Genomic DNA, 230,686 nt, shown 5'->3' on the forward strand with positions numbered 1-230,686 from the left:
CACCGAACTTTCTGTTCATATCCTGAATCGTATTCGTTACAGCCCCATGAGTAATGGCAACGCCCTTCGGTCTACCCGTACTTCCCGAGGTATAGATTACATATGCAATGTCATCGGGCTCCCCATATGGCTCACCCTCGAATAGAGGATAACTTGATGCCGAGACCTGATCATAAGCATCCACATCCAGTACAATTCGGCAATCACTATTCGTGAGCATGTAAGCTTGCCGATCTTCAGGATAATCCGGATCAAGTGGCACATATGCCGCACCCGTGCGAAGGATAGCCATTACATTTACAATGGTCTCCATTCGGCGCCTTGCTACGACGGCAACTCGATCCCCTCGCCCGATCTCCTGCTCAAGCAAATATCCTGCCAGTTGGCCGGATTTCCGGTCCAGTTCCGAATACGTCATCCGCTCATCCTCAAACAACAAGGCATCCTGATCTGGATAATGTTTGGCCATACGGTCAAACAAATGCTGTAATGTTGTTGGCATGATATTTTCATGCGAGTGGTTATATACTTCCAAAATACTGCGATCAACTGCAGGAATGTCAGGACCGGTAACCGCTTCTCCCAAAATCAAGCCATCCAGCAACGCAATATATTGTGCAAACATCGTTTCGATCACCTGTTCGTCAAACAAGTCCTCCACGTAATCCCAGGTTAGCGTTAGCTGCCCTCCCGCATCCGAAGCCTGATGATCCAGATATACCTGCGATGTTTGGCTAACCCCAGTTCGAACTTTTCCAATCAGTCCCTGAGTTGCTTCAGATGTCTCACGTTCATTAAAGATCATACTTGTGAAGACAATTGGCATTACGGTCTTGTTCCCCATTTGATGATGCTTGGAGAGATCACGTATGAATTCGATGCCTTCATAATGCCTGTGCTCCAGCGCCTCCAGTATACTGTCCTGAACATGGCGCACCTGACCCATAAAATCATTCCCCGAAGCCATATCCACATCAATTAAAATCATGGAAGTAAAGTCCCCAATGATATCCTGTATGCTTGGGTGGAATGGATAACGATTGAAAACTGTCAGGTTCAGTGCAATCTTCTGTTGATTGCTCCAGTACGATAAGATCTGGGCATAGGCTGCACAGAGAAGCGCTGAAGGTGTTAGCCCGTGTCCATTAGCAATTTTTTTCAATATCTCCCAACGCTGTGGTTCAAACACTTCATTAAGTCGCTTGAATTTTGGCTCGCTGATCTGTGCAGGATCTGTCTTCAATGGGAGTGCAGGTGCTGCTGGGAACTCCTCGACTCGGGCAAGCCAGTATTGTTTGTCAGCCAGGTACGTATTCGATTTACGGAATTCATTGTAAGCAAGAATATAATCGCGGAATGTAAATGGATTAGGCTCTGGATCAATCTCGGGATGATGATAGAATTTCAGTAGATCATTATTGAAGATCTGTATGCTTGCCCCATCAGCAATGAGCAGATCATATCCAAACAATAGCAGATGTGTATCCTTAGATATTTTTTTCGCACGTATCTCAAATAATGGCCATTGCTCCAATTCAAAAATATGATGAGACATGCGTTCTCTTTCGGCTATGATCACCCGTTCCATCTCGTCAGGACTCAAACCACTGATATCTTCAATATCCATCCGGTATACCGGTACATGTGGAAGGATTCGTTGCTCTCCGGTAGGCAGGATAATTGCCCGCAACATAGGATGATGATCAATTAGCTTGATTAGTGCTTCATTAAAGCGCGTCATCTCCAGTTGAGTTTCGAATTCGAGGTACCCGTGTGTCGAAGTGCCCCCCATTTCAAAAGCCTGACTTCTTCCTGCGACATAAGCCATCTGTACCTCGGTCAGCGGGAATGGTCGGCCTTCAGGATCAGGGCATGGATCATGCTGCGGATAATGAATTGTTCCCACTGACTCTTCATTTTCCACAGAGCTCTCAAGCAGAGCAGCCAGTTCATAAATATCTCTCAGGGCCATAAATTCCTTGAAGCTGAGACGCTGATTGAATTCCTGCCCAATCCGATTCACCAGCTGCACCATTAGAATTGAATTGATCCCCATCTGGAAAAAGCTGTCGTGAGTTCCTATTCCATTCATACCGAATACCGATTCACAGAGTTCAATCAACTTCTGCTCCGTTGGGCTTTCCGTTCCTGCACGTGCACTGGACTGTTGTCCAAAGGTTGGTTCCGGTAACGCTTTCCGATCGATCTTTCCATTGGGTGTCAGCGGAAATTGAGGCAACTGGATTAAATGCTGAGGAACCATGTAATCCGGGAGAGCTTTTGCCAAAAGACACTTCATCTCCAATTCGTCATAGCTGCGCTCCGCTGAGTAATAGGCTACCAGTACCTTTGTTCCTTGCATGTCCACTTTGTCTATAACGACAGCCTGCTTCACGCTAGGAATTGTAGATAGTCGGCTTTCAATTTCTCCAAGTTCAACCCGATAACCCCTGATTTTCACTTGGGAATCCCGTCTGCCAAGGAATTCAATGTAACCTTCTCTTCGCAAGACTCCAAAATCACCTGTGCGGTATAAGCGTCCCAATTCCGGATGAATAAAAAATGCATTGTCGGTCCTCACCGGATCATTAAAGTATCCTTGAGCCAATCCTACTCCACCGATACAGAGCTCACCAATGACATCGACTGGACTCAGGCAACCCGTATAGTCAAGCGTATAAAATGTTTGATTCGCAAGTGGTCTTCCATAAGGAATGCTCTTCCAATCAGACTTGACCGTATCAATGGGATAATAGATAGACCAAATGGATGCCTCTGTCGCACCTCCCAAGCTGATAACCTGTGCCGAAGGAAAACGCCCAAATACTTGCTCTGGCAATTTCTTCGGTATCCAGTCCCCACTGAGCAGGATGAGTCTTAATTGTTCATTGGTTTGATCGGTTACGTAATCTGCCATCAGCTGCATAATGGCTGGAACTGAATTCCAGATGGTTACTTCATGCTGTTGTATCGCATCGTACATGTCATGAATATCACGCTGATCAGCAATGATCACAAGTGTTGCACCCGTCGCAAGTGCACCGAAAATATCATAGACTGACAGATCAAAGCACATGGAAGAGATACCAAGAATCCGATCCCGATCCGTCACTTCAAACTTCATATTAATATCCCGAATGGTATTCATTGCCGGGCCATGGGCAGTAGCTACCCCTTTTGGAGTTCCCGTGCTGCCAGACGTATATATAATGTAGGCGAGATCGTCAGGTGCTGCACTATTTTCCAGTGGCTCCACCGACAATTCAGCCAGCCCCTCGAACGTATAAAGTTCGGGTAATAGCAGCATTTTGCAGTTACTGTTTTGTAAAATGTATTGCTGACGATCTTCAGGATAATCGGGATCAACAGGTACGTATACCGCTCCTGCTTTTAGAATGCCGATGGTATTCACAATCGTCTCCATACCACGTTTGGCTAGCAGCCCCACCCGGTCTCCCCCTGTTATCCCTTGTTGCATCAAGTAATGAGCCAGCTGATTGGAACGTTCATCCAGCTGTTGATAAGTCAACTGCTGATTTTGGTAGATCAATGCCGTCTGATGAGGTGTCTTTGTTGCCTGCTCCATAAAAGACCCATGCAGTGTAGATATAGGAAATGATTGTGCTGTTGCATTAAATGCATTCCAGATCGCCTTATCCTGTTCAGGCAAACCTGGTAAAAACTCGATATCCTCTTGCTCACACAGATGAGTAATTATCGCTGTATAATCATCGAACATGGCGGAAAGTGTATCGTAATGAAAAAGATCCTGAATATAGTCCCAGTTAATGGTCAGTCTCCCGTCAGTCTCCATTACCTGATTATCAAGGTAGACTTGAGAAGTCTGACTGATGCCCATTTTCAGATCCCCGATATGCTGCCAGCTTCCAATGGCATCCACAAATAATGTGCTGGTATATACAATCGGCATAATGGCGGAAGTACCCGCTTCTCGATGACGGGCCAGTTCTCGAATGAATTCCACGCCGTCATAATGTCGATGTTCCAGCATATTGAGCATTCCACTCTGTACATCTCTTGCCTGTTCCCAGAACGTTTTTTGTTTCTGCTCGTTGATTTCAAGCAACATGATGGATGTAAAATCACCGATAATTCGATCCGTTTCTTCATGAAACGGAAAGCGGTTGAAGGCTGCAAGATTGATGGCAAGCCGATCCTGATTGCTCCAACGGGCCAACACTCGGGCAAAGGCAGTACATAGAAGTGCGGAAGGTGTTACACTTTTTTGCTGCGCCTTATGCTTTAATTGCTCCCACGGACCTTGTTCCAATATCCAGCTTAGCCGTGAAAATTGCGGTTTCTTGATCTGTCTGGGCTCCTGCTTCAACGGAAGTGCTGGGGCGGAAGGAAATGTGTCCAACTGATCCATCCAGTACTTCTTGTCACGTGTGTACATCTCACCCTTTTTCAGTTGTCCGTATGCCATCATATAATCCTTGAACGAGAACTTGAGTGCAGGAAGTTCCATTTCAGGCTCACGGCAATAATGCACCAAGTCCTCTCCAAGGATCTGGATACTCGCACTATCGCAGATCAGCAGATCATAACCGAATAACAGGTAATGCCGTGTAGCATCTATTTTAAAAGCTTTGAATTCAAACAGCGGCCATTGACTCGGCTCAAACACATGATGGGACATTCGATCCCGTTCCACCTCAATGTGTTTCCACTTTTCCTGCTCATTCAGATGGCATACATCAACGATTTCCAGCTGATAGTCTGGTACCTGTGGCAAAATTCGTTGTATGCCCTCCGGCAGTATGACTGCTCGCAGCATTGGATGGCGCTGAATCACTTTTTGCAATGCAGTCTGGAAATGTGTCATGTTCAGTTTGGTTTCCAATTCCAGATAATAGTGAGTGGATGTCCCCCCCATCTCAAACCGTTCATCTCGACCTAACAGATAAGCCATCTGTACTTCTGTCAAAGGAAAGTCCTCATACAGGGTCGCCGGGTCCGGCTCTTGCTGGGGATAATCGGATATGGCACCAGCTTCCTTGAGTGCACCAATCAGATGAATTGCAAGCTTCGCCAGGTTCATACCTTCAAAGAAAGTATGATAGTTCAGGTGAACATGGTAGCGTACCCGTATTTCGGTAATGATCCGCATCATGGATATGGAATCAACGCCGAGCTCAAACAAGTTATCGTATACATCTATCCCGGTGAATCCAAGAACATATCCCACCAATTGGGCAAGTTCCTTCTCCGTAGTTGTATATAAACCGTTATCTCGCCCGTGCAGCTCAACCTTTTGCTCGTAAGAAGTTATCGTTTTCTCGTTGTTATCATAACTCAATTGATTGCGTTCCTGCTGAATTCGAGCTGTCATGGCTTCTGAAAATTGGATTACCCGTGAAGACTCTAGCAACGGAAGAAGTTCACTCGCATAATTGGGCTCACCGATCAACACACGGCGTATACGACGGCTCAATACCATGTCAAAACCACTCATCGCTTGATGAGTCGCTAATGTCTTGAATGCTGTATCCACATTCAAACCGAATCTGGCAGCCATCCCGGTTTCCTTCCAGGCAGGCCAGTTAATGGTTAGCGTCCGGCCTGATGCATTTGCGCGGTAAGACGCAAAGCTATCCAGAAAACAGTTTGCAGCAACATAATCGCTCTGTCCCGGTTCTCCCAACATGGATATGCCAGAAGAAAACATAACGAAGAAATCCAGTGGTTCCTGAGCTGTTACTTGATTCAAAACCCAGGTTCCCTGAACCTTCGGTCGCAGAACCTCTTGGAATGCAGTCTCTTCCTTACGGATAATTAAGCCATCATTGGCAACTCCAGCGCTATTGATTACTCCATGGATCTGTCCGTATTTTGTTCTTAAACTCTGCACAACCTGAGTCATCTGCTCCAGATCGGAGATGTCTGCACTGATTAATTCAACACTTGATCCTCCGGCTTCAAGCTCCATAATGGTTTTCATTCGTTCGATCATTTCCATGGATACCAGCTTTGGATCTTCTTCTTGAATGAGTTTGTCCCACAAGGTGCGATCCGGCATCGTGGTACGACTGATTAGTGCCAGACGAATACGGCGTTCATTAGCCAGATGCTTTGCAAATTGCAGTCCAATTCCGCCTGTTCCACCAGCGATAAGATACAGGCCGTTCTCACGAATAGCCACGTCCTCATGACTGGCTTCCAAAATGTTAGCAATATCCAATTCTTCTACGTATGACTGATTATGCCGATACGCCACTTGGAAACGGTCATGGGAGCCTGTTAATTCTTCATAGATCGTATCCACATCGGTTACGGCATCCACATCAATGAATCGACAGGATATCTCCGGATATTCCTGTTCAATCACCTTCGCGAATCCGTTGAGCGTAGCATTCTCCGGCTTCACCTGACTTTCATAACCCGTAACTGCATTCGCTAGAGAGGATACGAATTGAAGCTGAAGCCCCTGTGTCAGATGATGATGCAGAAGCGCACGGGTCAAGTAGAATGCACTCTGAATCCCACGGTACTGGCTTACATTTAATTGTTCCTCGCTTTGTAAATCATCATCTGAATAGTCCTCTGCCAGAGTAAACCCATGAATAATGTGGGTTAGCCCCTGAACCTTAATATCATCCAATAACTGAATGTAGTCACTTTCATCGCCACGAATTACATAGTGCAAATCATCATACTTCTCATAACGGTCCCCCAAGGCTACCTGAATGACTCGTGCTTCGGACTCACGTTCCAATCGGCCCGTCAAGGCAGCACTGACTTGATCATTTCCATGGAAGAAAAGCACGCTGCCTTTCATTTTTGAGACGCCGGAATCCCGAGATACGGGCGTATATCGTTGCCATACGGCTTGATAAAACATGCCCTCGGCTTGTACCTTCTCCACTTTTCTGTTCCGTCTTGGAATGTCGATCCAACACCTGTGCGTCTGAAATGCGTAGGATGGCAAACTGACCTTGAATACCCTCTGATCCGCATAAAGCACTTCCCAGTCAGCTTCGCCCCCAGAGACATAGAATGAGGCAGCCTGTTGTAACGCATTGACGTCCTGCTGCCCACTGTTCATGAATTCGCCAAGAGCCTGTCCCAGTGACACGCTCATCTCATGCCTGGATGAGAGCGACATTCTGAATTCCTGATCCGCTGCCTCTTCATCCTGAACCAGCTTGTGATAACCGGCATAGATTTGCGAGCCATGCGAAGTGCCAAACAACCGCTTTGACTGATCCAGTTGGGTTAGTTTCTGATGCAAATCGATGTTGCTGTTACATACAATTGCTACCCGATATGGAAATTTCCCTCTTCCCGTGTTGGCGGTATAACAAATATCTTGTAATGTTGGCAGTTCATTTTTCTCGAGAAAACAGATATACTTACCGATGGTCTGACGCAATGATTCCTCCGACTTGGCGGACAACGTCAGAATGGCTGGATCTGTTACAGAAGTGTTCGTTTGATGCGCTAAAGTTGCCCGATCAGGTGCTTCCTCAAGCACAAGATGACAGTTGGTTCCCCCAATTCCAAAAGAGCTAATTCCACATCGTCTTGGGGATGTTCCATCCGTGGTCCACTCTCGCAGTGTAGTATTCACGTAAACGGGTGATCCACTGAAGTCAATGGCTCTGTTTGGCTTTTCAAAGTTCAAGGTTGGAGGGAGCTTTTTATTTTTCAAAGCCAGAATTGCTTTAATCAAGCCAGCAGTTCCAGCTGCTTCATACAGGTGTCCGATGTTCGTTTTAACCGAACCGATTGCACAAAATTGTTTCTTGGAAGTATATTTTTTGAATGCATTCTGAATTCCCTTAATCTCAATGGGGTCACCCAGTTCTGTACCCGTCCCATGCGGTTCGAAATACGAGATCGTTTCGGGATCAATGTTTCCATCCTCCCACGCCTTTATGATCAACTCAGCCTGCGTGGACGGGTTCGGCACAGTTAATCCTCCAGAACTTCCGTCCTGGTTGACGGCCAGGCCTTTTATTACCGCATAGATCTGGTCGCCATCACGCACTGCAGAATCTAATGGTTTCAGCAATAATGCAGTAACTCCTTCTCCCATTCCGGCACCATTCGCAGAATCATCAAAGGTTTTGGTCCGGTAGTCCGGAGATTCCATCCCGATTTTCTCATTCTGATTCTCGCGTGTCATGAGATGAAGTTTCACACCGCCAGCTATAGCCATATCACATTCCTTGTTCCGTATGGCCTGACATGCCATGGCCACAGCTACGAGGGAGGAAGAACATGCTGTATCAACAACAATGCTAGGTCCCTTCAGGTTCAGAAGGTACGAGATTCGATTGGATAATATGGAAGCCAAATTCCCCACGATAGACAGTGCACTTGTCTGCATCGTTTCGGTAATATATCGCATGTACATATCTTTGATATTGTTGGAAAATCCTACATAGACACCGGTGTTGGTCCCCGATAATTTATCGTTACCATAACCTGCATCCTCCATGGCATCCCATGCTGTCTCCATAAACAAACGCTGATTAACATCCGTTAAGCTTGCTTCTTTGGGAGGCAAACGAAAAAATTCATGGTCGAACTGATCGATATTATCCAGATATGCCGCTTCGTAATATTGAATATCCCTCTCAGGTATATCCATATAAGAGAGAATGGCATCCATATCCGCTTTCCGTGTCTTGGGAATAGGGCGTATGCAATCCACACCATTTTGAATATTGTCCCAATAGTCATCCAGGGTCTCCATATTGGGCAACTTGGCTGATACACCGATGATGGCAATATCCTTGACGGGTTTCTTTTCCCCTTCTTTTAACATCTTCACGATCTGAGCCGCTGTTGTTTTGTTCATCTTCTGGTCCTTGACACTCTCTACCAGGAGCTTCAGAATTTTCTCCACGCTTCACGTCCCCCTACATCTTTTGAAGGTTGATGATTGCTTCATCCAGATCCATTGCTCCACGTTCGATCTCATCGAACAGATTCTCAAGATCTGTGTCCCGTTCCTCTTCGAAAGTTTCCTTTTGAGGAGACTGGTGAGGCTTCTGCTTATCTGTGGTGCTCATATAAGTAGTCAGTCTGGAGATACTTGGATATTCAAACAGATCAGTGAGTATGAGTTTTCCAGGGTAGGTTTTGTCCAATTTCAAGAAAATCTGCTTAATCATAATGGAGTCTGCACCGAGTTCGAAAAAGCTGTCATGCACATTCATCTCTTTAATCCCTAAATATTGTCCCACTATATTGGCAATAGTCCGGTCCATCTCCATGGAAGATTCCATATCAAGTTCATAATCTGCTGTTTCATTCTGAGCAGTCGAAGCGAATTCATTCTGAGCCAGTCTTTGTTTGGTTCTACTGGCCGTACCCGCCAATGTTTCCAGCCTTTGTTCGATGTTCGCATCAAGATGAAAGTGATATTTATTCAGAATGTTCAAGTAGGGTGAGTTCCAGTTCAGCTCCCCCACCAGCAAACGTTCGGTCTGTTTCCCCATAACGTCGAACAAGCGATCCAATGCCCACTCTTTGGGCATCGCTTTGAATAAAGTGTCAAAATCAAACCCGGCTCTGGACGCCATGCCTACCTCTTTCCAGGTGGTCCAGTTAATCGTTATCGTGCGCATTCCCTTGCGGTTCCGCAGCGGGGCATAGGCATCCTGATATGCATTCGCAGCTGCATACGCAGCCTGTCCAGAAGAACCAAATAACGTAGCGACGGACGAGAACATGACTAGAAAATCCGGGTGATCCTCTGTTGTCAGCTGATCCATCAATTGAGTGCCCTTCACTTTTGGGGCTAGCATTGCAGTAAAATCTTCTTCGGTCATCTGGTGAGCATGTTGCGTACTCCCGACTCCTGCTGCGTGAATGATGCCACGTATACAACCAAACCGACTTCTTAATTGTTCGATGGCTTGACTTAACTTATCCGCATTGGCAACATCAGCTCCAATATACATCATCTGTCCGGCCCGTTTCTCCAGATCAAGCAACCGAAGCAGCTTGCTTTTCAGTACGGGCGAGGTATTTTTCGCTTTCAGAATGATGTCCCAATTGTGACGTTTGGGCAGCGGTGTTCTTGCAATCAAAGCCAGATTCATACGTCCAAACGACAGCAAGCGTTCAGCAATCTCCATCCCCAGACCGCCAAGTCCACCTGTAATAATGTATACGCCGTCTTCTTTCCAGTTCATCTCAGCGTCAGGCATAGAACACATCTCAGCAGGTCCGAATTCAGCTTGATATACCTGTCCCTTTCTAATCGCCAATGACTTCGTCTCCAACGGCCCCAACATGTAACGCATATACTGAGAGGCGTCCCAATCTTGGTCGACATCTATACAGAAGCATTCAAGATTCTGAATCTCACGCTGTACCGTCTGTCCGAAAGCCAACATCGCCGAATTCTCCGGATACAGAATCTTCTCGTCACCCGTCACTTCATTGGCAAAGCTTGTCATCAAAATAATCTCAACGGGCTCTGCTATGACATGTGAGCACGCCTTGGTAAGTCTCCATACAGACATAAGACCTTTGTCGATCCTGTCCTCCTTTGTTTCTGCATGGTAAAGTGATGTTATATGCACGATCCGATAGGGCCCTCCGAAGGACACTTCCTGCAACAGTCTGATGTAATCCCTCTCGTTATTTCGAATTACATATGTCTGAGCATCCTGTCGAAGGTATGCTGTTCCCAACGTAACTTCAATAACTGCTACGCCAGTTTCACGAATATGGCTTACTAACTGGCTTGCATGTGGCTGTGTATCATCTCTTATTAATAAAATACGTTCAACATTATGGATGCTGGATGAGTTAGTCTTGCCGATCTCGCTCCAAGGCTTCCATGACAATGAATAATACATCGCTTCTTCCTTAGTCTGTACCGAATTATCGGGATTCGTATCGATCCAGCACTTACCCTCCTCAAATGAATATGCGGGCAAGCTCAACTTGTTATAGGTCACATCCGGATAGATTCTTGACCAATTGATCTGAGCCCCGCCTTGATAATGTGTACACAAACCCTCTAGCACAGTTGCTCTATCGCATCCTTCGATATGCCACTTCGAGATAAGTTCTTCCGTAGTGAATATCTGATTACTGTTCCTGAATGTATCTTGTTTATATTTACCGGTCTTGGGTTCTGCAAGAAAGTCGTTTAAATGCTGCAGCAATTGATCCAACGAATTGACCACCCACACTGCTCGTTGTGCATGATGCTGTCTTCCAGTAGCTGCTGTGCAGCATACATCCCTCACATCGGCCTTCGGGTTCTCATTGATCCACTTCACATATGATTGCACCTGACTGGAGAGATTTCCGGATGATACACTTGAGATCAAAAAGGGATAATAGTCATCGCGTCCCAATTCCACTGAAATGTTCGGAGCTTCTTCCAGTACGACATGACAATTGGTACCGCTTAACCCAAATGAACTAACTCCACATCTTCGAGGAGTAGCCGCTCCTTCCCACTCTCTTGAAATGACATTGACATAGACTGGTGATTTATCAAATTCAAATTTTGGGTTTGGCTTATTAAAATGAAGTGTAGAGGGGATACGTTTGGATCTAAGTGCCAGGATCGCCTTCAGCAGGCCCGTTAACCCTGCACTGTCATACAAATGGCCCACATTGGACTTGACTGATCCTATAGCACAAAATTGTTTTTTGTCCGTAAATCTGCGAAAAGCCGCTTGGATTCCTTCCAGTTCAATCGGGTCCCCTATGAGCGTACCTGTTCCATGAGCTTCCAGATAGGAAAGACTCTCTGGATGAATTCCGGCATCACGCCAGGCATGAGTTAAAACTTTTTCATGCGCTACCGCATTAGGAGTTGTTATCCCTGCCGAATATCCATTTTGATTCACAGCCGTGCCTTTTATGACTGCATACACATGATCATGATCTCTCAATGCCTGTTCCACAGGTTTAAGCACAACACTTACAACACCCTCACCCATTCCTGATCCATCCGCATCTTCATCGAAGGTTCTTGTAGTGCCATCACTGGATTCAATACCGATTTTGTAATACTCTTTATCCAGTGGAATCATATTTAGCCTGATCCCTCCAGCGATGGCCATATCACAGCTTCCTTCACGCAACGCACGTACTGCCATGTCCAGAGCAACCAAAGAAGAGGAACATGCTGTGTCTACGACCATAGCCGGCCCCGTCAGATTGAGTAAATACGCAATTCTTGCAGGAATGATGGACGAAAGGTTGCCAACGGTGGCGATTGGTAGCATATCCGGACTTAATTCCTCAACCATCTGTTTGTACTTGTAACCTTCTTGATCTCCGATTACACCCACATACACCCCTGTTGAACTTCCGGCCAGACGGTCACCACCGTAGCCCGCATCCTCAACCGCACGCCATACGGTTTGCAAAAACAATCGCTGTACCGGACTCATCAATTTGGCTTCCTGTGCACTCATATGAAAGAAGGAATAATCAAATTCATCGATTTCGTCCAGATAAGCCCCGTTCAGATAACGTACGTGCTCCAATGAATCTTGCTTGTGGAGCAAGTATTGATCCAACTGGACCTTTCGACGCTTGGGCAATTCACGTATACAATCAATTCCATAATCAAGCATTTTCCAAAATTCATCCAGCGACTCTCCGGTCGGCAACTTCGCCCCAATACCTATAACAGCAATATCATGTCTATTATCCGTTGTTATATCCAGTTCAATTGCAGTGTATTGGTCATCTTCTTCTTTCCATTGCTCTTTGTCGAACAATTGATCAAGCATGGCTGTCCCCCTATGAAATTTCATTTCAATTCCGGTTGTACCAGCAGTTGAAACCCTCTCACATAATTGGCGATCAGACGCTTCACACGGCTCTGTTTTAATTTACGTCCATTAAAACGACAATTGCACTGCAGAATATCACCTTCATCCGACACCAGAATAATCAGATCGTAATAGTTCAGTACATCGTCCGCTGCCTTGAACAGTTGCTGTTCACCATATAAAGGAATGATTGCCCACTCCGTGCTGCTTGTCCTGATCTGACTCATTTGCTCCACGGGAAACGCTCGATTCGAAGTTTTTGTTATGATCTGTTGATGAACATTTTGAAAAAGCTCTTTCATTGTGTTGTATTGATGGAATTTCAATTGTACAGGTGTGATCATTCTTGTTGTACCAAAGGAAATGTGAATATCAATAGAAGGTTGTTCTGACAAAGTGTGAAGCAAGTAAGCATACATGGCAGATGCCAACACATGAATACTGATCGCTTCAGATTGTGCAATCCGTCGCATATCCTGTACCAATGAAGCTGGGAGAGTGAATTGATACGACAAGGCTTCGTAACCGCGATCCGTATGGAAAAAGCTCCGATCCATCCGTACAGGCTCCAGTTCCACTCTGTCTTGTCTGATCAGATTCGCCCATGAGACAATAGTGGTATGTGAATACAGGCTGGAAATCGCCATTTTTTCCGGAAACACCTCATCAATTGCCTGATGAATCTGCGTTACTTTTAGCGAATCGAATCCAGCTTCAGCCAGGTTGTCCGTTACTCCGACATTCCTAAGTCCCGCTACGGACTCAACAATCTCAATCAGCTTTTGTTCGATATGATCACTGGCTGGTTGTACTTCTTTGATCTCCTGCATATGGCTTAACATGCTCTGAATGGATTGTTCCATTTCACTAAATTCTCCTGTTTCGTACCGTTCCCGAAGCCTGTAACGTTGAAATTTTCCACTCGTCGTTTTAGGAATTTGCTTAATGGGTAGCACGGACTTGATTTCAATCCCCATCCGCTGTTGAATATGTGCTTTGGCTTCTACAACCCTTGGAATAAAAGATGGCACGTCCTTTTTATAAAGTACGAACATTACAACGCTTTCCGATCCAGTAAGTGGATTGGACACACCGCACACAGCGACTTTCCCCAGATCAAATTGCTCCAGTTCCTCCGTTACACGTTCGATATCATGTGGATATATGTTTTGGCCATTGATGAAGATAATGTCCTTGGTTCTGCCCGTAATGACTAGTGCGCCATCATTCATGAATCCAATATCTCCGGTACGAATCCACCCATCGGCTGTCTTTGCTTTTTCTGTAGCTGCTAGATTGTTATAATAGCCGTTCGTTACGCTTAATCCTTTAATTTGAATGCTGCCCAGTACCAAGTCCTCGACCGGCATATCGTAATCATCACATATTCGTACATCACAGTCTTGAACCGGCTTGCCTACTTCCACAAAAGTAACAGCATGTTCCGAGCCCGGTTCCGCTTCTATGAATTGTTTCCCGGTCTCCAAATATCGTCTGTCCAGTACATAACAAGTCAAATCACCAACGTTGCCGAAGGAAACACCAACGGTTGCTTCGGCCAAGCCATACGCTGTCAGCATTGTATTGGAGCCTAATCCATAGGGACTCATCTCCTCCAAAAATTTGAAACAAAGTGCCGGAGATATCGGCTCAGCACCGTTCATAATAAAACGTACTGTAGACAAATCGGTTGATGAAAAGGTTAGTGGATTATATGAATCCAGAAAATATTTATAAGCAAAATTTGGAGCATACAGTTGGGTGGCACGGTATTCTGAAGTTTTGGTTAACCACAATGTAGGGTGACGGATAAACAAGGAAGTCGGCATAATAAACTGTTGCAGACCTTGGAAGGTACTTGTAAGGTGAAACGCAATCAGACCCATGTCATGGGTCAGGGGTAACCAACTTAAAGAACGGTCTTTAGAGGAAATTTGGGTTGCTATATTCATAGCTTCTATATTTGTCATGACATTTCGGTGTGTAATTACAACACCCTTGGTATGTCCCGTAGAACCTGAGGAGAATTGGATAAAGGCTATATCATCCGGGTCGATGGTAGCTTCAATTCCCTCTGCCGGGAGTTCTTGTCGCAAGTTTGAGAAGTCCTGTATTACAAAGATTCGGGTATGCATTTCACGCGCAACCTCTTCCAATCCGTTCTTCCGGGCGAACTTGTCCAAGCTTTCCGTAAGATCCTGATCAGCAGCAACAAACGGATGGTTCAACGTTTTCCACACATTGTAAAGCTTCATTCGTTGCTCTTGATTTCCGCCTACGGTTATCGGAACAGGTATGATTTTTCCAAGCGTGCAAGCCCAAAAGGTGACAATAAACTCTTCTTCCGAGTTCAGTTGGAAGATCAATTCGTTACCTGGCTGCATACCGAATGCTTGAAGTTCTCCTAATCGGATTTTGGCTGATTGCAGAAGGGATTGGTACGATACAATCTTTTCTTCTTTGCTGCCATTCAGAAAAGTAATACCTCTGTCTGTGACTGAACCAAGGGAGTTAAATAACTGAGCCAAGTTATCAATGGTCATAACTGGAACACCCTCCTTGTCAACTAGATTACATAAGGTTGCAGTTTTTCATTTATAATTCTCGTTGTTTCCTGAATATTTTCCTGAATATAGAAGTGTCCTCCATCCAATTTAACAATCTCGCATTGTGAAGCAGCATACTTTTTCCATCCGATCAGATCGCTGGATTTCACTCGGGTATCGCTTCTGCCAGTTAACACGGTAATATCACTCTGAACCTTGAAAGGCTTAGGCTGAAAACGATAGAGTTCGACAATCCTGAAATCTGCTCTAAGTACAGGTGAAAATAAGGAAAAGAGCTCTTTATTGGTAAAGACCTCATCCGCCGTTCCACCCATGTTCTGAATCGCCTCTCTGAACTCTTCGTCTGGCAATGCGTGAATATTCTCATCCTTGAAAATATGTGGTGCACGATTGCCTGAAAGCATCATATGTTCAGGCAATGGTTTCATCGACTGTGCAAGTCGATAATATAGTTCGAGCGCCATCCAGCTCCCCATGCTATGTCCGAAAATAGCATAGGGCCCATGAATTAGCGAGGAAACCGCAGGGTAAATATCTTCAATCGCTTCTTCAAAGCTTTCATAGAAGGGTTCCCCCACTCGAGCGCCTCTTCCTTTTAATTCGATCGGTATTACGTCAATAAAAGGGCTTAAAGATGATTTCCAGCGGTGAAAAACCATGGCTGATCCACCTGCATGTGGCAAACAAAAAAGTTGAATTTTCTTCATTAGCCCTATCATTCCTTGTATTCTTATTTTCATCGTAATTTATCATTTTACGTAAAAAAATACAATATTTTCTGTGTTATTGAATACATTATGTAGATTGAATAGATAAGGGAAAATCCCCCTTGTTGTTTTTGAATTGATTACGATGTTCGGTCGGACTTTTGCCCACCTTTTTCTTGTACATTGCACTGAATTGTGTACTGGAACTATACCCTAGTTTCGTCGTAATTTCAGAGATTGGAAGATCCGTCTTGGTTACGTATTCCTGAGCCTTATCCACCCGAATCTGCTGCAGGTACTTCAGCGGTGATACATTAAATACCTTGGAAAATAGATTACACAGATACACTGGATTATAGCCAACCATATCAGCCAGGAATTGCAGCGTAATCGGCTTCTCATAATTATGTTGGATATACTTGCATATCATGACCAAGTTCCGTTTTACCGAGTCCTCCCGGTCCGTTTCCGGACGCATCAAATTAGCCAGATTCGTTTGATAGTAACTGGAGTATACTTCAAGAAAATCTTTTTCAGCTGTTTCAATATCTTCTTTACTCTCTACCGTTCTGTTCAATAGGCTTACAGCAAGATCATAATGTTCACTATCGTTTTCATTCAATATATGACAGCTCGGCAATCTTTCAAGCAGATCCGATCCGAAAATAATGCCTCTCATTTTCAGAACAGGCTTGTCGTAGTTTTGCAGTCTTATTTTATTCGCCAGTAACACAGCCCCTGCCATAACCTGAACCGTTTTGCTAAACACACTGATTTCCAATGCATCCATAACCTCAAATATGGCAATCTGTCTTCTAAGAGACAAGTCAAATAAATGCTTTTTTTCACGGACGACCATATCATAAGAAACAACAGAACGTAGTTGGAAATCCATTATTGTTAACCTCCTGATTGTTTTTCGGACGGTTTTGACAAGCACAGTGTTATATGTTCAAAAAATCTTGGTCTAAGTTGTGTTGAATTTTTTAAGCTGATTACGAATGTAATCCAATAAATCCTTTTTCTCTTCAGGCGGTATCCACTCCGTTAGTCGGGCTGCAGCAATGGGAAGAACCCAGCGATGTATCTCGCGAATGTCCATGCCTGAGAGAGACAAGTAATATTCGATATAAGCTTTTCTCATCCTGCTTTTGATTACCTTCAGCAGAACTTTCATCACCACTGGAGTACCCTTCGGCAGATTTCCATATTTCAATAACACCAGCGTTCTTGCCACATCTGCTGCTGGACAGCCCGATGCTCCTGTCATCCAGTCTATGATCCAGGATTCTTTGCCTGTGATCACATTATTGGGATGGAAATCTCCATGACATAGAGATCTGCCTTCTGGCAAACCATTTACATAGTCAATAATTTGTTGCTTCTCAACGTCTGACAGATCGCTCGCGTTTGATATATTCTTCTCTAATACAGCCTTATGCTTTTGTTGAATCTTTTCTCCAGATTGCTGGTGTATTTGATGATGAAGTGCTGCCATTTGCCTTGCTCTGCGCTCGATGGACCATGGTTTGATAGTCATCTCTTCCAGGAGTGTCCTTCCACTGGCCAACTCAAATATGATTCCTGTACGATTATTGATCGTCACCATATCGATTGTTTGTGGACATTTAACTCCAAGTTCCAAAACGATTCGAGTGTTATCAAACTCGTGCTGAATCGCTTCCGCAGAGAAATCTTCTCTGAATAGTTTCAGAATTGAAGTTTCACCATGTCTGAATATTTCTGCTGTCTGTCCCTGCCCAATCCGTTTCAATCCTAATCAACTCCGTATCTTTCCCAAATCAATATAATGGTACAACATCAAAGAACCTAATGATCAAGCCCTTTTTTCATAGCATAATGAATGATCCCGCTCAATGCAAAAAAAGGGCCCTTCCTTAGGTCCTGCAATGTAAAATCTAAACGTTTCGATTCGCGCTATCTTTAATTTTTTCTGCTTTGTTTGAACGTCTCATTTCACGGCGGTGTGTTACAACCTCTTGCGTTGCGATTAAGATCTCATGCATTTGAGTCGTGCCTTCGATAATCTCATTGATTCTGGCATCCCGATAATATCTCTCCACAGGATAGTCTCGGTGGCAACCATTGGCACCATGGATTTGCACCGCATCACTGGCAACTTTATTAACCATGGTTGAGGCAAAGTATTTGGCAGTCCAGGTCTCCATAATACTCTCTGGATCACCTACATCCCGTAAATACCCCGCTCTATAACACAGCATCCGTGCCGCTTTCATATTCACTGACATTTCGGTAATCATTTTTTGTATCATCTGATTCTCACGGATGGCTCTTCCGAATTGGATTCTGGAGTTGGCATAATGCACGGATGCATCCAGGCACGCCTTGGCTAAACCGACACAGCCACAAGCGATCGTGTACCTTCCATAGTCCAGACAAGGTAAAGCAACATGTGATAAACCCGTACCGACTTGGCCCAAGAGATTTTCCTTCGGTATACGGCAAGAATTCATATGAAGTTCAGCAATCATCGATGCTCTTGCGCCAAGCAACCCGCCCATAGGTTCAACACTGAATCCAATGGAATCTCTCTCCACGATAAAAGCGGTCGGTTTGTTCTCACATTGGGCAAGGATCAAAAATACATTTGCAAGCTGTCCCATGGTAATCCATTTTTTATGACCGTTAAGTATGTATTCCTCTCCATCCAGCACGGCCGTCGTTTCAATGCTTTTGGCATCGCTTCCAACACTTGGCTCTGTTAACCCGAATGACCCCAAGGTTGTTCCCGCAGCTAATTTAGGCAACCAGTACTGTCTTTGTTGCTCCGTTCCCCAACGCAAGATGGCTAAACCCACCATTCCCTGAACGGTTAACAAACTTCTCACAGAGGAGCACCCACGTCCAACTTCTTCGTTTAGAATCCCAATAGTGATATTATCCAATTCCATCCCGCCATATTCTTTTGGCAACATGGAGCCCAGATAACCAGCCTCTGTAATTTTCTCAAGGAGTTCCGGATGAATTCGTTCTTCGCTATCGTTAACGCTCGCATATGGAATAATCTCGCTGTCTACAAAATCCTTGAATTGCTCCTGCCACATCAATTGCTCCGCATTCAGTTCAACTTTCATCACATATCACTCCTGATTTTAAGGTTGTAAGTCCAATAAACGGAAATCAATGCTGTGATTGTCTGATATAAGCTTGTGTCGTCATTTTCTCTTTATGACTCATTCGGCACCTCATAATTGATGCACTTACGCAAACTGTCTTTCAGATGTTGCAATGTTGTGAAGTTCTCCAATTCTAGATACTCATCGTCCATCTCAATATTGAATTCGTTCTCCAAGGCAATGATCAGTTTGATAAACGAAATGGAGTTTAATCCAAGAACCCTTAAATCCTCATCTAATGCACTTACATCCAGCTTTTGTTCAGAAAACATTTCCACGACCTGATAGAAGTGAATATCAAACTGATCGTAAGCCACAGGATACTCTTGCAAAAAAGATTCCTCCTCATGTGAGACATGTAATCTTTGAAAATCCGTTTTTTTTGTTTTGTAGCACCAGTTCTGCGATCAGAATCTGTTTTGAACGTTCGTCTTTCTTTTTGAATGGATGATTGGGTTAGTGCGAAGATTAGACAAGAGATATTCAGGAACAAAGATATAGGAATTCGAAAAAAATAGTCCTACATTTTGTAAAAATTCCATATATTCTCTGACTTTGATACTATCATAATCATCCTGAGTCAAGCAATCACTATTGCCATGTATTCACAAATATTTAATAGTTATGTAATTCATCACAATATGGTTATTTTAGTAGATGTTCCGCGGGTTCTGCTGGTTGTCAATACAAAAACACCTCCAAGATGATCTCCCTATCTCACGACAAGATTTCATTCTCTTAGAGGTGATTTGATTATGGATCGTGATTAAAACGGCAATTGAACTGACATAAACACATCGACTTCATCTTCAGTGTCCAGAATAAACCCAAATCGTTCATACAATCGTCGAGCAGGACTTCCCTGCAACACATTTAAAATAACCCGTTTCCCCTGAACTTCATCCTGTTCCAGCAACATGTTCAGCACCTGAGTTCCTATTCTCTGACCTTGATAATCGGGATGTATGTAGAAATGTTCCAATAGATATGCCTCAGACTTGGGCTTCAACGCTACACAACCCACCATTGATCCTTCAAGTTCAATAATCTGTGTCTGGGCAGGGTCGAATGTATCTCGGAAACGTTCACGTACTTTCATATCATCGTACCTTCCCAGTCTGGTTAGATCATCGTATAATACCAACGCTCGCAAATCAGCTAGTTGCTCTTGGTCTGTCTGTACAGCTTGACGCATCGTTATCTGGTTCATTCGTTGGATTCCTTTCCATTCGAGACACGTTAAAATTTGAATGCCTTATAGCACTATAGTGCACTAAAAAGCATGACTTTGACAATTCTTATATGCAACACAAATTTTAAGACAAAAAGCCCACAAAGGACGGTGCAGTCGCTTAACTAAACAAGCGAACCCGCAGCCATCCCTTATGGGATGTAGATTATTTTAGAGAACTACGAAACATGTGAAGCTTGTGCTGCAAGTTGTAATGCTTCCAGACCCAATGCTAGCGCACCACATAAGCCTGCATGCTGGCCCAATCCGGGCTGCACAATATATTGGTCGATATGTTGCGTGATTGGGGCAGCATTTACATAACCATTGAGATTCCGCACTACCTGCTCCCGGATCATAGAAAACAAATGATCTTGCTGCATCACACCACCGCCCAAGATGATCTTCTGCGGCGAATGAAGCAGGATGGCCGTGGTAATCGACTCCGCAATGTAAAAGGATTCGATCTCCCACGCCGGATGATCTGGCGGCAGTTCACTGCCAGGGATCTGCCAGCGAGCTTCAATGGCTGGACCTGCTGCCATCCCCTCCAGGCAATCGCCATGATACGGGCATAATCCGGCAAAGTGATCGTCTGGATGGCGTCTTGTGCGAATATGTCCACCCTCGGGATGTAACAATCCGTGTACTCGTTGGCCTCCTGTTACAAGTCCAACACCAACTCCTGTGCCAATCGTGTAATATACACAGTTATCCAGTCCTTGCGCCGCTCCCCATGTCACTTCACCAAGCGCGGCAGCATTCACATCCGTATCCCATCCAAAAGGAACCGGAAATTCATGCTTCAAGGTTCCAACCACATTACAGTTCTCCCACCCTGGCTTAGGTGTTGTTGTAATATAACCATAGGTGGGACTATCCGGTTGCAGATCAATTGGACCAAAGGAGCCGATCCCCATGGCTTCCACACCTTTATCCTTGAAGTAGTCGATCACCTTGGCAAGAGTTGTCTCCGGATGTTCTGTTGGAAAGCTGATCCGATCTTCAACTTGTCCATGCTCATTCCCTACACCACATACAAACTTTGTTCCGCCCGCTTCTATGGCTCCAATACGCATCGTTCTGGGCTCCTTTCCTTCATTACAATTAACCTTTAGCCTTGGTTGGTGATATCTCATAGATATGAAGTGAAGAGAAGACCAGATCAGTATTTTCGGCATGAGCAGAGATGCCCTTGGAATCCCCATCCGGATAGATCAGATCCGTAATAACCACCTGACCATCATTTGCAAATACCTCCACAGATGAATGATCTACAAAGATACGCAAACGTTGATTCGCACTCGCCGCCTTTAACTCAGCTGTGTGGCGGCTCAGGAAATGTTCATGAAAATCGCCGATCCCCGATCCACTGCGATCGATATACACTTCACCTCGGTTGGCGTCCACGCCAACGACCGTCTCATTGTCAGCTCCACTTCTTAGTGTAAAATGGAACGACTGTTTTGGAGTCCACTCTGCATGGATCTCATAGTTCACTAGTTGCAAAGCATTCAACTGCTCACTCACTTGCTGAATCGAAGCATCCTGTAGGGACAATACCGGCGTACGGGCTTGCTCAAGTTCACGTGCAGGACGTTGAATCAGTATTACTTCTCCAGCTCTTGTCTCCAGTGACAGCTCCCGTGCAATGGTCATTGCTCCACGATAATCATTGGTTGGCGTCTGATTGGCATACATCCAGTTGCTCATCCACCCCATGAACAGGCGTCTGCCATCTTCAGCCGGAATGTCGGACCAACTAACGCCCGCGTAGTTATCCCGGCCATGATCAATCCAGCGAATCGTATGGGATGCCTCATCTGGGACAAATGTACTTCCATCAAAATCTCCGGTAAAATATTGTGTTCTGGATCCTTCTTTAAAAGCAGGATCTGCACCGATGCTAACGAGCATCACCCATTTCACCTGCTCTGAATCTCCATCCACTGCAAGCGGGAACAGGTCCGGGCATTCCCACACGCCATCGTGTGAACCGATCCCTTCGCCAAATTCACTTCCTAGCGTCCAATCCTTCAGATTGGGAGATCGGTACAGACATACCGTTTGACCACAAGCGATAATCATAATCCATTCCTTGGTCTGCTCATGCCAGAACACTTTGGGATCACGGAAATCTACAAAGGACTCATGCGTTAATACCGGATTACCCTCGTATTTAGTCCAGGTTCTGCCGTTGTCTTTGCTATACGCCAGACTCTGACGCTGAACAGGATGCTCATTTGGTACTTCCAGATGATGTGTAAAAATAGCTACCAACCCCGGCTCATCTTCGAAGAATCCGGAAGTATTGTTCCAGTCCACCACCGCACTGCCGGAGAAGATCATGCCATGTTCATCCGGTGCCAGAGCTACAGGAAATTCCTCCCAAGTGACGAGATCTCGGGTTACCGCGTGACCCCAATGCATCGGCCCCCATGTAGTACCAAACGGATGATACTGATAGAACAAGTGATATTCTCCTTTGAAAAACACCATGCCGTTCGGGTCATTCATCCACTTCTCTTTTGGTGAGAAATGGTATTCATTTCTGTAATCTTGTTTAAGAATTGTCGACATTATGGTTTCTCCTCCATACTTTTCTTTATTGGTTATTACGGTCATATCCCGCTTGTTTAATCTGTAGCCATTCTTGCAACCCAAGGCGATCCAGCTCTTTCAAGTAAGCATCCCATTCCTGATCTACTTTCCCGTTTTGATACCATTCTGTACGCAGACGCAGCACGTAGGCGAAGAGATCGGTCTCAATCGTGGACAATCGATCCAGTTCATCAATGGAGAAGAACACACTTGGATATACGTTCTCCGCTTTCATATGCGGAACCATAACCTTGTCGAGAAGTTCCATCCGCCAAGCCGCATCTTCCGGTTTTGTTGTGTATTTGTCATAATAACTGTCGAGAATGGCCAATGGTCCTGCGATACTCGTTTTTTGTCTAAGTTCCACAGGTGCAGAGCCTTCCAGTGGAAGATGCTTCAGCATCCCTTTGGCTTCATCGAATTCAAAAATATTTTGCTGACTCTCATCTCCATAGGTACCCCAGTTGTTCTGTACGGATTGGAGCGGATCGTACAATTGGTCTACCCACTTCGCTGTGGATTCCAGGTTTTTATTGCTACTGGTAATGACCATGCGACCACGATCAAGCCCGATCCCGTTTGTTCGTGTGACATTGACCTCTCCGTTAGGCCCGGCAACCGGAGGCAGAACATCATACGTATCATTCATGCCTGTAATGTTGGCCTTATCCCATGTGAAGTACATGCCGTACTTGTTGTCCTTGCCTTTCGCAAGATACGTGTTCCAATCCTGCTGATACGATTCGACATCGACCAGACCTTCCTTAACCAGCTCATGAATGTATTTAACCGCTTCCTTGTAGCCTTCATCAGCTGCCGTGAAGACCACTTTCCCATCATTGGTTACCACGGTATGATCCCAGTTCTCTCCGAGTCCAAATGCCGCAAAGAGAAATGTCAGATCTTCTCCGCCCGGTTTGTTAATGAAGGATAACGGAATTTCGTCTGCCTTACCGTTGCCGTTTGGATCTTGGGTTTTGAAGGCAATCAGTACTTCTTTCAGCTCTTCGGTTGTCGTTGGCATCTTCAGTCCGAGCTTGTTCAGCCATTCCACATTAATCCAGGGCAAGTTATCCACCGCCTGAATGCGTTGCTTGCCACTTCCGAGTTCTTCAATCCATGGGAATGAATAAATATGTCCGTCTGGAGCCGTGATCATGCTCTTGTATTCGGGAGCTTCCTCCAGCACCTTTTTCAGATTAGGCATGTATTGTTCAATCATGTCCTCAAGTGGAATGATCGCCCCGTCCTTCGCCAGTTTCAGGAGATCATAATCCCCGTAACCTGCATCAAAAATGGCATCCGGCAAATCACCGCTGGCGACCGCCAGATTTCTTTTTTCTGCAAACACATCACTCGTATAGTTCTTCCAGTTGATATGCACATTGGTTTTCTCTTCAAGTCGCTTGTTAATCAGCTTGTCGTTTGGATCAGCGGGAGCCAGCGGAGAGCTCTGTGTTATAAAATTCAATGTCACCTTGCCATCAGGTGATTGCGCCTCACTTGCCGCGCCGCCTCCACCCCCTCCACAAGCGGTTAGAAGGAGCACCGCAGACAGCATGGAAATGGACGCCGTTGTAACGGCTTTTCTGGACTTGTTCACTTTTTTCATAATCATGACCTCCATGAATTGGATTGGATCGAACTTGTTGTATTGCAGGCTGTTCACTATTTGAGGGAACCGACCATGACACCTTTTTCGAAATACTTCTGGAAGAACGGGTACATGATGATGAGCGGCAGACTCGAAATGACAATCGCTGAGTATTTAATCATCTCGGAGAGGCGTTTCAATTCTGCCATTGCAAGCTGATCACTGATCATGCCCGGAGCAGCCTGATTCTGAATCAGAATGGAACGCAGAACGAGCTGTAACGGATGCAGGTTCGGATTATCGAGATAGATCATTGCATCGAAATAGGAATTCCATTGCCCAACGAACGCATAGAGTGCGAGTACAAAAATGATCGGTTTCGACAACGGAATGACGATCTGGAAGAAAATCTTCATCTCGGAGGCGCCATCCACATTCGCAGCTTCTTTCAGTTCCCGAGGGACTCCTTTGAAAAAGGTTCTGGAGAGAATAATGTTCCAGACGTTGACGGCTCCAGGAATGATGATCGCCCACACCGTATCCAGCATGCCGAGATTACGTATGAGTAGATACGTAGGGATTAATCCCCCGCCGAAGAACATCGTAATGATAAAGATAATCATGAAAAATCCGCGTCCCGCTAGCCTTTCATCTGACAATGCATAGCCTGCAAATATGGAAACGGTCACGGTGATCAGTGCAAAGGAAACCGAGTACAATACCGCATTTGCAAAACCTCGGATCATGGCTGGATTGGACAAAATCATCTGATATCCGTCCAGACTCCAGTCCGATACATTAAAGGACAGTCCACGATTCAGTAGCACAGTGGGGTCCATGAATGAGGCGATAACAATATAAATCAGGGGAACAACCACAACCAGTACAGCACAGGTGAGAAAGATGGCATTAAGTGTGAGGATCAATCGATCCATTCCCGTGTGTTTAACAACCATGGATAATACTCCTTTCCTAATAGAGGCCTTCGCCTTCATTCAATTTCTTCACAATCAGATTCACCGTCACCAGCAAAATCACATTGATAACCGAGTTGAACAATCCAACTGCCGCTGAATAAGCGTAATCTCCAGACTGTAGCCCCACCTTGTAGACATACGTGGCAATAATCTCGGAGGAAGGCAGGTTCATGGACGTCTGCATCAGATAGGCCTTCTCAAATCCAATGGACATAATCCCGCCTGCTGCAAGGATAAAAACGATGGCCATAATCGGACGAATCGTTGGAAGGTCAATGTGGCGAATACGCTGAAGGAGATTGGCTCCATCCAGATTAGCCGCATTGTGAAGCTCTGGATCAACATTGGCCAAAGCCGCGACGTATATGATGGAAGCCCAGCCGGCTCCGGTCCAGATATCGGACAAAATGTAGATCCAGCGGAAATATTCCGGTTCAGACATGAACATAATCGGTTGACCTGTAATCCATGTGGCTAATTGATTAATCGGCCCTGTCGGCGAGAGGAAGATGAACAGCATACCCACAACAACGACAACCGAGATGAAATTGGGTGCGTACAGAAACAATTGAATATTTTTCTTGATGCCAGCTTTGCGCACCTGATTCAGCATGAGTGCCAGTAAAATGGGCACCGGGAAACTGAATATCAATCCCAAAAAGCTGAGTTTAAGCGTATTCATTAAAATGATATCGAAATTGGGTGAAGCTATAAATTTCTCAAAATGCTTCAGTCCTACCCAATCACTGCCCATGATGCCTTTGATCGGACTGAAATCCTTAAACGCAATGATGGCTCCGTACATCGGAATGTACTTGAAAATAAGAGTCAAAATTAAGGCTGGCGCAAGCAACATATATAAAAAGTAATTTTTTTTGAGCTGCTGCAACCTATGACCGCTTGTCGTCCTCACTTTCAGTACCCTTCCTCCGCCCTTTTTGCTGTCGGCTATGTTATCCAACACGATACCCCCGTTCCATTCTAGAAGTTGACAATTGTTTTCAGTAAGGGCTTTCAATATTTACAATTGCCTATTTAATAATTTACAATTTATCAGGTATCTAAGGATTTAGTCAATATGTTTTGTAAAAATAATTTGTGCATTTGATATATATTTCTGTGCATTAATGTGACTAAACATTACTTAATTTGCATATAGACAGTATTGATTTTATAAATCGACCCAGAAATTCCCACGTTATCACCTTAATTGGTCTATCATTATTACTAATGAAAAAGAACCTTATGGATAAAACAAAAAAACACACTACTCATTTCAGAATGTAAACAAAATTGTGCATTTGTAAAATCAAGATTGCTATTTGTCCCGTTCTATTATACATTTGACGTAGAGAAGAATTTGGATGACTATTGATTATTAGAGGTGAGGTACTAGATGGCAAAGGAAAAAGTCACGATACAAGACATCGCTGATGCTTTGGGGATCTCCAGGAATACGGCTTCCAAAGCATTAAACGATAGCGGAAACATTCCGGATGAGACTAGAAACCGTGTAATTAAAAAAGCAATTGAACTTAAATATAAACAATTCGCCTATATGGAAAATGAGCATGTTCTAACCAAGGCTCCGAGCAATATCGCCCTGTTAACTGAAAATCTGCCTAATACCTCTCACTTTGGATCATTGTTGATTAGTGGTTTGGAGAAAAGAATCAGTGCGGAGGGATACAATCTCTCGATTCATATCGTGCGGGAAGACGATCAAGATGCACTTACACTACCCAACAATTTTGATATCGCCAAAGTAGACGGCATCATTTGCATTGAATTATTTGATCTGGAATACACTCAGCTGATTACTGATCTCGGCATCCCCACGATCTTTATCGATTGCGCTTCCAACATATGTTATCCCGAATTCCAAGCAGATTTGTTACTTATGGAGAATGAACATAGCCTCTACCAGTTAACCAAAAAGTTAATTGAGAGCGGCTACACAAGTATCGGATTTGCCGGAGATTACAATCACTGCAAGAGCTTTAATGAACGATGGACTGGATATCACCGTGCTATGCTGGAAGCGGGCTTGCAGGTCGATCTGTCCCATTGCATCGTAGATAATGATCGCCTGTGTTTCTCCAAGCCAGGATGGTTGAACCAGCGAGTGGCAGAGATGGCATCCTTACCTTCCGCTTACGTATGTGCCAATGATTTTATTGCGGTCGATCTGATCCGGGCTTTGAAAGCCCGAAATGTCGCTGTTCCACAGGATGTTGCAATATGCGGATTCGATAACGCACCCCAATCGCGAATTATTGAACCTCCGCTAACGACGGTTCATATTTATAGCAATGAAATGGGCATTAAGGCTGCAGAGATGCTGTTATCCCGAATTAAAAACCCGACACAGCCGTATCAGGTCTCGCATATTGTGACCAACCCCATCATCAGGGAGTCCACACCAGCAATCATGCCTGCTAATTCTCAGATGGTTCATAGTTCTGTAAAATAAAAAAACCGTATGTCTCACGAGTAACAGCTCGTGAAGCATACGGTTATTTCAGGTTTCGACTCGCCTGTATGGAAACTCTATCCTATCCATCGCGGCCTAGTATAAAAACAATCTTGGAATTAGATCTCTTTCAAAATGCCTTTTACTACACCGATAAAGGTTGTTTTCACTTGGGCAGCCACTTCAATGACTTCATCATGACTTAACGGCTGATCCAGAATGCCACAGGCCATGTTAGTCAGACAGGAAATACCCAACACCTTCATCCCGCCATGAATGGCGACGATGGCTTCAGGTACCGTGGACATGCCCACTGCATCCGCACCCATCGTACGAATCATGCGAATCTCCGCTGGTGTCTCATATGCCGGGCCACTCCACCATGCATAGACACCTTGCTGCAGGCCAACATTCTGCTCTTCTGCAACCTTAAGGGCAATACTGCGCAGTTCACGATTGTATACCTGTGATACGTCTGGGAAACGCACACCCAGTTCAGCATTATTTGGTCCCATCAACGGGTTATTGCCTACCAGGTTAATATGATCTGTAATGAGCATCAGTTGACCCGGCTCAAAGCTTGTATTGATGGCTCCACAGGCATTGGTGATAAGCAATTGCTCAACACCCAGCGCCTTCATGATGCGAACCGGGAAAGTTACTTCGTCCAATGTAAAACCTTCATAGTAATGAAGGCGGCCTTTCATCGCTACTACCGTTTTGCCCATCAGTTCACCAATGACCAGTTCGTTAGCATGGCCGATGGCCTCGGATTGCGCAAAATACGGAATTTCTGTGTAGGGAATAACGGTCGCATTCTCGATCTCGTCCGCAAGCGCTCCCAGCCCAGAACCCAGAATCATGCCTACGGCAGGTTTGGTATGGATTCGGTTTAATATGTAATCTCTTGCTTCCTGAATATGTGCGGATTGATGCATAATGATATCCTCCTGATGATCTGAATTGAGTTAATGAGGTCTTACTCATCAAGTGTAATGAACAATGGTCATGATGTAAATGGAAGCTGTCTCAATGTTCACCACTTCATATATGATTTTGATCAACTCACGGTTTCAGGATCAGATGATTCATGGACCCACTAGTCTAGGGAATATTTCGTTTTACTTTTCACATAGTCCATTCCCATCATCAGTATTGACATCATGGATGCAAACATCAGGGGCTTGTTTAGGGTTTCCTCACCAAAAATATAATAACTAAATGTAAAGTTCCCGGCAAAAGTAATTAAATAGTTTCGGATGTAATCCATCTTCTCATCTCATTTCAGAATAGAATTTGGTTCACCATTTCTTTCTTTTACCCTATCATATTTTTCCATATAAAATCCATATACTTACACACATACAAGCGTAGTGTTCAATCACGCACGAGATAGCCGCACTGTATAATCTATATTGAGTACAGCAAAAAATCGGCCACATCGTGACCGATTCTCTCCACTTCCCTGATGTTCAGGACATAGGGTTAATGATACGCCAAAATGATTCCTTTGGCTGCAACTGCTGATCAAAAACAAAGGGCCAATTTTTGCGCCCACGAACCGGGAAATGGTCGAGCCAGGTATAATTGTCCGCTACTCCCCAGAACGTCACAGAGGTAAGGGATGATTTATACTCACGGAACAAATTGAAGATTTCTTCATATCGACGCTCCTGTAGCTCAGCCATCTCCGAAGTTGGCGCGGTAAGGTCTGTTCGACGATCCTCATAACGAAACACGGACATATCCAGCTCCGTAACATGCAACTGCACATCCAGCGAAGCATAACGCTCAATAGCCATTCGGATCTCCTCAATCGAAGGACCATGAATATTCCAATGCCCCTGCAACCCAATCCCGTGTACAGGCGCTCCTTTGTCCAGCAAAGAACGAACCAGATTGTAGATCTTCTCCCGTTTGACCGGATCCGTCTCATTGTAGTCATTATAGAAAAGAAGGGCATTGGGATCAGCTTCATGAGCCATACTGAACGCTTGCAGCAGATAATCTTCCCCCACCAGCTCTAACCACTTCGTATCCCGCATGAATAGGTCGGTCTTATCTTCAACAGCTTCATTGACGACATCCCACGCATATATTTGCCCCTTATACCGACCTACTACTGTATCAATATGTTGCTTCAAGCGAGATAATAGCAGCTCTCTGGAAGCAGCAGCACCTGAGGTATCCTCAAAGACCCATTTCGATGTTTGATTATGCCAGACCAAGGTATGTCCGCGAACCGCAATCCCTTGGGCAACAGCAAAATCAACAATTTTATCCGCCGCCTCAAATGTATAACGATCCTCTTCCGGGTGAATTTCTTCGAATTTCATCTGATTTTCAGCCGTGATACTATTGAAGTGTTTGGCGATGAAATCCCCTTCGGACTGCAACATTCTGGTATGTACAGCAGCACCTATTTTGAACGTATTAGCGTACGTAGCATGTAGTGATGGAATTTCGGTTGGCATTTACAATTCCTCCCTGCCATTTTTTATCCATCATATCGTTTGTTGAATGCGCTTACAATGAACAAATTATACTTCTTCCCCCTCATATTTAACTATTTATGATCCTGGGCCCTGTTCGCACAACAAAAACACCTCCACGTTTGTTCCACTTCTCATCGTAACAGAACATTTCTCGGAAGGTGTTTTGTGATTGTGATGTTCAGTTAAATTCAACTCATATACAAAGAGAATATGAAGCGTTACAGCTTGTCTACCTGTAACAAGGTCACCTGTTTCACGGTGCATGCCGGGTTAATTTGCCCCTCGGACAGAATGTTCAGCTTGATGAGGCTTTTCAGCTTATGGCTGTCTACCTTGGACAACAATCGCCAGATGTCCGGGTCTGGAAGAGAAGCATACAGCTTCTGATCATCGTATTCCTTCCGGTTCTGAAGCACTGTTTTCACGGTGTAACCACCAACCTGCGTCTCATACACCCCTTGTTCCGCACAATACGCGACAATCTCATCTCGTAGTACAGACAACTGCTGCTCAATATCTTTTTGCTGCTGCTTTAGGTCAAAGTAGGTTTGCACTTTTTGCTCCATATCGATCACGCTCCTCTACTATCATAGGTATGCGAAGATCGCTAGTTTAGGACTGGCTGTTTATTTTATTTGCATAAATGTGGTCTTTCTATTACTTAATCGTATACTGTCGTTATTGTGTATCCCCGTATTACGATTACAGCAGGTGTTCATTCAAATATGGGTTATGGACAGCCATGCTGTGAACCCTTTCCATTACATCTGGCCCCATGGGTACATCCCCAACGCGCCTTAACAGAATCCAGCGTAGGCAAGCTATTGCTCCAAAAAGCTGCCCCTCTTCAAGCGTGTACGTATAACTTGCAGAACGTGCAAATTGAGCGTGATACATCTCGCCGTAACTTTCCCCATTATAGATGGTGATCAGAAACACAGACCATGCCATATCGTACCTTGGATCACCATACTGCCCATTCGTCCAATCGATGATGGTGTAATGGTCGTCCATCTCAAGAATGTTTCCCAGATTATAATCGCCATGAATCAAACAGTCCTGTCTGATCTGGACCTGCTGGATCAAGTTTGCTAGAAGATCATTTATATCGTCATGTAATTCAATTTGAGGAAAAAAGTATTGAACAAAATCGTACCTGAATATGTATTCTTCACCTTCTCCAGTACCCACTTCATTCACCGGATAACGATGGACCTCCATTAATCGCTCAGCCAAATGTGTCAGTTTGGTTTGTGTTAATTGGGTAACCGGCTTTCCATCATAGCTCGTTAACAGCACTTGATTCTCTTGCTCGTCTAATCCCCAACCGTAGGGTTTGGAAACACGAATTCCACTTTGATAAAGCTTGGACAATAATCGATATTGTTTGGCGATATCCGGTTTAGACTCCTTGTCCCAGACTTTTAATACGTACCGCTGATCTTCCATTTCGATTCTCATCACACTCGCTTCCAGTCCGGGTGGCAAGGGAATGATCTGATACTCCTGTTTAATCACTTGCTGGATACGTTCATCCAGTTCTATCCAATTCATCTGGCTAAGTTGAATCGTCATCGTTCTCCTCCTTCCATGATACACAAGATTAGATTTATAGTCGTTTATCAAATACCTTCTGCCATTTCTTCTCTTCATATCCGATAGCTATATAAAACCGATGTGCAGATTCCCTTTTTCCGTTACAACGTACCCGAATGTTATCAAAGCCGTTAACCCGAGCCCATTCCTCGCATTCGCTCATGATTGTCTTACCGATCCCCATCCCTTGATGAATCCCATCTACAACTAGTCCACCAATCTCGGCAAAAGATGGACTCTCAATGGAATGTCTTCCCTGTACATGGCCCCAGCCTACGACCCACGAATCAATCTCAGCCACACATACGTAATGGTCTGGTAAGGAAGAGAGACGAGTTAATCTCTCCTTGATTTCTTCAGTTGTACTGACATAACCCAGTTGATGGGATAATTGGCTCATCACTTCGCCATCCTGAATCGTAGCTCTCCTGCAATGAATCATCACTTCTCCTCCGTTCATTCATGTCATGCCGCTCTCTCCCTGTTAGTCAGGTATAATCAGGCCTTTGCCAATGACATTGGCGGATACTGGCTGCTTGTCCAATTCTCTGGCCCATACCGACAGCTGTCCCATATGGTGAATCTCATGGGCGATCACATGTCGCATAACTTCTCCCCATGAATCTGTACTGGCCTTGCCAGCTGAGCGATGATCGATATAAGCTCTTTTTTCCATACTCGAATCCCATGCTGTAACAAATGCCTCCACATCAGGACGTAACTTACGATCCAATTGCCTTACCGCCTCAAGATTCTGGTAGTTTGCAAAATTTTCGGCATCATCCGGTTTGCCCTGAAGCAACTGAAGCCAGCTCCACTCTACATCAATGATATGAAATAAAGTTTGTAATATGTTGCCTACTCCGCCCATGCGAGGCCGAAGCAATTCTTCAAGCGGTACATCTTCACACCACACATACCATTGCTCACGCACCATCCAGTTATAACGAAAGAATGTTTCCATTGGTCTATTCCCCTTTATCGGCTATATTTTTCAGAGAGCTTTGATCAATTCTGTATTGGCAAAGGTATCCTCCGAATGTTCAAGATCACCATATATTCGGCTAATCTGATTGAATCCGGATTTGATCCAGAAGCGTAATGCAGGCCAATTTTTGAGCGCTACGTTGATTCGAATGTCCTTGTAACCAAGTTCGGAAAAGTGACGAGTCAACGCCTGAATTAATTCTTGTCCATATCCCTGCTTCTGGATCTCGCTCTGGATATATAGAAATTCGAGATAGATCGAATCCTCGGAGGGATACCCATGGTATACACTTAACAAACCAATATAGCGGTCATCCTCAGCCGTGCGAATGGATTGAATTCGATAATTCTCCAGCCTGCCTCCCGGCGGAAGGTGGCCTTCTTCAAAACATTCTTTCACATAGTTCCGATCATGCTCTTGTCCATCCCATTGATGCAAGTACCGACTGGTATCATAAATGGATTGAAGTTCAGGAATATCGGACTCTTCCACGTCCGAAATAATGAGTCTATCTGACTTCCATTCTACTGGAAGTTGTTTCATCGTCATCACTCCATCTTTACGTTCTAGTTAATCTCTTTTTTATATACAAGATTACATGAATCCCTGCATAAATAAACAGGACATTGAACAAATATAGAAGTACATTTAAATGGATGCCAGATATAAACCAGATTGTTCCGTCCGAGTTGGCATAATGATAATCCGTAAAGAATCGGATCGGGAAACCATACTCTGTTCGGAGCGGTCCATCTTCAGTATGTAAAGTTCCAGGAATACATATGATGGCTAATACAGCAAGCCAGGCTGATAGATTCATTATTCTTTTGTTAATTGTCAATACATCTCCTCCTCATTCATCCCTAACGGGATCTTCTCCAAAAAACGTTCCCTTCAGCTTTTGATCCATAAAGTCTCTTAAGTCCTTTTGATCAAGTATATATTTCGAATCTCTATTAAATCTGCTTTTTCTGGATACAATAATCTGTTTCCGATTGTATTGAATTTTAATTTCAGCGTTATGCTTTAATCTCAAAGCAATTCCTGCACTAATGCTTCCTGTGACATCATCTACTGGTATTTTGGCTGATTCCGGGGCTGCATTCAGCCAGCCGACTATACGGCTAATGTCTTCTTTACTTAACGTAACATTGTCAATCCTAACGTGTGCTCCACCGTCGCCTGTCCTGGTGTACACAACTATGCTCATCTCTGTGCTTATAACTTGATTTCTCGAAATCGGCTTATTTGGATCAGGGTTACTCGTGATTAGAAAATACAGAAACATGATTGCCACACCTATGAAAAACCAGAATCGCCTACGTTTTCCTAGCATTACAACACATTATCCGTATCCACCACGTTGGCAAACAATCTCAGTACCGTATTGTGATGTTCTATTATCTGATCCGCTTTAAGCGTGTTTGAATTCCATGTACTGTGAGCATCTCGAACCAGATTGACCGTGTATCCCAGACTGTACGCTCTGCGGCAAGTCGTGTCTACACATACCTCGGTCTGCATACCCGCGAGAATCAACTCCGTCACGCCATTTTCTTGCAATTTCAGATGCAGATTGGTTTCGTGAAACGAATCCGGTGTCTCCTTTTCGATTACGAGGTCACCAGCTATAGGTGCAATGGACGGATGAATGACCCACCCCGGAGTTCCTCGTTCCAGTGGACTGCCTGCCCCTTCGCCGTGCTGGATATATATGATGGAATGCCCTGCTTCACGGGCCTTGGCCATTAACATCTGGATCTTTTGAAGCAATAGTTCCCCCTGATATACGGGATCTGATTCATCAAACATCGCTACCTGTACGTCAATAATTAGAAGTACACACTGAGTTTTCATCTTGTTTTCCTCCTGACGAAAATTTAATTCAAGTCTTTCTACTTCGGATCTTTAACAAGACTTCCAATCCCATATCGATCAGTACAAATAGGATAGCAGCAAGGACGCCAAATAAGGTCAGAACTAACGTCTCTTTGAAATTCAGAATTTCTTCTCCTGCGCCCATGAGCACATAATATATATACATGCCTAGAACTCCAGCACATGCATAGCCCAATATCCTCGTACTTAGATACAACACACGATTGACGAATTGAATTCGGCTGAGCAGATAGTCCAGCAATATCGATAAAGGTAGCCCGATCAATACGATCAGGGGAGTCGCGTATACCAGATAAATAACAATGTAAAAATCAAAACTGTAGGATTCATTCATCGATATGATACTTGCAGCCAAAGTAAAACAAATGATGGTTAGAACGGTTGTTATCAGCTTTCTTCCCATGTTCATCTCATCACTCCAATACAGTTATCTCTATCATTGGATGTGCTCATGCGTCAGATTTTGCCGGTTGCCATCCGATTTCTTGAGACCAACTATGTGCTCTCTGTAATATGCTCCACACCATTGGCCCTTTTCCTTCAACATATTTGGGATGCTCATCTCTATACAATGACATGAGTCTGTGCTTTTCTTCCGCATATATCAAACAATCTTCTGGATGTTCCCTTAAATAGTCTCTGAACAGCAAGGTCATCTGCCCGGAGAAACTCCCTGCCTGTCTAACGTGTATATGTACCCTTCTGGTTCCGGGCACTTCCCGAAAGTATCGTTTAGTCTTATCCGGATTTTCTGCTCTGAATACAAAACCGACTGTTTCGATCTCATGCTTATAGTCCAACAAATTTTCATAATTGGAAACAGATATTTGTATATCGATAATAGGTTTGGCGTCTATTCCCACAATTGAAGTGGACCCAACATGATCGATCCGCACGGCCTTTTCTCCTAACGCTTCTCTTAATTTCGAACCCGTTTCGAGAAACAAATCACGCCATGCCGGATCATACTTTGCAATTCTCCATTGATCCTCCATGCAACTCCTCCTTGGTTATCTAATCAAGCTATATAACTAATAACAAGCTCTTTTAACCATTTGTTACATTTAAATTATTTAAGGGATGCCATATAGATAACAGGAGCTTTTTCCAAGTTTAAATCTCTATTGGTATTTATTAATATATCTATATTTTTACACAAATTCAAAAAAAGAGAAGGACCCTTAGGCCCTCCCCCTTAACTTCTCAGTGATAATCACACTTGAAATTTGTAAACTCAGCTGAAGCATCTTGCCCACTCGCGTATAAACCAATAAGCACGCCTGTAAAACCTCCTGCTACCTCCGAGGATAGGTATCTCGTCTGTGCTGTGCCCAGCAGAATCTCTTCACCATCTGCTTGAAACAGGAAACTGTAGCGTTCCTGGCTTGAGCGGATCACCAGCGTTGCATCCTGTTTATTTCCCAGATCCACTTCATGTTCTATCGATTTGATATCACCGATATTCAGACGCTCGATCACCTTATAGCCGTTCTGTTCCTGACGAATAGCCACTTCATAATGATGATTCTCATCCATGTAGATTGTGATACCCGCTTCACCTCTCGTCAGACTGACATCGACCGAAATTGTGGCATTAAAGTCTTTTTGACGTAGCCCGATGAACGTCGGGGATGCCGGAACGTCCAGCGTTACATCGGTTCCTGTTAGCGTAAGCTTGTCAGATTCAAGCTGATAATGCTCTGTATTTGGATGACGAAGATAACACCAGTCGAGGTTCCAGTCTGTATTTTCAAACGTATAATTTTTCTTATCCTGCTGGATCACCGTGTCGGGAATGCGATTGGTCTCAAAACTCGTCAGTGTTGTACCTTCATGCCCGGCTGTAAACCATCCGTCTTCACCAAACGTAATTGGAGTCAGGAACACCTCCCGGCCCAGATGATGGTACGTCGCCCATCTGCCGATCTGTCGGAATCCCAGGTGAAAGAGCCACCAGTTTCCCAGATCATCTTCAACCAGATCACCATGCCCCACACCCTGGAGCTCATAACCGCCCAGATTACGATTGGTCAGAACTGGATTGTGCGCATAGGCTTCGAACGGACCCGAAGATGAAGTTCCCCGAGCATACGTAACCATATGACCATATTCGGTGCCGCCTTCAGCTGCAAGCAGGTAATAATAACCGCTCATTTTATAGAGATGCGGACTTTCCAGATATCGTCCACCTGTTCCGTTCCATATCGAACGACTCGGGGTCAGCTTGCGGCCAGTTTCAATCTCAATCTCACACTGGACAATTCCGCCAACGCCTTCATCATCCACCCCATTACTCATAAACAAGGTCTTCCCATCTTCAAAATACAAATCGGGATCAATCCCGCCTTGATCCACATAGATAGGCTCAGACCATTCTCCGTAGATATTATCCGTCCAGACATAGAAATTCTGATGCGTTGTATCGTTGGTTGTGACCATATAAAAACGCCCGTCATTGTGCCTGATGGTTGGGGCAAATACCCCGCCGGAACTGTTCACCGTCTCCAGCTGAATCTGGCTTTTACGAGTCAGGCAGTGACCAATCTGCTTCCAATTTAGCAAATCCTTGCTTTCAAAGAGCGGTACGCTGGGAAAGTATTGAAAAGAACTGCACACCATATAGTACGTATCATTGACTTTGATCACACTAGGATCTGGATAAAAACCTTTAACAACAGGGTTATTGTATTTCACTATACTCCACCTCTTATGCTAAAATTCATAAATATAAGAATCCAACTTCATAGCAACTACAAAAATTAAACACCATTGGCTATAAACTTGCAATGAATCTGGATTGTATCTTGGAGCTAATTTCATTAAATTAATATATATATGATTTTAGAGATTGAGGGTAGGGAGTTGTACAGATGATCAAAGCAAATGGGGAGCCCCAGTTCCTTCCTTTATACGAGGCGCTGGCAAGTGAAGTCAGATGGAGAATCATGGATATGATTGCAGATCGCGAAAAGAATGTGAAGGATATTGCGGCAGCTTTAGAGCTTAGCCCCTCCATTGTCACGATGCATATTCGTAAACTGGAGGATGCAGGTCTAGTTGGGAGCAGACGAGTTCGGATTAACGGAGGAACACACAAATTATGTTACCTCAAGCAAAATCAGATTGAGATCGAGCTGCCATCCGCAAGCCAAACTTCACGAACCAGAGAGCAGACGATATCCGTCGGGCACTATACTGCTTTTGATATTCACCCTACCTGTGGGCTAGGGACACTTGAGAAAGAAATCGGCGTATGGGACGATCCGCGTTACTTCCTTGATCCTGAGCGTGTACACGCCGCTATCTTGTGGTTTGGGAAGGGCTATGTTGAATATAAAACACCGAACTTTGTCCTTCCTGACCAGACAACCGATGCTATTGAAATTTCGATGGAACTGGCGTCTGAAGCTCCGGGATTACGAGATCATTGGCCTTCCGATATTCGTTTCACCTTCAATGGCGTTTCTCTCGGAACGTGGACAAGCCCTGCCGACTTTGGCAGAGCAGCGCGCGGGAAATATACACCAGAATGGTGGCATCGTAATGTAAATCAGTATGGATTATTGAAGACCATTCGTATTGATGCCTCCGGTACCTATATGGATGGTGAGCGGATGTCGGACATCACACTCGCGGATATTAAGCTTAGCGAACCTTTCTGGACGCTACGCTTCACGGTTGACGAGGAAAGCCCTAACGTAGGGGGATTAACGATCTATGGTGCTGGTTTTGGTAATCATGATCAGGATATTGTTATACGTGTACTTCAGATCTGAAGTAACCGCATAGGGTAGGTGTGATATCATCAGATCTGGCATTAGAAGAATGACCTGCCTATGTGTTAGCAATCATTTTGTGTCTGGAACCACTTTCTTAGCTGATTAATATGAGCTTGATGATAACGGTTATGGTCAGCCATATGCCATAATCCCCAACGTATCGTAGCTTGCTTTTCGTTCTGATGTCCAAAAGTAACTACTCGATCCAGGTCAGCATCTGCTATATGTGTGCATGTTTCTTTCAGAAGGGTTAATACACCCGCATATTGAGAGATAAGTGTGTCCCGTGGCAATCCTTGAATCAGCGGAAGTCTATTATTTTCATCGATCATGGGACCATATTGCTCTATTAATGGCTGCGGAAGGACAACTTCCTTTATTCTATAAACCCAATTCATATCAACGAATGTAATATGTCGTATTAATTGAGCTGTACTATTAAACTGGTTCTCTTCCCCTTTGTAATCTACCTCTTCTTGCGACATACCCTCTGTAATCGAATTAAGTCGCTGGCTATTCTCTGTTACTGCGGAAAATAACATCCCCACAACAGGCTCCATATTGGTTTCACCTTGTAAATCGTAAATCATAGACATCCCTCCTCTTTACTTTCGCTCTTTCAACAACTCCTTAATTTCTCTTAACTCTGATAATATCTCTTTTGTGTGCTCATTGCTACGAACGTTTACTCCTCCCCGTACTCTCTCTCCAACTGATTTCCATGGAATGCCTTCAAAAGAAAAGCCCGATCCGGAACGTTCAATCGTTCATACGATTTCAGATACTCCCTGTTGTCATATGGAATGCCAATGAATTTTACATCCAGTTTGGCCTCTTGGATATCCACGATCCCATATCTGGCAATGGCAAGATCGTTACAGCCTAAAGCTCCCGGATTCATATAGATTCGTTGATCTGTCTTATAATAATGAAGAATGTGATGATGACCAAAACAAATCAAATCATGGGCCGTCCCCTGATACCTTGCGTCCAATTTGGTTCCGGATGATTCTCTATCAATGACATCCAGCTTGTCGTTGTTCATATGATAGTGAGTCAGAAGGAACCGATGTCCTTCTACCTCTTTTTCAACGAATTTCGGCAGAGCTTGTATTCTCTTGATCGATTCCGCACTTAGATGTTTACCAATCCATTCATGGTGCTCGGCTATGCCTTTATGCCCTTCTAATGGACCCTTATTTTGGAGCAAACTCAATACGGCCTCTTCGTGATTCCCTGAAATCGCTATCATATTTTTACGACTGTATAACATCTCAATCACTTCATTGGAGTAAGGGCCAATACCGATCATATCCCCTAAACAAAATATATGCTCAACATCCACTCTGGAATCGATATCAGCCAATACCGCTTGAAGCGCAGGAACATTCCCATGAATATCGGTTAAGATGGCAACCTTCATTGTGATTCCTCCTCTGGAATATACATTGTCTGAATCTCCTGTACGCCCGGAATAAATCCCATATTCAGATATACGGACTCGGCATCATTTCCCTGCATTACATACAATCGCAGAACGGGATACTCACCCTTAAGCGCATTCAATGCTCTCTGTAACATCTGTGTAGCAAGCCCTCTTCCTCTATATGCCGGGCGAACCCCTATGCTATATACGGCAGCCTGATTATCTTGCAGACAAAGACGACAGTTGGCAATAAGCTGCCCCGTTTCCTTATCGTATACAAGTGTAGATGCCTGAGTAAGAATCTCATTCGTATAATTGGGATCTTCGTCAGGTATAAAATCCGCAAGGGAGGTCTTATTTCTTCGTGTAGCTTCAAGACTTCCTGCAAAACTATCCAGATCACATTGAGCAATTTCAGCCTCATTCACATACTTTCGGGTACCCGCTTCATCTTCGATAATTTCCAAACTCTTTACAGTTACCCTGCTGTCCCACTCGATCTCAAAATGATCTGTAGGCCGCTGCATCCAGCGACATCTGAACTCCACCGGCCAGAATCCTGCTCTTGCGTATAGATCCACTTGATCTGGAAGAACTTCAAATGTCTGTATACGTTTTGTACGATCTGACCATTGCATTAACATATTCCTTAGAAGCTTGAGTACCTCAAATGAATGTTGAAATGGTGGTATAAAAAACAAATGATAAATCTGGTTAGGCTCCATTCGTACCCCGCCTATTTTGCATTCTTCCTTGTAGATCCAATAAGCGTTACTCTTCGAGGAACTGAATTCTTCTTCCCTAAAAAATCCAACATAACGCATATTATAATAAACGGAACAATATACGCCCCACTCCGCAGGCTCAGCCATTCGAAGCGAATATTCATCCGAAAGATCATATTGAAGAATATCTGTGGACCATTCTGTTAAACTCATACGTCATTCCTCCTCAATTTTAATTAAATGTACAGCAATTAAAGAACCGTTCTATACGCCACCCCATGAACATGAATTAACACATTCTGTGTCTCCAAACGTTCGAAGAAATCCAACATGTCCTTAAACGGATTCTCGAAATACGAAGACGACCAAGGAAAACCTCTAATGTCTGCCCTGTTTCTGTATTCTTGAACATACAGTGCTCGCCGTGAACATCAAAATACCAGTTTCCCGTTAATTCTTCTTCTCCGTGGATTACATCCGCATTGGACAGCAAATGGTACGCCCCTGCGAGAATTGCCGTGCGATTCTTTGGTACATATCCATCACAGCCAACAATTCTTCTGTAATTTCCTGCGTTATCGCCTTCATAATTTCAGATCCTTACCCTTTCAAATGGAATAATTAGTTGCCCGACCTTGCGGTTAGCAAGGACACGATAACGTATCCAAAAAGTTGAACCGTAAATACAATGGCGACAAACTCAACCATCATGCTGTTCGCTGCATTAAAATCATTCACAAGATCCACGAAGATCTTCCCAGGTCGGGATAATACATCCCACGAATTCCACCGATTAAATCTACCAATGTAGACCCCTATACTGCTCAATAGCAAAATAACACCGACAACCATCATACTAATGTACCTATTTACTAATTTGTTTAACATGCCGTGGATTTGAATGATCGAACAAGTCGAGAGCAGCAATCCTATGATCGCTACGGCAAACGTCAGGGTGAGTCCATACCAAAAATCAATATTAACCCAGAATCTGGTTTCCCCTTGAGCATCAAAATATCTGAATGAATGCAGGATCTCCGTAAAAAGGTAGGCCGCATTGGGCAGAAAAAAGAGCCATACTCCACACATCAGCCCCATACATATCATGCTCGTTGTGGTTAATTTCTTATTGAATATGTATCTAATGCAGGATGAGATGATGAATGGTACCCATGCCAGGAACATATCCCAACTTAAAAATCGATACATATTCGTATCTATTTGGGCACGTAAATACATCACAACACCTAGACAACAAAGAGTAGCCACAAGCAAGGTAACGATGAGTCGGAGATCTTGAACCGGATGTTTGTTATCTTTCATTTCTTTACTTCTACTTCCTTTTCCTTGATGAATGTTATAAGTTATAAATACTTTTTAAATGCCTTGCTGGAATCTCCGTTGTATCCCAGTTTCGTATAAAAGTGATGTGCTTCTTTTCTGGATGATCCGCTGGTTAGAAACACCTTTATACAATTTTTCTGCACACATACATGCTCTATGTGTTTCATCAATTCAGATCCATATCCCTTGCTCTGCACATGTTCCGTAATGATAACCCGCTCAACTACGCCGAATGGTCTATTTTCCACCAAAGCATCCAGACAAATATGTAAATGAGCCGTTCCGATCACCTGATCACCCATTTCATAAACGAACAAGAAACTGTCCGGATTATTCCGAACTTCTTCAATACGCTCTGCCAGTACCTTTGTGTTTAAGTTGTTCGGCAATAATTCTTTATACAGCCTTTCAATAACCGCTGCGTCCCTAGCTTCTGCCTCTCTAATCATCAGAGCTTGCCCTCCCTGTTACCTCACTTGATAACTTAAAATGATATCACCGTTGTCCTCCAACTTACCCGTTTCTTGAAACCCGCAACGCTTATACAGCGCATAATACCCTGATTTGCTGGCAATCACTTCTCTCTTGCAACATACGAACCACTTCTTGAATAGCAAGTTTGCCGTAACCCTTCCCCTGGTACTTCTCATCAATCATGAAGCGCAGAATCCAGTAATAGCCGTCATTGTAAATCTCATTATCAAATAAAATAAAACCGACCATCTGCTCCTCTGCAAAAATGCCGTATGGTTTGGACGTAATTTCCTTCGTCGCATGGTTCAATGAATCAACATTGCTTGTTACCAATTCCAGCTGATCTTCCCGCGGTTTAAGGTGGATGCATTCGAGTTCATTTTCTTTGGTTATGACTTGTAGGGCCACTTGCTTCACATCCACAATCATCTCTCCTTGCAGCTTCATTTACTAGATTTTCTTGATCAAAATAATCTCCAAAGGCTGTGTATCCAGCAACAGTGCCCCTGCATCAACATACCCCAGCTTTCGATAGAAATGTTGGGCATGTTCGTCTGATTGCGTTGAAGTCATCACGGTATCGAAGCCTTGTTGCTTCATGAGACTTTCCCAGTGATGCACGGCTTTTTGGCCAAATCCGCCGTTTCGATAGGGTTCATCAATCCAGATCATATTCATGAAGGGAATGTTGTCCCAGAAATATCCGTGCCTCATCCATCCAACTCTTGCCCCCTCATCCCATAGGATGAATATTTCTTTCTCACTCATCTTCGTTTTCACAAGTGGCTGATGGACATGCCGATCTCTCTCAATAATATATTCGTAGTCGGCTTCCGTTGCATATTCAATCTTCATTGGAATTGCCCCCTTCATTAACTACGTCCATCATAACCCAAAATGTGGTATATGCGAACAGTTCCTTCCTCTTTTTCTCCCATGCAAAAAAGCCACGGTTTCCCGTGGCTCCAGCCGCTCTATTTTCTTCAATCCGATGTCGATCCGCTCACTAATTGCCCCTTGTACCATACGGCCTGCCGCGCAGATCGCCGAGCAACGGCTTCCGCCGAACAACTCGCATGCACCAATACAAAGTTCGCAGTATCTCCTACTTTCGGCCATACCTGCTGCCCTTGCGAATCCAGCGGTGTGATACCACCTGTTACCCATGCCAAAGATTGAGACAAGGACCATTCATCGCTATATCCGTACAGTTCTGCGAAGCGTCCTGCTTTCTCAAGCAGATCTCCGTTACCAAAAGGAGACCAATGATCCGTCAGGCTGTCTGTTGCCAGCTTCACGTTCACGCCCATACGGTGGAGCATGGGAAGAGGCATCATCGTTCTGCCCATGGGCACCGTGGAAGCAATGCTCATCCCCAGCGAAGCCATTCGCTGCGCCATGTCTTCCGCTTCCTGCTGCTCTGCGCGAGCGAACCAGAACGCATGACTCACGGTAACTTTGCCCTGAAGCCCTGCTGCTTCGGTCAGATTCGCGAGTTCCAGCAGCGTTTGTTTCCCAGCCTGCCCGCTATCATGCAGATGTATGTCTATGCCCGCATGGTGCTGAACAGCCAGTTCAACCATGGCGTTCAGTGATTTCTCAATCTGTTCATCCACAGTATGAGGATCAAGTCCGCCCACATGCGTTGCACCTTCCTGCATAGCTTGGCCCATAAGCTCAACTGTATGGGAGCGAAGCAGCCCATGCTGTGGAAAAGCCACGATCTCCGAAGAGATTTTGCCCGAAAATGAATCCAGAGCCTGCCGCGTCGCCTCCAGTCTTTTCAACCCACTGACAGGCTCAATATTACAATGACTACGTACATGAGTGGAGCCGTATCCCTGGATCAAGGTCAGAATACTCTCCGCTTGACGCTTCGCATCTGGTAGCAGCTTGGGCAACAGAACCTTCTCTTCTTCGATACGTTCGAAAATGCTAGAGATTCGCTTAACCGCTGTCCACGGCCCGTCGTAGTACGTTTTGTCCAGATGAATATGTGCCTCCTCGAACGAAGGCAGCAGCAAAAGTCCCTTGCCATTTACTTGTGGTAGATCGTTAGACAGCTCGTCGTTTCCTTCCACAATCGCCGCGATTACTCCATCTTCAATCCACAGATGACCAAGACTTGTCCGTGTCCCCGTCACCTGGTCCCCTTCTCGGACATAACTCCGTTCCAAAGTCACATTGGTTAACCAGTAGGCCTGCTTCATAATGTCACTCCTCTTTTCTCACCCGGCATTACGTACCCCGGATCCCGATTGATCTATGATCCATGGTACCATACGGTTTCACCGTGCAAAAATATGTAAAACGTTGGTGTTCCATATGCGGATCGTTTACATTACTCTACTTTAATAAACACAAAAAAACAGGCACAATGAAGTGCCTGCATTAGAAATGAAACCGCGCATGCCCTCCATCGGTCACGCCTTCAATCTGTTCAATATCCAGTAGTCTGCGCTTCATCTCCAGGCCTCCACGGAACCCGGTCAGCTTGCGATTAGCCCCGATAATGCGGTGACATGGTAACAGCACCGGAATCGGGTTGGCTCCATTTGCAGCCCCAACCGCTCGCACAGCCGAAGGTCTTCCAATCCCAGCGGCAATGTCACCATAGGTCCGAATTTCACCGTAAGGCACACGCCCCAGCTCTCTCCATACCTCCTGCTGAAAAGGGGTACCGATCAAGTCCAGTGGGATGGCATCTGTATAAGCCATCGGTTCCCCTGCAAAATAGGACTGCAACCAGTCCATCATACCTGTTTGTTTCAGAGCATCCTCGTTCTCTTCCAGTTCCACACCAGGTGCAACTTTTTGTATCCAGCCGCTCCAGTCCTCCAGTGTTTCATTGGGCATGACCACTCGGCACAATCCTTGTTCCGTAGCGAGCAGCACCCATGGACGACCGTCCAACTGCATCGTGGTGTACATCAACATTTTTCTCATCCGTTTATCGCCCTCTCCCCGGTGGAATGCTTAATGCTATATAAGTTGAACTAAATAATATTTACACTGGCCACTCCGATGACAGAACAACCTTCCGATCGCTGTTATCCCCAGATTTTTTGATTCCTTTTATAAAGGGGAAATCCGGGGATAGCATATGCTTCCGATGCAGCTTTCTTTCAGAAAGCTTTTAGGCGAGCACTTTGCTTCTTCAGGTTCTTTCTGTCCTCTCCGTTTCGTGTAAATGTTTAGTTCAATTTATATAGGAGGTAACCCGCTTCTTCACCTTTCGTTTCATACTGCGGATCATCTGCTTGCTCTCCAGATCAACGCGATAAGATTCCGTGATTTTCTGAAGTGCCTTATTATACGTAAAATCGTCCAGGGTATTATGCTTCAGATAACGCATGGTCACTTCATCTTGTTTCACATAAGCCATCGAGATGGCCCAAGCAACCGCCATTTTTACATAATAAGCCTCATGCCGGATCTGATCCAATGCGGTTAGAACCTGATCGATATATCTCTCATCCAGATAAAAATTCAACAGCATTACCACGCCAAACCGGATTTCATATTCCTGATCTGATCTCAGATAGGGCTGCAAGAACGCCCACATGGGCTCCGAATGGACCTTCGTATATTTCAGTCCTGCACAGAAGCTGTCGCACACCGACCAATTGTCGATCTTCGGTACAAATGTTTCAATGGCCTTCAGCAGCTCATCCAGATCGGCCTGTACATGTCCAATGACCATTGCTTGCAACATCACTTCTTCAAAATATTCATCCTCTGCCGTTTCCAGATACGTGCGCCAGTCCCCGGCAGCAATCTGTTTGGCAATCTTTCGTAAGACTGGCAATCTCACACCTAGTACATTAGTGATATTAGGAATGAGCGCAGCTGAGAATTTCTGATATTCCGGCTCAGCCAGGCTGAGCAATTGTGTTCTGATATCTGCTTCCACTCGCACATGTCCTCCTCTTTTGTTGCTATAGAACAAGTATATCCTTGCAGCGACTGTTTGTAAGCTCATATCGAATGTTTGAGCAAGATTACAATATCATTTTTGGTACTCTCTTTTTCTCTTCGTTGTTTAACCGCCAACCCAATTCGTTTAAAAGTATGAAGCTAACCTTTTAGAAAGGAGTGTCGATATGAAAGAATCTGATTCCAAGAAAGATTCCTCTGTTGAAGAGATCACCGGACAACTCGTACAACATGTCCAATCGCGGAACCTGCACGATTTCTATAAATTGGTGAAAGAACTGCATCCCTACGACCTCTCACTTGTATATAAAAAGTTCCCTGAAGAAGAAACCAATCGGTTTCTGCTCCTGTTCAAACCCGATGCTCTGGCGGATCTCGCCGAGACCTTGAAGCTGCACGAACAGATTCAACTGTTTGAACGACTTGGGCCGGAACGAACACTTGAAGTCATGCAACAGATGGACAAAAGTGATCTGATTCGGTTCATGCACGATCTGCCCGCCAAACGCAGAGAAGAATTGCTGTCCAATATGAACCTGGACCACTCTGCCATTATCCGGTCCGTGCTTAATTACCCGCCGGAGACGGCAGGACGCATCATGACAGATCAATATCGGACCCTGCTCGCTCATGAGACAGTCAAGGAAGCCTTACGACAATCACAAGGTACCATGCATATCTCCGCCTCCAGTTATCTCTATGTAACCGATAATGAAGGCAAACTGGTCGGTGTCGTAAGTTATCGATCCCTTGCCTTGGCTGACGATAAGACCCAGGTTGAAGAACTGATGACCCGGAGGGTGATCCATGCAACAGTGGATATGGACCAGGAAGAAGCAGCACAGCTTCTGCAGCGTTATGAGTTTATGGCACTTCCGGTGGTGGATGAGAATCACAGGTTATGCGGTATCATCCAAATGGATGATGTTATCGATATTATTATGGATGAAGCAAGTGAGGATTTGGCCAAGATGGGGGGCGGCAGCAAGGATATCGATTTTGATACCAAACCACTTGTGGCCGTCAGACGCAGACTTCCCTGGCTCATTCTATTGCTGCTGATTGGTCTAATCTCGGGAAGCATCGTGGATTTCTTCGAGGATACACTCAATCAGGTTGTAGCACTGGCATTCTTCATGCCGATGATTGCAGGTATGACGGGGAACACGGGAACACAATCTCTGGCTGTTGTGGTACGCGGACTGATCGGACGCAAACTCGACAAAGCCACCGTACTCGCACTGATTGGTCGGGAGATCAAAGTAGGCACGATGATTGGTTTGGTATGTGGATTACTGATTACTGTCATCGCTTATTTCTGGCAAGGGGACTGGCTGCTGGGCGCCATTATTGGGGTATCTCTGTTCCTCACTCTTGTCATTGGTACACTGACCGGTACATGCATCCCGCTTCTGCTTAGTCGTTTCAAAGTCGACCCGGCTGTTGCCTCTGGCCCATTAATCACCACATTGAATGATATCTTGTCCCTGTTTATCTATTTTGGGATTGCCACACGTTTCCTCGATGCCTTGATGTAAATAAGTTGTGCATACAACAAAACAGACCTGATCCTGATGAGATCAAGGTCTGTTTTTCATTTTATCAAGTATTACGCCGATCTTTTATTTTTATTATAGATATCAAACGCTACAGCGAGCAGTAGTACCAATCCCTTAATTCCCTGCTGCCAGTCAATACCGAGACCAATCAGGGACATCCCGTTATTCAGCACACCCATAACCAAACCACCGATGATGGCACCAAATACCGTACCTATGCCCCCTGAAGCGGAAGCACCACCGATGAAGCAGGCCGCAATGGCATCCAGCTCGAAGTTGGTACCCGCTCTTGGCGTAGCCGCATTCAGACGTGCGGCGAAGATCAACCCGGATACCGCGGCAAGTGTACCCATGTTCACGAAAACCCAGAAGGTTACCTTTTTCGTTTTGACTCCGGACAGACCTGCGGCCTTCTCATTACCTCCAAGCGCATACACATGCCGTCCCATGACGGTTCGATTCATAACGAAGGAGTACACAACGATCAGGACAAACAGCAGGACCAGGATATTCGGAATACCCGCATAACTTGCGAGTACAAATGTAAAAAGATTTGTCACGACAGCCACCACAATCAGCTTGAGCAAAAACAGTCCCTGTGACACGACCTCGAATCCATATTTTCGCTGGGAACGGCGTTCCCGCAGTTCATTGACAATGTACCAGACGGTGAGCACAAGACCCACAATGATGGATATCAGACCGAAGCCTGAGAATTGAATGTCCGCCAGGAAGCCCGAGCTTATTTTCTGGAATCCACCCGGAAAGGGAGAGATGGACTGCCCCTCCAGCACAATCATCGTCAAGCCGCGGAACAGCAACATACCTGCCAGCGTCACGATAAATGCCGGAATTCGCACATAGGCGATCCAGAAGCCTTGCCATGCACCGATCAAAGCGCCAACCAGCAAAGAAGCGATGACCGCAAGCCAAGCCGGAAGCTGCCAATCAACCATCATGATCGCGGCAACGGCACCGACAAAGGCTGCAATGGAACCGACAGACAGGTCAATATGCCCGGTAATGATGACCAGCACCATTCCGATCGCCAGAACCAAAATGTAGCTGTTCTGCAAGATCAGATTCGTAATATTAATCGGCTTGAGTAACAGCCCACCTGTCAGTACCTCGAACAAAAGCATAATCACTACCAAGGCAATAATCATGCCGTATTGACGGATATTATTTTTGAACAGTTTTGTTATCATTTCCATGCTTGCCGCCTCCAGACTTGGTCATATATCTCATCAACGTTTCCTGCGATGCTTGCTCCCGGCTGACTTCACCGGTGATTCGCCCGGCATTCATCACATAGATCCGGTCACACAGGCCAAGAACCTCCGGAAGCTCGGATGAGATTACCAGTACGCCCTTGCCTTCAGCAGCAAGTCGATGAATGATCGTATAGATTTCGAATTTCGCGCCCACATCAATACCACGGGTAGGTTCATCCAGAATAAGAATATCCGGTCCGGCAAAAATCCATTTGCTGAGCACCACTTTTTGCTGGTTGCCTCCACTCAGATTACCGGTCTTCTGCAAAATACTTGGTGCTTTGATGTTCATGCTTTTCTTCATCTTTTCCGCCACCAGTACTTCTTCGCGCTCGTTCACTACCGCGTTTCGCGTCAGCTTGCTCAGACCCGTTAAGGAAATATTGCGCTTGATGTCATCCATCAGAATGAGTCCGTATTCCTTGCGGTCTTCTGTCACATAAGCAAACCCATTCTGAATGGCCTCCGTGACGGTATTGTTATGGATCGGTTTACCATTCTTGATGAGCTGTCCCGAAATATTCCGGCCATAGGATTTGCCAAAGATACTCATGGCAAGCTCGGTACGCCCAGCGCCCATCAGCCCGGCAATACCTACAATCTCACCACGTCTGATATTCATATGGATCTGATCCAGTACCTTCCGCTCGGCATGATGTTCGTGATATACCGTCCAGTCCTTTACCTCAAGGATAACTTCACCTATGGTGGCATGACGCTCCGGATAACGGCTGGTGAGATCACGTCCTACCATTCCGCTAATAATCCGGTCCTCCGTCACGTTTTCCTTCTTCATATCCAATGTCTCAATTGTCTTGCCATCCCGTAAAATGGTCACGGAATCGGATACCTTGGATACCTCATTCAGCTTGTGTGAGATCAGGATACAGGCGATGCCCTGTTTCTTGAATTCCAGCATCAATTGCAGCAGATTTTCACTGTCGTCCTCGTTCAGCGCAGCGGTTGGCTCATCCAAAATAAGCAGCCGTACCTTTTTGGAGAGCGCTTTCGCAATTTCGACCAGTTGCTGCTTGCCTACCCCGATGCTGGATACCAGCGTGTTTGGATTTTCACTCAGTCCCACCTTCGAGAGCAGTTCCCGTGTACCTACAAAAGTTTCCTTCCAGTTGACAATTCCTCTGCTGGCACGCTCATTGCCCAGATATATATTTTCCGCAATCGAAAGGTAGGGGATCAGGGCCAACTCCTGATGGATAATGACAATTCCCAGATCCTCGCTCTGCTTAATATCCTTGAACTCACAATTTTTGCCCTGAAATAAAATGTCGCCTTCATACGTGCCATGTGGATATACACCACTCAGTACCTTCATCAACGTAGATTTACCTGCGCCATTTTCACCGCATATGGAATGAATTTCGCCTTCACGGACTTTCAGATTCACATTTTCCAGCGCTTTGACGCCAGGAAAGGTTTTGGTGATGTTTTTCATTTCCAGAATGATTCCGGCCATGGAATGTGCTCCTTTCATTCATTATTTCAGTCCGATTTCTTCCTTCGTGTAATACTGTGTACCCACGATATCCTGCTCCACATTTGTACGGTCCACGGAGATCGGATCCAGGAGATACGCCGGAACAACCTCAATTCCGTTGTTATATGATTTTTTATCATTAACTTCCGCCTGTTTTCCTTGCAAAATACTATTGGCCATCTCTACCGTTTTCTCCGCTAGCTTCCGCGTATCCTTGAACACCGTCTGCGTCTGTTCCCCGGCAACAATCGACTTGATCGAAGCAAGTTCGGCATCTTGACCCGTAATGACAGGCAGCGGCTTGTTCGAGGTACCATAACCGATCCCTTTCAAGGATGAGATGATACCAATACTGATTCCATCATAAGGAGATAACACTGCATCCAGATTATCACCTGAGTAATAGGCACTCAGCAGGTTATCCATCCGTGACTGGGCCAGTGCACCGTCCCAGCGCAAAGTCGCAATCTGGGCCATCGTCATCTGCTTGCTGCGTACGACCAGCTTGCCGGAATCGATGTACGGCTTCAGGACAGACATCGCGCCATCGAAGAAGAAATAGGCGTTATTATCATCAGGAGAGCCACCAAACAGCTCAATGTTATACGGTCCTTTTCCATCCTTAAGTCCAAGTTTTTGTTCGATGTAGGAGGCTTGAAGCACACCCACCTTAAAATTGTCGAACGTGGCGTAATAGGTCAAGTAAGGCGTATTACGAATGAGCCGATCATACGAGATCACTTGTATCCCTTCGTCATGCGCTTTCTTGATTACATCCGTCAGCGTGTTGCCATCCACGGATGCAATCACCATCACATCCACACCTTTGGTGATCATGTTTTCAATCTGTGAAATCTGATTCTCGACCACATCCTCAGCATACTGAAGATCGGTTTTGTACCCCTGCTCCTGAAACAGACGGACCATGTTCTCCCCGTCTCCCACCCATCGTTCTGATGATTTGGTTGGCATCGATATACCGACATATCCCTTTTCCTTGCTGCCTGGGCCACTCTCTGCCAGATTGCAGGCCGAGAGCATCAAGGTCATCACCAAAAGCCAGATGAGCATTGCTCCTTTTTTCATATGAAGTTCCCCTTTCCTCACGTCATACGGTTCTGAATGAGTTATAAGATAACGCTTACAATGCATGTAGTGCATCCTGTTGCTTGCTGTTCCTGTCTGAGACCAATGGTAGCATTGGAGATGCCGCAAGGTCTTTGCACGTTTTGAACCTTTTTTATAAAAATTTAACTTTTGATGGAAACGCTTAAAGTACAATTGTGACCCATGAGATACCATACCAGAGACAAAAAAAGGACATGCTCCACTTCGCTTCACACGAAGTAGAACACATCCATCTCATTTATCACACGTCTGAATGAACAACTGTAATACGATATTTAATTCGCGGAAGGATGATAAGCTGTCCCCCCGTTCTTTCGATACTGCACTGGTGAAATGCCCATTTTTTTCTTAAATGCAGTGCTGAAATAATGTTGGGTATCATAACCTACACGCTCAGCTATGGTGTGGATCGGCAGTGTTGTTGAGTCCAACAGCTGTATAGCCTTGCGAATGCGAGCATGCGTGACAAGCGTGACAAAGGAATCATTCAGCTCTTTCTTCAGCACACGACTAAGATATACAGCAGATACTTGTAGACGGGAAGCGAGCGATTCCAGAGTCAGTTCCCGATCGGCATACTCTTCGTGAATAAGTTGTCTTGCCCGGCGCACCAGAGGCGACAACTGCACTTCCCCGTATACCCGTTCACGGCAATGACGGTACGTATCCGGCGTTTCTTCCAGTGTCCCTGCATGTGTCTCCACATGAGCATGAATGGCAATATTCAGGCAAGAACTGATCTGTTGTTCCAAAAGAGACTCTATCTCTTCAGGGGCTTCCTGCCACAGACACATGCCGATCAAGCCGCTTACGTCCCGAAACAGGACATGTGGCACGTCCCCCAGCAGTTCACTAATTATATTTTCCACTGCAAACAGAAACAACTGACGATCATTCTCTCTCAGTATCGTCTGACGAGCTTCAGCGGCAGGCCAGCGTACAACCCCGATCTGCACAGGTGGGGCGGCGGGCAACCGTAAAAACACAAGCTGCTCCGTCAAATTTCTTCCCTCAGCCTGCCCTTCCAGCCATTCCAGCATAAATCGCTGGCGAAGCAACGGGATATTACGTTCAATCTGATGAGCTGCCTGTTGTACATATGCCGTCCTCTGGTGCTCTTCAGTAAGTCGCTGATGCAATCGCTCAAGTGCAGCATGTAATTGTTCTGCTTGCACAGGCTTTAAGATGTAATCCTCTACGCCAAGACGAACCGCCTCCTGCGCATATGCAAATTCATCATGTCCCGAGATGATCAGGTAACGACAGCCCGGGCACTTCTGCTGAAGGGCACGGATTAGTTCGATTCCGTTCAGGAACGGCATATTCATATCAACGAGAACAATATCCACACCTAGGTCAGCCGCCCGTTCCAGCGCTTCCTCTCCATCTTCCGCTTCACCTACAACCTCCATCCCAAGCGTTGTCCAGTCAATGGCATCCCGAATCCCCTCACGAATGATCGGTTCATCATCAGCGATGAGCACGCGGTATTTCTTCGCCACATGGCTATCCGGCGTAATCTCCATTACTGTGGTTGATGCGGATGTCTCATCTGTGGAAGTTGTCACGGTCGATTTCATGAATTTCCCCATTCACTCTCCTGCCTCTCTTCGTTATTGATTTGCTTGGTTGGTGGGAGCTCTCGCATCAACGGATGACTGATGGTCACACTAGTCCCTTCCCCTTCCTGGCTCTCCAGCACAATACCGTATTCATCGCCAAAGGACAGCCGGAGACGGGCCTGCACATTCAACATTCCATAACTTTTGCCTGTCATCCCAGGCGAAGACGCTTCCAAACTTGCCAAAGGAGCTTCGAGCAGATGCTGCATCTCGGCAAGCCGTTCGTTGGACATGCCTGCTCCATTATCCTGAACGGTCAGCAGCAGTCTGTTATGTTCCAATCTGGCCTCCACCCGAATGTGTCCCGGCCCACGCCTGCCCTTGATTCCATGATAGATTGCATTCTCTATCAGGGGCTGAAGCAGCAGCTTTAACACAAAAAGATCCCGCAGTTCCTCTGGAATATTCAATGTATACTGAAGACGATCGCGGTATCGTGTCTGCTGAATTTGCATATAGCTGGTCATATGCTCAATCTCGGAATGCAGCGGAATGTAATCCTGTCCTTTACTAAGCCCTATGCGAAATAATCGAGATAACGCGCCAACCATGCCGGATACATCTTCTGCACCCTCTTTGCGTGCCATCCAATGAATCGTATCCAGGGTATTGTACAAAAAGTGTGGTTTGATATGCTCCTGCAAACTTCGCATTTCAGCGTCGCGCTTCTGCCGTTCCCGCAATTCATTAAGTGATATCAGTTGTCGAATCTGTGCCAGCATTCGGTTATAACTGTTGCCAAGCATGCCAATCTCGTCAGCGCGATCACTCCAGCGGCCTGGTCTGAGATTGCCGGTCTCCGCCCTGCGCATGTAGGACATGAGCCGGAAAATGGGCTGAGCAATGGAACGGGAGAACCATAAAGAGGCGCTCAGGCCAAACAAACACACCACAAATACAAAACTAACCACGTAAAACTGGATTTGACGTACTTCGGATATCGAGTCTCTTGTGGGAAATACCCCTACCGTTCTCCAACCCGTAAAGGTAGACGACTGATACATGAATAATAACCGTCCACCTTCTGTTTCGGCGGTAAATGTTCCACTCTCACCGGAGGGGAACCAGTCTGTGGGGATGTGTTCTATTAGAGGATGCTCCGGCTTATATACACTTTGACCTTCTGCATCCGTCACCATCACATAACCGGATTTCCCCAAGGTTACATTACGGGCAGCCTGAGAGACGGACCTTAGTTTAAGATCAATCATAATAACGCCCCGCACACGTCCTGACGCTTCATCCGTTATGGAACGTGCAACCGATACAATCTCATCATCCTTGTACCGTACATGTGTCGTGAGATTACGCTCTTTCGGCTGACCCAATACCATGAAGATGCCCGGATTGACCGAAGCTTTTTGGTACCAATTTTCCTGGATCAGGCTCTGTTCCGCTCGGGGATACATCTCGTTGCTAATATAGTCACCACTTGCATTGACGAGAACAATTCCGGCGATTTCAGGATACAACGTTGTGAACCCCTGCAAGGTTTTTTTGATGCTATATAACCGATTTTGCTCCGTTTCGGTAATTGTGTCCCTGTTCATCGATTCGATGCCTGCATCATCATTCGGTGGCATTTTGTCGTTCATAAAAGCATCAATATCCGGGTCAAATGCAATCAGATAGGTCATGTTTTGCAAATTCTCCATTTTGCTGTTCAGAGCTTCATTCACTTTGCCAATCAATTGCATGGTATGCCCTTCAACCTGTCGCTCAACTACCCGCTCCACCGTCCAGTTCACAAGCAACCCAAGCCCTACGGAAGGTACAATGGCGAATAGCAGAAAAAGCAGCATCAGCTGGTAGCGAAGGGGCATATTACGCAAGCGTAAACGCCGAATCCCATTCCTGAAAGTTGAGAGAATCGCTCTCCTGCTCCAAGGCCTTGGACTCTTGAAATCTCCCTTGTTATTTGGCATAGTAATCATCCACATCCGAGCGTGTCACCACAGAGATCCCTGTGTCCACCATCACGGGAAGCGGTGCATTTTCACCGGATGAGGATGGGGCAGGAACCGTTAACTGATGATGCAGATGGAACAGATATTGGAGTGACCAATATCCCATATTCCAGGTTCCCTGTGCAATCGTAGCCGAGATCGTACCATTCTTGATCATGTCCAATGTTGCCTTATTCGTATCAAACGAAATAATCTGCAATGGATGTCTGTCCCCGGCAGTTTGAACTGCTTCCCCCGCCCCTGCTCCTCCGGTAGCTTCAGTCACAAAAATACCCGCCAGCTCCGGATGTTCCTTCATCATTCTCAGTGTTTCGTCTCTGGATACCATCGCATCACCATGTCCGTCTGCAACTTCAACGATCTGCATGGAAGGGTACCTCTCCTTGATCGTATCGCGGAAGCCCTTCGTGCGCTCTTCATGATTTTGTTGTCCAGGCAGGGTTAATACTGCGACCTCTCCCTCACGACCCAGCAGTTCAGCCATTTTATCGGCAGCCATTACACCCGACTTGTAATTGTCTGTCCCAAGAAAAGAATAGGCCTGGCTATCAGGTGCATCCGCGTCGAATAATACAACAGGGATATCTGCGTCGATTGCCTTGTTAATCGCTGGAACTAACGATTGCGGATCGATTGCAGATATGGCAATGCCTGCGGGTTTACGAGCGATGGCCTGCTCAATCACCATGGTCTGCTCCTTCGCATCATACCGGGTAGCTCCGCGATATTCTACAGTCACGCCAAGCGCATCCGCGGCATCCTCGAAACCTTTGAGCGGGCTCTTCCAATACTCCAGCCCGGACTGGAATGTAATCATGATATACGTCTCCCCGATATCGCCGCGCAGCCCCCGGTCCTCCCAAGAACGGTTTACCTGACTGGTGTATTCGAATCTCAACACATACAACGCAAATGCTGAGATTAGCAAAATGTAAACCAGCAGCATTTTTTTCATTCCGTTCACTTCCTCAAGTGGTCTGATCACCTTGTACTTCGTTTAAATTGTAAACGCAATCATTCAAAAAGAAAACTCCCCCTTATCTTTTAAACGGAAGCCCCTGTTGCTAACGGTGTATCTGCTGCAATAATGTACTATATGATTTTCCCCTCTGGACGTATGATCATGGAACTAGACTACAACCAGAGGAGAGCATCATCATGAATCTTGCATCTTTTTTAATCTACTGCATCGTTGTTACGTTCACCCCCGGCCCCAGCAATATCGTCATTCTATCGTCTACTCAGAAGGTAGGCGCGCGAAAAACAATGCACTATGTGTGGGGAGCTACGCTGGCATTTGGTCTGCTGCTTACCGCTTCAGCTTTTCTCAATCATCTTCTTGCCGGAGTGTTGCCTGGAATCCTGAAGGTGATGCAGATTGTCGGCGGCCTGTATATGGTGTATCTGGCCTACCAGATCTACAAGATGGGTACCACCGAGGCTGCACCGAAACAAGTTACCGGATTTTGGAACGGTTTCATCATGCAATTTGTGAATCCAAAGGTGGTCTTGTTTACTTTCACTGTCATTCCAAGTTATGTATTGCCCTTTTATCAAAGTTCATTTTCTTCGTTTCTGTTCGTGCTGCTCATTACCTTCATTGGTTTTCTGGCCTATTCCAGTTGGGTTGTTTTTGGCACGGTTTTCAGAACTCTGCTGAATCGGCACCAAAAATTACTGAGTATTCTCATGGCGCTTTTTTTGTTATACTCAGCCATTATAGTATCCGGATTGATCTAAAGCTTGGGAGGTGTGCTGCATGGAACGGTTTAACTATAAAAAGTCGCAAGACGTGCTGGCACTATCCGCCAGCTTTACTGATTTTGCATACAAAAAACATTGCCACGAAGAGTATGCGGTTGGCGTAACGCTGCGCGGCATTCAACAATACAACCTGGACGGACAATATCAGGCTTCTCACCAAAATGGTGTCATGTTGTTTAACCGTGAACAGTCCCATGATGGAAGCTCCTATGATAAGGCTGGCATTGATTATGTGATGCTGTATTTGAAGCCGGATTTGGTAGAGGAGATTATAGGCAAAAAGGAATTGCGTTTTGGAAGTCCCATCGTCTATGATCCCGAGCTTGCACGTAAGATCCTGATGCTGAACGACGCCGTTCAACTCAGACAGGATGAAGCCGAGTGCAGCGAACGGGTCTTCGATCTGGTTCACCTGCTGGCTCAGAAGGAGATGGATACCAAGCTCTGGTTGCCTCAGGACAGTCTGGTTCGAAAAGCCAAGGAAATCATGTTTTGCAGCACCGAAAATGTGCTCAAGCTGGACAATCTGAGCTCCGAATTTGGCATGTCCAAGTTTCAATTTATCCGTGAATTCAAGGCACATGCAGGCATATCCCCCTACCAGTTTTTCTTAAACTGCAAGGTGGAGCGTGCCCGTCAGTCCATCGAAACACACAAGGACGTCTATGCAGCTGTTGCCGATTGCGGATTCGTTGATCTGACCCATCTGAACCGGCATTTCAAACGGGTATTTGGTATCACGGCTTATGAATACATGTTGCAGCTGAACTAGTTCCATCGGATCGATAATCTCGACTCCAAATGGATACAAATTTGACGCCACTCCTGAAAATCCCCGTATGGAACGTCAATGTATCTTAACGCTCTGTACGGGGATTGGCTTCTTTTTCGTTGGGCAATCAGATTCTTCTCTTTCGTCTCCAGACCCACACGACTGCCAACGCTGCCAATAAAATGACTCCGCCATATAAGATGAGATAGAAAGGCCCAGTTCGCCCACCATCATTGGTTTCTCCAAAATCTTCTTCATTTACAACCTTGCCCGCGCCAAGCAATTTCAAATCGTCTCCGGCTTGTTCGACAGGAACATTGCCACTGCACAGATTCGTATGCAGCCTGTTGTCTCGTTCATCCAGACTGGCAAAGATCAGGTAAGACTGATTCTTTTCAAATTGAATGCCACAGGAGTCAGACCCTCCGTCCTTCCCCACAATTTTCATCTTTTTGGCACTGACTCCCTTCCATGCAGAATCTACATCAAAGGTATACTCTCTTAAGATGCCGTCATGCTTCGATTGCTGAGACTCGCCTTTCTTCACCACTTCTCCTGTAAATACCGTGGTATACGTTTCCAACCTCTTTTGAACATCACTCTCGACACAGCTGCAAGCATACACTTTCTCTCCGGGAAATAGAGCTAACCCAGACGTAACCAACAGTAAGACCAACATGCACATCATCAACCGCTTCATTCCGCCCGTTCCCCTCCTAGATTCTCTGCTTGAACAACCGTTGTAAAGGTTACCTATTTTTATTGCTGCTATATTTATTGTAAAATTATAGCACAATACGAATATCGTTATGTCCGACATACGCAAGGACACAACATACGAAATCAACCATCACGGAGGAACTCAACATTTGATACACAACTGGAAAAAAAATATCTCATTCCCGCTGCTCGTTGCAGCGTTATGCATGATCGCCTTTGTAAGCATCGCCCTGTCCATCAGCGACAACCAGATTCATCGATTTGATGATACGCTGATTGGCTGGATTCAGGAGTTGGAATCTCCCGGTATGACACAATTCATGCACCTTTTTACCTGGATCGGCAGCGAAATGCCTGTGGTCTTCATTACCATTATCGCCATGATTGTGTTATACGTTTGGATGCGACACAAACGCGAACTGCTCTTCCTGGCTTGTGTGCTCGCCGGTTCAACCCTGTCAAATGCATTGCTCAAACTGGTATTCCAGCGTGCCAGACCTACCATTAACCGGATCATCGAAGTGAGCGGCTACAGCTTCCCCAGCGGACATTCCATGGCCGCATTTAGCCTGTATGGTGGACTGGCCTTTCTGATCTGGAAACATGTTCCTACCGTCGCCGGACGTGTGCTTATGATTATTGCCAGCGCCGTATTTATACTGACCATTGGTATAAGTCGTATCTACTTGGGTGTGCATTATCCAAGTGATATCGTCGGCGGATATTTCTTGAGTGGTTGCTGGCTCTCCACATGCATATGGTTTTACCGGCGGCATTTGGAGCGCATGTCCCAACTGCAAAGCAGAAGACTGGCATAGACGGCTTGCTATTGTAGCAGACAAAGGAATCCCCGGCTATTGAGATAGCCGGGGATTCCTTTGTCTTATTTCTTTAATCTTATTCCTGAATTCCATCCTGTACGAGGTTCAGATCCACATGTAAGCGAATATCCATGGCAGAATAATTCTTGTAGAATGTCTGGCTATTCCAGTGACGGGTACGGCTTTTCACATAATCTCCGAAGCCTACAGGGTCCACATGTTCGGACTGAAATTTCTGAACCAGTCGATTGATTTCCGCTTCCATATGTTGTTGGATCTCACGCTCCAGAGCTTTCATATCGTTGCCCGATAAGAGAAAGTCATTTTGTGAGTCTTTAATGACGGAAGCACTGATCCGAATGCTCGTATCCAAAGTCTCGGACTGTGGATCAGAAGACCGATGCTTTACGGATGAAGACAAAATTTTAAGCAATGCATAGTGAGGTTCTTTCGGAGAGGATTGTGTCAAGTTCGGAACATCTGTGATGGGCACCAGAAACTTGCCGTTTTTAGCGTTCTCTGTCAGCAATTTCAAGCACAGTCCCTCATCCTCATTGATCTGAAGTGTGGCCTTCTCGCCCTTGAATATAACCAGACCGTTCAGTTCAATTTTCTGTTGGTCGTTAAGGGTGAGCCTTGGAAGATAAATATCCTGACCCTTGCTAAAATACTGGAACAACGTCTGATGCAAGCTTGAATGAGGCAGATTCGCATAATTGGAATTTTGCTCAATCAATTTCATCAGATATAACGGATCGTGAAAAGGCATGGAAGCCTTAATAATATCGAGCGCCTTGCCTTCAGCAACCGCAAGTTGCATCCGTCTGGACACCTTTGTATTGTGAGACAGAATATGCAAAATATTCCCAATCTCATGACGTGCATACGTTTCCCCGAGTACCATCACTCTCAACTGACCGTATTCAATAGGTTCCTTCGATTGCATGTTCATCCTTGACACAACGTCAAAACTATTCGATGAATCGATCTCCATCAATCTGACATCACTCATGTCCTTGTCGATGTATTCACCAATCAGCACACTGTTATGAACATGGTTATCTTGCAGATCATATGCGGAGGTTAGAACAAGACTGATGTTGTTGATGATATTGGTGTCTTTACAGGAACTGAGTAGAACTATGACGGTTACGATGAACAGGATTTTACCTATACGTGTCATGTCCAATCACTCCTCGTCCAGACGATTTCTTCGATGCACTTTACTTGGCTTGTAACGAATGAGGGAGAGTGGCCTTAAATAACTCGGACGAGTGTTCGTCTGTTCATAGGATGCGCGAATCAAGCTGTCCTTAAGATCGTTGAACCGCATGGGGAAAAAGGGTGCCATGTACGGTGACCCCAGTGACTTCAAGCGTGACAGATGAACCAGCAGAACACAAAGTCCAATCGCAATGCCAAACGCGCCCCAGAGTGAAGCGAGCAGAATAATCGGAAAGCGTAAAAAACGAATCGCATTCGACATTTTATAGATGGGTGTGACAAAGGAAGCCAGCGCAGACAAGGACACAATAATAATTAATACATTACTTGTGAGCGCAGCTTCTACAGCAGCTTGTCCCAGAATAATGCCACCCACTACGCCAAGCGTTTGTCCGATACGATTCGGTAGTCTCGCTCCGGCTTCCCGCAAAAATTCAATCGTCGTTTCCAGAAATATCGCTTCAAAAAAAGGTGGAAAGGGTACACTTTGCCTGGTCGAAATCAATTTGCCCAAAAGCTCTTTAGGCACAACTTCGTAGTGAAATGTCATTAAGGCAACATATAGCGCCGAGGCGAATAGGGAGAAGATTACCCCCAAGATGCGGATCAGGCGAAAAAAGGAACCCAGCGCCCAAGGCAGATAATAATCCTCCGGAGAGACAAAGAAATCAAACAACGTCGATGGGCCTGTTATAAAAGAGGGAGAGCCATCACTAATCACCGCCACCTGGCCTGTTATGAGCGCATAGATAACTCTGTCCCTGCGTTCCGTTGTGGTAAACAGCGGAAAAGGCGTGAACGAATTGTCTGAAATCAATTGATCCAATTGTGAGGTATCAAATACAACATCAAAATCAATGGCCTTCAGTCTCTCTTCCATCCTGGTCACGTTGTCAGGATTGACGATGCCTTCCACATAGAGAATGGCCACTTTGGATTGGGACAAGGACCCTACCGTTATTTCCTTTACAATCAGATTGGTTGTGCGCAGCTGCATGCGAATCAAGTGCAGATTCACTGGCAAGGATTCCACGAAACCGACTTTTGGACCTATTACACTGAACTCATTCTCCGTATCATTGTCACTCCGAATTCCCTCCTTTCCTGTCATAGGAACGAGAATAGTCTCCTGTTCATGAGTATGGCATCGAATCAGCAGATTGCCCTGAAGAAGAGCCTGCAACACTTCATCGCTCTGATCCGTAACTTTCAGTTCCTCCAGAGGGATATGGGTTATCAGATCGTGAAGACTCACTACGGTGTCAGCAGCAGTGCGCTCTTGCAACGCATGAATTACAACTTCCAGCAAATGACTGTCTACCAGCGTTTTATAATAGCAACATTCGAGTGGCAAACTGCCGATGGTTATATCACGTGTCATGAAATCATCGGAACGACCACAGGCTGCAAGCACATCCGTAACGGACTCCAATCTTTGCTCTTGAGTATGGGCAGATAAGTTCATTCTTCATCTCCTTTGTCCGCGCTATTTGTTGTGTCCTTCGTGGGGGAGAACTGACCCTGATTGATTCGGAACAAGGAGAATAGAAAAAGAAGCGGAAGATACATATAGATCAACACTTCTCCGATTCGCATATACACCTCTGTCATCATCTCAATCTGGTTGGTATCTCTAATGATCAAGATTAAAATCACGAAGATTACCACAGCGAACTTCAGACCCAGGGTGGGTCTGATCGACCTCTCTAATTTTAGACAATGACAGGCCGCCCATAGCCCCAGCGTAATAATCGCTAACATTTTCAATAACCAGAAAGACAAGACCAGATACTCCATGCGTTGGATCAAGGGCAATTCGATAATACTGATCAGATTGAGTGTGGGCCACAGATGCTCTTTCATTTGTCCGTGACTGAAGAACATAAAGGCAAATGTGAAAAAAACCAAGTACACCACTGTGGCGGTAATGACTGCAGCATAAGCCCATTTAATCGAACGTTCGGGTGTTCGGATAAAGGGATAAATGACCAGCAGAATACCGCAGCCGATAAATTCGTGGAGCATATCCCGTGTTGAAAGCCAGATGGAGGAGGCATCATGATCCAAAATCGGCAGCAAATTGCGAGGATGTAAATAGGATGACACCAGAAGAATTTGTGGAAAAACAAGCACGAGAATGAACAGGGTTCCCCAAAGACACATACCTGCTACCGACTGTATCCCGCCAGCCACGCAATAGTAGGCTATTACCAATATTGCCAGACTGATTAACCAGGTATTTTGGGTAGGTAGAACCCATAATTGAACAATATGAACATAGGAAAGGAAGGCCACAGAAGAACCCAGCACAAAGTACAACATAAAAATCCAGTTGATGATGGAGCCTGCGTACCTGCCCCAATAGCGTTGATTGATGTGTACAAGCGTAGCTTGGGTCGGGGATTGGCGTCCCAGCAAAACATACATCATTTTAATAACTCCGGCTACAATAAAAGAGGCAATCACAATGCTGATCCAACCATCGTTCTCTGCCCCGTGAAGCATCTTATATTGAAAATTCATCAAACCAACACTGACCAAACTGACATATAACACAAAAAATATATGAATGGGCGACATATTGTAGCGGTTCCCAGACGCGTCCACAGAAATCTCACCTTTCTAAAATCAGTTATCAACGATTCCACAGTGTCCGTAAAGTAGATTTAAAATATCATAGTTAAGTTAGTCACTTTAGTTCAGTATGTAAATAAATCTGCATTTTATGCACCACAATACAAAAACCCGCCTGTCCCATGCATAGGAACAAGCGGGTATTGATTATGCTAAATTATAACTCTTCACCATTGGATTCGATAACTTTTTTGTACCAGTGGAAGCTCTTCTTCGGTGTTCTGCTTAAGTCTCCGTTACCATCGTTGTCCTTGTTGACATGAATGAAGCCATAACGCTTCTTCATCTCTCCAGTGGATGCACTAACCAGGTCGATACATCCCCACATGGTGTAGGCAATCAGATCTACGCCGTCAGCTACCGCTTCTTTCATTTGTTCAATGTGACCTTTCAAATAATCAATGCGATAGTCATCTTGAATGGAGCCGTCTTCCTCTACCACATCGACAGCACCCAGACCGTTCTCAACCACCATCAGTGGAATCTGATAACGATCATACAGATGATTCAGCGTGTAACGCAGTCCTTTCGGATCGATCTGCCAGCCCCAGTCGGAGGCTTCGAGATATGGATTTTTAATACCGCCAAGCAGATTGCCTTCTGCTCTTTCCAGCGTCTGATCCGCACTTTCAACCAGAGACATGTAATAACTGAAGGAATAGAAGTCTACGCAGCCTTCACGCAGGGTCTGTTCGTCTCCCGGTTGCATCTCGATCTGGATACCTTCTTCGGCGAAGAAACGTTTGGCGAATCCAGGATACGCTCCACGAACCTGTACGTCACCACAGATCATGTTGGACAGCTGGTCTTTCTTCTGTGCAAGCAGCATGTCGTCCGGATTACATGTATTGGGGTAGGTTGTCATGAATGCAACCATACAGCCAATCTTGAACTCAGGGTTGATCTCATGTCCCAGCTTCACCGCTTTGGCACTTGCGACGAATTGGTGATGCAATGCTTGGAAGCGAGTCTGTGGATCATCGATACCATCCGTCAATGACTCTTTGCCTTCGAACAAGATACCTGCACCCATATAAGCGCCCATTGGCATCGTGAGGATGTTGATTTCGTTGAACGTCAACCAGTATTTGACCTGATCCTTGTACCGGTTGAAGAGGGTTGTACAATAACGGATATAACAATCGATGACTTCACGGGAAGCCCAGCCGTTATACTTCTGTGTCAGACCAAATGGCGTTTCATAATGGGAGATCGTTACGAGCGGCTCGATATTGTACTTTTTCAACTCGGCAAAGACATTATCGTAGAACTGCAATCCCTCTTCGTTTGGCTCCAGATCGTAACCGTTCGGATAGATCCGGGACCAGTTGATGGACATGCGGAACATTTTGAAGCCCATCTCTGCCATCATGGCAATATCTTCTTTGTAATGTCCGTAAAAATCAACCGCTTCATGGCTCGGATAATACGTGCCCTCTTCCAATACAGGCGTAATCCGGCGTGGAATCGTGTGGGTTCCCCCTGTCATCATATCAGACGTGCTTGGCCCCTTGCCACCCTGGTTCCATCCACCCTCGAATTGATTGGCAGCCGTTGCGCCACCCCAGTAAAATCCTTCTTTCATTGTCATGATCAGTTCCTCCTTCATATCTCAACAAGACTATATGACCAGTGTACCATCCATACCCTGACACCTATTGTCATGGTATAATCAGAGCATGGAAAATAACCGACTATTTCGAATGTTGCTTTTGTTATTGGAGAAAAAGAAAGCCACTGCACCCGAACTCGCCCGTATGTTCGAGATCTCTGTACGTACGGTGTACCGTGATATCGACCGGCTGAGCGCTGCTGGCATCCCCGTCTATACCACGACAGGCAAACATGGCGGCATTCATCTCATGGACAACTATGTCATGGACAAGTCGCTGCTGTCGGAAGAAGACCAGAATGAAATTTTGATGGGACTATACAGCATCAGTGCGATTCCCCACCTTAACAGTGCCCATATGCTGCAACGGTTAACCGCCCTGTTTGATCACAAGCTGGACTGGATCGAATTCAATTTCTCACCATGGGGCAGCATCCCCCTGCAAGAGAGAGAACTGTTCAATCAGGTGAAACAGGCCATATTAACGAATCAACTGATTACGTTTCACTATATTAATTCGGATGGTGAGAAGAGCAACCCGACCGTGGAGCCACAGAAGCTTATATTCAAAAACAGTACATGGTACTTCAAAGGGTATATTCATGATGATCCTGACCGGAGAGAATTCGAGACATTCAAGATGAAACGGATTACCCAGTTGACTTTTCTGACGCGAAAACATGGTCATCCCGTCACTGCAGAATCAATCCATCCTGAATCAGAGGCTGCCACCGCCCTGACGCCTCTGACCCTCTCATTCTCTAGCAATATCGCATACCGAGTTCATGATTTTTTTGAACCGTCTCTCATTACAAAAGAGCCTGATGGCAGGCTGCGTGTGTCTCTCGAACTGAATGTAGGGGAATGGCTATACTCTTTCCTCTTATCGTTTGGTTCCGAGTTGACCGTAATTGAGCCGACTCATGTTGGACATGAGTTGCTCAGACGTCATATTAAAGCTGTTGAACATTTGCGGAACGTCATGAACAAACAATCCGACAATGAATGATATAATATAAGCCTGTACAACTTTTGATCACAGCAGACTCTCCGTCATCCATCTGACCAAAGGAGGTTTATCCATGCAAGACATTAGACGGAACAATGTGGAACGTTTCAAAGGTTTTGGTACGTTATACGATCAGAACCGACCAGCTGCTCCCACTGAAGTGGTGGATATTCTAACGACATATCTTGGAAGCACACCGCGTATGGTCGCCGATGTTGGCTGTGGCACCGGCTTATCCTCGTGGATCTGGCTTAATGAAGCTGAACGCATCATCGGTTTTGAACCCAGCGATGACATGAGGTCTGTAGCGGAGTCCAAGTGGGAATCTGCGGGCAAGCCGGATAACCTTCGGTTTGTGTCCGGCTTGTCTCACGACCTCGGACTACCAGATGGCAGTGTGGATGTGCTGACCTGCTCGCAATCGTTTCACTGGATGGAGCCGCAACCCACACTACGCGAGTTTGCACGTGTACTTCGTACAGGGGGCATCTTTGCTGCTTATGACTGCGACTGGCCGCCAATGCTGGACTGGGAGCTGGAACAAGCGTATCTGCAGCTGAATACGGAGGCAGATTATCGAGCGTCCAGTCTCGCTCCCCAAGAGAATCAGGCACACAAATGGAGCAAGGATGGGCATCTGCAGCAGATTCAGCAGTCTGGATTGTTCCGCTATGTTCGGGAAATTGTGTTTCATCACCACGAGACATTCACGGCCGATCGTTACGTCAATCTGGCCTTGAGTCAAGGCGGCTTGCAAACGGCGTTGAAGCTCGGAGCGGATGATCTATTAACAGCTGCCGACGAGTTCAGAGGGCTGGCTAATCGTGTATTTGACGGAGAATCCAGAACAGTACTCTTTTCTTATCGAATGCGCCTTGGTATTGTCTGATAGCAGAACATTGCTTGCATCTCTCGTACATACCAAATGAAATAGGGAGGACCCACACGTCATAAACATGACCTGTAGATCCTCCTTTTGTCTACATCCTCAGGAGGAGAACAAGTCACTTAATTGTCCTTCCTGTACATTCAATGCTAAAACCAATTTTGTCGGGTCTTGTCTTGAATAAATGACGTTAATGATATGACCTTGCTGCACCTGCGGCAGCGCAGACGATAAAATCTCTTTTTGAGTCGTCACATTGAAGGTTTCACCGTTCGTCTTTGTTATGCTGAGTTTGAGCTGAAGCTTGATCTTATTACTGCCTCCGCTTCTCGCTGATCCTCGGACACCACAGCCATTCCTTCATATAACGGTTCAAGCCGCATGACATGCTGGGCGGATTCAAAATAAGGCAGACACGCAAGCGCCCGCTCCATGAAAACTTCGCGATCTCCATGCGCAAGAGCCAAATGGCTCTGCCAGGAAGCGCCAGCTCACTGAGACTGGCTGCATGAGTTAATACATCTACACAGGCCATTTTGGAGCGATAATATTGTATGTTATAGAACAAGAGCGCCTTGACTAAAGGACGCGGCAGATCAATATCGTCTGGACGACCGTATTTCTCCAGGTAAAAATTAAGGTAGGACGTATGTATATACTCATGAGCTGTTGCATCGTTTAATTGCTGATAATAAACTGCCTTCATCAAGGCCGTTGTCAGCTCTACGATCAGCGTGTCATCCCGATCGATCTGCCAGCGCATGCACCGTATCTTCGGATATCGCCGACGCTGGAACGGACATTTGTTCGAAAATGGCCTTTGACCGTTCGAGTGTTTCTTTGTCCTGAGCCGCAGCCTTTAGAATATAGGAAGGGGATACCCCAAGACGCCCGGCGATGGCTTCTGCCAAGTCCTCAGGGAGCGGATAACGTTCCGCCAGAATATTTGCAAAATGGGCCTGCGTGACCAGACCTTCCACAAGGTCTTTACGGGAAATCTGTTTTCTTTTGCTTAACAGTTCAATGCGTTCTTTCAGCATGGTTTCCCTGTCCTTTCTATCCTAACGAGCGAGTACATTCTATCCACATCATCGCAAAATTAGAGATATAACACCACCCTTGCGGCGAAATCAAACGAAACGGTTTCCGTTTCCGAGGTAATTGTTTTACAATAAGGAGGTATGTATACGAGCATTTTATCGAAATGCTGAAACATGAGCTGAATATGAAAGGATGCAAATAAATGATTATTAAACCAAGAACACGTGGTTTTATTTGTACCACTTCCCACCCTGTAGGTTGCGCTGCGCAAGTGCAGGAACAGATTGATTATGTGAAATCCCAGCCGGAGCTGAAAGGACCACGTAATGTGCTCGTGATCGGTGCTTCCACCGGATACGGTCTGGCTTCACGCGTTGTCTCTGCTTTTGGAGCGGGAGCAAATACGGTCGGCATTTACCGTCCAAGCAGTTCCACAGAGAAACGCACGGCTTCAGCAGGCTGGTACAATTCCGCCGCATTCGAAAAAGCTGCTGAAGAAGCAGGCCTGAAATCGTACAGTATTACTGGTGATGCATTCGCAAACGAAACAAGAGACAAAGCCGTTGAACTGATTCGCAGTGAACTCGGTCAGGTGGATCTGGTCGTATACAGCGTAGCCTCGGCACGCCGTACTGATCCGAACACGGGTGAAGTATTCAACTCTGTGCTGAAGCCTATCGGACAATCCTATACGAACAAAACGGTGAATTTCCACACAGGCGAAATCAGCTCCGTTACCCTTGAGCCGGCAAACGAAGAGGAAATTCGTCAGACGGTAACGGTTATGGGTGGAGATGATTGGGAACTGTGGATGGATGCCCTGCAACAAGGCGGGGTGCTTGCTGATGATGCAACAACGATTGCTTTCTCCTACATCGGTCCTGAACTGACCCATGCCATTTATCGTGATGGTTCCATCGGTCAAGCCAAGAACCATCTGGAAGCAACTGCACACAAGTTGAATGATCGTCTAAGTGCAAAAGGTGGACGTGCGTACGTAACAGTAGCCAAAGCACTGGTGACTCAATCCAGCTCCGCGATTCCAGTGGTGCCGCTATACATCTCAGCATTGTACAAAGTCATGAAAGAAAAAGGCTTGCACGAGGGCTGCATCGAGCAATTGCAACGTCTGTTCGCTGATCGCCTGTATGCGGGAGGAGAAGTTCCAACCGATGCCGAAGGCCGCATTCGCATTGACGATTGGGAGATGAGAGCTGACGTTCAGGAAGAAGTGGCGAAGCTCTGGAATGAGTTGACCACAGAGAACATCTACGATCTGTCTGATCTGGAAGGTTATCGTCGCGAATTCTTCCAGCTGTTTGGTTTTGAGACAGATGGTGTGGATTATGAAGCAGATGTTGATCCGAACGTTGAAGTGCCCCATCTGGTGAACTAAAGAAGTTTTGGCGTGGACGTGAACCTAGGTTTTCGTTAGCACTTCTGGTGTAATGCTAGAGATGTGATTTTAAATTCAATGAAGGAGGAGCCCTTTGGCTCCGCCTTTTTTGTCTTTTTTAAAACCCCTCAACAATTCCATTCCCGTACCCTTACACGCTTTCATGTATCCCAATCAAATCGATTTAAGAAGCTTTTTCAGCTCTTTAGGTACCGTCTTCTCCACAGTGATGGAACCCGCTCCATGCATGGACGCAAAGAATTGAAGTCCCTCCCGAAAATCCGTGATCCATTCCTCCATAGGTGGAGCTGTATCCTCCATGGATAACAAGCGGACCGTAAGTACTCCAGTTTTGCGATCCAGTCTGGGGTCCATCCGTCCAATCAGCCGATCACCGTGAAGAATAGGCATGGCATAATACCCGTAGGTTCTTTTCACCTCTGGCGTATAAATCTCCCATTTATAATGAAAATCAAATAAATCGACAATACGTTCTCTTCTCCATAACAGATTGTCGAGCGGCGGCAGGAAACGTACCGGTCCTGACGGATCATAGTGTGGCTCTTCCCTTTTCATATGCAATAACAAGTCCTCATCTTCAGCACGAATATAATAAGGCGTCGCCACGTCCTCCACCTTAAGCGGAATCATTCGCCCATCTGACACACGGGCAGCAATATCGGCGCGTCGTTCAGCCGCTGTAGATTTTAGCCAACCCAGACGGGGATCACGGGCATCTACGACGCGATACGCATGAATGTATTTATCCAGCAGAGCCTGTCTCTGGGCAAACATATCCATGTCTTCTTTCATCGGAAGTCCCTGTTGCTGCAACTCAGATTCGGTAATATGAAAGTAACGTTCATTCCCCTGCCTCGCCACCACACGAATCACAGCGGAGTCTAACAGTAAATTCAGAGCAAGTGTGGTATCCTTCGTCTTCGGCACATCCGCACTGTCCCAATAACCACTAACCCGCTCAACAGCACGGAAGGCTCTTGAAGGTAAAGGTCCTTCTTCCTTCAAACGCTGTAACACATGCTGCACTGTCTTCTCTAAACCTTGCAAGGACGGAGCCAGACGCTCCCTTAATCGAGCACGCACAGGTTCAAAGAGAGCATAGTCTTCGATTGGAATGACACAGGCAGCATTTGCAAAATATTCAAACACCCTGTGATCACTCAGCAACGCATTTAAGCTGTCAGCAGTATAACCAGGGTCACGAGCACCCAGCACCAAATGCTGGTTTCCGGTTACAGCAGCCACAGGATCGATCTGCACGCAGCCAAGGGAGCGAATCAGACTCATAACTTGGTCGGGTCCCGAGGGTAAGGAAACTGCGGGCCAACGTCCCAGTAAAGCTTGCGTTTGCAGCAAAAAACGCCGAACGATTTTCTTATTCATGTGCAGCGCTGTTGTCATATGTATAGGTTCTTCCCAAAATAAAAAGAAGCACCACCATCCTGGATGATCTGCTTCTTGTGTTTGACCTTTTGCAATTTTTCCTGCTTTGTAGGCATGAGGCGTACATGCTGGGATAGCGCACCATAATCACCGTTAACTCTCCGGCTCTGTTCCGAGCACCACTTACCTGAACGCTCTGCTTTGCGTAATGCTTTTTGTGTTTGTGTACGTGCCATAATGGATTACACACTCCTTTGGTTGATATACACTCAATATATCATGTGCAGCTACGCAAGTGAAGGTGCTCCTACTGGAATAGGCATATACATCATTACAAAGGCTTCCACCCAACCCAAGTACTTAGCGGGATTGCCGCTTTCGCCGGGACTGCCATGTCTCAATCGGTTCATGATCATCTTCTTCAATCAGTTCCAGTGCTTCTTCCACTCTTCTGGCTTTGAATAACAGAATTAACTCCATCAGGTCTTCCCGATCCAGCAGCTTCACTCCATTGACCGCTGCAAGTGTCCGGCAGGCTTCGGTGTAACGGGCAGACGTCAATACAATCGATCGGTCGGCCTCATAATAACGCATGGATGTATAGATTTCCTGCACAGCACTCAACCCTACGGGATGGTTCGCACCATATCGCTTCGCTTGTATGACACTTCGTCTGCCGAGTCTATCGACAAACACCAGATCTGCCCCAAAATCCCGGCTGCTCGTTGTCTTATGAACCTCGTCATATCCGAGTTGTTCGAATAAATGATAGAGATATAATTCAAATTCCGAACCATCCTCCATCTTGTCGATGTCCTTTATCGTAATCTTACGAGGATTGGCTTCACTTCGGATTCGCTGCCCGCGCCCGATAACACGCCGAATAATCCAGGCCAATATCAACAATATGATGATACATCCAATGACCCATAGGGTCACATTTTCGCTCCAATTCATAGCTGTTCTCCTTGTTCATTCTCTATGTTCTCTCCACGTATTACAAAAATATGGCTTGTCACCGCACTAAATATATCAGACTTCCACCTTCATCGAAAGAAGATGAAATCCCTGTAACCGTTATACCTCATTAAACAAAGATAATACGACACCATAGTGATAAAAGGTTACAGTACGTTCGGTTGAATTCACCTTGACTTCAATGGTAAAATTAAACAATCGGTTCTGTTTTGAACCGAAGAAGAAAGGTGGTTTATCACTTGCATACATTGACCAAACACAAGTCCAAAACATGGGCTGCCCTCATTCTTAGCGGCATGCTCCTCTTCACCATGAATACAACGAGTTACGCTGCCGCCTCGACCGAATCCATGCCCAAACCCGCGTGGACGTCATCTTCTCTGATGCTCTCCGAGGCCAATACGGAAAAAGATGTCATGATCACGGGAATTCATGCCGTGCCATCCAAAAATCTCGTATATGTGCATGCTTCCCAGCCTGTGACCAAAACAAGCAGCAAAACCACGCTGGACTGGCAACTGGACTCTCTTCAGGCATTCGATGCTACAACTGGACAATTGAAGTGGAATACGATATTCCATGAGAAAAGTGGCCCTTATACCACCTACTCCGATTCGGTATATGCCAGCAACGGCACAGCTTATGTATATATGGAATATTCGGACAAAACCAAAAAATTGTACTCATTCAATACATCCGGCAAGACCAACTGGGTCAAAACGGTGAATTCACCTGCAAGCATCTCCCTATTGGATAACGATACGCTGATGGTTGCTTCAAGTCAGGGCGTACAATCGAATGGTTCGGTTCGCTCAGCCATCTCGTTATATGACAAAAAGGGCAAGCTGATTACCGAAAAGACTATTAACGGTGCTGTACTTAAGGCTGATCATGGTCGAATTGTAGTGGATGCCAGTAAACAAACCAAGGTAGGCAACTTCTGGCAACAAGCCGCGAATCCCAAGGTGGAGATCTATGATCGTACGTTGAATCGTCTGTCCTTCTACCAATTCCCTGCCAATGCAAATACACTCGGAGATGGCGGCGGTGAATCGCTAGCTATTCTGAGCGATGGTTCCATTATTATGCGCGCCAATTTCGAGAACACGGGTAACCGGCTGATGGGCTTTGGCATCGATGGCAAGCTCGCTTGGGGACGTGCTATTGCTGGTGATGCCTATATTCAGACAGCTCGTAACAGCTATACAGTCCTGACAGGGCAGAAGCTGGAACTGTACACGATGAAAGGCAAAGTGACCGAGCGTACATTCAAGGACGCACAGCCTGCACTTATGCGTGTGGACCAGACGCAGGATGGACAGTACCAGCTTGATTTTGCCAAAACAGGATACATTCTTGATCCACAGAAGCTGGAGGACGTACATGTCTACACCACAAGTGCTTCAGTTCCTTCATTAGAAGGTATCTCTACTTATATGGATGATATCATCTATTCCATGAACGATGAGACATTGTCCAAATATATACTTAAGTCCACTCCTGCAAAATAAAAAGAGTCTCTCTGGTTCTTTATCGTATGCCAATGATTCTAGTTCCACACACTAGCCAAAAAGCCGGAAAAGTTCTATAAAGAACTCTCCGGCTTTTCACATGTCAGGATATACTTATCCTATTTCCAATTCTCTTCTATAAACTCGTCCCGTCCGGACAAGGCGCGGTCTTCCTTGTAATGTTTCTCGTTTTTCTTGTGGTAATCCTGATGATAGTCTTCAGCCGGATAGAATACGACAGCATCACGGATTTCCGTAACAATGGGTTGATCGAATCGTCCACTCGCTGCAAGTTCCTGCTTGGACTGTTCAGCAAGCTCACGCTGACGCTCATTATGCACAAAGATTGCCGTACGATACTGTGTCCCCCGATCCTGGAACTGGCCTCCGTCATCCGTCGGATCAATCTGTGGCCAGTACAGCTCCAGCAGTCGTTCATAAGGGAATACATCTGGATCAAATGTAATTTCAACCACTTCGACATGACCGGTCTCCCCTGTTTTGACCTGCTCATATGTTGGATTCTCGACGTGGCCGCCAGCATAACCTGATACAATACCATGAATGCCCGGTTGTTCTTCAAACGGTGTAACCATACACCAGAAACATCCGCCGGCGAATGTAGCTTTTTCCATTCCGTTCATCCCCTCTTATCTAACTACCTTTTACACTTACCACTCCGATGACAGAACAACCTTCTGATCGCTGTTATCCCCAGATTTTTTATATTTGGCTTTACAAGGAGAAAATCTGGGGATAAAGGCGAGTGTATGCTTTCGAAGCAGCTTTCTTGCAGAAAGCTTTTAGCTCCACTTCTTCAGGTTATTTCTGTCCTCTACGTTCTCGTGTAAATGTTTAGTCCAAATTATATAGATAGCTTAATACGCATATCTTTATATATTCTAAAACAACAAGAGGTTGATTGAAAGCCATCGTTATGGCTCTCAATCAACCTCTTCATTTGTAATGCATTTGGCTGACGACTTATTCAAAAAATTATCTTGAGTAAGTTACCCGCGACTACGTCCCATCGAACGGAAGATCAAGCTTACAATGGCTACAAGAACGATTGCACCAATCAATGCAGGTACAATGTGGAATCCGCCCATCTCAGGACCCATATCGCCCAAGATTACTCCACCTAACCATCCACCGATGAAACCAGCAATGATGTTACCAATAACACCACCTGGAATGTCACGACCAACGATCAGACCTGCCAACCAACCAATGATACCACCGATAATTAATGACCATAACCAACCCATATCATTCACCTCTAATTAAAGTTTTTGTTGTTGTCTGTCTACTATTAACCGCTACAGAAGCATTTAAACAATTGGCATAAATTTTTTTGCATATTACCGTTTGTCCCTATGCATCCTTCTCTGCAAAACAGGCCTTGGCCCAGTTTGGAAACAGATTGCGTTACTTTCCGGCATCTCACCAGCTCAAGGCTGCGTTATGTACCTCCCGAAAGTCATTGTATGTTAGAGCAGACAAGGTTAGTATCACCAATTGAGGTGGGATTATTTATAGGCCTATTCTAAAACTGAACGTACATCAAAGTAGCCGTTCCGGTTACGAATCGTTCTTACCAATCAATAAAAGCCTGCACGGCCCTTACCTGGCTGCGCCAGCCAGGTATGTTTGTGGCTCTTATCCAATTCGCTACGCATCGACTGAATGACTTTCACAATGTCTGTCTGTCCATTCTGATGCCATTCCAGCGCAGCGCTGACATACAACTCACCCAGCTGCGCAAGAGAGAAGGTGTCGGTCAGGCGAGCTGCCTCTACCGTGCCTTCTTCACCCGCGAATATGGTGAAGCCTCGTTGCCGCAAATATTGCAGGCGAAGCTCTTCATCTGGCAGCGGAATTTCGTAAGCCCGGTCAAACCGTCCAGCACGGTTCATCAGGCCTGGGTCTATTTTCTCCGGATAATTCGTTGTCCCGATCAGGAAAATGCCTTCTTTCGAAGTTGCTCCATCCAGTGTATTCAGGAAAAAGGAACGGACTTCATCCGGCATCGAATCGATGTCCTCAATGATCAGTACCATTGGTGCCAATCGCTTGGCAGCCTCGAACACTTCACGCACCGATTCACTATTGGTATACTCCGTAATCTGCCAATACGCAGCCGGTCCCGGAATACTTCCAGCAATGGATTTGACCAATGTGGTCTTGCCATTTCCGGGGTGTCCATACAATAGAATTCCCCGTTTGTACGGGATATCATAATCTCGGTAAAAAGAACGATCCGCTTCGAAGAACTGATCCAGCGAGCGGAAAATATCCTGTTTGATCTGGGCCGAGAGAACGACATCTTCTCTTCCCACGGAACGAGTGATGGATTCGACATGGCGATCGCTGCCATTCCGGGCATCGGTGTATACCGTTACTTTTTTCATATTTTGCTGACGTTCCCGTTCGCGGACACTTCCCAGAAATTGCTTCATCTCCTCATCACCGACAGCAAAAACAAAGTCTTCACTGTAGATTCCGTTCTCTCGGAAAAATGGAACACGTACAAGCGCAACGCCCCATTTCGGATAGGCAAATACGTTATTACGAATGGAGTAATGCACACCATAAGTAGGCACATCGCCATCATCGTCGTAATGCAAAGTCTGAAGCTCCAGATCTTCGAATATGCGGGCTACCAATTCCACTTCGGCACTGCCATTCTGCAAGTCTTCCCGAAGTAACTCCCAATATTCATTGTTCGGGTCAGAACTTGCATAGAGCTTGTATTCGACCCCATAACGCTGATGGAGCGCCTCACTGATTCCACGGATCAGCCTTGAATAGATGGCGTACCCTTCCACTCGAATTCGGGTATCATGTTGTTCGTCATAGGTATAGATCGCTTGGGTTGGATCCGTTTGTTTTTCGTTTATTGTCATTATTTCGCTCCCTTGACCGCTACAAGCGGTTTGCATTTGGCTACAACTTGAGCCAGACCTGCGCCAGTAACACTGTCTATAATCTCATCTACATTTTTATAAGCCTGAGGTGACTCATCAATAATGGATTCAAGTGATCGCTGGTTTACCACAATCTCATCTTCTGTCCCCACGCCCAGTGCCGAAGCAAAATCTTCCACGGTAACCAGTCGTTTCGTTGCCGTCCGTGAACGAATCCGACCCGCACCGTGACATATGGAATAATAATTATCGGCACCTTGTGTCTGACCCACCATGATATACGAGGCAGTTCCCATGGAACCGGGAATAAGCGCCGGATGTCCTGTTGCCAGATAAGGCTTTGAATTATCCGGGTGCCCTGCTGGCAACGCACGTGTCGCACCTTTTCGATGCACAAAAACGGAACCTTGATCTGCGTGGGATTCCTCCCAGGCATAGTTATGCATCAAGTCGTATAACGTACGAAATTCACACTTGGAACCAAACACATCCCGGAAAGCCTCGCGAATAGCATACGCAATCAGGTGACGATTGACAACGGCGTAATTCAAAGCAGAATACATCATATTCACATAACTACGACCTTCCGCATGCTCCAGCGGAGCAAATACCAGTCTGGGATCGGATGTTCCCAGGTTAAGGCGCTGCATGACTTTGGCAATCGCTGACGAACTCGTCTGACTTACATAACCACCCCATGCACGAGAGCCGGAATGAATCATGACCACGACCTGTCCATCGTACAATCCCCAAGCTTCGGCGATTTCACGATTCTCTTCAGCGATCTCAATCGCCTGGATCTCGGCAAAATGATTCCCCCCACCCAGTGTTCCGAGCTGACGATGCGAACGATGCCACGTCATATCTGGAATGTGGTTTAACACATCCTCATCGTAACTGAACTTACTGCTCTCCACATGCGTCATCGAGGTTGATTTTTTCGGGGTATAGCTGTCCGGAATATACTTTTTGGGTAACCCATGTAGCCCTTTACGAACAATATGTTCCAGTCTGATATCTGAGTAATGACCTCGCTGATTAGCCTCCATCGGCAAAACTTTCTCAATGGCCTTAACGAGTTTGCGGCGGAGTTTAATATCTTTCAATTCGTCCTTGTGCAGGTTCGTCATATGCACTCGCATGCCACAGCCAATATCACTGCCCACGATAGAGGGAGATACGTATCCGCTCTTCGCATCCCACACGGCTGTCGTTCCAATGCAGGTACCTACACCGACATGTACGTCTGGTGTGTAACTCATATAAGAGATTCCCGGAATCTGAAGATTATTGTTCGCCATCTCGAACACCTTGTAATCCAGCGAGGAGAAGAGCTGCTGCGCCGCATATACGGTTAGGTCGCCTGCAGGCAATTTCACTTCATGCCGATAGTCACCTGCGAATTCATTCTGCCTGGTCAATAAATTAAACTTTGTATTCATAAATGTGTTTTATTCCTTCCTGTACGTTCAGCAAATTCGGTTTACTGATTCCTTGTATAAAATAAACATAAAAAAGCCATAGGCTATTCGCCCATGGCTTCTACTGAATGACAATAACGGAGAACAGAGCAGCATGACCATGCTGTGTGTCTGTCATCCATCGCTATAATATTAGCGAAGAACGCATATCGATTATAAACCCGCTAAACGATATGCCTATCCCTTATGTCGACCGTATGAGACCAATGAGACGATGAGCCGGATATGCAATTGTGTCTACGTTGCGCCCTGTTTGATTCATATCATAACCAAGCATCATGTCTCTCGGCCTCCCTTCGTTAGTGTTAATCTTATATTAAGGGGATTGGATTTCATATGTCAACCCTTTTCTTGGAAATTGAACCATGACGCATATTTCGTATGTAAATAAAAAACAGGAGGCTGTCCTAGGACAACCTCCTGTTTTGCAGCTAATAATTATGTTGTTAGCGTAACATTATTATTACAATCCTGCTTGTTTTTCCAACTCTTCAACCGGATTTTCGTCTTCTTTTTCAGGAACTTTGGAAGACAGGAACCAACCACATACCGCAATGGTGATCAGTACAATATAGAATCCGAATTTCCAAATTTTATTTTCAGGGAAATGCTCATCCAGAACACCCAATGAAGGGTGCGCGAGTGTAATAACTGCCAGCTTAACCCCTACCCAACCTACGATCACAAATGCCGCAACCTCAAGCCCTGGACGGGAATGAAGCAATTTCACAAAGTATGAGGCTGCAAAACGCATGATCACAAGCCCGATAAACCCACCGAGGAAGATAACGATAAATTGTCCACCGTCAAGTCCGCCGATTGCAGGCAATCCACTTGGTGGCAACGCAACGGCCAAAGCAACAGCAGCCAGAATGGAATCGACTGCAAATGCGATATCCGCTACTTCAACCTTGAAAACGGTCATCCAGAAACCGGATTGTTTTTTCGGTTTCTTAGGAGTCGAATCAGCTGCTTCATCTGTTTTATTTTGACTGCCAAGTATCTTTTTAAGGATGTGGTTAATCGAAATGTACAGGAGATACAGGGCACCAATCGCTTGTACCTGCCATACATCGACGAGAAAAGAGATCAGGAACAACGAACCTAAACGGAAAACAAATGCACCCATCAGACCATAGAACAACGCTTTTTTGCGTTTATCTTCAGGTAAGTGTTTAACCATAATTGCGAGTACCAATGCATTATCTGCTGCAAGTAATCCTTCAAGAACCACTAAGACAGCCAGCACCCACCCATATTCCAATAGTAATGAAACTTCCAACATTGACTCCTCCTTAATATCCTTATGATGTACAAAAAAAAGGACCTTTACCATCACTGGTAAGGTCCTTTTATATCCACAAAAAGAGACCTTTACCGAGCATGAAAACTTGGTAAAGGTCTCGCTAACAACAAAATTGCTGCCAATAAAGCCGGGGATATGATCCCGAATTGACGACTTTACTGTAAAAGCTACTCCCCTTTAACAGGAATATGTAGTTTTAGTTGAAACAGGTTGTTTAACCTATACCCATAATATTTCATAACGTTAAATAAAGTCAAGCTTTATTTAACGTTCACGGTGCAGCTTACGAAATACGACTATATCGTAGATCATGTTTCCCAGTGGAATGAAGGAAACGAAGAACAAAGCGATTGGACGGCGCAGACGCCACTTCTGTGAGGTGTACAGACTCACCATAAACAACAAGTACATTAAAAACAAAAAACCGTACAAATTCCCAAACCATGTGACAGCCTGCGGCATAATTCCGGCATCTCTCAATGGAAAAGCAACAAACAGCAGCAACACGTATGATATGCCCTGCAACCACAACATCAGCCGGAAGCGCCCCAGCATAGAATGTAACATCATTTCCCTCCTGCTTTCTATACATGTAACGAATTCAATAGTTCCCGTACAGTATATCACAAAAGTCGAATATTTCCGCTCCAATGCATACAGCAGCAGATTATTCCTGCACGCTCATGCTCATATAAGTGGTTCACTTGCCTGTTCGCAGGAGCAAAATGCTTTTGCTGCTCATAGGATATATGACGAAGATTGTTACAGATGTCGGACAAGGAGGAGCCTGATCATGAAAATAGCTATGGTTGCACCCGAGAAATTGCCTTTGCCTGGTAATGGTTCAGTGGAAATCTGCATTCTGGGGATCGCTCGCGAACTTGCACATCGCCATCAGGTAACCATTATAAGTCGTCAAATGGCAGGTCTCGCCGCCACGGAACAGATCGACGGTATCACCATTCGGCGTGTCCCTGCATCGAGTCCGGTCGGGTACACCGAAGCAGCAATACGTCTATTATCCAAACAACCCTACGATGTGATTCAAGTGGATAATAGACCCCGAAGCATGGCTACCATTAAACGATCTTTTCCACGCACACCCGTTGTGCTCTACCTCCACTCGTTAACGTTCGCGCAACCCGGCCCCTCCAGACTCGCATTGATGAAAAAAGCCGATTGGATTGCCGTCAACAGTCAATCCCTCAAACAAAGGCTGGGTCGCAGATTTCCGCTTGTAAAACGCCGGATGAGTGTTATTCCATTGGGTGCAGATTTAAGCCGCTTCAGGCCTGCTGAGTCCAGTGAAGAGCAACTTCGCCTGCGCACACAATTTGGAGTCACTAAACCATTCTCTATTCTATATGTCGGCAGGCTCATTCCTGGCAAAGGCGTAGACGTATTAATTCGTGCGACTTCTCTTCTTCAGCAACAAACGCCTGTTCATCTCATTGTTGCAGGCAAAGGCCCCCCGCTATACGTGCGTAAACTTCGCGAGCTTGCCCGAAAACAAAAAGTCCATGTTTCCTTCCGTGGCCAGATCAATCATGAGGTTATCGACCAGCTTTACCGGGCAGTCGATTGTCTTGTCTGTCCATCCCAAGAACATGAAGCCTTTGGGCTGGTTAATGTCGAGGCGATGGCTTCGGGATTGCCCGTTATTGCTTCTGATAACGGAGGTATACGTGAGATTATTGAATCAGGTATCAATGGATACCTTGTAACATCGTATAAACGTCCTCAACATTTTGCCTCTTGCCTGTACAAACTTGCCAGCAGTCCGACTTCTGCCAAAATATTGGGGAAGGCTGGCCGGGACAGCGCAGTTGCACATTTCAGTTGGACCAGAACAGCCATGCATCTAGAAGCCACCTATACCAGGCTCATCCGTGAATGAGCCTCATTCTGTTTTGAATAATCATCTTGACCCTTTTAACCCATATGAACACTCTCTTTAAGATGATCAAGCTTTTTCACGAAATTGCCATCCCGTTATAAAAGAGTCCATCTGCGGAACAGGAATGTGACTCATCTCAATTAACTCTATAATAACCATATCTTTCATTATGAATCGTACTTTGGCACACGTTAGTTGATGAAATACATCATAGAATGCCGCCCCGGTCCAACATCCATGAGGAACCACATGCGCATCATTAACGATATAACCTACGGCTCCAATTGGGGGAATGACAACCTTAATGGCTTGGTGCTCCAAACGATTATCTGGATCTTTGACGAGGTACACGGTATCCCCCACATGTAAAACCTGTACTCCATGGTAATGGTCCATCCCATACATAGCTGCGAATAATTTGGTGCTCATATCACCTGCTCCTTTACCTGCATTTTTCATGATTAACATTACAAAGATTCATTGTTGTCATAATGCTCCAACCACTCCACGAGTTGCTTCCGTATCTCTCTACGAAACTCAAGAGGTTCAAGTACTTCTGCCTCAGGACCAAATTGATACAACCATTTCAAAAATTCTCTACTGCTATTCAGTGTTACTTCAAATAACAATCCCCCATCCGACATATTCGTCATTCGCGGGCGAACAAACATTTCTTCTTCTTTTATGTAGGGGGCCACTTTCTCAGAGAATCTTACCTTGAAATGGATATGCTCGTCGCCACGGTCAATAGACCATGTGTTCTTCATGTACTGCGTTATGTTGAAATCACCCTTGTCGAAACCGGCATTTGTTCGTGTCACATCCAAAAAACGGCTAATTCGAAACAATCGAACTTTTTGCAGCAAATGACAGTATCCAATCAGATAAAAACGTTGATCACGCGGTATGAGATAATAAGGATCGATATCGCGAACCGTGATCTCATTTCTGGTCAGCGTATGATATTGAGTACGAATGGTTTGCTGGCTTAGGATCGCTTCGATGATGGGAATCAGCAAATTAGGGTCTTTTCCTTCCTCCCGATAAGCTGGCGTGCCCATCCGAATGATTCCCGCAATATTCTCTACAATGTCACTGTTTCTTGATTTTAATTTGGTATGAGCCGACATGACCTTGTCAAAAGCTGAATCGAACTCAGCAGGTAACTTGGAGGTATCAACTACGGACGGAAGCATGGAGAAGACCATTGCTTCCTGTTCAGTAAAATCTAATGGATACATCGCAAACTCACCAATAAATCGGTAACCCTTGCCGTATCCTTCATTCATAATCGGGGCGACCCTGTCCAAAATCCGGAGATCACGATAAATCGTGCGTACAGTCGTACCGCATTTCAGCGCCAACACCTTGGCCGAAATTCCGGGATTTGCTTGTATAGCCTGAAGTATACGCAGCAGACGAATTAATTTCTCTGTCATGTAGTTTCTCCCCTTCGATATTTTATCGGCAAGGAAAACTAGTTCCTTTAGTACAGAACTAAATCTTTAGTCCCAATTTTATTTTCGCAATTTCACCATTTTTGTATAGTCCAATTGCACTTTTACCCCCTTTTAATATACATTCTCTTACTTGCTTGCGTAAATTATTAACGACAAATCCCTTATATCTAAGCCTGAAAGCCTATACAAATTTCTAAAATTAATACAAAAAAAGCCTAATCTCTCCAAAGAGACAAGGCCATTCCTGGGAATTATTGGTTATAAAACTGTATTCAGTTGGTTTATCACCTTCGCCATATGCTCACAGAGTTCAGGAATATCTCCCATCTGGTCTTCATTCACACTGCGGTCAAAATATACGTGTGCCGTGACGTTATACGTGATTGACTGTTCATCAAAGATATACCGGATGTTCTGGCACATCCTCTGCTCAGGCCAGCTCTTCTGTAATAACAAACGAATAGCCGGGCACTGCTTCTCAGGCTCCTTTACAACCATACCAAACCGTAATTCCAAGCGGCAACCCGGATGTGCACCAGGCGTCTCCAGGATCTCTGCTGCAAGCTCCTCAAGGGAACTGCTTAACACGACTTCCCCTGTTACTTCGGGATGATCTCTGAGACAGAATTGTAACATGAACTCTCTGGACATCACTGCCATCTCCAGCAGATCTTTACGCCCCATAATCTGAATACGTTCATCCAGGTTATCCATATCATATAGAACATTTTCAAAGCCCACTTTCAGATTGTCATATACCGTAGGATCAAACATTGTCATAAACCCACCTTCTTTTCCTTTAACATGAATTGTAGTACATTCTCCATATTCATGCGAACGATGTGACTATTGAACTCTCTTGCTCGGAAAAAAGCCCAGTCCTAAGGACTGGGCTTTGGTTAAGCATCAGATCTCGCGAGATCCCCGAGCGTGACTTATTCTTCTGCAGCTTTTTCTTCAGCCGCCGGTTCAGCTTCCTCAGCAGAAGCCGTTGGCTCTTCCTCAGCCGCTTGTGGCGGCATGACGGACGCGATAATGGATTCAGGTGATGTTACGAGTGTCAAACCTTTATCCAGTTTGATATCCGCAGCAGTCAAGCGATCACCAATATCCAATCCGCTCACATCAACCTCAATGGAAGTTGGCAGATCCGCAGGTAATCCTTCTACTTCCAATTGTGTTTCTTGTGTCTGGAATACGCCGCCAGCTTTCGAGCCGGCTGCTGTTCCCTGGAAGTCGATCGATACACTTACGCTGATCGGCTTGTTCTTGGAAATTTGCAGGAAGTCTACATGCAGCAAACGTCCGTTACGCTCTTGCTGATCCTTGATCAGCACCGGAACTGTTTTACCGCCCTCAACATTCAGGTTGAACATTTCGGAGCGGCCTGTGCGTGCCACTTTCAGCATTTCTTTTTCATCTACATGTATTGAAGCACCTTCAAGTCCCGGGCCGTAAACGACTGCAGGAACTCGTCCGCCTTGTCTTAACAGGCGCAGTGCTGCACCTTTCTTTTCCGTTCTTGGCGTTGCTGTAAGTTGAGCCATTTTTCCGTTGGATTTCATGATTGAACATCCTCCTTCAAGGGATCACTACATAATATTTGTTGGAAAGCGCTAAAGCTTCGCCCATAGACCATGATGGTCTTTTTTCTGTGGCCGAATCGTGGGCCATATCTATATTTACCCCAATGATAGAGGATCTCAAACACTCAACAGGACAATTCTTTTTTTGAATCAACCAGCGCTTCATGTAATAAGACCCAAAAAAGCAGTCGGAATCTCTTCCAACTGCTGGTTTATCAAGCTTTTACCGAACGACTATATGAGATTATAAAAAAAGAAGTTATGCGCTATCACGATCCTCCGTTTTTTCGCTTTCGCGAATGATCTGCATCTCGTCTGATCCGCTACGGACAATAATGTGCACGTCCCCATCTTCAGGTACAATGTCCACGTAACGGTCTCCGCATGTGTCTTTGGCTTCCCACTCGTTCAATCGAATGATCAATCCCAAGTGATGCAGACCCGGAGCAACACGGAAGCGGGCTTCAGCGGCATTTCCGACTTGTTCCAGCTGTACTGCTCCATCCTCCATGCCTGTGCCCCAGACCCAGACATCCCAACCCTCATAGTGCTGGTCCTCCCGTTCATATCGAAGCGTGACGGTTCGCGAAACCTGTTTAAGAATGGTTACGCCAAGAGTTGCCCGGATTCCTCCTGCTTCAGCAATAATATGGGTTGCTCCAGGTGTCATCGCACGTACAATCCCTGCAGCACTCACCGCTGCAAGTTCCGGATGAGAAGAACTCCAGCGTATATTCGAATCCTGAAGTGGCTGACCAAATTGATCAAGAACCAAGGCACGGAAGCGACTGATTCGAGTCATGTACATGACAGGTTCGCCCACAATTTCGATTCGTTCAGCATGACGATAATCCACTTGTAACATACAGCTTGCCGTTATGTCCCCACAGTGGACTGTAATCGAAGCTTCCCCGCGTTCCAGCGCATGGATTGTTCCATCAGGCTGTATCCGAATAATATCCGGATCAGAAGAAGTCCAGGTAACAGAGGCATTCTCTACCACATTGCCAATGCTGTCCCTTACGATTGCTCGCAGTTGAACGGTCTCTTTCGGACTATATACCTGTCTTGGAAAACTAATCTCCAGAGTGGCCGGATCAGCGCCTCCAGCACGCTCTGTGTCGTACAAAACCATCAATGACCACCGTTCTACCCGAACAGTACCACGAACAGTCTCAATCAGATCTGTACCTGCCTGATGATCATTGACCACGACATGCCAGTCCCCTTCCCCCAGATCCACATGCTGCTCATGTTCCGTTCCGTTATAAATGACTATAATCTGATTCCAGGTGTCCTGATTCGCTCCATCCTGAAGCATAAATACAACTACATTGCCGTCGGCACGAATCATACGAAGGTGATTTCGTACCTGTTCGGCATCTATCATACGAAAGGCGGGATGTGTGCGTCGCAGATGGATAAGACCACGATAGTAGTCAAACACCGGTCTGAACCGCGATTTGTTGGCCCATGTGATGGTATTCACTGCATCTCCGCTCCGATAGCTGTTATGATCACCGGCTTTGGATCTGAGCATCTCATCTCCTGCATGCAGAAACGGAATGCCCTGGGAGGTGAGCAGAATGCCGGAAGACAGTAACGAACGACGAACCATCTCATGATCCAAAACATCATCTGCATCCACATACCGATATGGATCTGCTGCTTTTACCGCCGACTCAGCACTTCCGCCTCCCACCGGCTGTCCGTCCTTCCATACGGGAAAACCTAATTCATGTCTGATGTTCATCGTTGTAGCGATTTTATCCCAAAGATTGAGATTGTCATGGGCAGTTACATAATTGACGGTTTCCACAGGTGAAGATGTAAAATCATCCAGTGCCCCGGCTAATCCCCTAATAAGCTCATATTCCTGCCCTCCGGCACCTGTGACAAACCCTTTTCCACCACCATCACTGTCTCCCTTGATTGCACTGCGAAAATGATCATTAAATACAGCAAATCCCTGACCTCGCTGGGTACCTTTTAACGTTTTGCGGTCCAAAGGTGAATCTCCACCCGTCCAGGGTTCCCCATAAATCAGAAACGCCGGATCGATTTGCTCCCGCAATTCGCGTGTCAATACATTCATCGTTTCCGTATCAATCAGAGCCATGAGGTCAAATCGAAATCCGTCCACATGATATTCTTCTGCCCAGTATCGGAGAGAATCGAGAATATATTTTCGCACCATTGGGCGTTCTGTCGCCAATTCATTGCCTACACCAGAACCATTACTGAGAGTGCCATCCTCCCGATAACGGTAATAATAGCCTGGTACAATCCGTTCAAAAGGTCCCTCTTCCACGCTATACGTATGATTATAGACAACGTCAAGCACAACGCGAATGCCTTGTCTGTGCAGTGATTGAACGAGTGATTTGAACTCCCGAATGCGAACCGCAGGATCACGTGGATCGGTCGCATACGAACCCTCGGGAACATTATAATGCTGGGGATCATACCCCCAGTTGTATGGTGTTCTGACATTTGAACCCACATCCGCCGTAGCGAGTTCATTCACCGTCTGATAATCCGCCACAGGCAAAAGATGCACATGAGTAACTCCCAGTTCGGCAAGATGGTCTACCCCAATGCTATTCCCCGCTCTATCGGTGAGTCCAGATGCTGTGAATGCCAAATATTTTCCCTTATACGGAATGTCTGCATGGGGGTCGGAGGAGAAATCACGTACATGCAGCTCATATAGGACAGCATCCACCGGACGCAGAAAAGCAGGTTTGACATCCAGGTCCCAATCGACCGGATGGGTCGTTTCAGGATCTATAATGGCCGTTCGTTGCCCATTAGCTGTTACCGCTCTGGCATAAGGGTCAGCAACCACTTCAATTCGCTGTTCATCATGTATAATTCGGTACATATAATAATGTCCAGCCCAATCGCCGTTAAGATCCAGACTCCATATCCCGTCCGTATCACGCGTCAGAGAATATTCCTGCCCACCTTCATGATCTTGTACTTTGCCACTATCATTGTAATGCCCTTCATCTTCAAAAACCAATATATAAACCTGTTGTGCCGTAGGTGCCCACAATTTGAAAGTACTTGCTGCACGAGTATATGTTAAGCCAAGATCGTTGCCTTCGTAACGAAAAGAAGTCCATTCCGGCATCGTTCCCACCGCCTTTATATCCATTGATTTCGTGTTGTCCCGATGTTACGGAGCGGGACGTGATTTGTCAACCCGGGGTTGTCTGTACTCAACATATCGGTTCGATTCGAGTATTCAATTAGCAATCGCTTTCAAAATATAGATATGTAAACAAGCGCCATAGATTGACAGCATTTGTACCTGTCCTGACAAAAAAAGTTTGAAATATACAAGAATAAATTGCAGGATGTCATTTGGTTAAGATTAAAAATGCACAACCAATACACATCATAAAGAAGGTCGACACACATGACGATGTATAGTCCTGCGACCAAGCCAATGGCTCTGATGCATCATAAACTCCCCCTTTCTGACCGGAAAGAGGGAGTTGTTGTATATCAATCTATTTGAATTGTGTTCATCATGAATTGGAATACATCACCGTTAGGGATATCGCATTCACATTTACCTGTCCGTCCTTTACAGTACGTATCGCATCGATGCCTGCTTTCCCTTCCTCTACGACCACATTCCATGTCCCTGTGGGAACAGAGACGGTTCGGGTTTCTTTTGCAGCATTATAGATGACGACAATGCGTTCCCATGAATCGCTGACGGCCGCACCTTCCAATTCATAGGCTAGTATACCATTACCTTTTTCAAGCAGACGAATATGCTTCTCGATCTCTTCCCGTGTACGAAGCCGAAAGGCCGGATGCTCTTGCCTAAGGCGGATCAGCCCGCAATAATAGTCAAACACCGGCTTGAACCGTTGCTTTTGCTCCCAATGAATGGCATTGACCACATCTCCACTCTGATGGCTGTTTGCATCCCCATATTTGCTGCGAAGCAGTTCATCTCCGGCTGCAATCAGGGGTACACCCTGGGAGGTGAGAACGATACCATTGGCAAGCAGACAACGTCTAACCGTCTCGTTCTCCAGAATATGATTTGGATCAATCTGTAAGTAAGGCTTAGCCTTCTCTACTGCCTCTTCCACACTTTGGCATCCGCGGATACTTCCATCCTCGTTATAGGTGAGGAAATTCAGCGGATCGTGTAGTCCTTGTGTACGTGCGACTTTGTCCCACAGGTTGAGATTATCATGCACCGTTACATAATTAATGGTTTCGGACGGACCCTCCGTAAAATCATGAATGGCTCCTCGGACGCCTGTCCACAATTCGTCTTCTTTTCCATCCGCGCCCGTCGCAAACCCCGTACCCATTCCATCGCTATCTCCCTTGATCACTCCTCGTAAATTATCGTTAAACACGGCAAATCCCGCTCCGCGCTGTGCTCCTTTTAGGGTCATATCATCCCCAAGCGGTGAATCTAGTGCACCCCACGGCTCACCATATAGCAATATGGATGGGGATACTTCGGCGTGCAACTCCGCTGCAAGCTGTTTCATCGTAGTTGTGTCGATCAGGCCCATCAGATCAAATCGAAAACCATCTACATGGTACTCCTCTGCCCAGTAACGGACCGATTCGATAATAAACTTGCGAACCATCGCGCGTTCAGTAGCCACCTCATTGCCTGTACCTGAACCGTTGCTATACGTCCCATCGGCATTCTGGCGATAGTAGTACCCTGGTACAAGTTTTTCAAAAGAGCTGCCTGCCGTATTAAACGTATGATTATATACCACATCCATAATGACACCTATGCCCTTGTTATGGAGAGCAAGTACCATCGATTTGAATTCACGAATTCGTGCCTTCGGTTCTTCCGCACGTGAGGCATAGGAACCTTCCGGGACATTGTAATGAAGTGGGTCATATCCCCAATTATAGTTGGAGGCATCAGACGTATCACCATCCACCCTGGATTCATCCACTGTCGCAAAATCAAATACGGGCAGCAGATGCACATGGGTTATCCCCATTTCAACCAAATGATCGATTCCCAGCGTGTTGCCCTCCGAATCCCGCATCCCTGTCTCGGTAAAAGCCATGTATTTGCCCTTATTCGTCATGCCAGATGATGGGTGTATAGAGAAATCACGTACATGCAGCTCGTATAAGACTGCATCTACAGGACTAATCAATTTCGGACGAATATCCTCGCTCCATCCGTGCGGATGGGTCTGCTCCAATCTGATGATTACCCCCATTTCTCCGTTCAGGGTCACCGCTCGTGCGTAGGGATCTACAGCAATAGTTGATTGTCCATCTTCGAAAGTGGGCTTGTACATGTACCGGTGGTTATTCAAATCACCTTCCAGCTCCAGAACCCAGATGCCATGTTCTTTCTTTTGCATAGGTAGCGCCCTGTGTTTCAGTTGATTGGGCTCTTCCTCCGGGCTCCCACCTGTCAAAGGTGGGTACAGAAGTAGTTCCATCGAAATTGCTAACGGTGACCAGACTTTGAAGCGACAGGCTTGTGCTTCTATTGTGACACCTAAATCTCTTCCTTTGTATGTATCTTCTGAAATCAATAGTTCCTGCTTACCCTCTTCAATCATATGTGTTGTTCCCCTCTCGTTGAGAAAATTGATGAAATTGATGAATATGGATGGTACGAGTGCTCCTTACCCTTTATACCCGTTCTGCTGCCCAACCATAATCCGAATTACACAAAAAAGAAGACAAACGTCATGTAGATTCACATTACGCCTGCCTTCTTTATGGGTAAAACGAGTTCTCTCTAATGCGGTACCTGGGATTGGAAATCATTACGGCTGGATTGATCGGCGTGGTAGAAAACCACATCTCCATCTTGTATCGTCCAACTTCTACCCTGACCATCTACCGGTCTATTATCAAAACCCTCCATCTGCCATTGGTTCATCAACGGGGCATGAATATATTGAAGGTGCGGCGCATCTGTATTGCCGCTGCGCAATGTTTCAATATTGAAGTTAACCACAATATAACCGTCCCTCAGGAATACGGTTGCCTTCTCATCCAACTGGTTTTGTCTGGAAAGCAATTCGAGATCGGTTCCTTTGGACACAGCATATACATCCGCTGGCAAGCTATATTCGCCATACCAGCGCTGAATCGCTGCATTTGCCCGATCTACATTAACACCGGAAGGTATATCTGTTTTTGGACCAATGAGTGTGCGGATCTGCGAAGGAAGAATCATCCAGTCATAACGACCTACCCATGTTTTATGATGAGAGGTCTGATCCACGAAACGAACCATATGTTCCGCCATTGTACCCTGATTGCGTTCCTCCTCCGACAGTTCATAGGTATACTGATAACGCGCTGTATCACCTAACTCCGTACTTGGGACATTCCGCAACCGTGAGTTCAGGACAACAAAACGTTTTTCTAAATCTTGTGCCGATCCGATACGAATGAGTTGTTCCTGTCCTCGATGGTAGTATAAATCCACTTCTTGCCGGGTGGTACCATCTTTACTCACAAAAGAGAACGTCGGCGTGATTCGGATACCATCTTGTTTCCCAAACATATTACCCTTGGTCTTCAGATCAAACTTGAAATGGTAACCCGTCTTCACTGCAGCATTTCGGAACCCCTGTACCGGATGACTGCCGGGACGAATAGGCAGGACATAGGGAGCCAAATTACCTCGGGGATCTCCGTCTATACTGTTTCCTCCGGTCCAGTAGCTTACACCCGTTGGTTCGGGGCTGCCCATCCGCTTACGGAACACATTCTCCCAGTTGTAGTCTGAAATATCGGTAATGTGAAAATCATATAATCGTCCGATAACCTCTACAGCAACGGTATCTGCTGCGACATGATGAGTCAGATTTGTGTTGGCATCCTGTTGTTCTGTGAAGTTTGCCGGTGCATTTTCGGCGATATTGCGAAACTCGATCTGGTAATTTCCTTCATCTACCCATACAGGAAGATAAAAAGGGGTGTCCAACTGATTTACCGGAATATCCACCCATGTCATGGCCGGAATAAACTGACTTCTGGCACCGTTATAAACATCGAATGGGAAACGAACCTGTTTGATCCGGAAATATTTCGCATAATCATGGTTTCCATAACCAGGGTAACTCGCTACATCCAAATGTTGACCTGAGGTCGGTATCCGCACAAGGAATGGACGCTCTAAAATAAGTGCAGCTCTGGTCGGATCAGGCATAGTCTTTTGATTATGAGGCTGATCATCTGACGCCCAGGCATAGTTCACAACTGGAGTATGTACTGTCACCGAGTTAATGCCCAGAATGGGGAACTTCTGATCCTGCCCTCCGTTAATATTGCCAGGGAGCAGTCCATACGTAATCTCACCCGTGGTCGGCTGGTTTGCTTTGTTTATCAATGTGTTCTTGATCGTCAGTCGGTTCTGGTACAGAATATCGTCTCCGATCATGCTAGGCTGCGGGATCGTCCCAGGTCTTGGAGCGGTTTTATCCACGGGAGCAGGATCCATAATCGTCGCTCCATTAAAGATTACCTTGTCATTATTGACGGTATTCTCTCTAACCTCCGCTTCAGCCTTGGATTGAAACAATGACGTTTCATCTGGCGTAGGCGGTTCAGTCGAACCACCCGGAACCCCTTTTATACCAAGATCAATTTCACGACATGGCGCAGGTTTCACATGATTGGTAACCGCAGTATCCATAGCCGATTGCATAGTCGGTGGTGTATATGCATTGGGCGTCAGGGTCACGGTGTCACCATAACCGCCTAGCGCATAGTTAGATACCTTTGCCTCATTTAACTTGTATACCTCCAGGTTATCGATTTGCCAATAGCTATATGTCCGTGTTACTTGCATGGTTTTATCCCCAGGCACATCAAGTTCCCTGGGCTGAGGAGGTGTTCCTGGATCACCCTCACCACTAGACGCTCTTCCCGGGATCGTCCAGGTTTTATGATAAACCCTTTTCACATTAACGGTGTAAGTCACCGTTCCTGTCATGTTAACCCAGCGGTGCTGAAACAAATATCCTTTAGCCAAGACATTGGCGTAGAGATCTTCCGAGGTCGGAATACCACGAGTGACATCAAACTTCTCAGCTCCCCGGTCGTCTGCCTTCAACACACCTCGAACAGACGGGTCCATAACAGATGCTTCAATAACCGTGCCTCTACTAGGTGGGCTGATGGTCACAGGGCAAGCGTTCACAGGGTCACCCCCCGGATCGCCATCATTACCACCTTCTCCATTATCCGTGCAGTCCTTCACCTCAAGCACCTGAGTCCCTTGTTCATCCAGTTGCTGAGCAGAATCAAGAAAATGAGCTTTTATGGTCGTGCTACCCACGAGACCTTTGGTCGTGATTTTGCCATCTGCGCCGATCGTTGCCACAGCCGGATTCGAGCTCTGCCACGTCAATTTGGGATGAGTCGTCAGTTTATGAACAGAGCGATCCGGTTTGGTTAATACTGCTTCCGCCTGTAAGGGTGTTGTATTAGCTTTACAAGCGTTCGGCAAATTCACAACGAGTCCTGGTTCAGACGTGACTGTAATGGTAGCAGTATCCGAGATGAGATATGTACCATTGTTCCAGATCGCACGCACAGTGACTGTACCCGGACTTTCGGCTTTTAACATCCCTGTTTTCAGCTCAATACTCGCAATCGTTTCGTCAGAAGAGAACCATTTGATCTCCGCTTCTCTTCGCGAAACGTCGATGCCCTCGTTAAAATCTGTCGCACCATAGTTTTTGGTCTTCACCTTGGCTATCATTTGCTGGGTTTGACCGATTGTTAAACTAGAATCCGGTGTTACATCGATTTCTTTTTCTTCTTCCAAATCACCTTCCCAGATGATGTCCATGGGCGTGAAATAAGAAACATTGTATTTAGGACAGCCCGCCGTTGTTTGCCCACCATTTGCGAATGGACTCTTGTCGGTTGGTATGTGGTATCCTCCAGTAATCGTTCTTATTGCAACAATTGTTGAAGGAAAAGGTGGGGTAGGGTCTCCCACACCGGTATATGAATCTTGATCTGCTCTCCCCTGATAATTAACATCATGGATTCGGACATTAAGGATGCTTGAGACTTCGACTCCTCTGGAATTATAATCAGGCCAGTTTTCTGCAGGCCATCTACTGAAATCTACACTATCCGGAACTTCTGCAGCAGCAGGGAATGGACTGGAACAGCTCCCTGCATTATTCGCATAAGTTGGTCCCCCAGCATGGTCAGCTCTAAATTGTCCGCTATCCACTTGGTACCAATATACCCCTGGCCTCCCTACAGTAGGAGTGGCTAGTATTGTAACCTTCCGAGGGTTTTTCATAGATTTAGGTCCATACTCATCTGTAGCAGCATGAACAACGTTCATAGGTAAGTACAATACGAACAATAATAATATTTGTGAAATAAATATACTCACTAAAATAAAAGCAGAAAAATAATTAAGCTTTTTCATTACAACTTGCTCACCATCCTGATAAGACTACCTTTGAATTTTAAATTCTCCTTCTGTATCTGATTTCAAAAAATAAGACCAAGATTTATTCCTTAAAGTCGATGTAGTCCAAAATCTTTTCTGTAATCCTTTTTTTATAAGTTCTCCTGAGTCCATAGGAATTGTCACATTACTTTGTTTCTTAGCCAAGTCTAAATCAAGACGATTGAATTGTATTAACGAATCCGAAAGACCTTGGTTAAATGTAATTAAATTCGAGGTTTCTAAGTAAGATGTAAATGACACATCTGCAAAAGTTCTATAGGAGCCACTTGCATACTTATCCGGAAGAAAAAGCTTCGCGTAAATACCCTTCGGCTTATTTTGAGTAGCGTCTACAACGATAAACCGATGAATTTTTAATACACCGGATTTATTGCTTAAATTTATATTTCCTTTGGATAAATCGGATATCATGATCGAACCTGAACTATACCTATAATTACTAATCGTCGTTAAATTCGTACCCGTTGTGCCGACCTCTCTCATCTCATTCAGGTCACTATACTTCGCGGCGTCCGTGCCCTCCACGTCCATATAACGCAGCAAAATGGCTGATACTTCTGCACGAGTGGTGGAATCCGCTGGTTTTAATGTGCCATCCTGAAATCCACCCACAATGCCTGTCCCACGAACAAGGGCAAGATACGGAATCTGCTCGGGCCGAATGGTGCCACGGTTCACTTCCGGTGTGGGAAGCAGTGTATTTTTCGTATCATTAAAAGCATCTTGGAAGCTGCTCCCGGACTTGATCAGTCCATTGGCAATCCATTTCATCATCTCGTAACGTGTCAGTTCCGCATTCGGATTGAACCCTTTGGCGTAATCACCAGCGTTAATGAATCCTTGTCCCACAAGCTGGCTAACCGCCGCTTCAGACCAATGTCCCTTGAGATCGGAAAACGGATTCTGCCCCTCTACCTTCTCTAGTCCAGTCGCCCGGGCAAGTATGGTCGCATATTCCCCACGCGTGATTTTGCCATTGGGACGAAACGTTCCGTCCTGGTAACCGGAGATCAGATTTTTTTCATAAGCTTTGGCAATCGTTGCTTGAGCCCAGTGGCCTTTAATATCCTTGAACTTGCTCAGGGCGTTGCTACTTGTACCCGATGCAGCACTCGCTGTTGACGTCAAATGTATCGGTCCAACAGGCAATAGCGTTCCTGCTAATACAGTTGTCGTTAACAACCCGACGATCCAAACATTCCGTTTTTTCTTCTTCTCGTGACCTTTAATCTGTTTCTTCAATCTACTCACGCTCCTATGTACCTTAGTATGGGGATGCTTTACTTGGTCAACCTAGTCACTTCTCTTCATAACCAAAACCTAAATTTGCCATAATAATCAATATTCTACCATGTTGTACTAGGCTATTGGTATTATTTTTCGTCCATCCCCATCACTTCAAGGTATGCCCCCCTCCTTCCATAGACCCACTGCATTCGCTCAAAACACAAAAAAAGGCCATAAATCCGCAGATTCATAGCCTTATGCTTTAAGGGTGTGGTCTTTCTTATGATATTGGGAAAATAAACTCACTCATAGAATAAACCATATCATTCCATTTAATCAACCTTTTTTGCTCAATCCCGTTTTATTTTCCATTCAACTCCTTGTAGGATGCTTCCAGTTCTGTGATCAATTGATCACCACCGGCTTTTCTCCAGCTTGCTATTTCCTGCTCCCAACCTGCATCATCGATTTTACCCATAATGTACTTGGTCTGCGCATCCCAGATCATCTGATCCAGCTCCTGACCACGCTCGGTATAGATTACCGAAGACAAGGTGAGTGCCGGATTGGCAATGGCGTACTGCTCATTCTCACGCGCCATTTTCGTTCCTTTCATGCCGATCGGAACATCGACCAGTTCAGCTACGTTATATCCTTCAATGCTTAACAGATTATCACGATATGGCTTCACTTCACGCTGATAAGCATCGAAATCCTTTAGTTCAGTTTTGCCATCCGCAGTCTTGGTGTAGTGCACATCAAGCAATCCACGGAGCTGCAACGTACTCAATTCTTCATCCATTAACTGATCCAGGAATGTGAGAACCTGCTTCAATTGCTCCTCATCCGGTACGGAAGCCTTCGGGATGACCAGCATTCCGTAGTTCCCTGGCTCCCCGGCGATTCGAATGCCATCGGTTCCCTGGAACGGAGCCACATCAATCTCTCCATCTGGAGCGTTAGGCGTAAGCCGCTGCTGGGAGGACTTTCCATTCTGGGCCACACCATTCAGCTTCATGCCAACCAGGCCGGAATCCATTTTTTTGTCCGCATCGGAAGGGTCAAGAGCTGGGAAATCACTGTTAATCAGTCCCTCGCTAAACAGACGCTTGAAGAGCTTCATCGTATCCACATATTCAGTGGTCAGGAACTCCGGGGTCAATTTCCCGGCATCGTCCACTCCCCATTTATTAACGCCGCCGATACTTACAGCGATCCGAGTCAGAGGGGAAGAGACACCTTCGTTATATTTTTTGAATAACAATGCACCATACGTATCCTCTTTGCCATTCCCGTCCGGGTCGTCCTTGCGTATGGAGCGCATTACTTCATACCAATCATCCAGCGTTTTGGGTATATCCAGCTTCAATCTATCAAACCAGTCCTTGCGATATACGATAGCGGTCCGTCCAATATCCCTGAAGTTGGGAATGCCGTATACCTTACCTTCAATTTTGATATTGTTAAAATAAGCCTCGGATTGGGCAGACAGGTTCTTATAATCCTTCAGGTACGGCCCCAGTTCCCAGAACAGTCCCGTTTTGGCGGCATTAAACGTTGTCGGTACATAATTCACACGCATAATGGTAGGCATCTCACCTGAAGCAACCATAACGTTCACTTTATCATCAAAAGCAGACTGCGGAATCCACTGTACGTTGACATCCGTATTCGTGTATTCTTCAATCTTCTGTTCAATCCCGTTCTCCTTGGCGGGTATATCACCTACCTGCATTAAAGAGATGGAAATGGGAAGTTTACCTTCCCCTGCAGCAGGCGCTTTCTCTCCCCCGCAACCTGCAAGCAGCCCAGCGGACATTGCACCAATTACAACGATTCCGCCTAAACGGGACATTGGACCTTTTGGACTCATGAACCATCTCTCCTTTGGATTAAATAATGAATGCGCTATCATAAATAATCTGAAGAAAAGAACCAGCATTACGCCAGTTCAATCTCCACTCCCGCCAAAATGAACGGAGCAACCGATTTCGGATCATTGATCCGAATGGATTCAGTCACATAATACTCGTATGACCCGTCACGATACGGGCTTCCTCCGAGACCTGCTCCGCCGTTACACTGCGTCAGGGACAGCACGCCTTCACGGTCCGTTTGCAGCAGATGCTGAAGCAGACCCTGATATCCTTTTTCAGCAACGGCTTTGAACTTGCCACTCAGATATCCTTTACGCACACCTTTGGCCAATGCATAGACAAACATCGAGGTCCCGGATGCCTCCAGATAATTCCGCTCACGTCCCGGCTGATCCAGCAGATGTGGCCATAGTCCAGTCTGTTGGTCCTGCACATGCACAAGTGCATTCGCCACCCGTTCGAAGATGCCCACAATCTGTCCGCGCTGCGGATGATCTACCGGCAGGTGATCCAATGTGTCCACAACCGCCATCACATACCAGCCCATTGCCCGGCTCCACACATGCGGAGAACATCCCGTCTCTCCCGAACTCCAGCGCTGCTCTTTGCTCTCATCCCAGGCATGGTACAAGAGACCGCTACGCGGATCACGTGTGCGCTGTTCCACTAGCAAGAGCTGCAGAGCAGCCTTGTCGAACCACTTCTCATCCCCTGTCACTGCGCCATACTGAGTCAGATACGGAGTAGCCATGTACAATCCATCCAGCCACATCTGGAATGGGTAAATCTTTTTATGCCAGAATCCGCCCTCACTCGTATGTGGCTGTCCCTTGAGCTGAGTCATAAGCAACTCCGCAGCTTTGCGGTACTTCTCTTCTCCCGTTTTCTCATGCAACAGGAACAGCGATTTTCCCTGATTGATCTGATCCAGATTATATTCCTCGACCGAATAGGAGCGAATCGAGCCATCTTCCTGCACAAAATGATCCATCAGTTCCCGGATGTAGTCAAAATACTTTTGCTCCCCCGTATGCGTATACAGCTCCTCCAGCGCTTTCAGCAGGCAGCCGTTCTCATAATGCCAAGTGGAGTACAACTCATGGTTACGATAACTTTCCATGAACTGCTGCGCCATACGCACCGATGTGAATTGCAAGGTTTCCTTCATGATCAAGCCTCCGCTTCCGGCTCTTTATTGAGCCTGTTTTTTATAGTCTTCGGCATACTCCTCACGAATCTTGTTTCCACCAGCGTTGCCCCAATTCTCAATTTCCTTTTCCCAGCCACTTTGATCGATTTTGCCCATGATGTATTTGGTTTGCGCATCGGCAATCACCTGATCCAGATCCGCCCCACGGTCACCATACGTTGGAGAATATAACGTCAGCGCAGGGTTTGGCACAGCATGCTCCGCCAGTTCCTTGGCAAGTGCCGTACCTTTTTCACCCAGTTCAGTATCCTTCAATTTCGGTACGTTATATCCTTCCACATAAGGAAGATTGTCACGGTAAGGTTTCACTTCACGCTGGAATGCATCGAAGTCACTCATCTCCACTTGATCTTCGCCCACTTTGGTGTAATGTTTGCCTTCCATACCACGCATCAACAGGGTGGCCATCTCAGGGTCCATCAGTTTATCCAGGAAGGAGAGCAGACTCTTCAGTTCCTCTTCCGATTTCACCGTCGATTTAGGGAATGCCAGAATTCCGGAGTTACCCGTCTGTCCTGCAACACGATCTCCGTTCGCTCCAAGCAAACCAGCGATGTCTACCACACCATCCGGATTGTTTTTGGACAAACGCTCTTGCTGACTTTTACCGTTCTGCGCAACCCCAACACGGATACCAACAACACCGGAATCATACTTTTTCTCCGCTTCCGTAGAGTCGAATACGGCAAAGTCTTGATTTAGCAGTTTCTCATCGTACAAACGTTTCAGCAGATCCAGCACCTGCATATATTCCGGTGTCATGAATTCCGGCGTGAAGCTGCCATCGTCCTCAACCTTCCACTTGTTAGGTGCACCAAAACTTACGCCAAGGCGTGTCGTGAAGGAATATTGGTCCTCATTATATTTTTTGAAAAGCATCAGCCCAAACGTATTATCCTGACCATCTCCATCCGGATCGGAGGTTGCCAGTGTCTTGATTGTTTCATACCATTCATCCGGTGTCGTTGGCACCTTAAGATTCAGCTTCTCGAACCAGTCCTTGCGATAGATCACTGTAGCCCGCGCAATATCCGAGAATACGGGAACCCCATAGATTTTGCCCTCTACCTTGATGTTGTCAAAAAAACGCTCGTTCTGTGCCGACAGATTTTTGTAATCTTTCAGCAAAGGCCCCACTTCCCAGAACACGTCGTTGCGCATCGCGTTGGTCACCGTTGGGTTATATTGCACCTTCACAATTTTCGGCATATCGCTTGAAGCGATCATCACGTTAATTTTGTCATTGTACGCTGAAGCCGGAATCCACTGGATATCCAGTTTGGTATTGGTATACGCTTCAATCTTTTGCTGAACTTCATTGCCTTTGCTTGGCACATCACCCACCTGTGCAATGGCTATGGACACATTCTGTACGCCGCCCTCGGCAGCCTGACCCTCATCTGACCCGCATCCTGCCAGCAAACCTGTCACCAGTGCCAGTGTGCTCAAGACAGCTACGGCTTTCTTTTTTGTTGCTTTCATAACATGAAAACCTCCCTTTTTTATACAGTCATAATGATCTGACTTTGAACCATCTGCCGACTCAACCTTTCACCGAACCCAGCATCACTCCTTTGGCAAAGTGCTTTTGCAGGAATGGGTACACCAGCATAATCGGGATCGTGGAGAATACGATAACCGCCATGCGAATGGTCAGCGGCTGGATCTCGGTCTCTTCAATACTCGTATCTCCGATCCGGCTCTGTGCCAGAATGACAATCTCACGCAGCCAGACTTGGACAGGCCATTTCTCACTATCGTTGATATAGATAACAGCGCTGAAGAAACTGTTCCAGTGGGCCACCGCGTAAAAGAGTGAAAATGTCGCCATCGCTGGCATGGACAAAGGCAGTACAATCCGGAACAATACGCTGACATCGTTACATCCATCAATTTTGGCTGCATCCTCCAGTTCGTCGGGAATGGCCTGGAAGAAGTTTTTGAGTACGATCAAGTTAAATGCACTAATAGCAGTAGGTAGCATCAGCGACCACAACGTATCCGTCAGGTGCAAGGATTTTACGACAAAGTACGTTGGAATCATCCCGCCACTGAAGAGCATCGTGAACAATACACCCAGCAAAATGGGCTGCCGTCCACGCAAATATCTTCTGGAGAGCGGATACGCCATAAGTGACGTAAACAGCAGGTTAATCAAGGTACCAATCACCGTAATATAGATCGATACGCCCAGACTGCGAATCAAGGTATCTGTAGAGAAAATGTAACGGTACGCAGCCAGAGAGAACTCTTTTGGAAAAAGAATGAATCCTCCCTTAGCCACTTCATGCGGACTGGTAAACGAGACGGCCAAAATATAAATGAACGGGATGACGGTCACGATTCCAATTAACAGCAGCAAGCCATGATTTACAAAATCAAAGATCCGGTTGCCCCACGTTTTATCCTGTTGCATCTTAATGTTCACTCCTGTCTGGTGAAGAACGTCTGCTCCCGAAGGTTAGTAGACGCCTTCCTCCCCGAATTTTTTGGCTAGCGTATTGGCACCAAGGACAAGCGCCAGCCCGACAACCGATTTGAACAACCCGACAGCAGCACTATAACTGTACTGTGCCTGAGTAAGACCCTTCGTGTACACGTAGGTATCAAATACCTCGCCCACATCCCGGTTCGTCGGAGTCAGCATCAGGAAGATCTGTTCAAAGCCTGTATCCAGGAAATTGCCCAGACGCAGAATGAGCAAAATGACGATGGTACTGCGAATAGCCGGCAACGTAATATGCCAGGTTTGACGCCAGCGGCTGGCACCATCAATGCGTGCAGCTTCATAGAGCTGTGTATCTACACCCGAAAGTGCCGCCAGGAAGATAATTGTGCCCCAGCCAACCTCTTTCCAGATGGATTGTCCGACGATCATGGTTCGGAACCATCCCGGTTCAAGCAAGAAAGCCACCTTTTGCCCTGTCAGGTTATAGAGCAATTCGTTAACGGCGCCGCCCTCTGTTGTGAACAGCATGTAGAACACACCAACAACAACAACCCAGGAAACAAAGTGTGGAACGTAGACTAGCGTTTGTACAAATCGTTTGAAGCGTTCACGCCGAACCTCATTCATCATGAGGGCCAATACAATCGGCAGTGGAAAAAAGAACACGATGTTATAAATGGCAAGCAAAAACGTATTTCGAAATAATGTCCAGAACTGCGGTTCACTGAAAAAACGCTGGAAATGTTTGAACCCTACCCATTCACTTCCCAAGATGCCCTTGTAAGGCGTGTAATCCTGAAAAGCCATCGTGATGCCATACATGGGTATGTATTTGAAAATAACAAAGTAAAGCACACCCGGTATTAACATGATATAAAGCCACCGGTTTTTGATAATGTCTCTCCACAGCAGGTTTTTGTCACTGCGGGTAGCGGGCCGTGTTCGAGCCGCCGTTTCGGCTTTCATATTGTCTTCCTCCCCACATTGGAAACGATTACAAAATATCACTTCCTGAATTCATGTCTTCATTGTGGCGGATAAACGAATGACTGGCTATCGTCTCGTTTTATCCTTTTGTTTTCCCTTGTGCAGCAAGGGTTTAGCCCATTTTCATCATGAGGTTTAAAGGGGAAATGAACTGCTTTCAACCCCCATATTCCTGTCTTAACTTCATGGCAGAAGCGGCCTTCTTCCTTCATCCAGACATGAAAAAGCCTGCCTGCCATGGCAGGCAGAGCAGGCTTCTTTTATCGCTGCTGCTCCCGGTATTTGCCGGGGGTCGTCCCTGTGATTTTGCGAAACGTACGGATGAATGCGGTTGGATTGGTATAGTTTAATTTCTCGGCGATCTCCGATATTTTAAGATTCGTTGTTTGCAGCCATGTCTTCGCTTTTTCCATGCGGTACTCTGCGAGATATTCCGTAAAATTGACTCCTGCTTCCTTCTTGAATACCCGACTTAGATAGACAGGGTGAAAATTAAGCTCAGCAGCACAGGCTTCCAGCGATAATTCACGATCATAACGTTCCTCGATTAATCGAATCATGCGTCTTGCAATATTCATGTATTGGGATTCTTCCTGTTCTCGCCAGAAACGGATGACGGGCAGGAACAACCGCTTGCGGAACCAATTGGTCATTTCGTCCAATGTGGACAACTTCAGCAAATGTGCCATCGATGCTTTTTCACCCAGTACTTCGGCTACATCCCCACCTTGCTCCTGCACAAGCTGATATACACGAGACAACAACTGAACCATAATGACGGGATATTCACTGAAATGAAGTTTCTTGTCTGCAAGCAGCCCCAAATATTGCTTAAAGTACGCATCCGTCTTCTCCTCATCTCCTTGCTTGAGTGCAGAAGCGAGCTGATCCTCAATCATACGTAGTTGGGTATACAGTGCGGCCTCCATCTGACCACGTGGCTGAATATCCTCGTAATGCAAAATAATACGGCTACCCAGACTTACCCGGCCTTGCAGAGCCTCGCGGCTCTCCTGAACCGCTCTTGGCGTATCACCAATACAAGTATAAGAACGACTGATGCCAATACTTACGGGCAGATTCAGATAGGTCACCACACGTTCGCGAATCCAGTCTGCCTGGGTATGCATCCATTCCTTCAGCTTCACCTCATCCGTCAGTTCGGAGGCAAGTACGGTGACTTGAGCATCATCCAGCATGACCGGGGTGAACCGAACTGCCGAAGGAAGTAGCTCACCTACCATATTGTTGACAGCAAACAGCAGCAGGTCCCGATCCTGTTCCTCATATCGGGTCCCTTCCAACGTATCGATCTGGAGCATAAGTACGCCCAGATTGGTCCAGCCTGTCGGAAAATCGTACAATTCTCCCTGATATCTGAAATCTTCTTCCGAGATTTTGCCTGTCAGCAGTTTGGTCATAAAAAACTCCTGGAGGTGCACATGCTGCCCCTTCATTTGCTCACGCATCGTTTTCTCCGAACTGAACAAGGTTGACAATTGCTCCTCAATATAGATAAATTCATCCTGACGGCGTCCTGACGGAGCAACTGGGGAATCCAACCCCTTTGTAAACTGCAGCAATCTGGAGATCGGTGAGTACATCCGCCGACTGCCATATATGGCGAACAGTCCCGTTACACATAACATAACTAGCGTAGCGACACCGGTAACCAGAGCAATTTTCTGCGACTGGGCCGTGATCTGTCCAAGGGAAACAACGGACACGTACAGCCAGCCGTTGAGCGGAGATTGCCTATAGCTAACTGCCACTTGGTTACCTTCCACCTCTGCACTGAAGAAACCCTCAGGTTCCCCTGTCGTCTGGACGATCTCGTGGATCTCCTTATTTAAAGTGTCATATTTCGCACCTTGACTTGTATCATTCAAAAAATATTTCTGTTCCCGATCCAGAACGTACATGTCCCCGGAATTCGGATTCCGACTCAGAAATGTGCTAAGCTCCGTGTCAGCAATATCGATGACCAGAAAACCTTTGGGTTTCACATTCGTCGGTACCATCGGGATTTTGAATACCATACTGACCACATTATCCGATGAAATAAGGGTAGGTGCCTGTTCGGGTGTTAATTCACCCATACCTGCTGACACAGGTACACTTTCTTTGGCTGAACTGGCATTCTGAGTGACCCAGAACAGGCTGTTGGTATAACTTAGGTAGGAGCCAATTCGGTCTCGAATGCTGAAATCATCCAATTTGCCAAAAGAACGCATCGAAACGACCCAATCTTCATCCAGATTAACCAGATAGGCTTGGTCAATATTCGTAACCGCTTGCAAATTGTTAAAGCCGGATGTCAGATCACGAATCTCCTGAAACTCGCTGCTGTCCAGTGGTTTCTTCATCGCTTGTAGTACCAAAGGCGAATTGACATACTGGATGGATGATAATTGCAGGCTGCGCAAAACTTGTTCTACCCGCATTTGGGTCTGATGCAATATCTGAAGATTACTCTCACGCACTTTCTGTTCAATGTCACGCGATGCAATCGTATACGATACGGAACCAATTACAATAACCGGAAGGGCTCCGAGGATCAGGGTAAAGCAAAGCAAACGCAATAAATATTTAGGCAAGAAGAGCATCCTCCTTCTTATAAAATCGCTTTCATTGGATTATTTTACTATTGTTATTTTAAAACCCATTCCTATTCAAGTCCACTCATTTATTCTAAAGGTTGACTTCAAACCAATTTCCAGTTTATATTGGTTGCATATTCCTCAAGTCGAAGGAGAGATTTTTAATGTCGGTGAATGTTCTTAACTAACCAAGTTTCATATTCAGGAGTTTGGCCTTTCATTGCGCTTGTGCCCTTATGGCATACGTGTATTTCATGATGCGCCAGATCCCTGTACTTAGTTAAGAACAGCGGATATCATAAATCGCCTCCGGGATTGTAGTTGTCCGGGTCTATTTCCGCGCTGTGTTCAGCGCGGATTTTTTAATATAGACCTGTAGTGGACTCTGCTTTCCCATACGTTTAGGGCGGAGAATGACGTTTGTTCATTCTCCGCCCTTTTTGCGTTTTCAGGAATACGTTTCACCGCTTTAACTGAAATCCCAATTCAAATCCAAGGAGAGATCACGCATGAATGAAAACACCTTAAACAGTTTGGGCTATCCACAAATTCAAAAAAACGTTGCAGACTGTGCCCTGTCTTATCTGGGCAAGCGTTATGCCAGAGAACTGAAACCAATGGTTGACGCTCACCTGATTCAAATTCGCCTGGAGGAAACTGCAGAAGCGGCTGCATTGATTCGCTTCGGGGCCAGCATCCCCCTTCCTTCACTGGACGGAATGGAAACGATTATGGATCTGCTCGGTACCGGTTATCTATTCAGTGAACGTGACTTCAGTCATCTCGCTCAGTTCCTGCGAAGCTGTGCACAACTCATGAAATACATGGAGGGCAAATTAGCGGTTGCTCCCACCGTCAGTCGCTATGCAGCATCCATGATTCTGATCGAACCTTTGCTGAGTGAGATCGAGCGTTGCATCCATAGTGGACGCATTCAGGATCAGGCGAGCAAGGAACTAATTCGAATTCGTAAAAAAATGACGGTGAATGAGGAGCGCATGAAACGAAAGCTTGATTCTCTGGTGAGCAAACATCGCTCCATTATGCAGGAACATGTCATCAGCCAACGCGGAGGAAGAACGGTTCTGCCCATTAAGAAAGAGTTCCGCAAACAGGTGAAAGGCAGTGTGCTGGATGAATCGGGGAGCGGGCAAACCGTATATATCGAACCTGCCCAGTTAGTAAGTTTACAGATGGAATTGGCCGCTCTACAAGCTGAGGAGTCCCGAGAGGAGATGAGAATTCTCGGTGATTTAACCTCCCTGGCCGAATCGTATAGCCGTGAAATCGCACTGAACACCGAAACGGTAGGTGTATTGGACTTCCTGTTTGCCAAAGCCAAATATGCGGCCACCATGGATGGACGTACCGTTCGAGTCAATACTCAGGGTCAAATTAGCCTTCAACGTGCACGTCATCCGTTCATGGGTTCTTCCATGGTTCCACTTGATTTTGCAATTGGCAGAACGTACTCGTCGCTCATTATTACTGGCCCCAATACCGGTGGTAAAACGGTCGCACTCAAAACGCTAGGTTTGCTCACGTTGATGATGCAATCCGGTTTGCTTATTCCGGTAGAGGAAGGTGGCGAGATGGCTGTTTATAACGAGGTAGCGGTTGATATTGGTGACGGACAGAGTATGGAACAAGCACTCAGTACATTCTCTGCACATATTCGCAATATGATTGGCATACTGGAACAGGCCAATCCATCAACTCTGGTGCTCATTGATGAGATGGCTTCCGGTACAGATCCCGGTGAAGGTGTTGGACTGTCCATCGCCATGCTGGAGGAGCTGCACAGCCGCGGAGCAACCGTTGTGGCGACAACACATTTTGGTGAAATCAAACATTTTGCTGCTGCCACGCCAGGATTTGAAAATGCCCGTATGGAATTTGATACCGTTTCTCTCCAGCCGCTGTATCGATTGCGTATCGGAGAGGCTGGTGAGAGCTATGCTTATTCCATCGCATTAAAGCTGGGCATGCCACAACGGATTATCGAGCGATCCAAGTCCCTGTCGAATCAAAGTATTTCAAGAGATCGTACATTCGTGTTCACGTCACCTCCTTTGGAAACACCGGCCCTGACGCCTGATCGTTCCGTTACAGAATCAGACGGCCCAGCAGAGTTGTCCAAGCGGAATCAGTCGAAGCAGTCAAAGGATTCAGTCGGTCTCCACAAAAAGACAACAACCAGAGAGTCGGATTCTCTTGCTCCTGCCAAAACTTTTCGCAAAGGAGATCGGGTGTATGCGGCCTATCTTAATCAGTCGGGCATCGTCTGTGATGTGGAGGATAGCCGTGGAAATATCGGGGTCATGCTACGGGGACGCAAAGTCAAAATTCATAAGAAACGCCTGACCCTGCATATATCCGCAGATGAGCTTTATCCAGGTGACGATTATGACTTGGACATTGTGCTAGAAACAAAGGAAAATCGTAAGAAGCGTAAATTGATGGGACGCAAACATGTGGAAGGCCTACAGATTGAATTACCGCCTGAAGAATAGCCAATGGGAGAAACAGATGTGGTGAACTGGACGTCATATATACACAGTGAAATCCATAATCACCAGCACATTTCTGTTATACTGGGACCAGTATGTTCAACTTCAGCTCGTAGCTATTCACAGGGAGGAAAGAACCCAATGTCTGCAGAACAAAACGATCAAGAGCACACCCGTATCGATGTTCTTGTCTGCCCGTTATGCGGGGAAGCTAATCGCTGTTCCTATGCCGCAGGACATCCTCATTCGGAATGCTGGTGTAACCGGGCTACTTTCCCCGAAGGTGTATTCGACCGCATTCCGGCAGAGCAGCGCCGAAAATCGTGCATTTGTCAACGCTGTTTGGACGACTATGCCGATAAACGCCAACCCAAAGAAGAGCCACACAGTTAACGACTGTATGGCTCTTCTTCATTATGCCTCATCTATACTATTAGTTGGCTACCACTGTTCTTACATTTGGTTATACTGGGCAACAGCCTGTTCAAGCACCGGATGATGCTCATCCATGGACGTATAATGGTGGAGCGCAGCTGTAATCCCCTTCTGGCGGATCATGTCCTGAAGTTCAACCGCTTCCGGATCATCGGATACATCGAACTTGCAGGCTGCTGCCATACCCATAGCCAGATAGGTCGTTTCGGTTCCATCCGCATAGGCCTGAAGGGCCGGGCGAACCAGACGATCATTCGGAGACAACTTGCGCAGCGGAGAACGCCCAACACGAGTAACCTCATCGGTGAGATACGGGTTGACGAACCGTCCCAATATTTTGACAATATACTGCTCATGTTCTTCCGGGTTGAATCCAAAACGCTTCACCAGAACTTTTCCCGTTTCCTGCAGAGCACCGTAGACAATCGATTTCACCTTTTCGTCGGCAATAGCCTTCTGAATCGTGTCATACCCGTGTACATTACCGATATATGCTGCAACGCAGTGTCCTGTATTAACAGTGAACAGTTTTCGTTCGATATACGGCTCCAGATCATCGACATATAGAATGCCCTCAACCGGTTTGAATGCAGGAGCCATCTGGGAACGATCCACCACCCACTCGTAAAAAGGCTCCACCTGTACATGCAACGGATCTTCATGATGCTGAATAGGTACAATCCGGTCTACAGCCGAATCCGGGAAATAGATGTACTGATCCGCAAGTAAGCACACTTGCTCATCGAGCAGAGCATATACATGCTCTTTCAATTGCGTACTGGCTCCAATTGCGTTCTCGCAAGCAATAATGTGAAGAGGGTTTTGAGCAGGACCGGAATTCAGTCTTTTCTCAAGTCCCTTTGCAATACCTGGTGCAATATGTTTCAGCACACCCACGCCCACTGCGGTTGTAATCAGATCAGCTTCCACAACGGTTTGGGCAACTGTCTCCAGTTGGGTTCCATCGATTGCATTTACGCCTGTGACGGTCTCCTGATCCTTGCTCTCGTTAGCCAGTTCCACCGTATACTGTCCCCGTTGCTGAAGAGCGGTTACCAAGGTCTGATTCACGTCGGAGAAAACCACCTCATACCCTGCACGGGAGAGGATCAATCCGATAAACCCGCGTCCAATGTTACCTGCGCCAAAGTGTAGGGCCTTCATAGCTCCATTTCACTTTCCAGAATAGCAATAACTTCTTCGGCTGTTTTCGCCAGACGCAGGGCCTCCATATTCTCATCCTCAGCACAGATCACCGCGATGCTAGTCAAGATCTCCATATGTTCCCCGCCTTGAGCCGCGATACCAATGACCATATAAGCCTTTTCTTCGCCAAAATCTACACCCTGTGGATACTGAATGACAGAGATGCCTGTGGATAAAATGAAAGCTTTGGATTCCTTCGTACCGTGCGGGATCGCAAGTCCGTTCCCTACATAGGTCGAGACAATCTCTTCACGTTCAATCATCTTCTCAATGTAATCAGCAGTAATATGTCCCGCATCCTTCAGAATCTGTCCAGCCATACGAATCGCTTCATATTTGTCCTGAGCCGTCGCATTCATGATGACTTTATCTGTTGTTAACATACTCATAATGGTTGACCTCCAATTTCGGTTTTACTGCGATAAAATCCAACGAGTTCCTGGGACAGGTAATGAATGAGTTCATCCCTGATTCCCTTTTCCAGTAATGTAATCATTTCTTCCTGCAATAACAGGGCGCTGATCTCACTGAGAACCTCCAGGCTTTCCTTGGATAATTCTCTGGGACCGAGCATCAAAAGAACATGGGTAACTCCTGCCGGATCATCCGGTGTACGAAGGAGTGGCTCAGTAAGCTGGAATAGGCTGATGGACGGCCTGTAGATTCCCTCACTGCGTGTATGAAACAGTGCAAGTCTTGTACCGGGAATCTTCTGACTCCCCACTGCTTCACGTGCCTCCAACCGTTTCGCAATCTCCTCCGGTTCCTTCAGCACACCCGATTCATGGAGTACTTTGCACATTCCATACACGGTTTTATAGAAACCGATATCTTGGTTATCCAGCGGATACACCTGAAACTTGCCAATAATTCGGACGATTTCAATCAGAATTGCTTCCATTCCGTCAGGGTCCGAGTAACGACTTGTCGTCTGAACCTCTGCTTCACGGGGCTTGTTATGCTGTCGTTGTAATGTTGTTGTCCGGATAAAATGACGCAGACGTTCGCTCTCTTCCGCCGTGAGCAATGGACTCACTTTGTAATACTGATGCTCATCCATCGGCAGATCGACAGTGGATAACACCAGATCATATTGATCTGGAGGCATCCGGGCAGCTTCATACCAGGACACGCTATCCATGATCCGAATCTCGGGAATCTCCTTCGACAGTCGGCTGGACAGCATGCGGGATGATCCGATTCCGCTTGTACACACGATGATCGCTCTGATTTCCCGTTTCAATGCACGTAACCTCTCGATGGAAGCTCCAAAATGCATGACCAAAAAACCAATTTCCTCATCCGGAACGTCTGTGCCTGGCCAAGCTTGATGCACGGATTGTTTGACATCTTCGAAGAGGGAGTCATAATCCTTGCGAATCTGCTGCAAAAGCGGATTACGAATCATCTGTTGCCCTTCAATTCGCTCCATTACAGGTTGCATATGACCAAGCAGACCTTCACGAAGCAAACGATCCTCATGAAAGGCGTAATGCGTTCTCGCCTGCATCTGATCAATCAGTGAATGTACCCTGTCCAGTAAAATCAAGTCGTCTATTGGCAACAGCCGCGAAGAGTGAATCCGTTGCTCGGTCTCAATTAATAGCCTGTGAAAATAAGCTTGCTCATCTTGGGAGAATGTCAGCCCCAGCTGGGTGGATAACACACCACACAAGCGGGAAGCCATATAAGGTGGAACCTTCATCTCATCCTGCTCTGCAACTCCATCTCCCGTTTTCTCCCGTGGAGAAATACGGCCAATGCCAAAGCCTTTACGAATACGTACAACCGCTACGGATAATTGAATCAGCAGCTTCATGTATTGGCGTTCCGGGATGTTCTCCAGCCATTCGATATCTGGTTGCCATAACGCATTTTCGACCGTAAGCACATCACCGTGCCCAATCATATCCAGCAATTTTTGGTTTACGATGGAGCCTCCTTGTTCAGGCTGTCTTCCGAACAGGTCGGACTCATCCAGAAATTCCAGTGCAAGTGCAGCTATGGCCGTGCGATGAATCGTCTCACTTCCGTTAATCTTGACGCCATATCCACGTCTGCGAACCAGCTTCAGTCCCGCCTGACGAATCCGTGACTCCAGATCGTCCAGATCAGTCGTTACAGTGGATACAGTCACTTTCAGATCCGAAGCCAGGGCGAGCAACTTTACAGGCTCCGGTTCATCAAGCAGGATGCAAAGCATGAAGAGCTTACGCTCTTCCGGCGTAAACTCTACGTATTCTTTACCCTCTAGTTGCTGGCGCAATACAGCCAGATCATCGGAACTGGCATCGATTCGGATACCGGTTCCTGATTTTTTTTCCAGCCTCATGCCCAAAGGTTCAAGCCATTGTTCGATCATTTGAAGCTCCCGGTGAACGGTTCGGGTACTGACCTTTACTTCAACGGCGATTTCGCCGGCAGTGACTTCATGTGGATGCTCCAGCAGAAACTCCACGATTTCACGCTGTCTTTTGGTAATACTCATATCTCAGCCTCCGGCTCAGGGAAAACGAATGCGTGCAATTACTTCAGACGTTCAACGAGCGCATCGTATTCCGGGCTTTTTAGGAAGTTGTCGATGGATATATGTTCTGCGTTCGGTGCAACGGAGCGAGCTCGATCCGTTAATATTTGTTGTGTGATTACCACATCTGCATCCGGCGGGATATCACTGATGGCCGTATTGGTCACCGTAACGTCAATCCCCTCTGCCTTCATCTTCTTGCGTAGAATGGAAGCGCCCATGGCACTCGACCCCATGCCTGCATCACAGGAGAAGACAATCTTCTTCACATCTGTTTTCACTGTAGAAGAAGCCATATCCGCGGCTCTGTCTGCTTCACGATGATTTGCCGTAATGCCAGCGTTTGGCACGGTTCCTTGACTTTTCATGTCTTTCATCCGACTGGATGCGGACTCCAGATCTTCGTCCTTTTGTTTACCCGTTTTCAGCAACACTGCTGCAACCAGGAAAGAAACGACGGCTGCTACAAGCACCCCTGCGAGCATCGGCAGGTATCCACCTTTTGGTGTTAAGAGGAAATACGCGATAATACTACCCGGTGATGGTGCCGAAACAAGTCCTGCTCCGGTGAGCATGAATGTTAATGTACCTGCGACGCCACCCGCGATTGCGGCAAGAATCAGAATCGGTCTCATCAGAATGTAAGGGAAGTAGATCTCATGAATTCCCCCGAAGAAATGAATGATAACGGCACCTGGTGCAGAAGATTTGGCCATTCCGCGTCCGAAGAAACAGTAAGCAAGCAAGATACCCAGTCCCGGACCTGGGTTGGATTCAAGCATGTATAATACGGATTGCCCTAATTCTCTCGCTTGATCTGTTGCAATAGGTGTAAGAATACCGTGGTTGATTGCATTGTTCAGGAACAATACTTTACCTGGTTCAATGATTAGGTTGACCAGCGGTAGCAAGCCCAGATTCATTAAGCCTTGTACCCCGGCAGACAATACTTTGCTAATCGCTTCTACAGCAGGCCCAATGCCCAGTAGAGCAAAAATCCCCAAGATCCCGCCAATAATACCGGCTGAGAAGTTGTTAACCAGCATTTCAAATCCGGCTCTAATTTTGCCTTCAATGGATTTATCGAACTTTTTGATGATCCATGCTGCCAGTGGTCCGGCAATCATGGCGCCGAGGAACATCGGGATATCACTACCCACGATGACCCCAATGGTCATAATGGCACCCACGACACCACCACGCTGACCATGCACCATCGTACCCCCGGTGTAACCAATTAACAGTGGCAGCAAATATTTGATCATCGGATCGACTAGCTGTGCAAGCGTCTCGTTAGGGAACCAGCCTGTTGGAATGAACATGGCCGTAATTAATCCCCAGGCGATGAACGCTCCCATATTCGGCATGACCATACCACTCAGGAATCGGCCAAAACGCTGCACACCTACCCGTAGCCCACCTTTGGAATTGGACGATTGGTCCAAATTACTCATTGTATTATCCTCCTTGGATCAAGTGATTATGATTTATGAAAGGGGTATCATTTCTCCCCTGCTGTAATCCTAAGCGAGAATGGTCTCCTGTTCAATGAAATGAAAGCGTACTTTCGTCATGAACAATGATGACAACATTAGGTTATGTAATCGTTTTTATCTATGCATAATGGCTGAACCCATTGGTACACAAGGCTTTTCTTGCCTATGACTTTTATTATTTCCAAAATCATTTTCTATCCTATAGCTTGGACTAATCTTGCTATTCACATCCACAATCTGCTTAAATCAGCATTCACAACGTTCATTGGAAAGCACAAAAAAACCTCTGCAAGCATAGGCTCACACAGGTCGCAATAACATGAAGCACGTCTCATATTTTTATAAAAATATATGTTAATAAGTACAAGTTCGTTGATACTATTCTTCCGTATGTTTACGATACGCGTCTGCATTCATCAATGTAGACAATGCTGCTGTCAGATCTCCCTCAACACGAATCTCAATCATCCAGCCTTCCTCGTAAGGAGAGCTGTTCACAAGTTCAGGTGAGTCCTGCAACGAATCATTGACTGCAATAATTGAACCAGTGACGGGAGAGAACAAGTCCGAAACCGTTTTGACCGATTCGATCGTTCCAATGCTGTCTTCTGCTTTTACATTGGATTCAAGGTCAGGCAATTCCACAAACACAATGTCACCCAGCTGATGCTGCGCGAACTCGGTAATGCCAATACGTACAGTATCCTCCCCTACGGTTTGCACCCATTCGTGCTCTTCACTGTACAGGAAATCACTTTTCAATTCGCTCATCGATATCCGCCTCGCTTTTCATTAATGAGTGCATGCGTTCTTTGACCTTAACCTTTTTCCCAGAACATAGCGTATGATATTTATGAATCAAATGTCAAGATACCTCACAATTTATTTGCTAATTGCCTCCTCAAACCGTAACCTGAATACACTCTTTCTACATATACTGGTGAATATTAGAATAGTAAGCGCAGTCTTTATAAATATACGAACAATAAAATTAAAATTATATTAAACATTCGGTTTTAAATCATTTTCTATGATATCGTTCTTGACATCGACAGTGGATTCACGTTTTAATGAGAGGAGTAAATGTGTTTATTGGACTATGTTATACCCGCGGATGAATGTAAAGGGAGAGATTACCCGTGACACCCGATTCGGGATGTACATGAGGTAACGCCGAAGGAGTAAACCACCGATAAGCGGCGGTGAATCTCTCAGGCAAAAGGACTTTTACGGGACGCAACTCTGGAGAGCATCTATTCGCCCTGTGCGGGCGTAATGATCACCCAAGGGGAAACCTGCTGCACAACGCAGCGGGGTAACTCTCAGGTACAAGGGACAGAGCCTTAGAATACAGCGTGCTACTTGGCATGCCGGTTCTTTGGCCTGTCCTTTTCCTTTTTCCCAAAAAACGAAAAACAGGATTCAGATCGGCGCTGCCATAGCTGCCTTACCATACTTATGTGATGAAAATCTCTAGCTGAAAATTTAAAAATACCCTGATTCATTGATCCACGATTATTATATTCGGTCGGCTGACGGCCCATGACGAGGTGATTTGATGTCCGATTTGCTTAGAACACCACTCTTCCCACTGTATCAGCAATATGAAGGCGTACGGTGCATTGATTTTGGAGGCTGGGAGCTTCCGGTGCAATTTAGCGGAATCCAGAAAGAACATGAAGCGGTACGTGAGCGTGCTGGACTGTTCGATGTATCCCATATGGGCGAATTCACAGTACAGGGTGATCAGGCTGAAGTATTTTTGCAACAAATGATGACCAATGATGTGACCACGCTGGTCCCTGGTCAAGCCCAGTATACCCTGATGTGTTATCCGGATGGCGGTGTGGTGGATGATCTGCTCGTGTATAAGCTGGAAGAACAGAACTATATGCTCGTGGTTAACGCCTCCAACATCGACAAGGATTGGGCATGGCTGCAAGAGCACTTGATCCCTGGCGTAAGCTTGACCAACGATTCGGAGCAGACGGCACTACTGGCTCTGCAAGGTCCACTGGCTGTAGATATTATCGGAAAAGTTACAGATATGGATGTATCCACGATTGAACCGTTTCGTTTTGTGCAGGATGCTGAAGTATGTGGAGTAAAATTGCTGTTGTCCCGTACCGGTTATACCGGTGAAGATGGCTTTGAACTATATGTACCTGCGGATCAGGCCGCTGTGGTCTGGAATGGATTAATGCAGGCTGGAGAAAGTCACGGACTGGTACCAACTGGACTTGGTGCCCGGGATACACTGCGCTTTGAAGCGAGGCTCCCCCTGTATGGACAGGAATTGTCGGCAACCATCTCTCCACTCGAAGCTGGCGTAGGTATGTTTGTGAAGCTGAATGCTGGACCCTTTATCGGACACGAAGCCTTGTTACAGCAAAAAAAAGACGGTCCCGCCCGCAAACTGGTCGGCATCGAAGTGCTGGAGCGCGGTATTCCCCGCCCACACTATCCGATTTACGCCGAAGGCGTACAGATTGGTGAAGTGACAACAGGCACACAATCACCTACATTGAAGCGTAATCTGGGGCTTGCCCTCATCGACAGCAAATACGCTGCGCTGGGAACCCCGCTTGAGATTGAGATCCGCGGCAAGAAACTGAAAGCCGAGGTCGTGAAGACCCCTTTTCATAAACGGACACGTACGTCAAAGACACCTACTCAAGGAGCTGATCAAGCATGAGCAAGCACCGTTACATTCCCATGACCGAGCAGGATCAGAGCGCCATGCTCGCAACCATCGGTGTGGATACGCTGGAGGATCTGTTCCAGGACATTCCTAAAGAGATTCGTTATCAGGGTGAGCTGCCCGTATCCTCCAAACTCGATGAATACGCGCTGACACGTCACATGTCCAAACAGGCTGGCGCCAACGCCAATTTCGAAACACATGCCAGCTTCCTCGGCGCAGGCATATATGATCATCATGTTCCTTCCGTCATCAATCATGTCATTTCCCGTTCCGAGTTCTACACCGCCTACACACCTTATCAGCCTGAGATCAGCCAAGGTGAACTACAGGCCATTTTCGAGTTTCAGTCCTACATCTGTGAATTAACCGGTATGGCTGTAGCCAATGCCAGCATGTATGACGGTGCAACGGCCTTTGCAGAAGCAGGTAATCTGGCCGCAGCGGCAACTCGTCGCAAACAGCTCATCGTATCCCGTACCGTTCATCCGGAAGCCCGTCAGGTATTGCAGGCGTATGCGCACGGACTGAGTCTGGAGATTGTTGAGATTGGCTATAAGGATGGCGTCACTGACTGGGATGCCCTGCAAGCCGCCATATCGGACGATACCGCTGCTGTCATGATCCAGAGCCCGAACTTCTTTGGTGCCGTGGAAAATGTAAAGCAGGCTGCTGACCTCGTGCATGCGCACAAGGGCCTGCTCGTCGTAAGTGCTAACCCGCTATCGCTGGGTCTGCTGGAAGCCCCAGGCAAGCTGGGTGCCGACATCGTTGTTGGCGACGCGCAGCCCCTCGGCATCGCCGCTTCACTTGGCGGCCCGACATGCGGATATTTCGCCGTATCCCAGCCTCATATGCGCCGAATTCCTGGCCGAATCGTAGGCCAGACAACCGATCGCAATGGTAAGCGTGGTTTTGTACTCACGCTGCAAGCGCGTGAACAGCATATCCGCCGTGAAAAGGCGACATCCAATATCTGTTCCAATCAGGCTTTGCTTGCACTCAGCGCATCTGTGTATATGTCCATCATGGGTAAACAAGGAATGATCGATGTAGCGGATCTGAATTTACAAAAGAGTCATTACACCCTGAATACATTAACTGCGATTCCTGGAGTTAGCCTTACATTTAATGCACCAACATTTAATGAGTTTGTGATTAAACTTCCTGAAGGAACAGACGTGAATACACTTCAGTTGAAACTGCTGGATGCGGGCTTTATTGGTGGCTACGAACTCGGACGTGATTATCCGGAGCTTGCCGGACATATGCTGGTTGCTGTTACCGAACGACGCAGTAAGGAAGAGATTGACGAATTCGCACGAGCATTGGAGGGATCGCTGTGACTCAGGAAACGACGACAACGACAACATCAGTACAAGGACAATCGGAAACAGGCACCTCTTCCTCCACTTCGGCTCCATCTGAGACAGCTACAACATACAGTGCACAGACCTTATCTCCTGCTCCGGAGCAAGCATTGATTTTTGAACTCAGCAGCCCTGGACGTGTCGCTTATTCCCTGCCAGAATGTGACGTTCCTCGTCAGGATGCCGATACGTTGATTCCCCGGGAAATGCTCCGCTCGGAAGCAGCAGCACTGCCGGAAGTGTTCGAGGTAGATGTTATTCGACACTATACAGCCCTGTCCCGTCGCAACTTCGGGGTAGATAACGGATTTTATCCACTGGGCTCTTGTACGATGAAATACAATCCAAAGATTAATGAGGATGTTGCCCGTTATAATGGTTTCGCCAAAATCCATCCGTACCAGCATGAATCCAGCATTCAAGGTGCACTTGAACTGTTATATACGTTGCAGAACGACCTTGCAGGTCTGACAGGTATGGACGCTGTGACTCTGCAACCAGCCGCTGGTGCCCATGGAGAATGGACTGGACTTATGATGATTCGTGCCTACCACGAAGGTCGTGGCGAACAACGTACCAAAGTCATTGTGCCCGATTCTTCTCATGGGACCAACCCGGCAAGTGCAACCGTTGCAGGATTTGAAACTGTGACGATTCCATCCCGCGCAGACGGACTGGTCGATCTGGACGCACTCCGTGCAGCCGTCGGTTCGGATACAGCAGCATTGATGCTGACGAACCCGAATACACTTGGTTTGTTCGAGAAAGATATTCAGGAGATTGCATCCATCGTACACCAGGCTGGTGGCTTGCTGTACTACGACGGAGCCAACTCCAATGCTATTATGGGCATTACCCGTCCGGGTGATATGGGTTTTGACGTGGTGCATCTGAACTTGCACAAAACGATGAGCACGCCTCATGGTGGTGGTGGACCTGGCGCCGGACCAGTAGGTGTGAAGAGTCGTTTGGTTCCGTTCCTGCCTAAACCGATGGTGATCAAAAATGCTGATGGGATGTATGCATTCGATCGTGAAGGCGATCAATCCATTGGCCGGGTGAAAGCCTACTACGGTAACTTCGGTATATTGGTTCGTGCCTATGCCTACATTCGTACCTATGGACCAGAAGGCTTGCGCCGTGTCTCTGAATGTGCGGTACTGAATGCCAACTATATGATGGCCCGTCTCGCACCTTACTACGAGATTCCGTATCCAGGGGTATGCAAACATGAATTCGTCATGTCTGGCCGGGGATTGAAGCAGTATGGTGTGCGTACACTTGACGTTGCCAAACGATTACTTGATTTTGGATATCACCCTCCTACGGTGTACTTCCCACTCAACGTGGAGGAATGCATCATGATCGAGCCAACGGAAACCGAAAGCAAAGAAACGTTGGATGGATTCATTGATACGATGATACGGATTGCCAAAGAAGCAGAAGAGACACCTGAACTGGTGTTGAATGCACCGTATGGCACACCGGTTACCCGTCTCGATGAAACAACCGCGGCACGCAAACCTGTTCTGAACTGCGCTTGCAGTTAAACACTAAGTGAATTTCTAATCCATGCTCTTGCTGATGTTAACTACATCAGTAAGAGTATTTTTTTGGTTAGACATTACAGGACCTTTCTCCTCGTACTCCTCTTTTATTTCCTATTCATTCGCGCAACAAAAAAAGCCGATATCCACATAATTCGCGGATACCGGCAAAAATCGCTGCATGAATGCAGCTCATTATCGGAAAAAGAAAAACCTCAAATCCGGAGGAACCCCCGGCAAAATTACGCTTGAATGCTTTGAACCAATTCAACGACTTGTTCAGCCGTTTGCATATCCAGAGCTTTGGCAGCCAGTTCCTGCATATCCACACGGGACAGCTTGGTGATCTGACTACGAGCTGGCAGAATGGATGTAGCGCTCATGCTGAACTCATCCAATCCGAGACCGAGCAGCAATGGAATTGCTGTTTCGTCTCCTGCCATCTCACCACACATGCCAACCCATTTGCCTTCACGATGCGCTGCATCGATAACCATTTTAACCAAACGCAAAATGGCCGGGTTGTAAGGTTGGTACAGATAAGCCACTCGTTCGTTCATACGGTCAGCAGCCATCGTGTATTGAATCAGATCGTTCGTTCCGATACTGAAGAAATCCACTTCTTTGGCAAACTGATCCGCCAGAACTGCAGTCGAAGGAATTTCGACCATGATTCCGAGTTGAATGCTGTCAGAAACAGCAATACCTTCAGCAACCAGCTTCTCTTTCTCTTCGAGCAAGACAGCTTTTGCTTCACGGAATTCACCGAGTGTTGCGATCATTGGGAACATGACACGCAAGTTTCCATGTACGCTTGCACGCAGCAATGCACGCAATTGTGTACGGAAGATATCCAGACGGTCCAGGCACAGACGAACTGCGCGGAAGCCGAGGAATGGATTCATTTCTTTTGGCAGATCCAGGTATGGAAGCTCTTTGTCTCCACCGATGTCTAGTGTACGAACAACGACAGGTTTACCTTCCATTTTTTCCAGTACCGCTTTGTAAGCATTATACTGAATGTCTTCGGAAGGAAGCTTGTCTCTACCCATGTACAAGAACTCGGTACGGTACAGGCCTACAGCCTCGCCGCCGTTTTCCAGAACACCCGTTACATCATTCGGTGTACCAATGTTGGCTGCAAGTTCAACATGAACGTTGTCCACTGTTACCGTTGGCTCATCACGTAGTTTTCTCCACTCTGCACGTTGTGCATCATACTGTTCCTGTTTGGCACGGTATTCAGCAATAACTTCATCAGTAGGGTTAACCAGCACGTGACCATCCAGACCGTCAACAATGATCATATCGCCTTGTTTCGCTTGAGCCAAGATATCCTTGGTTCCAACGACAGCCGGAATTTCAAGCGAACGAGCCATGATCGCCGAGTGGGAAGTACGTCCACCAATGTTGGTTGCAAAACCTTTAACAAATTGGCGATTCAGTTGAGCCGTGTCGGAAGGCGTCAGATCCTCCGCAAGCACGATCACTTCTTCATTGATCTCAGCCGGACTCATGAAGTCGATACCAAGCAAGTGATTTAGCACACGTTTGGTAACGTCACGCATATCTGCTGCACGTTCCTGCAGGTACGCACTCTTCATGTTCTCGAACATGGAGATAAATTGCGATGCCGTTTCGTTCAAAGCAAATTCTGCATTGATCATGTCATCTGCAATTCTAGCTTTAACCGGATCAATCAGTTCCGGATCATTCAGAATAAGCAAATGCGAAGCAAAAATCTCAGCTTTTTTCTCGCCAAGCTCTTGTAAAGTACGCTCTTTGATCGCCTCAAGCTCAGCCTGGGACTTGCCCAGAGCTGAGTCGAGTTTCGCGATCTCTGCGTCAACGTCGGTAATTTGGCGTTTTTCTACAGAGTAATCAGGATGCTCCAAGATAAACGCCTTGGCGATAGCAATACCCGCCGAAGCCGCGATCCCGGAGACATTAAGCATTAATTTCGCCCAACCCTTCGTTAACCATAACGTCAATCAAAGCTTGAAGAGCTTCAGCTTCGCCTTCGCCTTCAACGATGATGCTGATGGTGTCACCTTGTTCCAATCCGAGGGAAAGAACACCCAGGATGGATTTCAATGTTACTTTTTTACCGTTAGCTTCTGCAAAGGATTCTGCACCTTTGAATTTGTTTGCTGTATTAACCAGGGCTGTCGCCGGACGTGCGTGGATACCATCTTCGTCTGTAATTCTGAATGTTTGTTGCATTACAATCATCTCACTTTCAGTAGTTTGGTTTAGGCATTGCATATATTTACACTTGCTTGCCATCGTTGGAACACTTCTTATTTTATCTCAATGATTGGCTGTTCGCCAACTTTCAGCACTCCACTCTTCTTCAGCGTTACCGTGGAGCCCTCTGGCAGGTTGGTGAAGATAACTGGTGAAATGATCGAAGGAGCGTTTGCTTTGACGTACTCCAGATCCACTTCCATAATCGGCTGACCTGCCGATACCAGATCACCTTCCTGTACCAGTACGTTAAAGCCTTGACCTTTCAGCTTCACCGTATTGACACCTATATGAACAAGCACTTCCTTGCCTCCATCGGACATGATGCCCACGGCATGTTTGCTTGGAAATACATTAAACACTTTACCATACACAGGAGAAGTTATTGTACCATCATGTGGCAAAATTGCGAATCCATCACCTGTCATTTTCTCAGCAAAGACCGGATCAGGTACGTTTGTAATGTCCAGCAATTCACCATTGACTGGCATTACGATATCCTCAGCAACAATGCGCTCGCCTTGCTCACCTTGTGCCTTCTCCTCTTCTGGAGTTGGTTTGGCAGCTGCTGGCGTTGGTGCTGGTGTTCGTCCTGCAATAATATCCTGCATTTGTGATTTGATCGTGTCGGAACGTGTTCCGAAGATGGCTTGAACATTATTACCCACTTCAAGCACACCAGATGCACCCAATTGTTTCAAACGATCTTTTTTCACATTGGATTTCTCATTAACTTCAATCCGCAAACGAGTAATACAAGCGTCCAGATGTTTGATATTTTCCTTGCCGCCAAAAGCTTCAAGAATGTTATGTGGCAGATCATCCGTTGAACCGGAGCCTCCGCCAGATGCGGTTTCAGGCGTTGCATCTTCGCGTCCAGGTGTTTTGAGATTGAATTTGCGAATGATCAATCGGAATCCGAAGTAGTAGATCACCGCAAGGATCAAGCCGACAATAATTACGTCCCACCATGGTGTACGGTTCGGAATAATACCGAAGATCAGGAAGTCAATGAACCCACCCGAGAACGTCATACCGATTTTGACACCAAGAATCTGCATAGTCATGAAAGACAACCCTGCAAAAATACAGTGCACTGCAAACAGGAGTGGCGCTACAAACAGGAATGTGAATTCAAGTGGCTCTGTGATCCCTGTAAGGAACGAGGTCAGCGCAGCTGAACCCATGATCCCTGCAACATACTTTTTGTGCTCCGGTCTTGCTTCATGGTACATCGCAAGTGCCGCAGCTGGCAAACCAAACATCATGAACGGGAATTTACCGACTTGGAACGTCCCCGCAGTTAGGTTCACACCATCCCGTAGTTGATTGAAGAAGATTTGCTGGTCCCCACGAATGACGTCTCCAGCCTTGTTCACGTACTCGCCGAACTCAAACCAGAATGGAGAGTAGAAAATGTGGTGAAGACCGAACGGAATGAGTGACCGTTCCACGACTCCGAAGATGAATGCCGACAGTGTCGGACTTGTATCTACCATGAAGTGAGATACAGCATTCAACCCATTTTGAATCGGAGGCCAGATAATCACCAGAAGCAACCCGATCAAGAGAGATACAACCGAAGTAACAATCGGAACAAAACGTTTACCTGCAAAGAAACCAAGGTAAGACGGCAGTTCGATTTTGAAAAATCGATTGTAACACAGTGCGGCGGCAATACCTATGATGATACCTCCGAACACGCCTGTACTTAATGTTGGGATACCCAGGATGCTGGCATAACCCGGTACTTCACCGATCATTGCCGGAGTAACACCTACCGCGGTACCCAGTGTAACGTTCATGACCAGATAACCGATGATGGCTGCAAGTCCCGCAACCCCTTCGCCACCGGCCAAACCGACGGCTACACCGACGGCAAACAACAATGCCAGATTATCAAATACGATCTGACCTGCGTTCATCATGATTGTTGCAATCGAGTTCACCCAAGGGGTGTCGAGCGCCGTAACATATTGCAAGAAATCCGGATTGACCAGCATGTTACCGATACCAAGCAGCAAACCTGCAGCTGGCAGAATGGCCACAGGCAACATAAGTGCCTTACCTACTCTCTGCAATACACCAAAAAGCTTTTTAAACATCGCTTCGTTTTCACCCTTCCGTTTAAAGTTGTATGTTGTTATGCAAGCAAGGGAACACAAAAAAGGCATGAATTAATAAAGTGAACTGTACCAACCTTGGGGTATAGCATACCCTTAATAAGGTAAGAACAATCACACTCTAAATAACTCATGCCTGATCGAGTCAGTAACACGTCGCTTATGTTTATTCAGTTGCTTGATTACGGAAACCATTGTAGCACCACTTCTAATCCATTGCAAGCCTTTACACAAAAAAACTTATTTCCGAATTCCATCAATGAAATGATTTCACTTATTCTCTTCTTCTTTCCGCTGATTCAGCCGTTGAAGATGAATCGTCAGATAGCTTACCTCCGCAGGATAGACAGGCAGATTCAACCTTTTCTCCATCACTTTGGTCAGCTTCCATGCAAGCGAGTACATTTCAGGATACTCCAACTTGAGCAATGAATCCAATTTATGAAGTTCTTCCACTTTGTCCCCCCGGCGAACACGTTCAAGGGCGAAACGAAGATGAGTCAGCAAACGCGAGTAATCAAGCGATTCCGTTTCAAACGAATAATCGAGTTGGTCGGACACCAGGCTCACCAAATCAGTGATCAATTGTGAGTGTTCACGTACCTGGGATATATTCTGATTGGTCATCGCGCTATAGATGTGAAGGGCAACAAAACCAATCTCGTCCATCCCCAGATCTACGCCCATTCTCTCCTTGATCAGACGAACAGCGTACTCTCCCATCCGATATTCTTCAGGATAAATCTCGCGGGTTTCATATAAAAATGGATTTTGTATGACAATGCCCTGCTCCTTGCGTTTTAACGCGAAAGAAATATGATCGGTTAATGCAATATGGATATGTTCATTCAGAGGAACGTCCGTACGCTCTGCGATATACGTAATGACTTCGTTAATAATCTCGATCAATGCTTCATCCACCTGTGGAAGAAGCTGCTTGTACTGCTCTTGCTCCTGCTGGTTTTTCAAAATGAACATTTTCTCCACAGCCATCAGTGGAATGTGATCACTTGGTTTTCGGTTAAAGCCAATGCCTTTACCAATAACAACGACTTCCCCATGATCAGGATGCTGTGCAATGATTACATTATTGTTTAGCGCTTTATCTACATGCAGGCTGCTCATTATTTGCACCTCATTTTTCACACCATCTTAGGTGTGATAAGTCACACCCTGTTACGAACAAAAAGACATCCGGCGCGGGCAAACCGCGCCGGACGTCTCGCTTAAAAAGTAACAAAAATTCGCCTTAAGGTCAATAGAGTATACCTGCAACATTGGAAGTGGTTGTTACTCGTCAACTCCAGCTCTTTCCACAATCTTGTCGATTATGGACGGGGTTGTCACAGACTCGCTCTGTTGAATGGCAACCGGCGCAGGTGTTTTGGACTTGGTAAGACCTTTAATCAGCTGCTCTACATCGATGCCGGATACGCTCTTGAGCATCTCTGGAGCTGTAGCCATAAGCTCGGTAACATAGTTACTGACACGCGTAGCTCCTTCACCTTTACCTGTATCTACCACAGTCAGTTTATCAATGGATGCAATTGGCTCTGCAATTTTGCCAGCCAGCTCAGGCAGCATTTTGACGATGATATCGAGTACAGCCGCTTCGCCAAACTTTTGGAACGCTTCGGCCAGTTTTTCTTTCGCTTCTGCTTCAGCAAGACCGCGTAAACGAATAACTTCCGCATCCGCTGTACCTTTGGCAAGTTCTGCATCCGCCATGGCCTGACCTTCAAGTCGTTTCTGTTCCGCTGTTGCTTTGGCATGTGTTTCGATGGAGTACTGTACTGCATCAGCTTCACGCATTCTTTTCGCTTTATCTGCTTCGGCAGCCTGCTCCACCGCATAACGATCCGCTTCTGCCTTTTTCTTCACTTCGGCATCATATTGCTTCTCACGTACGACGATTTCTTTTTCTTGCAGATCAATCTCACGTTCTTTACGAACGAGTTCAACCTTCATTTCTTCTTCCACCACGGTCTGTCTCGCACGCGCTTCATGAATATGGTACGCCTGATCGGCTTCCGCTTTTGCTGTATCCTGGTCCCGCTTAAACGTGGCTACTTTCAGTTCCTTCTCTTTGGCTGCTTCAGCGATATTGGTATCACGCAGCAACTCCGCTTTTTGACCCTGTTCTTCCGCATTAGCCTTTTGAATACGTGCATCACGCATCGCTTCTGCTTCAGCAATCTCGGCATCACGCTTCACTGCCGCAATTCTCGGTTTACCGAGTGCATCCAGGTAGCCTTGTTTGTCACGAACATCCTTAATGGTAAATGAAACAATTTGCAGACCCATTTTCTTCAGATCTCTAGCTGCTACTCCTTGAACCTCTTGCGCAAACCGATCCCGGTTCCGATATACTTCTTCCACCGTCATTGTACCGAGGATGGCCCGCAAATGCCCCTCCAGTACCTCCTGTGCTTCGCTTCTTAGCGCTTCTACAGGTTTACCAATGAATTGCTCAGCTGCCGTAGCAACGTCCTCTACAGCGCCCCCAACCTTGATAATAGCGACACCGTCAGCAATAACCGGAACACCCTGCTCCGTATACACTTCAGGTGTGGAGACATCCAGCTTGTGGGACAACAAGGAGATAAACTCGGATTGCTGGAATACCGGCAGGATAAATGCACCGCCACCACGAACAATTTTAATTTTTCGGCCAGAATCATCATCGGAAATATTTTTGCTACCCAGGAATGACCCCGTAACGATCATCGCTTCATCCGGTCCAACCGTTTTGTATCTCGCCCAGAAAGCCAAACCCAATATCAGAATCACACCAACCACAACTATAGGAATCAACAAAACATCCCAATCCAAATTATCCATCATGCTACATCTCTCCCCTTATTCATTCGTAAATGCTCAAACTACTTAGCTGATTAGGCTACCTTATAAATCTTTAAGTACATTTTCATCCCATTCCGACACTCGCAGTACGCCATCTACGACATCCACCACGACAACACGGGCTCCCGCCGCAATGGGGATATGTTCAAAGCTGGATGCTGTTTGAATCGTACTACCGGAAGCAAAACGGATCATCACTTCACCAAAACCTTTTTCCGGCACCGGAATGGTAATCTCTCCAATTTTCCCTGATAACTCTTTCATAGAAAATGCAATCGAGACATCGCTGTTACGCATCGGTTTGATATATGCGAAGAATACCAGCATGGCTGCAGCAATACCTATAAGCAGGGATAGTATTAGACCGGACATTGCACCTAATGAACTATAACGTGTCAGCATAATGCCTGCCCCACCAAAGGTTGTAATGGAACCAGCTAACACAACGGGTTTGAAAAAATCAAGACCTGGCATTTCGAAAGCTCCGTCCAGCAAGCCGTCAATCAAGTCACCCAGCACAAGGCTGACAACCGCAAATATCGCCCCTCCGATTAGACACCCCCAATAAATTGTTTCCATCCCCTGTTCCTCCTCTCTCTGCGCTGCAAATACATCCTAACTGAGCATTCCACATGTAAATAAATACGTAGTTAACCTCAAAATGTTTCAAAATCTTTCCTCAAATGTATTCTGGAGCCGATAATGGGTATTATCACGACATTCTGTTCTTCTTGCTTCATGATCCTCCATCATTCACATGTACAGCCCGAATACATGAAAAAACCGCAAGCCCCCATGAAGGAGACTTGCGGCTATTGGACAACAGAATGTGTCCGTTCACTTGTCAGTGATTATAGAATTACAGAGAAGCCTTGTAGATGGATACAACATCTTCCCGTTGCAGTTTCTTGAAGTTACCGAATGGGCCAAACAGCATCGCTTTGTCAGCCATTACGTCGATCTGGCTATCATCGATATCGTAATCTGCCAAACGGTTAGGTGCACCAATGGATGTCCAGAATTTGCTGAGCGCATCGATACCTTCTTCAGCAACCTGTCTGTCCGACTTGCCTTCAGGATTCACTTCAAACACATTGATCGCCAGACGTTTGAATCGATCCACATTGACATCCAGGTTATGTTTCATCCAGTGCGGGAACAAGATCGCGAGTCCACCGCCATGTGGGATATCATACACTGCGGATACCGCGTGTTCGATATTATGTGTTGCCCAGTCTCCTGCAAGACCCATATTCAGCACGCCATTCAATGCCATCGTTCCGCAATACAGAATGGTTTCGCGAAGCTCATAGTTCTCCAGATCTTCAACCAGACGAGGTGCTGCTTCCATTACGGTACGCAGAATCGTCTCACAGAAGCCGAGTTGAACCGGTGTGTTGGCGTCCAGATGGAAGTAATGCTCCAATACGTGAGACATCATATCCACCATGCCGTATACCGTTTGGTCCAGCGGAACAGTGTATGTATTCACCGGATCCAGGATAGAGAATGCAGGGAATGAGTATGCGCTGCCCCAACCCAGTTTTTCTTGGGTATCCTGATTCGTAATAACCGAACCGGAGTTCATCTCCGAACCAGTTGCTGCCATGGTCAATACCGTACCCAGTGGAAGAGCGTCTTGCGCAACGGCTTTGCGCTGAGCAAAATCCCACATATCGCCATCATACTTGGCACCTACAGCAATAGCTTTGGAGCAGTCCAATACACTACCGCCACCTACAGCAAGGATCAGGTCGATGTTATTTGTTTTGCAGAGGTCTACTCCTTTGTGCACCGTAGAAAGACGCGGGTTAGGTTCCACGCCAGCCAGTTCAGTCACTTCTGCTCCAGCTTCCTTAAGCAAACCGATCACTTGATCATACAGCCCACTGCGTTTGATACTGCCGCCACCATATACAAGCAGAACCCGTTTACCGTATTTCGGCACTTCTGTTTTCAATGCTTCCAGTTGTCCTTTGCCGAAAATCAGCCGGGTTGGATTATAGAATTGGAAAGATCTCATATCTATTGTCGCCTCCAATGGAGTTTAGAATTTTAGTGCAACTCCAATTATAGTACCCTGTTTATAGAAAAACAAATCGATAGCCACTCACTTTATAACAACCCGTTAATCTCCAAATGGGCTCGAAACATCTCGCTCGTTGAAGGCAAATCCTCAGCGTCCACCCATGTTTCAGAGGCCCATAACCCAGCCTGTTTGAATGCCCGTGGACAATGAATAAAGCACTCTTCCACATCCACAATGACAGCTGCACCTATGGTTTTGCCACTCCAGCCCATGCTGGCGATGAATTCCTCATCCTTGGTAATGGATGCTGTACCATTAATACGCAGCACTTCATTCAGACCCGGAATCAAAAAGAGCATACCAATGCCAGGGTTAGATAAGATATTCAACAACGAGTCTATGCGCCGATTGCCTGGGCGTTCGGGATAAACGAGCCGGTATGTATCATAGACTTTCACAAATCCCGCTCCATCACCCCGAGGTGACACATCACTTTTTCCATCACGATCTGAGGTCGAGAGGAAAAATAATGGTGACATGGATATAAAGTTCTGAACATGTGAATCCACAAATGAGATTGCCTTGTTACGCACATGTTCATGCGGCTCACCCACCATGCCTTGCAATTCCTCAGCATCTGTAATCAACGTAATATTCAATGCCTGCTTCTCCAAGTTATTACCCCCATTTCCTCAATTCATTGTGGTACTCTAGGACTTCACTCCATTATAACTTGCCCGGAATTTCTTTCCAATGCACACAAATGTCTAGAATAACAAGAACAACACCCGCTCATGATTGGGCGGGTGTTTTGGTTTGTTGACTACTATTCAGTGTATCCCATGCTGCTTACAAAACGACGGAAAGCCTGGCGTCCTGCTTCATCATATTTGTAGACACCTGCATGTTCCAGAATCTCGGCAAATTTCAAACCGACTTCCTGTTGTACAATGGCAACGGCTTGTTCTTTGTCCAGGTTAGGACCAAACCGTTCAATCAATTCTTCCGCCCAGCCCAGATGTTTGTTCAACACATGATCGGAAGCTTTGGCCGCTTCAGCAAGCTTGGCATCTCCAGCGAGGATATCCGCGATACTGTCCAGTTCTTCTTTCAAACGACCTGGCAGAATGGCAAGTCCCATCACTTCGATCAGACCAATGTTCTCTTTTTTCAAATGGTGCATCTCACGGTGTGGATGGAAAATCCCTTCAGGATGCACATCATTTGTACGGTTGTTACGTAATACAAGATCCATCTCATAACCACCATCTGCACTGCGACGAACGATTGGTGTTACCGTATTGTGTGGTACCTGTTCCCCGTCCACTTCACTAAATGCTTCGATATCCACAGCAGAATCACTGTAGACCTTCCACGCTTCATATACGGCGTTACCCGCTTCAAGCAGCTCTGCAGGATCGTGTGAAGCCAGACGCATCACAGACATTGGCCATTTGACAAGACTCAATGTAAGTCCAGGTGCATCCGCATGGCGGAAGACCGCCTCAGGCTGTGCATTTTGAATCGCGAATGTATGACGTCCGCCCTGGAAATGGTCATGTGTCAGAATCGACCCACCTACGATCGGCAAATCTGCATTAGATCCGATAAAGTAATGCGGGTACTCCCCGACAAAGGCAAGTAATCTGCGCAGTGTATCCTTCGTCAGCTTCATCGGCACATGATCATGATGGAAAATGATGCAGTGCTCGTTGTAGTACACATACGGCGAGTATTGGAACAACCAAGGTTCGCTGTTAAGTTCCAGCGGAATGACTCTCAGATTCTGGCGGGCCGGGTGATTCACCCGACCAGCGTAGCCTACATTTTCACGACACAGCTGGCATTTTGGATATACCGGAGGCGGAAGCAATTTCGCCATGGCAATTTCCTTTGGACTTTTCTCCGGTTTTGACAGGTTAATAGTAATCTCCATATCTCCATAGGCCGTGTCCTGAGTCCAGTAAACGTTCTTCGAGATCCGATCCATCCGAATATAGTTGGAGTTAATCGACAAGTCATAGAATTGAGATGTGGCCGCCTCAATGCCTTCCGTCTGCTCCGTGTGGCGGAAGGCGCGTACCACTTCGGATGGGCGTGCCATCAGATGACCCATGATCTTTGCATCCAGCAAATCACGGAATGTATCACTATTTTCAGGAATGAGTCCAATGGAAAATCCATAATCGATCAACGTATCCAGCATAGCCTGTGGGCCATCGGGCACATTCGCGTCCAACTCGCCGGCATAAGGCTCCGAGAATCCGAATTGTTCCAGCAAGAGGTTGCGGCTATAATCCCAATCCGCTTCCTCAATTAATTGTTTCTGCAAGGCAAATGCAACCAGACGTTCAATGGCATGCAGTGCTTCCTGCTGCTCCGGTGTCCGCTCTGTGGCACCTGCTGCAATATGAGTCTGTGACATAAGGTGTTCGCCTCCTAGTTTTTTCCGTAGCCGTCAGGACGTGATTGGTGCCAGCTCCAAGCGCTTTGAATGACATCTTCCAGATTGGTCCATTTCGGATTCCAGCCCAGGACGGATCTCGCTTTTGCAGATGAAGCTACCAGCACAGCCGGGTCACCTGCACGACGTGGTTCCTGTACAACCGGAATATCGAGGCCAGTCACTTTTTTGGCTGTTTCGATCACTTGTTTTACCGAGAACCCTGTACCGTTACCCAGGTTGAACACGTTACTATTCTCACCTTTGCGTAGATAATCTACTGCACGCAGATGCGCATCAGCCAAGTCGCTCACGTGGATATAGTCACGGATACATGTTCCATCTTCTGTTGCATAGTCGTCACCAAACACGGCAATGTGCGGGCGTTGTTTCAATGCTGTTTGCAGAACGAGTGGAATCAAGTGACTCTCTGGCTGGTGATCTTCACCAATTTTACCGCTGTCATGAGCACCGGCTGCATTGAAGTAACGCAGGGAAACGTATTTGATATCCTGAACTTTATCGAACCATGACATCATGCGCTCCATCATCAGCTTTGTTTCGCCGTATACGTTGGTTGGCTCTGTACGATCGCTTTCTTCGATTGGCACTTTCTCAGGCTCACCGTAGGTAGCTGCTGTAGAGGAGAAGACGATACGGCGTACGTTCGCTGCATTCATCGCTTCCAACAGACAGAGTGTACCAAATACGTTGTTGTCATAATATTTAACCGGGTCTTTCATACTCTCGCCTACGAGTGAGTTGGCTGCAAAGTGAATGACTGCATCGATTGAATTCTCAGCGAACAGCTTCGCCAGAATTTCTTTGTCACGCAGATCCCCTTCATACAACTTACCGCCGAGCAACGCCTCACGATGCCCTGTCTGCAAGTTATCCAGTACCACAACCTCTTCCCCGCGTTCCAACAATGCTGCTACCGTATGAGATCCAATATACCCTGCTCCACCTGTCACCAAAATTGCCATTTTACTTCGCCTCCTTCAATTCTTTAACACCGTCACCTACGCCGCACACATAAAAATCACCTTTGAGACTGGTACGCGCTTCATACGCCGCGCCCACTTCACTTACAAAACGCTCGACATCATCTTCATGCACAAGTGATACGGTACAACCGCCAAATCCTGCGCCAGTCATCCGAGCACCAAGCGTGCCTGGAATCCGCTGAGCTTCTTCAACCATAACGTCCAGCTCATCACAGCTTACTTCGTACAAGTCGCGAAGCGATTCATGAGAAGCGTTCATCAGCTTGCCGAAGGTTTCCAGATCATTATCCTGCAATGCTTCGACCGATGCGAGCACACGAGCGTTCTCTTCCACGACATGTTGTGCACGCTGTCTTACTTTGTCATCCTTGATCTGATCCTGTAGCGTTACGAACTGCTCTGGCATCAATTGAGCCAGGTAATTCAGTGCAGGCAGCTGTTCCTTCAAGATGGCAAGTGCCTGCTCGCATTGGGAGCGACGTTCATTGTAAGCCGAATCCACCAGACCTCGGCGTTTGTTTGTGTTACCGATGACCAATTTGTAGGAACCTGTACGGAAAGGAACCTTTTTGTACTCCAGTGTGTCACACATCAGCAGGATCGCGTGATCCTGAGCACCGTTTGCGACAGCGAACTGATCCATGATTCCACAGTTGACGCCTACGAACTCATTCTCCGCTTTCTGGGACAGAAGCGCCAGTTGAACCGTATCAATATCCGTTACACCCTCCAGAGACTGAATCGCAAATCCCGTGAGTACCTCCAGTGATGCAGACGATGAAAGTCCTGCCCCGTTCGGAATCTCCCCGTGGTACAGGAAGTCGTACCCTTTCGTTACATTCACACCTTTGCCTTGCAGTTCAACCATGACACCAACAGGATAGTCAGTCCATTCTCCGGTTTTCTCTTTACCAATGGTGGAGGTATCCAGTGTTCCTTCATAAGACATGTTCGTGGAAGCCAGTTGCAACTTGTTGTCCTGACGCTCACGAATGATCAATGTTGTTCCGAATTCCAGTGCTGCCGGAAGCACATATCCGCCGTTATAGTCAATGTGCTCACCGATGAGATTCACACGCCCAGGGGCATGAAATACACGGATGTCCGCTCCACTCTCTCCGTACTTCTCAATAAACTTTTGTTTCAATTCAGTTACGTTCACTGCTGGTGCACCTCGCCTCGTTGTTGTGGTTTTCTTAATGTTATTATATAAGAAAGCGATCCCTCTTGTAATGCAACCATGTGTGTTTCATATGGATAAATGTGACCTTAAGGCGTATAATGATCGAAGCATCCCGGAAAGAAGGAAACAAGTATGACAGACCCATTCAACGCCAAGAAAGAATCCCTTGCATCTTCTACAGAAAAAATACAGGAGCTACCTTCCGGTAAAAGCGGAGCACTCAGTTATTCGGTTGCCTCCAATCCTGTCTATTATGAGCAAGGCGCACTGCATGTCCTGTTTGCCGGGGCAAGCCAGACCCTTCCGGGTCACGCCCTCGGACCCAAACTGTTTGATTATTATCTGCTTCATTATGTAGAAAAAGGAGCGGGTACGTTCCGTACCGAACTACACACCTACGAGTTATCCGCAGGTGATTGTTTTCTCATTCATCCCGGGCAGCTGGTAAGCTACCAGTCTCACGCCCGCAATCCATGGCAATACCGCTGGATCGCCTTCACAGGCAGCCAGGCTAGCCAACATACCGAGGAAGCCGGATTCCGCCCGGAGAAGTCCGTTTTTCATGCAGGACCCTCCTGTGGAATATCCAATTGGCTATCCGTGATGCAGGATGCTTTTGCCGAGCGCAAAGAAAGCTCCCATTTCACATCACTGGGTACGTTATATATGATTCTAGCTGAAGCACAGAATCACCTTTCGCAGGGGCAAACCTTAATTCCAGGTGAATCCTCCATCCGACGTACGGTGAAACAGATGATTCAATATATGTCCACCCAATATGCCTATCCTGTCTCCATTGAACAAATGTCCGCGAGTCTCGGGTACAACCGGGCCTATCTATCCCGTATTTTCAAACAGGAAACTGGACTTTCGCCAGTCACTTATCTGTTAAAACTGCGGATCGACAAGTCGCGCCAACTCCTGAGAGAACGCCCGGATCTGTCCATCGAACAGGTATCTGCATCGGTTGGACTGCCAGACGCGCTGTATTTCTCCAAACAGTTCAAACGATTTCACGGTGAAGCGCCCAGCTTGTATCGAGAGAAAATACTGTCCCGCCCACTACATCAGGGGTTACAGCAGAATGCTCAACAAAACAAACGGTGAACAACGTAACGGAACCACATACGACAAAAAAAAGGTGCATTCCGCCATTATGGCTAAGATGCACCTTTTGCACTTTATTTATTTGTCATCAGGCTCTGGACTCAGAATGGACTCCACCCGTTCCAATTCCTCTGTAGAGAAATCCAGCTGGCTGAGTGCTGCCACATTCTCTTCAATCTGGGAAGGACGGCTGGCACCAATCAACGCAGAAGTTACCCTTCCATTACGTAGAACCCAGGAGAGTGCAAATTGGGCCAGACTCTGACCGCGAGCTGCTGCAATCTGGTTCAACGCCCGCACTTTGCGGAGCGTCTCAGGAGAGATATTGTTTTCATTCAGGAATACCGACGGACCTTTCGCACGTGAGTCTTCCGGGATACCATTCAGGTATTTATTCGTGAGCACCCCTTGTGCCAATGGACAGAACGCAATACTGCCTGCGCCATACTCATCCAGCACATCTTGCAGACCATCTTCAATCCAGCGATCCAATAACGAGTATTTCGGTTGATGAATCAGCAATGGCGTACCCAGGCTTTTCAAAATTTCGGCGGCCTGTCTCGTCTGCTCTGCGGGATAGTTGGAGATTCCTACATAGAGGGCTTTGCCAGAGCGAACAATATGGTCCAGTGCCATCATCGTCTCTTCTAGAGGCGTTTCCGGATCATAACGATGCGAATAGAAAATATCCACATAATCCAGACCCATGCGCTTCAAGCTCTGATTCAGACTGGATACCAGATTTTTGCGTGAACCCCACTCGCCATACGGCCCGGGCCACATATAATATCCCGCTTTGGTGGAGATCACCAGTTCATCACGATAAGGCTTCAGATCTTGGGCCAGTACCTGTCCAAATAACTGCTCTGCTGAACCTGCTGGTGGGCCATAGTTGTTGGCAAGGTCAAAATGCGTAATGCCCAGATCAAATGAACGGGTAATCATATTACGGCCATTCTCGGCGTTATTAATACCGCCAAAATTATGCCACAGCCCCAGTGAAATCGCTGGCAGTTTCAAACCTGAACGCCCAACGCGGTTATATTTCATCGTTTCATAGCGAGTATCGCTTGCTACGTAGACCATCATGAATCCCTTCTTTCCCCAGGTTCCGCTCTTGTGTCCGGTCTGGTTATTCAGTCCATACGTTTAACCAAGAAGCTGGTCCACATTATTCATTACCTCACCAATCGGCTCTGTAATCAGCAAATCCGACCTGCGGTCGTAAGCGGTAGGTGTAGCGTTCAACAGAACAGTATGTTTTCCCTGAAAATACGTAATTAACTGGGCAGCTGGATATACCGTCAATGACGTGCCTCCCACGAGTAACAGATCTGCAGAAGACAGTGCATCAATGGAGCGATACAATGTCGTCTGATCCAGCTCCTCCTCGTACAGCACTACATCTGGCTTGATCACTCCACCACATGTGATACACCGAGGTACGCTTTCTTTGGCTTGTATAATATCATTCAGCGTATAAAACTGCTTGCAATCCATGCAGGCGTTACGATGAACTGAGCCGTGAAGCTCCAATACATTGCTGTTGCCTGCCTTCTGATGGAGTCCGTCGATATTTTGCGTGATGACTGCCTGAAGTTTTCCCTCCTGCTCCAGTCGGGCTAACAGTCGATGGCAGCCATTCGGTTCAGCATCCGGATGAAGCATTTTGCCTCGATAAAAATCATAAAAAATATCGGCATGTTGATCAAAAAAATGTCGACTTAACAATTCTTCCGGTGAATAAGGTGAATGCTGCTCCGTCTGATACAGACCCGCAGCCGAGCGGAAGTCGGGAATCCCGCTTTCCGTTGAAGTTCCGGCCCCTCCGAAAAAAACAATACGGGAGCTTTCCTGAATCCAGGCAGCCAGTTGTTCTGTTGTTGCGTTCATCCTCTCTCCTCCTTTTGTTTACTATATAAATTGAACTAAAGAATATTTACACTGACCACTCCGATGACAGAACAACCTTCCGATCACTGTTATCCCCAGATTGTTTGTTTCCTGTATAAAGGGTACATCCGGTGATAACGGTGACCACTCTGTTTCTTCAGGTTATTTCTGTCCTCTCCGTTTTGTGTAAATGTTTAGTTCAATTTATATAGTTCAATCTGGCAAGAGTGACTTATATAATCACGCTTAGCTCATTATAATGACGAATAATGGCATGGGCATCAACCAGATGAGATCCTTGATCTGACTGTGGACAGTAACCAAGCGCATAGGATACGCCTGCGTGCCGCCCCATCTGCATATCCCCATTGCTGTCTCCAATTACGATGGCCTCCGCAGGATCGATATGTAATTCACGGCAAGCCAAAAGTGCTGCTTCTCCATCCGGTTTGCCCTGAGTCACCCGATCACAGCCCACAATGGATGTGAAAAGGGAACGGATTCCCATCCAGTCCAGATGTGTTTCTGCTGCCGCTGTACTGTCAGAAGTGACGACCGCCAGTGGTATGTCTGCTGCCCTGCAACTCTGCAAGAAAGCAAGCAAGCCTGGCATCGGTTCAGCCAGTTTCCTCTGCCTAACCTCTCGCATGGCCACACTTGAAAATTGGCGTATCGTTGTGATCGCTTCATTCCATGGCATGCCTGCCGCATATAGCTGCCCCGCGAGCAATCCCGTGCACTCATCAACAGTCGCAATAGCCAGCGGGCCTTGCGGATCATAGCCGACAATCTGACCTTCTGGATTATGGATGGTGCCCAGAACATGCTCCAGTTCAACCGTAAATAAAGCTCCAAGCTCATTCATACGTGCCTGTAACTGACTCAGCAACGTCTCTGCCCACGGTCCCCATAGCTGGAGGAATTCCAGTAATGTACCATCTTTATCGAACAGGATAGCTTTACATGGGATCTGCGCTCCATGCACTTGAAGCATGGTCATCCGTATCACCTCCATCAAGTTATGCTATACATGCATACAGCCCTTAATGCAGAATAATCAAAATCTACTTAATCGTACTTAACCAGGCCAGAACTGTCTTGACGGTCTGATTCAGCTGTTCTTCTCCACTCACTTCTGGCTCGCCATCCCCTTTTTGATGACCATAATCACCGAACTGGGCGTGGTTTCCACCTTCAATGGTGTAGTATACCGTCTCCGCGGGCAAATACATACGTCCACTCTGATACTTGGTCATATTCACAACCTCATCTTTAGTACCCAGAATGGATAAAGCAGAGATTCCCAGTGACTTTACGCTTCCTTTTTCATCCGGGTAGGATGCCAGAAAGAAGATGCCCTGAAGTGCATCTGGATGTGCGGCTACATAACGTGCAGCCATCGACCCGCCGAGAGAGTGTCCACCCATAACAAATTGTTCGTCCGGATAGGCGGCCAGAATCTCATCTGCCAAGTTTTGCTTGAGCACTGCCAGGTTGACCGGCATTTTGGCAATAATGGTGTGATGACCAGCAGCGGCCAACTCATGCGCAAGTGGTGCGTAACTTTCCGGTTTTACCAGTCCACCAGGATAGAAAAGTACACTTTTCCCAGTCGGTTTGTCTGGCACAAAATCAATCCAGTTCTCTTGTTCGCTCACCGTCACCTGATTGGCTGTTTCCATGGCTGTTTGAGCTGTTTCCTGTGGACCGTATGGTGTGAATAATTTCCACGCAACAAATCCACAACCAATGACAATGAGCGCCAGAAGTACGAGCAGGAATTTCCCGATGCCCCTCTTCTTGCGCCCTGTGTTATACCGATTTCTCAACGTTAATCACCTTTCTTCACTTCCGCAGGTGCCGCGGCTCACAGAATTGGGAGCCTTCGTTCATCAGGCTCCCCTTCTACGAATTGAAAAAATATTATTCAGCCTTGGCCTTGCGGTAAGCATCCATATATTGTTCCGCTCTGCGACGGACATGACTCAGGTCACCCGTCTTCACAGCTTCCGATGTCAAGTCGGAGCCGATCCCTACAGCGACTGCTCCACCCTTGATCCAATCCCCCAGATTAGACAAGGATACCCCGCCAGTTGGCATAAAATTCGCCTGCGGCATAGGGCCCTTCATCGTTTTGATAATCGAAGGATCATACAGGTTGCCCGGGAACAACTTCACAATGTCCACACCAAGCTCCAATGCGCGCTGAACGTCAGCAATCGTCATCACACCAGGCAGAATCGGAATTCGATACAGGTTGCAGATCTGAACGGTATCCGGGTTCAGGGAAGGTCCGACTACAAACTCGGCACCCGACATGATCGCTGCTCTCGCCGTTTGTGGTTCAAGCACCGTTCCCGCACCAATAATAGCGAATTTCTCTGGATCTTGTGTGTTCCAATGGTATACACGGCTTAATTTTTCAATGGCTTTGAGGGCACTGGGCACAGTCATCGTAATCTCGATAACTTTAATGCCGCCCGCAATTGCTTGCTCGGCCATGGCAATGACTTGATCAGCAGAATCTGCACGCAGAACCGCAACAACCCCATTGTCCGTAATCTTTTGCAACAGCTGAAGCTTCTTCATTTCATTCTCTCCCTTGTCAATGTGGTGGTTGTGTATACAAGCCTTACATTTCAGAACGAAGATGAGACATATATGATTTCAGCAGCGACTAGCGCTCAACATGGGCAACGTTGTTCAGCTTGGCCTCGACCTGCTCCCACGTCGGAAGCGCCTCCCAATCGCCAACAGCCTGTATTACCATGGAACCGGTCAAATTACCGAGACGGGTTGCTTCCTGCGGGGAGTATCCTTTAAGTAAACCAGATAAAAATCCCGCACAGAATCCATCTCCTGCCCCTACCGTATCCAGAACATGATCTGCCTTAAAGTACGGAACTTCCGTTAGGGTACCATTCGCCAATACGTAGGTCAAATCAGGGCCACCCTTCACGATGCACACGGCCTTCATGGCAGATAGACGCTCAAGTACTTTTTGATCATTTTCTTCGTTATATAGAAGTTTCATCTCGTCCAGACCCGGTAAAAAGTAGTCCGCCAGTTCAGCCAGACGCAGTATGACTGGGCGCGCCTCATCCGCTGACCATAGTTTGAGACGCAGATTCGGATCAAAGCTTACTTTCACACCTGCCTGTTTGGCAATATGTATGGCGGCTTCCACCGTAGCAAGTCCGGACGGGCTTATCGCTGCGGTAATACCTGTAACGTGCAATATCTTCGCCCCGGCAATATAATCGGAATCCAGATCATCAGGTGTAATCGCACTTGCAGCGGATAGCTTCCTATAATAATGCACCGAGGCTTTCCCGGAAGCGTTCTCACGAATCATCAAACCGGTGGGCTCGTGATCACTTAAACGTACTCGGGATACATCTACACCTTCACCGCGAATGGCTTTCAGAATCATACTGCCGATCGGATCATTGCCCAAGCGTCCAAACCAACCACTGGTATGACCCAGGCGGGATACGCCAATAGCCAGATTACTCTCAGCACCCCCGAACGACTTGTCCAGTGTGGCTGCATATTCCAGCCCTCTTGTATCTTTGGCAGTCAGTAGACCCATACTTTCCCCAAATGTAATAATCTCCGGGCTTGGATAGGGACTTGTTGACATGATTTCTTCCCTCCTTATATTTACATTCCCTCATCTTCTTTTACTATTGTCATCCTCTATGCAACCGTTGTCAATCCCGTAGCGTTCATTTTGTTGTCACAGCTTTGAGAAAAGATAACGCTTACCAATGTGAATTAAATCACAATAGAGAATGTACATCCATATTACCCTTATTACAGATGCAAACGGCCTTTGCAATAAGGGTCTATAAGGGGGCTACACCATGAAAAATCAGACACTGATCCGGGATGATCAGGAATCTTTCTTTTACAATCTGCGCTTTATGCTTATCGTCTGTGTCCTTGCAGGTAATGCACTTGAACCACTCATCACACGCTTTGCAGGCGCGGAAGCTCTGTTCCTGTGGATATATACGTTTCACATGCCACTCTTTGTATGGGTAACAGGGTATTTTGCGACCCACTCACTCCAAGGCGCGCCTGGACGGAACGTCCTGAAGCAGATTGCCTTACAATATGTGCTGTTTCAGTCCTTGTACGCATTGATGGACTTTACCGTGTTCCACACACCCCATATGCGGCTATCCTTCTTCGCACCTTACTTGCTGTTATGGTTTCTTGCGAGTCATTTCTGTTGGCGATTGTTGCTACGTCTTACGATCTCATGGAAACCGATATATCGGTTGATCGGTTCGATTGTGCTCGGTGTAATTGCCGGGTATTTGCCCATCGACGGGTTCTGGCTCAGCTTCAGTCGTACGTTTGTGTTCTTGCCGTTTTTTATCATCGGTTATGACTATGGAGCATCCATCCGTTCTCGCTTACTATCCGGTTGGGGGCGAAAAACTGCAGCCGTCCTCTCCGCTGCACTGTTGGTATGGATCGGATATGGCGGTTTGAATATTTCATCAGGATGGTTACTCGGCAGCATGACGTACGCTGAACTGGGCCATCACGAATGGTATGCCGGCATCTTCCGACTTGGTATCTACCTGCTGGAGATCGCATCGGCAGCACTGTTCTTGGCATGGGTACCTTCCTTAACTTCCAGACTGACGGACCTTGGACGACGCACACTCTATGTATTCCTGCTTCATGGTTTTCTCGTTCGTCTCGCGATCTGGTCTGGAGTCTACACTTATATGGGAAGTTCGGCATATATTCCAGTCATACTTGTCATCGCCGCACTCTTCGCAGTCACACTGGCTCTGCCAGTTGTACGTCACACGTTCAAACCCTTAATTGAACCGGATATATCCCGCTTTTCTTTCAATCGGCATGAGGTGTTTAAACGGTCGGCCTAACGCTCTGACGGATCTCTTCCCCATCGGTTCCATTCAGTGATGTTGTTTCAGGCTGGAAATGATGTGGTAAATTAGGGATACGCGCTACAAAAAACAACTTATCGTTGTAAGGAGTGATTTGTAATGGCACGTCAACCGACGTCAGAACACAAGATGAGTCGTGAAGAAGCCGGCAGATTAGGTGGTAAGGCCACTTCCCAAAAACATGATCGAAGCTTCTACCAGATGATTGGAAAAAAAGGGGGAGAAGCGACTTCAGATGCCCATGATACTGACTTTTACAAGCAGATTGGACGTAAGGGCGGAGAAGCAACCTACGAAACCCATGATAAGGAATTCTATCGTGAGATTGGACGCAAAGGCGGAAGTAACTAACAGCATCCCACTCGCCACATAAAAACGTAATCATAGCTTTCCCGCAAATCAAGAAGTCTAATTCCATGAAAATGGTTTGAGGCTTCTTTCTATTGATTGTAGAAATATGACGACGGTTGTGATAGACTCTATAGAAAAACCGGGTGTTCACGGGTTTAAAGCAGCAAAGAATTTCACAAACTACGGGGAGCTCGACACCGGCATGCCGGTCCTTTTTTTTAGAGTACGGATGAAATTAAACGACAGATGCACTGCCATTTACTTTTCCATTCATGTTGCTCAATATTATATATTTGGGGGGAAACACACCATGTCAGCCAAGAAGATGCGTTCCGATATGATCAAAAAAGGTTTTGACCGTGCACCGCACCGGAGTTTGCTCCGCGCAGCGGGCGTTAAAGAAGAGGACTTCGGCAAGCCATTTATTGCCGTATGTAACTCTTACATCGATATCGTGCCCGGCCACGTTCACCTGCAGGAATTCGGTAAAATTGTAAAGGATGCTATTCGTGAAGCCGGTGGCGTTCCATTCGAATTCAACACCATCGGTGTAGATGACGGAATTGCCATGGGACACATTGGTATGCGTTACTCGCTGCCAAGCCGTGACATTATCGCGGATTCCGTGGAAACCGTTGTATCTGCCCACTGGTTCGACGGCATGGTATGTATCCCGAACTGTGACAAAATCACACCAGGCATGATGATGGGCGCGCTTCGCGTAAACATCCCTACCCTGTTTGTAAGTGGTGGACCGATGAAAGCCGGTCGTGACAGTAATGGTAAAGCTCTATCCCTGACTTCCGTATTTGAAGGCGTGGGTGCTTACCAAGCAGGTAAAATCGATGATAAGAGCTTGCTTGAACTTGAACAGTTCGGCTGTCCAACATGTGGCTCATGTTCCGGTATGTTTACTGCAAACTCCATGAACTGTCTGGCTGAAGCAATGGGACTGGCTATGCCGGGTAACGGAACCATCCTTGCCGTTGCTCCTGAGCGTCGTGAGTTTGTTAAACAATCCGCTACGCAATTGATGGAACTCATCAAAATGGACTTGAAACCACGTGATATCGTTACTGTAGAAGCGATCGATAACGCATTTGCACTGGATATGGCGATGGGCGGATCTACCAATACAGTACTGCACACGCTGGCACTGGCTCATGAAGCAGGCATCGAGTATCCAATCGAACGCATCAATGAAGTAGCCAACCGCGTTCCGCATCTGGCGAAACTTGCCCCTGCCTCCGATCTTCACATCGAAGACGTTCACAATGCAGGTGGTGTAAGCGCAGTGCTGAACGAATTGCTTAAGAAACCAGGCGCAATTCATGGTGACTGCATTACCGTAACGGGTAAAACGATCCGTGAGAACGTTGAAGGAAAAGAAATTCAGGATACAAACGTTATCCACCATCTGGATAACCCGCATTCCGAAAAAGGCGGCTTGGCTGTATTGTTTGGTAACCTTGCACCGCAAGGAGCGATCATCAAAGTTGGTGCTGTTGATAAATCGGTTGGTGGATACCACAAAGGTCCTGCCATCTGCTTTGACTCCCAGGAGCAAGCGCTCGAAGGTATTGCTAACGGCAAAGTAAAAGAAGGACATGTTGTCGTTATCCGTTATGAAGGACCAAAAGGCGGACCAGGTATGCCTGAGATGCTGGCTCCAACTTCCCAGATCGTAGGTATGGGATTGGGTGCCAAAGTTGGTCTGATCACCGATGGACGCTTCTCTGGCGCATCCCGCGGAATCAGTATCGGACATATCTCTCCGGAAGCAGCTGAAGGTGGTCCAATCGCCTTTGTTGAAGAAGGGGACATCATCGAACTGGATCTGAACAACCGTATCATCGAATTGCACATCAGTGACGAAGAGTTTGAACGTCGTCGCGCTGGTTGGAAAGGCTTCGAACCGAAAGTGAAAACCGGTTACCTGGCTCGTTATTCCAAACTGGTTACAAATGCAAGCAACGGTGGCGTACTGAGTATCTAAATCATTTTAGTTGTACTTGTCTTCATTGCTATCGGTAAGATGCTTATAAACAAAGGGTTGCTCTTCTGCCAAATCTGGCGAAGGGCAACCCTTTTCTTTTACGTTAACTAGTTACGCTCTGGAAGCATCTCGTTTTCGATTACAAGCGTTCCATCTCTCGACTCTTCTACCGTTGCTGCCACCTGCGTCGTATGTTGACCGTAACGTTCCAGCAGTAGATCTAGCGGCATGGCAATCATCTTGGGTACCAATTGTTCTGTACGCTGTTTCAGACGTTTGGTTCCTGCTGGATGGATCACACTTAACAGTAGCTTCAGGTATACTTTGGATGCGGCACTGAACGGTCCAGGGGGCAGATCTTGTATGGTAAAGCCGAATTTTTCTGGGCCTCTGTTAATCATACTCACGCCGTATATGGCCTTGGCAGAGCGTAAATCAGGTTCGAGTGCCACCATGTGTGCCAAATCCGGCAATTGCTGCTCCATGGTCCGAATCATGCGAATAGCCAAATGCATACTGGAACGCGAAGTCACCCCAAGTTCGAACAATTTCTGATTGTCAAAATGTAGTTCAATTACCGGATCTCCATTTTGAATGACATGGCCATCCCCCATCTCTACTCGCGCTCCGTGATATACACGAGATCGGAAGTGCAGCATCGGATCTTCTGGCGATGCGGTTCGCAGATGGTATACCCAGTGAAACAACTTCTCCCAACCCAGCCATAAGGCAACAACGAGTCGTTTCCAAAGCTTCAACGGTGTCTGTGGTTGATTCTTGTTCGGAGCTTCGCTCACTGTAACACCTCCCATCAACGTATCGACGCGTACACTTTGCAGACCTAACCGTTCGGCTTCCTGCAAGACGACTTCCAGCGCCTGAAGCATCTGCTCCGGCGCGTGTGCATCAGCACCGAGAGTCGTCCCTCGATCATGCAGCAGCATGACTTCGCCGCCTCTTAGTTCCTTCAGCATCCGTTCGGTCAATCTTTGGGCACCCACTCGGCTTCTCCAGTCCTCAAACATGGAAGACCACAGTACAATCTTTCGCTCTTTCTTACTGAAAAAATCAAACAGATTCATAATCCCCCAAGGTGGACGATAATAACAAGTCTTCACTCCGGTTACTTCATGGATAATCTGACCTGTTCGCTGAATCTGGTTACGAACAGTACGAGGCCGCATGAGCCAGTTCGTTTTGTGAATATAATTATGAATGCCAATAAGATGACCTTCCTCATGTATCCGCTGAAGGAGTTCCGGATGACTCGCCGCATGTTCTCCAACGACAAAAAATGTTGCTTTGGCTTGATGCTGACGAAGCAGATCGAGCAGTCTCGGCGTGTAGTGTGGATCTGGGCCATCGTCAAACGTTAATGCAAATTGTGTATCACTTTTTCCCCGTCTGAATACACGAAACCCGAAAAGCCTGCTGATCAAACTCGGAATAAAGGCGTAAAAAGATGAAAGATACAATAACCACAGTAGAATACTCTGAAGTATCGTTGTCATGTTGCAAGCTCCCCACTTCTCCTGCTGAATTACAGTGCACTATGGCACTATCAAAAATAAACCGCCTTTAATTTTATCATAGTTCAGACTTTTCTTGAATCCTGTTTTCCCAAAAAGTTAGCTATCGTGTACAATAAATACAATCTAATTATTGCCTGCAAAGGAGCCATGTCCATGCTACCGCTTTACAAAAAATACGGGCGCACTGTCTTTGACATCGCGTTGCTTGTATTAACCGTGTATGTGATCATGTACGGTTTTAGTCAATTATACCAAGTGGCCGCACCAGTCTTTCTATCATTCATTGTGTATTGGATGATTGAACCGCTGGCCAAATTTTTACATCGTAAAGGATTGCCCAAGACACTTGGAGCCGCCATCTCCGTCTTGTTGTTTCTTGCTTTGATTGTCGCTGCCTTTTTTGGTGTAGGTTTGATTATCATTTCACAAATTTCCAATCTTCAAGATAATTTCCCCGTATACATTGAAATGATACAACGTGAATTCACCAATCTGGTGTTATTCATTCAGGACAAGTCAGACGCTCTCCCTGATGGTATTATGGAAAAAGCGAATGATTATTTTGCAACACTGACCGGGTTCCTGTCCAAATGGGTAACTAGCGGAGCACAATTCGTCGTAGGTTTCCTCAGTTCATTCTCTTCGTTTATTACGAACTTCGGAATTGCGATTATTCTGGCATTCTTTCTCAGTATCGAGATTGAATCCTGGCGCAAATTCGCCCGTGCGAAAACGCCTAAAACGTTAAAGTTAGCTATTGATTTCATGCGTAATCACGTGTTCAAGACGATCCGCTCGTATCTGAAGGCACAGATGATCATGATGCTCATTACGTTTGTATTGATTTATGCAGGTTTGTTGATTTTGGGAACCTCTAACGCCTTTACCATTGCAGCAGTCTGTGCGGTTTTTGATCTGGTACCACTGCTTGGCGTTCCTGTTGTATTTATTCCATGGATCGTCTACTTGTTTATTATAGGCAATAGTAGCCTGGCGATCGGCCTGATTGTGATTCTGGCAGTGACAATGCTAACACGGCAATTGCTAGAACCGAAAATATCGGGGAACTCGATTGGTGTATCTTCGGCGTACTTGATGCTTTCGTTTATGCTGATCTCCCTTTCGATCTTTGGCCTGGCTGGTGTAGTGTTATCTCCAGTGCTTCTGATCCTTCTAAAAGAACTGTTACAACAAGGGTACCTGCAACAGTGGATTCACCTGCCAAAAGATGAATTTGAATCCTCTCCATTGGTCATGGACCCACCCGTAAACACGGCCTCAGCCCATTCTGCCGAGTCTACGGTTCACCGTTCCGCACCTGCGAAAGATCACGAGGATCCAGCCAAATAGTCCATGACCTTCCCGAAGATAGCCGTCGCCTGATGATGGCTGTCAGGAGAGACATTCTGGACAAGAACAGCTACGGCGTACTTGGGTTGTTCTATCGGTCCATAACCAATGAACCATTGATGATTAAGCTTCTGCCCATGTTTCTGTACCTGAGCTGTACCTGATTTCCCTGCAACATGCCACCGCGCACGCTGCAGGGATTTTCCTGTTCCCTCACGAACTACCTTATTCATCCAGGATAACAGTTTATGCGCTGTTGCAGGAGCAATCTGTCCTGCTGCTGAAGGTGAATCATGCAAGGGCATCTCCAGCATGATGCCACCATCAGCATATCGGATGCGCTCAACGAGACGCGGGGCACTAACCTTTCCATCATGCAACAGGGTCACGATCAGATTGGCAGCTTGCAGAGGTGTGACCAAAACATCTCGCTGACCGATTGCTGTCTGTATTTTGGCGCCTTCATCCGTAGATGAAACTGCTTCTGTTCTGACTCGCCCGTGATCTTCATGGTCAAAGTGTCGCAGCACCGGCATTCCTGCCATCTGCTCACCCTCCCAGCCAATCGGACGCGCGAGTCCCAGACGATCTGCCGTCTGCTCCAGTTGCTCCATACTAAGCCTGCGTGCCGTTTCCGCAAATACGATGTTGCAAGACTCAGCGAATCCTTGCTCCAGATTCAAGTTCCCATGCCCATGCTCCTTCCAGCAGGACAGTCCATACTTCCCATATTCGCCGCCACAATGGAACTCTTCTCCGTTAGAAACCGCATGATACTCCATAGCGGCAGCGGCAGTGACAATTTTGAAAATGGAACCTGGTACGGCTCCCTGTACTGCACGATTTCCCCAGGCCGATTGTTTGGGGTCCACATGTTGCGGCTGATAGAAAGGGCGGGATATCATGGCACGAACATCTGCGTTAGCGACATCCAGCACAACAACAGCCCCTTCTTGTAATCCAGACTCTTCTGTCAGCTGCTCCAATCCCCGCTGTAACTTGCCATCTACAGTAGTTTCCACATGTAAAGGATAATGGCTATTAGCTGGTGCGATGACGCGAGGCTGAATCTCGGGAATAATCTCTCCATCGCCCGAGACCATACGTGACACAAGTGTAGGGCCAATTCCTCTCAACAAGGGTTCTAGTGTTCTCTCCAGGCCAGCTGCCCCTGATTTCATGGCAAAAGGCTGTCTTACCTCATCCTGATGTCCAGGTTGTCCTTCGGAAGATCCAGGCTGTTCTGCCACATAACCCAGCCACTGCATTCCCGTATGCCCCTGAAGATACCTTGTCATCATCGGATAGATTCCAGCTCCTTGGAGGTTCAGACTACGTAGGCGCTCCACCTGAGCATCGGTCAAATGAACAGGCTGATGTGTACCTGCTGTCCAGAAATGAGGTATACTTTCCTGATTCCATTCCTTCTTCAATTGATCCAGATCCGTATGTAATATAGCTGCCAACTGTTTCATCTCGGAGCCTTCTAATGCCCCATGCTTGCGTAATTTCTCGGTTGGACCTACCTGTGGAAAAAGAACCAAACCCCATTGCAGCTTCCCCGTCAACGCCTCGCCTTTATGATCCGTAAATTGCCCCCGCCCTGGATCAAGCATCACACCGCGTTCACGCTGCAATACAGACATTTCACGTACCGTCCGGTGAAATCCAGGCATGGTCTGATTCAGCTGAACGATCTGAACCCATCCCAATCGCAATATAAGCAACCCATAGATAAGGGTTAGAAGAATACTAGCTATATAAATACGCCGTTTTGCTAGGAAATGCATCCAAATCTCACCTTTTGTCGTTTTGACATATTATTGCTGATAAGGCTTGGAATTATCCGGTAAACATAAAGAAAACCTGCCCCATGTGCGGGACAGATTCTCCTCATTTCAGCCTTGGCTTGTTACACCGTAAAGCGTGACAATGTTTCTTTCAGCTCAGTGGACACGTTCTCCAGTTTGCCAGACAGATTGACCAGCTGGTTACTGATATTTTGCTGTTCACTGCTCAGGGAAGCTACTTCTTCAGACGTTGCAGAAGATTCTTCAGCTACAGCGCTGACATTGCTCATCGCTTCGGACAATGTACTTTGAGATTTGTTCAAATCTCCAATAGAACCTGTCACCATGCCCAGACGTTCCACAAATGCACCCATCTGTTCCTGTACGGAAGCGAAGATGACATTGGTATCTTTCACGGCATCCATCTGTTCCTTGAATAACGGATACGCCGCCGACAAAGCATCGACAGTCTCATTCATTTCGGTCATGATTTTGTCTGTAATCTCTCCAACCATCTCAATGGATTGTCTGGATTGAGCCGCGAGCTGACGAACCTCATCAGCTACCACCATGAATCCGCGTCCGGCTGCACCGGCACGTGCTGCTTCAATGGTTGCATTCAAAGATAGAATATTGGTCTGTTTCGTTATGTTTTGCAGTACTTCAAGCACTTTCAGAACAGAAGACGTGCTCTCTTTCAGAGAATCAACCTTATTCACCAGTGCACCAATCATTTCTTCCGTCTTCTGGGTTTTGGTCATCAACTGATTCAGGTGTTGTGTTCCTGTCTGACTGGACTTCTCTACATGACGAGCAGAATCACCCATCTGTTCATTGGCAGCGATTACACTCTCCATCTGACGAGAGATATTATCAGTCAATTCATTGCCACGTTCTGCTTCGGTTGCCAGACTGCCAGCACCACCTGCAATTTCTTCTGTGGCTACGGCAATCTCAGAAGCAGACACGGCCGTTTTCTTGGATGCACTACTCAGTTCGGAAGCCGTATCCAATACTTCCTGTGCAGAACGATTGGTTTGTTCTACCAGCTTCGTGATCTGCTCCATCATCAGATTGAACGCGGATGACAGTTGGCCAATTTCATCTTTGGAGCTATATGGTGTACGAACTTTAAGATTGCCTTTTGCACCTTCCTGCATCAGGTCTTTCAATTTGCCAAGAGGACGCGCGATCATGCGCACCATCCAGATTCCGATCAATACAGCAATACCTGCATCAATCAGTGCCATCCACAACGTCAGGGTCAGTATGCCTTTTGCATCCTGAACCAGGATAGATGTCGGAATCATACCAATCAGTTTCCAACCGGATGTGTCCATCGTGCTGTACACGGCCAGCATATCCGTAGATTTGCCGTCCACATCATACTCTGTATTTGTACTTCCTGTCGGTTCGGTCAGATCTTTAACAAAGGCAAGTTCTGTGTCTTTTCCGGTACGATCCGGGATGGAGGAAGCTACTACTTTGTTATCCGGAGCGATCAATTGAAGCACAGCCCCAGGCCCAAGATCAAGCGATTTTAATTGCTCCTCCAGAACCTCCAATTTCAATTCAATAACCAGTACATACGACTGGGTTGTCCCTTGCAAGTTTTTCATGGAACGTGCAATTTTGAATGTTGGGATCGAGCCATCTTCCTTCAGCTCTGTTGGAAGCCAGCGATAACCGCCTGCTTCAATTAACTCACTATACCAAGCTTCCTGACGAATGCTGCCCATGGATGAGCTGTTGCTTCCCGTACCCATAATGGATTTCGTATCATCCGCAGGTACCAAATAAATCGCTTCCATGGATTTATTCGTAAATGCAATATTGGACAATTGTTTGTTGACTGAGCTTGAATTCACGAAAGTATCATATGCTGTCAAATTCTTATCTGACATTTTTTGTAACAAGGACTGCATTTCCGGATCGAAGAAAATCTGTGTGGAAGTGTCCACAAATCGCTCCAAAATAATGTCCATTTTTTGTTTGGTCTGGTCAATCGTCTCCTGATTGGCGCGTGACGCATTAGTCTCTATGGTACCCTTGGCTTTCGAATAGGATAATAGACCCAAACTCACTACAAAAATCATAATTCCCGCAAAGAAGATCAAGAACAGTTTAACCCCTACGGATTTAACCGGATTTGCCTTCTTAATCTGTTCGAAAGAAGACCCCCCAAAGTTTTTCCAATCCCGGTTTTTTAATTGTTTCTTCACCCAATCGGTCTTGATCCAGCCCAGCTTGAGCTTGCTGCGGTCAATCTTAAACACTCTTTTGCCACTGCCTGTTGTTTTGCTTTTGACTACTTTTTCTTTCTTCACTTTCTGAACCTTCTCAGGATTAACCTGCTCGGCTTTTGTCACTTGCTCCCCACTGTCGTTCTGCTTCTTTTGAACCAATCCCATTCACCTGCCAGTAATTTACTTGTTGGATTTTTCTTTCTCTCCCCTATAAATATGTAGTATTCGACAGCTTTCTTCGTTCCCCTTTCACTTTCCAGAAATATTTTACAACTTTATTCCTATTTTTCTATAAAAAAAAGACCCCCATCTGCCGATAAACGGAGGTCCCAATGTAAATTTCATAACACTATTTTGTTAAACCATAATACAATATTGGCACAATGTAGGTATTTGAGCCTATTTCTTTTTCCTCATCATATCGAAATACGAAACCGGCTGATCCACCTTCATTTTAACCAGTTGCAACGGGTGACGGGCCGCATCCAGAACATTACCATCCTCGTCCTGTATTTCGCCGACCACCTGTTTGAAAAAGTGACCTCCCGGACCGAAAAATTCGATTTCCTGTCCTGGTTTGAAGTGATTGCGCTGTTGAATGGTTGCCATTCCTGTTTCGGCATCATACCCCATGACCAATCCTGCGAAGTCAAAAGGCACAGCCTTTTCTTCCGGTTCATAGATATGATCTTCATGGTCTGGTGTATCATAGAAAAATCCGGTATTCAGCGGGCGATTCGCCGCTTTGTTCATTTCTTCAACCCATTCAGGTTTCAGAACATAATTCTCCGGGTCTGCCATATAAGCATCAATCGCTTGACGGTACACGTTAACCACGGTTGCCACGTAGTGGATCGATTTCATACGTCCTTCGATCTTGAAACTGTCCACACCCACATCAATCAACTCGGGAATATGGCCAATCATGCACAGATCCTTAGATCCCATGGAGAATGAATTATCCTGTTCCTGGAACAGAGGAAGCTGGTTCTCACCCAGTTTGAATGGCGCAGGTGCCTTCATCTGCATGTCCTCTTCGCTAACCCACACGGTATCTTCTCTCACATCTTCAAACAAATCATACTTCCAGCGGCAAGACTGGCAACAGCCACCCCGGTTGGAGTCCCGATCCGTAAAATGGTTGGAGAGCACGCAACGTCCGGAATACGAGGAACACATCGCCCCGTGAATAAAGGCTTCAATTTCAATATCCACATTTGCCTTGATCTCTTCAATCTCTTCAAAGCTGGTCTCACGTCCGAGAACAACTCGTGGAAGTCCTTCATCTTTCCAGAACTTCACGGCTTGCCAGTTGAGTGTGGATTGTTGAGTACTCAGATGTACCTCAAGGCCCGGCACAGCACGTAGGGCTACTTCAATAATAGCCGGATCAGCTACGATAATCGCAGAGATTCCCGCATTATAGAGATTTTGCAGGTATGTTTCGATACCCTCAACATCCTCATTATGTGCATAGATGTTCGTCGCTACGAACACTTTGGCTCCATACTTTTTGGCAAACTCCACACCTTCACGCATCTCTTCAAAGCTGAAGTTATCCGCGTTGGAACGCAGTCCATAGGCCTGTCCACCGATATATACGGCATCTGCACCGTAATGGATCGCAAATTTCAGTTTTTCCAGATTACCCGCCGGAGCTAGCAGCTCCGGTTTGTCCAGACGGTTACGTTTACCCGAGAACTTCCGCTGTACCGCCACTGTTTCCATTCTGTTCACCTCATCTATTAATACACTTGTTCTTTATAGAAAAATCCAAACGATAATTCACGTTCAGGGTCCTGTAAGTCCCGCACCTCAGCGAGCCACTCTTCAGAGAACGCATATGCATCAGCATCAGCAACATAACTGTCAATCGCTGCCCGGTATGCACGTACAACAGCTTCATTGTAGGTAAGTGATTTTAAGATACCTTCAATTTTGAAACTGTGCACACCCGCCTCCATCAACAGATGAAGATCTTCGAGGATACATATATCCTCAGAACTCATAATGTGCGTGCCATTCATGTCCTCATAGATCGGGAATTTCTCATCCCGGCGTTCAGCCTCGATCAGGAACAATCCACGTTCTTTACCCAGGTGTCCCTCGACTGGCCGTCCTTGATGAGCCATATAACTTTGCACCAGACTGCGCTTGGAATGATAAATATTCGTCATGCCATGCACCTGAACCTGAGCTTCCACCTTCAGAAAAGGAACCATTTCCGTTAACTCGTCCATATTCAACTCACGGGCAAGCACAACGCGACTCGCTCCCTTGGTTCCCCAATAGTTCGCCGTCGCATAGTTCGTTGAAGTCATCTCCGCGTTCCAGTGCAGCTTCACATGTGGAGCGTATTCCTTCATGGCAGCCAGCACGGATGGGTCATTAAACTCCACACCATCAACACCGATTCTGCCCAAAGCCTGAACATATTCAGGCAATTCTTTCAGCAGATCGTTAGACATCAGATTAGTCATGGATACATACACGCGCGCCTGATGTTTGGCTGCAATGGCAACCACCTCTGCTGTCTCTTCCACGCTGAAGCTGCCTGGAAGACGCATGCCGAATCGATCATCTCCAATGACCAGAGCATCTGCTCCAGCCTGGAGAAGCACTTCTGCCTCTTTCACATTCGCTGCTGTAACGAGCAGTTCATGTTTCTTACTCATATAATCCCCTCCGCTTATTGCGCAGCCTTACTTTTGGCTATATTTTGCTGGTGTTCCTTATACGTTTTGGCAAATAGATGTCCAGACGAGCCGTCCTTTTTCGTCACATAGAACAGATACTCCGAAGCTTCCGGATTAAGCGCTGCCTCAATGGACGGAAGACTTGGACTGGCAATTGGACCTGGTGGCAAGCCTTTATTCAGATACGTATTATACGGACTTTGCACCTTCAGATCCTTGAAAAACAATCGCTCCTTTGGCTTGTCGAGCAGATATTGCACGGTAGCATCAATCTCCAGCTTCATATCCTGATTGATCCGATTGTAGATTACACCTGCAACCAGAGCACGTTCCTCATCCACCACAACTTCTTTCTCCACGAGTGACGCAATCGTCAGCAGCTCATGCAGGGAAAGGTTCTTTTCCTGGAGCTTGGCTTCCAAATCAGGAATGGAATTGATTTTGGTCTGGAATTCTTCCAGCATCCGTTGCATCACATCATGCGTGGAACTTCCCTTTTTCAGCTCATACGTCTCCGGGAACAGATACCCTTCCAATACGTAGCGAAGTTCTTCATCCACTGGAATATCTTTGACGATATCTACATCAAAGGCCGAAGGATCATTGGCCAACTTGATGAATTCATCCCGATCTACAACATGCTCATAAGAAAGCTTACCCGCCATTTGCAGAACGTTATAACCCTCCGGAATTGTAAATTTCACCATTTCCTCCGGTACAACTTCACCACTACTCAGCTTGCTAACAATCTCATCATATGTCACGCCAGGATTCATAGAATATGTACCCGCCATGAAATTAGAACCTAGTTTCTTCCACTTTAAGTACCCTTTGAAGGTTAACCCGCTTCGAATGAGGCCTTCTTCTTGAAGCTGATCCGCGATTTTGGAAGTTCCCGATCCGCTTTTAATCTCGAATACGACCGGTTCAGTAGAAGCTTCCACGGGACGCATCATACTCCATAGGTAACCGCCTGCGCCTCCGGCAAGAACTACAATGATAAGCAGTATGACCACTATTGCTTTCCCTTTCAAAAAAGAAACAACTCCTTTACACAACCAAAAAGAGCGGACTTCTCCGCCCTCCCGGTTTCTTCAATTTGAAGCTGATTTAATCTTCGTCAATGGGGAGTGTACATTCATCATACAGTTCCGAGATGTTCTCCCACTCATCATCGTCGTCGATCGTAACTAACTCTGGCATGATCTGGTCTTCACTTCCAGGTGATACCCGCAAAAGTTCAACCTCGTCATAAGGTCGCAACGAACTGCGGAGCACCGCGTACTGCTGACCGTTCACTTCGAATTCAGCCAACAAGTCATACGGTTGTGATTTACCGTTCTCTTCCTCGAGCTCAACATGAGCACCGAATGCCAGACGCAGTGAATCTGTCCATTTCAGGTCTTTGCGGCTATATTCCGTCATTTAGTTCGCTTCCTCTTCATCTTCAGCAAGAAATGTATTAAACGTCTCCTCGACGATATCCCACTCGGCATCATCTTGGATGACGAAAAGTTTGATATCGTCGCCCTCTTCTTCATAACGGAATGCATATACATCCGTTTCGCCATCTTCAGGTTCAACCGGAGCAACCATCATGTACTTGGCCTCCGAACCATCTACTTCAAACTTCATGATGACTTCGAATTCCTCTTCATTACCCTCGTCATCCGCAATGTAAATAATTTCCGCTTCTTCTTCCATACCCAGTTGATCTTCAGCCATTGTTGATCCCCCTCACCTTCTACTATTGGCATCCAAATAATTTTGCAGAATCAAGCTTGCGGCCATTTTGTCCACAACCTGTTTGCGTTTTTTCCGACTGACATCCGCTTCAATCAGCGTACGTTCTGCTGCCATGGTTGTCAGCCGCTCATCCCAAAGGTGAACAGGTAAATTCAGTTCATCCCGCAGGCGTTCGGCAAAAGCAATACATATCTCACCGCGCGGTCCTACGGTGCCGTTCATGTTTTTGGGAAGTCCGACTACGATCTCACTAATCTCATGCTCACGCACAAGTTCGGCAATCCGAGCGAACTCGCCTTCATCACGGCGGCGTTCAAGCACTTCCAATCCCTGGGCAGTCCAACCGAAGGCGTCACTCGCGGCAACTCCGATTCTTCGGTCCCCATAGTCCAAACCTAATATTTTCATCCATGCTCTCCCATCCTGGGGCCTGCTCAGGTCGATTAATAATAATCGCCTTCTCAAGCTTCAGGCTGTCTTCTGTCGGTTCATTTCCCGCTGCCTGCATAGCTGCAACACAGCGGAAGCGGCGTACATTACCGGTGATTGGCCAGATAGGAGCGTACAAGCTCTTCAATCAGCTCATCGCGCTCCTTTTTACGGACCAGACTACGTGCGTTGTTGTGACGAGGAATGTATGCCGGGTCTCCGGAAATCAGATACCCAACAATCTGGTTGATCGGATTATAATCCTTATCGACCAATGCATCATATACCGTGAGAAGAATCTCTTTGGATGATGCTTCCTGTTCGTCACCTTTCACATTAAATTTAACCGTCTTATCCATGGAGTCCATTGATGACACCTCGCTCCTGCATGAACATGGGGACCATGTCCTGCCGAATTGATTTCTGTTTATATAATAACATATTCTGACTGCCACAAGTAAACAAAGGATAAGGCAATTGTGTTTTTTGCTTGTCCTTTACTGGCTAACCAGTGAAACCGCCAATTTCAACGCTTCATCCAACTTGGTCGCGTCCTTGCCTCCGGCTTGTGCCATATCTGGACGTCCACCACCGCCACCGCCACATACTGCTGCGACTTCTTTGACGATTTTGCCTGCATGCAGTCCTTGTTTTACCTGTTCAGCAGGTACAGCTACTACAAAATTCACTTTCCCATCGGCTGCGGCACCCAATACGAGTACGGCGTTAGGCAATTTCACTTTCAACTCATCTGCCACCGTGCGAAGCGCATCCATGTTCGGAGCATCTACACGTGCTGCCAGCAATTGAGTATTTCCTGCTTGTACCACTTGATCGGTCAGTTGACCTGCTTCCATGGCACTCAGTTTGCTTTGCAGGGATTCGGTCTCTCTGGCTGCTTCTTTCAGTTGTTGGTTCAGACCTTCAATCCGTTTAGGCACATCAGCCACATTCGCTTTGAGCAACGATGCTGATTGCTTGAGCAGTTCCAACTGGCTTTCCACATACAGATATGCGCCACGGCCAGTTACAGCTTCGATCCGGCGCACGCCGGAGCCAATTCCGCTCTCGCTCACCAGTTTGAAGATTCCGATCTCTGAAGTATTATTTACGTGACAGCCGCCACAAAGTTCCAAACTGTAGTCTCCGACTTGAACGACACGTACAATATCTCCATACTTTTCACCAAACAGGGCCATCGCACCCATTTCTTTCGCTTCATCAATAGCTTTCAGCTCGATGTTCACATTCAGACGATTCCAGATCTGTTCGTTCACCTGACGCTCAATCTCTGTCAACTCTTCCGGCGTGATGCTGCCGAAGTGAGAGAAGTCAAACCGCAGACGCTGTGGCTCAACGAGCGATCCCGCCTGGTTTACGTGAGTCCCGAGCACATCTTTCAGTGCTTTGTGCAGCAAGTGTGTTGCTGTATGGTTTTTGATAATGTCGCCACGTTTGGCTGCATCTACTTCAGCACGGATAACTTCACCCACACGCAGTTCACCGGACTCTACCGTCACCAGATGAACGTGTTGTCCCTGCGGAGCTTTGAACAAACCTTGTACTTTCGCTGTCACACCAGCTCCAAGCAGCAAGCCCTGGTCACTCACTTGACCGCCACTTTCTGCGTAGAATGGAGTCTTGTCCAGTACAACCTGGCATGTCTGTCCTTCGCCTACAGTGTCAACAAGAGCGTCACCTGCAACGATGGCTACCACTTTTGCTTCCGTCAACAGGTCAGTATATCCAACAAACTCACTTTTAACCTCCAGATCAGCAAGTGGTCCACCTTGAACTTTCATGCTCTCATTCTCTTGACGCCCAGCACGTCCAAGCTCACGTTGTTTCTGCATGGAAGCATCAAAACCTTCACGATCCACAGTCAGACCATGCTCTGCTGCATAATCTTCGGTCAGGTCAAACGGGAAACCGTACGTATCATACAGTTTGAAAGCTTCAGGTCCGCTAATAACCGTGCGTCCTTCGGATTTGGCTGTGCCGCTGATATCAGCCAGAATAGCCAGTCCATCTGTGAGTGTTTCGTGGAAACGCTCTTCCTCGGTTTTGATCACTTTGGCGATGAATTCCTGTTTGTTCACTACCTCAGGGTAGTACATTCCCATGACTTCACCAACGGTTGTAGTCAGTTCATACAGGAATGGACGGTCAAGTCCAAGCACTTTTCCATAACGAACTGCACGGCGCAGCAAGCGACGGATGACATATCCACGTCCTTCATTACTTGGCAGAACGCCATCACCTACTGCAAAGGCAACCGTACGGATATGATCGGCAATGACTTTCAGTGCAACATCGATCTCTACGCTGTCGTTATATTTCACACCCGCAAGAGCGGCTGTTCTCTGAATCATCGGTTGGAACAGGTCTGTGTCAAAGTTGGAATCCACATTTTGCAGAATGGAAGCAAAACGCTCCAAACCTGCACCTGTATCAATATTTTTGTTAGGAAGCGGTGTGTAGCTACCATCTTTGTTATGGTTGAATTGGGAGAATACCAGGTTCCATACTTCCAGATAACGTTCGTTTTCCCCACCTGGATACATTTCAGGATCACTCATGTCATTTCCGTAAGCTTCGCCGCGGTCATAGAAGATCTCGGTACAAGGTCCACATGGGCCTTCGCCGATATCCCAGAAGTTTTCATCCAATTTAATGATACGCTCAGCAGGCAGTCCTACTTTTTCGTTCCACAGTTTGAAAGCTTCTTCATCTTCCGGATATACCGTAACGGACAGGCGTTCTGGATCGAATCCGATCCACTCTTTGCTGGTCAAAAATTCCCAAGCCCATGTTACGGTCTCTTCCTTGAAGTAATCTCCAATAGAGAAGTTGCCGAGCATTTCGAAGAACGTATGGTGACGACGCGTTTTACCAACATTCTCGATATCATTGGTACGGATACATTTTTGGGAGTTCGCTAGACGCGGGTTCTCTGGCTTCTCACGTCCGTCAAAATAAGGCTTGAGCGGTGCCATACCTGCATTGATCCACAGAAGGGAAGGATCGTTGTGAGGTACGAGCGATGCGCTCGGCTCGATTTTGTGACCTTTACTTGCAAAAAACTCTATCCATTTGGACCGGATTTCACTGGCTTTCATACTGGATGCCCCCATTAAATTATAATAGTCCGTTGCATATTCGCTCCGGTTGGTCAACATTGCTTTGGTAAAAATAAACACAAAAAACGCCCCTGAATAATCAGGGACGATGTTATCGCGGTACCACCCTGGTTATTGCTGTTCATCCCTTGCTGCGTGGATCAACAAACAATCTCCTCGTTCATGCGAAATAACGGTCGCGCCCGGCAGGGTTGTCCTGCACTCCGAAATTAGCTTTCCGCCGCTTCATCTTTCAAGACTCTTCCAGCCATCGATTCAGGCTCACCCTGATCCGAAGAAGTCTATTCTCTGAGGAAAGTAACCCTCGGCGTACTTTATTTCATCATCGATTTCATGTTCTAAACATACACACTCATTATATCGGTAGCACAAGCAGGTGTCAACGCGGCCTCCTTGATGTTTTAACCCTACTATTTAGTCGGTCCTTCGTTTGATGTAATAGGCGAAAAAGTGCTGCACAATCACCTTCAGGACGGCAAAAACGGGCACTGCCAGAATCAGACCTACAATGCCTGCCAATTCGCCTCCGACGAGCAGCGCAAATATAATCGACAGTGGGTGCAGATGCAACGTACGTCCCACTACCTGAGGAGAAATAATGTTGCTCTCCAGGACTTGACACAGTGTATTCACAATGACAACAAATAGCACCATTTTAAACGATACCGTCGATGCCATGACCACGGCAGGGGCAGCACCAAGGAACGGCCCAAGGTAGGGCACGATGTTAAATACAGCTACAATACTCGCAAGCAGCAGGGCATATGGCATATCAATGACGATATAACCAATGTAGGCAAAGATACCGACAATGACACAGACAATAAACTGTCCTCGTATGTAGTTCCCCAGCGCAGTATCGATCTCTTTCATCACCGATACAATTGATTTACGACGTGAACGCGGAAGATACGCCACAATAGTGCGCTCAAATACCTCAAAATCTTTTAACATATAAAAGATCAGGAAAGGCACGATAAACACATTGAATAACACATTGATGGTCGCCCCGATATTGTCCATAAGCACGGCTATTCCCTGAGTTAGTCGATCCTCCATCTGAAAGAACCAGCTGTTCATGCCTGTTCGGATACTTGGCGGCATTAATTTGTGATCCATATTGTTCATCAGGCTCTGGGCACGCATGGACAGCTCCGGCATATGTTCGTTGAGTTCCTCCAGCTGTTCAATCAATACCGGAATGACATTCATCAGAATGACACCGATACAGGTTAGGAAAAAGGCATATATGAGCAATACCGCGATCGTACGTGGCACCTTGCGCCCTCCCAGCATGCTGACAATCGGATTGAGTACATAGGATATGATAAGGGCTACGATAAAGGGGGCCAGCACGGTTTTCAGGAAAGCATATATGTGAAGCAGTAAAGGCCGCAGCAGCCATATAAAATACAGAATGATCAACCCGAGCAGCAGCCAGATCGCGTAACGAAACAGCTTGTTTTTAGTTAATTGCTCCACGTGCATCCCTCCTTTTGGACTGGCTCTGAGAGTCAGTATATGTAGGAAAGGTAATATTTATTAACACAGCGCAGAAGTGGAAAGCAGCAATCCTCACATTTTTTACTGAACCAAAAAAAACGCCTCCTTCATCAGAGAAGGAAGCGCATCTTGCGGTCCGGAGTAGCATATAATCAACCATGTCTCTCCCGAACCATTATGTAACCGCATCTATATACACCTGCCAACAAGTCAAGTAACGACAGCATCCCATGACAGACATTGTCAAGAAACCGCATATAGAGGAAGTTATCCTGCTTATTAAGAAGAAGCGTGAAGATGAGGGAAGTCTTGTGGCAGCTCGTCCCCGAAAAACAAATCATCCAGGGAGCTCAGCGTACCGTCTTCTTCCACTTGATATACAGACATTTTCTCACCGTTCACCGTTAATTCGATAAAGCATCCCCAGCAATAAAACTGGTGGGAACCAATTTTCCCGATATCTTTGGAACTACAATTTGGACATTTCATATTCATTCACCTATCCGTTAACAGAATGAATGGCATTTTCCAAGCGTTGTTCACTCAGCGGCGGCACCATAATGGCACTTTCCCCGATGGACATATCACTTGTACATGGCAGCCATTTACGGCCCTCGATCAGATCGGACACAAAACCGTCCGTAATTTCAATCCCTATTATTGTATTTCCCAACTCTTGGTCAAAATAAACATCAGAGACACGTCCGAGCAGCAAACCTTCTTCGGTGAGCACGGACATCTCCTTCAATTTAGACCGACCGAGGAGGTACGTGTATTTTATGTCGTCGGCTCCCGTCTTGCGGACAGCCTGTTGATTACGGATCATGACGGCATCCTCGCCGTAGGCAACGATGTCTTGCCACTTCACGATTTTGACATGATTGGTAAACAGGCCTTTGTTCTCAAGTTCAATGCCTTCAATCTGCCAATCATCATTCACAATGAAATCCTGGATTTTACCGACCTGCTTCCCGTCCTCAACATCAAAAACGGCAAGTCCGATCATTTCCTGAAGCTTCATCGTTGGGTCCCCCTCATCTTCTTATCATTAAATAGGCGCGGCGCTATTGCTAGGTATGCCCAAAGTTGATGAGTGGCAATCAGACGCCGATCATCAAAACCGCTTCTATCCAACCGATGAAATGGAACTTCTTCCCTCCTTCTGTTCCATGTGTAAAGTTCCCCTTAGGGTCTATTACGCAGTCGTCCAAGAATGGTTCCAATTTTTTCGGCGGTTATCATGATTTCTTCCGTAGTATTACCCAATCCCCAGCTAAATCGAATCGCAGAGTGTAAAAAAGTCTCAGGCAGATCCATCGCTTTGAGCACGTGAGATACTTCAAGCGAACCGGAAGTGCAGGCCGAACCGCTCGCAACAGCGATCCCTTCCATATCCAGATTCATTAACATCGTCTCTGTGGACACTTCCGGAAAGCTGATATTCAGGATGTTTGGCAGCGTATGCTCCGGGTGTCCATTCACATGAAAGTGCTCCGTCCCCACATGAATTTCGAGCTGTTCCAACAGAAGTTTCCGCAATTCCAGATCATGCTGACGATGCGTCTCCGTTTGTTCTGATGCAATCTTGAGAGCCTCTGCAAATCCGGTAATACCTGCGATATTTTCCGTACCAGCGCGCCGCTGACGCTCTTGCAACCCACCATGAGCTCTTGCTTCCAGCACAATTCCTCGCCGTACATAGAGTGCACCCACGCCCTGAGGTCCATTGATTTTATGCGCAGAGAAGCTGATCAGATCCACAGGCAGTTCCTTACAGGAAATATTCTGGCTGCCCAGAGCCTGAACCGCATCGGTATGGAACAAAATATTATGCTTACGTGCAAGCTCACCGACCTCGCGTATCGGCTGAATCGTGCCCACTTCATTGTTGGCATACATCATGGTAATCAGCACCGTATCCGGTCGAATAGCCTCTCGCACCTCATCCAGACTTATTCGTCCATAACGATCAACAGATAGATAAGTTACTTCGTAGCCTTGACGTTCCAATTCCTGACACGTATGCAAAACAGCATGATGCTCAATTGCGGTCGTAATGACGTGTTTCCCCTTATCTTGCCTTGTTGAGACTGCTCCGAAAATGGCCAGATTGTCGCTCTCCGTGCCGCCTCCGGTAAATACCAATTCGTCCGGGAAACAGCCCAAAAACGCCGCAATAACATCCCTTGCTCCGCTGACGGTCCGTTTGGCTTCACGCCCAAAGGCATGGATACTTGATGCATTGCCAAATTGTCCTGTCATGACGTTCATCATCGCTTCTGCGACTTGTGGATGCATAGGTGTCGATGCGGCGTGATCCAAATAAATTCGTTTCATTTATCTTCACCCCGTTATATGTTAAATTTCTATCTCATGGCATACTATTAAAATTGGAAATCTAAACGGATGCTCTATTGTCGCTTCTTCGTGTATAATGTTCTATATCCATTTCAAAAAGGAGAGAGAGACATGAGTGATCCAATTCTCGGGCAGATTCTGAATCAGCTTCAACAAATGGACAAACGGTTCGACAGTATCGATGTACGTCTTGAAAAGATGGAAGACAGACTGAATACCATGGAAAGCAGATTAGGTACCATAGATGGCAGATTGGACACCATAGAGGAACAAACTAAAAACATTCCGCTTCTTCAACAAGCTGTTCTGGAAACATTGACCGTTACGAAACGGCTGGACGCTTCCCACTCCGCCTCTGAACGCAAAGTAACTACCGAATTGAATACCCATCAGCACAGCATTGATATTTTGAATCGCCGTCAGTTACGCATGGAAGCTGATATAGAAACCTTAAAAAGTCGCTGATTTACAAGTTATCCAGTTAAGTTCACACTTGACCATCTTGTAAATCCGCGGCTGAATACATAGCCCCTGATCAAATTAAAATAATCTGTAGAAATTGAAGAACAAAGTACCCATTGGCATGTCTAAAGCCCCCAAGTTGGAGGCTTTAGTGTGTCTTCTGTGATGCGAATTAATGACCTTAAATGTAAAACATGTAGCTGTCTTTTTTGTCCTGATCCTGGAAGGTAATCAGGTCTTTCAGTGTTGTGGAATCCAACACTTCGGCAATGCCGTCACGAATACGCAACCATAGATCACGCTTCGCCGGATCATCTTCCTCCGTGAAGTCTACTGGAGAGATTGGCCCTTCCAGTACACGGATTACATCGCCTGCAGTCACGGTTGCAGGATCACCTGCAAGGATATAACCACCGTAAGCACCTCGAATGCTCTTAACCAGTCCTGCATTGCGAAGCGGAGCGATCAATTGCTCCAGGTAATGTTCCGAGAGCTGGTTGCGCTCGGCAATGCTTTTAAGTGATGTAGGGCCTTCGCCTGTTCTGGCAGCCAGCTCCATCATGATCGTGAGGCCGTAACGGCCTTTTGTCGATATTTTCAAAGGAGTCACCTCTTTCAATTTTCAGAAACGATTGGAAACTTTATATTTTATCCTGTGGTCTACGACCGTCTGTTTCACGATCTGTCCACAGCAGAGATTCATAGAACTAAGCTTTAACCTTCTAATCCTCCGTATTCCGATCATAACTCTCAGCTAATGTTAACATATCTGCATGCTTTATGGAAAAGAAAGATTGACGATATTCCAAAATGTGCGTCTGTGGTGGACACTATCCAAAGTTGGCCGGGTGTATCGTATCTTGAGCCCAGTTATGCTAGAATAAGAAACGAAACACATTTATATATAGAAATGGTGATAACGATGTCCAAAACAATTGAAAATACACGGGTCGTCGTTGGCATGTCCGGAGGTGTCGATTCTTCCGTTACCGCACTGCTGCTGAAAGAGCAGGGTTACGATGTCATCGGCATTTTCATGAAAAACTGGGATGACACCGACGAGTTCGGCCACTGTACCGCTGAAGAAGATTCAGAGGATGTACGCCGCGTATGTGAACAGATCGGCATTCCTTATTACACTGTCAACTTCGAGAAAGAATATTTTGATAAAGTATTTACCTATTTCCTCGATGAATATAAGTCGGGTCGCACGCCAAATCCGGATGTCATGTGTAATCGTGAGATCAAATTTGGTGAATTCCTGAACAAAGCTCTGGATCTCGGCGCAGATTATGTAGCTACAGGACACTATGCTCGTCTGGTTGAAGAAGATGGCACATTCAAGCTGCTGCGTGGTGTGGACAACAACAAGGATCAGACCTATTTCCTTAATGCACTCAATCAGAACCAGTTGTCCAAAGCCATGTTCCCGATTGGTCACCTTCCGAAACCGGAAGTGCGCAAAATTGCAGAAGCGGCTGGCTTGTATACCGCTAAGAAAAAAGACAGCACAGGGGTCTGCTTCATCGGTGAGCGTAATTTCAAAGAATTCCTGAGTAACTATCTGCCTGCCAAAGGCGGAGACATGGTTGATATCGCGACCGGTGAAGTCAAAGGCCGTCATGACGGTCTGATGTACTACACACTTGGACAGCGCCAAGGTCTTGGCATTGGTGGTTCAGGCAATGGTGAACCCTGGTTCGTTGCAGACAAGAATCTGGAGAAGAATCAGCTGCTTGTTGTTCAGGGCGATGCCCATGCAAGCCTGTACTCCACAGGTCTAACCGCAACGGGTGTGAACTGGATTGCTGGTGCAGAGCACATGCCTAAAGTGCCATACCGTTGTACTGCCAAGTTCCGCTATCGTCAGCCGGATCAAGGTGTTACACTGACCTGGCAGGAAGATGGAAGTGTGGATGTACAATTTGACCAGCAGCAAAAAGCCATTACGCCAGGACAAGCCGTTGTTTTCTACGACGGAGAGGTATGCCTGGGTGGGGGTACGATCGATCAAGTGCAAAAAGTACCTGTACCCGCAATGCAGTAATAGAGCTTGTCCATTAAAATGCGGATTATACACAATACCGTGTATCCCTATTAAAAAAGCCGTCTTTCATGTATACCATGAAGGATGGCTTTTTTCCTGCTTTTATTTGCAAAAAAATTAAAAATAGTTCGTTATGCAGTCAACCATACTCCTGCCAAGGAGGCCAACACCCCGACTACAGCCGAACTGACCACATAGAACGCAGCTCTGGCGTATCGTTGCTGACCCATAAGTCCTAACGTTCCATAGCCAAAGGTGGAGAATGTGGTGTACGCACCACTGAATCCGGTTCCCCACATCACCCAGGTTCCATCTGAGATCATCTCAGATTGGTGCCACCCGTATAACAATCCAAGCAGCAGATATCCCTAGCTGTATGGCATATCGTGTCAATATACCGAGAAATCCGCCAGCCCTATATATAAAATCTCTTTCATGTAGTGTTGCATCTCCCGAGTGGTGTGTCTGTTCTTACAATTCCCTGCGCCGCTGTTGGTTCAGCCTGATCTTCGATTCGTTGCCTTGCTCCGTTGCCTCATAGAATACTCTACGTGAAAGCTGCTTTGGTAAATATTCCTGCTTCACATAATGCCCCGGGTAATTGTGCGGATATTGATAGCCCTCATGTCCAAGCTTCACGGCACCCGAGTAATGCGTATCTCTCAAGTGAAGTGGAACTTCTGCTGATTTCACCTCATCAATCGCGTTCATGGCTTTCGAGATGGCGGTGTACACTGCATTGGATTTCGGACTTTCGACTGCGAACAGAATCGCTTGTGCAATGTTCAGCTTGGCTTCAGGCCAACCGTTATTCCGGTACGCATCAAGTGCTCCAATGGCCTGAGTCATCGCTTGCGGATTCGCAAGCCCAATGTCTTCACTGCTCGCTGCAATCAGACGACGAATAAAGGTCATCGGGTCCATGCCGAGCTTCTCCACGGCGTATAGAAACCAAAACAGCGCTGCATCACTGGAACCCCGGATACTCTTGTGAAATGCAGACAAAACATCATATTGTGTGGATTCATCCGCCTTCACAATGGGGCGCCGAATAGACTCTTCTGCTACACCAAGCGTAATATGAATGGATCCATCCTTCTCCGGTGGCGTGGTCAACGCAGCCAGTTCAAGCGCGTTAAGCGCACGCCGAATGTCCCCGTTGGCCATTGTTGCAATATGCTCAAGCGCCTCATCGTCCGCCTGCAGTTCCATGAATCCCAGACCTTTGTCCGCATTTCTCAATGCTCTGCGCATCGATATAAGGGAATGCTCTTTGTTCAGCGATTCCAGCTGGAACAGGGTGGAGCGACTCATCAAGGCTCCATTGACATAATGAAAGGGATTCTCTGTTGTCGCGCCGATAAAAATAATCGTGCCCTTCTCTACCGCTGGCAATAGCGCGTCCTGACGTGAACTGTTAAACCGGTGTACCTCATCGAGAAAAAGAATGGTTTTGGTTCCATACAGCTGTTTGTTCGTTTGGGCCTGTTCGATGACTTCACGCACATCCTTGACGGAAGCTTCCACTGCATTCAGGCGGACAAACTGTCCTTGCGTTTGCTGGGAAATAATATGTGCCAGGGTTGTCTTGCCGCATCCCGGAGGGCCGTATAACAAGATAGACGAAATCTGATCAGCCTCGATGGCGCGCCGAAGCAATTTTCCCGGTCCAATAATATGTTCCTGTCCAATATATTCATCCAGGTGCTCTGGCCGCATGCGGTCCGCAAGCAATCTAGCTTGTGGTTTTGAATCCTGTTGAAACGAAAATAAATCCATTGCTCATCACTTCCTTAACGGATTGCCTTGCCTTGAGTACATTACACTTCTGATGGTTCTCCACTCTCTATCATATCATACTCCCGCGGTAACATAGCCATAAATGCATGAAGTGCACTGCTGACAAAGGCATCCTTGCGAGTAATAAAATGAGTCATCATGCGATTCATACCTGCGGGGAGTGTATGCGTGCGCAGTAATCCATTTTCGATCTGATGTCTAATCACAATCTCTGGTAACAACGAAATTCCCATACCTGACGTAACCCCACTAATAATCGCTTCAAGGGTTCCAAATTCCATAATCACTGGGCGGGTAACACCACCGACCTCTAACCATTCCTCCAAAATCTGACGATAGGAACACCCCATGCTGTAGACAAGAATGGGTTTACTCTTAAGATCTTCATCCGTAGGACCCATACCAGAATAGACAACAAATAGTTCCTCATCAAATATGGGAATAGAAACGATGTCGGGGTGATCACAGGGACAGCCTATAAATGCTCCTTCCAATTCATACCCAATAACCTGATCCATAAGCATCTGCGAATTGCCAGTAACCAGTGACAAGGAGACATCTGGATACTGTTTATAATATCTGACGAAAAGTTCAGGTAGTCGCACGGCCGCCGCGGTTTGTGTAGACCCTATTCGCATTGGACCTGATGGTGTACTCGTAGCCCCAAGCGCCTTGGAAGCATCATTCAGCAGACCAATAATTTTATCTGCATAGGTCAGCAGCACCTCTCCAGCTGGAGATAACGTCATGCCTCGGTTATGACGAATGAACAACGTTGTACCCACTTCTGCTTCCAGATGCCTGATTCGTGCCGTTACGTTGGATTGAACATACCCCAGTTTAGACGCAGCTTTGGTCAGATTTCCTTCCTGTGCAACACACTGAAATATTCTAAGATCCCCGCTCTCCATGGTCCCTCCACTCTGACATCATTCAAAATGATATCCAATTCACTACCAATCATTATACTTCATGTGTAAACCGGACTACAATTCATGTAGATCCCAAACCAGTCATCCGATTGACTGGATGATGATAAGGAGTGTTCAGCATGACATACTGGAAAAATAGAGTTGCTTTGATCACAGGTGGTGGAACAGGCATAGGCCGTGCTGTAAGTCTGATGCTGGCTGAGCGTGGAGCGTTGGTTGCCGTCAACTATTCCCGCTCACAAGATGCAGCAAGCGAGACTGTTCAACACATTTTGGATACGGGCGGCCATGCATTCGCTGTTCAAGCCAATGTAGCCGATGATCTTGATGTCCGGCGGATGGTCACTACAGTAATTGAAACCTATGGCCCGATCACTGCACTTGTAAATAACGCCGGAATCACGCAGCATATCCCCCTGCATGATCTGGAGTCTGTTACTGATAACGTCTGGGATGAACTGGTTGATGTGAATGTGAAAGGCATGTTTCATTGCGCTCGTGCAGTGACGGAAGGCATGAGACAGGCAGGTGATGGTTCCATCGTGAATTTGGGCAGCATCGCAGGCAGTACGGGTTCGGGCTCCTCCCTCCCATACGCCGTCTCCAAAGCGGCAGTTCACGGTCTGACCTTATCACTTGCGCACGCACTCTCACCACACATTCGGGTGAATGCTATCGTCCCTGGCGCAGTTGCTACAAGATGGTGGGCTGGAAACGAGGAGCGAATGCAGCGTCTCGGTGGAGAAGTGTTATTGCAGCATATTGCCTCACCTGAGGATATCGCACACATGATCTGTGCTGCGCTTGAACAGCAATCCATGACCGGGCAGCTAATTACTGTAGATAGCGGACAGACGTTATGAGCTCCAGTCATGATAAAGATACCCGGATCATAAAACCATTGAAATATACACTATTGATCATTTTGACAACGCTAATCATGGGTACTTCTTTTCCAGTCGGCAAGATCGGTATGTTATATGCACCACCTTTCATGCTTATGGGTATACGTTATGTACTGGCAGGTGGCTTAATGGCCTTGTTCCTTCGTAAACGTCCTTTGCCCACTGAATGGCAGTCATGGTTGAAAATAATCCTCATTGGCCTGTTCCAATCCGCAGGAGTGATGGGCTGCGCCTACTACAGCATGAACTGGATTACATCCGGTGAATCGGCCATGATTACGTTTACCAATCCGTTGCTGGTCATTATCCTCAGTGCTCTCTTATATAGAGTGACCTACCGTTTCAGTCAATGGATTGGTGTTCTGCTCGGTTTCGTGGGGATTATGTTAACCTTTGGATGGCATATGAGCTTTAGCCCTGGAACCTGGATTGGATTTGGCGGTGCGATCTCCTTTGCAGTATCGACATTGCTCATCAAACGTTGGGGCGATGCCTACGATACCTTTGTCTTAACAGCCTATCAGATGCTCGCGGGAGGTGCTGCGTTGCTTCTGCTGAGCGTATGGACTGAACAGCCTCACTTTATGGTGAATACCACCTCGGTTATGGTGCTGCTCTGGTTAACGCTTGTTTGCTCCATCCTCCAGTTCTCACTCTGGTTTTATTTGCTGCAACATAGTGATCCTGCCCAAACCAGTTCGTATCTGTTTCTGGCACCGTTCTTTGGGATATTGTCGAGTTGGATTTTGCTGGGAGAGTACGTTCAGTGGTTTGCATTGGCAGGAGGTTTACTCATTGGTGTCGGTATATTCCTGGTGAACCGTCGCTCATCCAGAATGAGAAATAGCATAACCTAACCCTGGACTTCCTCATCGTTCTTCCTTGGAAGATTAATCAATTCTCGCACAAAAGCAAAAAAAAGGCATGCGCTTATGGGACTTTCCCATAAACGTCATGCCTTTCTTTGGTTCAGCAAACTTTATCTACCCCAGCTCATAGAGCACTATCTACGTAAGCTAAGCAATCATCATGCTCTCAGTTATTTGGTGTCGCTCTCTGGCCAACCCTGAATGGTTACGGGCTCGCCATCGGGATTATGTGTTGCAGCCGCGTATTCTGGCAATTCCCCCTCGTAGAACAACCACAATTCGTGCAAGGCCCGTGTACAACCAACGTACAACAGTTTTGCATCACCCGCATTCGGCAAATAATGCTTCTGGTCTACGTCTGCCACAATAACAGCATCAAATTCCAACCCTTTGGACAGATAGACCGGTAAAACAGAGTGCCCACCCGTGTACTGCTTTTTGCCACCATCGATCAGGTTCAGATCCCAGCCTGCGGCCTGCAGTTCACGATGAAGTTCCTCTGCTTCATGCAGTGTACGGGTCAGAATGGAGACCGTTCGGTAGTCTTTGACTGTTAACACCTTCAAAGCCTCTTCAAGGCTCGCTGTCCGCCCTTCGCCTCCATAAGTCAACGTCCGAACCGGATCACCGCTCCGGAAAACAGGAATCGCCGTAATTCCGCTCTTGACGCCACGTTCCAGAATCGTATTGGCATAGTCGATAATTTCCATCGTCGAACGATAACTTCGAGTCAATGCAAAGTATGCATTCTGTTCCTCAGGAAATAGAGAACTCATCTCTTCCCACGCATGAACACCACGGTACTCATGTATCCCTTGAGACAAGTCACCCAGTATGGTGAAGGAATGTCCTTTGACGAACTGATCCAATAACGCCACATGAAAAGGTGAAAAGTCCTGCGCTTCATCAATCACGACATGATCAAACCGCTCCGAACCCTCAATATCATGGACCAATGTATGAATGTATACCAATGCAGGCAGATCCTCTTCACGGACGATATCCTGCTTCAGATCTGCTGCCGTTTGTTTCATGACTAGTTTTGGAATAAGCCCGCTGAGCGAGGCTGGCACAGAACCACCCTTTGCAGCTTTGAACAGCTGTTTGTATAGCGTAAGTGGCTCATATTGAGGCCACTTTTTGGCATAAGCTTTCTCACGAGTAGACGCTTTTTTCTTGCGTTCTTTGCGCACAGCTTCTGGCATCGGTTTCTTGAGTTCCATCTCAATCCAGCGGTGAACCCGCGCCATGACCCGTTCTTTGCGTTTGGCCAGCGGATAATGCTTGTATTCCTCACCGAACCAGTTCTCGATCTCTGTCTTGCTGAGCACCTTACCATCCCATGGACTAAAGTCCATATCCGGTACGGAATCCTCTTCCATGCCCGACAGCCACTCTCGAATAAGCTCCATGAAGCGGATTGATCCTTTGTAACGTCCAGGTACATCATCATTCAATTCAGGCCTCGCATCTGGTGTTTCGAACCAGGTGTTCAATGTCTCCGCCGTATCCGCCAAAGGCATCTCCAGCCCCAGCAAGTTCATCGCCCAATCCGGGAATGTCCGCTGCTGAATATCCCCTACACCAAGTTCCGGGAGCACATCCGAGATGTAATCCAGGAACATATGGTTGGGTGCAAAAATAACCATTTTCTCCGCAGATACCTGCTCTTTATACTGATACAGCAAAAAGGCAAGCCGATGCAGGGCAACCGTTGTTTTCCCGGATCCGGCTACACCTTGAATGATCAATGCGGTGTTTCTCGCCGCACGAATAATCAGATCCTGCTCCGCCTGAATCGTAGATACGATATCACGCAGTTTGTTATCTTTGTTCTCTCCCAGACGATAAACGAGAAATTCATCGGATACCGCTGGCTGGTCGCTGTCACGGTTATATGTATCCGCCACACGTTCCAATATCCGCTGCCGAATAACAACGTTTCGTTTCAGGTACACCAGACCTTCAATAAGCCCTTCCGGGGCTTCATACGTAGCGGAGGCTTCCCCTCCGGTAAATGAGTAAAACAGGCTTGCGACAGGAGCACGCCAATCGATGACGAGCGGATGCTCTCCCACCTCTTCGCGGTCTACGCCGATTTTGCCAATATACAGCGGTTTCCGTGCACCACTGCCCTGTTCTTCGAAATCCAAGCGTCCGAAATAGGGTTGCTGCGCGCTCTTGGACAAGGCGGTGCGGCGCTCTTCGCGTCCAGCTTCCAGCACTTGTTCTGTGAAGTCGTGGCCGGTATACACCGGTATATTCTGCAGTCGTTCCAGCTGACTGTCCACTTCCTCCATCGTTCGCTCTAACCTGTACTCTTCTTCTTGATAGGCACTTTGAAAGCTGTCTGACATGTTTCAGTTACCTCCTAAGAATATGTTTGCTCTGCATCGCCTAGATCTGGCAATACAAAAGGATACTTACTATATCACATAGGGCAATTGAAAGCCACATCCGTTTTATGAGTTATACAATGAATGATTAAACAGAAAGCGGCTGTGATCTGAAAATAAATTTCAGACCACAACCGCTTCGCGTGGCAAGCTATGCTGACGTTCATCGCAAACGATTCAATACGTCTCCAACCATATTGCCATCCCTGCTACATCGATGTTGTCACGCTGGAAAGGGATTGTTCCAACAATTCGAATTCCTTCTGAAGAACAGCATCCAGATTATCCTGGCGTTTGGAATAGAGAGGATAATAAATGACCAGTGAATCCGCAAACCGATTAACAAAAATCTCATTTGTCGTACGGTAATGGTCAAGAGTCATCATATTTTTAAAGTCCTCATAAGAAAGATCAAATGTAGCTTGGAAATTCACTGACAGCAAAGAGGGTAGCCAATACATCAATTGTTTTTCAATCTCATGAACAAGTTCCAGATAATGAATACTTTGCTCCCGTTTTACTTTTTGGATATGTTCTACTTGTTCCTGTATAGATTGAAATCCTGTTTCTCCTGCTTCCTGCACCACAATAGGAAGCATGTCCAGAAACTCGCCCATAACATGACTGTAGCTGCCTGGTGTATAAGCACGGTCCTCTTGAAGTATAAAAACAGGAATCCTCTTTGAAGATGGTGGGATCAGACCGTTTTCTTTAGCTATAATTTGAACGGCATGCAGTAGTAAATCCCAAGGTTTTTCCTTATATACCTTCAGCAAATTAGGTCCAAGAGGAATCACCGAAGCAACCGACTGGCTGATTTCATTCGATACGTTATGATCCATATATTCATGAAGAACAGGAATCCATTTTTCCATATTCCCCGGTAAAGTCAGTCCGCTTCCTTTGAATAGATCGTTTTGCTTGTGTTTATCCGCTATATATTGACTATAAGAGAGCAATGTTTCACGAGGAGTATTCATCATGCTCCCTTCGTCAAACATTTCCTTAAAGATGACTGTGCTCGTCTTATCCCAGACACTGTGATGGGCAATAATATGAATTGTATGCTGCCGCTCGGCATTTCGGACAATGACCAGCTTAACAAGCAACTGTGAAGATCCCTCGTTGAATTCTATAGGACTCAGTTTGCTGATCTGCTGAGAGACCGCATTCCGCTCATCTGGACTTGCATATCGTAAATCGATATAAGGCATATGCCAAGCGTGATCCCACTCATGTTCACTTATCGTTCCTACTAGCGAATCCATCCGGTAAGAACTTCGCAGTGCAGACTGCATTCTTATGATTTGATGACACGCTTGAATAATTTCTTTCTGGGTCCGTGAACCCTGCAATTCAATTTTTTCCACGACCACTGTGTCTGCTGTACGAATGAACAATTGCTGTAACACAGAAGGAGCATAACTATTCAGAACCGGATAATCTGTATTATGATGAAACTTATGCGGATCAAGCAGTTCTGCACCATACTTCCCTTTCACCATCGCATGGGAGCTTGTTTGTTGGGAAGTGCTCACTTCAATACAGTGACTCACGATGTTCTTCAACTTATGCATGAATGCTGCGGCCAAAGCATGCATCTGACGGTCATCACATGCTTCGCGTTCATAGCTGATCCGCATCTGCAGGCGTTTGTCCATCACTGCTCCGTTCACCGAGATCGGCGTTCCAAACCGGTTTGCTTCCGATACCTCTTCCCCGCGCTCCCCTTGACTCAGACGCCACGTCCCTTGGTTCGTCTCCTGACCGAATTCACCCAGATAGTTCAGGGTAACTTCAGGCTCAATTCCGGATAGCTCGCTTTCACCCAGCCATTTGAGAATGCCATAGCCAATCCCACGGTTCGGCACACAGCGCAAGATCTCCTTGGTCTGCTGAATGTCTTCTCCAAGATCTTGACCCATGCCTGTTATTGCCACAGGATAGATACTTGTGAACCATCCCACAGTCCGGTCCATCACGTACTCTTCTCCAATTCGTTCCCGTCCGTGACCTTCCATCTGTAGGGCAGCCGTTCCTTGTCCCGTTACCGTCCACATGGCCTGGGCCAGCGCTGTTACCAGCAAATCATTAATCTCGGTATGGTATGCCCGGTTGGCCTGATATAACAATGCTTCCGTCTGCTTCACATTCAGACTGACCTCCAGGTGTCCAATCCCTTCTCCGCTACCTCGGCCGCTCCAGCGCTTGCCACTTTCTTCCATCTGAGCTTCTACGGTTTGCCAGTACCCGAGTTCCTGCTGAAGCTCTGCGCTCTTCCGGTACCGTTCCAAGGCTTTGCTCCATCCCGCATATGACCCTGTCTTCGGAGGTAAGGTCACTGCCTGTCCAGCCAGGATAGACGCGTAAGCTTGCTGCAAATCTTCTAACAGAATCCGCCAGGACACCCCGTCAATCAACAGATGGTGCACAATGAGCAATACATAATCCCGCTCATTGGTGTGGAACAATCCGACGCTTACGAGAGGACCGTTCGCCAGGTCCAGACTCCGCTGCATCTGGTCTGCCTGCTGATGCAGCGCTGTCCGCGCCTCTGCTTGATCCGTAATCGAACGATAATCCAGCACAGTCATTTCATAGGCCGCACCTGATGCAATTGGGCGAATGGTTTGCACACCCTCACGGTAAACTGCACGCAGCATGTCATGATGAGCAGTGATCGCATCCAGAGCTTGCCTCAACGCCGTCTCATGGATCGCATCCACGCTCTCCAGCAGGAAGGACTGATTGAAATGATGTGGTTCGCCCAACGATTCGGACCAGAACTGACATTGGATCGGCGTAGGATTGACCTGGCCGGTTACTTCTCCTTGCTCTACTGTACTGGCGACACTGACCGTCACTTCTGAACTCATTCCGCGGATCGTCCGTCCTTGCATAATGGTTCGCACACCGAGGTCATACCCCTGTTCCCTCATCTTGGACAGAATGCGGATGGCTTTAATCGAATCCCCGCCCAGTGTGTAAAAGTCATCATCAATGCCGACCTGTTCAAGTCCCAGCACCTCACGGAATACCGTGGCAATGACTTCTTCCAGTGCGTTCCGCGGTGCAGTGTACGTCTGCTTCGAAGTCCGGTCCGGTTCCGGCAGTGCTTTTCTGTCCAGTTTACCGTTCCTTGTCAGCGGTAGAGCCTCCAGCTGTACCACGTAAGATGGCACCATGTATGAAGGCAGGATACTGCGCAGATTCTCTCGAATTCGCTCCCCGTCTAGCTCGCCTTCGCCGACTACATAAGCACACAGATAATCATCTGCATCTTTTCTCAGCTGTACCGTTGCTTCTGCTATACCGGCTTGCTCCAGTAACCGGCTCTCGATCTCTCCAAGTTCAATTCGGAATCCTCGCAGCTTCACCTGCTGATCCATGCGGCCCAAATACTCAATATTCCCATCCGATCTCCATCTGGCCAGATCTCCCGTCCGGTACATCTGCTCTTCTGGACGATAAGGATTGGCTATAAAACTCGTGGCTGTCCGTGCTGCCTGATTCAGGTATCCCTGGCTTACCCCGGCTCCGCCTACGTACAGTTCCCCTGGCATACCGATACCGCAGAGTCCACTCTCATTCATAATATATGCGTATGTGTTCGATATCGGTTTGCCGATCGGCGTTTTGGTTCCTCGCGTTTTCCGATTGATCGGATAATACGTTGAGAAGGTTGTATTTTCAGTCGGTCCGTACACATTGGTTAATCGTACCCCGTGATCTCTGGCCAGCAATAGATCTACATGTTCCTCTGAAGTCGCCTCTCCTCCGAATAATAGCTGTGTTACTCCATCGAATATACCAGCATCCAGACGAATAAGCTGGTTGAACAGCGCTGTTGTTATAAACATCAGATTGATTCGGTTTTGCGTCAGTACCTCTCGCAATTCTGCGGGATCAGTCAGCGTATCCTCCTCGATCAGGAACAGGGTTCCCCCATTGAGCAGAGCTCCCCATATTTCAAAAGTCGAGGCATCAAACGATAAAGAACCGGTTTGAAGGATTCGGGCATTGGTAAAATCAGCATAATTCGTCTCTTTTACCAGCCGGTTAATGCTTCGGTGCTCTACCATAACTCCTTTCGGTTCACCTGTCGTTCCTGACGTGTACATCAGATAGGCAATGTCATCAGCATGAACAGACCAGTCTACACCCGTACCCTCTCCCACTGCTTGTCCCACGGTCTCAGGCGGAGGGGCGACTTCTTCCCGCGCTCCTTCGGATTCCAGCATGGACAAGATCGTAACTTCACTGGTTTTCAGTGCTTCTGGCTTCTGTTCACCGATAAGGACTATTTTGGCCCTACTGTCCTTCAGCATGTAGGCTATTCGTTGATCCGGATATTTGGGATCAATCGGCATGTACGCTGCTCCGACCTTCAAAATCGCCAAAATCCCCGTGATCGTGTTCGTATTCCGCTCAGCCATAATGCCTACGTATTCTCTGCGCTCTACACCTGCAAGCCGTAACTGTTCTGCCAGCTGATTGGAACGCTGCTCCAGTTCACGGTACGTCATCTGCTCTTCGCCTGACACGACAGCTAGCTGATCAGGGGTCAATGCAGCCTGAGAATAGAACAGATCTACCACGCTTCGGTCAGATGGATAGGCCGTGTCCGTTGCATTAAATTGATTGAGGATCAAATGTTTTTCATGCGGATGAACTATACTGATCGCACCTAACATCTGGTTCGGATCACTCAATGCATTCTTTAAAAGCTCTTCAAACTGTGCTGCCATCCGCTTAATCGTGTCCATGTGGAAGAGTGCTGTGCAATACTCCCAGTGAAGATCATACCCCTGCTCAGTCTCGCGCATGCTGACGGTTAGATCGAACTTGGCAATTTCATACGGATATTCTACCGGATTCAGGATTAAATCACCCAAAGCTAGTGTAGAAAACTCATTGTTCTGCAAAGTGAGCATGACATCAAATACAGGGTTTCTGGATAAGTCCCTCTGTCCTGCGAACTGGTCCACGACACGTTCAAACGGATATTCCTGGTTCTCATAAGCTTTCAAGCACTTCTCCTTGATCTGATGTACAAGTTCACTAAACGTTTGAGAAGCACTCAGTTCACCTCTAATTGCTAGTGTGTTAACAAACATGCCTAGCATATTCTCTGTATCAGCATGAACTCGGCCTGAAATCGGACTTCCTATTATAATATCTTCTTGTCCGCTGCATTGGCTCAAAAGAAGCATAAAACCCGATAAAAGAATCATGTAATCCGTTGCTCCCGTTGAATGGGAGAGCTTCCGTACTGCTTCTTTTGTTTCCTTGCTTAATTGGAATGGAATACTGCTTCCATCGAAACTCTGTTCCTTCGGACGAGGTTCATCTGTGAAAAGTTCGAGAACAGGAATATCACCAGAGAGCTCCGATGCCCAGTACTGTTCCTGCTCAGACAAATCCCGCTCATTCTGCCAGCAGCTATAGTCTTTATATTGAACTCTCAGCTCCGGAAGAGTTCGCCCTTCAAACAGATATTGTAAATCTCTCATTAAAACGGGAACTGAACCTCCATCATAGATCATATGATGAAAATCCATCATAAAAATCGCATCATCCTCATCTATTTGCCATACTTTCGCACGCATCAAAGGTGCGACAGTCAGATCAAAGGGACGGATAAATGTTTTCATGGCAGATGCCATATGTTCATACGTTCCCTTTTCATATTCAAGTTCAAAATGAACTTTGTGTTTTACAATTTGAACAGGCTCTCCATTTTGAATCTCAAAGCTTGTACGTAACGGTTCATGCCTATCCACCAATGCTTGCAGCGCTTGCTGCAGCTTCTCAACATTTAACTTGCCTTTCAACTGGATGAATTCAGGCATGTTGTAGGTAATCGTTCCAGGCTGCATCCGATCAATGACGTATAATCTCTTCTGCGGAGAGCTCGTCTCATAATAAGGAAGCACTTTCTGTGCAGGGATAGGTACAAATGAACGGGAACCCTTCATCTCTTTGGCCCGATTAGCCAGCAGGCGTACAGTTGGATATGCAAAAACATCTCTTACAGAGAGACGCAGACCTGCCTGAGTTTCCAGTCTGTTAACCAGACGAGCAGCACGTAATGAATGACCTCCACGCTCAAAGAAATGATCTTGCACCCCAACTGGAGATACTCCTAAAATTTCACTAAAAATATCTGCTATGCATTGCTCAATCTCATCACAAGGGGCTTCATACATAACGCTGCCTTCTAATTCAGGTTTTGGCAGTGCTTTTCTGTCCAGTTTACCGTTCCTTGTCAGCGGTAGAGCCTCCAGCTGTACCACGTAAGATGGCACCATGTATGAAGGCAGGATGCTGCGCAGATTCTCCCGAATTCGCTCCCCGTCTAGCTCGCCTTCGCCGACTACATAAGCACACAGATAATCATCTGCATCTTTTCTCAGCTGTACCGTTGCTTCTGCTATACCGGCTTGCTCCAGTAACCGGCTCTCGATCTCTCCAAGTTCAATTCGGAATCCTCGCAGCTTCACCTGCTGATCCATGCGGCCCAAATACTCAATATTCCCATCCGATCTCCATCTGGCCAGATCTCCTGTCCGGTACATCTGCTCTCCTGGACGATAAGGATTGGCTATAAAACTCGTGGCTGTCCGTGCTGCCTGATTCAGGTATCCCTGGCTTACCCCGGCTCCGCCTACGTACAGTTCCCCTGGCATACCGATACCGCAGAGTCCACTCTCATTCATAATATATGCGTATGTGTTCGATATCGGTTTGCCGATCGGCGTTTTGGTTCCTCGCGTTTTCCGATTGATCGGATAATACGTTGAGAAGGTTGTATTTTCAGTCGGTCCGTACACATTGGTTAATCGTACCCCGTGATCTCTGGCCAGCAATAGATCTACATGTTCCTCTGAAGTCGCCTCTCCTCCGAATAATAGCTGTGTTACTCCATCGAATATACCAGCATCCAGACGAATAAGCTGGTTGAACAGCGCTGTTGTTATAAACATCAGATTGATTCGGTTTTGCGTCAGTACCTCTCGCAATTCTGCGGGATCAGTCAGCGTATCCTCCTCGATCAGGAACAGGGTTCCCCCATTGAGCAGAGCTCCCCATATTTCAAAAGTCGAGGCATCAAACGATAAAGAACCGGTTTGAAGGATTCGGGCATTGGTAAAATCAGCATAATTCGTCTCTTTTACCAGCCGGTTAATGCTTCGGTGCTCTACCATAACTCCTTTCGGTTCACCTGTCGTTCCTGACGTGTACATCAGATAGGCAATGTCATCAGCATGAACAGACCAGTCTACACCCGTACCCTCTTCCACTGCTTGTCCCACGGTCTCAGGCGGAGGGGCGACTTCTTCCCGCGCTCCTTCGGATTCCAGCATGGACAAGATCGTAACTTCACTGGTTTTCAGTGCTTCTGGCTTCTGTTCACCGATAAGGACTATTTTGGCCCTACTGTCCTTCAGCATGTAGGCTATTCGTTGATCCGGATATTTGGGATCAATCGGCATGTACGCTGCTCCGACCTTCAAAATCGCCAAAATTCCCGTGATCGTATGCGTATTCCGCTCTGCCATGATACCAATGTAATCTCCGCGCTCTACACCTGCTCGCCGTAACTGCTCTGCCAGCTGACTGGAACGCTGCTCCAGTTCACGGTACGTCATCTGCTCTTCGCCTGACACGACAGCTAGCTGATCAGGGGTCAATGCAGCCTGAGAATGGAACAGATCCACCACGCTTCGGTCAGATGGATAAGCCGTGTCCGTTGCATTAAATTGGTTAAGGATCACGTCCATTTCATTCTTGTCAGTAAGTCGAATTTGATCCATAGACACTTCAGGATTCACAACGATTTGGATCAAAGCACTACGCAGCCGTCCCAGAATTCTAGACACTTCTTCCCTGCTGTATCGATGGGTATCATACATCAGAGCGAAATCTAACGTTTCTGCATTCATGGCCAGCAATGTCAACGAATAATTCGTTTGCTCCCTTGCTTCAATCATTTTAAAGCTTTCATCCTGCGCTGCTGTCTCAGGCTGGACAAAATAGTTTTCGAATGCCAGCATCGTCTGAATCAGATAGCTTCCCTGCTCATGCAAATTCTGGATATCCGCCAGCGAACAATAATCATGCTCCGAGCTTTGCAATGCTTGCTGCTGCAAAGACAGAAGCAGCTCACGCATTGTGGTTTTGGCTTTCGCCTGGACATGTACAGGGATCATATTAATAAACAGGCCAACAATCTCTTCAACATGAGGCAGATTTATATTTCGGCCAGATACGATTTTCCCAAACACAGCCTCACTTGAATCATTGTACTTTTGAAGTACGATTCCCCACGCTGCCTCCACCATCGTATTGACAGTTATCCCTAAATGAGAACAAAGATTTTCAACCTCAATGGTTTCACTCTTGCTTAATCCAAGCTCGACGCGCTCTACCTCTTTGTCAGTCGAATCCGGATTCCCCTCGGGAACAATGTCTGAGGAAGATTCATAATCCTGAAGAAGCTCTTTCCAGTAGCTCAGGGAGGAAGCCTGGTCTTTTATCTCCAGTTGAACGATATAATCTCCATATGAAGTTGGCATAGACAAGTTTTGTTGCAGTTCCTCTTTTGAGGTTCCGTGAAGAATAGACATATAAAAATACAATAAGTCTTTAACAAGAAGAGACATACTCCAGCCATCCATAATAATGTGGTGGAAAGTGAGTACAAGCCGTGTATCTTTTTCCTGAAAATCCACTAGTACTGCGCGAAGCAAACTGTCATTTTCTAGATCGAACCCCCGCTCAACATCCTCTCTCTTTACTTTTTCCCAAGCATGAGAGCTTTCTGGATCATTCCTGAGGTCAAGATATGAGAACTCCACGTTTTTGTAATTCAGCAGTACCTGACGAGCTATACTGACCTGTGTATGAACGATACTTGTACGTAATACATCGTGCTTGATTGTCAATAATTGAAGACTTTCTTTCAATGCCTCAATGTCGATTATTCCTTCCATCTGATAGACGACCTGAACAACATAACTTGTAGAGGATGGTTCAGATACTTTATGGTACAACATACCTTCCTGCAGTGAGGTAAGAGGATAAATCCGTTCCAACTCGTATCCCTGACGCTGGATCTTAAGCATTACACCATTCAATTCTTTCTGAGTCCAGGTACGTTCTCCGAAGTCAGAAGGGGTATGCTCCGTTTCGCTTCTGGAAACACAATGCTCAATGAGCTCAATAAGCTTATCCATGAACGCTTCGGCCAAAGCATGCATCTGACGGTCATCACATGCTTCGCGTTCATAGCTGATCCGCATCTGTAAGCGTTTGTCCATCACTGCTCCGTTCACCGAGATCGGCGTTCCAAACCGGTTTGCTTCCGATACCTCTTCCCCGCGCTCCTCTTCACTCAGACGCCACGTCCCTTGGTTCGTCTCCTGACCGAATTCACCCAGATAGTTCAGGGTAACTTCAGGCTCAATTCCGGATAGCTCGCTTTCACCCAGCCATTTGAGAATGCCATAGCCTATCCCACGGTTCGGCACACAGCGCAAGATCTCCTTGGTCTGCTGAATGTCTTCTCCCGGATCTTGACCCATGCCTGTTACTGCCACAGGATAGATACTTGTGAACCACCCCACAGTCCGGTCCATCACGTACTCTTCTCCAATTCGTTCCCGTCCGTGACCTTCCATCTGTAGGGCAGCCGTTCCTTGTCCCGTTACCGTCCACATGGCCTGGGCCAGCGCTGTTACCAGCAAATCATTGATCTCGGTATGGTATGCCCGGTTGGCCTGATATAACAATGCTTCCGTCTGCTTCACATTCAGACTGACCTCCAGGTGTCCAATCCCTTCTCCGCTACCTCGGCCGCTCCAGTGCTCGCCGCTTTCTTCCATCTGAGCTTCTACGGTTTGCCAGTACCCGAGTTCCTGCTGAAGCTCTGCGCTCTTCCGGTACCGTTCCAAGGCTTTGCTCCATCCCGCATACGATCCTGTCTTCGGAGGTAAGGTCACTGCCTGCCCAGCCAGGATCGACGCGTAAGCCTGCTGCAGATCTTCTAACAAAATCCGCCAGGATACCCCGTCAATCAACAGATGATGCACAATGAGCAACACATAATCCCGCTCATTGGTGTGGAACATTCCGACTTTTACGAGAGGACCGTTCGCCAGGTCCAGACTCCGCTGCATCTGGTCTGCCTGCTGATGCAGCGCTGTCCGCGCCTCTGCTTGATCCGTAATCGAACGATAATCCAGCACAGTCATTTCATAGGCCGCACCTGATGCAATTGGGCGAATGGTTTGCACACCCTCACGGTAAACTGCACGCAGCATGTCATGATGAGCAGTGATCGCATCCAGAGCTTGCCTCAACGCCGTCTCATGGATCGCATCCACGCTCTCCAGCAGGAAGGACTGATTGAAATGATGTGGTTCGCCCAACGATTCGGACCAGAACTGACATTGGATCGGCGTAGGATTGACCTGGCCGGTTACTTCTCCTTGCTCTACTGTACTGGCGACACTGACCGTCACTTCTGAACTCATTCCGCGGATCGTCCGTCCTTGCATAATGGTCCGCACACCGAGGTCATACCCCTGTTCCCTCATCTTGGACAGAATGCGGATGGCTTTAATGGAATCCCCGCCGAGTGTGTAGAAGTCATCATCAATGCCGACCTGTTCAAGTCCCAGAACTTCTCGGAATACAGTAGCGATGACTTCCTCCAGTGCGTTCCGCGGTGCAGTATACGTCTGCGTCGAAGTCCGGTCCGGTTCCGGCAGAGCTTTTTTGTCCAGTTTGCCGTTCCTTGTCAGCGGTAGAGCCTCCAGCTGTACTACGTAAGATGGCACCATGTATGAAGGCAGGATACTGCGTAGATTCTCTCGAATTCGCTCCCCGTCTAGCTCGCCTTCGCCCACGACATAAGCACACAGATAGTCACTACGAGTGTTATCCGTTTTAACGACTACAACAGCATCCTGGACGGATTCTATATTGCGTAAATGAGTCTCGATCTCACCTGGTTCTACACGGTACCCCCGGATTTTAACCTGATCTCCAATTCTGCCGAGATATTCAATCGTTCCATCTGTCTTCCATCGAGCTAAATCTCCGGTTCGATATATGCGACCACCCGGAACATAAGGATTGGAGACGAATTTTTCGTTAGTTAAATCTGTTCGATTAAGATATCCTCTGGCCACGCCTGCTCCACCGATACATAACTCGCCAGGTATTCCATATCCACATAACCAATCATCCTGCAATATATAAATCTGCGTATTCCACAGCGGCCGACCAATAGGGACGTTGCCTCCATAGTCTTCCTCAAGCTGCATATAAGTCGCACAAACCGTAGCCTCTGTAGGCCCATATAAATTAACCAGCCTGTCCGTTCCACTACCTGTCAGTTGCGTATATTTGCTTACCAAATCAGGTGTAAGAGGTTCGGCACCCAAATAAATTTTTTGCAAAGACATCAACTGTTCAGCTAGCTGATGCAGCTCTGCATATTCCAGAATCATTCTGAATGAAGATGGAACAATCAGAGCATGAGTTACCTGCGTTTTGGTTATCAACTCCAGCAGCTCTTTCGGGTCCCTATTTTCCGATTCAGTTGCGAGGACAAGTTTTCCTCCAGCAAGGAGGATTGAAAATTTTTCCCATACAGCTGCATCAAAAATGTAAGTGGATTTCTGCAGCATTACGCTGTCTTCATGAAGCTCGCCCGTTGCACGCTGCCATGAAACCAAATTGACCAAATTTCTATTTTCTACCAATACTCCCTTGGGCTGACCCGTCGTACCGGAAGTATATATAACGTAGGCCAGATGTTCTGGCTTAGCTAAAGGTTGAGGATTTTCTTCAATCTCTTCCTGCACCTCTGCCACATTTAATATCTGTATTCCCTGTTGTTCTTCCAGCGCAGCTGCAGTTTTTTTAGTGTTCTCCTCAAAGACGATGTGGCTTGTTCCACTATCTTCAATAATATAGCGAATACGCTCTAACGGCTGCTCCGGATCGATTGGCAGATAAGCAGCTCCAGCTTTTAAAATACCGTAGATGCCAATAATCATATCCAGAGAACGTGTTGCAATCAAAGCCACGATTTGATCCGGACCTACCCCTTTTTCTAGTAAAGTAGCACCAACTGCATTAGCTCTTGCGTTCAGCTCACGATAAGTTAATACCCGTCCTTGAAATTCCACAGCAATATGCTCTGGAGCACGCGCAACCTGCTCCTCAAACAGCATAATAGCTGTCTTTTCAAGGTTACATTCCCGTTCAGTGTTATTAAATTCGGCTAATACCCTTTTTCGTTCGACCGAAGTTATCAGTCCAAGCTCGCTAAGTACAAGATCTGGCTGGGCCATGATCTCCCCTACAAGTTCTTTAAATTGCAGTGCCATATGCTGAAGCGTATCTGCAGCAAACAAAGCATCACAATATTCCCAGTTCACGTTGTAACCCTCTTCTACCTCTTCCACACTCACGGTGAGATCAAACTTCGCTACGGTAAGACCTACATCCATAGATGTTAAGAGTGCATCGCCAAGTTTAAAGCTTCCATGTTCATTCTTTTGCAGGACAAACATGACATCAAACAACGGATTACGAGCGGGGTCACGTTCTACACCAATTTTTTCTACCAATTCGTCAAATGGATATTCCTGATTTTCATATGCTTTCAAGCATCGTTCCTGAATCTGACTCAACAACGTTTGAAAAGTCATTCCGGTCCGGAATTCCCCACGTATAGCTAATGTGTTCACAAACATTCCCAACATCTCGTCTGTCTCTGCATGAACACGGCCAGCTATAGGGCTTCCGACGACAATCTCGTTCTGACGAGTGTAACGATTCATCAGTACCATGAAACAAGCCAGTAAGATCATATATTCTGTCGCACCACTATGATGACTTAACTGTTTAACCCGCTCTTTAAGTTCCAGCGGTAATAAAAGATCTATGCTTCGCCCTCCGTATTGCTGCTGCTGCGGTCTTGGATAATCTGTTTTTAAATCAAGCGTAGAGACTTCTCCAGAAAACTCTTCTGTCCAGTAGCGCTCCTGCTCACGCATATCCCGTGAATTTAACCACGCGCTGTAATCCTTATATTGAATACGCAGAGGAGGTATTTCCTCATTGTTATAGAAATGGCAAAGATCAGAAAGGAGGACGTGTTTAGATCCATCATCAAAAATAATATGGTGGATATCCAGCATTAGGACATGCTCATTGGATGAAATCCGGACTATTTTAGCTCGCATCAGAGGAGCTTCACCGAGGTTAAACGGTCTCACATGCTCCTTGAACAACTGTTGTATCTGATCTTCGGATGCTTCTTCATAGTCAAGATAGATATCGCCCTCTTCCTTAACCACTTGCAAAAACTTATCTTTTTGATGCACAAAATAGGTTCTGAGAGGCTCGTGCCTTGCACAAAGCTGAGAGAAGGAGCGCTGTAAACGCTCCACATCAATCTGCCCCTCAATTTTCCAAAGCATCGGGACATTATAGACAATATCGTTTTCATGCATCTCGGTAATGGCGAACATTCTTTTCTGTGCTGAACTCATTCGATATTTTTTACTCATGATTGTTAGTCCTCCTCTTCTAGTGCCACTGCGATATATGAGTAGTTTGAGTCTGAAGTATTCGAATCTTGAGTCTCTTTCTTAGAACTAACCAGTACAGACAGGTTCTTTGCCGTGCGTTCCATTAAAATATCCCGTAGTGTAAGTCTGACGCCAAGAGCCTGATCAATCGCGTTCACCAGTCTGGTCGCCTTGAGGGAATGCCCCCCTAGTTCAAAAAAGTTATCTTCTATGCTGACCTGCTCCACGCCTAATATAGTACCAATTGCATCGACGATCACTGTCTCTGTTGGATTGCTAGGTGCCATGTAGACCCTGCTAGATTTAAAATCAGGCTTAGGTAACGATTTTTGATCCAGCTTACCGTTAGGTGTTAGAGGTAAACTATCCAGCTGTTCTAAATGCGATGGCACCATATACGATGGCAGTTCCTCTTCTAAGCGTTTTCTTACTTGTGACAAATCCAGCTGATCATCACTCACAAGATAACCACATAGAAACTTTTCATCGTTATCCTTCCATATCGTAACAACCGCATTCTGAACACCAGGACAGGATCGCAAATGGGCTACAATCTCTTCCAGTTCAATTCGGAAGCCACGAATTTTGACCTGCTGATCCATCCTTCCAAGATATTCAATGTTACCATCTTCCCGCCAGCGCCCAAGGTCACCTGTATGGTATAAACGCTGTCCCGAAAGCATTGGATGAAACCTGAACCGTTCTGTGGTTAGTTCTTCTAGGTTCAGATAACCTTTTGCAAGGCCATCCCCCCCTATGCAAATTTCTCCTGGTACACCTATACCGCATAGCCCTTCGTTTTCAAGAATATATATTTGGGTATTGGAAATCGGCTTACCGATCGGGATTGGCATCGTCATGTCCTGACCGATATCAAAAGTGACTGCAAATGTTGTACTTTCCGTCGGTCCATACCCGTTAACTATCCGAATGCGAGAGTTCGCCTTTCTTAAATGCTGAATATGTTGGAATGATACCTGTTCCCCTCCTATGATTAATTGAGAGACAGGGTCAAACACATCCACTTGCTCAGCAACGATATAATTAAACAAAGATACCGTTAGCCACATCGTATTAATTTGGTAGTGACCAACAGCCTGTTTTAGGCTTGCTGGATCAGTCAATACTTCCTCATCAACCAAGTACAGACAACCCCCATTAAGCAGAGCTCCCCATATCTCAAAAGTCGAGGCATCAAACGATAAAGAACCGGTTTGAAGGATTCGGGCATTGGTAAAATCAGCATAGTTCGTCTCTTTTACCAGCCGGTTAATACTTCGGTGCTCTACCATGACCCCTTTCGGTTCACCTGTCGTTCCTGATGTGTACATCAGATAAGCAACGTCATCAGCATGAACAGGCCAGTCTACACCCGTACCCTCTTCCACTGCTTGTCCCACTGTCTCAGGCGGAGAGGCGACTTCTTTCCGCGCTCCTTCAGATGCCAGCACAGACAAGACCATAACTTCACTGGCCTTCAGTGCTTCTGGCTTCTGTTCACCGTTAAGGACTACTTTGGCCCCACTGTCCTTCAGCATGTAAGCTATTCGCTGCTCCGGATATTTGGGATCAATCGGCATGTACGCTGCTCCGGCCTTCAAAATCGCCAAAATTCCCGTGATCGTATGCGAATTCCGCTCTGCCATGATACCAACGTAATCTCCGCGCTCTACACCTGCTCGCCGTAACTGCTCTGCCAGCTGACTGGAACGCTGCTCCAGTTCATGGTACGTCAACTGCTCTTCGCCTGACACGACAGCTAGCTGATCAGGGGTCGATGCAGCCTGAGAATAGAACAGATCTACCACGCTTCGGTCGGATGGATAAGCCGTGTCCGTTGCATTAAATTGTTGCATAATCGATTGCTTTTCCTGTTCTGACAGCATTGGAAAATGAGCCAACTCTTCTTCTGGCTGAGACAATACAGCCTTTAGCATTACATGGTAATGATTTGCCATTCTTGCTATTGTTTCTTTCACGAACAGATCAGTGCAATATTCCCAATGAAGATTGTAGCCGATATCCGTTTCGGCCATGCTGACGGTCAAATCGAATGTAGCAGACAAACTGTCCAACGTAACAGGTAACAACCGGGTCTCTTCCACGCTCAGCTCCGACTGCTTTTCGTTAAATACAAACACAACATCAAAGATCGGATTGCGCGATGGATCTCGTTCCGAAGACACGTTATCTGCCAACTGGTCAAACGGATATTCTTGGTTCTCCCCTGCAGCAAGAAGCTTTTCCTGGACATGCTTCAGTAGCATGACAAAAGTATATTCAGGCTGTATTTCTCCTTTGATAGGCAAGGTGTTAACAAACATACCCAACATATCCTCTGTTTCTGGATGCACTCTTCCTGACACCGGACTACCTACCACTACAGTATTTTGTCTGCTGTATCTATGCAGGATGAGCATGAATACCGACATCAAGACTGCATATTCGGTCGTTCCGTGATGGCGGGCGAGACCTTTAATGAGCTCGCTTGTTTCTTTATCCAAAGGAAAATCAATGCTATCGCCATTGTGACTTTGTTGACGCGGTCGAGGGAAGTCGGTTTGCAGATCCAGAACAGGACAATCTTCAGCAAACTCGTTCAGCCAGTATTGTTCCTGTCTATGCAAATCACGGCGTTGTTCCCACACAGCATAATCTTTATATTGAAGTTTGAGCTCTGGCAGAGTATCCCCGTTATAAAGATGAAGCAGGTCACTTATGAACGTATGCTTAGAACCTTCGTCGAAAATAATATGGTGAATATCTATCATCAACAAACTTTCTTGCTCCGACATTTCATGTACCCCGACCCTCCACAGTGGAGCTTCATTCATATTAAAAGGCTGAACAAATTGCGCTAATAATTCTGGTACAGTTTCATGGTTTGTGTCGTTATGCCATAACTCCCAATCTACGTGATTAGCGATGGTTTGACGGACATCCCCATCTTGTATAAAGAAAGACGTTCTCATTAGTTCGTATCGCTCGCATAACCTCGCCAATGCTGTTTTCAGTCGATGCAAATCCAGTTGGTTTGCCCTGAACATCATAGGAATGTTATACGTAACGTTACTGCCCTGCATTTCATGAATCATATAAATTCTTTGCTGGGCAGCACTGACAGGATACCATTCTCTCTCTACCAGAGATTCAATCAGATCGTATACATCTGAATGTTTCACTGCCGAGAATAACCCTGCAATATTTCTAACAGTTTTGGCCATTAAAATCTCACGTATCGCTAATCGGTGACCTAAACTTTTATCCAGCTTGTTGATTAATCGCATAGCACGAAGTGAGTGGCCACCCAGATCAAAGAAACTATCATCCAGGCTGACTGTGTTGATTCCTAAAACCTCCATGAAAGCCTGCTGAACAGCACTTTCTGTCTCATTCAGGAACTCGTCTACCGGATTTGAATCCTCCAGATAAGGTATAGGCAAAGCACGTTTATCCAGTTTGCCATTTGACGTTAACGGGAGTTGCGAAATTACTTTGATAAACGAAGGCACCATATACGAAGGCAGCATTTTACTTATCTCCTCACGAATATAGGTAGGTCCTTTAATTTCTTCACCCACAACATATCCGGCAAGAAAAAGTTCATCATTCACTTTGACCGGTACACAAGCTGCATCCAGGACATTTTTAATTTCTCTCAGCTTACTCTCTACTTCGCTGACTTCGATGCGGAATCCCCTGATTTTAATCTGTTCTCCGATCCTGCCTAAAAATTCGATATTGCCATCTTCGGTCCAACGTGCCAAATCGCCCGATCGATACATTCGTCCATCTTCATGAAAAGGGTCCTTCACAAATTTCTCTTCCGTGAGCTCTGGCAAATTCATGTACCCTCTGGCCACGCCTGCTCCTGCGATGCAAAGCTCACCTGGAATACCTACTCCGCATAGCTGCAGATCGTTCAGGATATATATACGGGTATTAAAAATGGGTTTACCGATGGAAGCCAGCGCTCTGTTACCCTTTTTGAATGAATAGGAAGTTGCTGTAACCGTTGCTTCCGTAGGACCATAGAGATTGCTTAGACGATCCATTGCTCCTTCCGTTATTTCGTCAAATTTTTGAAGCAGCTCGGAAGTCACAGGCTCAGCCGCCAAATATATTTGTTTTACCGCTCGAAGTTTATCCGTTTTATTCTGTTCTTCTGCGTATTCCATAACGATCCGCAGCATAGAAGGAATTAGTGCTATGTGACTACCCGGCATGATTTCAAGCAGTTGTTCCGGATCCTGATGCTGGGAATCGCCGATAATCTTTAGTTTGCTTCCTGCAATTAGACAAGGGAATATCTCCCATACAGATCCATCAAATACGTGTGTCGTTTTCTGGATAACCACACTATGCTCGTCATAATTTCCTACTGTCATCTGCCATATAGCTTGGTTAACAACATGAAGGTGCTCAATCATAACGCCTTTGGTTTTACCTGTTGTTCCCGAAGTATAAATGACATACGCCAAGTGATCCGGCTTCGATACAGATGGTAGATTTCTCTCTACCTTGTTCCGATATTTTTCAAGTTGAATGGCATGCGTGTCCTTTAGAATCTCCGCTATTTTTTCACTCCGTGGACCTGTTACGACACATGTGACGGAACTATCCTGAAGCATATATTTGATGCGTTCAACTGGATAATTAGGATCGATAGGTAGATAAGCTCCTCCTGCTTTCAGAATGCCAAGCATTCCGACGATCATGTCCGTGCATCGCTCCAGCGCAAGCCCAACAATCTGATCGGGAAGCACACCTAGAGTACGTAATTGTTTGGCTACCGCATTGGCTCTTTTATTCAAATCGGTATACGTAAGAAAATCTGATCCATATTCAACAGCAATTTGGTTTGGAGACTTTTCAACTCGATCTTCAAATAAGGAAATTAATGTATCCCCCGTGGGTAAGGCAAACTCATTGTCATTAAAAGTTTTAAGTACGGTTTCCTTCTCTTTTGCACTTAACCAATTCATTGAGGATAATGGCATGTCTGGGTTCTGCAGACATTGCTTTATTATGCTTTCAAAATGAGCAGCCAAATGGGAAATAGATGATTGCTTAAAAATATCTTGGCAATATTCCCACTGAAGATCGTACCCGTTGGCTCCTTCCTCAATACTGAGTGTGAGATCAAAAGAAGATGCAACACTCTGCAGAGGGACAAAAGAAGATTTAAATCCACCTAGGGATGCAGGTGCCTGGACATTGTCCTGAAGTACGAACATGACATCAAATATGGGGTGACGTGAAGGATTACGTTCCACACCACTTTTCTCAACCAACTGTTCAAAGGGATACTCTTGGTGTTCGTAAGCTTCCAAGCATTTCTCCCGAATCTGCTGCAATAGTTCACGAAAAGTCTGTTTCTCCCTAAACTCTGCTTTGATGGCTAGCGTATTCACAAACATACCCAGCATGTGCTCGGTTTCCGGATGGACACGGCCTGCAATCGGGCTTCCAATGATTACTTCTTCTTGTCTGCTATATCGGTTCAGCAAATACATAAAGCAGCTCATTAACAACATATACGGAGTCGTGTTGCTACGTTTACTCCACTCTTTCACCTGTTGATGTAATTCAGCATCAATATAGGTCGTGATACTGCTACCACGATAACTTTGCTGCATCGGTCTAGGATAATCGGTCTTCAAATTTAAAACTGGAATTTCATCATTAAACTGAGCTAGCCAGTAATCTGCCTGTACTTGCAAGTCTCTTGAGTTTTGCCAGAGGCTGTAGTCTTTATATTGTGAATCTAGCAGAGGCAATATATTGCCGTTATATAACTGTTCAATATCATGTAATAATAAAGCTTTGGAGCCGTCGTCAAAAATAATGTGATGAATGTCAAATAACAGCAAGGTCACGCCATCTGTTCCATACATCATCCCTGTTCGCATGAGCGGCGCTTTGCCCAGATCAAATGGACGAACAAAATTTTGGACCAACTGCGGAAAGTCTTCCATACTGCCATCAAGCATACTGAAAATCGGTTCGGCATCTTGCTCAATGATCTGTCTGAATTCTCCTTCTTCGTAAGCAAAGTGTGTTCGGAGAATTTCATGACGCTGAAGCAACATTTGAAGTACTTTTTCAAAATGTTGTGCATCCAGCTTACCCTTCACTTGCAATGCAAAGGGCACATGATAAGCCAAGCTTTCCGTATCCATTTGCTGAACAACAAACATACGCTTTTGAGCATAACTCATCGGATAAACATCCAAGCGTTCCCTGACCAGTGATGGAAACAGATCGGTAGATTCTTGTTTGCAATGAGAAATCACTTGAACCAAATCCTGCACCACTGGGGCATTAAACACATCTTTTATGCTAAGCTTTGAACTCATTCGTTGCTCTACAAGATTCACCAGCCTAGTTGCTCGCAGGGAATCACCGCCAAGTTCGAAAAATTGATCCGTCATGCCAACTTTCTGTAGTCCAAGCACTTCTTGCAGAATTTCGGTCAACAGTATTTCTGTCGGATCGGCTGGCGAAACATAATTAGCGGATCTCACGAAATCTGGCTTCGGGAGTGCTCTCTTGTCCAGTTTCCCATTAGAAGTGACAGGTAATTTATCCATTTGGATAAGGTGTGAAGGAATCATGTATTTAGGCAAAAATTCGGCCAATCTCTGTTTAATGCTATTGATCTCCATTTCCTCTTCAGCCACAAAGTATCCACATAAATAGGGATAGCCTCTGTCTTCTCGTTTGATAACAACCGCGTTACTGATCTTTTCCAGACTGCGCAGTTTGCTTGTAACTTCCGCAAGTTCGATACGATAACCCCTAATTTTGACCTGATCATCAAGTCTACCCAGATATTGGAGAGTTCCTCCATCCATCCAGCAGGCAAGGTCACCGGTGCGGTAAATTTTCTCACCTGGAACATATGGATTATCCAGAAACCGTTCAGCCGTTAGATCAGGCTTGTTGATGTATCCTCTGGTTATTCCTGCACCGCCAATGTACAGTTCGCCTGGCATACCAACACCACAGATTCGATCCTCATTCATAATATAGATGGTCGTGTTGGAAATCGGATTGCCAATATGTAAAGCACTTAACGGTTCATTCAGCGGAACGGCATAAGATGTTGCAAATACCGTTGCTTCTGTAGGCCCGTAACAGTTAACTAGCTGGGTCGTACCTCGTGAACCTGAGTAAAATCGCTCTGCCAAAGCAAGTGGAAGAGCTTCTCCTGATAGTACAATTCGTGTTAACGACGATAGTGCAGACCAATCCGCTGCAAGCGTAAATTCTTCTAATACGGAAGGGACGAATGAAGTACGGGTTACCTTACACTTCTTAATGGTTTGCATAATCCGAGAGGGTTCTTTTTCATCTTCCTTGGGTAAAAGTATGACCTTAGCCCCAGCTAAAGGAGCAACAAACAATTCCCATATCGATAAATCAAAAGCATAGGTCGTTTTCGCTAAAACAATGTCATATTCTGTAAATTTATCTCGAAGCATCCATTGCGTAAAATTCACCAGGTTTCGATTTTCAACCATTACCCCTTTGGGAAGCCCAGTCGTACCAGAAGTATAAATAACGTAGGCCAAGCTCTCAGGCTTGCTTATCCGTTCAAGATTGCCCTCAACTCCTTCATCACCGACAGAGAGGGGTAAAATCGCATGAGAAGTTATTGATCGAATACGGTCAATGTAAGCATCCTCGGCTACTATGACCATAGACCCACTATTTTCCAGTAAATACTGTATGCGCTGATCCGGCAATTCTGGATCTATCGGCATATATGCTGCTCCTGATTTCAGAATTCCATAGATCCCCACCATCATTGAAATGGAACGTTCTGTAATAATTCCAATGATGTGATCCGGTTTGGCTCCCATCTCTCTCAACTTTTGCCCCACGCGATTGGCTCTTCCATTGAAGTCTTTGTAACTAATCTTCTCCCCTTTGTATTCAAAAGCAATATAATCGGGGTTCTGGTCCACCTGTGCCTCAAACAGCTCAATAAATGTCGAATTCTGATCGTATGGAGTTTTGCTTTTATTAAAGCTAGTCACCATTTCCTGCTTTTCATTATCGCTAATGAGTTCTATGTCTCGTAGTAAAAGAGTCGTACAGTTAATCATTTGTTCGGTGATGGTTAGTAATCGGGTATGCATTCTCTTGATCATATGATGAGTTATGTGCTCAGAGTGCGTTTGGTATGTGACTAAAAACCGTTCTTGGTCTTCCGCAATTCCCATCGTTATAGTATTCCTGCAATCGGAACGATTCGAGATCATATGGTCTAGATTCATCGTAATGGTCATCCCAGATTTACAATGCTGCTGCCACGATGGGTCATTCAACCCTTGTTTCAAAAAATCATCAACCAGCAGTTGTTGGTCCGTTTGGACCTGTAGAGAACTTGATTTCCCATCGGAAGTGTTCACTTCAATAAACGATGTATCACTTCCAGAAATAAGATTCTCATAATAACCACAAACAGAAGCCAGTAAAAATGGTGCATTCACTCCATAATCTGAGATAAATTTCCGAATTGACCGCCCCAGTGACTTGTCCATTCCCATCTTGTATTCCTGACTCATGTCAATCATGTTAGCCTCCTACAATTAATTGCAATTAATTTGAAATAAAGATAAAAAAATAAAAAATAAAACAAAAAATCTCTTTTAATGAAAAATATGGATCTAAAGAACCATATTCTTCATTAAAAGAGAATATCCTTCACCGTTTTTAGCGTTCGACAAACAATCTGAAAGTTTGACAAAAATAAGCCATTAATTTGACAAAATTGGCTGCCTCAATTCATTGGAAATGGACTGACTGACTTCCCAAGCCATACGCTTGGCTTCCTGATTAATAAAGAAGTGACTCGGCCCCATTCGATGATACATACAGAATTGTGAAGAAAGGGGTGACCAATCAAAAATTTGTCTCTGCTTATTCTCCTCATCAGAATAAAGTACAGTGATATTAGCATCGATCCCCTGTCTACCTTGCACGTACGAATATTCGGCGTAGAGGTCAAGATCTTTAAGATATTTAGGTACGATCCACTCAAGCAAGGTCTGTTGTTCAGTGATAGGAAGATTTACTCCCATGCTAGACAAGTTAGCTTTCACCCTCTTTTCCGCATCTATACGGGTTAAACGCTGCGCTGTATGTTGACTTGGGGGAACATGAGCTGCAAAGAACATGTGAATCGGTTTTCTGTTGTACTTTTGTAAAATCTCATAATAAAGTTCGTATGCTACAAGGCTTCCCATGCTATAACCCATAATGGCAAATGGTTTCTCGTCCCATAACTTCTGCACTTGAACCGCTACATCCTGAACCATATGTTGGAAGCTTGAGTGTTTATTCTTCTGCCCTGGCTCGGAATATTCAATGGGTATCATTTCAATCCATTCAGGAAGATTAGAGGCAAATTCATAATACATGGATGAACTTCCACCAGCATAAGGCAAACAAAATAATTGCATTCGCTTCATTTTTGTTATTTCTCCTTTTTCGTAACATCTGTCTGATCAAACCTGCGAAGTTACTGCATCTTGAGTTGTGGAGTCTTCACTTGATGAGCTCAGCAGCTTTTTCATGACGAGCGATATAATCATGGTGATAATACCAATCAAGATAACGAGAAGATACATGTTATTAGTAAATTTATCAATTAATGTTCCTGTCACAACTTGACCAATAGGAACGGCACATGTCGAGATAGCAAACAATATAGCCATCACTTTGCCCAACAAAGCATTAGGTGTCTGTTTCTGCAGGAGTGTAGTGAAAAAAATGTTAACAAGAGTAATGACAAACATAATTAACATGGCACAGAGAGAAAACACGAGATATGCAATAATAGGTTGTTGGTCACCGTCCAGCCAGGAAGGGTAAATAGCCAAAGCCATAGGTAAAAATATAATTCCACTGCCTAAAAAGCATAAATATAAGTTGTTAATTCTTATTTTCCCTGCAACAAGGCCTATGACCGCAGCAGCAACGATCATACTCAATGATATTCCTCCTTGGGTATACCCGAAGTATTGATCTTCCATATGCATTAGCACTTTAATAACATAAGGAATACCTACTAAAAAAAGAGGAGTAATACACAAATTAATTGAAGCGGCGATCAAAATAATTTTAAGTAAGAAGGGGTTCTCTTTATGAATGTAGCGAAATCCTATTGCTAGATCCGATCCAATCGTTTTGAGCATTCCCTGAACTCTGGCCTCTTTGAAGAAAGGAATCCGGATAAAAAGCTCAATGATCGCAGCAATCAAAAAACTGGCACACGTAACAGCAACGATAAATTCAATCCCTGCAAATCCGTAAATCAGTCCGCCGAGCACAGGACCTGCAAAGTTTGTAATAGCTCCGATGCCCGATACTGCCCCGTTAGCCTTCATTAATTTATCCTCTTCAATCAACAAAGGTATACTCGCTTGCACAGTAGGGTGATAGAAGGTGCTGACAAGAGCTAATATTGTCATAACTGCTCCAATGATAATAACCATGTCACCTGATCCTGCATAAAGAAATGCAAGCAATCCACCCGTTACTACAAAACTGATGAAGTCAAAGGACACAATTAGATGTTTTCGATTCACCCGATCCGCGATCGCTCCGCCAATGGGGGATAGAAGTATGGTGGGTAGCATTGAAACAGCAAGCAACACAGCAAACGTCTCTGCAGAGCCTGTAAAATCAAGAATATATAATGACAGTGCAAAACGTAGGATAGCACTTCCAAATAAGGTAATGATCTGTCCTATCAGAATCAGGTTGAAATTTCGATTAAAACCTAATAAGATACGAACTCCCCCTTTATTGCAGGATTAAAGCTACTTGAATTGATAATTAATCACTGCACTGACAAGTGCACAGCAACCGAACAAAATGAACCACCAAGCCCATTTATTCCTGACACGCCTGCGTTTGCTATTTAATACACCATAGACTCCTATGATTAGTACAATAGAGGAAAAGGTTATGCCTACAATCCAGCCTGCCATGTGCATGCCTCCTTCATTTTCATGGGATTATTCAATTACCTTCTCTTTAAATGAAAGGAACCCCCACGAATATCAATTTGAAATTGACTTTTTCCATTTTTGTATGAGAATCGTTTACGTTCACCCTGTAAAGGAGTCAGTTCAAAATCACTTTTTAATGTGCCTGATCTTTCGTTCAGCTGTACTTCAAAGCCTTCTTGATCTGGAATGCATACTACGGCCTTCATTCCCGTGGATATAGAATGGAAACTATTTGGAGTTTGAAGACAATCCATATGAAGCCCCCTCCCCGTAGTCTTCGATTCCACATGTTGAAATTCTCCTGTAATCTCAATCTTGGATGAACTCGAGTGGAGAGTGAATCTATTTGCTTTTACATTATTTGCGTAGAAATCTGAGGCGGTCGCGTATACCTCAAGCTTTTCCATGTTTCCGGACAACGTTAAACTGCCTGATGTGACTTTACATTGACAACGGCTAGCTTGAATCCCATTCATCGCAAGCTGACCACCTGTTGTTTTCAGTAGAATGGAATTTAAAACACGACGAGGGACGTGCAGTTCTAAAGCGGTCCGGCCGATATTAAATCCAATGAAACCTGTTTTTTTTCGTCCATCTACAATACTTAATTTATTGCCGTTAATACTTGGCTGCATTAACTTTCGCTCGGAATAACGCTTATCGGCATACTGCATGACGTGAATCAATTCATCTTCACCCAAAAGTACATGAATATCGCCTGACAACCAATCCAAATCAATGTCATCTATGGGTTGATCCACATCTATCGTTTTGCAGAGGCTAAGTTCACTGCTTTTCAACACTTTTCTTCTCCCCTTTCTTTGGCTTCTCACCACAAGATCATTCTGTCTCCATCGTATGGATGCGATTCATCAATTCCAAGACGATAAACACCCCCAGCGCAATCATTATTAATGCCAGGAAAAACAGAAGAAGCTGATTTTGGGCACTACCAATCACGAGATTCCCAATAAGTGCACATAGAAGCAAAGCAGATACGATAGCAGACGGCACAGATTTGCGAACGAATCCGATACGCATGGCGGCTAGACTGCAAACACTCGCACTAATGGAGAGAATGACAATAGTTAATATCATCGATAACACCAGATTTAACGACATTTTGTCATTTACAATGGGAGCTACAGATTCTGTCATGGCAAAAATGAATAAAGCCAGCAAGTTCCCTCCGATCATCGCAATCGTTGAGAAGCTTGAAACAAGGATCACTTTGGCGAGCAACATCTTTTTCCGGTTTACAGGATACGTAAACAACAACGTCAAACGATTTCCAGAATACTCTTCAATCACTATTCGGGAATACATGACTGAAGCTAATACAGAAAAACAAATCATGCTGATAATTGAAGTAAACAAGAGTATGTTGGGGTACGTTTGAAAGTCTGCCTCTTTCTCAACCTGGGCCACGTAAGCAATAAAATAAACAAAAGCGATTAAACCCAGGGTCACCGCTGCACTTGCTTTTGTGTACACGTTCATTCTGTGTCTTTTCAGCTCCAGACGGATAAGTTTATGCAATTTCTGTCCCTCCACTCGTCACTTCAAAAAAGTATTCCTCCAATCCATTTGGAAACTTTGCACGGATTTCAGTCATATGCATCTCACGGATAATTGAGCCATTCACAATGATTCCAATAATATCAGCCACTTGTTCCAGTTCTGAAATAATGTGACTGGAGATCAAGATGGACATACCATATTCGTTGACAAAACGTTTAAATAATGCTCTCATTTCCCGAATAGCCAGGGGATCTAGTCCGTTAATCGGCTCATCCAGTATCAAGAGCTTAGGTTTGTGAATAACTGCTCTGGCAATAGCAAGACGCTGGCGCATTCCTAACGAAAACGTAGAAACCGCTTGGCTACCTGTCTGTTCCAGCCCTACCATTTCCAAGAATTCCATCACATTGTTATCATCTTTATCCATATAAGCAAGATGAATCTGCAAATTTTCCTTTGCTGACAGATGTTCAAAAAAAATGGGTACTTCTATCAAACTTCCCACCTGTCCCAGCATCTCATCCCGGTGAGTCGAAACATCCATTCCAAGTACTTTGGCATGACCGCTGCTCTGCTTTAGTAAACCAGTCAATATTTTCATCACCGTGGTTTTCCCAGCTCCGTTCGGTCCCAAAAAGCCATAGATACTGCCCTCCGGCAAGTTCATCGTACAGTTTCGAATGACTTCTCTCTCTCCAAAAGATCTAGAGATACCTTCCATTTCTACAATTAAGCCCTTCCCACTCATCCCACATACCCTCCCGTGCTGGCATGCCGATTCGTAATTCGCTGAATGAGTTGTTCGCTTACGATATCCGCTCCCAAGAGCTTCATCATGTGCTGTAGAAACTTGAGTCTCTCCAATGTCTGTTCCTGATCCCGTCCAAAAAGAAGAGGGTTAATCCAGATATTAACGAGCAGCATGAAGATTTCAGCGCACTCCAGCGGATATTCGACAGAAATTGATCCATCGCTCTTGCCTTGCTCCATGATATTGGCAATAATTCGTGCATCTTTTAGAACACCTTTTCTGATTCCACCGAGTACAAACTGTGGATTCTTGATCTGAGTGCTTAGAACCTGATCAATTGAGTTAGACTGAATTCCAGGATCTATAATAATATTTTCCAAAATGCTGATAAGTTTCTGTCTTGCATTTGGGGCATGTGTATTTTGAATGAGTTCCATAAACATGTCTTCTGCTCGCCCAAGCTCCTTCTCCATTACCGCACTAAGAATGTCTTCCTTGGACTTGAAATGATGATATATTGCGCCCTTAGACATACCTAATTCATCTATAATGTCCTGAATGCTGGTCTTCTCGTATCCTTTTTCGGTAAACATCTGCGTTGAAACGGCCAATATCTGATCCAGTGTCTGTTCAGGGTATTTATTTCTAGCCATAACTTCCTCCTTTTACATACCAACGGTCGGTATCTATAATATAGAGTATGTTGGTCTTACTGTCAATATGAGGAATTTCAAAAAAAAGGACTTCCGTTGAATTACCTGAGTAGGTAATTCCGAAAATCCTCCTTCAATATAACCAGCGTCACTCTTCGCTTCGCACTTTACCGCTACCGGTTCCCATGCCTTCATCCTCTTGGGATACAAACTGTTTCTGTGCTAATTCACGGTATACCGGATGATTGCTAATTAATTCAGCATGTGTTCCGGTTCCAGTAACATGTCCATGCTCCAAAACAACAATCTGATCGGAATCCACCACTGTGGACAACCGGTGTGCGATCACGATCGTAGTTCTGCCTTCCATCAGATTGGACAACGCCTGCTGCACTTCATACTCCGAGGTGCTATCCAGACTGGATGTCGCTTCATCCAACATGAGAATATCCGGACTACGCAGTAAGGCACGAGCAATAGCAATCCGCTGACGTTGGCCCCCGGATAACTTGATTCCCCTCTCGCCCACTTCCGTGTCATAACCCTGAGGAAGCTTGTCAATGAATTCGGCAGAATAGGCCATTTCAGCAGCTCGCCGGATCTCTTCCATCGTGACCTCACGGTTTAATCCGTATGTGATATTGTCTTTGATCGTGCCCGCCATTAGCGGACTTTCCTGAGATACATACCCGATCTTGCTCCGCCAGGAGGATAAGGAATAATCTGTTATCGCTTGTCCCCCATACGAAATATGGCCTGAATCGGGCATATAGAACTGCTCCATCAAGGAGAACAGGGTTGATTTTCCGCTACCGCTTGGGCCTACAATGGCCGTCACCTTGCGTGTAGGAACGGTCAGATTGATCCCGTGCAGCACTTCCTCCCCTGTGACATAGGAAAAGTGTACATCATGGAATACAATCGTCTCATTTCCTTTTGGAGCTAGCTTTGTACTGTTATGCGGCTCTTCCTCATCGACAAGGATCGCTTGTATGCGCTCCGTTGCACCGACGACTTTTTGCAAACGGGAGTATAGCGTCGTGAATTGACCCATTGGCATAATAACCTGGAACAAAAGCAATATGAATGCGACCAGTTCACCCGGTGACAGCATGCCAGACGCTACACGCATTCCCCCCACACCCAGAATAACGACCAATACGGCAGTCATGACAAATGTAAACAAGGGACCGATCAGCGCAAGGATTCGTGCTTCCTGTAAGCCAAAAGCAAACATTTTACGAATCCGGGAATCTCCTGCTTCTGATTCCTGTTTCTCCGTTCCATAGGCTTTCACCAAACGGATCTCACCAATAACCTGACTAAGTACGGACGTTAGACCTGCCATCTCGTCCTGTTGTTTCTTGGAGATATTGTACATCTTCTTACCCACCGGCAACAGAATCAACAGCGTAAGTGGCACCAGACTCAGAATAATGAGCGACATCACCCAATCCAAATAAAACAGTAACGCCACGCCACCTACAACAGCGACAATGTTGGATACAAAAGAAACCAAATAATCCGCGATCAACGTCATGATCTGACTTGTATCATTCGTAATCCGGCTCATGGTATCGCCAGTGCGATTGCGATCAAAATATGGCATTCGCAGCGACAATACCTTGTTCCACAGCTTGGTACGAAGTGTTGCGACCACGCGTTGTCCGGCGTAATTTAACATATAAATGCTGATGCCTGAGGCAATTGCCTGGATCACAAATGCCCCAAGCAATAACAAAATAACAGATTTGTTTAGTGCCGAAGTAGTAAGTCCGTCAATCAGACCTTTGGTCATCAATGGCACGATCAATCCAGCTGTTGTTTGAATCAGGGTTAAAATGAGGGCCAGAATCAGGATCAGTTTTGGCGGGTTCGTGGAAGCGATAAGCTTGACGAAATCCTTAAACCCCTTTTTTCCTACCTTCGGTTCATTCTGCCCTGCTTGTTGCTGCTCTTCCATTCCCGTTCCTCCCGTTCTCCATCTGCTCACCAGAGATCATACGTACGAACTTACATGACGTTGCCTTTTCTTATTACAAAACTCCATGCAGCACGAAATTGGCTAAAAAGAGGATGGAAATGCCATACATGACCACAGGTACCTGTTTACCTTGACCCGCTGCCAGCTTCGCTAGTGGATAGGCAATAAATCCAAACGCCATACCGTCCACGATGCTATATGTAAATGGAATCATGACCATGATCAGAAATGCCGGGAAGGCCTCTGTGAAGTCACCAAAATCCATATCCTTCACACCTTGCACCATCAGGCCACCAATAATGATCAAAATGGGTGCAATCGCACTGTCTGGAATATAACCGAGCAACGGGATGAAGAAAAAGGTCGCCCCAAACAACACGGCTGTAATGAGAGGAGTCAAACCTGTGCGACCACCTGCGGCAATCCCGGCTGTAGTCTCGGCTGCGGCAACTGGAGGACTGCTTCCGAATACGCCTGCCAGCACGGTACTAATCGATAGGGCGCGCAGACTTCCTTTGAACCGCTCCGGACGACCAATCATCTGTGTCTGAGCTGTAATTAATCCGATATTTTCGAACACCACAATCAGCAGTAGCAAAAATACCGCAATCCAGAACGCTACATCAGCCAGCTTCATCAAAGACAATTCGCCAAACAAGCCGCCGTATTGACGCAGCGCATCCATCGCGGATACGGATTCACCTGGGTTCACTGCTCCAAGTACATAGGCCAGGCCAGTCCCGATCAATATACTGATGAGAAGTCCACCCTGTACATTCCGTATAAATAAAATCAAGGCAAGCACCAGCGTAACGCAGGCTGTAATGACATTTGGATCATTGAAGTGCCCAATCGCGACAAACGTAGTTTGATGTGCGATAACGATTCCACTTTTTTGCAAACCAATGAATGTCAGGAACAAACCAATCCCCACCGTAATCCCGTGCTGCAGATTTTTTGGAATCGCTTCGCTGATCATTTTGTATAGTGACGTAAACGCAACAATGGCAAACAATATACCTGTAACGGTTACCACGGCCAGCGCTTCTTGCCAGCTTAATTTCATCGAGTGTACAAGTGTATACGTGAAAAATGCATTAATCCCCATTCCGGGCACAACAATAATCGGTGATTTCCCGCCAAATGCCATGAGCAAACAGCCTGCAATGGACGTCAGCAGGGTTCCAACCATGGCCGCCTGCAAGGGCATTCCGGCATCGGAAAGAATTGTAGCATTGACCATAACGATATAGACCACGGCAAAATAAGAAATGGCTCCCGCCACAACTTCCTTCTTCCACTGGTCTCCTGGCTCCATGCCAAGACGTCTGGTCATCCATCCGTGTTTCATTTCGTTCTATTCCCCTCTCTATATATAAGCTGAATAACTGAGTATTTACACTCTACCACTGCGTGGACAGAACAACCTTCCGATCGCTGTTATCCCCAGATTTTTTGTTTTAATTTTTAAAATGTACAAATCCGGTGATAGCGTATGCTTCCGATGTAGCTTTCTTTCAGAAAGCTTTTAGGCGAACGCTCTGCTTCTTCTGGTTTCTTCTGTCCTCTTCGTTCTTGTGTAAATCTTATTCAGCTTATATGGCTGCAAATTCATTATGTATGTATCATCATTTCGCGCAGCAATCAATATCATACACGGTTTTCACATTGAAGTACATGACGTAGCTCTGACACTTGTCCGGAGATGTAGTTCGGCTATCATGGACGATTGGCGTCCCGATCGCTCTGAGTTCGAAGTATGATCACACAAAAAAGCGCAGATGCCTTATCGGCATCTACGCTGTTCTGTTGGCAGCATATTACTGCTGCTTGTTCTCTGCAATTTCTAACAAATCCTTAACGGCAACACTGACCATAATCAGTCCGGCTACCGGAGGCACGAATGCGTTACTCGCAGGTGGCTGTTTGGCCTTGCGAATTTCCGGTGCATTCTCGGGAACGATTTTCTCTGTAACATCAGCACGCGGTTTCATCGGCTTTTCAGTCGAGAAGACCACTTTCACACCTTTTTTGATGCCGTCTTTGCGAAGTGTCGTACGTACAACACGAGCAATCGGGTCCATGGTCGTTTTAGAAATATCTGCAACCTGGAATTTCGTCGGGTCCATTTTATTTGCCGCACCCATGCTGGAAATCATCGGAATTTTGCGTTTCAGGCACTCTTTAATGAGATGGATTTTGTAGATAATCGTGTCGGATGCATCCAGCACATAATCCAGTTCATATTTGAACAATTCCTCATACGTTTCTTCCGTGTAAAACATATTCAGGGCAATCGCATCACATTCCGGATTGATCAGTTTCACACGTTCCACCATCAGATCCGCTTTTTTCTGCCCTACTGTCGTGGTCAGCGCATGAATCTGGCGGTTAATGTTGGTGATGTCCACTACGTCTTTATCAATCAGGATGATGCGACCTACACCGCTGCGGGCAAGAGCTTCTACAGCTATACCACCTACACCGCCAATACCGAGCACAGCGACTGTACTATTCTTCAATGCGTCCAGACCTTCAGGTCCGATCGCAAGTTCTGTTCTTGAAAATTGATGGAGCATTGAGAATCGATGCCTCCTTTATTTCTTTTCCGCTACCGGTTTACGGGCTACACGGATGTGAAGTTGTTCCAATTGAGAGTCATCCACTTCGGAAGGTGCATTCATCAGCAGATCCGTTGCACTTGCCGTTTTCGGGAAGGCAATCGTTTCACGCAGATTCGTGCGGCCCGCCAGCAACATCACCAAACGGTCGAGACCAAAGGCAATTCCGCCATGCGGTGGAGTTCCATATTCGAATGCTTCCAGCAGATAGCCGAATTTCTCATTCGCTACTTCTGGTGAGAGTCCAAGGGCAGCGAACATTTTCTCCTGAACATCACGTTTGTAGATACGCATCGAACCGCCACCTACTTCATATCCGTTCAAAACAAGGTCATAGGCTTGAGCGCGAATGGCACCCGGATCTGTGTCGAACAGATGTACATCTTCGTCTTTTGGACGTGTGAATGGATGGTGTTCTGCCACATAACGTTTCGCATCTTCATCATATCCGAGGAGTGGGAAGTCCACAACCCAAGCGAATTTGAATTTGCTGTCATCGATCAGTCCGAGTTGACGGCCGATTTTCAGACGCAATGCGCCCAGAACGTCAGCAACCACTTTTTTGGTGTCTGCGGAGAAGAGCAGCAAGTCGCCATCTTCAGCACCTGTACGTTCTTTGACAGCTTCGATTTCTTCAGGCGTGAAGAACTTCACGATTGGCCCTTTGAACTCGCCGTCTTTCACTTGAATCCAAGCCAGACCTTTCGCACCGTAACGTGCAGCAAATGGTCCGAGATCATCGATTTCTTTACGGCTCCATGTGCCACAGCCTTTGGCATTCAGCACTTTCACTTCTCCACCTTTTTCGATGACGGAAGCAAATACTTTCACACCACTGTTCGCTACAATATCGTTCATTTCTACCAGTTCCATACCGAAGCGCAGATCTGGTTTGTCTGAACCGTATTTGCCCATTGCATCTGCATACGTAATCCGTTGGAAAGGTAGTTCCAGCTCAATGCCTTTCGTTTCACGCAGCAATTTGGCCATCAGTTCTTCCATCATTGGCAGCAGGTCATCCTGTTGCAAGAAAGAAGTCTCGATGTCGACTTGAGTGAATTCTGGTTGACGATCTGCACGCAGATCCTCATCCCGGAAACAACGAGCGATCTGATAATAACGCTCAACGCCACCCACCATCAGCAATTGTTTGTAGATTTGTGGGGATTGTGGCAAGGCGAAGAATTCACCTTCATGCACACGGCTCGGTACGAGATAATCACGCGCACCTTCCGGGGAGCTCTTGGTCAGGATTGGTGTTTCCACCTCAACGAACTCTTCTCCATCCAGGTAGTCACGGAACACTTTGGACGCTTTGGAACGCAGTTTCAGTGTTTCGAACATTTCCGGACGACGCAGGTCCAGGTAACGATATTTCAAACGAAGGGATTCATCAACTTCGACACCATCTTCAATGAAAAATGGAGGTGTTTTTGCTGCGTTCAGCACTTCGATTTCTGTAATTTGAACTTCAATTTCGCCTGTAGGCAGGTTTTTGTTAACTGTTTCTGCATCACGTTTAACGACTTTACCCGTTACAGCGATAACATACTCGCTACGTACGCGATCTGCGATTTGCAGAGCTTCACCGGAATAAGCCGGGTTAAAGACAACTTGTACAATCCCGCTGCGGTCACGCAGATCGATGAAAAGTACGCCCCCCAAGTCACGACGGGTTTGAACCCAACCATTCAATGTTACTGTTTCACCGATGTGTGCGGGTGTTAATGCGCCGCAATGATGACTTCTTTTCATAACCAAACTCCTCATTATGTGAATTTCCGTTCTGTATGGGCAGTTAGTGCCTGCTCTTCAACAGTCCGGTTACGTGTAGACCATGTATTCGAAAAGGCATGTTACCTCTGGCTCGCCAACTTCCGATTAATTGGAATCATTGGTAAACCTCAGTAATTTTGCCGGATCAATTGTGTTACTCGAAAGTTTTGATCTTAATGTCACACTTCGTGCTTATTTTCCTTCTCGAATTGCCGTTACCAGATCATCAAGCTTCACGGTTTGTTGCTCACCCGTGTCCATCGACTTGAGGGCGATCTCACCACGCTCCAGTTCGTCATCACCAAGGATGGCAGTATAGCGGGATTTGAAACGGTCAGCTGATTTCATCTGAGCTTTCATCTTACGGCCCAGATAATCACGTTCACCAGACAGTCCAGACTGACGAAGTTTAAACAACAGACGGTTCACTTCACGATCAGCTGCCTCTCCCAGAGCAACAAAGTACACATCCAGTGGAGCCAGTGTAGTAACCTCAATATTTTGATGCTCCAGAATCAGTTGAATGCGCTCCAGGCCAATACCGAAGCCGATACCCGGCTGATCAGGTCCACCGATATCTCCAACAAGACCATTGTATCGGCCACCGCCGCCAACCGTATCAATCGCTCCAATCCCTTGGGCTTTTAATTCAAACGCAGTTAGGGTGTAATAATCCAAGCCCCGTACCAGACGATTGTTCACAGCATAATCTACTCCGAAATCATCCAGGTATGCCTGCAGCTTGGCAAAGTGATTCAAAGACTCTTCATCCAGGCTATCCAGTATGGACGGTGCCCCTACGAATTTGTCCTGATCGACTTTGCAGTCGAGTACACGCAACGGATTACGCTCCATGCGGGACTGACAATCCTTACACAGGCTGTCTTTCATCGGTCTGAGGAACCCAAGTAACGTCTCGCGGTATTCTGCACGACTGGTCGAGTTACCAACAGAGTTAATCTCCACTTTAACATCCTTCAAGCCGAGCTCTACACACAACTGGTAGCCCAGTGCAATTACTTCGGCATCAATCGCCGGGTCCAGCGCACCGATGGCTTCTACACCAAACTGGTGGAACTGACGCTGACGGCCTGCTTGCGGACGCTCATACCGGAACATTGGACCGATGTAATACAGCTTGCTCACATCCGGTTCGCCGTAGATTTTATTCTCTACATACGCACGGACTACACCAGCTGTTCCCTCCGGACGAAGAGTCATGCTGCGATTGCCTTTGTCATCAAAGGTATACATTTCTTTCTCAACGATATCGGTAGTTTCTCCTACACCGCGTACAAATAAAGAAGTCTGTTCGAAGATCGGTGTACGAATCTCGCGGTAATTAAACCGTCGACACAGATCTCGTGCTTTTTCTTCTACATACTGCCATTTCTCGACAACTCCAGGCAGTAAGTCCTGCGTTCCAGTCGGTTTTTGAAAAGCCATCTTGATCCCTCCAGCATTGATTTTTTTCTCTAAAAGTTAAAAAATTCTACACGTGATCACTGCGCGGGCAGAACAACCTTACAATCGCTGTTATCCCCAGATTTTTTAAATTTTCATTCTAAATGTGGAAATCCGGTGATAGCATATGCTTCCGATGCAGCTTTCTTTCAGAAAGCTTTTAGGCGAACGCTTCGCTTTTACAGTTTTTTTCTGCCCTCTCCGTTTTCGTGTATTTCTTTTAAATCAACTTATATAACAAAAAAATCCCTCGCCCTGTCGCTGTGTATACAGCAAACAAAGGGACGAGAGATTGTGTAATATACATTCACCCGTGGTACCACCCACATTCCGGAAACCTGACACTTTAGCCGTTCAGGTGATCTCTGGTGATTCAGGATTGTCAAACTCACCTGGATCAAACAGATATTCCGCTCTACGTGTAACGCACGTCCTGCGCAGGCCGGCTACTGGTCAACAGATCCTGTCTGCTGTGTTCGCCGTCTGTTCTCGGGGAAGTCATTCGTCCGCTCATCACGAGAATCCTTACAGCCTGGGGATTCCTCTCTGGTCATGTGGGCACGGAGTACTTGGTCCCGTCATCAAATCAGTAATATAGTTCAAAAATCGACTTGTATTGACTCTAGTCAACGTATTATTTTCTGATTGTAATGAACCGCAGTACTAAAGTCAAGGGTTAACACGAAAAGATAGCACTAAAAAAATTTACTCACACGCTATACGGGACGGGGAGTCAACAGAAATCACGGCTAATAGAAGCTGGATTCCTCCAATGAATTCCAACCTCTATTGCTTCATAACTCTATTGTTTCAGCATCCACTTCAGCAGATCCGGCACACTCGCCCACAGACGGGAGTGCATAATGACATATTCAATCGCTTCGTCGGAATCGCCCATTCCGACAAAATCAGGAAGGTTATGCGGCAGCCGCTTCAAACCCAGCAGGTAATCAGGCACATGCTTGTTCACACCCCGAGCCACACGGTACAGCATTTTGAGCTGGGAGGTGATTCCGTTCTTCTTATACTCCAGAATGATCTGGTCATAGGCAAAGGCTGCAGCGGCGTCACCTTTTCCATACTTCTCCAGCAATTGCTCTGCCTGCTTCAATTGGTTGCTGTACAAATACACAGCAACGAGCAGGTAACGCGCTCCTGTATTATCTGCCGTATTAAGCTCTAGAATATGCTCCAGAATTTGTGCCGCTTCTTTGGTATCTCCGCCAAACCAGCAAGATTCGGCGTAGCTTTTGCATATCCGGATATATGGACGAGTCTCATGAAGCCCCCAGAAGTCCCCTTTGTTCTTCTTAAAAAACAGTTCACCCAGTTCGCGTTCGCCAGCAGCGATTCCGGCCTTGAGGTAAGCTCGTGCATCATGCTCATTGTCCGATTCCTCAGCCAGAATGAGATACGCATCAGAGCTGTCAGGATACATCTCAAGCGCCGTTTCTGCCAGCTGTACTCTCCGTTTCGAAGAACTGGCTTCCAGCGCCTTAGACAGCAGAGCCTGCGCTTTGTCCTTCGATTTGCCTGGGCTGTTCAGGATCATCAGCTCGTCCGTTTCGCCACCCATGCCGTATTCTTCGATGTAATTATACATCTCCTTAACCTTCCGAGAGATCGTCCCTGTCGTTACCTCATATTTATCCGCCAGCTCTGCCTTTGAGACATTGAAGCCGTATTCCTCGGACAGTAAATATTCAATTGCGGCACAGAATGAGCCTGTCTTCTTCACAGTAGGGCGAGTCTGGCGGGAATACCCGTTCCATAGCACCAGAGCTTCCAAAATCAGCTCCCGCTCGTATTCGTTCCTCATGTTCTCAATAAGCTGCAAAGCCAGCTGTTCGTGAGTCGGATGCTCCCATTTCAGTTCGTTCGCCACCATCTTTTTCAGCTTGGTCAGGGTCAGCTTGCTCTCAGGCTGAGCCGAAGTTTCCTGAACAGGCTGCTCCGTTGATATCAGTTGCAGTATGGATTCTACCGTAGAGGATTCCTTGTTCAGACAACATTTCTTATATTTTCTCCCACTTCCGCATGGGCATATATCATTTCTTCCAACCTTACTCAAAACTAATTCCCCCTTAAATCTGTCACCAGCCATTCGAATGAGGACACTGTTGCTATAGTATGATAGGTGTCATTTCTCAAACGAGGCATTCTATATAACTTACCATTGTTTCTTGAACATACTGATGTTTATGAATAAAATCGGCTTTAGATTATTCAAAATCCATTTCTCTATTCTAGCAAAAATTTATAAAAAGAGGTAAGATTCGCTTCACTTCCCCCAAAACATATACATTCTCACCCAAAAAAATAGCCTGCACACGGTGTGCAGGCTCAAAGGATATATAAAAAAAGGGGGTCATGTGTGTTATTATAAGCCCACTATGTTAAAGGCTCATGTAACTAATATTACAGTAATATTACAAAAATGATAGCGCTTTATAATTATGTTTTATAATATACTCATGATTAAAAAGCCCTTGCACATCGCTCGACTCTATAGTCAAGCAGTGCAAGGGCCAAGAAGTATCTACACGTTAATTCAACTCTTCCACATAGGCATGGTTGGAACGAAGCTTATGAACAATCTCTTCATAATCCTCATCCCTTACTTTGGCAGACAGAACATAATGCAGATCATCATAATCGGCCGAGGACACGTCCGCAGCATCCAGCATGTCACCATCCTCATTCACTCTGTCACGAGAATCCCGTTCTGCATCACGATCCACATTGGCTACCACAGGGATCACATTTTCGCTGGCTGGAACACCTGGGGCTGCACCCACACCCATTGCCCCGTTGGTGCCTACACCACCTGCTGTATTATATGGCACCAATGGTACCATCACACGCGTGTCTCTACCTACTGCACTGTCGAGTTGACCTACTTCCAAATGCTCTGTACGGAACGTCTGAAGAGAAGTTCTTGCTCCCTCTGCCTCGTCTTCGGTTCGAAAATACGCCTGAATATGTTTTGTCATGTCAAACCCTCCTTTTTCGGAATGAAATGCAACGTGAAGTTTGTAAACGTCACGATGTAACGTAGTTAAGATACATCCATGTATGTCCGTTGAACTGGGTGAAGTTAAATAACTTTTAACAGTTCACGTACAAAAGCTGGCTCATCTTCAGGCGTTCGGGATGTAATATAGTTTCCATCCACAACGGCCTCATGATCCTTGAACTCTGCCCCTGCGTTTACCATGTCATCCTTAAGCGGCGGATAGGATGTAATTGTGCGGCCTTTCAACAGACCAGCACTTGCCAAAATCTGCGGACCGTGGCAGATCGCTGCGATTGGTTTCTTCGCACTGTTGATCTCGGTGACAAACTTCAAGATGTGCGCATCACTTCGCAAATTCTCAGGGGATGATCCACCAGGAATCACGACTGCATCATAATCTGAAGCAGATGCATCACCAATCGCCTTATCTGTGGTGTAGGAGGCCTTTCCTCCCTTACCTTTAAGGGTCTCACCGGCTTTTAATCCGATAATCTCCACTTCATGTCCAGCTTTTTTTACTTCGTCATACGGAACCTGCATCTCCGAATCTTCAAAGTCATTCGCCAATAAAAAAGCAACTTTACTCATAACGTATGTTCTCCTTTCCGTGTTCGAACTATCTTAAGGAATCGGGTCTTGCAGTACATTGGCACTCCATTGTGCCTCATTTTGTTATTACCCTTACCTGAGCAATTTATAACAACTCCATTTGTATTCATTGATGAAAATTGCAGAAGTTAAGACTAGAAAACAATAACACACGACAAAAAGCCCTGATTCGATAACGAACCAGAACTTTTGTTATATCTGTACAGACATTCAAGATCGCGGAAGATGACTTTGCTTCCCTTTGTCTGAATCCTGAAGTGCCCAGATCGTTGCAACACATTCAGCTGCCGCACGGGCAAGGTGCAATGATTCATACAGGTTGCCAGGGAATACCAAAGGTTCCGTACGGGTACGTGTTTCTTTCGCAGACTGGCGCATAATTGGTTGGATACTCCTTTGATCATGAAATAGTCATCAACGAATTATCCTTCATTATGGCCTACACTCCATGAAATTATGCACGTGGTTCCTGACGAACCGGACTTTCAATCATCAAAGTCACCGGTCCCCAGTTGGTAAACGTCACATCCATCATCGCTCCGAAACGGCCAGTTTCAACTTGAATGCCTTTATCACGTAGTAGCTGATTGAACGTTTCATACAACAGTTCTGCAGCTTCGGGTCGGGCCGCAGCCGCAAAGCTCGGACGTTTCCCTTTGCGACAATCCCCGTACAGGGTGAACTGGGAAACAGACAGTACAGCACCGCCTACATCAAGCAGACTGAGGTTCATCTTCTCCTGCTCATCCTCAAAAATCCGTAACCCACTAATTTTGTCAGCCAGATACTGGGCATCCTTCCCGGTGTCCTCGTGGGTAATGCCCACAAGCAGCATTAATCCGGATTCGATCTTACCCGTCAGCTCGTCTCCCACGGTAACCTGAGCCTCTTTACAGCGTTGTACAAGCACCCTCATCTTACAGGCTCCTTACTGCATGATCCGATGCACCGAATAGACATCTTTCACCCGTTTGATCCGTTCTACAACGGATTGCAGATGATCCGTATTACGAATCAGAATGGTCACGTGCACCAATGCTAATTTATTTTTATCTGTCCGTCCCGTGACGGCAGAAATATTTGTTTTACTTTCGGAAACAGCCTGAAGCACCTCATTAAGCAACCCATTGCGATCATGGCCTGTAATCTCAATATCTACACTGTAGTTGGCTTCAATATTCTCTTCCCACTCGACCTCGATAACACGAGCTGCTTCTTCTCCATCTGCACTTGACGGGATATTCGGACAGTCACTCCGGTGAACAGAAACGCCACGTCCCCGTGTAACATAACCGATGATATCATCCCCAGGTACAGGATTACAGCACCGTGCAAAACGAACAAGCAAGTTATCAATGCCTTTGACACGAATGCCATTGGTTGGACGATTTTTGCGTTCAGGGGCAGGCTTAAGCTCGCGCATCTCGGAATTTAATTCCAGCAAACTGGACTCTTCCTGCTCTTTACGCAGTTTTTCGGTTGCTTTGGTTACGATCTGTGCAGCGGTAATCCCACCGAATCCAACAGCCGCAAGCATGTCCTCAATATCGTTAAACGCATATTTTTTGGCAGCTTCCATCAACTTGTCATCCGTCATCCACGCAGAAGGATCAAGCCCCATGCGTTTCAGTTCACGCTCACAGCTCTCCCGACCTTTTTCAACGTTTTCTTCACGGCGTTCCTTCTTGAACCATTGCTTGATCTTAGCTCGTGCATGAGATGATTTCGCAATTTTCATCCAGTCCTGGCTCGGTCCGTAAGAATGTTTGGACGTCAAAATTTCGATGATATCGCCTGTCTTCAGATGGTAATCGAGCGGAACAATTCGACCGTTCACTTTGGCACCAATGGTGCGATTACCAACCTCCGTATGGATTCGGTAAGCAAAATCCAAAGGAACAGAGCCAATCGGCAATTCGATGACTTCTCCTTTTGGCGTAAATACAAATACCAGATCCGAGAAGAAATCCATCTTGAGCGATTCTACAAATTCTGACGCATCCTGTGCTTCGTTTTGAAGTTCAAGAATTTCACGGAAGAACGTAATTTTATCTTCAAGATGATTTCCATTCGCAGCGCCTTCTTTGTAAGCCCAGTGAGCAGCAATACCAAATTCAGCTGTCCGGTGCATATCCCATGTCCGGATCTGCACTTCCGTTGGTTCACCATTGGGACCGACTACCGTTGTATGCAGCGATTGATACATATTCGCCTTAGGCATTGCAATATAGTCCTTAAAGCGTCCAGGCATCGGTTTCCATAGCGTGTGTATAATGCCCAAAGTAGCATAACAATCCTTGATATTATCCACAATAATACGGATGGCAAGCAGGTCATAAATTTCGTTAAACTGCTTGTTTTTGGTGGTCATTTTCTTAAACACGCTGTAGATATGTTTCGGGCGGCCTGAAAGGTCTGCCTGAATTCCCATCTCATCGAGCTTGTTCGTAATTCCGTCCATAACCGTATCAATATATTGTTCACGTTCCGCACGTTTTTTGTGCATCAGGTTCGCAATTCGGTAGTACTGCTGCGGATTCAAATAACGGAGGGCGATGTCCTCCATTTCCCATTTGATTGCAGAGATACCCAACCGGTTCGCAATCGGACAGAAAATCTCCAGCGTCTCATAAGAGATCCGGCGCTGGCTTTCTTCCGACTGAAACTTAAGTGTCCGCATATTGTGCAGACGGTCAGCCAATTTAATCACGATGACACGGATGTCCTGCGCCATGGCGATGAACATTTTGCGGTAGTTCTCGTTCTGCTGTTCTTCCTTGGAGCGAAACTGAATACGTTCCAGCTTCGTCAAGCCGTCAACAAGCATGGCACACGTATTGCCGAAATGATTGCGGATCTCTTCAAGTGAAACCGTAGTATCCTCTACTACATCATGAAGAAGCGCTGCTATTATGGAGATGGTGTCCATCTGCATGTTCACAACGATGTCGGCAACCGCAAGCGGATGCAGAATATACGGTTCTCCCGATTTTCGCGTCTGTCCATGGTGGGCCTGATCAGCAAATTCATAAGCTTCTCGTATGCGCACCAGATCGGGTTCTTTGATATATGCCCCGGCCTTCTCGAGTAATTGCTCTATGCCCATTCTGATCTGTTCCGTGTCCTTTCTATACCAAATGGAACCCGTGACAATGTCTCAACACAGGTTCCCCGTAAAAGTAATTTCCTATAATTATGACGCTTCGCCCGTTTCCCGTCAACTACTGACGAATAAGAGTACTTATCCAATTTTTATATTGATGATCTGCACTACTTCTAAATACTTCCCCTACGGACGACAAGTGATTGAATATGTTTCTTAATTCTTATGTATTATTGCCGTTATTTGCTGAAATAGAAGGAAATTTCATGAAAATATAAATCCCATCGCTCAGCTACGTCAAAAATGTTATTGCTTAATTAGGAGAAACTCTGTAATCTATTGAAAGTTTGTGTTTCGGAAAAGGAGATGAAATTCATTGCAACGCGAAATTCAGGTTAATCAAAAGATGCCACTCGGCTCAGGTTCACTGCTTAGCCTTCAGCATTTGTTCGCCATGTTTGGCAGCACAGTGCTTGTACCGAACCTGTTCGGTGTCGATCCAAGTATGATCCTGCTGATGAACGGAATTGGAACATTGTTGTACATACTAATGTGTAAAGGAAAGATCCCCGCATACCTTGGGTCCAGTTTTGCCTTTATTGCTCCTGTCACTTCGGTATTGAAAACACATCCAGAGAACGGTTATTCCATGGCACTTGGAGCTTTTATCATAACAGGTATTGTTTTCTGCCTTGTGGCTCTCATTATTAAATATGCCGGAACAGGATGGATCAACGTTGTATTCCCACCAGCAGTTATGGGTGCCATCGTTGCTCTGATCGGTCTGGAGCTTGTACCTGTTGCAGCTGGTATGGCCGGATTAATTAATTCCGATCCTGTAGCTAACCCCAACTGGTTCCCTCAGGCGAAACCCATTATTCTCTCCATGGCCACGCTCGGGATCACTGTCATTGGGGCCGTGACGTTTCGTGGATTCCCCAAAATCATTCATATTCTAATCGGAATTGTAGCCGGTTATGTATTAGGTAATTTTATGGGTCTGGTTGATAAACAAGCTATTGGAAAAGCTGATTTCATCTCACTGCCAACTGTAACCACACCTACATTTGACTGGTCCGTGATTTTCACCATTTTACCTGTAGCGCTTGTGGTAATCGTTGAACATATTGGCCATTTGCTTGTAACGAGTAGCATTGTAGGCAAAGACTTGTCGAAAGACCCTGGGCTTCATCGTTCCCTGCTGGGTAACGGTGTCTCCACCATTCTGTCCGGGTTTGTAGGATCAACTCCCAATACAACTTATGGTGAGAACATCGGTGTTATGGCACTGACTCGCGTGTACTCCACATATGTCATCGGAGGCGCAGCGGTTATTGCAATCGTATTCTCCTTCTCAGGAACATTCTCGGCGCTTGTAGCCAACATTCCTGTGCCCGTTATGGGTGGCGTATCCCTGCTTCTGTTCGGGGTTATTGCGGCATCCGGTCTGCGTATTCTGGTTGAACAGAAAGTGGATTTTGCCAAACCAACCAATCTGTTGCTTACAACACTTGTACTGGTCATCGGGTTGAGTGGTACAGAAGTTATCTTCTACGGCGTTCATCTAAAAGGGATGGCACTGGCAACCATCGTTGGAATCATGATGAGCTTGTTGTTTAAGCTGTTTGAAGTGCTGGGTTGGTTGAATGAAGACTCCAGAAAACAGCCTGTCACTGAAAAAACGCACGATTAATTCTTTCACATATATAGTAAAAAAAAGCCTGTTCTCTTCAACCTTAAAGGATGAGTAACAGGCTTTTTGATAATCATTAATGCTGTATATTATTTCCCGGGAAACGGAAAAGCAATTCATGTTTCATCACAGCAGTGCATGTGGAGATTTAAGCTTAATAGTTCATCAATGTGAATACATCGATTTCAGGCAATTTAGAACGACCGTTCAGATCAGACAGCTCGATCAGGAAGGCAGCACCGACAACTTTTCCGCCCAATTGTTCAATCAAGTTGATGGAAGTCGCAATCGTCCCACCCGTTGCGAGCAGATCATCTGCGATCAGGACATTTTGACCTTTCTCAATCGCATCTGTGTGCATAGCGAGTGTATCCTTGCCATACTCGAGATCATAACCGACTTCAATCGTCTCTCCAGGCAGTTTTCCACTTTTGCGAATCGGAGCAAAGCCGACACCAAGAGCGTATGCCAGAGGGGCGCCCACAACGAAACCACGCGCTTCAGGTCCAGCAATGACGTCAATTTTGAGATCAGAAACCATCACTTTCAGTTCATTGATCGCATTACGGTACATTTCTCCATCTTTCAACAATGTCGTAATGTCCTTAAAGCTGATTCCCGGTTGTGGAAAGTCAGGGATGACACGAATATAATCTTTAAACTCCAAAATAATCTCCTCCTAAAATAAATACACAAACTTCCATCTAAGATACGCCCTTCATCCGGGATATCATCCATTGTGTCAGTTGCGGCGTGGATGCATCCAGCATCACCTGTTCTGTCTCCGCCATGCTTTCGAGCGCCTGATAATGACGTGAAGCGGTTAGTTCACGTTTAGGCGGGTTATCCACAAACGCAATTTTGCCGTTATCACGGGTAATGAAGGATAACTCTTCGAATACATCCAACATCATCGTAATCATGCGCGGCGAACAACCACACTGACGACTGAGCACAGGAGTAATCTCTTGTTCCTCCACGGGTTCAGCTTTCCATTTCAACACCTGCATATAAATACGCTTGAAGAGTTCTCTGGAAGGCATCTGAAGGCGATCTCGGCGGTTGCCTGATCCGTGCAGAAGGATGATATTCTCTGCTCCACTGAACAAAGCCAGCATGGCATCAAGTTGTTCCGGGGTTTCCGGCGTATCAAACACAAATAACGTCCGGACTTGTTCCTGTCCATAATGCTGCGCAGCAGCGTTACACGGAAATAACCCGACCTTTCTATCATATACCCAAAGGCAAGGTTCATACAATGAATTTCCCTCGGAAACGTCTGTTTCTTTCCGAACAATAACACCAACAGAACCTGATTTGTATCGCAGATGCACCTCAAGTGAGCTCAAGAACTGCTTCATCGCATTCAATGGCTCGGTATTACCGCGCAAATCAAACACCTGGACCTGAGGAACATGTATGTCCTGGAGCATCAGTTGGGGTTTTCTCATCCCATTCCACTCATTGATGGACAGTTCTCCCATCACATCAATTACGGTACCTGGGAGAATGAACTCAGCTAATGCTCCCTTGCCAAAAGCGACGGTTTCCAGTTGCTGACCACCCTGTTCAAGTACCAGTTTCAGATGGCGTTTCTCTCGTCCCATCGTTCTGGTTTCCTTCACTGTCACACTTCTCAATACAAACCGCGGCGAAGGATTGCTCATCCCGAAAGGCTGTAATCGGTCGATCTCCTGGATTACTTTCAGCGGAACATCACTGATTCTGCATTCATCATCCGCAAGACGCTGAGGTACATAGTCCTCTTCGGTCAACACGATTGCAGCAAACTCATTCAAGCCAGCTTCAAGTTCTTCCAGCTGATCCCGATGCAGGGTCATACCTGCTGCAGCCGGATGTCCCCCGTAATGGTCCAAGGTGTGTTTATTGACTGTCAGTGCCTCATAGATATCCAAGCCCTCAATGGAGCGCGCAGAGCCTTTGCAGACACCACTCTCTGGATCAATCCCAAGAATAAGTGTAGGTCGGTAATAGCGGTCCAGCAATTTGGAAGCCACAATACCAACCACTCCAACATTCCAGCCCTCACCAGCCAATACGATAACATCTGGAACTGATCCTGAACGAAGCTGTATCTTTTGTTCCAACTGTGCCGTTGCTTCTTGTAGTATGCCCTCTACGACTTGCTGACGTTCCCGGTTCAATAGATCAAGCTGTCCGGCAAGCGTATGAGCTTCATCCAGATTCTCGGTTGTGAGCAGCGACACCGCCCGTCCCGCATGATCCAAACGTCCACTGGCATTAATACGCGGTGCCATGGCAAAGGCAATATTAGTCGAAGTCACCTGACTCTGATCCACACCACTGATTTCAAGCAATGCACTTACACCGGGAAGACGCGAACCACGCATAGATTCTATTCCATAACTAACGATAACCCGATTTTCACCTTCCAAAGGCATCAGATCGGCAACCGTGCCAATAGCGGCAATCTCCATCCATTCACCGGGCACTTCCCCGATCAATGCCTGAGCCAGTTTTAAGGCTACTCCCGCACCTGCCAAACCTTTAAAAGGATACGGACATCCCGGAAGTTTCGGATTAATAAGTGTATAGGCTTCCGGTAAAATTTCAGGCGGCTCGTGGTGGTCTGTAACAATGACTTCGATGCCGAGCGTTGCCGCATAGGCAATCTGTTCAACAGCACTGATTCCGGTATCCACGGTAATAATTAATGAAACGCCTTGCTGATGGGCCCAATCCAACGCATGGTTGTGCAACCCATACCCTTCATTCGAGCGATGAGGGATATATATATCATACGAGGCCCCAAGATGACGCATCAGGTGGATCATCAGCGATGTACTGGATACGCCATCGGCGTCATAATCCCCATAGATTAAAATATGTTCTTCCCGCTCCAAAGCCAGCTTGATCCGAGGTACAGCTTCATTCATGCCGAGTAGCAGATACGGATCATGCATCTGATTCAGATCAGGATGCAAAAAACGTTCGGCCTCCTTCTCATTGTGCACTCCTCGACTCACAAGCAAACGTCCCACAAGGGGTGAAACGGAAAGCGCCTGCGAGAGTCCCGCAGCCGCCTCCAAATCGATATTCGGTGTATTCCACCGGTATTGCGAATAAAGCAATGATAACGCTCCTTTCCTGATCTACTGGACCCGGGCTTCACTACTGAATTAATGTCGCTTCGTGATCGGGCAGTTCATGATTGGATTTATAGGGATAGCCTGGATCATAGGGTATAGCTTGAATCTGTACTTCTTTCACATGACTGAAACGGGTTAACAGTAGCGTCTTGGCCCGATTTGCAATCTCCTGTGCTTCCAGTATTGAGATTCTCGGATTCACACTAATGACCAGCTCAATCGTAACGTCATGTTCCTGTTCCCGTGCAACCAGATGCTCAATGGTAATGATGCCATATACCCGCTGTACAGTCTCTTTGAAATCTGACGCTTCTTCCTGTTCCAGTTCTTGAACAAGTGAACCGTATACCGTGTCCACGATCATTCGGTAACCTTTGTGAAGCACAAAACAGGAAACAATCAACGCAGCCGTAGGGTCCAGGTAGAGCAGCATGCTCAAACCCGTCTCTTCACCCGTCATCGAACCGATAATACCGATTAATACCGTGAGAGAGCAATAGAGTGCACGGCGATGTTGCTGTGCATAGGCCAGCGCCTGAGACTGATTTCGTTTACGAAAATATCTGTACTGAAATTGAAAAATCGCTTCTTTCACAGCCAGAGCCGCAACTGCCACCAAAAGCACCGACTTGCCGGGTGCTTCCGGTTCACTTCCGGAGAGACTCCCCAATGCAGAGATGGCAAGCTGCAATCCTCCCATGAGAATCAGGACAGATAACAATACTGAAATTCCCGGTCTGGCAACACGTGAACGTTCTTTAAACCGTTCCCTACGAGCCTTGCTCTTATCGCGTACAGACTTGGAGGGAAAGAGACCAGCCAGGGCAGAACCAGCTTCAGAAGCAGAATACAAGCCGTCAGCGAGCAATGATTTGCTGTTTGCCATATAACCGACTCCCGCTTTGATCACCGCAAGTCCCATATTACCAGCAATACCGCTCCATGTGGCAGCCTGAGCAGATGGGATAAGTTCTCTGGTCATGAATATTCCCCCTTAATTCTGTACATAAAGTTGCAAAACCGCGCCTGGCAGACGCGGCTTCACAATAAGATGTTTAGTTGGATTCTTTAGCTACTGTTTTTGGCTTGTTAACTTGTTTACCTTTGAGCGTAAACCATAATGGAGCTGCAATAAAAATTGAAGAATATGCGCCAAAAAATGTCCCGATGACCATCGCAAGCGAGAACATGCGAATGGATTCTCCACCAAAAATAAACAAACAAAGTGATGCAGCAAACACCGTAAACGTTGTATTCAGTGAACGGGTCATCGTCTGAGACAAGCTGTGATTAACTACTGCACGCAAGTCTGCCTTAGAAGACTTTTTGGCAAAACGCAGATTCTCCCGAATTCGGTCAAAAATAACAATCGTGTCGTTGATGGAGAATCCGACAATAGTAAGTACAGCAGTAATAAAGGTCAGATTCACTTCGAGACGGAAGAGAGAAAACACACTTATCACGACAAAAGCATCATGGAATATGGAAACGACCGCGGCTAAAGCGAAGCGCCATTCAAATCGAATCGCTACATAGATCATGATCCCGATACTCGCAATAAGAACGGCATAGATGGCATTACGCTCAAGTTCTTTAGCCATCTCTGGATCAACCGTATTTACTTCGTAAGACGCAGCCGGATCTATTTTGGTAAACTCCTGCTTGAACTTACTCTCCTGTGTCTCGTCCAAAACATCAGAAAAACGTACATTTACCCGATCTGAACCGGTCGTAATGTTCGCTGTGCCCTTATCAACACCAATATCACTGATGATGGGGTTGATCTGCTCTACTGTAATTGCCTTGGATACAGTAATATCTACATTAGACCCTGAACGGAAATCAACGGCATAATTCAAACCCAGAGACAAGAGACTAATAATACCGGCAATTGTCAAGATGATGGAAAACGTATAGGCTATTTTACTGCCTTTAATATAATCAAAATCCCAATTAAAGCGCACGAATTTCACTCTCCTTCACTCCGAAGTACTTAGGCTTCTTCAACACGTTACCCCGTACGAGCAGGGTCAACAGGAAGCGGGAGAAGAAAATATTCGTGATAATACTGGTGACAATGTCAAAGATCAGCACAAGTGCAAACCCTTTAACCGCACCTGTTCCCAAGAAGAACATAACCGAAGCAGCAATAATCGTAGTTACGTTAGAATCAATGATCGTACGGAAGGAATGTTTACCACCCGCTTTAACTGAAGACAAGATCGACTTGCCACTACGCATCTCTTCCTTAATCCGTTCGTAAGTGATGATATTGGCATCTACGGCCATCCCTATACCTAGGATAAATGCTGCAATCCCTGGAAGGGTAAGTACGAATTCTCCCAAGTAGAAGATCGCCAGTACCAGCCATGTATGTGCGATCAAGGCAAAACTCGCAATAATACCAGGAATGCGATAAAGTCCAATCATGAACACTAGAATAATAACGGAACCAATCAATCCCGCTTTAATGGTCTGATCCAGAGAAAGCTTACCGAGTGTTGCACCAACACTTTGTGAATACTTCTCTGTAAGTTTTAGTGGCAACGCACCCAGATTAATGGTGTCACGAAGCTGATTTGCTTCATCACGTGTGTAGGCACCCGAAATCTGAGCGGAACCATCTGTCAACTGTTGTCTAACGGTTGGAGCAGAGAGTAACTCATCGTCCAAATAAATAGCGAGAGGTTGTCCGATCAAACGTTTGGTAATCTCGGAAAATTTGGCTTTGTCTTTCACTTGAATGTCAATCATCGGCTCATTCAATTGAGTGAACACAACTTTGGCTGCATTCTCAACAAATTCATTTCCGCGAAGTTCGATTTTGGTGTACTCGCCTTCCTTGTCATTATCAGCTTTACTACGGAAGGTCAAAACAGCCGGTTCTTTCATTTTGGCTCTAACTTCAGCCTCATCCGTAACCCCTGCCAACTTCAATCGAATCCGGTTGCTTCCTTCAGTGGTTACCTCCGGTTCGCTTGTTCCGAGCGCATTGGCGCGGCTTTCAAGACTTTTGGCCGTTTGCACCAAAGATGCTTTGGTGACTTGTTGACCTGCTTCGAGCGGCTCTGCTTCATATAAGATCTCGTAGCCTCCCTTTAAATCAAGGCCCAAGCGTATATTTTTGAGCAGCTCCGGGCTTGTTCCCACCATTACCCCTGTGGTGACAAGCACGACCAGAATGAAACTGATAATTCTTTTCATGCCGTTCCTAGATCCCCTTTCGTTCTCAATATTCCTATTATAGCGATGCCGTAAAAAGCAGTCAATTTTCAACAAAAAAGATCCCTTTCGTCTAGAAAGAGGACCCCCGGTATGCAGACACGGTCATAAAGTTCATAAAGCTTGTTGCTTTCAGTGACAAAATGTCGTTCACCAGCTGGTGAAGCGGTGGAATGCCCTGTTTTTCATATTTATGACTGACGCAAGTCCAGACATCTTTGCTGGTGACATATTCGTAACCGACAAGCCTTAATTCCTCCGCCTTGCTTCGGCAGAGCATCTCTATTGACTGTTCCAACTCCACATCATTCATTTCCTCCAACGGGGAGCCTCCCTTCGTACATCCAAGCCTTAATGCGGCATCAATATTACATCATTCGACTTTGCCCGATCATATTCCTTCTTGCAGGTTATGGTTCTTTTTGTTAATCGTGTCCAAGTTGTCATGAGAAGATGAAGGACTGGCATAGGATGAAGAACAACGGCTTTGTCCCGTTTATGATGATAACCTGTACTTTCAACCGGGAAAGAGGGGTAGTCTTGAAGAAACAGACATTTATCCAAGGGGCCATGATCCTGCTCGCGGCAGGCATAATTAATCGAATACTTGGTTTCATCCCGCGCATAGCGCTGCCACGAGTCATCGGTGCAGAAGGTGTTGGCATCTACCAATTGAGCTATCCCTTTTTTATCGTACTGGTGACATTAATTACGGGCGGTATTCCGCTCGCCGTAGCCAAGCTCGTGGCCGAAGCTGACACCGGTGCCAATCGTTATTCCCCCCAGCGCATCCTGCAAATTAGCTTAAGCTTCACGCTGACGCTTGGCGTAGTATTCATGTTTTTGTGCATTATATTTGCACCATGGGTTACGAAGTACGTGCTCACTGATGAGCGGGTGTACCATACGTTCGTTAGTATGAGTCCCATGATTGCCATTATCGCCGTATCTGCCGTGTACAGAGGCTACTTCCAAGGCAAGCAAAACATGATGCCTACTGCCATTTCATCCATTGTCGAAACCATCATTCGTATCGTCTGTGTCATTTGGTTTGCCTGGCTTCTCCTCCCCCACGGTATTGCCCAGGCTGCTGCTGGTGCCATGCTGGGCGCACTCGTTGGAGAATTCGGCGGTATGCTTGTTTTATTGTGGAAGTATAACAGACAGAAAATAGAGTTACCGCTAGCCAAGCATCAGAATATGTCCAATCTCTCAGCCAACCCTATAACCTCAGTACCCCCAGATATGAAAGATACAGGGAATCCGCAGCCCGGATTAATTCGGCGTTTGCTTGCGATTTCTGTTCCGGTTACAGCAGGGAGATTGGTTGGCTCCTTATCCTATCTTGCTGAGACTATTGTTACCGCCCAGAGTCTGGCTCTGGCAGGCATATCCAAAGGACTCGCCACAGCACAGTATGGTGCACTACAAGGTATGATTATCCCTTTACTACTGCTGCCAGGCGCACTAACCTCATCCCTTGCGACATCACTTGTGCCTTCACTGTCCGAAGCTTCTGCTCAGGGAGATCGCGCACTGATTCACAAAAGAATGCATCAGGCGTTACGCTTGGCACTCGTGACAGGTGCTCCGTTTTCTGTGTTTATGTATGTGCTTGCCGAACCGATGTGCCTTGTTCTGTATAATGATGCATCGATCGGAAGCATGCTGAAGCTGATGGCTCCTTTTGCTTTGTTCATTTATATTCAAGCTCCTCTTCAAGCTGCGTTGCAAGCCCTTGACCGTCCAGGTAAAGCACTGCTGAATACATTTATCGGTGCTGTTATCAAAATCACGTTGATATTAACGCTCGCTTCCCGGCCCGAGTATGGCATCTTCGGTGCGGTTATCGCTATCTGTGTGAATTCTACTGTGGTTACTCTATTACATGCCCAAAGCGTACGTAAACTGCTACAGTTCCGCTTCAAGATCATGGATTGGGTCAAAACGGGTGCCGGAATGTTTATTATGGGAGCAGCGACCCTACTCGTATACGAAGAGACGGCCATGATATTGCCCTTCTGGTTCCGGATGCTTCTCGCTCCTTTAGTCGGGCTTATCGTGTATTTCATCGTCATGGGCTGGACCAAAATGATTGACTTTCATGATCTGTCCCGTGCTCCTTTGATAGGCTCATGGTTCAAGCGCCGATCAGGCAAATGATTTTCATTTTTTATCATCTTTTGGACTGACATATATCTTCCCATTGTGGTCAATGGAGCATATAAATACATCTTTGAAATCCATAATTCCATTATGCTGAATTTGATTTTTCAACCAAAATCTCGTTTTCTGGATGATCTCCAGATTCTGATCCTGGACCTTGCCGTCCATAATTAAGGGTAGTGGCAGACCTTCATATTTGATATTTGGCAATCCGTCAATTTGATTTTTTCCTGTTTTGGATTTACTGGAAGAAGACTCTTCTGAGTCAGAACCGGAAGAACTGCTGTCGTTAGAAGCATTCTCATCCTTAGGAAAAACGGTCAATTTACCTGTGGTCTCCAAAATAGCAAAATCAACCTCACCGATACTGTCTACATTCTGTTCACGGAGTTGTTGCAGTAGATCATCCAGGTTATATCGTTGCTTGCGCATCTCATCCCGATGAAGAATGCCTTTGGAAATCAATACGGTAGGTTTGCCATCAATCATTAAGCGAAGTCTGCGACTTTTAAGACCCACATAGGCCATCCCAATCTGTACTATGATGAGAGTCAGCATGGGCACAATGCCATGATACAGGGGTTTATCTATATCTGCAATGACAAAGGCAGCCATCTCTGCGAGCATAATTGACACGACCAGATCAAACATGGATAGCTTACCAATCTCACGTTTACCCATAACCCTCATTGCACAGTACACCAGAAAGTACATGAGAATGGTTCGAAAGATATGTGATCCGACATCTGGGAAGTTCACAACAGGGGTCCTCCTTCGAAACTGAGTTTGTAACAGTTAGTTGTAGTGCAATCCCTATTTTGACCTGAACCTTACATGCTCATGCAGAAATAATCCGTTCATTTAATGGAAATCAGTTCATAAGTCCGAAGGCTTGACCATACACTGTATTAACTTCAAACTTGTACAAGGGGGTTGCTTCATGCAATTGATCCGCCGCTTGGTTTCGTTTCGAGTGTCCAATCCGATTCTGTCAGGCCTCTGTCAGGCTTTTGTATGGATGTTTATCGGAGCATTAATTCTCTCCTTCTTTCTCTGGATGAGTGGAATGCGGGAACAGGACCTCTCGTTGTATACCTATGTTGTTCATGGCTTGTCGTTATTGGTTGGTGGTTTTGTGGCAGGCAAACGTTCTGGTGAAAAAGGATGGTATTATGGAGGGATTACCGGAATCGTATATGGACTCCTCGTACTGTTGATCGGATTTCTCGCGCTGGACGCTTCGTTTACTTGGAAAGATAGTTTACAACTGCTCAGTGCCTTCTTCATTTCTGCTCTCGGTGGCATATTTGGTGTTAATACGCATCGCTCCTAGCTGACTGGTAAAGAACATCGACCTTCCCTCATAAAACAAAAAGAGAACCGGGTCTCCAGGGAGATTCGGTTCTCTGCTAGGGAATACGCCACAAACGTACCCTCGTTATTCTATGTTACAGTAACTATTCAACAGCCGTATCACGAGCTACAGCGGTGCTGATTGCATTACGATCAAACGTAAGCTTAGTTACATCGTTTACACGCAGTACAACTACATCATCCGTAATCTCAGCGATCGTACCGTGAAGGCCACCAATCGTTACAATTTTATCGCCCTTTTTCAATTGGCTCAGCATGGAATTCCGTTGCTTTTGCTTTTTGTTCTGTGGACGAATCATCAAGAAGTAGAAAATCGCAACCATGAGTACCAAAGGTACAATCAAAGATACGATTCCACCGCCTTGCGCTCCTGCTAGAGTCATTCCCTGAAACATTCAAACTCCCCCTTATCGACTATACATACAGATATTGCTTGTTACGCCGGTTTCCTTAGAACCTCAATCAGAAACCTTTGTCATTGTCATGAAGACCATATTGATCGAAAAATTCATCCCGGAAATCAAGCAAACGATCTTCCATAATGGCTTTACGTACATTACGCATCAAATTCTGCAAGAAATGAAGATTATGGATCGTTGTCAAACGCAGGCCAAATGTTTCATCTGCTTTGATCAAATGACGCAGATAAGCTCTGGAATAGTTGCGACAAGTGTAGCAATCACATTCAGGATCTAATGGTCCAAAATCGGTTGCAAACTTGGCATTACGAACTACCAGACGTCCTTGACTGGTCATCGTTGTTCCGTTACGGGCAATCCGAGTAGGCAGAACACAATCGAACATGTCCACTCCACGAATAGATCCCTCAATCAACGCATCGGGCGAACCTACCCCCATCAAATAACGTGGTTTATTGGACGGCAACAAAGGTAACGTATAATCCAGTACACCATACATCAAATGTTTCGGTTCTCCAACACTCAGTCCACCAATAGCATACCCCGGGAAATCCATGGAAGTCAAATCTGCGGCGCTCTGACGACGAAGATCTTCATGCATGCCTCCCTGTACGATGGCAAACAGACCTTGGTCATGCGGACGAGCGTGACTTTCAAGACAACGTTCTGCCCAGCGGCTCGTTCTTTCGAGTGATTTTTTTACATATTCATATTCAGCCGGATAAGGTGGGCATTCGTCAAACGCCATCATAATATCGGAGCCAAGTGCATTCTGGATTTCCATCGCCACTTCAGGAGAAAGAAACTTCTTGTCTCCATTCAGATGCGACCGGAAGTTAACGCCTTCCTCAGTAATTTTGCGCATCTCGCTAAGAGAAAACACTTGGAATCCGCCGCTGTCCGTCAGGATTGGACGATCCCAGTTCATGAATTTGTGCAATCCGCCAGCTTCACGGATGATTTCATGTCCTGGTCTCAGAAACAGGTGATAGGTATTACTCAAAATAATCTGAGCATCCATTTCTTTCAACTCTTCAGGGCTCATTGTTTTGACAGTCGCCTGTGTACCTACAGGCATAAAGGTTGGTGTCTCAATAATACCGTGAGGTGTATGTACACGTCCCAGACGTGCACCGGATTGTTTGCAAGTTTTGATATGTTCATACGTAATTGCTGCCATTGGTTTTAATCATCCTCTAAAAGTTAATCGTTATACCGTTATACTAATATATCAACATGGCATCGCCGAAGCTGAAGAACCGGTATTTCTCTTGGATGGCTTCCTCATATGCCTGCATAATATGTTCCCTGCCTGCTAGTGCACTAACCAACATAACCAACGTGGATTTCGGGAGATGAAAATTCGTAAGCATCCCATCGATCACTTTGAAGGGATAGCCTGGGTAGATGAAAATGCTGGTCCATCCGCTGCTGGCTTGCAGTATTCCATTTTCAAATTTGCTGCCTACCGTTTCCAAAGTCCGACAGCTCGTTGTCCCAACCGCAAAAACACGGTGTCCATTCGCTTTGGTCTGGTTAATCAGATCTGCCGTTTCTTGTGACAAGGAGTAATACTCCTCATGCATAACATGATCTTCAACAACGTCAACCGACATTGGTCTGAACGTTCCCAGTCCTACGTGAAGGGTGATGAAGGCGACATTAACGCCTTTGGCACGAATCTGGTCCAGCAACTCATCCGTAAAATGTAATCCTGCTGTAGGTGCAGCCGCCGATCCTTCATGCTTGGCATACACGGTCTGGTACCGTTCACGATCATCCAATGTCTCCTTGATATAAGGTGGCAACGGCATCTCACCAAGACGATCCAGAATCTCTTGGAAGATTCCATCATACGTAAACGTAAGTGTACGTGCCCCCATCTCGCCCTCTTCTTCAATGATTGCCTTCAATTCATCACCAAATACGATGACCGAACCGGCTTTCAGTTTTTTACCCGGCTTAACCAGTGCTTCCCACTTGTCGCCTTCCACATTTTTGAGCAATAACACTTCCGCTTTTGCTCCGGTATCTTCTTTTGTACCGAACAGACGGGCTGGTAGAACACGTGTATCATTCAGAATCAATGTATCACCGGGATTCAGAAAATCGATAATATCAGGAAACGTTTGATGATTAATCTCACCACTATCTTTGTTCAAGGTGAGCAAACGGGATGCCGTGCGATCAAGCAACGGCGTCTGTGCTATCAATTGCTCTGGTAATTCAAAATTATATAAGTTCACATTCATTTAGTTTCATTCCTTAACAATAGTCGCATTTTGATAATAGTGTTTCAATATTGCCTGGTAATCATACCCTTCATCTGCCATGCCTTTGGCTCCCCATTGGGACAAGCCCAATCCGTGGCCATTGCCCTGACCGATGAACATGAAGGTCTGGCCCTGCGTTACCGCTCTCGCTTGACCATCACCACTCATAACCACAAGTGCATTACCGGATGACGTTCCTGTGCCAGAAGAAGACAATACAGAGGCACCATTTGAGCCGGTTTTACTGGCTGTTTTGCCGTCAGCGCCTAATACAGTATAACTTCCGGTCCCTGCAATATCAAATAAAGTGCTTGGTAATCCACCGAGCGCAGAGCGGTATGTATCGGCATATTTCACCGTCATAGCCTGTCCGTTGGCAGTGACTTCAAGTGCTCTTCCGGAAGGTCCACGCTTGGTTACTTCCAAGGTTGAGATTGAAGCAGGAACAGATGCTGTCGTTTTACCCTGAAGGGATTTAACCAACTGGGCTGACGTGAAAGGTCCTCTCACCCAGGCATAGTCATTGGATTGAGCCACTTTTGCCAGTACAACAGCTTCGTTGCCTGGATTCATTTTGGCTACTGGTTCAACAGTGGATTGAATTAACGGAATGGGACGCACATTGGTATTCTGAGCCGTTACCGTCACTTTTGCCAGTCCCGCATCGGTCTTGGTCGTTAATTCTTTGATGTTATCCTCACGAATGTACCCGCTAACGCCAGAACTCAGCAGCACATGGTACCACGTATGTAATCCTGCCTGGGCTGATGTATCCCCCGAGCTAACCACATTGGTGAACACACCTGCTCCGCCGTTCCATACCTCAGAAGGGTGAGCTGTCTGGCCGCCCGCATTGGAGGAGAACACCGCTTCGACGATTTTACCACCGCTCTTGACCACTTCTCCAGCCGTTGCATCCACTGCGCTGGATACTTTATCATTCTCCGAACCAATCCCGTTATAGGCCTGGCTAAGCGTTGTATCCACCACATTGGCTATTTTAAAGCGATCACCCTGTTGAAGGGCGTAAGATCGAGCAGCTACGGCTTGAACTTTCAGAGCCTCAGCAGGCCAAGAGGAATACACCTCTGCCCCTACGACCGAGTAAAGGTATTGCTCTAGCGGAACAACATTGACCAACGCCAGGTCACCGCTCACGATGCTGATTTCCATATCTCCACGATACGTTCGTTGGGAACGTTCCACTACTTTGATACCATTGCCGTTTCCTTGTACCAATGCTTTGGACTCACTACCTGCAATCGTGTAATGCGGAGCTGTTTTAAGTGCATCCGTACTTAATCCTGCATCCTGACGGATGATTAGCCCTGCACTACTGTTGACAGGTGTAAGGTTTACCCCCGGAGCTTTGGCTTCCACACTGTTCTTCAATGTGGATAATTCCGCATCCGTTGAAGCTTCACCAACCCATACCGCATATGCTTGACTTCCCCCATTCAATTGAAGGACTGGATAAGCACTAACTCCTGTTGATAAAAGGTTGGCTTGTGCTGCCTCAGCTTCCTGAATCGAACCATAGGTTCCAGCAGACAGACGTTTACTTCCTGTTACAGCTGGCTTCTGACCAGCCAATTGAGCTGCTGCTACCTTTTGTACCCGTGTAACAGCTTGTCCAGCCAATGCCTCTGTTGCATAGTTGCCCGTATAGAGCTGGTAGATGGCATTTCCATTCACAGAGGTTGTGAACAGCAACGGCTTATCCGCGGTTGCCTGCAACAATTTTGCTGCTGCAGACGCTGTCTTAAAGTCCGCTGTTTCCAACACCTTCACTCGGAATCCATCTGCACTGAAACGGACTTGCCCTGCCGGAAGGCTTACATTAGCCCCACTCTCCGATTGGATGCTCCATTGTCCCGTCGATTCAAGTGTAATGAGTGGTGTAGTTGATTTATACGTACTGCCCAGATTCGCAAACATGGCTACCCGGATCGTCTGTCCATCATTTCCTGCTGCATACGCAGGCACTTGCAGACACCCCACTGTCAAAAGAGCCGCCGCCAGTACCTTCAATCGACGACTCCACTTCTTCGTTCGTATTGCTTTTCCCACAATCAGGCTCCTCTCCATGCATTTCCTTCACTTTATATCGGGTTAACACGTGATTATTTCAATGTTTATGGTGTTCACAGGCTCGATTATTTCCCGTCTCTTGGTGGAACAGGCAGACCCAAGTGATGATAGGCGAGATCTGTTACAATCCTGCCCCTGGGTGTACGCTGAATCATACCAATCTGAAGCAGATACGGTTCATAGACATCCTCAATCGTCTGACTTTCTTCACCGATCGTAGCAGCAATTGTATCCAGTCCTACGGGGCCTCCCCGAAAGCTGTTAATCATCGATTTGAGCATCTTATGATCAATCTCATCCAGGCCACGCGGATCAATCTGGAGACGTTGCAGCGCTTCTTCCGCCAGTGTCTGCGTTATAATCCCATCACCACGCACCTGTGCAAAGTCGCGTACTCGTTTTAGCAAACGGTTCGCGATTCTCGGTGTCCCACGTGAGCGCAATGCAATCTCTTCCGCAGCATCTCCAACAATCTCCACACCCAAAATTTCGGTAGAGCGTGAGACGATATAAGCCAGCTCATGGACCGTATAGAATTCCAATCGACTGATAACACCAAATCGGTCTCGAAGTGGAGCAGACAGCAAGCCAGCGCGCGTTGTAGCCCCAATCAGAGTGAATGGTGGCAGATCCAGCCGAACGGAACGTGCACTTGGACCTTTACCAATCATAATATCCAATGCGGAATCTTCCATAGCAGGGTACATGACTTCTTCAACCGTACGATGCAAACGATGAATCTCATCAATAAACAGGACATCGCCTTCCTGCAGATTAGTTAACAATGCTGCAAGATCACCGGGGCGTTCAATGGCCGGACCCGACGTAGTTCGTAAATTAACACCCAATTCGTTGGCAATAATATTGGCAAGTGTTGTTTTACCAAGTCCAGGTGGTCCATATAACAAAACGTGATCCAATGCCTCATTACGAAATTTAGCAGCTTCAATATATATCTTTAAATTTTCCTTCACCTGATTCTGCCCGATATACTCATTCAAATACCGGGGACGAAGACTCAACTCAACATTTTGGTCCTCCATCATCAGGTTCGCGGAAATAATCCGATCATCCATGTTCATCCCTACCTTTTTTTGCAGGCTGCAGCTATATTATAATATGCAAATTGTATTATCCCGTAAATAGCAATTGCAGCGCCTTTTTCATCAACACATCAACGGAATCCGCTGTAGTAACATCCTTTTTCAATTTGAGCCATACTTTATCAAGTTCACTGTCAGTATACCCAAGTGCCTTGAGACCTTCGCGGGCCTCATCCCAGGCTGAACCACTTCCCGACTCTTCCGATGGAGGAGCAAACAAACCTGTTGCATACGCTGCCGCGCCAAAATTATCCAATTTATCCTTGAGATCCAGAATCATGCGTTGTGCAGTCTTCTTGCCGATGCCTGGCAATTTGGTCAAGAATGTAAGGTTCTCCTGGTAAATCGCTGTAACCACATGCTCTGGTGTACCTCCAGCGAGTATGCCCAGTGCCACTTTTGGACCAATACCAGAGACTTCAATCAATTTACGGAACAAACGCTGTTCATCCCGCGTAACAAATCCAAACAGCAACATCGCATCCTCACGCACATGATGGTGAGTGTACACCGTAATTTCGCCCTCTTGCTTCGCAAACGCAAATGGATTTGGACAGAATACGCGATACCCCACACCCTGAACATCCAGCACAATATAATCATTCTCTACATGAATGAACTGTCCTCTTAAAAAATCAATCATTTTCGCAATACCTCATTCAACTTGGAATTTAATGTAAAAGAGTGCGCGTGGCACACGGCTACAGCCAGTGCATCCGCTACGTCATCCGGCTTAGGAACGACTTGAAGACGCAAGAACATTTTGACCATCTCCTGTACTTGCTTCTTCTCCGCTTTACCGTACCCAACAACGGCCTGCTTGATCTGCATTGGAGTATACTCTGCAA

Annotated in this window: 177 protein-coding genes, 1 pseudogene and 2 riboswitches (2 of these 180 running past the window's edge); of the genes and pseudogenes, 28 read left to right on the forward strand and 150 right to left on the reverse strand. The window is 46.3% G+C overall.

Features of this window, described 5'->3' with window-relative positions; translation table 11 throughout:
• The 14 genes and pseudogenes from AC1S8V_RS22390 to AC1S8V_RS22455 form a co-directional block, all read right to left on the reverse strand.
• Positions 1 to 8,875: pseudogene (locus AC1S8V_RS22390) on the reverse strand (amino acid adenylation domain-containing protein); its annotated part reaches 2,438 nt to the left of the window's first position; the annotation flags it as partial.
• A gap of 13 nt (positions 8,876 to 8,888) precedes the next feature.
• On the reverse strand, positions 8,889 to 12,743 hold the full coding sequence (locus AC1S8V_RS22395; protein WP_482070823.1) for an SDR family NAD(P)-dependent oxidoreductase: 3,855 nt from the start codon (positions 12,741 to 12,743) through the stop codon (positions 8,889 to 8,891).
• Positions 12,744 to 12,763: 20 nt separating this feature from the next.
• Complete coding sequence (locus AC1S8V_RS22400) at positions 12,764 to 15,328, reverse strand: non-ribosomal peptide synthetase (protein WP_482070824.1); 2,565 nt, start codon at positions 15,326 to 15,328, stop codon at positions 12,764 to 12,766.
• A 23-nt stretch (positions 15,329 to 15,351) separates the two neighbouring features.
• Positions 15,352 to 16,059: a thioesterase II family protein gene (locus AC1S8V_RS22405; protein ID WP_482070825.1), complete on the reverse strand. Its 708-nt coding sequence runs from the start codon at positions 16,057 to 16,059 to the stop codon at positions 15,352 to 15,354.
• An 88-nt stretch (positions 16,060 to 16,147) separates the two neighbouring features.
• Positions 16,148 to 16,954, reverse strand: a complete 807-nt coding sequence (locus AC1S8V_RS22410) for a helix-turn-helix domain-containing protein (RefSeq protein ID WP_482070826.1) — start codon at positions 16,952 to 16,954, stop codon at positions 16,148 to 16,150.
• Positions 16,955 to 17,026: 72 nt separating this feature from the next.
• Entirely contained in the window at positions 17,027 to 17,833 is an 807-nt protein-coding gene (locus AC1S8V_RS22415) for a phosphotransferase family protein (RefSeq protein ID WP_482070827.1), read from the reverse strand.
• Between the two features lie 145 nt (positions 17,834 to 17,978).
• Positions 17,979 to 19,175, reverse strand: coding sequence for an acyl-CoA dehydrogenase family protein (locus AC1S8V_RS22420; RefSeq protein WP_482070828.1), 1,197 nt, complete (start codon positions 19,173 to 19,175; stop codon positions 17,979 to 17,981).
• A 92-nt stretch (positions 19,176 to 19,267) separates the two neighbouring features.
• Complete coding sequence (locus AC1S8V_RS22425) at positions 19,268 to 19,549, reverse strand: acyl carrier protein (protein ID WP_482070829.1); 282 nt, start codon at positions 19,547 to 19,549, stop codon at positions 19,268 to 19,270.
• Between the two features lie 434 nt (positions 19,550 to 19,983).
• Entirely contained in the window at positions 19,984 to 20,427 is a 444-nt protein-coding gene (locus tag AC1S8V_RS22430; RefSeq protein WP_482070830.1) for a GNAT family N-acetyltransferase, read from the reverse strand.
• A gap of 200 nt (positions 20,428 to 20,627) precedes the next feature.
• The gene (locus AC1S8V_RS22435; protein WP_482070831.1) at positions 20,628 to 21,527 is read right to left on the reverse strand and encodes an ROK family protein; all 900 of its coding nucleotides are present in this window, start codon (positions 21,525 to 21,527) and stop codon (positions 20,628 to 20,630) included.
• Positions 21,528 to 21,555: 28 nt separating this feature from the next.
• Positions 21,556 to 23,028: a glycoside hydrolase family 32 protein gene (locus AC1S8V_RS22440; protein WP_482070832.1), complete on the reverse strand. Its 1,473-nt coding sequence runs from the start codon at positions 23,026 to 23,028 to the stop codon at positions 21,556 to 21,558.
• A 25-nt stretch (positions 23,029 to 23,053) separates the two neighbouring features.
• Positions 23,054 to 24,661 carry an ABC transporter substrate-binding protein gene (locus tag AC1S8V_RS22445; protein WP_482070833.1) on the reverse strand — a complete coding sequence of 536 codons (1,608 nt, stop codon included), beginning with the start codon at positions 24,659 to 24,661 and terminating at the stop codon, positions 23,054 to 23,056.
• Between the two features lie 56 nt (positions 24,662 to 24,717).
• Positions 24,718 to 25,599 carry a carbohydrate ABC transporter permease gene (locus tag AC1S8V_RS22450; protein ID WP_215076232.1) on the reverse strand — a complete coding sequence of 294 codons (882 nt, stop codon included), beginning with the start codon at positions 25,597 to 25,599 and terminating at the stop codon, positions 24,718 to 24,720.
• A gap of 16 nt (positions 25,600 to 25,615) precedes the next feature.
• Entirely contained in the window at positions 25,616 to 26,476 is an 861-nt protein-coding gene (locus tag AC1S8V_RS22455; RefSeq protein WP_223200008.1) for an ABC transporter permease, read from the reverse strand.
• A 540-nt stretch (positions 26,477 to 27,016) separates the two neighbouring features.
• Between AC1S8V_RS22455 and AC1S8V_RS22460 the strand changes: the two genes are divergently transcribed.
• Positions 27,017 to 28,093: a LacI family DNA-binding transcriptional regulator gene (locus AC1S8V_RS22460; RefSeq protein WP_482070834.1), complete on the forward strand. Its 1,077-nt coding sequence runs from the start codon at positions 27,017 to 27,019 to the stop codon at positions 28,091 to 28,093.
• Positions 28,094 to 28,212: 119 nt separating this feature from the next.
• On the opposite strand, the gene AC1S8V_RS22465 is transcribed toward AC1S8V_RS22460, so the two are convergent.
• The 12 genes from AC1S8V_RS22465 to AC1S8V_RS22520 all read right to left on the reverse strand — a co-directional run bounded on the left by AC1S8V_RS22465 (position 28,213) and on the right by AC1S8V_RS22520 (position 37,765).
• Positions 28,213 to 29,031 (reverse strand): purine-nucleoside phosphorylase, encoded by an 819-nt coding sequence (locus AC1S8V_RS22465; protein WP_482070835.1) that lies wholly within the window; start codon positions 29,029 to 29,031, stop codon positions 28,213 to 28,215.
• A gap of 534 nt (positions 29,032 to 29,565) precedes the next feature.
• Positions 29,566 to 30,567, reverse strand: coding sequence for an endo-1,4-beta-xylanase (locus tag AC1S8V_RS22470; protein ID WP_482070836.1), 1,002 nt, complete (start codon positions 30,565 to 30,567; stop codon positions 29,566 to 29,568).
• Between the two features lie 239 nt (positions 30,568 to 30,806).
• The gene (locus AC1S8V_RS22475; protein WP_482070837.1) at positions 30,807 to 31,154 is read right to left on the reverse strand and encodes a hypothetical protein; all 348 of its coding nucleotides are present in this window, start codon (positions 31,152 to 31,154) and stop codon (positions 30,807 to 30,809) included.
• Positions 31,155 to 31,290: 136 nt separating this feature from the next.
• Positions 31,291 to 32,163: an aminoglycoside phosphotransferase family protein gene (locus AC1S8V_RS22480; protein WP_482070838.1), complete on the reverse strand. Its 873-nt coding sequence runs from the start codon at positions 32,161 to 32,163 to the stop codon at positions 31,291 to 31,293.
• Between the two features lie 34 nt (positions 32,164 to 32,197).
• A complete protein-coding gene (locus AC1S8V_RS22485) occupies positions 32,198 to 32,644 on the reverse strand; it encodes a GNAT family N-acetyltransferase (protein WP_482070839.1) in 447 nt (148 codons plus the stop codon).
• 24 nt (positions 32,645 to 32,668) lie between these two features.
• A complete protein-coding gene (locus tag AC1S8V_RS22490) occupies positions 32,669 to 33,148 on the reverse strand; it encodes a DinB family protein (protein ID WP_482070840.1) in 480 nt (159 codons plus the stop codon).
• Positions 33,149 to 33,178: 30 nt separating this feature from the next.
• Positions 33,179 to 33,715, reverse strand: a complete 537-nt coding sequence (locus AC1S8V_RS22495) for a GNAT family N-acetyltransferase (protein WP_482070841.1) — start codon at positions 33,713 to 33,715, stop codon at positions 33,179 to 33,181.
• 310 nt (positions 33,716 to 34,025) lie between these two features.
• Positions 34,026 to 34,460 (reverse strand): hypothetical protein, encoded by a 435-nt coding sequence (locus AC1S8V_RS22500; protein ID WP_482070842.1) that lies wholly within the window; start codon positions 34,458 to 34,460, stop codon positions 34,026 to 34,028.
• Between the two features lie 47 nt (positions 34,461 to 34,507).
• The gene (locus AC1S8V_RS22505) at positions 34,508 to 35,029 is read right to left on the reverse strand and encodes a cysteine hydrolase family protein (protein ID WP_482070843.1); all 522 of its coding nucleotides are present in this window, start codon (positions 35,027 to 35,029) and stop codon (positions 34,508 to 34,510) included.
• A 28-nt stretch (positions 35,030 to 35,057) separates the two neighbouring features.
• Positions 35,058 to 35,480, reverse strand: coding sequence for a hypothetical protein (locus AC1S8V_RS22510; RefSeq protein ID WP_482070844.1), 423 nt, complete (start codon positions 35,478 to 35,480; stop codon positions 35,058 to 35,060).
• Between the two features lie 40 nt (positions 35,481 to 35,520).
• Entirely contained in the window at positions 35,521 to 36,066 is a 546-nt protein-coding gene (locus AC1S8V_RS22515; protein WP_482070845.1) for a GrpB family protein, read from the reverse strand.
• Positions 36,067 to 36,274: 208 nt separating this feature from the next.
• Complete coding sequence (locus tag AC1S8V_RS22520) at positions 36,275 to 37,765, reverse strand: glycoside hydrolase family 43 protein (RefSeq protein ID WP_482070846.1); 1,491 nt, start codon at positions 37,763 to 37,765, stop codon at positions 36,275 to 36,277.
• 176 nt (positions 37,766 to 37,941) lie between these two features.
• Here AC1S8V_RS22520 and AC1S8V_RS22525 point away from each other — a divergent pair, with 176 nt between their 5' ends.
• Positions 37,942 to 38,847 (forward strand): ArsR/SmtB family transcription factor, encoded by a 906-nt coding sequence (locus tag AC1S8V_RS22525; protein WP_482070847.1) that lies wholly within the window; start codon positions 37,942 to 37,944, stop codon positions 38,845 to 38,847.
• 65 nt (positions 38,848 to 38,912) lie between these two features.
• On the opposite strand, the gene AC1S8V_RS22530 is transcribed toward AC1S8V_RS22525, so the two are convergent.
• The 10 genes from AC1S8V_RS22530 to AC1S8V_RS22575 form a co-directional block, all read right to left on the reverse strand.
• Positions 38,913 to 39,440 carry a DinB family protein gene (locus AC1S8V_RS22530; protein ID WP_482070848.1) on the reverse strand — a complete coding sequence of 176 codons (528 nt, stop codon included), beginning with the start codon at positions 39,438 to 39,440 and terminating at the stop codon, positions 38,913 to 38,915.
• A gap of 95 nt (positions 39,441 to 39,535) precedes the next feature.
• Positions 39,536 to 40,273, reverse strand: a complete 738-nt coding sequence (locus AC1S8V_RS22535; protein ID WP_482070849.1) for a metallophosphoesterase family protein — start codon at positions 40,271 to 40,273, stop codon at positions 39,536 to 39,538.
• Positions 40,270 to 41,214, reverse strand: coding sequence for a GNAT family N-acetyltransferase (locus AC1S8V_RS22540; RefSeq protein WP_482070850.1), 945 nt, complete (start codon positions 41,212 to 41,214; stop codon positions 40,270 to 40,272). Before AC1S8V_RS22540 ends, AC1S8V_RS22535 begins: the two co-directional genes overlap by 4 nt.
• 408 nt (positions 41,215 to 41,622) lie before the next feature.
• Positions 41,623 to 42,324, reverse strand: coding sequence for a DUF1361 domain-containing protein (locus AC1S8V_RS22545; RefSeq protein ID WP_482070851.1), 702 nt, complete (start codon positions 42,322 to 42,324; stop codon positions 41,623 to 41,625).
• A gap of 41 nt (positions 42,325 to 42,365) precedes the next feature.
• Positions 42,366 to 42,794 carry a GNAT family N-acetyltransferase gene (locus AC1S8V_RS22550; protein WP_482070852.1) on the reverse strand — a complete coding sequence of 143 codons (429 nt, stop codon included), beginning with the start codon at positions 42,792 to 42,794 and terminating at the stop codon, positions 42,366 to 42,368.
• Positions 42,795 to 42,885: 91 nt separating this feature from the next.
• On the reverse strand, positions 42,886 to 43,266 hold the full coding sequence (locus AC1S8V_RS22555) for a GNAT family N-acetyltransferase (protein WP_482070853.1): 381 nt from the start codon (positions 43,264 to 43,266) through the stop codon (positions 42,886 to 42,888).
• A 3-nt stretch (positions 43,267 to 43,269) separates the two neighbouring features.
• A complete protein-coding gene (locus AC1S8V_RS22560; RefSeq protein ID WP_482070854.1) occupies positions 43,270 to 43,674 on the reverse strand; it encodes a GNAT family N-acetyltransferase in 405 nt (134 codons plus the stop codon).
• Between the two features lie 128 nt (positions 43,675 to 43,802).
• Positions 43,803 to 45,029: an amidohydrolase gene (locus tag AC1S8V_RS22565; protein WP_482070855.1), complete on the reverse strand. Its 1,227-nt coding sequence runs from the start codon at positions 45,027 to 45,029 to the stop codon at positions 43,803 to 43,805.
• 181 nt (positions 45,030 to 45,210) lie between these two features.
• On the reverse strand, positions 45,211 to 45,765 hold the full coding sequence (locus tag AC1S8V_RS22570; RefSeq protein ID WP_482070856.1) for a methylated-DNA--[protein]-cysteine S-methyltransferase: 555 nt from the start codon (positions 45,763 to 45,765) through the stop codon (positions 45,211 to 45,213).
• A gap of 253 nt (positions 45,766 to 46,018) precedes the next feature.
• Positions 46,019 to 46,732 (reverse strand): DNA alkylation repair protein, encoded by a 714-nt coding sequence (locus tag AC1S8V_RS22575; RefSeq protein WP_482070857.1) that lies wholly within the window; start codon positions 46,730 to 46,732, stop codon positions 46,019 to 46,021.
• A 190-nt stretch (positions 46,733 to 46,922) separates the two neighbouring features.
• Here AC1S8V_RS22575 and mgtE point away from each other — a divergent pair, with 190 nt between their 5' ends.
• Positions 46,923 to 48,293 carry a magnesium transporter gene (gene mgtE, locus AC1S8V_RS22580; protein ID WP_482070858.1) on the forward strand — a complete coding sequence of 457 codons (1,371 nt, stop codon included), beginning with the start codon at positions 46,923 to 46,925 and terminating at the stop codon, positions 48,291 to 48,293.
• Positions 48,294 to 48,364: 71 nt separating this feature from the next.
• On the opposite strand, the gene mmsB is transcribed toward mgtE, so the two are convergent.
• The 6 genes from mmsB to AC1S8V_RS22610 form a co-directional block, all read right to left on the reverse strand.
• Positions 48,365 to 49,528 carry a multiple monosaccharide ABC transporter permease gene (gene mmsB / locus AC1S8V_RS22585; protein ID WP_482070859.1) on the reverse strand — a complete coding sequence of 388 codons (1,164 nt, stop codon included), beginning with the start codon at positions 49,526 to 49,528 and terminating at the stop codon, positions 48,365 to 48,367.
• A complete protein-coding gene (mmsA, locus tag AC1S8V_RS22590; protein WP_482074552.1) occupies positions 49,497 to 51,062 on the reverse strand; it encodes a multiple monosaccharide ABC transporter ATP-binding protein in 1,566 nt (521 codons plus the stop codon). The genes mmsB and mmsA overlap by 32 nt, the downstream gene beginning before the upstream one ends.
• Before the next feature lie 21 nt (positions 51,063 to 51,083).
• The gene (gene chvE / locus AC1S8V_RS22595) at positions 51,084 to 52,169 is read right to left on the reverse strand and encodes a multiple monosaccharide ABC transporter substrate-binding protein (RefSeq protein WP_339186070.1); all 1,086 of its coding nucleotides are present in this window, start codon (positions 52,167 to 52,169) and stop codon (positions 51,084 to 51,086) included.
• Positions 52,170 to 52,486: 317 nt separating this feature from the next.
• On the reverse strand, positions 52,487 to 53,737 hold the full coding sequence (locus tag AC1S8V_RS22600; protein ID WP_482074553.1) for a response regulator: 1,251 nt from the start codon (positions 53,735 to 53,737) through the stop codon (positions 52,487 to 52,489).
• 50 nt (positions 53,738 to 53,787) lie between these two features.
• Positions 53,788 to 55,656: a cache domain-containing sensor histidine kinase gene (locus tag AC1S8V_RS22605; RefSeq protein WP_482070860.1), complete on the reverse strand. Its 1,869-nt coding sequence runs from the start codon at positions 55,654 to 55,656 to the stop codon at positions 53,788 to 53,790.
• 91 nt (positions 55,657 to 55,747) lie between these two features.
• Entirely contained in the window at positions 55,748 to 56,755 is a 1,008-nt protein-coding gene (locus AC1S8V_RS22610) for a substrate-binding domain-containing protein (RefSeq protein WP_482070861.1), read from the reverse strand.
• A 203-nt stretch (positions 56,756 to 56,958) separates the two neighbouring features.
• Here AC1S8V_RS22610 and AC1S8V_RS22615 point away from each other — a divergent pair, with 203 nt between their 5' ends.
• Together AC1S8V_RS22615 and AC1S8V_RS22620 are read left to right on the forward strand one after the other, a co-directional pair.
• Positions 56,959 to 57,540, forward strand: coding sequence for a LysE family translocator (locus AC1S8V_RS22615; RefSeq protein WP_482070862.1), 582 nt, complete (start codon positions 56,959 to 56,961; stop codon positions 57,538 to 57,540).
• Between the two features lie 19 nt (positions 57,541 to 57,559).
• Positions 57,560 to 58,336 carry an AraC family ligand binding domain-containing protein gene (locus AC1S8V_RS22620; protein ID WP_482070863.1) on the forward strand — a complete coding sequence of 259 codons (777 nt, stop codon included), beginning with the start codon at positions 57,560 to 57,562 and terminating at the stop codon, positions 58,334 to 58,336.
• 127 nt (positions 58,337 to 58,463) lie between these two features.
• Here AC1S8V_RS22620 and AC1S8V_RS22625 read toward each other — a convergent pair whose 3' ends face one another.
• Positions 58,464 to 59,036, reverse strand: coding sequence for a hypothetical protein (locus AC1S8V_RS22625; protein WP_482070864.1), 573 nt, complete (start codon positions 59,034 to 59,036; stop codon positions 58,464 to 58,466).
• 169 nt (positions 59,037 to 59,205) lie between these two features.
• Here AC1S8V_RS22625 and AC1S8V_RS22630 point away from each other — a divergent pair, with 169 nt between their 5' ends.
• Complete coding sequence (locus tag AC1S8V_RS22630) at positions 59,206 to 59,874, forward strand: phosphatase PAP2 family protein (RefSeq protein WP_482070865.1); 669 nt, start codon at positions 59,206 to 59,208, stop codon at positions 59,872 to 59,874.
• Positions 59,875 to 59,953: 79 nt separating this feature from the next.
• Here the strand turns inward: AC1S8V_RS22630 and AC1S8V_RS22635 are convergent, their stop codons facing one another.
• The 4 genes from AC1S8V_RS22635 to AC1S8V_RS22650 all read right to left on the reverse strand — a co-directional run bounded on the left by AC1S8V_RS22635 (position 59,954) and on the right by AC1S8V_RS22650 (position 65,326).
• On the reverse strand, positions 59,954 to 61,060 hold the full coding sequence (locus AC1S8V_RS22635) for a Ger(x)C family spore germination protein (RefSeq protein ID WP_482070866.1): 1,107 nt from the start codon (positions 61,058 to 61,060) through the stop codon (positions 59,954 to 59,956).
• 6 nt (positions 61,061 to 61,066) lie between these two features.
• Positions 61,067 to 62,566: a spore germination protein gene (locus tag AC1S8V_RS22640; RefSeq protein ID WP_482070867.1), complete on the reverse strand. Its 1,500-nt coding sequence runs from the start codon at positions 62,564 to 62,566 to the stop codon at positions 61,067 to 61,069.
• Positions 62,563 to 63,681 carry a GerAB/ArcD/ProY family transporter gene (locus AC1S8V_RS22645; RefSeq protein ID WP_482070868.1) on the reverse strand — a complete coding sequence of 373 codons (1,119 nt, stop codon included), beginning with the start codon at positions 63,679 to 63,681 and terminating at the stop codon, positions 62,563 to 62,565. Before AC1S8V_RS22645 ends, AC1S8V_RS22640 begins: the two co-directional genes overlap by 4 nt.
• Before the next feature lie 211 nt (positions 63,682 to 63,892).
• On the reverse strand, positions 63,893 to 65,326 hold the full coding sequence (locus tag AC1S8V_RS22650; RefSeq protein WP_482070869.1) for a glycoside hydrolase family 1 protein: 1,434 nt from the start codon (positions 65,324 to 65,326) through the stop codon (positions 63,893 to 63,895).
• 112 nt (positions 65,327 to 65,438) lie between these two features.
• Between AC1S8V_RS22650 and AC1S8V_RS22655 the strand changes: the two genes are divergently transcribed.
• On the forward strand, positions 65,439 to 66,356 hold the full coding sequence (locus AC1S8V_RS22655) for a helix-turn-helix transcriptional regulator (RefSeq protein ID WP_482070870.1): 918 nt from the start codon (positions 65,439 to 65,441) through the stop codon (positions 66,354 to 66,356).
• Between the two features lie 73 nt (positions 66,357 to 66,429).
• Positions 66,430 to 67,245: a class I SAM-dependent methyltransferase gene (locus AC1S8V_RS22660; protein WP_482070871.1), complete on the forward strand. Its 816-nt coding sequence runs from the start codon at positions 66,430 to 66,432 to the stop codon at positions 67,243 to 67,245.
• A 99-nt stretch (positions 67,246 to 67,344) separates the two neighbouring features.
• On the opposite strand, the gene AC1S8V_RS22665 is transcribed toward AC1S8V_RS22660, so the two are convergent.
• Genes AC1S8V_RS22665 through AC1S8V_RS22675 form a run of 3 tightly spaced genes read right to left on the reverse strand, consistent with a single transcriptional unit; the run spans position 67,345 to position 68,282 of the window.
• Positions 67,345 to 67,497 (reverse strand): hypothetical protein, encoded by a 153-nt coding sequence (locus AC1S8V_RS22665; protein WP_482070872.1) that lies wholly within the window; start codon positions 67,495 to 67,497, stop codon positions 67,345 to 67,347.
• A 58-nt stretch (positions 67,498 to 67,555) separates the two neighbouring features.
• A complete protein-coding gene (locus AC1S8V_RS22670; RefSeq protein WP_482070873.1) occupies positions 67,556 to 68,005 on the reverse strand; it encodes a hypothetical protein in 450 nt (149 codons plus the stop codon).
• Positions 67,980 to 68,282: a hypothetical protein gene (locus AC1S8V_RS22675; RefSeq protein WP_482070874.1), complete on the reverse strand. Its 303-nt coding sequence runs from the start codon at positions 68,280 to 68,282 to the stop codon at positions 67,980 to 67,982. Before AC1S8V_RS22675 ends, AC1S8V_RS22670 begins: the two co-directional genes overlap by 26 nt.
• Before the next feature lie 203 nt (positions 68,283 to 68,485).
• On the opposite strand from AC1S8V_RS22675, the gene fabV reads away from it, so the two are divergent.
• Entirely contained in the window at positions 68,486 to 69,679 is a 1,194-nt protein-coding gene (gene fabV, locus AC1S8V_RS22680) for an enoyl-ACP reductase FabV (protein ID WP_145323875.1), read from the forward strand.
• A gap of 174 nt (positions 69,680 to 69,853) precedes the next feature.
• Here fabV and AC1S8V_RS22685 read toward each other — a convergent pair whose 3' ends face one another.
• The 4 genes from AC1S8V_RS22685 to AC1S8V_RS22700 form a co-directional block, all read right to left on the reverse strand.
• On the reverse strand, positions 69,854 to 71,083 hold the full coding sequence (locus AC1S8V_RS22685) for a DNA glycosylase AlkZ-like family protein (protein ID WP_482070875.1): 1,230 nt from the start codon (positions 71,081 to 71,083) through the stop codon (positions 69,854 to 69,856).
• A 14-nt stretch (positions 71,084 to 71,097) separates the two neighbouring features.
• Positions 71,098 to 71,319 (reverse strand): hypothetical protein, encoded by a 222-nt coding sequence (locus AC1S8V_RS22690; RefSeq protein WP_482070876.1) that lies wholly within the window; start codon positions 71,317 to 71,319, stop codon positions 71,098 to 71,100.
• 124 nt (positions 71,320 to 71,443) lie between these two features.
• Complete coding sequence (locus tag AC1S8V_RS22695) at positions 71,444 to 72,040, reverse strand: restriction endonuclease (RefSeq protein WP_482070877.1); 597 nt, start codon at positions 72,038 to 72,040, stop codon at positions 71,444 to 71,446.
• Positions 72,041 to 72,160: 120 nt separating this feature from the next.
• Entirely contained in the window at positions 72,161 to 72,310 is a 150-nt protein-coding gene (locus tag AC1S8V_RS22700) for a hypothetical protein (RefSeq protein ID WP_482070878.1), read from the reverse strand.
• Between AC1S8V_RS22700 and AC1S8V_RS22705 the strand changes: the two genes are divergently transcribed.
• Positions 72,310 to 73,572 (forward strand): hypothetical protein, encoded by a 1,263-nt coding sequence (locus AC1S8V_RS22705; protein WP_482070879.1) that lies wholly within the window; start codon positions 72,310 to 72,312, stop codon positions 73,570 to 73,572. The two genes, AC1S8V_RS22700 and AC1S8V_RS22705, sit on opposite strands and share 1 nt — an antisense overlap.
• 119 nt (positions 73,573 to 73,691) lie before the next feature.
• Here AC1S8V_RS22705 and msrA read toward each other — a convergent pair whose 3' ends face one another.
• The 6 genes from msrA to AC1S8V_RS22735 all read right to left on the reverse strand — a co-directional run bounded on the left by msrA (position 73,692) and on the right by AC1S8V_RS22735 (position 79,856).
• Complete coding sequence (msrA, locus tag AC1S8V_RS22710; RefSeq protein ID WP_482070880.1) at positions 73,692 to 74,207, reverse strand: peptide-methionine (S)-S-oxide reductase MsrA; 516 nt, start codon at positions 74,205 to 74,207, stop codon at positions 73,692 to 73,694.
• Positions 74,208 to 74,582: 375 nt separating this feature from the next.
• Complete coding sequence (locus AC1S8V_RS22715; protein ID WP_062835823.1) at positions 74,583 to 74,840, reverse strand: GlsB/YeaQ/YmgE family stress response membrane protein; 258 nt, start codon at positions 74,838 to 74,840, stop codon at positions 74,583 to 74,585.
• A gap of 333 nt (positions 74,841 to 75,173) precedes the next feature.
• Positions 75,174 to 76,478: an AAA family ATPase gene (locus tag AC1S8V_RS22720; RefSeq protein WP_482070881.1), complete on the reverse strand. Its 1,305-nt coding sequence runs from the start codon at positions 76,476 to 76,478 to the stop codon at positions 75,174 to 75,176.
• Entirely contained in the window at positions 76,478 to 77,941 is a 1,464-nt protein-coding gene (locus tag AC1S8V_RS22725; protein WP_482070882.1) for an RtcB family protein, read from the reverse strand. Before AC1S8V_RS22725 ends, AC1S8V_RS22720 begins: the two co-directional genes overlap by 1 nt.
• Positions 77,942 to 78,443: 502 nt before the next feature.
• Positions 78,444 to 79,262: a TerC family protein gene (locus tag AC1S8V_RS22730; protein WP_482074554.1), complete on the reverse strand. Its 819-nt coding sequence runs from the start codon at positions 79,260 to 79,262 to the stop codon at positions 78,444 to 78,446.
• Between the two features lie 288 nt (positions 79,263 to 79,550).
• The gene (locus AC1S8V_RS22735; RefSeq protein WP_482070883.1) at positions 79,551 to 79,856 is read right to left on the reverse strand and encodes a DUF3817 domain-containing protein; all 306 of its coding nucleotides are present in this window, start codon (positions 79,854 to 79,856) and stop codon (positions 79,551 to 79,553) included.
• 223 nt (positions 79,857 to 80,079) lie between these two features.
• Here AC1S8V_RS22735 and AC1S8V_RS22740 point away from each other — a divergent pair, with 223 nt between their 5' ends.
• Positions 80,080 to 81,183, forward strand: a complete 1,104-nt coding sequence (locus AC1S8V_RS22740; RefSeq protein ID WP_482070884.1) for a glycosyltransferase family 4 protein — start codon at positions 80,080 to 80,082, stop codon at positions 81,181 to 81,183.
• Positions 81,184 to 81,249: 66 nt separating this feature from the next.
• On the opposite strand, the gene AC1S8V_RS22745 is transcribed toward AC1S8V_RS22740, so the two are convergent.
• The 14 genes from AC1S8V_RS22745 to AC1S8V_RS22810 all read right to left on the reverse strand — a co-directional run bounded on the left by AC1S8V_RS22745 (position 81,250) and on the right by AC1S8V_RS22810 (position 104,060).
• On the reverse strand, positions 81,250 to 81,612 hold the full coding sequence (locus tag AC1S8V_RS22745; protein WP_482070885.1) for an HIRAN domain-containing protein: 363 nt from the start codon (positions 81,610 to 81,612) through the stop codon (positions 81,250 to 81,252).
• 38 nt (positions 81,613 to 81,650) lie between these two features.
• A complete protein-coding gene (locus AC1S8V_RS22750; protein WP_482070886.1) occupies positions 81,651 to 82,622 on the reverse strand; it encodes a helix-turn-helix transcriptional regulator in 972 nt (323 codons plus the stop codon).
• A gap of 279 nt (positions 82,623 to 82,901) precedes the next feature.
• The gene (locus tag AC1S8V_RS22755; RefSeq protein ID WP_482070887.1) at positions 82,902 to 83,423 is read right to left on the reverse strand and encodes a hypothetical protein; all 522 of its coding nucleotides are present in this window, start codon (positions 83,421 to 83,423) and stop codon (positions 82,902 to 82,904) included.
• Between the two features lie 155 nt (positions 83,424 to 83,578).
• Positions 83,579 to 84,208, reverse strand: coding sequence for a 50S ribosomal protein L25 (locus AC1S8V_RS22760; RefSeq protein ID WP_482070888.1), 630 nt, complete (start codon positions 84,206 to 84,208; stop codon positions 83,579 to 83,581).
• A 280-nt stretch (positions 84,209 to 84,488) separates the two neighbouring features.
• Positions 84,489 to 87,365 (reverse strand): type I pullulanase, encoded by a 2,877-nt coding sequence (gene pulA, locus AC1S8V_RS22765; protein ID WP_482070889.1) that lies wholly within the window; start codon positions 87,363 to 87,365, stop codon positions 84,489 to 84,491.
• 400 nt (positions 87,366 to 87,765) lie between these two features.
• The gene (gene pulA / locus AC1S8V_RS22770; RefSeq protein ID WP_482070890.1) at positions 87,766 to 89,814 is read right to left on the reverse strand and encodes a type I pullulanase; all 2,049 of its coding nucleotides are present in this window, start codon (positions 89,812 to 89,814) and stop codon (positions 87,766 to 87,768) included.
• A 182-nt stretch (positions 89,815 to 89,996) separates the two neighbouring features.
• Positions 89,997 to 93,668 (reverse strand): DUF5704 domain-containing protein, encoded by a 3,672-nt coding sequence (locus AC1S8V_RS22775; RefSeq protein ID WP_482070891.1) that lies wholly within the window; start codon positions 93,666 to 93,668, stop codon positions 89,997 to 89,999.
• A 27-nt stretch (positions 93,669 to 93,695) separates the two neighbouring features.
• Entirely contained in the window at positions 93,696 to 94,955 is a 1,260-nt protein-coding gene (locus AC1S8V_RS22780) for an S-layer homology domain-containing protein (protein WP_482070892.1), read from the reverse strand.
• Positions 94,956 to 95,301: 346 nt separating this feature from the next.
• Positions 95,302 to 96,813, reverse strand: a complete 1,512-nt coding sequence (locus AC1S8V_RS22785; RefSeq protein WP_482070893.1) for an extracellular solute-binding protein — start codon at positions 96,811 to 96,813, stop codon at positions 95,302 to 95,304.
• 68 nt (positions 96,814 to 96,881) lie between these two features.
• Complete coding sequence (locus AC1S8V_RS22790) at positions 96,882 to 97,985, reverse strand: glycoside hydrolase family 88/105 protein (RefSeq protein WP_482070894.1); 1,104 nt, start codon at positions 97,983 to 97,985, stop codon at positions 96,882 to 96,884.
• A 24-nt stretch (positions 97,986 to 98,009) separates the two neighbouring features.
• Positions 98,010 to 99,509, reverse strand: coding sequence for an extracellular solute-binding protein (locus AC1S8V_RS22795; RefSeq protein ID WP_482070895.1), 1,500 nt, complete (start codon positions 99,507 to 99,509; stop codon positions 98,010 to 98,012).
• Positions 99,510 to 99,570: 61 nt separating this feature from the next.
• Positions 99,571 to 100,443 carry a carbohydrate ABC transporter permease gene (locus AC1S8V_RS22800; RefSeq protein ID WP_482070896.1) on the reverse strand — a complete coding sequence of 291 codons (873 nt, stop codon included), beginning with the start codon at positions 100,441 to 100,443 and terminating at the stop codon, positions 99,571 to 99,573.
• 45 nt (positions 100,444 to 100,488) lie between these two features.
• Positions 100,489 to 101,442: an ABC transporter permease gene (locus AC1S8V_RS22805; protein WP_482070897.1), complete on the reverse strand. Its 954-nt coding sequence runs from the start codon at positions 101,440 to 101,442 to the stop codon at positions 100,489 to 100,491.
• Positions 101,443 to 101,723: 281 nt separating this feature from the next.
• Positions 101,724 to 104,060 (reverse strand): AraC family transcriptional regulator, encoded by a 2,337-nt coding sequence (locus tag AC1S8V_RS22810; RefSeq protein WP_482070898.1) that lies wholly within the window; start codon positions 104,058 to 104,060, stop codon positions 101,724 to 101,726.
• Positions 104,061 to 104,572: 512 nt separating this feature from the next.
• Here AC1S8V_RS22810 and AC1S8V_RS22815 point away from each other — a divergent pair.
• Entirely contained in the window at positions 104,573 to 106,576 is a 2,004-nt protein-coding gene (locus AC1S8V_RS22815) for an endonuclease MutS2 (protein WP_482070899.1), read from the forward strand.
• Positions 106,577 to 106,714: 138 nt separating this feature from the next.
• Entirely contained in the window at positions 106,715 to 106,966 is a 252-nt protein-coding gene (locus AC1S8V_RS22820) for a cysteine-rich CWC family protein (protein WP_482070900.1), read from the forward strand.
• A gap of 60 nt (positions 106,967 to 107,026) precedes the next feature.
• Here the strand turns inward: AC1S8V_RS22820 and AC1S8V_RS22825 are convergent, their stop codons facing one another.
• The 5 genes from AC1S8V_RS22825 to gcvH form a co-directional block, all read right to left on the reverse strand.
• A complete protein-coding gene (locus AC1S8V_RS22825; protein ID WP_482070901.1) occupies positions 107,027 to 108,172 on the reverse strand; it encodes a mannitol-1-phosphate 5-dehydrogenase in 1,146 nt (381 codons plus the stop codon).
• A complete protein-coding gene (locus AC1S8V_RS22830) occupies positions 108,169 to 108,603 on the reverse strand; it encodes a PTS mannitol transporter subunit IIA (protein WP_017686856.1) in 435 nt (144 codons plus the stop codon). The genes AC1S8V_RS22825 and AC1S8V_RS22830 overlap by 4 nt, the downstream gene beginning before the upstream one ends.
• Positions 108,600 to 110,702 (reverse strand): BglG family transcription antiterminator, encoded by a 2,103-nt coding sequence (locus tag AC1S8V_RS22835; protein WP_482070902.1) that lies wholly within the window; start codon positions 110,700 to 110,702, stop codon positions 108,600 to 108,602. Before AC1S8V_RS22835 ends, AC1S8V_RS22830 begins: the two co-directional genes overlap by 4 nt.
• A 38-nt stretch (positions 110,703 to 110,740) precedes the next feature.
• The gene (locus AC1S8V_RS22840; RefSeq protein WP_482070903.1) at positions 110,741 to 112,195 is read right to left on the reverse strand and encodes a PTS mannitol transporter subunit IIBC; all 1,455 of its coding nucleotides are present in this window, start codon (positions 112,193 to 112,195) and stop codon (positions 110,741 to 110,743) included.
• Positions 112,196 to 112,615: 420 nt separating this feature from the next.
• Positions 112,616 to 113,008 (reverse strand): glycine cleavage system protein GcvH, encoded by a 393-nt coding sequence (gene gcvH, locus AC1S8V_RS22845; RefSeq protein WP_145150142.1) that lies wholly within the window; start codon positions 113,006 to 113,008, stop codon positions 112,616 to 112,618.
• 343 nt (positions 113,009 to 113,351) lie between these two features.
• A riboswitch (glycine riboswitch) is annotated at positions 113,352 to 113,474 on the forward strand.
• Between the two features lie 3 nt (positions 113,475 to 113,477).
• A riboswitch (glycine riboswitch) is annotated at positions 113,478 to 113,578 on the forward strand.
• A gap of 217 nt (positions 113,579 to 113,795) precedes the next feature.
• Here gcvH and gcvT point away from each other — a divergent pair.
• From gcvT to gcvPB, 3 genes are all read left to right on the forward strand, one after another.
• A complete protein-coding gene (gene gcvT / locus AC1S8V_RS22850; RefSeq protein ID WP_482070904.1) occupies positions 113,796 to 114,932 on the forward strand; it encodes a glycine cleavage system aminomethyltransferase GcvT in 1,137 nt (378 codons plus the stop codon).
• Complete coding sequence (gene gcvPA / locus AC1S8V_RS22855; protein WP_482070905.1) at positions 114,929 to 116,284, forward strand: aminomethyl-transferring glycine dehydrogenase subunit GcvPA; 1,356 nt, start codon at positions 114,929 to 114,931, stop codon at positions 116,282 to 116,284. Before gcvT ends, gcvPA begins: the two co-directional genes overlap by 4 nt.
• Positions 116,285 to 116,418: 134 nt before the next feature.
• The gene (gene gcvPB / locus AC1S8V_RS22860; RefSeq protein WP_482074555.1) at positions 116,419 to 117,858 is read left to right on the forward strand and encodes an aminomethyl-transferring glycine dehydrogenase subunit GcvPB; all 1,440 of its coding nucleotides are present in this window, start codon (positions 116,419 to 116,421) and stop codon (positions 117,856 to 117,858) included.
• Positions 117,859 to 118,097: 239 nt separating this feature from the next.
• Here gcvPB and ptsP read toward each other — a convergent pair whose 3' ends face one another.
• The 11 genes from ptsP to AC1S8V_RS22915 form a co-directional block, all read right to left on the reverse strand.
• Positions 118,098 to 119,810, reverse strand: coding sequence for a phosphoenolpyruvate--protein phosphotransferase (gene ptsP / locus AC1S8V_RS22865; RefSeq protein ID WP_482074556.1), 1,713 nt, complete (start codon positions 119,808 to 119,810; stop codon positions 118,098 to 118,100).
• Positions 119,803 to 120,078 (reverse strand): HPr family phosphocarrier protein, encoded by a 276-nt coding sequence (locus AC1S8V_RS22870; RefSeq protein WP_482070906.1) that lies wholly within the window; start codon positions 120,076 to 120,078, stop codon positions 119,803 to 119,805. Before AC1S8V_RS22870 ends, ptsP begins: the two co-directional genes overlap by 8 nt.
• Positions 120,079 to 120,155: 77 nt before the next feature.
• Positions 120,156 to 122,207: a glucose-specific PTS transporter subunit IIBC gene (ptsG, locus tag AC1S8V_RS22875; protein WP_482070907.1), complete on the reverse strand. Its 2,052-nt coding sequence runs from the start codon at positions 122,205 to 122,207 to the stop codon at positions 120,156 to 120,158.
• Positions 122,208 to 122,495: 288 nt separating this feature from the next.
• A complete protein-coding gene (gene glcT, locus AC1S8V_RS22880) occupies positions 122,496 to 123,350 on the reverse strand; it encodes a glucose PTS transporter transcription antiterminator GlcT (protein WP_482070908.1) in 855 nt (284 codons plus the stop codon).
• Positions 123,351 to 123,515: 165 nt separating this feature from the next.
• Positions 123,516 to 125,066, reverse strand: a complete 1,551-nt coding sequence (gene floT, locus AC1S8V_RS22885) for a flotillin lipid rafts scaffold protein FloT (RefSeq protein WP_482074557.1) — start codon at positions 125,064 to 125,066, stop codon at positions 123,516 to 123,518.
• 63 nt (positions 125,067 to 125,129) lie between these two features.
• Positions 125,130 to 125,666 (reverse strand): NfeD family membrane protein, encoded by a 537-nt coding sequence (locus AC1S8V_RS22890; RefSeq protein WP_482070909.1) that lies wholly within the window; start codon positions 125,664 to 125,666, stop codon positions 125,130 to 125,132.
• Between the two features lie 280 nt (positions 125,667 to 125,946).
• The gene (locus AC1S8V_RS22895; RefSeq protein ID WP_124115633.1) at positions 125,947 to 127,110 is read right to left on the reverse strand and encodes an iron-containing alcohol dehydrogenase; all 1,164 of its coding nucleotides are present in this window, start codon (positions 127,108 to 127,110) and stop codon (positions 125,947 to 125,949) included.
• A gap of 92 nt (positions 127,111 to 127,202) precedes the next feature.
• Positions 127,203 to 127,790: an MSMEG_1061 family FMN-dependent PPOX-type flavoprotein gene (locus AC1S8V_RS22900; RefSeq protein WP_482070910.1), complete on the reverse strand. Its 588-nt coding sequence runs from the start codon at positions 127,788 to 127,790 to the stop codon at positions 127,203 to 127,205.
• 152 nt (positions 127,791 to 127,942) lie between these two features.
• Entirely contained in the window at positions 127,943 to 129,541 is a 1,599-nt protein-coding gene (locus AC1S8V_RS22905; RefSeq protein WP_482070911.1) for a UDP-glucose--hexose-1-phosphate uridylyltransferase, read from the reverse strand.
• 14 nt (positions 129,542 to 129,555) lie between these two features.
• Positions 129,556 to 130,545: a UDP-glucose 4-epimerase GalE gene (gene galE, locus AC1S8V_RS22910; RefSeq protein WP_017686840.1), complete on the reverse strand. Its 990-nt coding sequence runs from the start codon at positions 130,543 to 130,545 to the stop codon at positions 129,556 to 129,558.
• Between the two features lies 1 nt (position 130,546).
• The gene (locus tag AC1S8V_RS22915; RefSeq protein WP_482070912.1) at positions 130,547 to 131,728 is read right to left on the reverse strand and encodes a galactokinase; all 1,182 of its coding nucleotides are present in this window, start codon (positions 131,726 to 131,728) and stop codon (positions 130,547 to 130,549) included.
• A gap of 153 nt (positions 131,729 to 131,881) precedes the next feature.
• On the opposite strand from AC1S8V_RS22915, the gene AC1S8V_RS22920 reads away from it, so the two are divergent.
• Entirely contained in the window at positions 131,882 to 132,856 is a 975-nt protein-coding gene (locus AC1S8V_RS22920; RefSeq protein ID WP_482070913.1) for an AraC family transcriptional regulator, read from the forward strand.
• 78 nt (positions 132,857 to 132,934) lie between these two features.
• Here AC1S8V_RS22920 and mgrA read toward each other — a convergent pair whose 3' ends face one another.
• From mgrA to AC1S8V_RS22950, 6 genes are all read right to left on the reverse strand, one after another.
• Positions 132,935 to 133,942: an L-glyceraldehyde 3-phosphate reductase gene (gene mgrA, locus AC1S8V_RS22925; protein ID WP_482074558.1), complete on the reverse strand. Its 1,008-nt coding sequence runs from the start codon at positions 133,940 to 133,942 to the stop codon at positions 132,935 to 132,937.
• 63 nt (positions 133,943 to 134,005) lie between these two features.
• Positions 134,006 to 134,749, reverse strand: coding sequence for an NAD-dependent protein deacylase (locus AC1S8V_RS22930; protein ID WP_482070914.1), 744 nt, complete (start codon positions 134,747 to 134,749; stop codon positions 134,006 to 134,008).
• Between the two features lie 232 nt (positions 134,750 to 134,981).
• Positions 134,982 to 135,749: an HAD family hydrolase gene (locus AC1S8V_RS22935; protein ID WP_482070915.1), complete on the reverse strand. Its 768-nt coding sequence runs from the start codon at positions 135,747 to 135,749 to the stop codon at positions 134,982 to 134,984.
• Positions 135,750 to 135,813: 64 nt separating this feature from the next.
• Positions 135,814 to 136,578, reverse strand: coding sequence for an alpha/beta fold hydrolase (locus tag AC1S8V_RS22940; RefSeq protein WP_482070916.1), 765 nt, complete (start codon positions 136,576 to 136,578; stop codon positions 135,814 to 135,816).
• Between the two features lie 94 nt (positions 136,579 to 136,672).
• Entirely contained in the window at positions 136,673 to 137,338 is a 666-nt protein-coding gene (locus AC1S8V_RS22945; RefSeq protein WP_105407210.1) for a bifunctional 2-keto-4-hydroxyglutarate aldolase/2-keto-3-deoxy-6-phosphogluconate aldolase, read from the reverse strand.
• 88 nt (positions 137,339 to 137,426) lie between these two features.
• Positions 137,427 to 138,392: a sugar kinase gene (locus AC1S8V_RS22950; protein WP_482070917.1), complete on the reverse strand. Its 966-nt coding sequence runs from the start codon at positions 138,390 to 138,392 to the stop codon at positions 137,427 to 137,429.
• Positions 138,393 to 138,615: 223 nt separating this feature from the next.
• On the opposite strand from AC1S8V_RS22950, the gene AC1S8V_RS22955 reads away from it, so the two are divergent.
• The 3 genes from AC1S8V_RS22955 (at position 138,616) to ilvD (ending at position 142,027) form a co-directional block, all read left to right on the forward strand.
• Positions 138,616 to 139,656, forward strand: a complete 1,041-nt coding sequence (locus AC1S8V_RS22955; protein ID WP_482070918.1) for an acyltransferase family protein — start codon at positions 138,616 to 138,618, stop codon at positions 139,654 to 139,656.
• Between the two features lie 123 nt (positions 139,657 to 139,779).
• The gene (locus tag AC1S8V_RS22960) at positions 139,780 to 140,031 is read left to right on the forward strand and encodes a KGG domain-containing protein (RefSeq protein ID WP_482070919.1); all 252 of its coding nucleotides are present in this window, start codon (positions 139,780 to 139,782) and stop codon (positions 140,029 to 140,031) included.
• Positions 140,032 to 140,341: 310 nt separating this feature from the next.
• A complete protein-coding gene (gene ilvD, locus AC1S8V_RS22965; protein ID WP_482070920.1) occupies positions 140,342 to 142,027 on the forward strand; it encodes a dihydroxy-acid dehydratase in 1,686 nt (561 codons plus the stop codon).
• A 107-nt stretch (positions 142,028 to 142,134) separates the two neighbouring features.
• Here the strand turns inward: ilvD and AC1S8V_RS22970 are convergent, their stop codons facing one another.
• Positions 142,135 to 143,538, reverse strand: coding sequence for a polysaccharide deacetylase family protein (locus AC1S8V_RS22970; RefSeq protein WP_482070921.1), 1,404 nt, complete (start codon positions 143,536 to 143,538; stop codon positions 142,135 to 142,137).
• 174 nt (positions 143,539 to 143,712) lie between these two features.
• Between AC1S8V_RS22970 and AC1S8V_RS22975 the strand changes: the two genes are divergently transcribed.
• Positions 143,713 to 144,909 (forward strand): AI-2E family transporter, encoded by a 1,197-nt coding sequence (locus AC1S8V_RS22975; RefSeq protein ID WP_482070922.1) that lies wholly within the window; start codon positions 143,713 to 143,715, stop codon positions 144,907 to 144,909.
• Here the strand turns inward: AC1S8V_RS22975 and AC1S8V_RS22980 are convergent.
• The 14 genes from AC1S8V_RS22980 to AC1S8V_RS23045 all read right to left on the reverse strand — a co-directional run bounded on the left by AC1S8V_RS22980 (position 144,888) and on the right by AC1S8V_RS23045 (position 160,796).
• A complete protein-coding gene (locus tag AC1S8V_RS22980) occupies positions 144,888 to 146,627 on the reverse strand; it encodes a peptidoglycan D,D-transpeptidase FtsI family protein (RefSeq protein ID WP_482070923.1) in 1,740 nt (579 codons plus the stop codon). The genes AC1S8V_RS22975 and AC1S8V_RS22980 overlap by 22 nt on opposite strands.
• Before the next feature lie 194 nt (positions 146,628 to 146,821).
• A complete protein-coding gene (locus AC1S8V_RS22985; protein WP_482070924.1) occupies positions 146,822 to 149,110 on the reverse strand; it encodes a methyl-accepting chemotaxis protein in 2,289 nt (762 codons plus the stop codon).
• Between the two features lie 234 nt (positions 149,111 to 149,344).
• Positions 149,345 to 150,673 (reverse strand): peptidase U32 family protein, encoded by a 1,329-nt coding sequence (locus AC1S8V_RS22990; protein ID WP_482070925.1) that lies wholly within the window; start codon positions 150,671 to 150,673, stop codon positions 149,345 to 149,347.
• A gap of 17 nt (positions 150,674 to 150,690) precedes the next feature.
• A complete protein-coding gene (locus tag AC1S8V_RS22995) occupies positions 150,691 to 151,620 on the reverse strand; it encodes a peptidase U32 family protein (RefSeq protein ID WP_482070926.1) in 930 nt (309 codons plus the stop codon).
• Positions 151,621 to 151,634: 14 nt separating this feature from the next.
• Positions 151,635 to 152,675: an endolytic transglycosylase MltG gene (mltG, locus tag AC1S8V_RS23000; protein ID WP_482070927.1), complete on the reverse strand. Its 1,041-nt coding sequence runs from the start codon at positions 152,673 to 152,675 to the stop codon at positions 151,635 to 151,637.
• 76 nt (positions 152,676 to 152,751) lie between these two features.
• Positions 152,752 to 153,066, reverse strand: a complete 315-nt coding sequence (locus AC1S8V_RS23005; protein WP_047844066.1) for a DUF1292 domain-containing protein — start codon at positions 153,064 to 153,066, stop codon at positions 152,752 to 152,754.
• Positions 153,067 to 153,366: a DUF1292 domain-containing protein gene (locus AC1S8V_RS23010; protein WP_017686820.1), complete on the reverse strand. Its 300-nt coding sequence runs from the start codon at positions 153,364 to 153,366 to the stop codon at positions 153,067 to 153,069.
• Between the two features lie 12 nt (positions 153,367 to 153,378).
• Entirely contained in the window at positions 153,379 to 153,795 is a 417-nt protein-coding gene (gene ruvX / locus AC1S8V_RS23015) for a Holliday junction resolvase RuvX (RefSeq protein WP_062835871.1), read from the reverse strand.
• Positions 153,796 to 153,923: 128 nt separating this feature from the next.
• Entirely contained in the window at positions 153,924 to 154,184 is a 261-nt protein-coding gene (locus tag AC1S8V_RS23020) for an IreB family regulatory phosphoprotein (RefSeq protein WP_017686818.1), read from the reverse strand.
• A 129-nt stretch (positions 154,185 to 154,313) separates the two neighbouring features.
• Complete coding sequence (gene alaS / locus AC1S8V_RS23025; protein WP_482074559.1) at positions 154,314 to 156,935, reverse strand: alanine--tRNA ligase; 2,622 nt, start codon at positions 156,933 to 156,935, stop codon at positions 154,314 to 154,316.
• A gap of 435 nt (positions 156,936 to 157,370) precedes the next feature.
• Positions 157,371 to 158,438, reverse strand: coding sequence for an AI-2E family transporter (locus AC1S8V_RS23030; RefSeq protein WP_482070928.1), 1,068 nt, complete (start codon positions 158,436 to 158,438; stop codon positions 157,371 to 157,373).
• A 300-nt stretch (positions 158,439 to 158,738) separates the two neighbouring features.
• The gene (locus tag AC1S8V_RS23035) at positions 158,739 to 158,948 is read right to left on the reverse strand and encodes a hypothetical protein (RefSeq protein ID WP_017686815.1); all 210 of its coding nucleotides are present in this window, start codon (positions 158,946 to 158,948) and stop codon (positions 158,739 to 158,741) included.
• 10 nt (positions 158,949 to 158,958) lie between these two features.
• Positions 158,959 to 159,480: a PRC-barrel domain-containing protein gene (locus AC1S8V_RS23040; protein WP_482070929.1), complete on the reverse strand. Its 522-nt coding sequence runs from the start codon at positions 159,478 to 159,480 to the stop codon at positions 158,959 to 158,961.
• 164 nt (positions 159,481 to 159,644) lie between these two features.
• Positions 159,645 to 160,796: a cysteine desulfurase family protein gene (locus tag AC1S8V_RS23045; protein WP_482070930.1), complete on the reverse strand. Its 1,152-nt coding sequence runs from the start codon at positions 160,794 to 160,796 to the stop codon at positions 159,645 to 159,647.
• Between the two features lie 132 nt (positions 160,797 to 160,928).
• Between AC1S8V_RS23045 and AC1S8V_RS23050 the strand changes: the two genes are divergently transcribed.
• Positions 160,929 to 161,282 carry a hypothetical protein gene (locus AC1S8V_RS23050; RefSeq protein ID WP_482070931.1) on the forward strand — a complete coding sequence of 118 codons (354 nt, stop codon included), beginning with the start codon at positions 160,929 to 160,931 and terminating at the stop codon, positions 161,280 to 161,282.
• 178 nt (positions 161,283 to 161,460) lie between these two features.
• On the opposite strand, the gene cymR is transcribed toward AC1S8V_RS23050, so the two are convergent.
• A complete protein-coding gene (gene cymR, locus AC1S8V_RS23055) occupies positions 161,461 to 161,880 on the reverse strand; it encodes a cysteine metabolism transcriptional regulator CymR (RefSeq protein WP_076212458.1) in 420 nt (139 codons plus the stop codon).
• Positions 161,881 to 162,201: 321 nt separating this feature from the next.
• On the opposite strand from cymR, the gene mnmA reads away from it, so the two are divergent.
• Complete coding sequence (mnmA, locus tag AC1S8V_RS23060; RefSeq protein ID WP_482070932.1) at positions 162,202 to 163,326, forward strand: tRNA 2-thiouridine(34) synthase MnmA; 1,125 nt, start codon at positions 162,202 to 162,204, stop codon at positions 163,324 to 163,326.
• Between the two features lie 131 nt (positions 163,327 to 163,457).
• Here the strand turns inward: mnmA and AC1S8V_RS23065 are convergent, their stop codons facing one another.
• From AC1S8V_RS23065 to AC1S8V_RS23075, 3 genes are all read right to left on the reverse strand, one after another.
• The gene (locus tag AC1S8V_RS23065) at positions 163,458 to 163,688 is read right to left on the reverse strand and encodes a fluoride efflux transporter FluC (protein ID WP_482074560.1); all 231 of its coding nucleotides are present in this window, start codon (positions 163,686 to 163,688) and stop codon (positions 163,458 to 163,460) included.
• 109 nt (positions 163,689 to 163,797) lie between these two features.
• Positions 163,798 to 165,105, reverse strand: a complete 1,308-nt coding sequence (locus tag AC1S8V_RS23070) for a replication-associated recombination protein A (RefSeq protein ID WP_482070933.1) — start codon at positions 165,103 to 165,105, stop codon at positions 163,798 to 163,800.
• A 41-nt stretch (positions 165,106 to 165,146) separates the two neighbouring features.
• Positions 165,147 to 166,037, reverse strand: a complete 891-nt coding sequence (locus AC1S8V_RS23075) for a LysR family transcriptional regulator (protein WP_482070934.1) — start codon at positions 166,035 to 166,037, stop codon at positions 165,147 to 165,149.
• Between the two features lie 140 nt (positions 166,038 to 166,177).
• Here AC1S8V_RS23075 and AC1S8V_RS23080 point away from each other — a divergent pair, with 140 nt between their 5' ends.
• Both AC1S8V_RS23080 and AC1S8V_RS23085 read left to right on the forward strand, forming a co-directional pair.
• Positions 166,178 to 166,921 carry an SDR family NAD(P)-dependent oxidoreductase gene (locus tag AC1S8V_RS23080; RefSeq protein ID WP_482070935.1) on the forward strand — a complete coding sequence of 248 codons (744 nt, stop codon included), beginning with the start codon at positions 166,178 to 166,180 and terminating at the stop codon, positions 166,919 to 166,921.
• The gene (locus AC1S8V_RS23085; protein ID WP_482070936.1) at positions 166,918 to 167,820 is read left to right on the forward strand and encodes a DMT family transporter; all 903 of its coding nucleotides are present in this window, start codon (positions 166,918 to 166,920) and stop codon (positions 167,818 to 167,820) included. Before AC1S8V_RS23080 ends, AC1S8V_RS23085 begins: the two co-directional genes overlap by 4 nt.
• A 182-nt stretch (positions 167,821 to 168,002) precedes the next feature.
• Here the strand turns inward: AC1S8V_RS23085 and AC1S8V_RS23090 are convergent, their stop codons facing one another.
• The 21 genes from AC1S8V_RS23090 to AC1S8V_RS23190 form a co-directional block, all read right to left on the reverse strand.
• Complete coding sequence (locus tag AC1S8V_RS23090) at positions 168,003 to 170,189, reverse strand: HelD family protein (RefSeq protein WP_482070937.1); 2,187 nt, start codon at positions 170,187 to 170,189, stop codon at positions 168,003 to 168,005.
• Between the two features lie 248 nt (positions 170,190 to 170,437).
• Positions 170,438 to 183,820 carry an amino acid adenylation domain-containing protein gene (locus tag AC1S8V_RS23095; RefSeq protein WP_482070938.1) on the reverse strand — a complete coding sequence of 4,461 codons (13,383 nt, stop codon included), beginning with the start codon at positions 183,818 to 183,820 and terminating at the stop codon, positions 170,438 to 170,440.
• A 5-nt stretch (positions 183,821 to 183,825) separates the two neighbouring features.
• Entirely contained in the window at positions 183,826 to 192,426 is an 8,601-nt protein-coding gene (locus tag AC1S8V_RS23100; protein ID WP_482070939.1) for a non-ribosomal peptide synthetase, read from the reverse strand.
• Positions 192,427 to 192,609: 183 nt separating this feature from the next.
• Entirely contained in the window at positions 192,610 to 193,323 is a 714-nt protein-coding gene (locus AC1S8V_RS23105) for a thioesterase II family protein (protein ID WP_482070940.1), read from the reverse strand.
• Positions 193,324 to 193,359: 36 nt separating this feature from the next.
• Positions 193,360 to 194,646, reverse strand: coding sequence for an MFS transporter (locus AC1S8V_RS23110; protein WP_482074561.1), 1,287 nt, complete (start codon positions 194,644 to 194,646; stop codon positions 193,360 to 193,362).
• A 30-nt stretch (positions 194,647 to 194,676) separates the two neighbouring features.
• Entirely contained in the window at positions 194,677 to 194,847 is a 171-nt protein-coding gene (locus tag AC1S8V_RS23115) for a hypothetical protein (protein ID WP_017686798.1), read from the reverse strand.
• A gap of 35 nt (positions 194,848 to 194,882) precedes the next feature.
• Positions 194,883 to 195,668, reverse strand: coding sequence for a DUF4097 family beta strand repeat-containing protein (locus AC1S8V_RS23120; protein WP_482070941.1), 786 nt, complete (start codon positions 195,666 to 195,668; stop codon positions 194,883 to 194,885).
• Positions 195,669 to 195,708: 40 nt separating this feature from the next.
• Complete coding sequence (locus tag AC1S8V_RS23125) at positions 195,709 to 196,407, reverse strand: ABC transporter permease (protein WP_482070942.1); 699 nt, start codon at positions 196,405 to 196,407, stop codon at positions 195,709 to 195,711.
• A complete protein-coding gene (locus AC1S8V_RS23130) occupies positions 196,400 to 197,137 on the reverse strand; it encodes an ABC transporter ATP-binding protein (protein ID WP_482070943.1) in 738 nt (245 codons plus the stop codon). Before AC1S8V_RS23130 ends, AC1S8V_RS23125 begins: the two co-directional genes overlap by 8 nt.
• On the reverse strand, positions 197,134 to 197,793 hold the full coding sequence (locus AC1S8V_RS23135) for a TetR/AcrR family transcriptional regulator (RefSeq protein ID WP_482070944.1): 660 nt from the start codon (positions 197,791 to 197,793) through the stop codon (positions 197,134 to 197,136). The genes AC1S8V_RS23130 and AC1S8V_RS23135 overlap by 4 nt, the downstream gene beginning before the upstream one ends.
• A 148-nt stretch (positions 197,794 to 197,941) precedes the next feature.
• A complete protein-coding gene (locus tag AC1S8V_RS23140; RefSeq protein WP_482070945.1) occupies positions 197,942 to 199,756 on the reverse strand; it encodes an ABC transporter ATP-binding protein in 1,815 nt (604 codons plus the stop codon).
• 73 nt (positions 199,757 to 199,829) lie between these two features.
• The gene (locus tag AC1S8V_RS23145; protein WP_482070946.1) at positions 199,830 to 201,128 is read right to left on the reverse strand and encodes an NCS2 family permease; all 1,299 of its coding nucleotides are present in this window, start codon (positions 201,126 to 201,128) and stop codon (positions 199,830 to 199,832) included.
• A 469-nt stretch (positions 201,129 to 201,597) separates the two neighbouring features.
• A complete protein-coding gene (locus tag AC1S8V_RS23150; protein WP_482070947.1) occupies positions 201,598 to 202,356 on the reverse strand; it encodes a tRNA threonylcarbamoyladenosine dehydratase in 759 nt (252 codons plus the stop codon).
• Positions 202,357 to 202,374: 18 nt separating this feature from the next.
• Complete coding sequence (aspS, locus tag AC1S8V_RS23155; RefSeq protein ID WP_076329184.1) at positions 202,375 to 204,153, reverse strand: aspartate--tRNA ligase; 1,779 nt, start codon at positions 204,151 to 204,153, stop codon at positions 202,375 to 202,377.
• Between the two features lie 213 nt (positions 204,154 to 204,366).
• Entirely contained in the window at positions 204,367 to 205,620 is a 1,254-nt protein-coding gene (gene hisS / locus AC1S8V_RS23160; protein WP_192133253.1) for a histidine--tRNA ligase, read from the reverse strand.
• Positions 205,621 to 206,440: 820 nt separating this feature from the next.
• Entirely contained in the window at positions 206,441 to 207,709 is a 1,269-nt protein-coding gene (locus tag AC1S8V_RS23165) for an SEC-C metal-binding domain-containing protein (protein ID WP_482070948.1), read from the reverse strand.
• Positions 207,710 to 208,184: 475 nt separating this feature from the next.
• Positions 208,185 to 208,631 (reverse strand): hypothetical protein, encoded by a 447-nt coding sequence (locus tag AC1S8V_RS23170; RefSeq protein WP_482070949.1) that lies wholly within the window; start codon positions 208,629 to 208,631, stop codon positions 208,185 to 208,187.
• A gap of 104 nt (positions 208,632 to 208,735) precedes the next feature.
• Positions 208,736 to 209,242 (reverse strand): type 1 glutamine amidotransferase domain-containing protein, encoded by a 507-nt coding sequence (locus tag AC1S8V_RS23175; protein ID WP_036616900.1) that lies wholly within the window; start codon positions 209,240 to 209,242, stop codon positions 208,736 to 208,738.
• Between the two features lie 231 nt (positions 209,243 to 209,473).
• Entirely contained in the window at positions 209,474 to 209,641 is a 168-nt protein-coding gene (locus tag AC1S8V_RS23180) for a hypothetical protein (protein WP_482070950.1), read from the reverse strand.
• A 76-nt stretch (positions 209,642 to 209,717) separates the two neighbouring features.
• On the reverse strand, positions 209,718 to 210,179 hold the full coding sequence (dtd, locus tag AC1S8V_RS23185; protein ID WP_482070951.1) for a D-aminoacyl-tRNA deacylase: 462 nt from the start codon (positions 210,177 to 210,179) through the stop codon (positions 209,718 to 209,720).
• A gap of 12 nt (positions 210,180 to 210,191) precedes the next feature.
• Positions 210,192 to 212,369, reverse strand: a complete 2,178-nt coding sequence (locus AC1S8V_RS23190; protein WP_482070952.1) for a RelA/SpoT family protein — start codon at positions 212,367 to 212,369, stop codon at positions 210,192 to 210,194.
• Positions 212,370 to 212,742: 373 nt separating this feature from the next.
• Between AC1S8V_RS23190 and uraA the strand changes: the two genes are divergently transcribed.
• Positions 212,743 to 214,059, forward strand: a complete 1,317-nt coding sequence (gene uraA / locus AC1S8V_RS23195) for a uracil permease (RefSeq protein WP_482070953.1) — start codon at positions 212,743 to 212,745, stop codon at positions 214,057 to 214,059.
• A 154-nt stretch (positions 214,060 to 214,213) separates the two neighbouring features.
• Here uraA and AC1S8V_RS23200 read toward each other — a convergent pair whose 3' ends face one another.
• From AC1S8V_RS23200 to AC1S8V_RS23225, 6 genes are all read right to left on the reverse strand, one after another.
• Positions 214,214 to 214,726, reverse strand: coding sequence for an adenine phosphoribosyltransferase (locus tag AC1S8V_RS23200; protein WP_482070954.1), 513 nt, complete (start codon positions 214,724 to 214,726; stop codon positions 214,214 to 214,216).
• 37 nt (positions 214,727 to 214,763) lie between these two features.
• On the reverse strand, positions 214,764 to 217,172 hold the full coding sequence (recJ, locus tag AC1S8V_RS23205) for a single-stranded-DNA-specific exonuclease RecJ (RefSeq protein ID WP_482070955.1): 2,409 nt from the start codon (positions 217,170 to 217,172) through the stop codon (positions 214,764 to 214,766).
• A gap of 40 nt (positions 217,173 to 217,212) precedes the next feature.
• Positions 217,213 to 218,172 carry a cation diffusion facilitator family transporter gene (locus tag AC1S8V_RS23210; RefSeq protein WP_482070956.1) on the reverse strand — a complete coding sequence of 320 codons (960 nt, stop codon included), beginning with the start codon at positions 218,170 to 218,172 and terminating at the stop codon, positions 217,213 to 217,215.
• A 73-nt stretch (positions 218,173 to 218,245) separates the two neighbouring features.
• Positions 218,246 to 219,154: a protein translocase subunit SecF gene (gene secF / locus AC1S8V_RS23215; protein WP_482070957.1), complete on the reverse strand. Its 909-nt coding sequence runs from the start codon at positions 219,152 to 219,154 to the stop codon at positions 218,246 to 218,248.
• Positions 219,144 to 220,394 (reverse strand): protein translocase subunit SecD, encoded by a 1,251-nt coding sequence (secD, locus tag AC1S8V_RS23220; protein ID WP_482070958.1) that lies wholly within the window; start codon positions 220,392 to 220,394, stop codon positions 219,144 to 219,146. Before secD ends, secF begins: the two co-directional genes overlap by 11 nt.
• 91 nt (positions 220,395 to 220,485) lie before the next feature.
• The gene (locus AC1S8V_RS23225; RefSeq protein ID WP_482074562.1) at positions 220,486 to 220,725 is read right to left on the reverse strand and encodes a post-transcriptional regulator; all 240 of its coding nucleotides are present in this window, start codon (positions 220,723 to 220,725) and stop codon (positions 220,486 to 220,488) included.
• Positions 220,726 to 220,952: 227 nt separating this feature from the next.
• Here AC1S8V_RS23225 and spoVB point away from each other — a divergent pair, with 227 nt between their 5' ends.
• Positions 220,953 to 222,575 (forward strand): stage V sporulation protein B, encoded by a 1,623-nt coding sequence (gene spoVB / locus AC1S8V_RS23230; protein ID WP_482070959.1) that lies wholly within the window; start codon positions 220,953 to 220,955, stop codon positions 222,573 to 222,575.
• 3 nt (positions 222,576 to 222,578) lie between these two features.
• Here the strand turns inward: spoVB and AC1S8V_RS23235 are convergent, their stop codons facing one another.
• On the reverse strand, positions 222,579 to 223,292 hold the full coding sequence (locus AC1S8V_RS23235) for a YetF domain-containing protein (protein ID WP_482074563.1): 714 nt from the start codon (positions 223,290 to 223,292) through the stop codon (positions 222,579 to 222,581).
• 226 nt (positions 223,293 to 223,518) lie between these two features.
• Here AC1S8V_RS23235 and AC1S8V_RS23240 point away from each other — a divergent pair, with 226 nt between their 5' ends.
• Positions 223,519 to 223,911 carry a TIGR04086 family membrane protein gene (locus AC1S8V_RS23240; RefSeq protein WP_482070960.1) on the forward strand — a complete coding sequence of 131 codons (393 nt, stop codon included), beginning with the start codon at positions 223,519 to 223,521 and terminating at the stop codon, positions 223,909 to 223,911.
• A gap of 124 nt (positions 223,912 to 224,035) precedes the next feature.
• Here AC1S8V_RS23240 and yajC read toward each other — a convergent pair whose 3' ends face one another.
• From yajC to ruvC, 7 genes are all read right to left on the reverse strand, one after another.
• Positions 224,036 to 224,347, reverse strand: a complete 312-nt coding sequence (yajC, locus tag AC1S8V_RS23245; RefSeq protein ID WP_074096232.1) for a preprotein translocase subunit YajC — start codon at positions 224,345 to 224,347, stop codon at positions 224,036 to 224,038.
• Positions 224,348 to 224,414: 67 nt separating this feature from the next.
• On the reverse strand, positions 224,415 to 225,551 hold the full coding sequence (gene tgt / locus AC1S8V_RS23250; RefSeq protein ID WP_036616872.1) for a tRNA guanosine(34) transglycosylase Tgt: 1,137 nt from the start codon (positions 225,549 to 225,551) through the stop codon (positions 224,415 to 224,417).
• A 43-nt stretch (positions 225,552 to 225,594) separates the two neighbouring features.
• Positions 225,595 to 226,623, reverse strand: a complete 1,029-nt coding sequence (gene queA, locus AC1S8V_RS23255; RefSeq protein ID WP_482070961.1) for a tRNA preQ1(34) S-adenosylmethionine ribosyltransferase-isomerase QueA — start codon at positions 226,621 to 226,623, stop codon at positions 225,595 to 225,597.
• Positions 226,624 to 226,629: 6 nt separating this feature from the next.
• Positions 226,630 to 228,732, reverse strand: coding sequence for a SpoIID/LytB domain-containing protein (locus AC1S8V_RS23260; RefSeq protein WP_482070962.1), 2,103 nt, complete (start codon positions 228,730 to 228,732; stop codon positions 226,630 to 226,632).
• Positions 228,733 to 228,800: 68 nt separating this feature from the next.
• Positions 228,801 to 229,811, reverse strand: a complete 1,011-nt coding sequence (ruvB, locus tag AC1S8V_RS23265; protein ID WP_482070963.1) for a Holliday junction branch migration DNA helicase RuvB — start codon at positions 229,809 to 229,811, stop codon at positions 228,801 to 228,803.
• Between the two features lie 55 nt (positions 229,812 to 229,866).
• On the reverse strand, positions 229,867 to 230,481 hold the full coding sequence (gene ruvA, locus AC1S8V_RS23270; RefSeq protein ID WP_482070964.1) for a Holliday junction branch migration protein RuvA: 615 nt from the start codon (positions 230,479 to 230,481) through the stop codon (positions 229,867 to 229,869).
• Positions 230,478 to 230,686: the final stretch of a crossover junction endodeoxyribonuclease RuvC gene (ruvC, locus tag AC1S8V_RS23275; RefSeq protein ID WP_482070965.1), read on the reverse strand. 295 nt of this gene lie beyond the right edge of the window; the window shows 209 of its 504 coding nt (coding positions 296-504); its start codon lies beyond the right edge, outside the window; the stop codon is at positions 230,478 to 230,480. The genes ruvA and ruvC overlap by 4 nt, the downstream gene beginning before the upstream one ends.

Source organism: Paenibacillus sp. B46(2026), from assembly GCF_056786355.1.

Excerpts from the sequence above, each read along its gene's own strand:
- AC1S8V_RS22395 (WP_482070823.1), bottom strand. The coding sequence starts at position 12,743 with ATGCTTGATCAATTGTTCGACAAAGAGCAATGGAAAGAAGAAGATGAC.
- AC1S8V_RS22400 (WP_482070824.1), bottom strand. The coding sequence starts at position 15,328 with ATGACCATTGATAACTTGGCTCAGTTATTTAACTCCCTTGGTTCAGTC.
- AC1S8V_RS22405 (WP_482070825.1), bottom strand. The coding sequence starts at position 16,059 with ATGAAGAAAATTCAACTTTTTTGTTTGCCACATGCAGGTGGATCAGCC.
- AC1S8V_RS22410 (WP_482070826.1), bottom strand. The coding sequence starts at position 16,954 with ATGGATTTCCAACTACGTTCTGTTGTTTCTTATGATATGGTCGTCCGT.
- AC1S8V_RS22420 (WP_482070828.1), bottom strand. The coding sequence starts at position 19,175 with ATGAAAGTTGAACTGAATGCGGAGCAATTGATGTGGCAGGAGCAATTC.
- AC1S8V_RS22430 (WP_482070830.1), bottom strand. The coding sequence starts at position 20,427 with ATGAACCAGATAACGATGCGTCAAGCTGTACAGACAGACCAAGAGCAA.
- AC1S8V_RS22435 (WP_482070831.1), bottom strand. The coding sequence starts at position 21,527 with ATGCGTATTGGAGCCATAGAAGCGGGCGGAACAAAGTTTGTATGTGGT.
- AC1S8V_RS22440 (WP_482070832.1), bottom strand. The coding sequence starts at position 23,028 with ATGTCGACAATTCTTAAACAAGATTACAGAAATGAATACCATTTCTCA.
- AC1S8V_RS22445 (WP_482070833.1), bottom strand. The coding sequence starts at position 24,661 with ATGAAAAAAGTGAACAAGTCCAGAAAAGCCGTTACAACGGCGTCCATT.
- AC1S8V_RS22450 (WP_215076232.1), bottom strand. The coding sequence starts at position 25,599 with ATGGTTGTTAAACACACGGGAATGGATCGATTGATCCTCACACTTAAT.
- AC1S8V_RS22455 (WP_223200008.1), bottom strand. The coding sequence starts at position 26,476 with ATGTTGCTTGCGCCAGCCTTAATTTTGACTCTTATTTTCAAGTACATT.
- AC1S8V_RS22460 (WP_482070834.1), top strand. The coding sequence starts at position 27,017 with ATGGCAAAGGAAAAAGTCACGATACAAGACATCGCTGATGCTTTGGGG.
- AC1S8V_RS22465 (WP_482070835.1), bottom strand. The coding sequence starts at position 29,031 with ATGCATCAATCCGCACATATTCAGGAAGCAAGAGATTACATATTAAAC.
- AC1S8V_RS22470 (WP_482070836.1), bottom strand. The coding sequence starts at position 30,567 with ATGCCAACCGAAATTCCATCACTACATGCTACGTACGCTAATACGTTC.
- AC1S8V_RS22475 (WP_482070837.1), bottom strand. The coding sequence starts at position 31,154 with ATGGAGCAAAAAGTGCAAACCTACTTTGACCTAAAGCAGCAGCAAAAA.
- AC1S8V_RS22480 (WP_482070838.1), bottom strand. The coding sequence starts at position 32,163 with ATGACGATTCAACTTAGCCAGATGAATTGGATAGAACTGGATGAACGT.
- AC1S8V_RS22485 (WP_482070839.1), bottom strand. The coding sequence starts at position 32,644 with ATGAACGGAGGAGAAGTGATGATTCATTGCAGGAGAGCTACGATTCAG.
- AC1S8V_RS22490 (WP_482070840.1), bottom strand. The coding sequence starts at position 33,148 with ATGGAAACATTCTTTCGTTATAACTGGATGGTGCGTGAGCAATGGTAT.
- AC1S8V_RS22495 (WP_482070841.1), bottom strand. The coding sequence starts at position 33,715 with ATGAAACAACTTCCAGTAGAATGGAAGTCAGATAGACTCATTATTTCG.
- AC1S8V_RS22500 (WP_482070842.1), bottom strand. The coding sequence starts at position 34,460 with ATGTTTCTGTATTTTCTAATCACGAGTAACCCTGATCCAAATAAGCCG.
- AC1S8V_RS22505 (WP_482070843.1), bottom strand. The coding sequence starts at position 35,029 with ATGAAAACTCAGTGTGTACTTCTAATTATTGACGTACAGGTAGCGATG.
- AC1S8V_RS22510 (WP_482070844.1), bottom strand. The coding sequence starts at position 35,480 with ATGAACATGGGAAGAAAGCTGATAACAACCGTTCTAACCATCATTTGT.
- AC1S8V_RS22515 (WP_482070845.1), bottom strand. The coding sequence starts at position 36,066 with ATGGAGGATCAATGGAGAATTGCAAAGTATGATCCGGCATGGCGTGAT.
- AC1S8V_RS22525 (WP_482070847.1), top strand. The coding sequence starts at position 37,942 with ATGATCAAAGCAAATGGGGAGCCCCAGTTCCTTCCTTTATACGAGGCG.
- AC1S8V_RS22530 (WP_482070848.1), bottom strand. The coding sequence starts at position 39,440 with ATGATTTACGATTTACAAGGTGAAACCAATATGGAGCCTGTTGTGGGG.
- AC1S8V_RS22535 (WP_482070849.1), bottom strand. The coding sequence starts at position 40,273 with ATGAAGGTTGCCATCTTAACCGATATTCATGGGAATGTTCCTGCGCTT.
- AC1S8V_RS22540 (WP_482070850.1), bottom strand. The coding sequence starts at position 41,214 with ATGAGTTTAACAGAATGGTCCACAGATATTCTTCAATATGATCTTTCG.
- AC1S8V_RS22545 (WP_482070851.1), bottom strand. The coding sequence starts at position 42,324 with ATGAAAGATAACAAACATCCGGTTCAAGATCTCCGACTCATCGTTACC.
- AC1S8V_RS22550 (WP_482070852.1), bottom strand. The coding sequence starts at position 42,794 with ATGATTAGAGAGGCAGAAGCTAGGGACGCAGCGGTTATTGAAAGGCTG.
- AC1S8V_RS22555 (WP_482070853.1), bottom strand. The coding sequence starts at position 43,266 with ATGAAGCTGCAAGGAGAGATGATTGTGGATGTGAAGCAAGTGGCCCTA.
- AC1S8V_RS22560 (WP_482070854.1), bottom strand. The coding sequence starts at position 43,674 with ATGAAGATTGAATATGCAACGGAAGCCGACTACGAATATATTATTGAG.
- AC1S8V_RS22565 (WP_482070855.1), bottom strand. The coding sequence starts at position 45,029 with ATGAAGCAGGCCTACTGGTTAACCAATGTGACTTTGGAACGGAGTTAT.
- AC1S8V_RS22570 (WP_482070856.1), bottom strand. The coding sequence starts at position 45,765 with ATGAGAAAAATGTTGATGTACACCACGATGCAGTTGGACGGTCGTCCA.
- mgtE (WP_482070858.1), top strand. The coding sequence starts at position 46,923 with ATGAAAGAATCTGATTCCAAGAAAGATTCCTCTGTTGAAGAGATCACC.
- mmsB (WP_482070859.1), bottom strand. The coding sequence starts at position 49,528 with ATGGAAATGATAACAAAACTGTTCAAAAATAATATCCGTCAATACGGC.
- mmsA (WP_482074552.1), bottom strand. The coding sequence starts at position 51,062 with ATGGCCGGAATCATTCTGGAAATGAAAAACATCACCAAAACCTTTCCT.
- chvE (WP_339186070.1), bottom strand. The coding sequence starts at position 52,169 with ATGAAAAAAGGAGCAATGCTCATCTGGCTTTTGGTGATGACCTTGATG.
- AC1S8V_RS22600 (WP_482074553.1), bottom strand. The coding sequence starts at position 53,737 with ATGGAGATTACGCCGGATAGCCATGTGGCGAAGAAATACCGCGTGCTC.
- AC1S8V_RS22605 (WP_482070860.1), bottom strand. The coding sequence starts at position 55,656 with ATGCCCCTTCGCTACCAGCTGATGCTGCTTTTTCTGCTATTCGCCATT.
- AC1S8V_RS22610 (WP_482070861.1), bottom strand. The coding sequence starts at position 56,755 with ATGAAAAAAATGCTGCTGGTTTACATTTTGCTAATCTCAGCATTTGCG.
- AC1S8V_RS22615 (WP_482070862.1), top strand. The coding sequence starts at position 56,959 with ATGAATCTTGCATCTTTTTTAATCTACTGCATCGTTGTTACGTTCACC.
- AC1S8V_RS22620 (WP_482070863.1), top strand. The coding sequence starts at position 57,560 with ATGGAACGGTTTAACTATAAAAAGTCGCAAGACGTGCTGGCACTATCC.
- AC1S8V_RS22625 (WP_482070864.1), bottom strand. The coding sequence starts at position 59,036 with ATGAAGCGGTTGATGATGTGCATGTTGGTCTTACTGTTGGTTACGTCT.
- AC1S8V_RS22635 (WP_482070866.1), bottom strand. The coding sequence starts at position 61,060 with ATGACACGTATAGGTAAAATCCTGTTCATCGTAACCGTCATAGTTCTA.
- AC1S8V_RS22640 (WP_482070867.1), bottom strand. The coding sequence starts at position 62,566 with ATGAACTTATCTGCCCATACTCAAGAGCAAAGATTGGAGTCCGTTACG.
- AC1S8V_RS22645 (WP_482070868.1), bottom strand. The coding sequence starts at position 63,681 with ATGTCGCCCATTCATATATTTTTTGTGTTATATGTCAGTTTGGTCAGT.
- AC1S8V_RS22650 (WP_482070869.1), bottom strand. The coding sequence starts at position 65,326 with ATGACAATGAAAGAAGGATTTTACTGGGGTGGCGCAACGGCTGCCAAT.
- AC1S8V_RS22655 (WP_482070870.1), top strand. The coding sequence starts at position 65,439 with ATGTTGCTTTTGTTATTGGAGAAAAAGAAAGCCACTGCACCCGAACTC.
- AC1S8V_RS22660 (WP_482070871.1), top strand. The coding sequence starts at position 66,430 with ATGCAAGACATTAGACGGAACAATGTGGAACGTTTCAAAGGTTTTGGT.
- AC1S8V_RS22670 (WP_482070873.1), bottom strand. The coding sequence starts at position 68,005 with ATGCGCTGGCAGATCGATCGGGATGACACGCTGATCGTAGAGCTGACA.
- AC1S8V_RS22675 (WP_482070874.1), bottom strand. The coding sequence starts at position 68,282 with ATGCTGAAAGAACGCATTGAACTGTTAAGCAAAAGAAAACAGATTTCC.
- fabV (WP_145323875.1), top strand. The coding sequence starts at position 68,486 with ATGATTATTAAACCAAGAACACGTGGTTTTATTTGTACCACTTCCCAC.
- AC1S8V_RS22685 (WP_482070875.1), bottom strand. The coding sequence starts at position 71,083 with ATGAATAAGAAAATCGTTCGGCGTTTTTTGCTGCAAACGCAAGCTTTA.
- AC1S8V_RS22690 (WP_482070876.1), bottom strand. The coding sequence starts at position 71,319 with ATGGCACGTACACAAACACAAAAAGCATTACGCAAAGCAGAGCGTTCA.
- AC1S8V_RS22695 (WP_482070877.1), bottom strand. The coding sequence starts at position 72,040 with ATGAATTGGAGCGAAAATGTGACCCTATGGGTCATTGGATGTATCATC.
- AC1S8V_RS22700 (WP_482070878.1), bottom strand. The coding sequence starts at position 72,310 with ATGTATGCAAGTGATAAACCACCTTTCTTCTTCGGTTCAAAACAGAAC.
- msrA (WP_482070880.1), bottom strand. The coding sequence starts at position 74,207 with ATGGAAAAAGCTACATTCGCCGGCGGATGTTTCTGGTGTATGGTTACA.
- AC1S8V_RS22715 (WP_062835823.1), bottom strand. The coding sequence starts at position 74,840 with ATGGGTTGGTTATGGTCATTAATTATCGGTGGTATCATTGGTTGGTTG.
- AC1S8V_RS22720 (WP_482070881.1), bottom strand. The coding sequence starts at position 76,478 with ATGACAATAAACGAAAAACAAACGGATCCAACCCAAGCGATCTATACC.
- AC1S8V_RS22725 (WP_482070882.1), bottom strand. The coding sequence starts at position 77,941 with ATGAATACAAAGTTTAATTTATTGACCAGGCAGAATGAATTCGCAGGT.
- AC1S8V_RS22735 (WP_482070883.1), bottom strand. The coding sequence starts at position 79,856 with ATGATGTTACATTCTATGCTGGGGCGCTTCCGGCTGATGTTGTGGTTG.
- AC1S8V_RS22740 (WP_482070884.1), top strand. The coding sequence starts at position 80,080 with ATGAAAATAGCTATGGTTGCACCCGAGAAATTGCCTTTGCCTGGTAAT.
- AC1S8V_RS22745 (WP_482070885.1), bottom strand. The coding sequence starts at position 81,612 with ATGAGCACCAAATTATTCGCAGCTATGTATGGGATGGACCATTACCAT.
- AC1S8V_RS22750 (WP_482070886.1), bottom strand. The coding sequence starts at position 82,622 with ATGACAGAGAAATTAATTCGTCTGCTGCGTATACTTCAGGCTATACAA.
- AC1S8V_RS22755 (WP_482070887.1), bottom strand. The coding sequence starts at position 83,423 with ATGACAATGTTTGATCCTACGGTATATGACAATCTGAAAGTGGGCTTT.
- AC1S8V_RS22760 (WP_482070888.1), bottom strand. The coding sequence starts at position 84,208 with ATGAAATCCAACGGAAAAATGGCTCAACTTACAGCAACGCCAAGAACG.
- pulA (WP_482070889.1), bottom strand. The coding sequence starts at position 87,365 with ATGCCGGAATGGACTTCTTTTCGTTACGAAGGCAACGATCTTGGCTTA.
- pulA (WP_482070890.1), bottom strand. The coding sequence starts at position 89,814 with ATGATTGAAGAGGGTAAGCAGGAACTATTGATTTCAGAAGATACATAC.
- AC1S8V_RS22775 (WP_482070891.1), bottom strand. The coding sequence starts at position 93,668 with ATGAAAAAGCTTAATTATTTTTCTGCTTTTATTTTAGTGAGTATATTT.
- AC1S8V_RS22785 (WP_482070893.1), bottom strand. The coding sequence starts at position 96,813 with ATGAGTCCAAAAGGTCCAATGTCCCGTTTAGGCGGAATCGTTGTAATT.
- AC1S8V_RS22790 (WP_482070894.1), bottom strand. The coding sequence starts at position 97,985 with ATGAAGGAAACCTTGCAATTCACATCGGTGCGTATGGCGCAGCAGTTC.
- AC1S8V_RS22795 (WP_482070895.1), bottom strand. The coding sequence starts at position 99,509 with ATGAAAGCAACAAAAAAGAAAGCCGTAGCTGTCTTGAGCACACTGGCA.
- AC1S8V_RS22800 (WP_482070896.1), bottom strand. The coding sequence starts at position 100,443 with ATGCAACAGGATAAAACGTGGGGCAACCGGATCTTTGATTTTGTAAAT.
- AC1S8V_RS22805 (WP_482070897.1), bottom strand. The coding sequence starts at position 101,442 with ATGAAAGCCGAAACGGCGGCTCGAACACGGCCCGCTACCCGCAGTGAC.
- AC1S8V_RS22815 (WP_482070899.1), top strand. The coding sequence starts at position 104,573 with ATGAATGAAAACACCTTAAACAGTTTGGGCTATCCACAAATTCAAAAA.
- AC1S8V_RS22820 (WP_482070900.1), top strand. The coding sequence starts at position 106,715 with ATGTCTGCAGAACAAAACGATCAAGAGCACACCCGTATCGATGTTCTT.
- AC1S8V_RS22825 (WP_482070901.1), bottom strand. The coding sequence starts at position 108,172 with ATGAAGGCCCTACACTTTGGCGCAGGTAACATTGGACGCGGGTTTATC.
- AC1S8V_RS22830 (WP_017686856.1), bottom strand. The coding sequence starts at position 108,603 with ATGAGTATGTTAACAACAGATAAAGTCATCATGAATGCGACGGCTCAG.
- AC1S8V_RS22835 (WP_482070902.1), bottom strand. The coding sequence starts at position 110,702 with ATGAGTATTACCAAAAGACAGCGTGAAATCGTGGAGTTTCTGCTGGAG.
- AC1S8V_RS22840 (WP_482070903.1), bottom strand. The coding sequence starts at position 112,195 with ATGAGTAATTTGGACCAATCGTCCAATTCCAAAGGTGGGCTACGGGTA.
- gcvH (WP_145150142.1), bottom strand. The coding sequence starts at position 113,008 with ATGAGCGAATTGAAAAGTGATTTCCTGTACAGTGAAGAGCACGAATGG.
- gcvT (WP_482070904.1), top strand. The coding sequence starts at position 113,796 with ATGTCCGATTTGCTTAGAACACCACTCTTCCCACTGTATCAGCAATAT.
- gcvPA (WP_482070905.1), top strand. The coding sequence starts at position 114,929 with ATGAGCAAGCACCGTTACATTCCCATGACCGAGCAGGATCAGAGCGCC.
- ptsP (WP_482074556.1), bottom strand. The coding sequence starts at position 119,810 with ATGCTTAATGTCTCCGGGATCGCGGCTTCGGCGGGTATTGCTATCGCC.
- AC1S8V_RS22870 (WP_482070906.1), bottom strand. The coding sequence starts at position 120,078 with ATGCAACAAACATTCAGAATTACAGACGAAGATGGTATCCACGCACGT.
- ptsG (WP_482070907.1), bottom strand. The coding sequence starts at position 122,207 with ATGTTTAAAAAGCTTTTTGGTGTATTGCAGAGAGTAGGTAAGGCACTT.
- glcT (WP_482070908.1), bottom strand. The coding sequence starts at position 123,350 with ATGAGCAGCCTGCATGTAGATAAAGCGCTAAACAATAATGTAATCATT.
- floT (WP_482074557.1), bottom strand. The coding sequence starts at position 125,066 with ATGGATAATTTGGATTGGGATGTTTTGTTGATTCCTATAGTTGTGGTT.
- AC1S8V_RS22890 (WP_482070909.1), bottom strand. The coding sequence starts at position 125,666 with ATGGAAACAATTTATTGGGGGTGTCTAATCGGAGGGGCGATATTTGCG.
- AC1S8V_RS22895 (WP_124115633.1), bottom strand. The coding sequence starts at position 127,110 with ATGAGATCTTTCCAATTCTATAATCCAACCCGGCTGATTTTCGGCAAA.
- AC1S8V_RS22905 (WP_482070911.1), bottom strand. The coding sequence starts at position 129,541 with ATGTCACAGACTCATATTGCAGCAGGTGCCACAGAGCGGACACCGGAG.
- galE (WP_017686840.1), bottom strand. The coding sequence starts at position 130,545 with ATGGCAATTTTGGTGACAGGTGGAGCAGGGTATATTGGATCTCATACG.
- AC1S8V_RS22920 (WP_482070913.1), top strand. The coding sequence starts at position 131,882 with ATGACAGACCCATTCAACGCCAAGAAAGAATCCCTTGCATCTTCTACA.
- mgrA (WP_482074558.1), bottom strand. The coding sequence starts at position 133,942 with ATGGTCTACGTAGCAAGCGATACTCGCTATGAAACGATGAAATATAAC.
- AC1S8V_RS22930 (WP_482070914.1), bottom strand. The coding sequence starts at position 134,749 with ATGAACGCAACAACAGAACAACTGGCTGCCTGGATTCAGGAAAGCTCC.
- AC1S8V_RS22935 (WP_482070915.1), bottom strand. The coding sequence starts at position 135,749 with ATGACCATGCTTCAAGTGCATGGAGCGCAGATCCCATGTAAAGCTATC.
- AC1S8V_RS22945 (WP_105407210.1), bottom strand. The coding sequence starts at position 137,338 with ATGAAGAAGCTTCAGCTGTTGCAAAAGATTACGGACAATGGGGTTGTT.
- AC1S8V_RS22950 (WP_482070917.1), bottom strand. The coding sequence starts at position 138,392 with ATGTCAACAAGTCCCTATCCAAGCCCGGAGATTATTACATTTGGGGAA.
- AC1S8V_RS22955 (WP_482070918.1), top strand. The coding sequence starts at position 138,616 with ATGAAAAATCAGACACTGATCCGGGATGATCAGGAATCTTTCTTTTAC.
- AC1S8V_RS22960 (WP_482070919.1), top strand. The coding sequence starts at position 139,780 with ATGGCACGTCAACCGACGTCAGAACACAAGATGAGTCGTGAAGAAGCC.
- ilvD (WP_482070920.1), top strand. The coding sequence starts at position 140,342 with ATGTCAGCCAAGAAGATGCGTTCCGATATGATCAAAAAAGGTTTTGAC.
- AC1S8V_RS22970 (WP_482070921.1), bottom strand. The coding sequence starts at position 143,538 with ATGACAACGATACTTCAGAGTATTCTACTGTGGTTATTGTATCTTTCA.
- AC1S8V_RS22975 (WP_482070922.1), top strand. The coding sequence starts at position 143,713 with ATGCTACCGCTTTACAAAAAATACGGGCGCACTGTCTTTGACATCGCG.
- AC1S8V_RS22985 (WP_482070924.1), bottom strand. The coding sequence starts at position 149,110 with ATGGGATTGGTTCAAAAGAAGCAGAACGACAGTGGGGAGCAAGTGACA.
- AC1S8V_RS22990 (WP_482070925.1), bottom strand. The coding sequence starts at position 150,673 with ATGGAAACAGTGGCGGTACAGCGGAAGTTCTCGGGTAAACGTAACCGT.
- AC1S8V_RS22995 (WP_482070926.1), bottom strand. The coding sequence starts at position 151,620 with ATGAGTAAGAAACATGAACTGCTCGTTACAGCAGCGAATGTGAAAGAG.
- AC1S8V_RS23005 (WP_047844066.1), bottom strand. The coding sequence starts at position 153,066 with ATGACGGAATATAGCCGCAAAGACCTGAAATGGACAGATTCACTGCGT.
- AC1S8V_RS23010 (WP_017686820.1), bottom strand. The coding sequence starts at position 153,366 with ATGGCTGAAGATCAACTGGGTATGGAAGAAGAAGCGGAAATTATTTAC.
- ruvX (WP_062835871.1), bottom strand. The coding sequence starts at position 153,795 with ATGAAAATATTAGGTTTGGACTATGGGGACCGAAGAATCGGAGTTGCC.
- AC1S8V_RS23020 (WP_017686818.1), bottom strand. The coding sequence starts at position 154,184 with ATGGACTCCATGGATAAGACGGTTAAATTTAATGTGAAAGGTGACGAA.
- alaS (WP_482074559.1), bottom strand. The coding sequence starts at position 156,935 with ATGAAAGCCAGTGAAATCCGGTCCAAATGGATAGAGTTTTTTGCAAGT.
- AC1S8V_RS23035 (WP_017686815.1), bottom strand. The coding sequence starts at position 158,948 with ATGAAATGTCCAAATTGTAGTTCCAAAGATATCGGGAAAATTGGTTCC.
- AC1S8V_RS23040 (WP_482070929.1), bottom strand. The coding sequence starts at position 159,480 with ATGAAGCTTCAGGAAATGATCGGACTTGCCGTTTTTGATGTTGAGGAC.
- AC1S8V_RS23045 (WP_482070930.1), bottom strand. The coding sequence starts at position 160,796 with ATGAAACGAATTTATTTGGATCACGCCGCATCGACACCTATGCATCCA.
- AC1S8V_RS23050 (WP_482070931.1), top strand. The coding sequence starts at position 160,929 with ATGAGTGATCCAATTCTCGGGCAGATTCTGAATCAGCTTCAACAAATG.
- mnmA (WP_482070932.1), top strand. The coding sequence starts at position 162,202 with ATGTCCAAAACAATTGAAAATACACGGGTCGTCGTTGGCATGTCCGGA.
- AC1S8V_RS23070 (WP_482070933.1), bottom strand. The coding sequence starts at position 165,105 with ATGGATTTATTTTCGTTTCAACAGGATTCAAAACCACAAGCTAGATTG.
- AC1S8V_RS23075 (WP_482070934.1), bottom strand. The coding sequence starts at position 166,037 with ATGGAGAGCGGGGATCTTAGAATATTTCAGTGTGTTGCACAGGAAGGA.
- AC1S8V_RS23080 (WP_482070935.1), top strand. The coding sequence starts at position 166,178 with ATGACATACTGGAAAAATAGAGTTGCTTTGATCACAGGTGGTGGAACA.
- AC1S8V_RS23085 (WP_482070936.1), top strand. The coding sequence starts at position 166,918 with ATGAGCTCCAGTCATGATAAAGATACCCGGATCATAAAACCATTGAAA.
- AC1S8V_RS23090 (WP_482070937.1), bottom strand. The coding sequence starts at position 170,189 with ATGTCAGACAGCTTTCAAAGTGCCTATCAAGAAGAAGAGTACAGGTTA.
- AC1S8V_RS23095 (WP_482070938.1), bottom strand. The coding sequence starts at position 183,820 with ATGAGTAAAAAATATCGAATGAGTTCAGCACAGAAAAGAATGTTCGCC.
- AC1S8V_RS23100 (WP_482070939.1), bottom strand. The coding sequence starts at position 192,426 with ATGATTGACATGAGTCAGGAATACAAGATGGGAATGGACAAGTCACTG.
- AC1S8V_RS23105 (WP_482070940.1), bottom strand. The coding sequence starts at position 193,323 with ATGAAGCGAATGCAATTATTTTGTTTGCCTTATGCTGGTGGAAGTTCA.
- AC1S8V_RS23115 (WP_017686798.1), bottom strand. The coding sequence starts at position 194,847 with ATGGCAGGCTGGATTGTAGGCATAACCTTTTCCTCTATTGTACTAATC.
- AC1S8V_RS23130 (WP_482070943.1), bottom strand. The coding sequence starts at position 197,137 with ATGAGTGGGAAGGGCTTAATTGTAGAAATGGAAGGTATCTCTAGATCT.
- AC1S8V_RS23135 (WP_482070944.1), bottom strand. The coding sequence starts at position 197,793 with ATGGCTAGAAATAAATACCCTGAACAGACACTGGATCAGATATTGGCC.
- AC1S8V_RS23140 (WP_482070945.1), bottom strand. The coding sequence starts at position 199,756 with ATGGAAGAGCAGCAACAAGCAGGGCAGAATGAACCGAAGGTAGGAAAA.
- AC1S8V_RS23145 (WP_482070946.1), bottom strand. The coding sequence starts at position 201,128 with ATGAAACACGGATGGATGACCAGACGTCTTGGCATGGAGCCAGGAGAC.
- AC1S8V_RS23150 (WP_482070947.1), bottom strand. The coding sequence starts at position 202,356 with ATGCTCCATCAATTTTCAAGAACAGAACTTGCGATCGGACCTGAAGGT.
- aspS (WP_076329184.1), bottom strand. The coding sequence starts at position 204,153 with ATGAAAAGAAGTCATCATTGCGGCGCATTAACACCCGCACACATCGGT.
- hisS (WP_192133253.1), bottom strand. The coding sequence starts at position 205,620 with ATGGCTTTTCAAAAACCGACTGGAACGCAGGACTTACTGCCTGGAGTT.
- AC1S8V_RS23170 (WP_482070949.1), bottom strand. The coding sequence starts at position 208,631 with ATGACAAAACATATTCAGGCGTATTTTCGAACCGAAGACGAGGCAGAG.
- AC1S8V_RS23175 (WP_036616900.1), bottom strand. The coding sequence starts at position 209,242 with ATGAGTAAAGTTGCTTTTTTATTGGCGAATGACTTTGAAGATTCGGAG.
- AC1S8V_RS23180 (WP_482070950.1), bottom strand. The coding sequence starts at position 209,641 with ATGCGCCAGTCTGCGAAAGAAACACGTACCCGTACGGAACCTTTGGTA.
- dtd (WP_482070951.1), bottom strand. The coding sequence starts at position 210,179 with ATGAGGGTGCTTGTACAACGCTGTAAAGAGGCTCAGGTTACCGTGGGA.
- AC1S8V_RS23190 (WP_482070952.1), bottom strand. The coding sequence starts at position 212,369 with ATGGGCATAGAGCAATTACTCGAGAAGGCCGGGGCATATATCAAAGAA.
- AC1S8V_RS23210 (WP_482070956.1), bottom strand. The coding sequence starts at position 218,172 with ATGACCAGAGAACTTATCCCATCTGCTCAGGCTGCCACATGGAGCGGT.
- secD (WP_482070958.1), bottom strand. The coding sequence starts at position 220,394 with ATGAAAAGAATTATCAGTTTCATTCTGGTCGTGCTTGTCACCACAGGG.
- AC1S8V_RS23225 (WP_482074562.1), bottom strand. The coding sequence starts at position 220,725 with ATGAATGATGTGGAGTTGGAACAGTCAATAGAGATGCTCTGCCGAAGC.
- AC1S8V_RS23235 (WP_482074563.1), bottom strand. The coding sequence starts at position 223,292 with ATGTACTTTCTGGTGTACTGTGCAATGAGGGTTATGGGTAAACGTGAG.
- AC1S8V_RS23240 (WP_482070960.1), top strand. The coding sequence starts at position 223,519 with ATGCAATTGATCCGCCGCTTGGTTTCGTTTCGAGTGTCCAATCCGATT.
- yajC (WP_074096232.1), bottom strand. The coding sequence starts at position 224,347 with ATGTTTCAGGGAATGACTCTAGCAGGAGCGCAAGGCGGTGGAATCGTA.
- tgt (WP_036616872.1), bottom strand. The coding sequence starts at position 225,551 with ATGGCAGCAATTACGTATGAACATATCAAAACTTGCAAACAATCCGGT.
- queA (WP_482070961.1), bottom strand. The coding sequence starts at position 226,623 with ATGAATGTGAACTTATATAATTTTGAATTACCAGAGCAATTGATAGCA.
- AC1S8V_RS23260 (WP_482070962.1), bottom strand. The coding sequence starts at position 228,732 with ATGGAGAGGAGCCTGATTGTGGGAAAAGCAATACGAACGAAGAAGTGG.
- ruvB (WP_482070963.1), bottom strand. The coding sequence starts at position 229,811 with ATGGATGATCGGATTATTTCCGCGAACCTGATGATGGAGGACCAAAAT.
- ruvA (WP_482070964.1), bottom strand. The coding sequence starts at position 230,481 with ATGATTGATTTTTTAAGAGGACAGTTCATTCATGTAGAGAATGATTAT.